Source organism: Streptomyces sp. NPDC048018, from assembly GCF_043202995.1.
Lineage (GTDB): Bacteria > Actinomycetota > Actinomycetes > Streptomycetales > Streptomycetaceae > Streptomyces.
In genome coordinates this window covers 1-183,835 of record NZ_JBIDBK010000011.1, presented here as the reverse complement: position 1 = coordinate 183,835, position 183,835 = coordinate 1, and the positions used below count along the sequence as shown (strand labels likewise).

197 protein-coding genes, 1 tRNA gene and 1 pseudogene are annotated in these 183,835 nt (G+C 72.1%); 142 read left to right on the top strand and 57 right to left on the bottom strand.

What is annotated here, in order from left to right; translation table 11 throughout:
* Positions 1 to 175: 175 nt before the first annotated feature.
* From ACGF1Z_RS32000 to ACGF1Z_RS31965, 8 genes are all read left to right on the top strand, one after another.
* Positions 176 to 823, top strand: coding sequence for an HAD family hydrolase (locus ACGF1Z_RS32000; protein ID WP_393009540.1), 648 nt, complete (start codon positions 176 to 178; stop codon positions 821 to 823).
* A 61-nt stretch (positions 824 to 884) separates the two neighbouring features.
* Positions 885 to 2,087 (top strand): MFS transporter, encoded by a 1,203-nt coding sequence (locus tag ACGF1Z_RS31995; protein ID WP_393009539.1) that lies wholly within the window; start codon positions 885 to 887, stop codon positions 2,085 to 2,087.
* The gene (locus ACGF1Z_RS31990; RefSeq protein WP_393009538.1) at positions 2,056 to 3,234 is read left to right on the top strand and encodes an acetoin utilization protein AcuC; all 1,179 of its coding nucleotides are present in this window, start codon (positions 2,056 to 2,058) and stop codon (positions 3,232 to 3,234) included. The genes ACGF1Z_RS31995 and ACGF1Z_RS31990 overlap by 32 nt, the downstream gene beginning before the upstream one ends.
* Before the next feature lie 128 nt (positions 3,235 to 3,362).
* Positions 3,363 to 4,178: a phosphatase gene (locus ACGF1Z_RS31985; protein WP_393009537.1), complete on the top strand. Its 816-nt coding sequence runs from the start codon at positions 3,363 to 3,365 to the stop codon at positions 4,176 to 4,178.
* A gap of 127 nt (positions 4,179 to 4,305) precedes the next feature.
* The gene (locus ACGF1Z_RS31980; RefSeq protein WP_046910004.1) at positions 4,306 to 4,515 is read left to right on the top strand and encodes a helix-turn-helix domain-containing protein; all 210 of its coding nucleotides are present in this window, start codon (positions 4,306 to 4,308) and stop codon (positions 4,513 to 4,515) included.
* 152 nt (positions 4,516 to 4,667) lie between these two features.
* Positions 4,668 to 4,766 carry a 30S ribosomal protein bS22 gene (locus tag ACGF1Z_RS31975; protein WP_003948845.1) on the top strand — a complete coding sequence of 33 codons (99 nt, stop codon included), beginning with the start codon at positions 4,668 to 4,670 and terminating at the stop codon, positions 4,764 to 4,766.
* Positions 4,767 to 4,910: 144 nt separating this feature from the next.
* Positions 4,911 to 5,984 (top strand): NAD-dependent epimerase/dehydratase family protein, encoded by a 1,074-nt coding sequence (locus ACGF1Z_RS31970; RefSeq protein ID WP_393009536.1) that lies wholly within the window; start codon positions 4,911 to 4,913, stop codon positions 5,982 to 5,984.
* A gap of 17 nt (positions 5,985 to 6,001) precedes the next feature.
* Positions 6,002 to 6,988, top strand: coding sequence for a lysophospholipid acyltransferase family protein (locus tag ACGF1Z_RS31965; protein ID WP_393009535.1), 987 nt, complete (start codon positions 6,002 to 6,004; stop codon positions 6,986 to 6,988).
* Between the two features lie 146 nt (positions 6,989 to 7,134).
* On the opposite strand, the gene ACGF1Z_RS31960 is transcribed toward ACGF1Z_RS31965, so the two are convergent.
* From ACGF1Z_RS31960 to ACGF1Z_RS31950, 3 genes are all read right to left on the bottom strand, one after another.
* Positions 7,135 to 8,334, bottom strand: a complete 1,200-nt coding sequence (locus tag ACGF1Z_RS31960; protein WP_393009534.1) for a DUF5667 domain-containing protein — start codon at positions 8,332 to 8,334, stop codon at positions 7,135 to 7,137.
* Between the two features lie 310 nt (positions 8,335 to 8,644).
* Positions 8,645 to 9,460 (bottom strand): ECF subfamily RNA polymerase sigma factor, BldN family, encoded by an 816-nt coding sequence (locus ACGF1Z_RS31955; protein WP_393009533.1) that lies wholly within the window; start codon positions 9,458 to 9,460, stop codon positions 8,645 to 8,647.
* A 448-nt stretch (positions 9,461 to 9,908) separates the two neighbouring features.
* On the bottom strand, positions 9,909 to 10,859 hold the full coding sequence (locus ACGF1Z_RS31950) for an HAD family hydrolase (protein ID WP_393009532.1): 951 nt from the start codon (positions 10,857 to 10,859) through the stop codon (positions 9,909 to 9,911).
* 94 nt (positions 10,860 to 10,953) lie between these two features.
* On the opposite strand from ACGF1Z_RS31950, the gene ACGF1Z_RS31945 reads away from it, so the two are divergent.
* The 7 genes from ACGF1Z_RS31945 (at position 10,954) to ACGF1Z_RS31915 (ending at position 17,869) form a co-directional block, all read left to right on the top strand.
* Positions 10,954 to 11,229 carry a glutaredoxin family protein gene (locus ACGF1Z_RS31945; RefSeq protein ID WP_393009545.1) on the top strand — a complete coding sequence of 92 codons (276 nt, stop codon included), beginning with the start codon at positions 10,954 to 10,956 and terminating at the stop codon, positions 11,227 to 11,229.
* 272 nt (positions 11,230 to 11,501) lie between these two features.
* Positions 11,502 to 12,281, top strand: coding sequence for a redox-sensing transcriptional repressor Rex (locus ACGF1Z_RS31940; protein WP_393009531.1), 780 nt, complete (start codon positions 11,502 to 11,504; stop codon positions 12,279 to 12,281).
* A complete protein-coding gene (locus ACGF1Z_RS31935) occupies positions 12,278 to 13,633 on the top strand; it encodes a glutamyl-tRNA reductase (protein ID WP_393009530.1) in 1,356 nt (451 codons plus the stop codon). The genes ACGF1Z_RS31940 and ACGF1Z_RS31935 overlap by 4 nt, the downstream gene beginning before the upstream one ends.
* Positions 13,630 to 14,616, top strand: a complete 987-nt coding sequence (gene hemC / locus ACGF1Z_RS31930) for a hydroxymethylbilane synthase (RefSeq protein ID WP_393009529.1) — start codon at positions 13,630 to 13,632, stop codon at positions 14,614 to 14,616. Before ACGF1Z_RS31935 ends, hemC begins: the two co-directional genes overlap by 4 nt.
* Positions 14,613 to 16,286 carry a uroporphyrinogen-III synthase gene (locus tag ACGF1Z_RS31925; RefSeq protein WP_393009528.1) on the top strand — a complete coding sequence of 558 codons (1,674 nt, stop codon included), beginning with the start codon at positions 14,613 to 14,615 and terminating at the stop codon, positions 16,284 to 16,286. Before hemC ends, ACGF1Z_RS31925 begins: the two co-directional genes overlap by 4 nt.
* A gap of 207 nt (positions 16,287 to 16,493) precedes the next feature.
* A complete protein-coding gene (gene hemB / locus ACGF1Z_RS31920) occupies positions 16,494 to 17,495 on the top strand; it encodes a porphobilinogen synthase (protein WP_393009527.1) in 1,002 nt (333 codons plus the stop codon).
* A gap of 101 nt (positions 17,496 to 17,596) precedes the next feature.
* Positions 17,597 to 17,869 (top strand): DUF1876 domain-containing protein, encoded by a 273-nt coding sequence (locus tag ACGF1Z_RS31915; RefSeq protein ID WP_376636997.1) that lies wholly within the window; start codon positions 17,597 to 17,599, stop codon positions 17,867 to 17,869.
* A gap of 8 nt (positions 17,870 to 17,877) precedes the next feature.
* Here ACGF1Z_RS31915 and ACGF1Z_RS31910 read toward each other — a convergent pair whose 3' ends face one another.
* Positions 17,878 to 18,561, bottom strand: a complete 684-nt coding sequence (locus ACGF1Z_RS31910; RefSeq protein WP_393009526.1) for a DUF4232 domain-containing protein — start codon at positions 18,559 to 18,561, stop codon at positions 17,878 to 17,880.
* Positions 18,562 to 18,858: 297 nt separating this feature from the next.
* Between ACGF1Z_RS31910 and ACGF1Z_RS31905 the strand changes: the two genes are divergently transcribed.
* A complete protein-coding gene (locus ACGF1Z_RS31905) occupies positions 18,859 to 20,043 on the top strand; it encodes a helix-turn-helix domain-containing protein (protein ID WP_393009525.1) in 1,185 nt (394 codons plus the stop codon).
* A 39-nt stretch (positions 20,044 to 20,082) separates the two neighbouring features.
* Here the strand turns inward: ACGF1Z_RS31905 and argS are convergent, their stop codons facing one another.
* On the bottom strand, positions 20,083 to 21,858 hold the full coding sequence (gene argS, locus ACGF1Z_RS31900; RefSeq protein ID WP_393009524.1) for an arginine--tRNA ligase: 1,776 nt from the start codon (positions 21,856 to 21,858) through the stop codon (positions 20,083 to 20,085).
* 263 nt (positions 21,859 to 22,121) lie between these two features.
* Here argS and lysS point away from each other — a divergent pair, with 263 nt between their 5' ends.
* Entirely contained in the window at positions 22,122 to 23,843 is a 1,722-nt protein-coding gene (gene lysS / locus ACGF1Z_RS31895) for a lysine--tRNA ligase (protein ID WP_393009523.1), read from the top strand.
* A 143-nt stretch (positions 23,844 to 23,986) separates the two neighbouring features.
* Complete coding sequence (locus tag ACGF1Z_RS31890; RefSeq protein WP_393009522.1) at positions 23,987 to 24,205, top strand: hypothetical protein; 219 nt, start codon at positions 23,987 to 23,989, stop codon at positions 24,203 to 24,205.
* Between the two features lie 331 nt (positions 24,206 to 24,536).
* On the opposite strand, the gene ACGF1Z_RS31885 is transcribed toward ACGF1Z_RS31890, so the two are convergent.
* The 3 genes from ACGF1Z_RS31885 to ACGF1Z_RS31875 all read right to left on the bottom strand — a co-directional run bounded on the left by ACGF1Z_RS31885 (position 24,537) and on the right by ACGF1Z_RS31875 (position 27,815).
* The gene (locus ACGF1Z_RS31885; protein ID WP_393009521.1) at positions 24,537 to 25,898 is read right to left on the bottom strand and encodes a DUF2637 domain-containing protein; all 1,362 of its coding nucleotides are present in this window, start codon (positions 25,896 to 25,898) and stop codon (positions 24,537 to 24,539) included.
* A 108-nt stretch (positions 25,899 to 26,006) separates the two neighbouring features.
* Complete coding sequence (locus ACGF1Z_RS31880) at positions 26,007 to 26,738, bottom strand: DUF3558 domain-containing protein (RefSeq protein ID WP_393009520.1); 732 nt, start codon at positions 26,736 to 26,738, stop codon at positions 26,007 to 26,009.
* A gap of 120 nt (positions 26,739 to 26,858) precedes the next feature.
* Positions 26,859 to 27,815, bottom strand: a complete 957-nt coding sequence (locus tag ACGF1Z_RS31875) for a DUF3558 domain-containing protein (protein ID WP_393009519.1) — start codon at positions 27,813 to 27,815, stop codon at positions 26,859 to 26,861.
* Between the two features lie 174 nt (positions 27,816 to 27,989).
* Here ACGF1Z_RS31875 and ACGF1Z_RS31870 point away from each other — a divergent pair, with 174 nt between their 5' ends.
* Entirely contained in the window at positions 27,990 to 29,183 is a 1,194-nt protein-coding gene (locus tag ACGF1Z_RS31870; RefSeq protein WP_393009518.1) for an RtcB family protein, read from the top strand.
* A 58-nt stretch (positions 29,184 to 29,241) separates the two neighbouring features.
* Here the strand turns inward: ACGF1Z_RS31870 and ACGF1Z_RS31865 are convergent, their stop codons facing one another.
* Both ACGF1Z_RS31865 and ACGF1Z_RS31860 read right to left on the bottom strand, forming a co-directional pair.
* A complete protein-coding gene (locus ACGF1Z_RS31865) occupies positions 29,242 to 30,006 on the bottom strand; it encodes an SDR family NAD(P)-dependent oxidoreductase (RefSeq protein WP_393009517.1) in 765 nt (254 codons plus the stop codon).
* A 63-nt stretch (positions 30,007 to 30,069) separates the two neighbouring features.
* Positions 30,070 to 30,405, bottom strand: a complete 336-nt coding sequence (locus ACGF1Z_RS31860; RefSeq protein WP_393009516.1) for a YnfA family protein — start codon at positions 30,403 to 30,405, stop codon at positions 30,070 to 30,072.
* Between the two features lie 111 nt (positions 30,406 to 30,516).
* On the opposite strand from ACGF1Z_RS31860, the gene ACGF1Z_RS31855 reads away from it, so the two are divergent.
* Positions 30,517 to 30,990, top strand: coding sequence for a hypothetical protein (locus ACGF1Z_RS31855; protein ID WP_393009515.1), 474 nt, complete (start codon positions 30,517 to 30,519; stop codon positions 30,988 to 30,990).
* 98 nt (positions 30,991 to 31,088) lie between these two features.
* Here the strand turns inward: ACGF1Z_RS31855 and ACGF1Z_RS31850 are convergent, their stop codons facing one another.
* Positions 31,089 to 32,516 carry an FAD-dependent oxidoreductase gene (locus ACGF1Z_RS31850; protein WP_393009514.1) on the bottom strand — a complete coding sequence of 476 codons (1,428 nt, stop codon included), beginning with the start codon at positions 32,514 to 32,516 and terminating at the stop codon, positions 31,089 to 31,091.
* A gap of 117 nt (positions 32,517 to 32,633) precedes the next feature.
* On the opposite strand from ACGF1Z_RS31850, the gene ACGF1Z_RS31845 reads away from it, so the two are divergent.
* Positions 32,634 to 33,194, top strand: coding sequence for a TetR family transcriptional regulator (locus ACGF1Z_RS31845; protein ID WP_393009513.1), 561 nt, complete (start codon positions 32,634 to 32,636; stop codon positions 33,192 to 33,194).
* A gap of 222 nt (positions 33,195 to 33,416) precedes the next feature.
* Positions 33,417 to 33,875 (top strand): MarR family transcriptional regulator, encoded by a 459-nt coding sequence (locus ACGF1Z_RS31840; RefSeq protein WP_393009512.1) that lies wholly within the window; start codon positions 33,417 to 33,419, stop codon positions 33,873 to 33,875.
* A 71-nt stretch (positions 33,876 to 33,946) separates the two neighbouring features.
* Here the strand turns inward: ACGF1Z_RS31840 and ACGF1Z_RS31835 are convergent, their stop codons facing one another.
* Entirely contained in the window at positions 33,947 to 34,684 is a 738-nt protein-coding gene (locus ACGF1Z_RS31835) for a Mut7-C RNAse domain-containing protein (RefSeq protein ID WP_393009511.1), read from the bottom strand.
* Between the two features lie 87 nt (positions 34,685 to 34,771).
* On the opposite strand from ACGF1Z_RS31835, the gene ACGF1Z_RS31830 reads away from it, so the two are divergent.
* The gene (locus ACGF1Z_RS31830) at positions 34,772 to 35,230 is read left to right on the top strand and encodes a GNAT family N-acetyltransferase (protein WP_393009510.1); all 459 of its coding nucleotides are present in this window, start codon (positions 34,772 to 34,774) and stop codon (positions 35,228 to 35,230) included.
* Positions 35,231 to 35,266: 36 nt separating this feature from the next.
* On the opposite strand, the gene ACGF1Z_RS31825 is transcribed toward ACGF1Z_RS31830, so the two are convergent.
* Both ACGF1Z_RS31825 and ACGF1Z_RS31820 read right to left on the bottom strand, forming a co-directional pair.
* A complete protein-coding gene (locus ACGF1Z_RS31825; RefSeq protein WP_393009509.1) occupies positions 35,267 to 35,788 on the bottom strand; it encodes a GNAT family N-acetyltransferase in 522 nt (173 codons plus the stop codon).
* Between the two features lie 35 nt (positions 35,789 to 35,823).
* Positions 35,824 to 36,822 (bottom strand): DUF6597 domain-containing transcriptional factor, encoded by a 999-nt coding sequence (locus ACGF1Z_RS31820; RefSeq protein ID WP_393009508.1) that lies wholly within the window; start codon positions 36,820 to 36,822, stop codon positions 35,824 to 35,826.
* A 69-nt stretch (positions 36,823 to 36,891) separates the two neighbouring features.
* Here ACGF1Z_RS31820 and ACGF1Z_RS31815 point away from each other — a divergent pair, with 69 nt between their 5' ends.
* On the top strand, positions 36,892 to 37,470 hold the full coding sequence (locus tag ACGF1Z_RS31815) for a TIGR03086 family metal-binding protein (protein ID WP_393009507.1): 579 nt from the start codon (positions 36,892 to 36,894) through the stop codon (positions 37,468 to 37,470).
* A gap of 110 nt (positions 37,471 to 37,580) precedes the next feature.
* Positions 37,581 to 38,492, top strand: a complete 912-nt coding sequence (locus ACGF1Z_RS31810) for an ABC transporter substrate-binding protein (protein WP_393009506.1) — start codon at positions 37,581 to 37,583, stop codon at positions 38,490 to 38,492.
* Positions 38,493 to 38,608: 116 nt separating this feature from the next.
* On the opposite strand, the gene ACGF1Z_RS31805 is transcribed toward ACGF1Z_RS31810, so the two are convergent.
* Positions 38,609 to 38,998, bottom strand: a complete 390-nt coding sequence (locus ACGF1Z_RS31805; RefSeq protein WP_393009544.1) for a MerR family transcriptional regulator — start codon at positions 38,996 to 38,998, stop codon at positions 38,609 to 38,611.
* 120 nt (positions 38,999 to 39,118) lie between these two features.
* On the opposite strand from ACGF1Z_RS31805, the gene ACGF1Z_RS31800 reads away from it, so the two are divergent.
* Positions 39,119 to 41,077, top strand: a complete 1,959-nt coding sequence (locus ACGF1Z_RS31800; protein WP_393009505.1) for an APC family permease — start codon at positions 39,119 to 39,121, stop codon at positions 41,075 to 41,077.
* Positions 41,078 to 41,117: 40 nt separating this feature from the next.
* Here the strand turns inward: ACGF1Z_RS31800 and ACGF1Z_RS31795 are convergent, their stop codons facing one another.
* From ACGF1Z_RS31795 to ACGF1Z_RS31780, 4 genes are all read right to left on the bottom strand, one after another.
* Positions 41,118 to 41,819, bottom strand: a complete 702-nt coding sequence (locus ACGF1Z_RS31795) for a hypothetical protein (RefSeq protein ID WP_393009504.1) — start codon at positions 41,817 to 41,819, stop codon at positions 41,118 to 41,120.
* Entirely contained in the window at positions 41,816 to 42,133 is a 318-nt protein-coding gene (locus tag ACGF1Z_RS31790) for a hypothetical protein (protein WP_393009503.1), read from the bottom strand. The genes ACGF1Z_RS31795 and ACGF1Z_RS31790 overlap by 4 nt, the downstream gene beginning before the upstream one ends.
* Positions 42,130 to 47,160 (bottom strand): caspase family protein, encoded by a 5,031-nt coding sequence (locus tag ACGF1Z_RS31785; RefSeq protein WP_393009502.1) that lies wholly within the window; start codon positions 47,158 to 47,160, stop codon positions 42,130 to 42,132. Before ACGF1Z_RS31785 ends, ACGF1Z_RS31790 begins: the two co-directional genes overlap by 4 nt.
* Before the next feature lie 74 nt (positions 47,161 to 47,234).
* Positions 47,235 to 47,738, bottom strand: coding sequence for a hypothetical protein (locus tag ACGF1Z_RS31780; RefSeq protein ID WP_365348707.1), 504 nt, complete (start codon positions 47,736 to 47,738; stop codon positions 47,235 to 47,237).
* A gap of 930 nt (positions 47,739 to 48,668) precedes the next feature.
* On the opposite strand from ACGF1Z_RS31780, the gene hemL reads away from it, so the two are divergent.
* The 8 genes from hemL (at position 48,669) to ACGF1Z_RS31740 (ending at position 56,854) form a co-directional block, all read left to right on the top strand.
* On the top strand, positions 48,669 to 49,976 hold the full coding sequence (gene hemL / locus ACGF1Z_RS31775) for a glutamate-1-semialdehyde 2,1-aminomutase (RefSeq protein ID WP_393009501.1): 1,308 nt from the start codon (positions 48,669 to 48,671) through the stop codon (positions 49,974 to 49,976).
* Positions 49,973 to 50,659, top strand: coding sequence for a histidine phosphatase family protein (locus ACGF1Z_RS31770; RefSeq protein ID WP_393009500.1), 687 nt, complete (start codon positions 49,973 to 49,975; stop codon positions 50,657 to 50,659). The genes hemL and ACGF1Z_RS31770 overlap by 4 nt, the downstream gene beginning before the upstream one ends.
* Positions 50,660 to 50,833: 174 nt before the next feature.
* Complete coding sequence (locus tag ACGF1Z_RS31765) at positions 50,834 to 52,093, top strand: hypothetical protein (RefSeq protein ID WP_393009543.1); 1,260 nt, start codon at positions 50,834 to 50,836, stop codon at positions 52,091 to 52,093.
* 78 nt (positions 52,094 to 52,171) lie between these two features.
* Positions 52,172 to 52,780 (top strand): TlpA family protein disulfide reductase, encoded by a 609-nt coding sequence (locus ACGF1Z_RS31760; protein WP_393009499.1) that lies wholly within the window; start codon positions 52,172 to 52,174, stop codon positions 52,778 to 52,780.
* A gap of 1 nt (position 52,781) precedes the next feature.
* Positions 52,782 to 53,519: a cytochrome c biogenesis CcdA family protein gene (locus tag ACGF1Z_RS31755; protein WP_393009498.1), complete on the top strand. Its 738-nt coding sequence runs from the start codon at positions 52,782 to 52,784 to the stop codon at positions 53,517 to 53,519.
* An 8-nt stretch (positions 53,520 to 53,527) separates the two neighbouring features.
* Positions 53,528 to 55,207 carry a cytochrome c biogenesis protein ResB gene (locus ACGF1Z_RS31750; RefSeq protein WP_393009497.1) on the top strand — a complete coding sequence of 560 codons (1,680 nt, stop codon included), beginning with the start codon at positions 53,528 to 53,530 and terminating at the stop codon, positions 55,205 to 55,207.
* A complete protein-coding gene (gene ccsB, locus ACGF1Z_RS31745) occupies positions 55,204 to 56,286 on the top strand; it encodes a c-type cytochrome biogenesis protein CcsB (RefSeq protein ID WP_393009496.1) in 1,083 nt (360 codons plus the stop codon). Before ACGF1Z_RS31750 ends, ccsB begins: the two co-directional genes overlap by 4 nt.
* A 37-nt stretch (positions 56,287 to 56,323) precedes the next feature.
* Positions 56,324 to 56,854, top strand: a complete 531-nt coding sequence (locus ACGF1Z_RS31740) for an SRPBCC domain-containing protein (RefSeq protein ID WP_393009495.1) — start codon at positions 56,324 to 56,326, stop codon at positions 56,852 to 56,854.
* A gap of 64 nt (positions 56,855 to 56,918) precedes the next feature.
* Here ACGF1Z_RS31740 and ACGF1Z_RS31735 read toward each other — a convergent pair whose 3' ends face one another.
* From ACGF1Z_RS31735 to ACGF1Z_RS31725, 3 genes are all read right to left on the bottom strand, one after another.
* A complete protein-coding gene (locus ACGF1Z_RS31735) occupies positions 56,919 to 58,454 on the bottom strand; it encodes an ABC transporter substrate-binding protein (protein ID WP_393009494.1) in 1,536 nt (511 codons plus the stop codon).
* Positions 58,455 to 58,458: 4 nt separating this feature from the next.
* The gene (locus tag ACGF1Z_RS31730; RefSeq protein ID WP_393009493.1) at positions 58,459 to 60,525 is read right to left on the bottom strand and encodes a hypothetical protein; all 2,067 of its coding nucleotides are present in this window, start codon (positions 60,523 to 60,525) and stop codon (positions 58,459 to 58,461) included.
* Positions 60,526 to 60,729: 204 nt separating this feature from the next.
* Positions 60,730 to 61,191 (bottom strand): nucleoside deaminase, encoded by a 462-nt coding sequence (locus ACGF1Z_RS31725; protein ID WP_393009492.1) that lies wholly within the window; start codon positions 61,189 to 61,191, stop codon positions 60,730 to 60,732.
* 423 nt (positions 61,192 to 61,614) lie between these two features.
* On the opposite strand from ACGF1Z_RS31725, the gene ACGF1Z_RS31720 reads away from it, so the two are divergent.
* Positions 61,615 to 62,559 carry a DMT family transporter gene (locus ACGF1Z_RS31720; protein WP_393009491.1) on the top strand — a complete coding sequence of 315 codons (945 nt, stop codon included), beginning with the start codon at positions 61,615 to 61,617 and terminating at the stop codon, positions 62,557 to 62,559.
* Here ACGF1Z_RS31720 and ACGF1Z_RS31715 read toward each other — a convergent pair.
* Positions 62,441 to 63,346 (bottom strand): LysR family transcriptional regulator, encoded by a 906-nt coding sequence (locus ACGF1Z_RS31715; protein WP_393009490.1) that lies wholly within the window; start codon positions 63,344 to 63,346, stop codon positions 62,441 to 62,443. The genes ACGF1Z_RS31720 and ACGF1Z_RS31715 overlap by 119 nt on opposite strands.
* Positions 63,346 to 63,741 (bottom strand): PLD nuclease N-terminal domain-containing protein, encoded by a 396-nt coding sequence (locus ACGF1Z_RS31710; RefSeq protein WP_393009489.1) that lies wholly within the window; start codon positions 63,739 to 63,741, stop codon positions 63,346 to 63,348. Before ACGF1Z_RS31710 ends, ACGF1Z_RS31715 begins: the two co-directional genes overlap by 1 nt.
* A 90-nt stretch (positions 63,742 to 63,831) precedes the next feature.
* Here ACGF1Z_RS31710 and ACGF1Z_RS31705 point away from each other — a divergent pair, with 90 nt between their 5' ends.
* From ACGF1Z_RS31705 to ACGF1Z_RS31695, 3 genes are all read left to right on the top strand, one after another.
* Positions 63,832 to 65,289, top strand: a complete 1,458-nt coding sequence (locus ACGF1Z_RS31705) for a menaquinone biosynthesis decarboxylase (protein WP_393009488.1) — start codon at positions 63,832 to 63,834, stop codon at positions 65,287 to 65,289.
* Positions 65,286 to 66,188 carry a menaquinone biosynthesis prenyltransferase MqnP gene (gene mqnP, locus ACGF1Z_RS31700; protein WP_393009487.1) on the top strand — a complete coding sequence of 301 codons (903 nt, stop codon included), beginning with the start codon at positions 65,286 to 65,288 and terminating at the stop codon, positions 66,186 to 66,188. Before ACGF1Z_RS31705 ends, mqnP begins: the two co-directional genes overlap by 4 nt.
* Positions 66,189 to 66,320: 132 nt before the next feature.
* Complete coding sequence (locus tag ACGF1Z_RS31695; RefSeq protein WP_393009486.1) at positions 66,321 to 66,998, top strand: UbiX family flavin prenyltransferase; 678 nt, start codon at positions 66,321 to 66,323, stop codon at positions 66,996 to 66,998.
* On the opposite strand, the gene ACGF1Z_RS31690 is transcribed toward ACGF1Z_RS31695, so the two are convergent.
* Entirely contained in the window at positions 66,995 to 67,129 is a 135-nt protein-coding gene (locus ACGF1Z_RS31690) for a hypothetical protein (RefSeq protein ID WP_393009485.1), read from the bottom strand. The two genes, ACGF1Z_RS31695 and ACGF1Z_RS31690, sit on opposite strands and share 4 nt — an antisense overlap.
* A 114-nt stretch (positions 67,130 to 67,243) precedes the next feature.
* Here ACGF1Z_RS31690 and ACGF1Z_RS31685 point away from each other — a divergent pair, with 114 nt between their 5' ends.
* Both ACGF1Z_RS31685 and mqnE read left to right on the top strand, forming a co-directional pair.
* Positions 67,244 to 67,699, top strand: coding sequence for an Lrp/AsnC family transcriptional regulator (locus ACGF1Z_RS31685; RefSeq protein WP_376636932.1), 456 nt, complete (start codon positions 67,244 to 67,246; stop codon positions 67,697 to 67,699).
* 63 nt (positions 67,700 to 67,762) lie between these two features.
* Complete coding sequence (mqnE, locus tag ACGF1Z_RS31680; RefSeq protein WP_393009484.1) at positions 67,763 to 68,926, top strand: aminofutalosine synthase MqnE; 1,164 nt, start codon at positions 67,763 to 67,765, stop codon at positions 68,924 to 68,926.
* Positions 68,927 to 68,959: 33 nt separating this feature from the next.
* On the opposite strand, the gene ACGF1Z_RS31675 is transcribed toward mqnE, so the two are convergent.
* Positions 68,960 to 69,493: a GNAT family N-acetyltransferase gene (locus tag ACGF1Z_RS31675; protein WP_393009483.1), complete on the bottom strand. Its 534-nt coding sequence runs from the start codon at positions 69,491 to 69,493 to the stop codon at positions 68,960 to 68,962.
* Between the two features lie 108 nt (positions 69,494 to 69,601).
* Between ACGF1Z_RS31675 and ACGF1Z_RS31670 the strand changes: the two genes are divergently transcribed.
* The 3 genes from ACGF1Z_RS31670 to ACGF1Z_RS31660 all read left to right on the top strand — a co-directional run bounded on the left by ACGF1Z_RS31670 (position 69,602) and on the right by ACGF1Z_RS31660 (position 71,575).
* Positions 69,602 to 69,868: a DUF4229 domain-containing protein gene (locus ACGF1Z_RS31670; protein WP_393009482.1), complete on the top strand. Its 267-nt coding sequence runs from the start codon at positions 69,602 to 69,604 to the stop codon at positions 69,866 to 69,868.
* A 173-nt stretch (positions 69,869 to 70,041) separates the two neighbouring features.
* Positions 70,042 to 70,149, top strand: coding sequence for a putative leader peptide (locus ACGF1Z_RS31665; RefSeq protein WP_393009481.1), 108 nt, complete (start codon positions 70,042 to 70,044; stop codon positions 70,147 to 70,149).
* An 85-nt stretch (positions 70,150 to 70,234) separates the two neighbouring features.
* Positions 70,235 to 71,575 (top strand): dicarboxylate/amino acid:cation symporter, encoded by a 1,341-nt coding sequence (locus tag ACGF1Z_RS31660; RefSeq protein ID WP_393009480.1) that lies wholly within the window; start codon positions 70,235 to 70,237, stop codon positions 71,573 to 71,575.
* Positions 71,576 to 71,688: 113 nt separating this feature from the next.
* On the opposite strand, the gene ACGF1Z_RS31655 is transcribed toward ACGF1Z_RS31660, so the two are convergent.
* Positions 71,689 to 72,261 carry a dihydrofolate reductase family protein gene (locus ACGF1Z_RS31655; RefSeq protein ID WP_393009479.1) on the bottom strand — a complete coding sequence of 191 codons (573 nt, stop codon included), beginning with the start codon at positions 72,259 to 72,261 and terminating at the stop codon, positions 71,689 to 71,691.
* A 171-nt stretch (positions 72,262 to 72,432) separates the two neighbouring features.
* Here ACGF1Z_RS31655 and ACGF1Z_RS31650 point away from each other — a divergent pair, with 171 nt between their 5' ends.
* Together ACGF1Z_RS31650 and ACGF1Z_RS31645 are read left to right on the top strand one after the other, a co-directional pair.
* Positions 72,433 to 73,011 carry a TetR/AcrR family transcriptional regulator gene (locus tag ACGF1Z_RS31650; protein WP_393009542.1) on the top strand — a complete coding sequence of 193 codons (579 nt, stop codon included), beginning with the start codon at positions 72,433 to 72,435 and terminating at the stop codon, positions 73,009 to 73,011.
* Positions 73,012 to 73,064: 53 nt separating this feature from the next.
* The gene (locus ACGF1Z_RS31645; RefSeq protein ID WP_393009478.1) at positions 73,065 to 74,927 is read left to right on the top strand and encodes an AMP-dependent synthetase/ligase; all 1,863 of its coding nucleotides are present in this window, start codon (positions 73,065 to 73,067) and stop codon (positions 74,925 to 74,927) included.
* 187 nt (positions 74,928 to 75,114) lie between these two features.
* On the opposite strand, the gene ACGF1Z_RS31640 is transcribed toward ACGF1Z_RS31645, so the two are convergent.
* The 4 genes from ACGF1Z_RS31640 to ACGF1Z_RS31625 form a co-directional block, all read right to left on the bottom strand.
* Complete coding sequence (locus tag ACGF1Z_RS31640) at positions 75,115 to 75,789, bottom strand: pyridoxal 5'-phosphate synthase (RefSeq protein ID WP_393009477.1); 675 nt, start codon at positions 75,787 to 75,789, stop codon at positions 75,115 to 75,117.
* Positions 75,790 to 75,843: 54 nt separating this feature from the next.
* On the bottom strand, positions 75,844 to 79,209 hold the full coding sequence (locus ACGF1Z_RS31635; protein WP_393009476.1) for a FlgD immunoglobulin-like domain containing protein: 3,366 nt from the start codon (positions 79,207 to 79,209) through the stop codon (positions 75,844 to 75,846).
* 146 nt (positions 79,210 to 79,355) lie between these two features.
* Positions 79,356 to 80,600 (bottom strand): FAD-dependent monooxygenase, encoded by a 1,245-nt coding sequence (locus tag ACGF1Z_RS31630; protein ID WP_393009475.1) that lies wholly within the window; start codon positions 80,598 to 80,600, stop codon positions 79,356 to 79,358.
* A 122-nt stretch (positions 80,601 to 80,722) separates the two neighbouring features.
* Positions 80,723 to 81,886, bottom strand: coding sequence for an acetyl-CoA acetyltransferase (locus ACGF1Z_RS31625; protein WP_393009474.1), 1,164 nt, complete (start codon positions 81,884 to 81,886; stop codon positions 80,723 to 80,725).
* Between the two features lie 106 nt (positions 81,887 to 81,992).
* On the opposite strand from ACGF1Z_RS31625, the gene ACGF1Z_RS31620 reads away from it, so the two are divergent.
* Together ACGF1Z_RS31620 and ACGF1Z_RS31615 are read left to right on the top strand one after the other, a co-directional pair.
* Positions 81,993 to 83,228, top strand: a complete 1,236-nt coding sequence (locus tag ACGF1Z_RS31620) for an acyl-CoA dehydrogenase family protein (RefSeq protein ID WP_393009473.1) — start codon at positions 81,993 to 81,995, stop codon at positions 83,226 to 83,228.
* A gap of 18 nt (positions 83,229 to 83,246) precedes the next feature.
* Positions 83,247 to 83,762 (top strand): nitroreductase family deazaflavin-dependent oxidoreductase, encoded by a 516-nt coding sequence (locus tag ACGF1Z_RS31615; protein ID WP_393009541.1) that lies wholly within the window; start codon positions 83,247 to 83,249, stop codon positions 83,760 to 83,762.
* Positions 83,763 to 84,032: 270 nt separating this feature from the next.
* Here the strand turns inward: ACGF1Z_RS31615 and ACGF1Z_RS31610 are convergent, their stop codons facing one another.
* Positions 84,033 to 84,680, bottom strand: a complete 648-nt coding sequence (locus ACGF1Z_RS31610; protein ID WP_376636920.1) for a TetR family transcriptional regulator — start codon at positions 84,678 to 84,680, stop codon at positions 84,033 to 84,035.
* Between the two features lie 242 nt (positions 84,681 to 84,922).
* Between ACGF1Z_RS31610 and ACGF1Z_RS31605 the strand changes: the two genes are divergently transcribed.
* Together ACGF1Z_RS31605 and ACGF1Z_RS31600 are read left to right on the top strand one after the other, a co-directional pair.
* On the top strand, positions 84,923 to 85,717 hold the full coding sequence (locus ACGF1Z_RS31605; RefSeq protein WP_393009472.1) for a VOC family protein: 795 nt from the start codon (positions 84,923 to 84,925) through the stop codon (positions 85,715 to 85,717).
* 515 nt (positions 85,718 to 86,232) lie between these two features.
* Positions 86,233 to 88,626, top strand: coding sequence for a PQQ-binding-like beta-propeller repeat protein (locus ACGF1Z_RS31600; protein ID WP_393009471.1), 2,394 nt, complete (start codon positions 86,233 to 86,235; stop codon positions 88,624 to 88,626).
* A gap of 64 nt (positions 88,627 to 88,690) precedes the next feature.
* On the opposite strand, the gene ACGF1Z_RS31595 is transcribed toward ACGF1Z_RS31600, so the two are convergent.
* A complete protein-coding gene (locus tag ACGF1Z_RS31595; protein ID WP_393009470.1) occupies positions 88,691 to 89,269 on the bottom strand; it encodes a hypothetical protein in 579 nt (192 codons plus the stop codon).
* A 146-nt stretch (positions 89,270 to 89,415) separates the two neighbouring features.
* Between ACGF1Z_RS31595 and ACGF1Z_RS31590 the strand changes: the two genes are divergently transcribed.
* Together ACGF1Z_RS31590 and ACGF1Z_RS31585 are read left to right on the top strand one after the other, a co-directional pair.
* Entirely contained in the window at positions 89,416 to 89,982 is a 567-nt protein-coding gene (locus ACGF1Z_RS31590; RefSeq protein WP_393009469.1) for a hypothetical protein, read from the top strand.
* Between the two features lie 76 nt (positions 89,983 to 90,058).
* Positions 90,059 to 90,562: a hypothetical protein gene (locus ACGF1Z_RS31585; RefSeq protein ID WP_393009468.1), complete on the top strand. Its 504-nt coding sequence runs from the start codon at positions 90,059 to 90,061 to the stop codon at positions 90,560 to 90,562.
* Positions 90,563 to 90,583: 21 nt separating this feature from the next.
* On the opposite strand, the gene ACGF1Z_RS31580 is transcribed toward ACGF1Z_RS31585, so the two are convergent.
* Genes ACGF1Z_RS31580 through ACGF1Z_RS31570 form a run of 3 tightly spaced genes read right to left on the bottom strand, consistent with a single transcriptional unit; the run spans position 90,584 to position 92,956 of the window.
* Positions 90,584 to 91,366: an enoyl-CoA hydratase/isomerase family protein gene (locus ACGF1Z_RS31580; protein WP_393009467.1), complete on the bottom strand. Its 783-nt coding sequence runs from the start codon at positions 91,364 to 91,366 to the stop codon at positions 90,584 to 90,586.
* Positions 91,363 to 91,800: a Zn-ribbon domain-containing OB-fold protein gene (locus ACGF1Z_RS31575; RefSeq protein WP_393009466.1), complete on the bottom strand. Its 438-nt coding sequence runs from the start codon at positions 91,798 to 91,800 to the stop codon at positions 91,363 to 91,365. Before ACGF1Z_RS31575 ends, ACGF1Z_RS31580 begins: the two co-directional genes overlap by 4 nt.
* Before the next feature lie 13 nt (positions 91,801 to 91,813).
* On the bottom strand, positions 91,814 to 92,956 hold the full coding sequence (locus tag ACGF1Z_RS31570; RefSeq protein ID WP_393009465.1) for a lipid-transfer protein: 1,143 nt from the start codon (positions 92,954 to 92,956) through the stop codon (positions 91,814 to 91,816).
* A gap of 101 nt (positions 92,957 to 93,057) precedes the next feature.
* Here ACGF1Z_RS31570 and ACGF1Z_RS31565 point away from each other — a divergent pair, with 101 nt between their 5' ends.
* Positions 93,058 to 94,596, top strand: a complete 1,539-nt coding sequence (locus ACGF1Z_RS31565) for a FadD3 family acyl-CoA ligase (RefSeq protein WP_393009464.1) — start codon at positions 93,058 to 93,060, stop codon at positions 94,594 to 94,596.
* A gap of 431 nt (positions 94,597 to 95,027) precedes the next feature.
* Here the strand turns inward: ACGF1Z_RS31565 and ACGF1Z_RS31560 are convergent, their stop codons facing one another.
* The gene (locus tag ACGF1Z_RS31560; protein ID WP_393009463.1) at positions 95,028 to 95,231 is read right to left on the bottom strand and encodes a hypothetical protein; all 204 of its coding nucleotides are present in this window, start codon (positions 95,229 to 95,231) and stop codon (positions 95,028 to 95,030) included.
* A gap of 223 nt (positions 95,232 to 95,454) precedes the next feature.
* On the bottom strand, positions 95,455 to 98,520 hold the full coding sequence (locus tag ACGF1Z_RS31555) for a BTAD domain-containing putative transcriptional regulator (protein ID WP_393009462.1): 3,066 nt from the start codon (positions 98,518 to 98,520) through the stop codon (positions 95,455 to 95,457).
* Between the two features lie 167 nt (positions 98,521 to 98,687).
* Between ACGF1Z_RS31555 and ACGF1Z_RS31550 the strand changes: the two genes are divergently transcribed.
* The 7 genes from ACGF1Z_RS31550 (at position 98,688) to ACGF1Z_RS31520 (ending at position 108,815) form a co-directional block, all read left to right on the top strand.
* Positions 98,688 to 99,905 (top strand): amidohydrolase family protein, encoded by a 1,218-nt coding sequence (locus ACGF1Z_RS31550; RefSeq protein ID WP_393009461.1) that lies wholly within the window; start codon positions 98,688 to 98,690, stop codon positions 99,903 to 99,905.
* Positions 99,906 to 100,290: 385 nt separating this feature from the next.
* The gene (locus ACGF1Z_RS31545; RefSeq protein WP_393009460.1) at positions 100,291 to 101,208 is read left to right on the top strand and encodes a TIGR03619 family F420-dependent LLM class oxidoreductase; all 918 of its coding nucleotides are present in this window, start codon (positions 100,291 to 100,293) and stop codon (positions 101,206 to 101,208) included.
* Positions 101,209 to 101,298: 90 nt separating this feature from the next.
* Positions 101,299 to 102,060, top strand: coding sequence for an SDR family NAD(P)-dependent oxidoreductase (locus tag ACGF1Z_RS31540; RefSeq protein WP_393009459.1), 762 nt, complete (start codon positions 101,299 to 101,301; stop codon positions 102,058 to 102,060).
* A gap of 102 nt (positions 102,061 to 102,162) precedes the next feature.
* Entirely contained in the window at positions 102,163 to 103,287 is a 1,125-nt protein-coding gene (locus ACGF1Z_RS31535) for an LLM class flavin-dependent oxidoreductase (protein WP_393009458.1), read from the top strand.
* A 503-nt stretch (positions 103,288 to 103,790) separates the two neighbouring features.
* The gene (locus tag ACGF1Z_RS31530) at positions 103,791 to 105,530 is read left to right on the top strand and encodes an amidohydrolase family protein (protein ID WP_393009457.1); all 1,740 of its coding nucleotides are present in this window, start codon (positions 103,791 to 103,793) and stop codon (positions 105,528 to 105,530) included.
* The gene (locus ACGF1Z_RS31525) at positions 105,527 to 107,011 is read left to right on the top strand and encodes an aldehyde dehydrogenase family protein (protein ID WP_393009456.1); all 1,485 of its coding nucleotides are present in this window, start codon (positions 105,527 to 105,529) and stop codon (positions 107,009 to 107,011) included. The genes ACGF1Z_RS31530 and ACGF1Z_RS31525 overlap by 4 nt, the downstream gene beginning before the upstream one ends.
* A 238-nt stretch (positions 107,012 to 107,249) precedes the next feature.
* Positions 107,250 to 108,815 carry an APC family permease gene (locus ACGF1Z_RS31520; RefSeq protein ID WP_393009455.1) on the top strand — a complete coding sequence of 522 codons (1,566 nt, stop codon included), beginning with the start codon at positions 107,250 to 107,252 and terminating at the stop codon, positions 108,813 to 108,815.
* 82 nt (positions 108,816 to 108,897) lie between these two features.
* Here ACGF1Z_RS31520 and ACGF1Z_RS31515 read toward each other — a convergent pair whose 3' ends face one another.
* A complete protein-coding gene (locus ACGF1Z_RS31515; RefSeq protein WP_393009454.1) occupies positions 108,898 to 109,113 on the bottom strand; it encodes a hypothetical protein in 216 nt (71 codons plus the stop codon).
* Between the two features lie 135 nt (positions 109,114 to 109,248).
* Entirely contained in the window at positions 109,249 to 110,007 is a 759-nt protein-coding gene (locus ACGF1Z_RS31510) for a GNAT family N-acetyltransferase (RefSeq protein ID WP_393009453.1), read from the bottom strand.
* Positions 110,008 to 110,369: 362 nt separating this feature from the next.
* Here ACGF1Z_RS31510 and ACGF1Z_RS31505 point away from each other — a divergent pair, with 362 nt between their 5' ends.
* The 3 genes from ACGF1Z_RS31505 to ACGF1Z_RS31495 all read left to right on the top strand — a co-directional run bounded on the left by ACGF1Z_RS31505 (position 110,370) and on the right by ACGF1Z_RS31495 (position 115,291).
* Entirely contained in the window at positions 110,370 to 111,200 is an 831-nt protein-coding gene (locus ACGF1Z_RS31505) for an LLM class F420-dependent oxidoreductase (protein ID WP_393009452.1), read from the top strand.
* A 20-nt stretch (positions 111,201 to 111,220) separates the two neighbouring features.
* The gene (locus ACGF1Z_RS31500; protein WP_393009451.1) at positions 111,221 to 113,812 is read left to right on the top strand and encodes a bifunctional FO biosynthesis protein CofGH; all 2,592 of its coding nucleotides are present in this window, start codon (positions 111,221 to 111,223) and stop codon (positions 113,810 to 113,812) included.
* A gap of 360 nt (positions 113,813 to 114,172) precedes the next feature.
* Complete coding sequence (locus ACGF1Z_RS31495) at positions 114,173 to 115,291, top strand: ADP-ribosylglycohydrolase family protein (protein ID WP_393009450.1); 1,119 nt, start codon at positions 114,173 to 114,175, stop codon at positions 115,289 to 115,291.
* A gap of 211 nt (positions 115,292 to 115,502) precedes the next feature.
* Here the strand turns inward: ACGF1Z_RS31495 and ACGF1Z_RS31490 are convergent, their stop codons facing one another.
* Positions 115,503 to 116,297 (bottom strand): SDR family oxidoreductase, encoded by a 795-nt coding sequence (locus ACGF1Z_RS31490; protein ID WP_393009449.1) that lies wholly within the window; start codon positions 116,295 to 116,297, stop codon positions 115,503 to 115,505.
* Between the two features lie 88 nt (positions 116,298 to 116,385).
* Here ACGF1Z_RS31490 and ACGF1Z_RS31485 point away from each other — a divergent pair, with 88 nt between their 5' ends.
* Positions 116,386 to 117,234 carry a hypothetical protein gene (locus ACGF1Z_RS31485; protein ID WP_393009448.1) on the top strand — a complete coding sequence of 283 codons (849 nt, stop codon included), beginning with the start codon at positions 116,386 to 116,388 and terminating at the stop codon, positions 117,232 to 117,234.
* A gap of 96 nt (positions 117,235 to 117,330) precedes the next feature.
* Here the strand turns inward: ACGF1Z_RS31485 and ACGF1Z_RS31480 are convergent, their stop codons facing one another.
* From ACGF1Z_RS31480 to ACGF1Z_RS31470, 3 genes are all read right to left on the bottom strand, one after another.
* Complete coding sequence (locus ACGF1Z_RS31480; RefSeq protein WP_376636891.1) at positions 117,331 to 117,531, bottom strand: DUF397 domain-containing protein; 201 nt, start codon at positions 117,529 to 117,531, stop codon at positions 117,331 to 117,333.
* A gap of 227 nt (positions 117,532 to 117,758) precedes the next feature.
* Entirely contained in the window at positions 117,759 to 118,628 is an 870-nt protein-coding gene (locus tag ACGF1Z_RS31475) for a helix-turn-helix domain-containing protein (RefSeq protein WP_393009447.1), read from the bottom strand.
* Positions 118,629 to 118,837: 209 nt separating this feature from the next.
* Positions 118,838 to 119,539 (bottom strand): GPP34 family phosphoprotein, encoded by a 702-nt coding sequence (locus ACGF1Z_RS31470; protein ID WP_393009446.1) that lies wholly within the window; start codon positions 119,537 to 119,539, stop codon positions 118,838 to 118,840.
* 161 nt (positions 119,540 to 119,700) lie between these two features.
* Here ACGF1Z_RS31470 and ACGF1Z_RS31465 point away from each other — a divergent pair, with 161 nt between their 5' ends.
* The 3 genes from ACGF1Z_RS31465 to ACGF1Z_RS31455 all read left to right on the top strand — a co-directional run bounded on the left by ACGF1Z_RS31465 (position 119,701) and on the right by ACGF1Z_RS31455 (position 124,966).
* On the top strand, positions 119,701 to 122,310 hold the full coding sequence (locus ACGF1Z_RS31465) for a D-alanyl-D-alanine carboxypeptidase (protein ID WP_393009445.1): 2,610 nt from the start codon (positions 119,701 to 119,703) through the stop codon (positions 122,308 to 122,310).
* Positions 122,311 to 122,450: 140 nt separating this feature from the next.
* Positions 122,451 to 124,256, top strand: a complete 1,806-nt coding sequence (locus tag ACGF1Z_RS31460; RefSeq protein ID WP_393009444.1) for an MFS transporter — start codon at positions 122,451 to 122,453, stop codon at positions 124,254 to 124,256.
* A gap of 254 nt (positions 124,257 to 124,510) precedes the next feature.
* Positions 124,511 to 124,966, top strand: coding sequence for a hypothetical protein (locus ACGF1Z_RS31455; protein ID WP_393009443.1), 456 nt, complete (start codon positions 124,511 to 124,513; stop codon positions 124,964 to 124,966).
* Positions 124,967 to 125,247: 281 nt separating this feature from the next.
* Here the strand turns inward: ACGF1Z_RS31455 and ACGF1Z_RS31450 are convergent, their stop codons facing one another.
* Positions 125,248 to 126,465, bottom strand: a complete 1,218-nt coding sequence (locus ACGF1Z_RS31450; RefSeq protein WP_393009442.1) for a tyrosine-type recombinase/integrase — start codon at positions 126,463 to 126,465, stop codon at positions 125,248 to 125,250.
* 745 nt (positions 126,466 to 127,210) lie between these two features.
* Complete coding sequence (locus tag ACGF1Z_RS31445; protein ID WP_393009441.1) at positions 127,211 to 127,582, bottom strand: hypothetical protein; 372 nt, start codon at positions 127,580 to 127,582, stop codon at positions 127,211 to 127,213.
* 571 nt (positions 127,583 to 128,153) lie between these two features.
* On the opposite strand from ACGF1Z_RS31445, the gene ACGF1Z_RS31440 reads away from it, so the two are divergent.
* The 30 genes from ACGF1Z_RS31440 (at position 128,154) to ACGF1Z_RS31295 (ending at position 144,869) form a co-directional block, all read left to right on the top strand.
* Positions 128,154 to 128,390 (top strand): hypothetical protein, encoded by a 237-nt coding sequence (locus ACGF1Z_RS31440; protein WP_393009440.1) that lies wholly within the window; start codon positions 128,154 to 128,156, stop codon positions 128,388 to 128,390.
* Between the two features lie 90 nt (positions 128,391 to 128,480).
* On the top strand, positions 128,481 to 128,837 hold the full coding sequence (locus ACGF1Z_RS31435) for a hypothetical protein (RefSeq protein ID WP_393009439.1): 357 nt from the start codon (positions 128,481 to 128,483) through the stop codon (positions 128,835 to 128,837).
* Positions 128,834 to 129,328: a hypothetical protein gene (locus tag ACGF1Z_RS31430; protein ID WP_393009438.1), complete on the top strand. Its 495-nt coding sequence runs from the start codon at positions 128,834 to 128,836 to the stop codon at positions 129,326 to 129,328. Before ACGF1Z_RS31435 ends, ACGF1Z_RS31430 begins: the two co-directional genes overlap by 4 nt.
* Entirely contained in the window at positions 129,325 to 129,591 is a 267-nt protein-coding gene (locus ACGF1Z_RS31425; protein WP_393009437.1) for a hypothetical protein, read from the top strand. The genes ACGF1Z_RS31430 and ACGF1Z_RS31425 overlap by 4 nt, the downstream gene beginning before the upstream one ends.
* A 69-nt stretch (positions 129,592 to 129,660) precedes the next feature.
* Complete coding sequence (locus tag ACGF1Z_RS31420) at positions 129,661 to 130,050, top strand: hypothetical protein (protein ID WP_393009436.1); 390 nt, start codon at positions 129,661 to 129,663, stop codon at positions 130,048 to 130,050.
* Positions 130,047 to 130,532: a hypothetical protein gene (locus ACGF1Z_RS31415; protein ID WP_393009435.1), complete on the top strand. Its 486-nt coding sequence runs from the start codon at positions 130,047 to 130,049 to the stop codon at positions 130,530 to 130,532. Before ACGF1Z_RS31420 ends, ACGF1Z_RS31415 begins: the two co-directional genes overlap by 4 nt.
* Positions 130,529 to 130,822, top strand: a complete 294-nt coding sequence (locus ACGF1Z_RS31410; protein WP_393009434.1) for a hypothetical protein — start codon at positions 130,529 to 130,531, stop codon at positions 130,820 to 130,822. The genes ACGF1Z_RS31415 and ACGF1Z_RS31410 overlap by 4 nt, the downstream gene beginning before the upstream one ends.
* Positions 130,815 to 131,060 carry a hypothetical protein gene (locus tag ACGF1Z_RS31405; protein ID WP_393009433.1) on the top strand — a complete coding sequence of 82 codons (246 nt, stop codon included), beginning with the start codon at positions 130,815 to 130,817 and terminating at the stop codon, positions 131,058 to 131,060. Before ACGF1Z_RS31410 ends, ACGF1Z_RS31405 begins: the two co-directional genes overlap by 8 nt.
* The gene (locus ACGF1Z_RS31400; RefSeq protein ID WP_393009432.1) at positions 131,057 to 131,479 is read left to right on the top strand and encodes an HNH endonuclease signature motif containing protein; all 423 of its coding nucleotides are present in this window, start codon (positions 131,057 to 131,059) and stop codon (positions 131,477 to 131,479) included. The genes ACGF1Z_RS31405 and ACGF1Z_RS31400 overlap by 4 nt, the downstream gene beginning before the upstream one ends.
* Positions 131,476 to 132,528: a YqaJ viral recombinase family protein gene (locus tag ACGF1Z_RS31395; protein ID WP_393009431.1), complete on the top strand. Its 1,053-nt coding sequence runs from the start codon at positions 131,476 to 131,478 to the stop codon at positions 132,526 to 132,528. The genes ACGF1Z_RS31400 and ACGF1Z_RS31395 overlap by 4 nt, the downstream gene beginning before the upstream one ends.
* Complete coding sequence (locus tag ACGF1Z_RS31390) at positions 132,525 to 133,307, top strand: ERF family protein (RefSeq protein ID WP_393009430.1); 783 nt, start codon at positions 132,525 to 132,527, stop codon at positions 133,305 to 133,307. The genes ACGF1Z_RS31395 and ACGF1Z_RS31390 overlap by 4 nt, the downstream gene beginning before the upstream one ends.
* Entirely contained in the window at positions 133,304 to 134,002 is a 699-nt protein-coding gene (locus ACGF1Z_RS31385) for a 3'-5' exonuclease (protein WP_393009429.1), read from the top strand. Before ACGF1Z_RS31390 ends, ACGF1Z_RS31385 begins: the two co-directional genes overlap by 4 nt.
* Positions 134,003 to 134,004: 2 nt before the next feature.
* Complete coding sequence (locus ACGF1Z_RS31380; RefSeq protein WP_393009428.1) at positions 134,005 to 134,304, top strand: hypothetical protein; 300 nt, start codon at positions 134,005 to 134,007, stop codon at positions 134,302 to 134,304.
* Positions 134,301 to 134,927 carry a hypothetical protein gene (locus tag ACGF1Z_RS31375; protein ID WP_393009427.1) on the top strand — a complete coding sequence of 209 codons (627 nt, stop codon included), beginning with the start codon at positions 134,301 to 134,303 and terminating at the stop codon, positions 134,925 to 134,927. Before ACGF1Z_RS31380 ends, ACGF1Z_RS31375 begins: the two co-directional genes overlap by 4 nt.
* Positions 134,924 to 135,715, top strand: a complete 792-nt coding sequence (locus tag ACGF1Z_RS31370; protein ID WP_393009426.1) for a hypothetical protein — start codon at positions 134,924 to 134,926, stop codon at positions 135,713 to 135,715. Before ACGF1Z_RS31375 ends, ACGF1Z_RS31370 begins: the two co-directional genes overlap by 4 nt.
* Positions 135,712 to 136,308, top strand: coding sequence for a WhiB family transcriptional regulator (locus tag ACGF1Z_RS31365; RefSeq protein WP_393009425.1), 597 nt, complete (start codon positions 135,712 to 135,714; stop codon positions 136,306 to 136,308). The genes ACGF1Z_RS31370 and ACGF1Z_RS31365 overlap by 4 nt, the downstream gene beginning before the upstream one ends.
* Entirely contained in the window at positions 136,305 to 136,568 is a 264-nt protein-coding gene (locus ACGF1Z_RS31360; protein ID WP_393009424.1) for a hypothetical protein, read from the top strand. The genes ACGF1Z_RS31365 and ACGF1Z_RS31360 overlap by 4 nt, the downstream gene beginning before the upstream one ends.
* The gene (locus ACGF1Z_RS31355) at positions 136,565 to 136,948 is read left to right on the top strand and encodes a hypothetical protein (RefSeq protein ID WP_393009423.1); all 384 of its coding nucleotides are present in this window, start codon (positions 136,565 to 136,567) and stop codon (positions 136,946 to 136,948) included. The genes ACGF1Z_RS31360 and ACGF1Z_RS31355 overlap by 4 nt, the downstream gene beginning before the upstream one ends.
* 2 nt (positions 136,949 to 136,950) lie before the next feature.
* Positions 136,951 to 137,769 (top strand): DUF2303 family protein, encoded by an 819-nt coding sequence (locus tag ACGF1Z_RS31350; RefSeq protein ID WP_393009422.1) that lies wholly within the window; start codon positions 136,951 to 136,953, stop codon positions 137,767 to 137,769.
* Positions 137,769 to 138,065, top strand: coding sequence for a hypothetical protein (locus tag ACGF1Z_RS31345; RefSeq protein WP_393009421.1), 297 nt, complete (start codon positions 137,769 to 137,771; stop codon positions 138,063 to 138,065). The genes ACGF1Z_RS31350 and ACGF1Z_RS31345 overlap by 1 nt, the downstream gene beginning before the upstream one ends.
* A gap of 11 nt (positions 138,066 to 138,076) precedes the next feature.
* Positions 138,077 to 139,822, top strand: a complete 1,746-nt coding sequence (locus ACGF1Z_RS31340) for an AAA family ATPase (protein ID WP_393009420.1) — start codon at positions 138,077 to 138,079, stop codon at positions 139,820 to 139,822.
* 53 nt (positions 139,823 to 139,875) lie between these two features.
* Entirely contained in the window at positions 139,876 to 140,445 is a 570-nt protein-coding gene (locus ACGF1Z_RS31335; RefSeq protein ID WP_393009419.1) for a hypothetical protein, read from the top strand.
* Entirely contained in the window at positions 140,442 to 140,867 is a 426-nt protein-coding gene (locus tag ACGF1Z_RS31330) for a hypothetical protein (protein ID WP_393009418.1), read from the top strand. The genes ACGF1Z_RS31335 and ACGF1Z_RS31330 overlap by 4 nt, the downstream gene beginning before the upstream one ends.
* Positions 140,851 to 141,393 (top strand): hypothetical protein, encoded by a 543-nt coding sequence (locus ACGF1Z_RS31325; RefSeq protein ID WP_393009417.1) that lies wholly within the window; start codon positions 140,851 to 140,853, stop codon positions 141,391 to 141,393. Before ACGF1Z_RS31330 ends, ACGF1Z_RS31325 begins: the two co-directional genes overlap by 17 nt.
* 31 nt (positions 141,394 to 141,424) lie before the next feature.
* Positions 141,425 to 141,676, top strand: coding sequence for a hypothetical protein (locus tag ACGF1Z_RS31320; RefSeq protein WP_393009416.1), 252 nt, complete (start codon positions 141,425 to 141,427; stop codon positions 141,674 to 141,676).
* Positions 141,677 to 141,761: 85 nt separating this feature from the next.
* Positions 141,762 to 142,373, top strand: a complete 612-nt coding sequence (locus ACGF1Z_RS31315; protein WP_393009415.1) for a hypothetical protein — start codon at positions 141,762 to 141,764, stop codon at positions 142,371 to 142,373.
* Positions 142,374 to 142,693: 320 nt separating this feature from the next.
* Positions 142,694 to 143,104, top strand: coding sequence for a hypothetical protein (locus ACGF1Z_RS31310; RefSeq protein ID WP_393009414.1), 411 nt, complete (start codon positions 142,694 to 142,696; stop codon positions 143,102 to 143,104).
* The gene (locus ACGF1Z_RS31305) at positions 143,101 to 143,583 is read left to right on the top strand and encodes a hypothetical protein (RefSeq protein ID WP_393009413.1); all 483 of its coding nucleotides are present in this window, start codon (positions 143,101 to 143,103) and stop codon (positions 143,581 to 143,583) included. The genes ACGF1Z_RS31310 and ACGF1Z_RS31305 overlap by 4 nt, the downstream gene beginning before the upstream one ends.
* A 2-nt stretch (positions 143,584 to 143,585) precedes the next feature.
* The gene (locus tag ACGF1Z_RS31300; protein WP_393009412.1) at positions 143,586 to 144,023 is read left to right on the top strand and encodes a hypothetical protein; all 438 of its coding nucleotides are present in this window, start codon (positions 143,586 to 143,588) and stop codon (positions 144,021 to 144,023) included.
* 96 nt (positions 144,024 to 144,119) lie between these two features.
* On the top strand, positions 144,120 to 144,869 hold the full coding sequence (locus ACGF1Z_RS31295; RefSeq protein WP_393009411.1) for a hypothetical protein: 750 nt from the start codon (positions 144,120 to 144,122) through the stop codon (positions 144,867 to 144,869).
* A 9-nt stretch (positions 144,870 to 144,878) separates the two neighbouring features.
* Here the strand turns inward: ACGF1Z_RS31295 and ACGF1Z_RS31290 are convergent, their stop codons facing one another.
* From ACGF1Z_RS31290 to ACGF1Z_RS31270, 5 genes and pseudogenes are all read right to left on the bottom strand, one after another.
* Positions 144,879 to 145,079, bottom strand: a complete 201-nt coding sequence (locus tag ACGF1Z_RS31290) for a hypothetical protein (protein ID WP_393009546.1) — start codon at positions 145,077 to 145,079, stop codon at positions 144,879 to 144,881.
* Positions 145,080 to 145,136: 57 nt separating this feature from the next.
* A pseudogene (locus tag ACGF1Z_RS31285) lies at positions 145,137 to 145,433 on the bottom strand (GIY-YIG nuclease family protein); the annotation flags it as partial.
* Between the two features lie 42 nt (positions 145,434 to 145,475).
* Entirely contained in the window at positions 145,476 to 145,679 is a 204-nt protein-coding gene (locus ACGF1Z_RS31280; protein ID WP_393009410.1) for a hypothetical protein, read from the bottom strand.
* A 164-nt stretch (positions 145,680 to 145,843) separates the two neighbouring features.
* On the bottom strand, positions 145,844 to 146,356 hold the full coding sequence (locus tag ACGF1Z_RS31275; protein WP_393009409.1) for a DUF6221 family protein: 513 nt from the start codon (positions 146,354 to 146,356) through the stop codon (positions 145,844 to 145,846).
* 2 nt (positions 146,357 to 146,358) lie between these two features.
* Entirely contained in the window at positions 146,359 to 146,580 is a 222-nt protein-coding gene (locus tag ACGF1Z_RS31270; protein ID WP_393009408.1) for a hypothetical protein, read from the bottom strand.
* A gap of 123 nt (positions 146,581 to 146,703) precedes the next feature.
* Here ACGF1Z_RS31270 and ACGF1Z_RS31265 point away from each other — a divergent pair, with 123 nt between their 5' ends.
* From ACGF1Z_RS31265 to ACGF1Z_RS31215, 11 genes are all read left to right on the top strand, one after another.
* Positions 146,704 to 146,913 carry a hypothetical protein gene (locus ACGF1Z_RS31265; protein WP_393009407.1) on the top strand — a complete coding sequence of 70 codons (210 nt, stop codon included), beginning with the start codon at positions 146,704 to 146,706 and terminating at the stop codon, positions 146,911 to 146,913.
* Positions 146,914 to 147,110: 197 nt separating this feature from the next.
* Complete coding sequence (locus tag ACGF1Z_RS31260; RefSeq protein WP_393009406.1) at positions 147,111 to 147,422, top strand: hypothetical protein; 312 nt, start codon at positions 147,111 to 147,113, stop codon at positions 147,420 to 147,422.
* Complete coding sequence (locus tag ACGF1Z_RS31255) at positions 147,422 to 148,273, top strand: protein transporter Sec31 (protein WP_393009405.1); 852 nt, start codon at positions 147,422 to 147,424, stop codon at positions 148,271 to 148,273. The genes ACGF1Z_RS31260 and ACGF1Z_RS31255 overlap by 1 nt, the downstream gene beginning before the upstream one ends.
* Positions 148,273 to 148,437 carry a hypothetical protein gene (locus tag ACGF1Z_RS31250; RefSeq protein WP_393009404.1) on the top strand — a complete coding sequence of 55 codons (165 nt, stop codon included), beginning with the start codon at positions 148,273 to 148,275 and terminating at the stop codon, positions 148,435 to 148,437. The genes ACGF1Z_RS31255 and ACGF1Z_RS31250 overlap by 1 nt, the downstream gene beginning before the upstream one ends.
* Positions 148,438 to 148,444: 7 nt before the next feature.
* Positions 148,445 to 148,951, top strand: coding sequence for a hypothetical protein (locus ACGF1Z_RS31245; RefSeq protein ID WP_393009403.1), 507 nt, complete (start codon positions 148,445 to 148,447; stop codon positions 148,949 to 148,951).
* Positions 148,951 to 149,574 carry a hypothetical protein gene (locus ACGF1Z_RS31240; protein ID WP_393009402.1) on the top strand — a complete coding sequence of 208 codons (624 nt, stop codon included), beginning with the start codon at positions 148,951 to 148,953 and terminating at the stop codon, positions 149,572 to 149,574. The genes ACGF1Z_RS31245 and ACGF1Z_RS31240 overlap by 1 nt, the downstream gene beginning before the upstream one ends.
* Positions 149,574 to 149,753, top strand: coding sequence for a hypothetical protein (locus tag ACGF1Z_RS31235; RefSeq protein WP_393009401.1), 180 nt, complete (start codon positions 149,574 to 149,576; stop codon positions 149,751 to 149,753). Before ACGF1Z_RS31240 ends, ACGF1Z_RS31235 begins: the two co-directional genes overlap by 1 nt.
* A gap of 2 nt (positions 149,754 to 149,755) precedes the next feature.
* Complete coding sequence (locus ACGF1Z_RS31230) at positions 149,756 to 149,878, top strand: hypothetical protein (RefSeq protein WP_393009400.1); 123 nt, start codon at positions 149,756 to 149,758, stop codon at positions 149,876 to 149,878.
* Between the two features lie 62 nt (positions 149,879 to 149,940).
* Complete coding sequence (locus ACGF1Z_RS31225; RefSeq protein WP_393009399.1) at positions 149,941 to 150,150, top strand: hypothetical protein; 210 nt, start codon at positions 149,941 to 149,943, stop codon at positions 150,148 to 150,150.
* 168 nt (positions 150,151 to 150,318) lie between these two features.
* Complete coding sequence (locus ACGF1Z_RS31220; protein ID WP_393009398.1) at positions 150,319 to 150,699, top strand: hypothetical protein; 381 nt, start codon at positions 150,319 to 150,321, stop codon at positions 150,697 to 150,699.
* A gap of 156 nt (positions 150,700 to 150,855) precedes the next feature.
* Positions 150,856 to 151,266: a helix-turn-helix transcriptional regulator gene (locus tag ACGF1Z_RS31215; protein WP_393009397.1), complete on the top strand. Its 411-nt coding sequence runs from the start codon at positions 150,856 to 150,858 to the stop codon at positions 151,264 to 151,266.
* Positions 151,267 to 151,527: 261 nt separating this feature from the next.
* Here ACGF1Z_RS31215 and ACGF1Z_RS31210 read toward each other — a convergent pair whose 3' ends face one another.
* Positions 151,528 to 151,911, bottom strand: a complete 384-nt coding sequence (locus ACGF1Z_RS31210; protein WP_393009396.1) for a hypothetical protein — start codon at positions 151,909 to 151,911, stop codon at positions 151,528 to 151,530.
* A 432-nt stretch (positions 151,912 to 152,343) separates the two neighbouring features.
* Here ACGF1Z_RS31210 and ACGF1Z_RS31205 point away from each other — a divergent pair, with 432 nt between their 5' ends.
* The 35 genes from ACGF1Z_RS31205 to ACGF1Z_RS31035 all read left to right on the top strand — a co-directional run bounded on the left by ACGF1Z_RS31205 (position 152,344) and on the right by ACGF1Z_RS31035 (position 179,097).
* Complete coding sequence (locus ACGF1Z_RS31205) at positions 152,344 to 152,562, top strand: hypothetical protein (protein WP_393009395.1); 219 nt, start codon at positions 152,344 to 152,346, stop codon at positions 152,560 to 152,562.
* 114 nt (positions 152,563 to 152,676) lie between these two features.
* The gene (locus ACGF1Z_RS31200; protein ID WP_393009394.1) at positions 152,677 to 153,084 is read left to right on the top strand and encodes an SHOCT domain-containing protein; all 408 of its coding nucleotides are present in this window, start codon (positions 152,677 to 152,679) and stop codon (positions 153,082 to 153,084) included.
* 74 nt (positions 153,085 to 153,158) lie between these two features.
* On the top strand, positions 153,159 to 154,355 hold the full coding sequence (locus ACGF1Z_RS31195) for a hypothetical protein (RefSeq protein ID WP_393009393.1): 1,197 nt from the start codon (positions 153,159 to 153,161) through the stop codon (positions 154,353 to 154,355).
* A gap of 11 nt (positions 154,356 to 154,366) precedes the next feature.
* Entirely contained in the window at positions 154,367 to 154,867 is a 501-nt protein-coding gene (locus ACGF1Z_RS31190; protein ID WP_393009392.1) for a helix-turn-helix domain-containing protein, read from the top strand.
* A 22-nt stretch (positions 154,868 to 154,889) separates the two neighbouring features.
* Positions 154,890 to 156,182, top strand: coding sequence for a PBSX family phage terminase large subunit (locus tag ACGF1Z_RS31185; protein ID WP_393009391.1), 1,293 nt, complete (start codon positions 154,890 to 154,892; stop codon positions 156,180 to 156,182).
* The gene (locus tag ACGF1Z_RS31180; protein ID WP_393009390.1) at positions 156,182 to 156,388 is read left to right on the top strand and encodes a hypothetical protein; all 207 of its coding nucleotides are present in this window, start codon (positions 156,182 to 156,184) and stop codon (positions 156,386 to 156,388) included. Before ACGF1Z_RS31185 ends, ACGF1Z_RS31180 begins: the two co-directional genes overlap by 1 nt.
* The gene (locus tag ACGF1Z_RS31175; RefSeq protein ID WP_393009389.1) at positions 156,375 to 157,925 is read left to right on the top strand and encodes a capsid protein; all 1,551 of its coding nucleotides are present in this window, start codon (positions 156,375 to 156,377) and stop codon (positions 157,923 to 157,925) included. Before ACGF1Z_RS31180 ends, ACGF1Z_RS31175 begins: the two co-directional genes overlap by 14 nt.
* Positions 157,925 to 159,073 carry a phage minor capsid protein gene (locus ACGF1Z_RS31170; protein ID WP_393009388.1) on the top strand — a complete coding sequence of 383 codons (1,149 nt, stop codon included), beginning with the start codon at positions 157,925 to 157,927 and terminating at the stop codon, positions 159,071 to 159,073. The genes ACGF1Z_RS31175 and ACGF1Z_RS31170 overlap by 1 nt, the downstream gene beginning before the upstream one ends.
* A 353-nt stretch (positions 159,074 to 159,426) precedes the next feature.
* Positions 159,427 to 160,218 (top strand): hypothetical protein, encoded by a 792-nt coding sequence (locus ACGF1Z_RS31165; protein WP_393009387.1) that lies wholly within the window; start codon positions 159,427 to 159,429, stop codon positions 160,216 to 160,218.
* 16 nt (positions 160,219 to 160,234) lie between these two features.
* On the top strand, positions 160,235 to 161,299 hold the full coding sequence (locus tag ACGF1Z_RS31160; protein WP_393009386.1) for a major capsid protein: 1,065 nt from the start codon (positions 160,235 to 160,237) through the stop codon (positions 161,297 to 161,299).
* A gap of 2 nt (positions 161,300 to 161,301) precedes the next feature.
* Positions 161,302 to 161,688: a hypothetical protein gene (locus tag ACGF1Z_RS31155; protein ID WP_393009385.1), complete on the top strand. Its 387-nt coding sequence runs from the start codon at positions 161,302 to 161,304 to the stop codon at positions 161,686 to 161,688.
* Positions 161,685 to 162,248, top strand: a complete 564-nt coding sequence (locus tag ACGF1Z_RS31150; RefSeq protein ID WP_393009384.1) for a hypothetical protein — start codon at positions 161,685 to 161,687, stop codon at positions 162,246 to 162,248. The genes ACGF1Z_RS31155 and ACGF1Z_RS31150 overlap by 4 nt, the downstream gene beginning before the upstream one ends.
* Positions 162,249 to 162,261: 13 nt before the next feature.
* Positions 162,262 to 162,771 carry a hypothetical protein gene (locus ACGF1Z_RS31145; RefSeq protein ID WP_393009383.1) on the top strand — a complete coding sequence of 170 codons (510 nt, stop codon included), beginning with the start codon at positions 162,262 to 162,264 and terminating at the stop codon, positions 162,769 to 162,771.
* Between the two features lie 14 nt (positions 162,772 to 162,785).
* On the top strand, positions 162,786 to 163,199 hold the full coding sequence (locus tag ACGF1Z_RS31140) for a hypothetical protein (protein ID WP_393009382.1): 414 nt from the start codon (positions 162,786 to 162,788) through the stop codon (positions 163,197 to 163,199).
* Positions 163,196 to 163,510, top strand: coding sequence for a hypothetical protein (locus ACGF1Z_RS31135; protein WP_393009381.1), 315 nt, complete (start codon positions 163,196 to 163,198; stop codon positions 163,508 to 163,510). Before ACGF1Z_RS31140 ends, ACGF1Z_RS31135 begins: the two co-directional genes overlap by 4 nt.
* Positions 163,507 to 163,857, top strand: coding sequence for a minor capsid protein (locus tag ACGF1Z_RS31130; RefSeq protein WP_393009380.1), 351 nt, complete (start codon positions 163,507 to 163,509; stop codon positions 163,855 to 163,857). Before ACGF1Z_RS31135 ends, ACGF1Z_RS31130 begins: the two co-directional genes overlap by 4 nt.
* A 57-nt stretch (positions 163,858 to 163,914) precedes the next feature.
* The gene (locus ACGF1Z_RS31125; RefSeq protein WP_393009379.1) at positions 163,915 to 164,352 is read left to right on the top strand and encodes a minor capsid protein; all 438 of its coding nucleotides are present in this window, start codon (positions 163,915 to 163,917) and stop codon (positions 164,350 to 164,352) included.
* A gap of 12 nt (positions 164,353 to 164,364) precedes the next feature.
* Complete coding sequence (locus ACGF1Z_RS31120) at positions 164,365 to 164,835, top strand: phage tail tube protein (RefSeq protein ID WP_393009378.1); 471 nt, start codon at positions 164,365 to 164,367, stop codon at positions 164,833 to 164,835.
* Positions 164,835 to 165,341 carry a hypothetical protein gene (locus ACGF1Z_RS31115; protein WP_393009377.1) on the top strand — a complete coding sequence of 169 codons (507 nt, stop codon included), beginning with the start codon at positions 164,835 to 164,837 and terminating at the stop codon, positions 165,339 to 165,341. The genes ACGF1Z_RS31120 and ACGF1Z_RS31115 overlap by 1 nt, the downstream gene beginning before the upstream one ends.
* Positions 165,342 to 165,547: 206 nt before the next feature.
* Positions 165,548 to 168,667 (top strand): hypothetical protein, encoded by a 3,120-nt coding sequence (locus ACGF1Z_RS31110; protein ID WP_393009376.1) that lies wholly within the window; start codon positions 165,548 to 165,550, stop codon positions 168,665 to 168,667.
* A gap of 9 nt (positions 168,668 to 168,676) precedes the next feature.
* On the top strand, positions 168,677 to 171,415 hold the full coding sequence (locus ACGF1Z_RS31105; RefSeq protein ID WP_393009375.1) for a hypothetical protein: 2,739 nt from the start codon (positions 168,677 to 168,679) through the stop codon (positions 171,413 to 171,415).
* A 9-nt stretch (positions 171,416 to 171,424) separates the two neighbouring features.
* Positions 171,425 to 171,868 (top strand): hypothetical protein, encoded by a 444-nt coding sequence (locus ACGF1Z_RS31100; protein ID WP_393009374.1) that lies wholly within the window; start codon positions 171,425 to 171,427, stop codon positions 171,866 to 171,868.
* Between the two features lie 18 nt (positions 171,869 to 171,886).
* Positions 171,887 to 172,153 carry a hypothetical protein gene (locus tag ACGF1Z_RS31095; protein ID WP_393009373.1) on the top strand — a complete coding sequence of 89 codons (267 nt, stop codon included), beginning with the start codon at positions 171,887 to 171,889 and terminating at the stop codon, positions 172,151 to 172,153.
* Positions 172,154 to 172,221: 68 nt separating this feature from the next.
* Entirely contained in the window at positions 172,222 to 172,536 is a 315-nt protein-coding gene (locus tag ACGF1Z_RS31090) for a hypothetical protein (protein WP_393009372.1), read from the top strand.
* A complete protein-coding gene (locus ACGF1Z_RS31085) occupies positions 172,536 to 173,498 on the top strand; it encodes a peptidoglycan-binding protein (protein ID WP_393009371.1) in 963 nt (320 codons plus the stop codon). The genes ACGF1Z_RS31090 and ACGF1Z_RS31085 overlap by 1 nt, the downstream gene beginning before the upstream one ends.
* 10 nt (positions 173,499 to 173,508) lie before the next feature.
* Positions 173,509 to 173,883, top strand: coding sequence for a hypothetical protein (locus tag ACGF1Z_RS31080; RefSeq protein WP_393009370.1), 375 nt, complete (start codon positions 173,509 to 173,511; stop codon positions 173,881 to 173,883).
* A gap of 12 nt (positions 173,884 to 173,895) precedes the next feature.
* A complete protein-coding gene (locus ACGF1Z_RS31075; RefSeq protein WP_393009369.1) occupies positions 173,896 to 174,243 on the top strand; it encodes a hypothetical protein in 348 nt (115 codons plus the stop codon).
* Positions 174,240 to 174,815, top strand: a complete 576-nt coding sequence (locus ACGF1Z_RS31070; RefSeq protein WP_393009368.1) for a collagen-like protein — start codon at positions 174,240 to 174,242, stop codon at positions 174,813 to 174,815. Before ACGF1Z_RS31075 ends, ACGF1Z_RS31070 begins: the two co-directional genes overlap by 4 nt.
* Before the next feature lie 242 nt (positions 174,816 to 175,057).
* Complete coding sequence (locus ACGF1Z_RS31065) at positions 175,058 to 175,510, top strand: Panacea domain-containing protein (RefSeq protein ID WP_393009367.1); 453 nt, start codon at positions 175,058 to 175,060, stop codon at positions 175,508 to 175,510.
* A 5-nt stretch (positions 175,511 to 175,515) separates the two neighbouring features.
* Positions 175,516 to 175,980, top strand: coding sequence for a hypothetical protein (locus ACGF1Z_RS31060; protein ID WP_393009366.1), 465 nt, complete (start codon positions 175,516 to 175,518; stop codon positions 175,978 to 175,980).
* Between the two features lie 138 nt (positions 175,981 to 176,118).
* Positions 176,119 to 176,775 carry an HAD family hydrolase gene (locus ACGF1Z_RS31055; protein ID WP_393009365.1) on the top strand — a complete coding sequence of 219 codons (657 nt, stop codon included), beginning with the start codon at positions 176,119 to 176,121 and terminating at the stop codon, positions 176,773 to 176,775.
* 44 nt (positions 176,776 to 176,819) lie between these two features.
* Positions 176,820 to 178,004, top strand: a complete 1,185-nt coding sequence (locus ACGF1Z_RS31050) for a multiprotein-bridging factor 1 family protein (protein ID WP_393009364.1) — start codon at positions 176,820 to 176,822, stop codon at positions 178,002 to 178,004.
* Positions 178,005 to 178,094: 90 nt separating this feature from the next.
* Positions 178,095 to 178,451 carry a hypothetical protein gene (locus ACGF1Z_RS31045; RefSeq protein WP_393009363.1) on the top strand — a complete coding sequence of 119 codons (357 nt, stop codon included), beginning with the start codon at positions 178,095 to 178,097 and terminating at the stop codon, positions 178,449 to 178,451.
* Positions 178,448 to 178,612, top strand: coding sequence for a hypothetical protein (locus tag ACGF1Z_RS31040; RefSeq protein ID WP_393009362.1), 165 nt, complete (start codon positions 178,448 to 178,450; stop codon positions 178,610 to 178,612). The genes ACGF1Z_RS31045 and ACGF1Z_RS31040 overlap by 4 nt, the downstream gene beginning before the upstream one ends.
* On the top strand, positions 178,609 to 179,097 hold the full coding sequence (locus ACGF1Z_RS31035) for a hypothetical protein (protein WP_393009361.1): 489 nt from the start codon (positions 178,609 to 178,611) through the stop codon (positions 179,095 to 179,097). Before ACGF1Z_RS31040 ends, ACGF1Z_RS31035 begins: the two co-directional genes overlap by 4 nt.
* A gap of 306 nt (positions 179,098 to 179,403) precedes the next feature.
* Here the strand turns inward: ACGF1Z_RS31035 and ACGF1Z_RS31030 are convergent, their stop codons facing one another.
* The 5 genes from ACGF1Z_RS31030 to ACGF1Z_RS31010 all read right to left on the bottom strand — a co-directional run.
* Positions 179,404 to 179,634 (bottom strand): helix-turn-helix domain-containing protein, encoded by a 231-nt coding sequence (locus ACGF1Z_RS31030; RefSeq protein ID WP_393009360.1) that lies wholly within the window; start codon positions 179,632 to 179,634, stop codon positions 179,404 to 179,406.
* A gap of 552 nt (positions 179,635 to 180,186) precedes the next feature.
* Positions 180,187 to 180,259: transfer RNA gene (locus ACGF1Z_RS31025), tRNA-Arg, on the bottom strand.
* A 108-nt stretch (positions 180,260 to 180,367) separates the two neighbouring features.
* Positions 180,368 to 181,762, bottom strand: coding sequence for an adenosylhomocysteinase (gene ahcY / locus ACGF1Z_RS31020; RefSeq protein ID WP_393009359.1), 1,395 nt, complete (start codon positions 181,760 to 181,762; stop codon positions 180,368 to 180,370).
* The gene (gene metF / locus ACGF1Z_RS31015; protein ID WP_393009358.1) at positions 181,755 to 182,672 is read right to left on the bottom strand and encodes a methylenetetrahydrofolate reductase [NAD(P)H]; all 918 of its coding nucleotides are present in this window, start codon (positions 182,670 to 182,672) and stop codon (positions 181,755 to 181,757) included. Before metF ends, ahcY begins: the two co-directional genes overlap by 8 nt.
* A partial coding sequence (locus ACGF1Z_RS31010) for a vitamin B12 dependent-methionine synthase activation domain-containing protein (protein ID WP_393009357.1) occupies positions 182,669 to 183,835 on the bottom strand: 1,167 nt, incomplete at its 5' end. The genes ACGF1Z_RS31010 and metF, both read right to left, overlap by 4 nt.

The window sequence follows — 183,835 nt, the reverse complement described above, 5'->3', positions numbered from 1 at the left end:
AAGCTAAGCCTTTCAGCGCCGATGGTACTGCAGGGGGGACCCTGTGGGAGAGTAGGACGCCGCCGAACAATCATTGTGGGAAAGCCCCGCACCTTATGGTGCGGGGCTTTTCTGCGTTCACGGGCCTTTCGGTGACCGGTCACCGCAGCCGGACCCGGGGATCTAGGTTGGTCCCATGCGCTACGACCTGGTCATCTTCGACAACGACGGCGTGCTCGTCGACAGCGAGCCGATCTCCAACCGGCTGCTCGCCGCCTATCTCACCGAGGTGGGACACCCCACCACGTACGAGGAGTCGGTGCGCGACTACATGGGATCCGCGATGCACCGCATCCACGAGCTGGTCGAGGAGCGCAGCGGGCAGCGCCTGCCGGCGGAGTTCGACGACACCTTCCACGCACGGGTCTTCGCCGCGTTCGAGCGGGACCTGGAGGCCGTGGCCGGGGCGGCGGAGGTGCTGAAGAGGCTGGACGCGGAGGGTATCGCGTACTGCGTGGCCTCCTCCGGGAGCCATGAGCGGATCCGGGTCGGGCACCGGAAGACCGGGCTCGACGCGTGGTTCCGGGACGGGAACGTGTTCAGCGCCGAGGACGTCGGCCGGGGGAAGCCCGCGCCGGATCTCTTCCTGCACGCCGCGCAGCGGATGGGCGTGGCACCCGAGCGCTGTGTGGTGGTCGAGGACAGCCGGCTCGGGGTGCAGGCCGCCGTGGCGGCCGGGATGGACGTCTACGGGTTCACCGCGATGACGCCCGAGGCGAAGCTCGCCGGAGCCGTCGGTTTCTTCGGGCGGATGGCGGAGCTGCCGGCGACCCTCGGTCTCTGATCCGCATCGGGTCGGTGATCCATCTACCCAGCGGTAGTCTCCGGCCCTACGCTGTGCCGCCATGACGGATGCGCGGTTGCGGCGTGGGCGGGGATCCCTGACGGTCGGTTTCTTCGTGCAGGGGGTCACCTTCGCCCTGCTCGTGACCCGAATACCCGGGATCCAGGACCGGTACGGGATCTCCGACGGGCTGCTGCCCGTCTTCCTGGCCGCCGTGCCGGTGCTGGCCGGCGTGAGCAGCGTCCTGACCGAGAAGCTCGTCGTGCGCGTGGGACCGGCCGCGGTGCTGCGCTGGGCGCAGCCCGTCGTGCTGCTCGCGCTCCTGGGCGTCGGGGCCGGCACCCGGTTGTGGATGGCGGCGGTGGCGCTCGGCGTGTTCGGGCTCTCCGTCGGCGCGCTGGACGCGTCGATGAACATGCTGGGGGTGAGCCTCCAGCGGGCGTACGGCCGGAGCATCATGCTCGGCTTCCACGCCTCGTACAGCCTGGGCGGCATCGCGGGGGCCTCCCTCGCCTGGGCGGGCGCGCACTGGCACCTGTCGCTGTTCGTGTCGTACCTGCCGGTGGTGGCGGTGCTGCTGCCGGTGGTGTTGCTCGGGAGCCGTTGGTACGTGGACGGGGAGCCGGCGGCCGCCGCCGGTCCGGAGGACCGGGCAGCCGCCCAGGGCGTGGTGTTCCGGCTGCTGCTGCCGCTGTGCCTGGTGATGACCTTCGCGTACATCGGTGACTCGACGGTCTCCAACTGGTCGGCGAAGTACCTGCAGGACGTGCTGCACAGCTCGGAGGAGCTGGCGACCGTGCCGTACAACGCGTACATGGTGACGACGCTGCTCGGGCGGTCCGTCGGGGACCACGGGGTCCGGCGCTTCGGGGCGGTCCGGGTGGTGCGCTGGGGGGCGGTGCTGGCGGCGCTGGGCTTCGCGGTGGTGGCGGTGGCCCAGGGGCCCTGGGTGGGGATGGCCGGTTTCACGGTGCTCGGGCTGGGGCTGAGCGTGATCGTGCCGCAGACCTTCGCCGCGGCGGGACGGCTCTTCCCGGGGGCGAGCGACGCGGCGGTGGCACGGCTGAACGTCTTCAACTACGTGGGCTTCCTGGTCGGTTCGCCGCTGGTGGGCGTGCTCGGGGACGCGTGGAGCTACCGCGGGGCGATGCTGGTGCCGATGGTGCTGGTGCTCGTCACGGTGGTGTATGCCACGTCGTTCGGCGCGCAGAAGGCCCGATACGGTGGCGAGCATGAGCGGCCGCGCACTGTTGATGTGGGATGAAGCTGTCACCGGCTACGACTTCGGGGCCGAGCACCCGATGGATCCGGTGCGGCTCGCGCTGACCATGGGTCTGGTGCGGGCCTACGGGCTCGACCGGGCGGTGGACGTGGTGGCGGCGAAGCCGGCGGGGGAGTCGACGCTGCGGCTCGTGCACCGCGAGGACTACGTGGCGGCGGTGCGGGCGGCCTCGGCGGACCCGAGGTCGGCGGACCAGGCGTACGGGCTCGGGACGGTGGACGATCCGGCCTTCGCGGGCATGCACCAGGTGTCGGCGCTGATCGCCGGGCAGTCGGTGGGCGCGGCGGAGGCGGTGTGGCGCGGGGACGCGGCGCACGCGGTGAACTTCGCGGGCGGCCTGCACCACGCGATGCCGGGGGCGGCCTCGGGCTTCTGCATCTACAACGACGCCTCGCTGGCGATCGCCCGGCTGCTGGAGCTCGGCGCGGAGCGGGTCGCCTACGTGGATGTGGACGTGCATCACGGGGACGGGGTGCAGGCGGCGTTCTGGGACGACCCGCGGGTCCTGACGATCTCGCTGCACGAGCACCCGAGGACGCTGTTCCCGCAGACGGGCTGGCCGGAGGAGACGGGCGCGTCCGGTCCTGGCGAGGGCGGCGCGGTGAACGTGGCGCTGCCGGCGGGCACCGGGGACGCGGGATGGCTGCGCGCCTTCCACGCGGTGGTGCCGGAGCTGCTGGCCGACTTCCGGCCGCAGGTGCTGGTGACGCAGCACGGCGCGGACACGCATGTCGAGGACCCGCTGGCGCATCTGGCGGTGTCGCTGGACGCGCAGCGTGCGGTGCAGGAGGCCTGTCACGAGCTGGCGCACGCGCATGCCGAGGGCGGCAGGTGGCTGGCGCTCGGCGGTGGCGGCTACGCGGTCGTGGACGTCGTGCCGCGGTCGTGGACCCATCTGGTGGGGATCGCGGCGCATGCTCCGGTGGACCCGGAGTCGGTGATCCCGTCCTCGTGGCGGGACGAGGTGTACGCGCGGACGCGGCAGTCGGGCCCGGGCCGGATGACGGACGGGCGGTGGCCGGTCGGGTGGCGGGACTGGTCGGAGGGTTACGACCCCGCCGACCGCCTCGACCAGGCGATCCTGGCGACGCGCCGGGCGGTGTTCCCGTTGCGCGGGCTGCTGGCCTGAGCGGAGTGGCCGGGGCAGGTGGGGTCCTGGCCTGAAGCGTTCGCACGGGTGGTGCGGCCGTTACGCCGACTGTGCGGTGTCCCGGAGGTTCGGACCCCGGGGGTGGGTGGTTCCGGCAGCATCGGAGGGTGCTGAGTACCGGGGCGCTGAGGGCGCATCTGTTGGCGGCGGGGTTGGCCGGGACGGTGGCGACCTCGCGGGAGATCAGTCTGCGGAGCTACCGGCTCTTCGCGGCGCGCGATCCGCGGGTGACCCTCGGGCTCGATCCGCTGTGGGCGTGGGACGAGGCCGAGCTGCTGCGACTGATGGCGGACCGGTGCGGGGTGTCGGATGATCCGGCGCACCGTTCGGGGCCGGACGTGATCGACCCGGAGCGGACGCTGGGTGCTCTGGCGGCGTTCGCGGAACGCCTGGGGGAGGCGGCGGCGCGGCGGGCCCCGGTGCTCCTCGGGACGGGGCATCCGCACCGACTGCTCGGTTTCTACGTCGCGCTCGCAGACGCTTTGTCGGCGGCGGGATGTCTTGTTCTCACCCCGGCGCAGGGGAGATGTGTCGACATAACGACCCGGTTCGGCGTACGCACGTACCTCGTGGACTACGTGCGGGGGGTCGCTCTGGTACGGGAACCGGACCAGCCGGGTGGCGGGCGTGAACCGGGGGCGCACACGCACTCGCCGCTGCCGGTTCGGGCGGCCCTGGAGAGCGCCGTGGAGGGCGGGGGGCCGCTGCCGGAGCTGGTGGTCGGGGACCACGGCTGGGTCTGCGGGGCAGGTCAGCTGGGTATCGAAGCCATCGGGCTCGCCGACACGGACGATCCCGCGCTGTTCGTCGGGGAGGCGGAGGGGCAGGTGTCCGTGGCCGTTCCGCTTGATGACGGGGTGCGCTCCGACTACTACCGTCCACTCACACGCTATGTACTCAATCGAGCGTGTCTGTCACGGTAAACGGCCGATGGCGGCTCCTCTTCCCCACTCGTACCACCCGCCCCTACTCTGGGCGTGAGCGCACAACGACGAAGAGTCACCGGAGGGGAAGCCGGTGGGCGTCGTGTGCGGAAGGTACAGGTGGGTCATGGCTGCTGGCGACAGGCCTCTCAACGAGGTGAAGTTTCTGACCGTGGCGGAGGTCGCCTCGGTGATGCGCGTCTCGAAGATGACCGTGTACCGCTTGGTGCACAGCGGTCATCTGCCGGCCATTCGGGTGGGCAGGTCCTTCCGGGTGCCGGAACAGGCGGTTCACGAGTACCTCAGGGAGTCCTTCGTGGGGGTGGCGACCGCGTAGCGAGCGCGCGGCCGGAAGCCCGGATCTGCCCTCGGATTACATGCCCGTCCCGCGGGGCGGTAGGCTAGCCCCTCGTAGGTCGTGTGGGCCCAGACGCCCCGCACCGATCCCCGCTGGCGCGGGGATGTTCCGAGAAGTGAGCGAGGGTAGTCGTGGGCTCTGTTATCAAGAAGCGGCGCAAGCGGATGGCGAAGAAGAAGCACCGCAAGCTGCTCAAGCGCACCCGTGTGCAGCGTCGCAACAAGAAGTAAGCGACGTCGCGACGGCGTATCGCGTAAGGCGTGGCCCTCCACCTTTCAACGGTGGGGGGCCACGCCTTTATTGCGACGAAATACGAAGGCGCTACGGTGGCCGTCAGCGGAACTCCGATGGAAGACCGACGGAAGGCGCTTGTCTTGGGCAAGGTCGTGCTCGTCACCGGTGCGGCCCGGCACCTGGGTGCCCGTTTCGTGCGGCGCGTGCAGCGGGATCCGGAGGTCGAGCGGGTGATCGCCGTGGACGCGGTCGAGTCCCCGCACCCTCTGGGCACCGCGGTGTTCGTGCGGGCGGACATCCGCCAGCCGGCCGTCGCGAAGGTCCTGGCCCAGTACGACGTGGACACCGTCGTGCACATGGACGTCACCGGGACGGCGCTCGGGTCCGGAGGCCGGACGTCGGTCAAGGAGACCAACGTCATCGGCACCATGCAGCTGCTCGGTGCGTGCCAGAAGTCGCCGAGGGTCAAACGCCTCGTGGTGAAGTCCAGTACCAGCGTCTACGGCGCCGCCCCGCGCGACCCGGCCGTCTTCACCGAGACGACCCCGGCGAAGTCGCTGCCGAGCGGCGGTTTCGCCAAGGACGCCGTCGAGGTCGAGGGGTACGTCCGGGGTTTCGCCCGGCGTCGCCCGGACGTGGCGGTGTGCGTGCTGCGCTTCGCGAACATCCTCGGGCCGCGCGTGGACTCCCCGCTCGCCGAGTACCTGAACCTGCCGGTCCTGCCGACCGTTCTCGGCTTCGACCCGCGGCTGCAGTTCGTCCACGAGGACGACGTCATGGACGTCCTGGAGCTCGCCTCCAAGGAGCCGCGCCGGGCTACCCTCAACAGCGGCACGTTCAACGTGGCCGGGGACGGGGTGCTGCTGCTCTCCCAGTGCGCGCGGCGGCTCGGCCGGCCCACGGTGCCGGTGCTGCTGCCGGCGGTCACCTGGGTCGGGCAGGCGCTGCGCACGGTCGGCGTCACCGACTTCTCGCCGGAGCAGATCCGGCTGCTCACCCATGGCCGGGTGGTGTCCACGGTGCAGATGCGCGAGACCCTGGGTTTCGTTCCCCGCTACACGACGGCGGAGGCCTTCGCGGACTTCGCCCGCAGCCGGGGCCCCGGCCTCTTGCCGCCGGAGCTGCTCGCGGGCGCGGTGGACCGGCTCGCCGACCGGCTCGCGTCCGGCTCCTCCTCCCGGCCCGCCGACTTCCCAGCCCGCTCACCCCGCTGAACAGGAGCCAGATCGCGATGGCGGACGCCAAGGTCATTCCGTTCGACGACGACCGCTCGCGGGCCCGCCGCAGGCCCGCCGTGGGCGCCGGTGAGGCCGCCGTACGGGCCCTGCCGGCCCAGCAGGCGCCCCAGGAGCCTCCGGTGGCCGCTGAGCCCCCTGAGCGTGGCTGGGAGCGCCGTCTGGCGGGCGGGCTCGCGTTCCTGCGGCGACGGGTCACGGGCGACTACGAGGTCGACGACTTCGGCTACGACGAGGAGCTCACCGACCAGGTCCTGATGTCGCTGCTCCGCCCCGTGTACGAGAAGTACTTCCGGGTGGAGGTGAAGGGCGTCGAGAACATCCCGAAGGAGGGCGGCGCCCTGGTGGTGGCCAACCACTCGGGGACGCTGCCGCTGGACGGGCTGATGATGCAGGTCGCCGTGCACGACCACCATCCGGCGGGCCGTCATCTGCGGCTGCTCGCCGCCGACCTGGTCTTCATGCTGCCGGTGGTCAACGAGCTGGCCCGCAAGGCCGGGCACACGCTGGCGTGTTCGGAGGACGCGGAGCGGCTGCTGCGGGCGGGGGAGATCGTCGGCGTGATGCCGGAGGGCTTCAAGGGCATCGGGAAGCCCTTCGCCGAGCGGTACAAGCTGCAGCGCTTCGGGCGGGGCGGTTTCGTGTCGACGGCGCTGCGGGCCGGGGCGCCGATCGTGCCGTGCTCGATCGTGGGCGCGGAGGAGATCTATCCGATGCTGGGCAACGCGAAGACGCTGGCGCGGGTGCTCGGTCTGCCGTACTTCCCGCTGACGCCGACCTTCCCGTGGCTGGGGCCGGTGGGGGCGCTGCCGTTGCCGACGAAGTGGACGATCCAGTTCGGCGAGCCGATCCCGACGGACGGCTATCCGCTGGAGGCGGCGGAGGATCCGATGCTGATGTTCAACCTGACGGACCAGGTGCGCGAGCAGATCCAGCACACCCTGTACAAGCTGCTGGTGCAGCGGCGGTCGGTGTTCTTCTGAGCGCGGTCCCCGGGGCCGCGGGTTTCGGGGACCCGGGTGGCCGGGCCGTGGGTCTCCGGGCCCTGTTCCTCCGGGCCGGGGCTCTCCTGCCACGGGACGTGGGGCATACGTGAGGGGCGCTCCCCCGGGAGCGCCCCTCACGTGTCCTACTTCGTGTCGCTGCTGTCGATGCCGAGGCCCGGCAGCAGGCCCGGGAGGATGGGCGGGATCGTCACGTCCGGGACCGGCCGGCTGGACTCCTCGTCGGACGAGGACGAGCTCGGGCCCGTGTGCGGTGGGTTGAGCAGTCCGCCCGTGTTGCCGCCGAGGAGGCCCTCGTCCTGGGGTGCGCCCGTGCCCGTGCCGGAGCCCGAGGGACGGGGCTGCGTGGCGTCGCCGCCCGCGGACGGGGTCGCCGGCGTGGTGTGCGGCCGCTGGGTGTCGGCCGGCGAGGTGTGTCGCGGCGTGCTCGGGCCGCCGGAACCGATCGCGCCGCGCTCGGGGGTGCGCGGGAGCACGGACTGCAGGGGCTCGACCTCTTCGTCTATGGCGTCGAAGACGTCGCTCACCTCTTCGCCCACGTCGGTGAGCTGGACCGGGAGCCGGTCGCGCAGTCCGTCCCAGGTGGCCCGGTGGGCCTGGGCGAAGGAGTTGAGCCGGGCCATCGGGCCGATCTCGCCGTCCCGCTCGTACGCCTGGCGGAGCAGGCGGTGCCCCTCGGAGGCGTCGTGCCGCATCCCGTCGAGGACGCGGCGGATCTCGCCGAGGGACTCGTGGTCGAGGTCGCCGGCCCGGCCGCGCTCCATCAGTCTGCGGGCCTCGCTCAGGCGGGTGGAGGCCTGGTCGAGATAGATCCCGCCCCGGTCGGCGTCGTCGTCCGCCATCCCGAGCTTGATGTCCTCCATGCCCCGCTTCAGGCCGTAGAGCGAGTCACCGGGGAGGGCGTCGGAGCTCGCGGCGGCGACGCCGCTGAAGGCTCCGGCCGCCACGCCGACGGTGAGTCCGCCCGCGGCCAGGCCCTTGGTCCAGCGGGAGCGTGGGCGCAGTTTCCGGAGCGGGGAGGCCCGGTGGGCTCCCTTGCCGCCGGCCCGTTGCTCCGGGACCGTGGGCCCCGCGCCCGCACTCCCTTCCGCGAGCATCGCTTCCATGGCGGCGACGAGCTGGGCTCGCTGCACCACCTTGACCTCGGGATCCATCGCTGGTTTCGGCAGCTCGCCGAGACCGTTCGCCAAGGCCAACAGCCTTTCCTGCACGGCCGGTTCGGCCGGTGCCTCGGGCTGCTCGGCCGCCGCGCCCTCGGACGTCCGATCGTCCAGGACCTGGGCGAAGGCGTTCGCCCGCCGGTGCGCCGAAACGTTCGCGATCACTGGCGGCACCTCCTCTCGTCATGACGGTCGACTCCCCGGGGGGTTCGGAGGGTTGCACACCTTGAGCGCATCCACACGAAAGAGTGAGTGGAAGTGGACATGGCGTGACCACAGGGAGCCTGCATTTCGCACAACGAGCGGCGCGGCACTTGGGTTACGCGCGAAAGATGATCGGACCAGTGCGTCATCGAGGCGTCACCGACTGTGAGTTGGACGGGGGTCGTGGGGACGTGGGGGGAGGGGGACAGGGGTGGGGGCTCCGGTCCGGGCGGGGGTGCGGGGTGCGGCGCGTGTGGGGGGCGCGGAGCACTCAGCGGGCGTCGTCCGGAAGGAGGCGGGCCAGGGTGCGGACGGCCCGGTACTGGAGGGTCTTGATCGCGCCCTCGTTCTTGCCCATGACCCGGGCGGTCTCGGCGACCGACAGGCCCTGGAGGAAGCGCAGGGTCACGCACTCCTGCTGCTGGGGGTTGAGTCGCCGGACGGCGTCGAGGAGGGCGGCGTTCGAGAGGGACTCGAGCACGGAGTCCTCGGGGCTGCGCTCCACCTCGTTGGCGTCGAGCATCTCGCCGGTGGTCACTTCGAGGCGGAAGCGGCTCGACTTGAAGTGGTCGGCGACCAGGTTGCGGGCGATCGTGACCAGCCATGCGCCGAAGTCGCGACCCTGCCAGGTGAAGGTGGAGATCCGGCGCAGGGCGCGCAGGAACGTCTCGCTGGTGAGGTCCTCCGCCGTCGCCTTGCCGCCCACGCGGTAGTAGATGTAGCGGTAGACCGTGTCGCTGTACTGGTCGTACAGCCGGCCGAAGGCCTCGGCCTCGCCGGCCTGGGCGCGTTCGACCAGGTCCATCATGCGGGCGCTGTCGCTGTCGGCGGTGGGCCTGCGGGCGGCGGTCGAGGTGCCGGCGCCGCTGCGCGCGCCTCGTCTGCCGACGGCGGCGCCGCTCTCGGCCAAGGCGTAGCAGGGACCGACGGGCGCCGGTCCGGCGAAGGCGGGACCGGCGAATGCCGGTCCGCCGAAAGCGGGGGCAGAGCCGGCGTACGCGGTGGGGACGAAGCCGCGCAAGTGGTCGAGGACCGTTGCGCGCAGCGTAGCCAGGCCCGAGGCGTCAACCCCGACGTGTGGGTACACGGGACTCCCAGAGGCAGAGCTTCCATCACGTGCAGTGCGGGACCGTTCACTCATGGTGGCGAAGTGTGGGTCCGTCGTGCGTCTGAGGAGAATAACGCTTCGTACAGGCAGCGCTACACCCAGTTGCTCAAATCATCGATTAGGTCGCATCTGTTACCGCTTGAAGGCGCAACGAGTCGCACTTCGTGACCGGTTGTTGATCGGATTGCTTCCGAGTGTGATCAAGGGAGGGGTTGCTTGTGCTCAAGTCCGCGGCGCGTGAGTGATCGGGGCCGCTGCCGGGTAGGACGCCGGGAATGCCCGTCGGTCGACGTGCGCGGCACTGTTCGACCACGTACGGGTGAGGCCGCCTGGTCCCGGGTTGTCCCAGGTGATCGCAGACGAAACGTATCGGCATGATCGGTGCCCGGCGGCCCGGCGCGAAGAGGGCCGGCCCGCCGACCGGGGGTCAGCGGCGGCGGCGGTGCAGGGCGAGCGCGGCGGCGGTGCCGCCCGCGAGGGCGCCGACGCCCGCGGCGGCCGGGATGCCGACCTTGGCGGCCTTGCGGCCGGTCCGGTAGTCGCGCAGCCGCCACTCGCGCTCCCGGGCGTGCCTGCGCAGCTTGGTGTCCGGGTTGACCGCGTACGGATGACCGACGAGCGAGAGCATCGGGATGTCGTTGTGCGAGTCGCTGTACGCGGCGCAGCGCGCGAGGTCCAGGCCCTCGGCGGCGGCCAGGGCGCGGACCGCCTCGGCCTTGGCGGGGCCGTGCAGGAGCTCACCGACCAGCTTGCCGGTGTAGACGCCGTCGACCGACTCGGCGACCGTGCCGAGCGCGCCGGTCAGGCCGAGCCGGCGGGCGATGATCGTGGCGGTCTCGACGGGGGCGGCGGTGACCAGCCAGACCTTCTGGCCGGCGTCCAGGTGCGCCTGGGCGAGGGCGCGGGTGCCGGGCCAGATCCGGTCGGCCATGTACTCGTCGTAGATCTCCTCGCCGATCGACATCAGTTCGGAGACGCGGTGGCCCTTGACGATGGAGAGGGCGCTGTCCCGCGCCTCCTGCATGTGCTCGGGGTCCTCGACCCCGGCGAGCCGGAACCAGACCTGGGCCCAGGCGAAGCGGGCGAGTTCGCGGCGCTGGAAGAACTTCCGCTTGTACAGGCCGCGGCCGAAGTGGAAGATCGCGGCGCCCTGCATGACGGTGTTGTCGAGGTCGAAGAAGGCGGCGGCCCGGGTGTCGCCGACGACCGGGAACGCGGGTTCGGCGGCCTCGGCCCGGGCGGCGGCGGCCTTCTCCTCCCGCTCCTGTTCGAGCTGCTGCGAGGTCTTGCGGGCCGCCTCCGCGGCGGCCTCGCCTGCCAGGACGCTGCGCGCGGTGGCGGAGCGCCTACGGGGGGTGAGCCATCCCTGAGCGGCCATGTCGTGAGCATAGCCAGTCTGTTCGGTGCTTCCCGACTTGTGAGGATGCCGTGGTGTGAACACTCGGGGACTCCCCTGTTACCCGGCGCGCAGAATGGACGCCATGTTCGGACGTACGAAGAAGAAGAGCGGCCCGCGCACGGTGACGCTGATCGGCAGGCCGGGGTGTCATCTCTGCGACGACGCCAGGGCCGTGGTCGAGGCGGTCTGCGCCGAGACAGGGGCACTCTGGGAGGAGAAGGACATCACCCGGGACGAGGAGCTGTACCGCGCCTACTGGGAGCAGATTCCGGTGGTGCTGGTCGACGGCGAGCAGCACACCTTCTGGCGTGTGGACGCCGCTCGGCTGCGGCGCGAACTGGGTGCCTGACCGAAAGGCGGCTACCATCGTGGACGTTTTGTTGGGCTTCGGGGGCGGCGTAGCGAGGAGAGTGTGCGGTTTTGCCCCCTTCGGCAGCTCAACGTGCGCGCATGCTCCGCGGTTCCATGACATCGGGAACCGGCCGCGTGACCCCGGTCACTTTGGCCGGACAAAACGGACACCATCTTTGTGCACGCGTTCACAAAGACATAGCCTGCATTCGACGGGGCGGTCCTGGGACGCATGGCCGCCTGCAGCCCCGCTCATCCCGCAGGAGCACCGTGGCAACTGGCCGAACTCACCGACCGGCGACCCGTAGCCGAGGAATTCCCGAGGCCACCGTCGCCCGCCTTCCGCTGTATCTGCGTGCCCTCACGGCGCTGTCGGAGCGGTCCGTACCCACGGTCTCCTCCGAGGAGCTCGCGGCCGCCGCGGGGGTCAACTCCGCGAAGCTGCGCAAGGACTTCAGCTACCTCGGTTCGTACGGGACGCGCGGCGTCGGCTACGACGTCGAGTACCTCGTCTACCAGATCTCCCGCGAGCTCGGTCTGACCCAGGACTGGCCGGTCGTGATCGTCGGTATCGGTAACCTCGGCGCCGCGCTCGCCGGCTACGGCGGCTTCGCCTCCCGTGGCTTCCGGGTCGCCGCCCTGATCGACGCCGACCCCGCCATGACCGGCAAGCCGGTCGCCGGGATCCCCGTCCAGCACAGCGACGACCTCGAGAAGATCATCAGCGAGGACGGCGTCTCCATCGGCGTCATCGCGACCCCGGCCGGCGTCGCCCAGCAGGTCTGCGACCGTCTCGTGGCCGCCGGCGTCACCTCCATCCTGAACTTCGCCCCGACCGTGCTGTCCGTGCCGGACGGCGTCGACGTGCGCAAGGTCGACCTCTCCATCGAGCTGCAGATCCTCGCCTTCCACGAGCAGCGCAAGGCCGGCGAGGAGCTCGGCGCCGAGCAGGGCGCCGAGCCCGCCGTCGTACGGCCCGCCGGCCGTGGCGCGGGTGACGGCAACCGCAAGGGACCTGACGGGGACATGCCCGCGGTGATGCCGGCATGAGCCTCCTCGTCGTCGGTCTCAGCCACCGCAGCGCCCCCGTCAGCGTCCTGGAGCGGGCCGCCCTCTCCGGGGACGCCCGGGCCAAGCTGCTGCACGACACCCTCGCCGCCGAACCGGCCGCCGAGGGCGCCGTCCTGGCCACCTGCAACCGCATCGAGCTCTACGCCGACGTGGACAAGTTCCACGCCGGTGTCGCCGAGCTGTCCACGCTGCTCGCCCAGCACAGCGGGGTCGGCCTCGAGGAGCTCACCCCCTATCTCTACGTGCACTACGAGGACCGGGCCGTCCACCACCTCTTCTCGGTGGCCTGCGGCCTCGACTCGATGGTCGTCGGCGAGGGCCAGATCCTCGGCCAGATCAAGGACGCCCTCGCGGTCGGCCAGGACCTGCACACCGCCGGACGCCTCCTGAACGACCTCTTCCAGCAGGCCCTGCGGGTCGGCAAGCGCGCCCACAGCGAGACCGGCATCGACCGGGCCGGCCAGTCGCTCGTGACCTTCGGCCTGGAGCAGCTGGCCGACGGCACGGACGTCGCCGAGTGGGCCAAGGGCAAGCGCGCCCTGGTCATCGGCGCCGGCTCGATGTCCTCGCTCGCCGCCGCCACCCTCGCGCGGGCCGGCGTCGCGGAGATCGTCGTCGCCAACCGCACCGCCGCCCGCGCCGACCGGCTGGTGGAGATCCTCACCGAGCCCGGTGCCACGGGCGTGGCCGCACGCGCGGTCGAGATGGTTGCCGTCGGCGACGAACTGACACGTGCCGACATCGTCGTCTCCTGCACCGGGGCCACCGGACTCGTCCTCACCGGCGAGGCGGTCGAGGCCGCGACGCACGACCGCACCGCGCCCCTCCACCTGCTCGACCTGGCCATGCCCCGCGACATCGACGCGGCCGCCCACCGGATGCCGGGCGTCCGCCTCGTCGACATCGAGTCGCTGGCCGAGGCCTCCGCCGACGCCCCCATGGCCGCGGACGTCGACCGGGTGCGCGACATCGTCTCCGACGAGGTCGCCGCCTTCGGCGCCGCCCAGCGTGCCGCGCACATCACGCCGACCGTGGTCGCCCTGCGCGCCATGGCCGCCGACGTGGTGGCCGGCGAGGTCGCCCGCCTCGAAGGCAGGCTGCCCGGACTCGACGACAAGCAGCGCGCCGAGATCACCCAGACCGTGCGCCGTGTGGTCGACAAGCTGCTGCACGCGCCCACCGTGCGCGTCAAGCAGCTCGCCAGCGAGCCCGGCGGCGCCGGGTACGCGGACGCGCTGCGGACACTCTTCGACCTCGACCCGGGGACGGTTGCCTCTGTCAGCCGGGCCGACCTGAACGACGGCGACGTCAAGAACCGAGGGCGAGTATGACCGAGAGGGCACTGAGGCTCGGGACCAGGCGCAGCAAGCTCGCCATGGCCCAGTCCGGACATGTGGCCGACGCCGTCCGGCAGGTGACCGGCCGGCCCGTCGAGCTCGTGGAGATCACGACGTACGGGGACACCTCCCGCGAGCACCTCGCGCAGATCGGCGGCACCGGTGTGTTCGTCGCCGCGCTGCGCGACGCGCTGCTCGCCGGCGAGGTCGACTTCGCCGTGCACTCCCTCAAGGACCTGCCGACCACCCAGCACCCCGAGCTGGTGCTGGCGGCCATCCCCGAGCGCGAGGACCCGCGCGACGTGCTCGTCGCCCGCGAGGGCCGCACGCTCGACACGCTGCCCGCCGGGGCCCGTGTCGGCACCGGCTCGCCGCGCCGCATGGCCCAGCTCAACGCGTACGCGCGCAGCCACGGCCTGACCATCGAGACCGTACCGATCCGGGGCAACATCGACACCCGCGTCGGCTACGTACGCACGGGAGAGCTGGACGCGGTGGTCCTCGCCGCGGCCGGGCTCAACCGCATCGGCGGGACCGAGGAGCTCACCGGCTCCCTGTCCGTCGACCGCCTGTCGGTCGACTCCGTCCTGCCCGCCCCCGGCCAGGGGGCCCTGGCCGTCGAGTGCCTGGCGTCCGACGCCGCACTCGTCGCCGCGCTCGCCGAGCTCGACGACCCGTTCACCCGGGCCGCCGTGACCGCCGAGCGATCCCTGCTCGCCGCCCTGGAGGCCGGCTGCTCCGCACCCGTGGGTGCGCTGGCCGACCTGCTGGCCGACGACCCCGGTCACGGGCAGGTTGTCACCGAAATGCGCCTGCGCGGCGTCGTCGGCACCACCGACGGCTCGACGCTGGTGCAGCTGTCCACCACCGGTCCCGTACCCACCTCCTACGACGAGGCGATGGCCCTCGGACGCGAACTCGCGGACGAGATGCTGGCCAAGGGTGCGGCCGGTCTTATGGGGGAGCGAGCACTTTGAGCCCCACCCGCCCGACCACCAGCCCCGCGTCCGCCGCCTTCCCCGGCCACGGTCACGTCACGTTCCTCGGCGCCGGACCCGGCGACCCCGGACTGCTGACGCTCCGGGCCGTCGAAGCCCTGGCCGGCGCGGACGTCCTGATCGCCGAGCCGGAGGTGCTCGAAGTCGTCCGCGGCCATGCGCGCGCGGGCGTGAGCACGCCTGAGCTGACGGTTGTCGACGAGGCGTCAACAACCGTCGGTGTCCCCGTGTTGAGGGACGCGACCAATCTTGTCATGGAGGCCGCGAGGGGCGGCAAGCGGGTCGTCCGTGCGGTGACCGGCGATCCCGGCCTCGACGGCAACGCGGGCCAGGAGATGCTCGCCTGCGCCTCCGCCGGCATCCCCTTCGAGGTCGTTCCCGGCGTCGCCACCGCCGTCGGCGTGCCCGCGTACGCCGGTGTGCCGCTGCGCGACGCCCAGGGCACCGACGTGCGCTTCGTCGACGCCCGTACCGCCGACGACCGGTGCTGGGCCGAGGTCGGCGCCTCCGACGGCACCGTCGTCGTGTCCACCTCCCTGGACTCCGTCGCCGCCGCGGCCGGAGAGCTGGTGTCGGCAGGCCGTAAGCCGGACACCCCGCTCACCGTCACCATCGCCGGCACGACGACCCGCCAGCGCACCTGGACCGCGACGCTCGGCACCATCGCCCAGGTCTTCAAGCAGGGCAAGGTGCTCCCCTCGCCCGAGGGCCACCGCCCGGCGATAGCCGTGGTCGGCGAGCGCAGCGCCCCGGCGCAGCGGGACCAGCTGGCCTGGTTCGAGTCCAAGCCGCTGTTCGGCTGGCGGGTGCTCGTGCCGCGCACCAAGGAGCAGGCCGCGTCGCTCTCCGACCAGCTGCGTTCCTACGGCGCGGTGCCGCACGAGGTGCCGACCATCGCCGTCGAGCCGCCGCGCACCCCGCAGCAGATGGAGCGGGCGGTCAAGGGCCTGGTCACCGGCCGCTACGAGTGGATCGCCTTCACGTCGGTCAACGCGGTCAAGGCGGTCCGCGAGAAGTTCGAGGAGTACGGGCTCGACGCCCGCGCCTTCGCGGGCATCAAGGTCGCGGCGGTCGGCGAGCAGACCGCCGCCGCGCTGGTCGACTTCGGCGTGAAGCCCGACCTGGTGCCCAGCGGCGAGCAGTCGGCCGCCGGCCTCCTGGAGGACTGGCCGCCCTACGACCCGGTCTTCGACCCGATCGACCGCGTCTTCCTGCCGCGCGCCGACATCGCGACCGAGACGCTGGTCGCGGGCCTGATCGAGCTCGGCTGGGAGGTCGACGACGTCACGGCCTACCGGACCGTGCGCGCGTCGCCGCCGCCGGCGGACACGCGCGAGGCGATCAAGGGCGGCGGTTTCGACGCCGTTCTCTTCACCTCGTCGTCGACCGTGCGGAACCTGGTCGGCATCGCCGGCAAGCCGCACAACGTCACCGTCATCGCCTGCATCGGCCCGGCGACCGCCAAGACGGCGGAGGAGCACGGCCTGCGGGTCGACGTCCTGTCGCCCGAGCCGTCCGTGCACAAGCTGGCCGAGGCGCTGGCGGAGTTCGGGCTCCGGCGGCGGGCGGCGGCGCTGGAGGCCGGGGACCCGGTGACCCGCCCGAGCGAACGCCGGCCGGGGGCGCGCCGCCGCCGTACGACGACGTAGTCCACCTCGCCGACCGACCAGGGCGCGGGCTCCTCCGGGAGCCCGCGCCCTGCGTACGTCCCGGGCCTGCGGCCACCGTCCGCGGCCACCCCGGGCGGGCCCCGTCCACCCCGGGCGGCCCACCTCGGGCGGGCCCTGTCCGCCCCGGGGCGGGCGGCAACACGGTGTCGGTAAGTGGGGGGTGCGGGCGGGCGTAGCCTCGGGGACATGAACTCGTACGGATCCTTTCCCGGGGCGCGGCCGAGGCGGCTGCGGACGACTCCTGCCATGCGGCGGATGGTGGCCGAGACGCGGCTGCATCCGGCCGATCTGATCCTTCCCGCGTTCGTGCGGGAGGGCGTGACCGAGCCCGTGCCGATCCAGGCCATGCCCGGCGTCGTGCAGCACTCGCGGGACACCCTGCGCAAGGCCGCCGTGGAGGCGGTGTCGGCCGGGGTCTCCGGGATCATGCTCTTCGGTGTGCCGGAGGACGCGAAGAAGGACGCCGCCGGCACGGCCGGCACCGACCCGGACGGGATCCTGCAGGTCGCCATCCGGGACGTGAAGGCCGAGGTCGGCGACGACCTGATCATCATGTCGGACCTGTGTCTCGACGAGTTCACCGACCACGGCCACTGCGGCGTCCTCGACGCCGACGGGCGCGTCGACAACGACGCCACCCTGGAGCGGTACGCCGAGATGGCCCAGGTCCAGGCCGACGCCGGCGTCCACGTCGTGGGGCCCTCCGGGATGATGGACGGCCAGGTCGGCGTGATCCGCGACGCCCTGGACACCATCGGCAAGGAGGACGTGTCGATCCTCGCGTACACCGTGAAGTACTCGTCCGCCTTCTACGGCCCCTTCCGCGAGGCCGTCGGCTCCTCCCTCACCGGTGACCGCAAGACCTACCAGCAGGATCCCGCCAACGTGCGCGAGTCGATGCGGGAGCTCGCCCTCGACCTGGAGGAGGGCGCGGACATGGTCATGGTGAAGCCCGCCGGGCCCTACCTGGACGTCCTCGCCAAGGTCGCCGAGTCCGTCGACGTTCCCGTCGCGGCGTACCAGATCAGCGGCGAGTACGCGATGGTCGAGGCCGCCGCCGAGAAGGGCTGGATCGACCGCGACAAGGCGATCTTCGAGAGCCTGACCGGCATCCGCCGGGCCGGCGCGCAGATGATCCTCACCTACTGGGCCACCGAGGTCGCCCAGAAGCTCGCCCGCGGGCTCTGAGACGGGCCCTGTTCCCCGGGGTCTGGGCGCGCGGAGTGCCCGCCCGGGGATGCACCCTGGAGTGGTACCCGACAGGTACCTCTCTGGAGGTGGTCCTCATGATGAACACGCTCGTCGGCTGGCATGTCGAGATGGAGTTCAAGGAGGAGGGTGACCGGACGCGGGCCGCGGCGATGGTGCGGCTCAGCGACGGCACCGAGATGCGCGGCCACGGCAACGCCAATCGGCACCCCTCCGACCCGGAGCAGTTGCGGGTCGGGGAGGAGATCGCCGGCGCCCGCGCCCTGATGGACATCGCCTCGCAGATGCTGCAGAAGGCGCACGTCGAGATCGACGAGGTGTCCGGGCGGACCTCCCACCCGATCGGCCGCTGACGCCGACCTCAGTAGACGAGGGCGTCTTCAAGGGTCCGCTGCCAGTACGAGACGGCGGCGCCGTCGTCGGCGAACGTGCCGGACGGCGCCGTCACCGTCTTCCCGCTGTCCGAGGTCAGGTACACGCTGATCTTCCGGACCGTGCGCCCGTGGGTGTCCGGGCCCGGCTCGCCCGTCAGGATCAGGGACGCGTATCCCGACTCCCCGGGGGCCAGCGTCACCACGGCCTGCGGCTTGCTGTCCTCCAGGATCCTGATCGGCGCCTGGCTGCCGTCGAAGCCCACGAACGGTGCGTTCAGCGCGTTGCAGGGGCGGCCGCCCACATTGGTGACGGTGAGGACGAGGTGGTTGACCGGGCGGCTGACCCTGCTCGCCACGACCCTGGTGTTCGCCGCCGTGCAGGTGCGGACGGGCCCGTCCGGCGTGCTCCCGCCGGACTGCTTCCCGCCCGGCGTGCCCGCCTTCGTGGGGGTCACGGACCTCGTGGGCCTCGGCGGCGTGGCCGTAGGGGGCGTCGTGGCGGGGGTGGCCGGGGTCGCGGGCGTTCCGGACGCCCGCGAGGGCGTGGGCGCCGACGAAGGGGCCGTGGGCGGGGCCGCCGCGTCGCTCGTGCCCGACTGGCAGGCGGAGAGGGCGAGCGCCGCGGTGAGGGCGGCAGCGGGCAGGGCGAGACGGCGGGCGAGCGTGCGCATGGATTCCCCGGGGTGTGTGTCGGTGAGCGGTTCGGCGGTGCGGCGAATGCGGCGGTGCGGCGGTGTCAGCGGTGGTTGAGCAGGGCGATCACGACCGCCGTGCAGGCGATCAGCACCGCGAGGGCCACCGTGTCGGTGACGCGGCTGTTCGGCATGGCTCATACCTTGCGAGCCGCCGTGATCCACGGGCAAGCGGCACGGGACAATGGGGGACGGTGGAACGCTCTCACCCACCGTGAGCTGGGGAAACGACCACCCCCTGGAACGCGTTCCCGGGATGCCGAACGGGGGACACCGATGGATGCGGCGAACGGCCTCGCCGGGCTGCTCAGGACGTTGAAGGACCGGTCCGGGCTCAGTTACGGGGCGCTCGCGAAGCGCCTGCACGTCAGCACGTCCACGCTCCACCGGTACTGCAACGGCGACGCCGTGCCCGCCGAGTTCGCTCCCGTGGAGCGGCTGGGACGCCTGTGCGGGGCCTCCCGGGAGGAGCTCGTCGAGCTGCACCGTGCCTGGATCGTCGCCGACGAGGCCCGCAGGCGGGGCCGGGGGGACGCGTCCCCCTCCGCGGTCGCGGAGGGGGAGGGGGACGGAGAGGTGGCGGGGTCGTCGCCGGTACCGGAGGCGGGGGCGGCGCCGGTGCCGGTCGCGCCCGTGGTGTCGGTACCGGAGGCCGGGGAGCCGGGGGTCGCCGGACCCGTCGTGCTCGTCGCCGACGAGCCCGCGGGCGCCCCCCGCAGCAGGTTCAGGGGCGCCCTCGCCGCCGCCGCGATCGTCGCCCTCGCGGTGCCCACCGCCTACCTCGTGGGGCGCCTCGGTGACGGCGGCGGCCACCCCACCGGACGGGGCGGGCCGAGCGCCGTTCCGCCCGCCCCCCTGAGTGCCGGCATCAGCTCGTACAACTGGGCCGCCCCCTGTGGGCAGTACTACGTGCTCGACCAGCCGCCCGGCAACGTCCCGCCCCCGCCCACGCCGCAGGACGCCCGTGGCTGGGCCCGCGCGCTCGGCGGGATCGACGGCGGCCACATGCAGCTCCAGCTGACCGTGACCGGACGGACGCAGGCCCCGGTCGTCCTCACCGCCCTGCACCTCCGGGTCGTGGCGCGCGACAGGCCGCTGGACCGTGCGGCGTACTCGATGGGCGACGGCTGCGGCAGCGGGATCACCCCGCAGACCTTCGACGTCGACCTCGACGCCCCCCGGCCGTACCTCAGGCCCGTCGCCGGGATGGACGGGGACCGCGTGGTCCCCGCCAAGGACTTCCCGTACAAGGTCGCCACCGGGGACCCGCAGGTCCTCAACCTGGACGTGCACACCGAGGAGCACGTCGCGTCCTGGTACCTGGAGCTCGACTGGAGCAGCGGCGCCGAGCACGGGACCGTACGGGTCGACGACGGCGGGGAGCCGTTCCGGACCAGTGCCGTCGAGGGACGCCCGACCTACGGCTACTGGCCCGACAAGGGCGAGTGGGTCACGCAGTAGTGACCGCGGTGACCCACTCGCCGTGCGCGCCGGTGGGCGTCAGAGACGCTCGGGCGTCCGGATGCCCAGCAGGGCCATGCCCTGGTGGAGCGTCCGGGCGGTCAGGTCCACCAGGAAGAGGCGGTTCTCCTTCAGCTCCCGCGTCTCGGCGTTCATCACCGGGCACTGGTCGTAGAAGGTCGTGAGGTGCGACGCCAGCTGGTAGAGGTACGCGGCCAGCTTGTGCGGCGCGTACTCCTCGGCCACCTCGGCGAGCGTGGCGCCGAACTGGTCCAGGTGCAGGCCCAGCGCGCGCTCGGCCGGGGCCAGCTCCAGCTCCGGGTGGGCGGTGGGCTCCGCGTCCGAGACCCTCCGCTTGATCGACTGGATACGGGCGTACGCGTACTGGAGGTACACGGACGTGTCACCGTTGAGCGAGACCATCTGGTCCAGGTCGAACTTGTAGTCCCGGACCGCGGACGTCGACAGGTCGGCGTACTTGACCGCCCCGATGCCGACGTAGCGGCCGTTCTCGACGACCTCCTCGTCGGTCAGCCCGGCCTTCTCCTTCTTCTCGGACACGACGGCCGTCGCGCGGTCGATCGCCTCGTCCAGCAGGTCCACCAGCCGCACCGTCTCGCCCTCGCGGGTCTTGAACGGCTTGCCGTCCTTGCCGAGGACCGTGCCGAAGGCCAGCTGGACGGCCTTGACGTCGTCGTTGAGCCAGCCGGCCCGGCGGGCCGTCTCGAAGACCATCTTGAAGTGCAGCGACTGGCGGGCGTCCACGACGTACAGCAGCGTGGTCGCCTTCAGGTTCTGCACCCGGTCGCGGATGGCCGACAGGTCGGTCGCCGCGTAGCCGAAGCCGCCGTCGGACTTCTGGACGATCAGCGGGGTCGGGTTGCCGTCCGGGCCCTTCACGTCGTCGAAGAAGACGCACAGCGCACCCTCGGAGCGGACGGCGACGCCGGACTCCTCCAGCAGGCGGCAGGTCTCCTGCAGCATGTCGTTGTAGCCGGACTCGCCGACGATGTCGGGGTCGCGGATGTCCATGTCGAGCTTCTCGAAGACCGAGTAGAAGTAGATCTTCGACTCGTCGACGAACCGCTGCCACAGGGCCAGCGTCTCCTCGTCGCCCGCCTGCAGGTCGACGACCCGCCCCCGGGCACGCGTCTTGAACTCCTCGTCCGAGTCGAACAGCGCCCGGGAGGCCTTGTAGAGGCGGTTGAGGTTGGACATGGCCTCCTCGCCGGAGACCTCCACGTCCGCGCCCTCGGCCCTGTGGTCCAGCTCGTGCGGGTGCTCGATCAGGTACTGGATGAGCATGCCGAACTGGGTGCCCCAGTCGCCGATGTGGTGACGCCTGACCACCTGCTCGCCGGTGAACTCCAGGATCTCGACCATCGCGGCGCCGATGACGGCGGACCGCAGATGGCCGACGTGCATCTCCTTGGCCACATTGGGCTGCGCGTAGTCGATCACCGTCGTGCCGGCCGACGCGCGGAACGGCACGCCGAGGCGGGCGTCCGCGGCCCGCGCCGCCAGCGTCTTCACGATCGCCTCGTCGGTGACCGTGATGTTGAGGAAGCCGGGCCCGGAGACCTCGATCTCCTTCAGGACGTCGTTGGCCGGGATCGCGTCGACGACCTTGGTCGCCAGCTCACGCGGATTGCCCTTGAGCCGCTTGGCGAGGGCCAGGATGCCGTTGGCCTGGAAGTCGGCCCGGTCGCTTCGTCGCAGCAGCGGGTCGGCGGCACCGACCTCCGGCAGGGCTGCCGAGAGGCCGTCCGCGAGGCGCTGCTGCACGGTCGAAGCGAGGGAAGGGACCGAGGCCATGAGCTTCCGTTCCTGTTGTGTCGTATCCGGGTGTCACCGGTGGTCTATTTCGCTTGTCAAGTGTCCCATGGGAGAGCAACGTGTTTTCTCCGCCCGGGGCTCCTGTGGACGAATCCCCGGACGGGATCCCGGACGGCACCCGGACGGCCCCCCGGCGAATCTCTGCCTGTGGACAACCTCGGAGCGCATGGTTCCGTCTGGGACAATGACGGGAGCAAGGCTGTAAGGCTCCGAGAGAACCAAGGAAGAAGGACGAACCGACCGTGGCTCAGAGCAGCACCGAGACCGACTGGGTCTCCCGTTTCGCGGACGAGGTCATCGCCGAGTCGGAGCGACGTGCGCCTGGCAAACCGGTCGTCGTCGCCTCCGGTCTCTCCCCGTCCGGCCCGATCCACCTGGGCAACCTGCGCGAGGTCATGACCCCGCACCTGGTCGCCGACGAGGTCCGCCGCCGCGGGTACCAGGTCCGCCACCTCATCTCCTGGGACGACTACGACCGCTACCGCAAGGTGCCGAACGGCGTCGCGGGCGTCGACGAGTCCTGGGCCGAGCACATCGGCAAGCCGCTGACCTCGGTCCCGGCCCCGGCCGGCTCGCCGCACCCGAACTGGGCGGAGCACTTCAAGGCCGCCATGGTCGAGGCGCTCGCCGAGCTCGGCGTCGACTACGACCCGATCAGCCAGACCGAGCAGTACACCTCCGGCGTCTACCGCGAGCAGGTCCTGCACGCGATGCGCCACCGCGGTGACATCGACGCCATCCTCGACCAGTACCGGACGAAGAAGGCCCCCAAGAAGCAGTCCCAGAAGCCGGTCGACGAGGCCGAGCTGGAGGCCGCCGAAGGCTCCGGCGCCGCCGGCGAGGACGACGGCTCCGGCGGTGGCGCGGGCTACTTCCCGTACAAGCCCTACTGCGGCCGGTGCGAGAAGGACCTCACCACGGTCGCCTCGTACGACGACGAGACCACCGAGCTCGCCTACACCTGCTCGTCCTGCGGCTTCGCCGAGACCGTCAAGCTCAGCGAGTTCAACCGCGGCAAGCTGGTCTGGAAGGTCGACTGGCCGATGCGCTGGGCCTACGAGGGCGTCATCTTCGAGCCCTCCGGCGTCGACCACTCCTCGCCCGGCTCCTCCTTCCAGGTCGGCGGGCAGATCGTCGGCATCTTCGACGGCGTCCAGCCCATCGGCCCCATGTACGCCTTCGTGGGCATCAGCGGCATGGCCAAGATGTCCTCCTCGCGCGGCGGCGTGCCGACCCCGGCCGACGCCCTGCAGATCATGGAGCCGCAGCTGCTGCGCTGGCTCTACGCGCGCCGGAAGCCCAACCAGTCCTTCAAGATCGCCTTCGACCAGGAGATCCAGCGGCTCTACGACGAGTGGGACAAGCTGGAGGCCAAGGTCGCGGACGGCTCGGCGCTCCCCGCCGACGCCGCCGCGTACGCCCGCGCCGCCGGCACCGCGGCCGGTGAGCTGCCGCGCACCCCGCGCCCGCTGCCGTACCGCACGCTCGCCTCGGTCATGGACATCACCGCCGGCCACGACGAGCAGACCCTGCGCATCCTCGGCGAGCTCGACCCGGAGAACCCGGTCACGGACCTGGGCGAGGTCCGGCCGCGCCTGGACCGCGCCGAGAACTGGATCACCACCCAGGTCCCGGCCGACCAGCGCACCATCGTCCGCGAGGAGCCCGACACCGAGCTCCTCGGCTCCCTCGACGACGAGGGCCGCGAGTCGCTGCGCCTCCTCCTGGAGGGCCTGGACAGCCACTGGTCGCTCGACGGCCTGACCACCCTGGTCTACGGCGTCCCGAAGGTCATGGCCGGCCTCACCCCCGAGGCCAAGCCGACCCCGGAGCTCAAGCTCGCCCAGCGCTCCTTCTTCGCCCTGCTCTACAAGCTCCTCGTCAGCCGTGAGACCGGCCCGCGTCTGCCGACGCTGCTCCTCGCGGTCGGCGCGGACCGGGTGCGCAAGCTGCTCGGCGCCTGACGCGACATGACGGAGGGCCGCCACCCGCACCGCGGGCGGCGGCCCTCCGCCGTGTCGTCGACCCGCCTCTGCATCCTTCGGACCAGTCCGGGTTCCGTCGTGCGCACGACGAGACGGGCCGCCGGGCGGGAGAGCGTGGAGGCATGAAGAACGAAGCCATCGCAGTCATCGGTTGGATCGCCCTCGTCCAGGGCGGACTCGGCGCCGCCGGGCGGCTCTTCGGGGACGGCCCCTGGGGACTGCTCCAGAAGTGGTGGGACGTCCCCACCGCCGGTTACTTCGCCCTCTTCGCCGTGGGCGTCGTGCTCGCCGCCTGGGGCGAGACCGCGAAGCAGCGGGCCAGGGCCGAGGCCAGGGTGTAGGTGCCGGTCCGGCGGGGGCGCGGGCTCAGGCGCCGCCCGGGCCGGGCGGCCGGGGCGGCGCCCGGTCCGGCGGGGGCGCGGGCTCAGGCGCCACCCGGGCCGGGGCGGCCGGGCCGGGCGCAGGCGCGGTGGCCGCCGAGGCTCAGCGCCGATTCCCGGCGAGGGCTCAGGCGCCGGCACCGACGCCGCCGACGCTCAGGCACCCGCGCGGATGCCGCCGGCGTTCAGACCGAAGGTCTGGTGGCCCGCCTGCCCGGTCGCCCGATCAGGCAGTCCGCCCGCCCGCCCGGCCGAGGCCGGGGCAGGGCAGGCGACGATCCCCGTCCCAGGGCTACGGGGTCTGGCTCTCCGCCAGCTCGTGCTCGACCTGCTGACGCAGGCGGGGCGTCAGTTCACGCAGGATCGACGCGCTCCGCGGGTGCGTGATCCCGTACTTGTCGCTCAGCCATATGTCGAGCTGCTCCGAGGTGGGCAGGTCCCGCCGCTCCTCGTAGTAGTCCCACATCGCCTTGTACGCGGAGTCGGCGAAGCCGTCGAGGGGCTCCTCGTCCACGAACTCCTGGTACTCCTCGAACTGCTCGGGACCCGGCGGCGGCACGTCCTCCGGCCCCTGCGGGATCGGCACCGGCGTGGGCTCGAGGCCCTCGACGATCTGCGGCTCGTAGGTGCCGTGGTACCCCTCCGGCGAGACCTGCTGGGCCATGAACCACGGGTTGCCGTCCGGCCCTGCCTCCCCGGGCCCCTGCATCTGACCCGGCTGGAGCCCCTGGCCGGGCCCGCCCGGCATCATCTGGCCCGGCTGGACGGCCTGGACGGTCTGGCCGGGCAGCCGGCCCGGCGCACCGGGCACCTGGGCCGGCACGGGCGGCTGCGCCGGGGCCTGGGCCTGGGGCTGCGGCTGCGCCGGCCGGCCCACGGGCATCTGCTGCGGGACCGGCTGCACCTGCGCCGGAGCCTGCCCGAGCTGGGGCTGCTCCACCATCGGGGCGGGCGGCAGCAGTACCGGCTCCACGCCGGCCGCCGCCAGGCCCGCCGCCGCCGTCTCCGCCAGCGGCACGCCGTACTTCGCGAGCCGCAGCGGCATCAGCGCCTCCACCGGAGCCTTACGGCGCCAGGCCCGGCCGAAGCGGGCCTGCAGCCGGGCCTGATAGATCAGCCGGTCCTGCTCCAGCTTGATCACCTGCTCGTACGAGCGCAGCTCCCACAGCTTCATCCGGCGCCACAGCCGGAACGTCGGCACCGGCGACAGCAGCCAGCGGGTGAGCCGCACCCCCTCCATGTGCTTGTCCGCCGTGATGTCCGCGATCCGGCCCACCGCGTGCCGCGCCGCCTCGACGGCCACCACGAACAGCACCGGGATGACCGCGTGCATGCCCACACCCAGCGGGTCGGGCCAGGCCGCGGCGCCGTTGAAGGCGATCGTCGCCGCCGTCAGCAGCCACGCCGTCTGACGCAGCAGCGGGAACGGGATACGGATCCACGTCAACAGCAGGTCGAGCGCGAGCAGCACGCAGATGCCCGCGTCGATGCCGATCGGGAAGAAGTACGAGAAGGTGCCGAAGCCCTTGTCGATGGCGAGCTCGCGCACAGCGGCGTACGAGCCGGCGAAACCGATTCCGGCGATGATCACCGCGCCGGCCACGACCAGACCGATGAGTATCCGGTGCGTGCGTGTCAGTTGCATCGCGGCCACCCGCGATCCCCTCCCGTCAAACGACATCTCGCGGGCACAGACTGGCACATGTACGCGGAGCCCGGCCCCCGGGGGAGGGACGGGCTCCGTGCAAAATCGTACAAATGCCTACTTGTTGGCCGCGGCGACCGCCGCGAGCGCCTCCTTCGACGCGTTGATCGCGCCGTTCACGATCCAGCTCTCGGACGGGCCCTTGGCGCCCGCGTAACCCGCACCGTTGTACGAGAGGACGACCACGACGTTCCCCGTCCGCGAGACGACCGTCGCGTAGGTGAAGTCCTCGTCGGTCTTGCGCAGCTGGTACGTCACCGTGTTCGCCTGGTCGCCGACGCCGCCGGCGACCGTGGTGCGCAGGTTCTTGGCGCCCTCGGTGGCCTGGACCTTGCCCAGCTCCTTGGTGAAGTTCTCCGCCGCGCGCTGCTGACCGCTGCCGAGCGTGGCGTCCGACTCGTAGCGGTAGAAGGAGACGTCGAGCCAGCGGTACTGCGAGCCCTTGACGCCCTTGTCCTCCAGGCCGTTCCACGCGCAGCCGCCCCGGCTGGTGAGATCGCTGGAGTTGGCCGCCGTGCCCTTCTTGTTCTTCGCCTTGGGCACGAGGGTGTCGATCGTCTTCGTCGTGATCGACTTGCAGACGTCGGGCAGCTTCGCGAACTTCGCGGGTTCGACCTTCTTCGTCGGCGTCGGCTGCGGGGCGGCCGACGAGGAGGACGAGGCCGTGTCCGGAGCGCCGGATCCCTTGTCGCCGGAGTCCGAACCGGAAGAGCAGCCGGCGGCGACGAGCATCACCGGGACGGCGGCACACGCGAGTATGCGGGAGAGACGCGGGGCTGATCGCTGCATGGTTCCTTCAGTCGCTCGGTCAGTCGCTTGGGCGGCCGGCGGCCGGGCGGCCGCGGTACCCCGACACGTTACGTGGTCCCGCAGCCGCTCCGGAGGGGCCCGCGGAGCGGGGCCGGGCGCCTACTCCTCCAGCCGCTCGGCCAGCAGACGGGCCAGGTTCCGGGCCTTTTCCTGCAGTTCCCTGCTGTCCGGGACCTCGACGGAGGTGGTCGTCTGCTCCTCGTACTCGACGGTCACGATGACGTTCGATGTGCGGAACACCACGCTCACGACGCGGTCGGCGCCGGTCGGGCCGGTCGACAGGAGCGTGTCGTCGACGAAGGCCACGTCGCCGAGGCCGGTCAGGACGCGGGGCTCCAGACCTGTGGCCGGAGGAGCCGGGCTCGCCGGGGCCGTCGGCGTCGCCGTGCTCGTCGGGTGCTGCCCGGCGGCGGCGCCGGGCGACGCCCTCCGGCCCGCCGCGAGCGGCGCGTGCGGGGGGAGGGACGGCAGCCGGCCGGCCAGCGGGGCCGCACCACCGGCACCGGTGGACGCCGGAGGCTTGGACGGCGGGGTCGTGGGCGGAGTCGTGGGCGGAGCGGTCGTCGCCGGAGGCGCGGTGGGCGGCGGCGTGATCCCGGCAGCGGTCTGCTTCCGGCCGTACACCTCCTGCGCCCGGTCGTCGTCGCTGACGACGGGGTCGTAGGAGACGACCCGCTCGACGTCGAGGGTCAGCCGGTGCGCCGCGTCGGGGGCGTCGGACTTCCAGCTGCAGCCCACCCGGCGGTCGGTGTCGAAGGTGGGGGCCGCGGTGCCGCGATACGTACGGTCGCGCTCGGCGTCGGGCAGCCCGGCCGCCCCTGGCAGCAGGTCCCGGAGAGCCGCCTGGGGAACGGCGCCGCACGGTTCGAAGAGCGTGCGGTACCGCCCGGGCGGCGCGGCCGGGGCGGCCGGCCCCGCCTTGGAGTCGACGGCGTCGGTGTTCGCGGCGGGCCCCGGGGAACAGCCGGTCAGGCCGATCCCGAGACCGAGGGCGAGGGCGGCGGCGGAGAGCACCGCGGGCGCTGATCGACCCGGTGCGTACGCCTTGCGCTGCACGATCCCAGGCTCCCTTCTTCGGGCGGCATCCCCGAAAACTGTTTGCTGCTCCACCTCGGACGGTGGACACAATGTCTATCGCACACGCAGCCGTTGATGCCGGTCCGCAGTCACCTGTACGGGCTTTGGCTCCGGTTTTTGCGTTATCGGACTTTCTGGGGGAATCGAGGAAGTATGTCGTACGTCGAGGTACCGGGTGCGAACGTGCCCATCCGGATGTGGGCGGACCCGTCGTCCGTCGAGGGTGGCGCCATGCAGCAGCTGCAGAACGTGGCGACGCTGCCGTGGATCAAGGGCCTGGCCGTGATGCCGGACGTGCACTACGGCAAGGGCGCGACGGTCGGCTCGGTGATCGCCATGCAGGGGGCGGTGTGCCCCGCCGCGGTCGGCGTGGACATCGGCTGCGGCATGTCGGCCGTCAGGACGTCGCTGACGGCGAACGACCTCCCGGGTGACCTCTCGCGGCTGCGCTCCAAGATCGAGCAGGCGATTCCGGTGGGGCGCGGGATGCACCGCGAGATGGTGGACCCGGGACGCCTGTACCAGTTCGCGACGGCGGGGTTCGGGGACATGTGGTCGCGGTTCGACTACGTCGCGGAACCGGTCAAGTTCGTTCGTGGCCGGGCCGAGAAGCAGATGGGAACCCTCGGCGGAGGCAACCACCTGATCGAGGTCTGTCTCGACGAGTCGGGCGCGGTCTGGCTCATGCTGCACTCCGGCTCCCGCAACATCGGGAAGGAGCTCGCCGAGCACCACATCGGCGAGGCGCAGAAGCTGTCCCACAACCAGGGGCTGGTGGACCGCGACCTCGCGGTGTTCCTCGCGGACACGCCGCAGATGGAGGCCTACCGGCGCGACCTCTACTGGGCGCAGGAGTACGCGAAGTACAACCGTGCGGTCATGATGGCCCTCCTGCAGGAGGTCATGCGGCGCGAGTTCCGCAAGGCGAAGGTCACCTTCGATCCGGTCATCTCCTGCCACCACAACTACGTGGCGGAGGAGCGGTACGAGGGGATGGACCTCCTGGTCACCCGCAAGGGGGCGATTCGCGCGGGCTCCGGGGACCTCGGGATCATCCCGGGGTCCATGGGCACGAGCTCGTTCATCGTGAAGGGGCTCGGCAACGAGGCGGCCTTCAACTCGGCCTCGCACGGAGCGGGAAGGCGCATGAGCCGGAGTGCGGCGAAGCGCCGGTTCACGGTCAGGGACCTGGAGGAGCAGACGCGGGGAGTGGAGTGCCGCAAGGACGCCGGCGTCCTGGACGAGATCCCCGGCGCCTACAAGCCGATCGAGCAGGTCATGGAGCAGCAGCGGGACCTGGTCGAGGTGGTCGCGAAACTCAAGCAGGTCGTGAACGTGAAGGGCTGAGGAGCATGTGGCACCCGTGAGGGCCGGCGTCGGACGCCGGCCCTCGTGGTGTCGGGGGTCAGAGCTCGCGGTGGACCTTGGTGTTGGAGGCCTGGGCGCGGGGGCGGACGACCAGGAGGTCGATGTTGACGTGCGGGGGACGGGTGCAGGCCCAGGTGATGGTGTCGGCGACGTCGTCGGCGCTGAGGGGGTCGGCCACGCCCGCGTAGACCTTGGCGGCCTTGTCGGTGTCGCCGCGGAAGCGGGTGGTGGCGAATTCCTCGGTCTTGACCATGCCGGGGGCGATCTCGATGACGCGGACCGGGGTGCCGACGATCTCCAGGCGGAGGGTCTCGGCGAGGACGCGGGCGCCGTTCTTGGCGGCGACGTAGCCGGCGCCGCCCTCGTAGGTGGAGTGGCCGGCGGTGGAGGAGAGGACGACGACCGTCCCGTCGCCGCTCGCGGTGAGGGCGGGCAGCAGGGCCTGGGTCACGTGGAGGGTGCCGATGACGTTGACCTCGTACATCCGGCGCCAGTCCTCGGGGTCGCCGGTGGCGACGGGGTCGGCGCCGAGTGCGCCGCCGGCGTTGTTGACCAGGACCGCGAGGGTGCGGAAGGCGGTGGCGAACTCGTCGACCGCGGCGCGGTCGGTGACGTCGAGGGCGTAGGCGGTGGCCTGGTGGCCGGCCTCGTTGATCTCGGCGGCGAGGGCCTCGATGCGGTCCTTGCGGCGGGCGGTGAGCACCACGCGGTAGCCGGCGGCGGCGAGCTGCCTGGCGGTGGCCGCGCCGATGCCGCTGCTCGCTCCGGTGACGACGGCGATGGGGGTACCGGCGGCAGTCATGACGTGCTCCTCGCGCGTGTGGTCGATGGTGTCGATCGCCCGGCCAGGATAGGCCGGGCGACTTCAGCGGCCGCGGGGGGCGTACATGATCACGGCCATGCCGGCGAGGCAGATCAGTGCCCCGACGACGTCCCACCGGTCGGGGCGGTAGCCGTCGGCGGCCATGCCCCACGCGAGTGATCCCGCGACGAACACTCCGCCGTAGGCGGCGAGGATGCGGCCGAACTCGGCGTCGGGCTGCAGTGTGGCGACGAAGCCGTAGACCCCGAGGGCGAGGACGCCCGCGCCGATCCAGATCCAGCCGCGGTGTTCGCGTACGCCCTGCCAGACGAGCCAGGCTCCGCCGATCTCGAAGAGGGCGGCGACGACGAAGAGGGCGGCGGAGCGGGCGATCAGCATGAGGGAAGGGTGGCACGGTGGGACGGGGGGGGCGGGTCGGGGCGTCGGGGCGCGGGACACGCGACTGACAAGTAGTCAGAACATATGCGGATCAATCGGTATCTTCGGTGCATGACTGCGATGCGCAAGGCGCTGCTCGGAGGGGCTCTGGCCGCCTCTCTCGTGACCGGCACGGCCGCGGTCCCGGCCGTCGCCGCACCGCCGGAGGCGGATCTGGCCCACCATGGGCACCTCTTCCTGTGGGACGGGCGTCTCGGGGTCCGGCTGGTCAGCGAGAACCACGGGCCGTCGGACGTCTCCCAGGCGACCGTCCGGCTCGCCTTCTCGGAGCCCATGGCGGGTGGGCAGGAGCTCCCGCCGGCCTGTCTGTGGAGCAGCGACCGGGTGGTGTCCTGCCGTACGGGCGAGCTGCGGGCGGCCGGCGCGGTGGGCGAGCTGGCTCTGGACCTGCGGACCGCGGGGCGTCCGGACGAGGTGACCGTGGACATCCGCACCTCCTGGCGGGACGGCGTCACCGACACGAACCCGCGTAACGACCGGCACCACGTCCTGGTCCTGGCGACCGGTGACCCGTACGTGTTCTGAGGTCCGCGGCACCCGCCGCGCCGCCGCGGCTTCCGCGGTCCCGTGCCGGGCTTCCGGGCCGCCCTTTCCGGGGGTCGGCCGCGGTGCGGCTCGGGTATTCAGCGCGCGGCCGTGTAGGCGTCGGGGCGGACCAGGAGGGTGTCGCGGCGGGCCGGGTCGGCCCACGTGGCCCGTATCGCCCGGCCCGCCGAGGTCGGCGCCGTACGCGGCAGGGCGGGCGTCGCGCCCTCGGGGGCGATCAGGACGAACTCGCCCGCGCGCAGCAGCTCGTAGAGCCGGCCCTCGCGCAGCGCCAGATCGGGGACGCGGCGCGCCCCGCCCGCGTAGGAGATGCCGATCCCGCTGACCTGACCCAGGGCGCGGGCGGCGGCCGGCCGGAGGGTGCCCAGCAGCCGGGCGGCCAGCCCCCGCGCGGCGCGCTGGAGCGGGGTGCGGGCCATGGCGAGCCGGACGAGGGCGCCGCTGCTGCGCAGGACCAGGGCGCCGACCGGGTGGCGCTCGGCCTGGTAGCTGTCGAGCAGCGCCTCGGGGTCGGGGGCCTCGCCGCGCAGGACGGCGGCGAGCTTCCAGGAGAGGTTGGCGGCGTCCTGGAGGCCGGTGTTCATGCCTTGGCCGCCGGCGGGGGAGTGGACGTGAGCGGCGTCGCCGGCGAGGAAGACCCGGCCGGCGCGGTAGGCGGGGGCCTGGCGCTCGTCGCTGTGGAAGCGGGAGACCCAGCGGGCGTCGTGCATGCCGTAGTCGCTGCCCAGGGCCTGGCGGGCGATGCCGCGCAGTTCGTCGAGCTCCACGGGCTCGCTGTCGGGGACCTGGCGGGTGCGGTCCCAGCCCATCACCCGGTACCAGCCGTCGCCGAACGGTGCGATGAAGGCGAACGCGTCCCCGGAGGCGGCGACGGTCAGCAGTTCGCCGGGGTCCTCTCCGAGGCGGACGTCGGCCAGGACGATGGACCTGATCACCGAGACGCCGGGGAACGGCAGCCCGAGTGCGCCGCGCACCGCGCTGCGCACGCCGTCGGTCCCGACCGCGTAGCGGGCGTGGAGCGTGAGCGGTCCGTCGGGGCCGGTGAACTCAGCGGTGACGGTGTCGGCGTCCTGGCGCAGGCCGTGCAGCTCGGTCCCGTAGCGGAACTCCACCCCTGCGGCCCGGGCGCGGCGCTCCAGGAGGCGCTCCACCTCGTACTGCGGGGTGATGAGCAGGAAGGGGAAGCGGGTGGCCAGCCGGGAGAGGTCGAGGGAGAGCCGGCCGAACAGGCGCAGGGTCGTGAGCCGGGTGCCGGTCGCGACGAGTTCGTCGGCGAGTCCGCGGGCGTCGAGCTGCTCCAGGGTGCGGGCGTGGACGCCGAAGGCGCGGGTCAGATTGCCGATGCCGGCGGGCCTGCGTTCGGCCAGGGTGACGCGGTGGCCCGCCGTGGCGAGGTCGCCGGCGAGCAGGAGTCCGGTCGGCCCCGCGCCCACGACGAGCACGTCGGTGTCGGTGACCGGGCTGCCTGCCGCGGTGGTGTCGTTCGTGGTGCCCATGGTGCTCATCTCCGCCCCCAGGGAATGCCTACGACCGTTGGCCAACGGCTGTTGGTCAACGCTTGTAGGCAAAGGTAGACCCGCCCGGGATGGTGTGTCAACGCCCGTTGGCCTACAGTTGTTGGCATGACGACTGCACGCCGCTCCGACGCCACCCGGACCGCGATCCTGGAGGCCGCCCGCGAGCGCTTCGCCGCCGACGGGTACGAGCGCGCGACCATCCGGGCCATCGCCCGCGACGCCGGGATCGACCCCTCGATGGTCATGCGCTACTACGGCAACAAGGAGGGGCTGTTCGCCGCGGCCTCCGCGATCGAGCTGGAGCTTCCCGAGCTCGGAGGTCTGCCCGCCCGGCATGTCGGCGCCACGCTCGTCGCCCACTTCCTCGACCGCTGGGAGCGCGACGACGTGCTGACCGGGCTGCTGCGGGTCGGCGTCACCAACGCCGCCGGGGCCGAGCGCATGCAGGAGGTCTTCGCCCGGCAGCTGGGCCCGGTCGCGCTCGGCGTCTGCCCCGTCCCCGACGAGGCGCCGCGCCGCGCCGCCCTCGCGGCCTCGCAGATCCTCGGCATGGCGCTCGCGCGCTACGTGCTGCGGCTCCCCCCCTCCGTGGAGATGTCCAGGGACGACGTGATCGCATGGCTGGGCCCGACCGTGCAGCGGTATCTGACCGCCGAGGCTCCGTAGCGGCGGAACGGCCGCGGGACCCGCCGCCTCCGCGGAACGGCCGCGGGACCCGCCAACTCTGCGCCGTACACTCTCTGCATGCCGCAGAAGAGGTCACCGGAAGCGCCGGACCCCAGGGACTCGCCGGCGTCGCCGCCCACGCCGGATTCGCCGCTCCCACCGGCCCCTCCGGTTTCCCCGGCCCCTCCGGTCTCCCCCGTCCCACCGGGGCGGGACGCGCTGATGTCCCGGCTGCACGGTGAGGCCCGCCGCTACATGGCCTCCTACGCCCTGTTCAACCAGGCCGTCGCCGACCGGCTGCGGCTGCACCCGACCGACGTGCAGTGCCTCAACCTGCTCGGCCTGGAGCGGGAGCCGGTCACCATCGGGCGGGTCGCCGAGCTCACCGGGCTCACCACCGGCTCCGCCACCCGGCTGGTGGACCGCCTCGAACGCGCCGGATACGTCCGGCGCGAGCGCGACGCCGAGGACCGGCGCCGGGTCATGGTGGCCCCCGAGCCCGGCAGGATGGCCGAGCTCGCCGACTTCTGGCAGCGCCTCAACGGCGCCTGGGGCGGCCTCTTCGACGCCTATGACGACGCCGAGATCACCCTGATCACCGACTACATGCGGCGCTCCGTCGACCTCAGCGCCACCCAGGTCGAGCGGCTGCGGTCGGGCGAGTTCGACCAGGCCGGCTGAGCAGGCCCGCGGAGCGCGACGGGCCGCGGGCCCGCCGCGCGCCCTCCGCTCCCCAGTGCCTCCGCCGGCGCTCAGAGGGCGGCTGCGCCGCCGAACTCGCGTACCGCCTCCGTGACGATCGCCTCCAGGCGGGCGTGATGGGCGCCCCGCCAGTACACCCGGTCGCACTCCGTGCAGCGCGCGAAGACGTCGTACGTGTTCTCCGTGCCCGTCTCCAACTGGTCGCGCACCGCGTCCTTGTCGGCCTCGGCGAGCGGTCCGTTGCAGGCGGTGCAGCGGGTCCACGGCGCGAGCCGCGGCGCGAAACGCCCCAGCACGTCACGGAGCTGGTCGTCGGGCCGGTCGCTGTAGACGTACGCCCCCGCCCACAGCTCACGGCGACGCAGCAGCCCGCGGTCGCGGGACAGCATCACGCGCCGCTCCTTCGCGGAGAGCGCTGCCAGGGCCGGGTCGCCGATGTCCTCGCTCTCGTACGCGGCGTCGACGCCGAGCAGCCGCAGCCGCCGGGTCAGCGTGCCGAGGTGCACGTCGAGAAGGAAGCGCAGCGGGGCGCCGGGGACCTGCTGGGGCCGCGCGACGTCCTCCACGTCGACCGTCTCGCCGGCCGCGGGCACGTGCGAGGGAGGCACCGGCCGCCCGTCCACGAGCAGCCGCCCCGCCTCGGTCAGCGGCACGCCCAGCGACTCGACGACATGGCCGAGCGAGGAGGAGCCGTCGGTCGCCACGGTGGTGTGTCCCGAGCGCCGGTCCGCCGCGACGAAGAGCCGCAGGCCGGGGGCGAAACTGATCTGGATCTCCGGTCCGTTCACGCAGACAGGATCGCACCGGGTGCGGACCCGCTGCCAGGGAATTCGGGCCCCTCCCGCCGCCCGCCCGGGGCGCGGTACGGTCCCGGCATGAAGATCATCGACCTTGAGCCCGGTGACCCCCGTCTGGCGAGCGAGGTGCTCCCGGTCCTGCGCGAGCTGCGCCCCCACCTGACGCCGGAGCTGTTCGCCGAGGTGTACGCGACAGGGCACGGCCAGGGGCTGCGCTTCAGCGCCGCGTACGAGGAGGGGACCGGCGGGGGCGACGGTGGCTGCGTCGGCGTGGCCGGCTGGCGGATCATCGTCAACACCAGCTCGGTGAAGAAGCTGTACGTCGACGACCTGGTCACCAAGGAGACGGCCCGTTCCACCGGCGTCGGCCACGCCCTCGTCGCCCACCTGGAAGGCCACGCGCGCGAGGCCGGCTGCTACGAGCTCAACCTGGACTCCGGCACCCACCGCACCGGAGCCCACCGATTCTACCTGCGCGAACGCTTCGACATCGTCGCCTTCCACTTCACCCGGGAGCTGAGGACGCCCGGCGAGTGACCGACCGGGCGGACCGGCGGCGCGGGTGGCCTCCCGTCAGGCCGTGAGGTCGATCCGCCAGGCGTTGCACCGTATCGGGTTGCCCGGCGGATACTCGACGTCGCGCTCCCCGAGCAGGGTGAAGCCGGCCTTGCGGCAGACCGCGTTCGAGGGCCCGTTGTCCGTGGACGGATAGGCGTACAGATGGCGGAACCGGCCCTCGGCACGGGCCCGTTCCAGCACCGCGCGCGTGGCGGCCGTCGCCACGCCCCGGCCCTGGCAGCCGGGCAGCACCGTCCAGCCCGTCTCGTACACCGGCTCCCCGTCCCAGGACGTCTCCCAGAAGCCGATCGCACCGGCCGCCGTCTCCTCGGGCAGCAGCACGATCCGGAACATGGCTCCCGGACGGTCGGGGTCGGCGCTCAGCGCCACGTACCGCCGCTGACGGGCCACGAGCTGCTCCTCCGACTCCGGGCCGCCCAGATGGTCCATCAACTCCGGTGCGTTGACGGCATGGAGCAGCGCGAAGTCCTCGTCCGACCACGGTTCGAGCCGGACCGGCATGCCGTTGGTGTCCATGCACGCACCCTAGGACAGGGGACCGACAACGCCCTTCACGGCCGGGCGAACCGGGCGTACGTGGTCGGCGGCACCCCGACCGTGGCCGTGAAGTCCCGTACGAGGTGGGCCTGGTCGCTGTAGCCCAGCTCGGCGGCCAGCCGGGCCCAGTCCGGGGGTGCGGCGGGGGAACCGGCCTCGGCGCGTTCCAGGGCCTCGTGGATGCGGTAGCGGAGGATGACCCATTTGGGGCCGACGCCGACCTGCGCCGCGAACAGGCGCTGCAGCGAGCGCGCCGAGAGCCCGGCGCTGCGGGCGAGGTCCGAGACCCGGCGCATCCCGCGCTCCGTGCGGACGAGGTCGACCAGGGCCATCGCCTGCTCGGCGGCGGCGAGGACGGCGGGGCCGGGAACGGCGCCGGCTCCGGGAGCGGCGCCGGGGTCCGCGCCGGCTTCGGGGTCCGCGCCGGCTTCGGGGGCCGGTCCCTGCCCGGCCTTCGGCTCCTGCCCGGCTGCCGGTCCCTGCCAAGCTGCCGGTCCCTGCCCCGCCGCGGGTCCGTTTCCGGCCGTCGGGCCGTGGGTCAGGAGGAACGCGTCGAGCGCCGCCACGCGCGCGTGGTCGTCGTCGGGCGACAGGACGCGGGCCGGGTCCTGTGGATCCGCGGCCGGGAAGGCCTCGGTGAAGGGCACGATCCGGCCCGTCCAGTGCGAGACCGGCCACGCCGGCGCGAAGGGGCGGAAGCCGCCGGGGTGGAACTGGACGCCGCAGGCCCGGCCGCGGCCGGTGAGCTTCTTGGTGAAGAGTTCGAGCCCGACGCCGGAGACCACGCCGAAACCGGCCGCCTCCTCCGAGCGCTCGAAGACGAGGTTCACCGACGGGTGCGGGACGACATGGGACGCGTACGGCTCGGTCAGGTCCCAGTCGATCAGCCAGTAGTGCTCCAGATACGGGCGCAGCGCGGGCGCCGGGGAATGCCGGCGGAAGTGGACGCGGGCGAGGAGCTCGGCGGCGTCCACGATGCCCCGGGTGTCCCGGCGCGGGCCTGGGGCGGTCATGTACGCATGGTTTCCGCTCTGGCGCGTTTCTTCAAGACGGGACGAGCCGCCCCTCCGTAGCGTCGGCCCATGACCACCTACCGCATCGCCGACCTGCTGGACACCGCCGCCGCCCGTGCCGTCCCGCTGGTCCGCGACACCGCCGACGACGACCTGGGCGCGCCCACGCCCTGCGCCGACTACGACGTGCGCGGGCTGCTCGACCACCTCACGCACGTGATCGTGAACTTCCAGCTGCTGGCCGCCAAGCAGCCCTCCGACTTCTCCGGCGAGCCCGATTACCTCGCCGACCCCGACTGGAGCGCCCGTTTCGAGAAGGAGGCCGCGAAGCTGGTCGCCGCGTGGGCCGAGCCCGGCGCGGACCAGGGGACGACCGGCGCGATGGACATGCCGGCCCGCACGGTCGCCTCCATGGTGCTGCTCGACCTGACCGTGCACGCCTGGGACCTGGCCCGGGCCACCGGCCGCACCTTCGAGCCGGACCCGGTGGTCGTGACGGAGCTGACGGGCGAGGTGGAGCGCATGGCGCCGACGGCCCGCGCCATGGGCGTCTTCGGGGAGCCGGTGGAGCTGCCGGCCGGGGCGCCGGCCTTCGAGCGGCTGCTGGCGGTGACGGGGCGCGATCCGCGGGAGTGGCCGGTGGCGTGAGGGCGGGGCGCCCCCTGGCCCGGGCCCGGCACAGGCCCTCTTGTGCGGGCCGGGGAACCGCTCCAAGGTGGCGGGGACGGAGATTTCCGGCCGGGGAGGGAGCAGCCGCCATGTCGGACGCGACAGGTTCGGACGCGACGGGGAGACCGGCCGCGAGCCCGGGGGGCGGGGCCGGTACGGGCGGGTGGGAATTCACGGACGACCGGGGTACGAGCCTCACGGCCGCGCGCCCGCCGGAGCGGGTGGTGGCCTACGTACGGGCCGGTGCCGCCCTCCTCGACCTGGGCATACGGCCGGTCGCGGTCTACGGCTCCGGGCACGACGGAGACGCGCTCGACCCGGTCAAGGCGGGCGGCCTCGCGGCGGCGGCCGTGCCGTATCTGGGGCCCGGGCGGGCCCTGGACGAGGCCGGGCTGCGAGAGGCGGCGGACGCGGGCGGCGTCGACCTGGTCGTGGACCTGACCTACGACGGCAAGAGTCCGTACGCGCTGGACGAGGCGGCGGCGGAACGGCTCGGGGCGCCGCTCCTCGCACTGTCCGTGGGGAGCGAGCGGCCCCTGGCGGCGATCGTCGACCGCTTCGCGGAGCTCGCGGGCGCGCTGGGGGCGGCGGACGGTGCGGCGGAGCGGGCGCGGACGGCCGGTGCCGAGGCCGCGCTGCGCGCGGTGGCCGGGCGTTCCGGGCTCACCGTGCTCGCGCTGTCGGGCGCGGGCCCGGAGCAGGTGCACCTGGCCCGGCCGCACGCCTGGCCGGAGCTGGCGCGGCTCGCCGAGCTGGGCGTCCGGTTCGTCGATCCGGGGCCGGGGCCGGGCGCGAGCTGGCTGACCACGGACTGGGAGTACGCCGTGGGGCTCGGCCCGGACCTGGTGCTCTTCGACAGCCGGGCTAACGCGGTGCCCCCGCACCGGGTCCCGCCGGGCGCGCGGCTCGCGCCGTGGAACCCGGAGACGCCGCCCAGCCCTGCCGCGTACGCGCGCTTCTTCCAGGACCTGGCGGAGGCCCTCGCGGACCGCGAGTCCTGAGGCCCGCGGCCCTCGCGGCCACGGCCGCGGGGGACACCGCCGCTCCTCGCGGTCACGGCCGCGGGGGACACCGCCGCTCCTCGCGTCTCCGCGCCGTGGTGGCGCTGCCCGGTCGGTTACGGCAACCGGGCCCGCAGCGAGCTCGCGAACTCCTCCGCCCGGGCCAGCTGGGCGCGGAGTTCCGCGACGCGTCGGGCCGCGGCCTGTTCGTAGCCGCGGACGCGGGCGAGGAGGGTGGCGCGGACGGCGGGGTCGAGCTCGTCCGGGGTGTCGGGCGCGTCGGCGGCGAGGCGGTCCATGGCGGTGAGGAGCTCGCGGGTCTCGTCGAGGGTGAAGCCGAGCGGCTTCATCCGGCGGATCACCATCAGGCGGGCCACGTCGGCGTCCGTGTAGAGGGGGAAGCCGCCCTCGGACGCGGCGGACGGGACGACGAGCCCGCTGTCCTCGTACTGGCGGATGGTGCGCAGGGGCAGTTCCGTCCGCTCCGCGACCTCGCCGATCTTCATGGGGCGCGCTGTGGGCACAGTGCTCAGCACTTGGGGTCCTTCCTCGTGCAGGGTCCCGCCGGGGCGCCGGCGGGCGCGGCATCCGCGCATTAGATCCGATTCGTCCTAACTTCAGCACTTATGAGAGCGGGAAGTGCGGCGAAACGCCTGCTGGTAGGACGTCCGTTGGACAGCGCGCGGCTCGGCGAGACCCTGTTGCCCAAACGGCTCGCCCTGCCGATCTTCTGCAGCGACCCGCTCTCCTCCGTCGCGTACGCCACGGAGGAGATCCTGCTGATCCTTGCCCTCGGCGGCCTCGCCGTCCTCCATCTGGCCTGGTACGCGGCGGCCGGCATCGTCGTCCTGCTGCTCGTGGTGGTCGCCTCGTACCGGCAGACCTGTTACGCGTACCCGGGCGGCGGCGGGGCGTACGTCGTCGCCGCGGAGAACCTGGGCACGACGGCGGCCCTCACCGCCGCGAGCGCGCTGCTCATCGACTACGTGATGACCGTCGCGGTCTCCGTCGTGTCCGGGGTCGCCGCGATCACGTCCGCCGCGCCCGCGCTCGACGCCCACGCCACCCTGCTGTCGGTGGCCTTCGTGGTGCTGCTGGCCTGGCTGAACCTGCGGGGGGTGCGCGAGTCGGGCCGGTGGTTCGCCGTTCCCACGTACGCGTTCATCACCGTGATCTACCTGATGTTCGCGTTCGCGGCGGTGCGCACGGCGAGCGGCGCCACGATCCGCGCCGAGTCGGCGGAGCTGCCGGTCGAGGCGGTCTCCACGTACTCGGGCATCGCCCTCGTCCTGCTCGGCCTGCGCGCCTTCGCCTCCGGCTGCACGGCGCTGACCGGCGTCGAGGCGATCAGCAACGGCGTACCGGCCTTCGAGAAGCCCAAGAGCCGCAACGCCGCCATGACCCTGGCGATCATGGGGGTCATCGCCGCGACCATGTTCTTCGGCATCACGGTGCTGGCCATGGCCTACCACGTGCACGTCGCCGAGGACCCCACCGAACTGGGGCTCCCGCCGGGGACGCCGACGTCCACCGCGCTCGCCCAGATCGGCCGCGCCACCTTCGGCGACTGGCACGTGCTCTTCTACGCCCTCCAGGCCGTCACCGCGGGCGTCCTCGTGCTGGCGGCCAACACCGCCTTCAACGGCTTCCCGATGCTCGCCTCCGTCCTGGGCCGCGACCGCTTCGCGCCCCGGCAGCTCGTGCACCGCGGAGACCGGCTCGTCTACTCCAACGGCGTCGTCCTCCTCGCCCTTGCCGCCATCGCCCTGATCGTCGCCTTCGACGCCAACCTCACCCGGCTCATCCAGCTCTACATCCTGGGCGTCTTCGTCTCCTTCACCCTGTCCCAGGCGGGCATGGTCAAGCACTGGCGGCGAGAACTCGCCGGCCCGGCAGGCTCCGGCGGCCGCGGCCGGATCCGGCGGCGGCTCGTGATCAACGCGTTCGGGGCCTGCCTCACGGCCGTGGTCCTCGTCATCGTCCTCGTCACGAAGTTCACGCACGGCGCCTGGATCGTCGTCCTCGCCATGCCGGTGCTCTTCGCCGCGATGAAGGGCGTGCGGCGGCACTACGACGCCGTCGCCGCCGAGGTCGCCGTCGCCCCCGACGCCCACCCGCGGCCGCTCGCCGAGAACCACGTCATCGTCCTCGTGTCCTCCGTCAACGCGCCGAGCCTGCGCGCCCTGTCGTACGCGAAGACCCTGAAGCCCGCCTCCCTCACGGCCGTCACGGTCGCCGAGGACCCGGCGCAGGCGGAGATCCTGCGCGCCGCCTGGGAGGCGCACGGCATCGACGTCCCGCTCCAGGTCCTGAACTCCCCGTACCGCGCGGTCGTCCAGCCGCTCCTGCGGCACATCCGCGACGCCCCGGAGCGGGGCGCGGACTCGGTCGTGTCGGTGGTCATCCCCGAGTACGTCGTCGGCCGCTGGTGGGAGCAGCCCCTGCACAACCAGAGCGCGTTCCGGCTCAAGACGCGGCTGCTGTTCATGAGGAACGTCGTCGTCATCGACGTGCCGTACCGCCTGGCCTCGGCGCGCGAGACGGCGAAGGCGGAGGCCGACGCGCGGACCTCGCGCTCGGCGTGAGAGCTCGGGCGAGACGTGCGGGGGAGCGGGGCGGGCGTGGTCAGCAGGAGGGGGTGGGGGCGGCGCTCACGGCCTGGCCGCCCCATGCGAGGCGCCGCAGGCTGACCGAGCTCTCCTTGCCGTCCTTGCGTCCCCCGGCGTCCTGGCCGGCGGGCGCCTTCACCTTCACGGTCACGCCCTTGGCGTCCAGCTCCACGAGCTCGCCGCAGACCACGCCGTCCCGGGTGTGCACGGAGACGGACACGACGCCGGGCTTGTCCTTGTCGCCGGCGGGCGCCATCCAGGTCGTCATCACGCCCGCGGCGGTCGCGAGGACACCGAGGACAGCGAGCCAGCGGGCCCTGTTGACGAGCGAGCCCACCCGGACGGCCCGGTCCCCCTCGTAGCGCAGCAGCTCCTCGCCGTCGGCGAGCCTCAGCCGGTCGCCCGGCCGCCCGTGGGCCGCCGAGGCGGCCGTGAACGCCGAGGTCAGCAGGGCGAGCAGCCCGACCGCGATCATCACGACGACCGCGATCCGGTACGGCGTCGGCAGCTCGGCGACGTTCTCCCGCCCCTTGAGGACGAGGACGGCGGCGAGCAGGGCGGTGGCGGTGGCGAGGAAGTTCCGCCAGCCCTCGGCCTGGCGCCGGGCGATGTCCAGCTGCGCCTGGCGCATGTCGAACAGGCGCCGCTGGGCGGTGTCCCGGGCGGCGCGGCGGGTCAGTCGAGGAGGGGAGGAGGGAGGGGGCGGGGGAGTGGTCACGAGAGCGCCTCGTCCGGGAGCCGGACCTTCCAGCCGGCCCCGCAGCCGTTGCGCTCCTCGGCGCCGCGGTGGGTGATGGCGCATTCGCAGTCGATCGTGCGTTCCCGGCGCACCTCGGGCTGCTTCCGCCCCCAGGGAAGGCCCTTGGTGACGGTCCCCGGCACGAGGTCGAAGAGCTCCTTCTCGGTCTCGTGGGCGCACACGGGGCACGTTCCCCGGAAGATCCAGGAGCCGCCCTCCTCGCGCCACTCGAGATCGCCGGGAGGGGCGACCGTCTGCTCCCGGTACGGCCGGTTGCCGGGGTGGTTCCTCATGCGGGCTCCTCCTGCTCGGTTCGGGGCGCGGGCACGGTGAGCCCGAACAACGGGGCGTGGCGGCCGAGGCGTTCGCGCACCTGTGGGACGGTCAGCTCGGTCTCCTCCGAGCACAGCCGGATGTGGTCCTCGGTCACCTCACCGCTGACGGCGGGCTCCCGCCCGGTCAGATACCGGCTGAGGATGATGACGTCCTGCCAGTCGGGCTCGTAGGTGTCGTCCTCGGGCTCGGGGCACTCCATGACGAGGCCGATGCGGGCGTACGGGGCGAGGGCCCGGTGCATCGAGCGGAGGCCGCGCTCCAGACGGACGGCGGTGGTGACGAGGGCGAGGGGGGTGACGGTGCCGCCGGCCAGGGGTTCGTGGAAGAGCAGCCGCTCCAGGGCGGGGTCGCGCACCTCGCCCTCGGCGGTCGCGGCACTCGGCCGGGGGACCCGAGGGCCACCGAGGCACTCGTAGCGGCGGAGCGCGGAGACCGCGCTGTCGAGGGAGCAACCGCGGTCTTCGGCGTACTCCACGATCTCCCGGTGGGTGAGTTCGCTGCGCCATTCGGACTCCGTGTCGGTGAACAGCACGCTGAACTCCGTGAGGTCCGGCTTCAGGCCGCGGGCGTCGGCGGGGATCCGCGCCACGGTGATGCCGTACGGCTCCGCCTCGGACCGCAGCTCGTCGGCCACAGCGCCGAGGGTGACGCCGCGGTCCGCGGCGAGGGTGACGAGGAAGGCGGTGCTCACATGGTCCGACGCGTGGTCGTAGCGGGCGGGAAACGTCGACTCCCCGCCCGGGCCGGAGAGGCTCCGGCCGCGGAGCGTCATGAGCCACGGCCGCTGGGCGGCCGGGGTGCCCAACCACGTCCTGACCGCTGCGGCGGCGCCGGCCGCCACGACCCCTCCTTCTTCGAGTGCGGCGACGGCCGCCGTCTCGGCCTCGGGTGAGCCGGCGGCCTTCCGGTGTTCGAGGGCGCGCAGGACGGTCCACACGCTGAGGGCTTCGGTGTTCTCCCAGTGCCGAGGCCCGAGGTGGGTCCACCACGAGGGAGCCCGTACGGAGGCGAGTGCGCCGAGACGGAGCCCCGGCAGGCCGAGCCGCAGCAGGGTGTCGTGCACGGTGGCGTAGGTCGTGGCCACGTCGGGGTCGGCGCGTCTGGCCGACATACGGATCAGCTGGAGGAGCCCGAAGGGCCTGTCGGTGCGGTCGTACGAGAGGTCCAGGGCCGGGATCTCGGCGTCTGACAGCCGGGCGCCGTCGAAGTCGCCGGTCACGCCGTATCCCAGCGAGGAGTACCGCTCCGCGATCGCGGCGACCTCCGTCGCCTCGACGCCGCTGTACCTGGCCACGTAGGCGGCCGTGACCGGGGTGACCGTGAGGGGCAGAAGGTCGAGACCGGTGTGGGACTCGCCGGTCAGGACCAGACGCTCGATCAGGCTGGGGACGTGGCCGGCGAGAGCTCCGAGTTCGGGGTGCGGGGGGCAGCCGATGTCGAGCGCCCGAATCGTGGCCAGGGCGTCCGCCATCTCTCCGAGCGTGCGGCTCTGCGAGGCGGCCAGGCCGATCAGCGGAGCGTAGGCAGGCTGCTCCCCGGGGAGGACGGGCGCGGTGGAGGACATCCGGGGAAACCGGTCCGTGTACGTCATGTACAGCTCGGCGGTCAGCTGATCGACCACCACGTCGTCCAGCTGCCGGAGGTCCGCCACCTCGGGGACGTCCACGCCCGCGACGGCGTGGCGTCTGAGGACTCGGAGGGTCGCGCGCAGGCTCAGCCCGCTGTCCACCGAGGCCAGCAACGCTCTGAGCGTCGCGCCGTTGCCGCTGACGGACTGTTGGAACACCAGGGAGTCCAGGGGGATCGTCCTGGGAAATCCCTTGGGCCGGCCGACCAGAGGGCTCGGCGCCTGCCACTCGACGTCGGGGTCCCTGCTGACCAGGCCCTGTCGCCATTCCAGGAACAACCGGGAACCCGAGGGGAAGACGTGGTCGAACTCGGCCGGAGTCACATGACCGTTGTGGTCCATGGGAAGGCAGCCCACGTGCGTGAGTGGGTACACGTGTCCACGCAGCGAATTCCGGTACCAGCTTCGGACGTCCACGGTGACTTCTGCCGCCAGAAGGCGTTCGAGGACGGTCTGAGCCAGGGGGATGTCCTGCGTCGACAGGTCCCACAGCCAGTCGAGCGGAATCGGCTGCCACCCCAGCAGGTCGTCGATCGCCGCGCGCAGGTCCTCCCGGACGACCTCCTTCTCGAACCCCTGCAGGCGGTTGCGGTCGGCGCTGAGGACGGGCTTGTGCCTGCGGCGCAGGTTGACGACGTAACCGTGCGGCTTCTCGTCACCCCTGACGAAGACACCGTCGACGAGCCGCGCGCCGAGACCCGGAACCCACCACACGTCGCCCCGGTCGTCCCGGCGGGGCAACGGGAGCGCCCCGGGGACCCGCAGCTCGCCGGCGGGCCGGCGGACCGGTCCGGTCGCTCCGGAGAGTTCGTCCACGACCTCGATCGCCACGTCGCTGTACCAGACCTGGTCCCGCAGCACCTGGGCGAGCGGCGGCGGGTCCGCGTGGTACTCCGGGCGCAGGTAGAGCCGGACCCGGGTGCCGACGTCGGCGCCCTCGGCCTTCGTGATGTGCATCAGGCCGGAGTCGGCCACGACGTCGACCCGGTGACCGCCCTCCCCGGCGGCGCGGCCGTCCCCACTGGCCGGGCGGGTGGTGACCTGAATGGCCTCGGCGAGCATGAAGTAACTGAAGACACCGATGCCGAAACGGCTGTTCTGCTCGGGAACGATGCCCTCGCGGCGCCAGCGGCGCATCTCGCGGACGCGGGCGGGGGACTGTTCGAAGCGGCGGCCGGCGCGCGCGAACAGGTCACGGAGTTCCTCGGCCGTCATGCCGATGCCGGGGTCACGGCACTCGATGTAGACCCGGCCGTCCTCGGCGTCGCGGCCGAGGGTGAAGGTGATCGTGTACGAGGCGAGGGGCGCGACCTGGCCGTCGCTGATCTCCCGCACGGCGGCCGCGTACTGCTGACGGGCCTGGCGGCGGCGGCACGCGTCGAGGGCGTTCTGGTACAGCTCCCGGACGGCGAGGGTGTGGTCGCCGTAGAGCTGGGTGCCCATGATCAGGGGTTTGATGCCGTCCTCGGAGAGCTGGAAGCGCGGCGGCGGGGCCTCGTAGGCGTGGGCGGGCTCGGGAGCGAGGGAGTCCGTGCCGACGTGCTTCGGCAGCGCGGTGTACAGGTCCTCGTTGGGGGCGTCCTTGGTCAGGGCCCGCACGGCCGCGCCGACCGCATCGACCTGGCGTTCCAGGGCCACGTGCAGGGCGGCGTTCTCGCAGGCGGAGTGCAGGGTCAGGTCGGCGCTGGTGCCGTCGATGAACTCGCTGGCGGCGACCTGCCGGACCACGGCTCCGGGTTCCACCCGGAGGTGGTCGACCCCCAGGTGGTCGACCACGATGCCGTCGAGCAGCCGGGGGTCGATCGCCAGGAGTTCGGCGACGTGCAGCAGGCCGGTGAGCTGCCGGGGGCGCCATTTGCCGCTCTGCGGGCCCAGACGGCTGGGCAGCCGGTCGTCCCACTCCTTGCCGTCGGGAGCCACCGGGCCGGGGCGGGTGCGCATCTGCATGACGACCTGCTGGAGCGCGTGGCGCACCCACCCGGCGGCGTGCTGCGGCGGCTTCCCGCCCGGGTAGACCGCGAGGACCGCCGCGTCCGTCAGCAGGCGCATCACCTCCGACAGGCTCTCCAGGGCTCCGACCGTCTCCTCGGCGCCCGTGGACGCGTCCCACAACTGGTCCCAGTCCGCGAGGAGCTGGTGGCGCAGCCACTGTTCGGTGGCCTTCGCCGCCTCGGTGTGGGACGGGCGGGCTCCCAGACGGCGGCGTTTCTCGTCGATCTGCCCGTACGCCTTGCGCACGTCGGCCATGTCCTCCGCGAGGCGACCGCTGAAGGTGCCGGGCGCGCTCCGTGCGCCCTCCTCGCCGTACGCGTCGTACAGCTCGGCGAGCGCCCGCCGCCCGCAGGCGACCGCGGCCTCCCGGACGAACGGCGCCGCGACGAGCGTGACGGCTTCCAGAGGGCCGAGCCTGCCTTCGGGTACGGCGGGGACCAGGCGGTCGAGCTGGGCGAGGACGCGCTCGGGGAAGGTGGGGTCCTCCCACGGGTCGGGGCCCGCCTTGTCCTCCTGGCCGGTGTCACGGCGGACGGCGATGACCTTGCCGACGAGGAGGTCGAGGCGGCGCTGCAACTCGCCCGGGTCGCCGCGACCGGCGGCGACCCGCTGCCACAGGGCCGAGGTCCGGACGGCCCGCTGCCAGCCCTCCGTGCCGGGCTCGGATCCGCAGACGACGCGCTGGGCGTGGGATCCGCCGGTGGACCCGTCGAGCCACCGGATCTCCGGCTCGTGGTCGACGCCCAGGCCCTCGGCGAACTCCGGCGTGCGCTTGCGCACGTGGGCGAGCACCTCGCCGACCGTCCGGGGCAGCGTGTCCTTGGACAGGGCCTCGGCGAGTGCCCGGCCCATGAAACTGCCGTCGGGCGTCCCCATGGCCCGCAGGCCGGCGGCGCACGCGTAGGCGAAGACGACGTTCTCCCGCATGCGCAGGTACCGGGGGAGTCCCTGCGGGGGCTGGAACTTTTCGTCGGCCTCGTCCCGGCAGGCGTCCAGGCACATCATCACGGTGGCCTGCGAGGTCAGGCGTTCCAGCAGGTCGTCCGGGGCCACGGCGATGAGGCCGCGCCGGTGGATCCGGGGGTCCGCACCCGTGGGTACGAGGTGGTCGACCTCGTCGAACCGGATGCCGTGTCCGGAGAAGTAGACGAGTGTGAAGTCGCCGTCCCGGGATGCTTCGAGCAGGGTGTCGAGCGCCCCGTAGATCTTGCTGCGCGTCGTCGTCTCCGGGCTGTCCAGCACCGTCACGTCCGACTCCGCGTACCCCGAGTCGACCAGCGCCTTCCTGATCCGCGCCACGTCGTCCACCGCGAAGCCGAGGTCTTCCCCCGGTACGGCGATCAGCAGTGCCCGTAACGTGCCCATCGCGGAGCAGTCCCCCCGGTCCCCCGGCCCCGGTCTCCCGGTCCGTCGTCAGCAGAGCCGCATTATGGCAGGGGCTACGGCCACACCAGGCAGTACGGCTGGTGGCCGGCCTCGTGCAGGCGGTGGCTGAAGTCCTGCCACTCGTGGAGGAGTTGGTAGACGTTGAACGCGTCCTGGGGGCCGCCCCGGTCGGGGACGGTCGACCAGATGAAGGCGGCGGCGCCGACCGACTCCTCGCCGATGCCGCGGAGCGGGTCGACGACGGTCATGGGGAGCTTCACCACGGCGTAGTCGGGATGCAGGACGACCAGTTCCAGCGGGGGGACCTTGTGCAGGGGCATGCCCTGGATGCCGGTGAGGACCATCGCGGCTATGGTCTCCGGCTTGATCTTGGTGAACATGCCGCCCATGCCGAGCTCGTCGCCGCCCAGCTCCTCCGGGCGCATCGAGATCGGGACGCGGGCCGCCGTCGCGCCGTCGGGCGCGCCGAAGTACTTGTACGTCACCCCCAACCGGCCACTCCCGCCACTCCCGCCACTCGGACCACTCAGCCTGCGGAGGCTGTTCAGGCCATTCAGCCCGCTTCCCCCGCCTGCTGTCGAGTCCTCCGCCGGGCCGGCTTCCCTGTTGGCCCGGGCGCGGCGGGCGCGGGCGCGGCCGAGCCGGGTCTCGTCCGCGGGACGGTCTCCGGGCTGGTCACCGGGGTGCGCGGGGTCGTCGGGGGCCGGGTTTCCGGGCCGTGCGTCGGACCTGGCCTCGGGGCGCGGGTCGGGCCGGGGCTCGCGCCGGGCGTCGGGGCGTGCGGTGGGGCGCGCCTCGGGACGGGCGGCCGGGCGCGCGTCGGGCCTCGGGTCGGGGCGGGCGTCGGACTGCGGCTCGAATCGCGCGTCGGAGCGCGGCTCCGGTCGCTGTTCGCCTCTCACGTCGCCGCTCCTGGGGTCGCTCGGCCGGAAGTCGCCGGGTCGGAGGTCGCCGGGTCGGAGGTCGCCGGGGCGCACGTCGCCGCCGCGCGACTCGCCCGGCCGCGGCAGGTCTCCGCCCCACGGCGTGTCGATGCCCCGGGGGGTGTCGCCGCTCCGGGACGCGTCGGCGCCCCGGGGGCTCTCGCCGCCGGTCCGCGGTTCGTTCGCCCTCGGTTCCTCGGTCCTCCGGCGCCGGTGCCTCCCCCGCCGGACAGGGTCGGGACCCAGGTCGTCAGTCCCCTCGCCCGGTCCGCCACCGCGATGCATATCTCCACCCGACTGCTGTTCCAGGCCGCGCGTCTCCGCCGCGCGACCCGATCATCGTGACAGTGACCTCCCCCGCGGTCGTGCGGTGAAACACCTGTCCGCAAGATCGCCGTGGCCTCTGACACCATGGATTCCGTGAGCCATCCCTATGACGCCCCAGTTTCGCAGACGCGGAGGACGGACGCCTTGGCGTAATTCACAGGGAGCCCTCACCGTCCCCCCGTCCGCTCCTCCTCCGCTCCCTCGTACACGACGTCGCTCTCGTAGGTCAGGATCACAGTGCCGTATTCATACGAAGCCCCAGTCTCACAGACGCTTTTCGACCGCGCCTCCCTTGTGACGCCCGGCGGCGTGAACTCTCCGGTGCGAGCCTTCCGGGCCGTGGGCGGTACGCCCCGGTTCATGGTGTCCGGCACCGGTCCGTACCTCACCGATGCGGACGGTCGCGAGTACGTCGACCTCGTCTGCTCGTGGGGACCGATGATTCTCGGCCACGCGCACCCGGAGGTGACCGCGGCCGTGCACGAGGCCGTGTCCCGCGGGACGTCGTTCGGCACCCCGGGCGAGGGCGAGGTCGCGCTCGCCGAGGAGATCGTCTCCCGGATCGAGCCGGTGGAGCAGGTGCGGCTGGTCTCCAGCGGGACCGAGGCGACCATGTCCGCGATCCGGCTCGCGCGCGGGTTCACCGGCCGGGCCAAGGTCGTCAAGTTCGCCGGCTGCTACCACGGGCACGTGGACGCGCTGCTCGCCGCGGCCGGCTCCGGTGTGGCCACCTTCGGGCTGCCCGACACGCCCGGCGTGACCGGTGCGCAGGCCGGCGACACGATCGTGCTGCCGTACAACGACCTGGAGGCCGTGCACGAGGCCTTCCACCGGTACCCGGGCGAGATCGCCTGTGTGATCACCGAGGCCTCGCCGGGCAACATGGGCGTCGTCCCGCCGCTGCCGGGCTTCAACCAGGGGCTCAAGGACGCCTGCGCGAAGAACGGGGCGCTCTACATCTCCGACGAGGTCATGACCGGCTTCCGCACCTCGCGGGCCGGCTGGTACGGCGTCGACGGCGTGAAGCCCGACCTGATGACCTTCGGCAAGGTCATGGGCGGCGGCTTCCCGGCGGCGGCCTTCGGCGGCCGCGCCGACGTCATGGGGCACCTCGCCCCGGCCGGGCCCGTCTACCAGGCAGGCACCCTCTCCGGTAACCCGGTCGCCACCGCGGCCGGGCTCGCGCAGCTCCGGCTGCTGGACGCCGCCGCCTACGAGAAGGTCGACGCCGTCTCGAAGGAGATCCAGGGGCTCCTCTCGGACGCGCTCACGAAGGAGGGGGTCGCGCACCGGCTGCAGACCGCCTCCAACATGTTCTCCGTCTTCTTCACCGCCGACGAGGTGCGGAACTACGACGACGCGAAGAAGCAGGAGGCCTTCCGCTTCAACGCCTTCTTCCACTCGATGCTCGCGGACGGCGTCTACCTGCCGCCGTCGGCCTTCGAGTCCTGGTTCGTGTCCACGGCCCACGACGAGCGGGCGGTCGAGCGCGTCGCCGCCGCCCTGCCGGCCGCCGCCCGCGCCGCCGCGGAGGCCACGGCATGAGCGAGTCCAGCGCAGACATCACCGTCGTCCACCTGATGCGGCACGGCGAGGTGCACAACCCGGACGGCGTGCTCTACGGGCGCCGGGCCGGCTACCACCTGTCCGAGCTGGGGCGGCAGATGGCCGACCGGGTCGCCGAGCACCTCGCGGGCCGGGACATCACCCATGTCGTCGCGTCGCCGCTGGAGCGCGCGCAGGAGACGGCCGCCCCGGTCGCCAAGACCCACGGCCTGGACCTGGCCACGGACGAGCGGCTCATCGAGGCGGCGAACGTCTTCGAGGGCAAGACCTTCGGGGTCGGCGACGGCGCGCTGCGCAAGCCGGGCAACTGGAAGCACCTCACCAACCCCTTCAGGCCGTCCTGGGGCGAGCCGTACGTCGAGCAGGTCGTGCGCATGATGGGCGCGCTGGACGCGGCGAAGGACGCGGCCCGCGGTCACGAGGCGGTCTGCGTGAGCCACCAGCTGCCGATCTGGATCGTGCGCAGCTTCGTGGAGAAGCGCCGGCTGTGGCACGACCCGCGGCGCCGGCAGTGCACGCTGGCCTCGCTGACCTCGTTCACGTACCAGGGCGACAGGATCGTGTCGGTCGGCTACAGCGAGCCGGCCCTCGACCTGGTGCCCGCGCATCTGCGGGCCGGGGCCAAGCCGGTCCCGGGCAAGGCGAAGGCCTTCGGGGCGTAGCCGTAGCGGTGCTTCGCGCTCCATCATCAGGGCGACCGGACGTATGCCGTCCGGTCGCCCTGAAATTTTTGTGCTAATTCCCGGAACCTCCGTGTTCCTACCGGCATCTCACTGATTGTCGGTTTGGATGACTTGAGGTCACACATCAGCGCGAATGGGGATGTCATGCGCGAGATCAGTCGGATCAGCAGGAGGAGGCTTCTCGGGGCGGGCGTGGGTGCGGCCGCGGCGCTGGGAGTGGCGGGTGTCACCGGCTGCAGCACCAACGAACCGGACAAGAAAGGGCGTTCCGGACCGGGTAAGGGGGGCGACGCCGGTGGTCCGGACGCCACCGCCACACCCACCCCTGACGACGGTCGTCTCCTCGGTGACGGTTCCACCTCCGACACCGGAAAGCAGCCCCACCAGCCCGACGCCCCCGTCCCGCTCGAACCCGGCCAGACCCCGCCCCAGTTCGTGATCTTCTCCTGGGACGGCGCCGGCGAGGTCGGCAACGGCCTCTTCCCGCGCTTCCTGGAACTCGCCAAGAACCACGACGCGGCCATGACCTTCTTCCTCTCCGGGATCTATCTGCTGCCCGAGTCGAAGAAGGACCTCTACCGCCCGCCGAACAACCGCGTCGGCGCCTCCGACATCGGCTACCTGACCGACGACCACGTCAAGCAGACCCTGAAGTACGTGCGCCAGGCCTGGCTCGAGGGCCACGAGATCGGCACCCACTTCAACGGGCACTTCTGCGGCGGCTCCGGCTCCGTCGCCCACTGGACCCCCGCCGACTGGCAGAACGAGATCGACCAGGCGGTCGGCTTCGTCACGAAGTGGAAGACCCACAGCGGCTGGACCGACCTCGATCCGCTGCCCTTCGACTACACCAAGGAGCTCGTCGGCGGCCGCACCCCCTGTCTGCTCGGTCAGGACAACCTGCTCCCCACCGCCCGGCGGCTCGGCTGGCGCTACGACGCCAGCTCCCCGGGCGGCCGCCAGACGTGGCCCGTCAAGCGCGGCGGCGTCTGGGACCTGCCGCTGCAGGCCGTGCCGTTCCCCGGGCACTCCTTCGAGGTCCTGTCCATGGACTACAACATGCTCGCCAACCAGTCGAAGAGCTCGACCCAGGGCATGCCCTCGCGCTATCCCGGCTGGCGCAAGCAGGCCGCCGAGGCGTATCTCGCGGGCTTCCACCGCGCCTACGAGTCCAACCGCGCGCCCTTCTACATCGGCAACCACTTCGAGCAGTGGAACGGCGGCATCTACATGGACGCCGTCGAGGAGGCGCTCAAGGGGATGGCCGGGAAGAAGGACGTCCGGCTCGTCTCCTTCCGGCAGTTCTGCGACTGGCTGGACGTGCAGGACCCGAAGATCCTCGCCAAGCTCCGCACCCTGGAGGTCGGACAGGCCCCGGCGGGCGGCTGGAACGCGTTCCTCCGGCCGGCTTAGGCGATCTTGACAACGGGCGTTACGGGCACGTAGTGGGGGTGCCCAAGATCGGCGAATCGCCCATGCGAAACTTTTCACATGAGCCTTAGCCGCGTCCCCCGTCGCACCCTGCTGACGGCCGGCGTCCTCGCCGCCGCGCTCGCGCTGACCGCCTGCAGCTCCGACTCCAAGGGCAAGTCGGGCGGCGGCGGCGACACCAACTTCGTCACCAACACAGGTGGTGTCGCCACCGTCGCCAAGGGTGAGCGCCAGGCGCCGAAGAAGATCGCCGGAGAGACCCTCGACGGCAGGCAGCTCGACGTGGCCGACCTCAAGGGCAAGGTCGTCGTCCTCAACGTCTGGGGCTCCTGGTGCGCCCCGTGCCGTGCCGAGGCGCCGCACTTCGCGAAGGTCTCCAAGGAGTACCGGGCCAAGGGCGTCGAGTTCGTCGGGATCAACACCCGCGACAACGACGGCAAGGACAAGCCGATCTCCTTCGAGTCGGAGTTCGGGATCGACTACCCGAGCCTCTACGACCCCGTCGGGAAGATCATCCTCAACGGCTTCCCCAAGGGATCCCTCATCCCCCAGGCCATCCCCTCCACCATCGTCCTCGACAAGGACGGGAAGATCGCGGCCCGCTCGCTCATGGCGCTCGACGAGGCGAAGCTCAAGTCCGTGATCGACCCGCTGGTCGCGGAGAAGTGACGTGAACGAGACGGTCTTCAGCGGAGCGCTCCTCCTCGCGCTGCCCATCGCCGCGCTCGGAGGGCTCGTCTCCTTCTTCTCGCCGTGCGTCCTGCCCCTCGTCCCCGGCTACCTGAGCTACGTGACCGGGGTCACCGGCACCGACCTCGGCGACGCCCGGCGCGGCCGGATGACCGCGGGCGCCGCCCTCTTCGTCCTCGGCTTCTCCGCCGTCTTCGTCTCCACCGGCGCGCTGTTCGGCTTCTTCGGATGGACGCTCCAGGAGCACCGCGAGACCCTCACCACCGTCCTCGGCGTGCTCATGATCCTCATGGGCGTGTTCTTCCTGGGGCTCATGCCCTGGTTCACCCAGCGCGAGTTCCGCTTCCACAAGAAGCCCGTCACGGGTCTCCTCGGCGCGCCGCTGCTCGGTGCGCTCTTCGGCATCGGCTGGACGCCCTGCATCGGCCCGACCCTCGCGGCCGTGAACGCGCTCGCCGCGAACGAGGCCAGCGCCGGGCGCGGGGCCATACTGACCGTCGCGTACTGTTTCGGGCTCGGTGTCCCGTTCATCCTCACCGCCGTCGCCTTCCGCAAGGCGCTCGGCGCGTTCTCCTGGGTGAAGAGGCACTACGCGTGGGTGATGCGGATCGGCGGCGGCATGATGATCCTGACCGGGGTCCTGCTGCTCACCGGCGCATGGGACACCATGGTCTCCACGATGCAGGGCTGGTCCAGCGGTTTCACGGTGGGGATCTGAGTTCCGAGATGAGCAAGACCGACACGACAGAGCAGCGCGACCCGGGCCACGGCGAGGCCGGCTCCCAGCTGTCCACCGCCCCCGTCGAGGACCTCACCGTCGGCGGCCCCACGCTCGGCCCCCTGGGCTGGGTCCGCTGGTTCTGGCGTCAGCTGACCTCCATGCGGGTCGCGCTGATCCTCCTCTTCATGCTCTCGCTCGGCTCGATCCCGGGCTCCCTCATCCCGCAGACCGGCGCGGACGAGCTGAAGGTGCGCGCCTTCAAGGAGGCCCACGAGACGCTCACGCCGATCTACGAGAAGCTCCAGCTCTTCGACGTCTACAGCTCGGTGTGGTTCTCCGCGATCTACATCCTGCTGTTCGTCTCCCTCATCGGCTGCATCGTGCCGCGGACCTGGCAGTTCGTCGGCCAGCTGCGCAGCCGCCCGCCGGGCGCGCCCCAGCGGCTGACCCGGCTGCCCGCGTACACGACCTGGCGCACCGAGGCGGAGCCCGAGCAGGTCCGCGCGGCCGCGCTCGCGATGCTCAAGGGGCGCCGCTACCGCGCCCACACCGTCGGTGACGCCGTCGCCGCCGAGAAGGGCTATCTGCGCGAGGCGGGCAACCTGCTCTTCCACGTCGCGCTGATCGTGATGCTGGTGGCCTTCGCCTGGGGCGTGCTGTTCAAGTCCGAGGGCGGCAAGCTGATCGTGGAGGGCGACGGCTTCTCCAACACGCTCACCCAGTACGACGACTTCAAGTCCGGTTCGCAGTTCGGCATCGACGAGCTGGAGCCGTTCAGCTTCCGCCTCGACAGCTTCACCGGCACCTACGAGAAGAACGGACCGCAGCGCGGCACCCCCCGCACCTTCGAGGCGGCCGTCCGCTGGTCCGAGGGCGACGGGGCGGAGAAGAAGACCGTCATCCGGGTCAACGAGCCGCTGAAGGTCGGCGACGCGAAGGTCTTCCTGATCGCCCACGGGTACGCGCCGGTCGTGACCGTCAAGGACGGCCGGGGCAAGGTCGTCTACCGCGGCGCCGTCCCGCTGCTGCCCTTCGACAACAACCTCACCTCCACGGGCGCCGTCAAGGTGATGGACGGCTACCGCGACAAGAACGGCAAGAAGGAGCAGCTGGGCTTCAACGCCTTCTTCGTGCCGACCTTCGCCGGCGCCGGCAAGGGCCAGATGTTCTCGCAGTTCCCGGCGCTCGGCTTCCCCGTGATGGCCGTCACCGGCTACCACGGCGATCTGCGCGTCGACTCCGGTCTGCCGCAGAACGTGTACCAGCTGGACACCTCCAAGATGAAGCAGTTCAAGGTCAAGGGAGGCACGGGCAGCGCCAACCGGCTGCTGCCCGGCGAGACCATGACGCTGCCCGACGGGGCCGGCTCGATCACCTTCGAGAAGGAGATCAAGGAGTGGGCCAGCTTCTCGATCACCCAGCAGCCCGGCAACGGCCTCGCCCTCGCCGGTGCGGTCGCCGCGATCGCCGGACTCAGCGGCTCGCTGTTCATCCAGCGCCGCCGGCTCTGGGTCCGGGCCGTCCGGGGCGAGGACGGCGTCACCGTCGTCGAGATGGCGGGCCTGGGCCGGAGCGAGTCCGCCAGGCTGCCCGAGGAGCTGGCCGAGCTCGCGGTCACGCTCAACACCGAGGCGCCGACCGCGCCGGAACCCGCAGAAGAACCTGTCGAAGGGGCTGAGAAGTGAATCTCGCCGCCACCACCAACGAGAGCATGGCGCAGATGAGCAACACGCTCATCTACTCCTCGATGGCCGTCTACACCCTGGCCTTCCTGCTCTACATCGCCGAGTGGGTGCTCGGCAGCCGCAGCAAGGTCGCCCGCACGGCCGCCGCGCTGACCGGCCCCGAGGCGGCCGACCGGGCGCCGTCGGTCACGGTCCGGGCCTCCGCGGGCGGCACGGCGGTCCTCGACCGCCCGAAGGTCGTCGTCCGCTCCGCGGCCGGGTCGCGGGACGTGCCCGACGGCCCCGGCGCGGCCGGCGGCACGGCCAAGGGCGACCTCTACGGCCGGATGGCGGTCTCGCTGACCGTCCTGGCCTTCGCGATCCAGGCGGCGAGCGTCGTCGTCCGCGCGCTGGCCGTGCAGCGGGCCCCCTGGGGCAACATGTACGAGTTCTCCACCACCTTCTCCACGGTGGCGGTCGGCGCCTTCCTCGCCTTCCTCCTCGCCCGGAAGAACGTCCGCTGGATCGGCCTGCCCCTGGTCACCGTGGTCCTCCTCGACCTCGGCCTGGCCACGACGGTGCTGTACACCGACAGCGACCAGCTCGTCCCCGCGCTGCACTCGTACTGGATGTGGATCCACGTCTCGACCGCGATCATCTGCGGCGCCGTGCTCTTCCTGGGGGCCGTCGGCACCGCGGCCTACCTGCTGCGCGACTCCTACGAGAACAAGCTCGCGAACGGCGGGACGCCCAGCGCCCTCACCCGTTCCGTGCTGGAGCGCCTGCCGTCCGCGGCGACGCTGGACAAGTTCGCCTACCGGGTCAACGCGGCGACGTTCCCCCTGTGGACCTTCACGATCATCGCGGGCGCGATCTGGGCCGGCGACGCGTGGGGCCGCTACTGGGGCTGGGACGCCAAGGAGGTCTGGGCCTTCATCACCTGGGTCGGCTACGCCGCCTACCTGCACGCCCGGGCCACCGCCGGCTGGAAGGGCCGGAAGGCCGCGTACATCGCGCTCATCGCCTTCGGCTGCTTCCTCTTCAACTATTACGGCGTGAACATCTTCGTCAGCAGCAAGCACTCCTACGCGGGCGTCTGAGCTCGCGACCGCAGAGCCCCGGGGCGACGCTGGAACCATGAGCGAGATACCCCGGGGCAGGAGCGAGACCCACGACGGCGACGCCCACCTGCTGCGGTACACGGTCGAGCTCCCGCACCCGCAGGTCGCGGTGTGGGCCGCCGTCGCCACCCCCGAGGGGCTCCCGGCCTGGCTCTGCACCGCGGATCCGCTGGAGCCGCGCCTGGGCGGGCGGGTCACCCTGCGCCGGCTCGACGGCGACACGGCCGTCTCCGGCCGGGTCACCGCCTGGGACCCCGAATACGTCGCCGAGTACACGGTCGACCCGCCCCACGGCCGGATCCGCTTCCATCTGGAACCGGGCCCGGACCACGGCGCGTCGACCGTGCTGCGTTTCACGGCGGAGTTCCACGGCACCCGGGACGCCAGGCTGGACGCGCTGGCGGACTGGCACGAGCGCCTGGAGCGGCTCGTACGGGCCCTGGACGGGCACCCCACGGACCGGCACGACCGGTCCGCCGACCGGTGGCGGGAGCTGCGGGAGCTCTACGAGCGCGACGCCGCGCCCTGGCCCCGGTGGGAGCCGTAGGCGGGCCCCTCACCGCCCGCCCGGCCCGCCGTCCCGGCCCGGTCGGAGGATGCCGCCCGGGGGCTCACCCCCTGCGGGGAGGCAGGCACGAGGCGGCCGGCGGCAGGCCCTCCGGCCAGGCGAGGGCGACGAAGCGCTGGGAACCGTCCTGGGCGAGCTCGACGACGGGGACGGCCTTGTTGTACGGGTTGCCGAAGTTGTCCAGGCAGATCCAGCCGCTCGCGCCCTGCACCCGCAGCGATCCCTTGACCTGCGGCCACTGGGTGGGCACGTCGGCGAGCTCCGGGAAGGCCGCGCCGTCCGGGGTGGCCTGGCGGATCGCGTGGACGGCGGTCGCCATCGCGTCGTAGGCGACGATCGCCTGCCCGTCGGCGAGGGCGACCGGCTCCTTCGAGGCGCGGGCGACGTCCGTCACGAAGGTCTTGTACGCGACCGTCGAACCGCCCGTCGCCGGGACCGTCCGGCCGGGCGCCGGGAGCCAGGCGTCGGGGTGGGCGAGGGAGGCGTAGCGGACGGTCAGCCGGGACCTGAGGGCCCTGCGGTCGAGCAGTCTGTCGGCGCCCAGGTAGGAGCCCTCGTCGCCGGTGAGGACGGTGAAGGCTCGCTCGGCGCAGCCGCGGGCGCCCAGCGCGTTGATGAACTGGCGCAGCTGGGTGTGGCGGCCGGCGAAGAAGACCGTCTCGGCGCGGGTGTCGCAGATGAGGTGGGTGATCTGCCGGAAGGTGTTGGCGGTGGTGCCCTCGTCGGTGGGGTCGGCGGGTGAGGTGAACAGCTGCGGTTCGTAGGGGGCGCCCTTGAGGGAGGCGGAGAAGGCCGACTTGAGGGTGTCGGTGTAGTGGTCGCCGCTGCGGGTGTCCTGGACGAGCAGCGCCCTGGCGGCGTTCACCCTGCCGAAGTGGGCGAGGGCCCTGGCCTCGTCGCCGTTGGTGGGGGAGACCCGGGCGAGGCCGGGGAAGCGGTTGTGGCCGGGGCCGTTGGCGATGTCGTCGGCGGTGATGGTGGTGCCGACCACGGCGATGCCGGCGCCGGTGAGCGCGGCCACCGCCTGCCGTATCTCGGCGGAGGAGGTGGCGACGCCGGTGACCGCGCGCAGCCGGTCGGGGGCGGCGGTCATGGCCTTCAGCTGGTCCACGGTGGTCTGCCAGTGGGCGTTGTTGCGGCCCGTGTTGGCGAGCACCAGCCGGATCTTCGGGGTCTCGCTGTTGGACTCGTGGTTGGCCCGGTACTGGCGGGCGTAGGCGCCCTGCACCTCGTGCAGGACCTTGACGCGCATGCCGGGGTCGGGGGAGGTCAGCGGCAGCAGGACGGCGACGGTGGCGTATTCGTCGGGCTTCAGGGTGGCGTTCTCGGCGCCGATGAGCGCGGCGACCTCGGCGAGTTCGGGCACGCCGAAGGCGTAGCCGTCGCGGCCGTTGACGCCGACGCACTCCTCGGAGCCCTGCGGGCGGGCGACACCCGGCGCGCAGGAACGGTCCTCCGGGGTGGTCGCCCGCTGCACGGCCCAGCCGAGCGGCAGCCCGACGACGACGAGGGCCAGCAGGGCGGCGAAGAACTTCTGTCGTGGGGTGAAGAGGTAGCGGTTGCGCAGCCGGTTGGGCATCGGCTCAGACTCCGTCCTCGCGGCCGGGCGGCAGCGAGAGCCGGCGCCAGGCGTGGATGTCCCTCGGCCAGTGGGTGGCCGCGTCCCACAGGGGGCTGTTGCCCGTCAGATGGCGGCCGGACAGCTGGCGCAGCTCGTGTGCCAGCTTCTCGGTCACCTCGCCGTCGGGCAGGGCGAGCGGATCGGTCAGCAGCCATACGGCGTGCAGCAGGCGCCGTACGGAGAGGTGGAGCGCGGTCGCCTCGGTGTCGAGCCCGTCGGGCAGCGGGCCGGGCGGGTCCTGGCCGAGCGCGGCGGCCCGGCGCGGATCGGGGCCCGCGGTGTGCGGGTCCCGCGGGTAGGGGGCGGAGGCGACGAACCGCAGCCGGCCCAGCCAGCCCAGCACGTCCGGTTCGGCGAACGTGCCGCGCAGATGGGCCACGGCGCCCTCGGAGCGCCCCAGGGCCAGTTCGTGGTGCAGCCGGTACGGGAGGTCCGGGTCGCGCCGGTAGTGCCCGTGCAGGGTCTCGTGGACCGCGCGCCACGCCGCGTGGCGGGGGTGGTCGGCGTCCCCGAAGCGCAGCCGGTGCAGCAGCAGGGCGCGCAGCAGCGGGTCGGCGACGAAGTGTTCGGGACCTTCCGGCCAGTCCTCGGCGCGCAGCTCGTCGCGGACCCGCAGCGCCATGTCGCCGTCGCGGGACTCGGTGTGCAGCCGGGTGCGGGCGAGCAGCCGGGCCGACTCCTCGTCGTGGGCGGCGGCGAGCACGGTGAACGGCTCCAGCCGCGGCTGCGGCAGGAGCGCACCGAGCAGCGCGGGCGCGACGGGCACCGGCGGGGCGTCCTCGCGCAGCTCGACGGTCAGGTCGAGCAGGGCGCCGGGCGTGAGGCCGGCCCGTTCGGCGCGCGGCGCCTCGGCTGCGGCCTGCCCGAGCAGCATCACGCCGAGCGGCCGGCCGCCGGTGAGCCGGTGCACGCCGCGGGCCAGGTCGGCCGGGGTGAGCCCGGACGGGTCGAGCCGGTCGAAGGCGGACTGGGTCTGGGCGGGGGACAGCGGGGTGAGTTCGACGGCCAGGATGCCGGAGGTGACGTCGCCGCCGCGCGGGGCGGGGGCCCGGTGGGCGGTCTCGGGCAGCCGCAGCCGGTGGGCGTGCCGCATGCCCTCGTGCTCGCGGACCCGGGAGGCGGCCAGCACCACGAGCTTGTCGCGGCGGCCGTCGTGGCGGGCCCGCAGGATCGGTTCGACCAGCCGGCGGCCCAGTTCGCCGTGCGCGTTGTCGAGCAGCAGGACGGGGCGGCCGCGCCGGGTGCCGACCCGGGTCAGGCCCCGGTAGGCCTGGCCCAGGTCCTCGACGAGTGCGCCGACGAGGAAGTCCTCGGCCTCCTGGCGGCGCCGGCCGCCCTGGGCGAAGTCGATGGCGAGCTGCTGGAGTCCGGCCTTGCCGCGCCCGCCGGCGTTGCGGTAACTCCCGTACCAGCCCTCGGACTTCTGCTGGACCCGGCCGAAGACCTCCTCCAGGACCGTCTCGACCGTCGCCTCGGCGAGCAGCCCGGCGAGCGGGGCGGCGGTCTCGGCGAAGGTGGCGGCCAGCTTGGTGAGGACCTTGGTGACCCAGTTGGTCGCCGCGCCCTTGGTGGCGTCGACGGTGGACAGCACCGGCCCGAGCCGCTGCAGGTCGCGCTGGGCCCGCTCCTCGTCCTCCTGCGTCCAGCCGAGGGAGGCGACGGCGACCAGCCCCAGGGAGAGCCGCGGGAACTGCACGGGCCTGGCCCCGGTGACCCGCGGCGACAGCTGGACGGCGAGCTCGGCGAGCGCCCCGGTCCGCTCCGTCCAGCCGGGCCCGTGGTCGGCGGGCGGCTCCAGGTGCGCGCAGTCCAGGTAGGCCAGCGGAGTGGCGCCCCGGTAGCTGTTGCGCAGCTGCTTGAGCAGGGCCGTCTTACCCATGCCGCGCCCGCCGGTGAAGACGACCACGGGCGGGTCGTCGCCGTGCTCGTAGGGGACGCGGGCGAGTGACCCGCCGTCGAGCCCGATGAGACGCGCGGCGAGCCCCGTGCGATGGAGCACCGCCTCGCGGCCGTGCAGGACCCTGTCCACCCGCCACCCCCGAATCCCCACCAGACGTGCCCCGTCACATCTTCAAGTCCGAATTATCGACGTGCAGTTGGGGATCTGCCAGGCTTTTCGGCAGGTGGCTGCCGAGTCGTCACCCGGCGCGCGTGATCCGGCGCCGCCGGAACGCCACCCAGGGCCTGTCCGGCGGTTCCCGCCGGGTCCGGCCCGCCCGTTGCCGGAGGGGTCCTAGTCGTCGCCGATGTCCTCGTTCCACAGTGCGGGGTGCGCCTCGACGAACTCCCGCATCAGGGAGGCGCATTCGGGGTCGTCGAGCACCAGCACCTCGACGCCGTGCTCCGCGAGCCAGTCGTGGCCGCCGTGGAAGGTCCGCGCCTCCCCGACCACCAGCCGGGAGATCCCGAACTGCCGGACGAGCCCGGAGCAGTACCAGCACGGCGAGAGGGTGGTCACCATGGTCGTGCCCCGGTACGAGCGCTGCCGCCCGGCGGCCCGGAACGCGTCCGTCTCCGCGTGCGCCGACGGGTCCCCGTCCTGCACCCGCCGGTTGTGCCCGCGCCCGAGCAGCGCGCCGTCGGCACCGTAGAGCGCGGCCCCGATCGGGATCCCGCCCTCGGCGAGCCCGGCCCGCGCCTCGGCGACGGCCGTCGCGAGCCAGTGGCGCGCCTGGTCCTGGTCCAGCTCTTCCATGGGGAAGGCCTTCCCCGTCGGGCGGGCCGGATCACGCGGCGGGAAGCCTGGGAACGACGGACGGTGATGAACCGCAGCAGGGCGTTCCCGTGCCACCGGCGGCTCTGAGTCCGCCACTCCGTGCTCGTGCGGGGGCCGGAGGGCGGAGGTTCCTCGAGCGCCTGCCGGAACCGGAGTTCCGGTCACCGCGCCGCTCGGCCGGTCTGCACGACCGGTGCCGGGACCACGTGCCCCGCGATTCAGGGGTGCCGGGAGTCCGGTATCTCGTGTGCGTGTGCGTGTGCGCCTGCCACGCCGGTCGGTAGGGGGCGGTGCTGCCGGCCGGGCCCGCACGGGACCCCATCGGTTGCCCCGATGGGCCCATCGGCAGGACGCCCCACTGGCTCGTGGACCGGGCCCCGGGCGCTCCGTAGCGTCGCTGTCATGAGAAACGAGACCAGGGGAACCGTCGAACTCACCCTCGCCATGGTGCTCTCCGGCACCCTCGGCGTCTTCGTCGTCGAGTCGGGCGCCTCGCCCTTCGACGTCGTCTTCTTCCGGTGCCTCTTCGGGGCCGTCGCGCTCGGCTTGTACAGCCTGGCCCGCGGCTTCTTCACCGGGCACGGCCTCACCCCGCGGAAGTTCGGGCTCGCCGCGCTCGGCGGGATGTTCATCGTCTTCAACTGGGTGCTGCTCTTCGAGGCGTACGAGGTCACCTCGATCTCCTTCGCCACCGTCGTCTACCACACGCAGCCGTTCTTCCTCGTGCTGCTCGGCGCGGTCGTCCTGCGGGAGCGGATCAGCGCCGCGAAGCTGGGGTGGCTGGGCGTCGCCTTCGCCGGGCTGGTGCTCGTGTCCGGGGTGCGGCCGGGGGACACCGCCTCGCTCAAGGGGCTCGGGCTCGCGCTCGGCGCCGCCGTGCTCTACGCGCTGTCGACGATCGTCACCAAGCGGATCAGCGGCGTACGGCCCCATCTCGTCGCGCTCGTCCAGGTCACCGTCGGCATCCCGCTCCTGCTGCCCTTCGCCGACTTCGGCGCGGCCGGCCGGCTCGGCGGCGGGTGGGGATGGCTGGCCGGGCTCGGGGTCATCCACACCGGACTGATGTACGTGCTGATGTACGCGGCCTACGCCAAGCTGCCCACCGCCCGGATCGCGGTGCTCGCCTTCACCTACCCGGCCGTCGCGATGTTCGCCGACTGGGCCGTGTACGGACACCACATCGGCCTCGTCCAGGCGCTCGGCGTCCCGCTGATCGTGCTGGCCGGGCTCAGGGTGACCCTGGCGGGGGCTCAGGGAGCTCCTCGCGGACGAGTCGTCTCGTCTGCTCCACGAACAGCCGCACATGCGCCGGAAGGCGCTTCCCCCGCCGCCACGCGATCTGCGTGAACAGGCTGAACGGCGGCTCCCAGTCCAGCGCCACCAGCGCCCCGGACGCCAGCTCCCCAGCGACGGCGATCCGGGGCAGCAGCGCGATCCCGAGGCCCGCGGCGACGCCCCGCTTGCTCGCCTCGATCGTGCCGTACTCGGTGAAGACCGGCCCGTGCGGTGCCAGCTCCGCCTCGAAGAGGTCCCGGTAGGCGCAGCCCGGCTCCGTGCCCACCAGGCCGGTGGCCGCCAGGTCCGCGGGCGTCAGACCGCTCCGGCCGGCCAGCGGGTGGCGCGGCGAGGCCACCAGGACCAGCGGCTCCCGGGTGAGGACCTCGCTCTCCAGGCCCTCGTGCTCGGTCTCCCGCTCCATCAGCAGGCCCAGGTCGTACGTCCCCTGGCGCAGGGCCTGCCGGGTCGCGTCGCCGAGGGTGGGGCGCAGCGCGAGCCGTACCCCGGGATAGCGGTGGTGGAAGAGCTCCAGGAGCGGCGGCAGCCGGTAGGAGGTCAGCGACTCCATGGTGCCCACGGCGATCGTGCCCGCCGGTTCGCCGCCGGCCGTGACCGCGGTCCTGGCCTCCTCGGTGAGCTCGATGATCTGCCGGGCGTACGGCAGGAGCCGCTCGCCGGACTCGGTGAGCCGGATGCGGGAGCCGAGCCGTTCGAAGAGCTCGGTGCCCAGCGCGGACTCCAGCGCGCGGATCTGCGAGGTGACGCTGGACTGCGCGTAGGCGAGCTCGGCGGCGGCCCGGGTGAAGGACAGCACCGTGGCGACCTTCTCGAAGGTGACGAGGAGCCGCAGCTCCATCAGCTGTCCTTCTCCCCGCCGCGCTCCTGCTCGCGGCGCTTCAGCTCCTCCTCGCGGCGGCGCAGGTCGGCCTCCCAGTCCTCGAGGAGGGACTCGTCGTCCCGCCCGGCGGAGGCGTCGGCCCGCTTCCCGGGGGCGTCGTCCCCGAGGGACTTCAGGAACTCCGGGTTGTCGTCGGGGGCCACCCAGCCGCCCGCCCCGCGCCGGCTCCTGGGCGCGCGCTCCTTGCCCGCGGCGATCCAGCCGATCGCGCCGACCACGGAGAACAGCAGGATCACGATGGCCCAGACCGGCTTCGGCAGGTGCTTGACCTCCTCTTCCGGGGTGTTCAGGCAGTCGATGAAGGCGTAGATCATCAGTGCCAGCGGCAGGATGAAAAGCAGCGCCCTGAGCATGTGGGACAGCCCCCTGGAAGCGGTGGCGGGAGCGCGTTTCGGCGGCCCCGGTGACGGGCCCAGCCTATCCGGTGACCGATACTGGCCCTTATGGCTTACGACGATCTCCGCTCGCTGCTCAGGGCCCTCGAGCGCGAAGGCGACCTCAAGCGCATCAAGGCCGAAGTCGACCCGTACCTGGAGGTCGGGGAGATCGTCGACCGCGTGAACAAGGCGGGAGGTCCGGCGCTGCTCTTCGAGAACGTCAAGGGCTCCGCCATGCCGCTCGCGATGAACGTCTTCGGGACGGACCGGCGGCTCCTGAAGGCACTGGGCCTGAAGTCGTACGAGGAGATCAGCGAGAAGATCGGCGGGCTGCTCCGCCCGGAGCTGCCGCACGGCTTCGTCGGGGTCCGGGAGGCCTTCGGCAAGCTGGGCTCGATGGTCCACGTGCCGCCGAAGAAGGTGAAGTCGGGCGACGCCCCCGTCCAGGAGGTCGTGCTCACCGGCGACGACGTCGACCTGGACCGGCTGCCCGCGCTCTTCACCTGGCCGAAGGACGGCGGCTCCTTCTTCAACCTGGGTCTGACCCACACCAAGCACCCGGAGACCGGGGTCCGCAACCTCGGCCTCTACCGCCTCCAGCGCCACGACAAGCGCACCATCGGCATGCACTGGCAGATCCACAAGGACAGCCGCAACCACTACGCGGTGGCCGCGGAGCGGGGCGAGCGGCTGCCGGTCGCGATCGCCTTCGGCTGCCCGCCGGCCGTCACGTACGCCTCGACGGCGCCGCTGCCGGGCGACATCGACGAGTACCTCTTCGCCGGCTTCGTGCAGGGCAAGCGGATCGAGATGGTGGACTGCAAGACCGTCCCGCTCCAGGTCCCGGCCCAGGCGGAGGTCGTGATCGAGGGCTGGCTGGAGCCGGGCGAGATGCTGCCCGAAGGTCCGTTCGGCGACCACACCGGCTTCTACACGCCGCAGGAGCCGTTCCCCGCGCTGACGATCGACTGCGTCACCATGCGGCGGCGCCCGCTGCTGCAGTCGATCGTGGTCGGCCGCCCGCCGACCGAGGACGGCCCGCTGGGCCGCGCCACGGAGCGCTTCTTCCTGCCGCTCCTCAAGATCATCGTGCCGGACATCGTGGACTACCACCTGCCGGAGTCGGGCGGCTTCCACAACTGCGCGATCGTGTCGATCGACAAGAAGTACCCGAAGCACGCGCAGAAGGTCATGCACGCCATCTGGGGCGCGCACATGATGTCGCTGACCAAGCTGATCGTCGTGGTCGACAAGGACTGCGACGTCCACGACCTGCACGAGGTGTCCTGGCGGGCCCTCGGCAACACCGACTACGCCCGCGACCTGACGGTCGTCGAGGGTCCGGTGGACCACCTGGACCACGCCTCGTACCAGCAGTTCTGGGGTGGCAAGGCGGGCATCGACGCCACGCGGAAGCTGCCCGAGGAGGGCTACACGCGCGACGGCGGCTGGCCCGACATGGTCGAGTCGGACCCGGCGACGGCGGCCCTGGTGGACCGCCGCTGGAAGGAGTACGGCCTGTGACCACGGCAGCGGTGCCCGGCGCGCAGCCGGGCCGCACGAAAGCCTTCCTCCGCCTCGTGATGATCGAGCACTCGGTCTTCGCGCTGCCCTTCGCGTACATCGCCTCGCTCACCGCGATGTACCAGCTGGACCGGCGGATCCACTGGTGGACGCTGTTCCTGGTGACCGTGTGCATGGTGGGTCTGCGGACCTTCGCCATGGCCTGCAACCGGATCATCGACCGCGAGATCGACGCCCGGAACCCGCGCACCGCGAACCGGGAGCTGGTCACGGGCGCGGTGTCGGTGCGCTCGGCCTGGACCGGCGCCGGTGTCGCCGTCGTCGTCTTCCTCGGCGCGGCGGCCCTGCTCAACCCGCTCTGCCTGGCGCTCGCGCCGCTCGCCGTCATCCCGATGGTGGTCTATCCCTACGGCAAGCGGTTCACGAACTTCCCGCACGCGATCCTCGGGCTCGCCCAGTCCATCGGCCCGATCGGGGCCTGGCTCGCGGTGTCCGGCGCGTGGTCCTGGGACGCGGTGATCCTGGGCCTCGCGGTCGGCATCTGGATCGGCGGCTTCGACCTGATCTTCGCCTGCCAGGACGTCCAGGCGGACCGTGCCCACGGCGTGATGTCGGTCCCGGCCCGCTTCGGCGTCCCGGCCGCGCTGTGGGGCGCCCGCGGTTCCGCGGTCGTCACCACCGGGCTGCTGGTCTGGTACGCCCTGGCGAGCGGCGCCGGCGTCTTCTTCTGGGCCGGCCTGGTGATCGTGGCGGCCGCCTTCTGCTACGAGCACTCGATCGTGAAGCCGCACGACCTGTCCCGCCTGAACCGGGCGTTCTTCACGGTCAACGGCTTCATCGGCATCGCCCTGTTCGTGTGCGCGCTGCTCGACCTGCTGGTGCGCGGGCTGTCCGTGTGACCCGGTCGGGGGTGCCGCGCTTCGGCGCCCCGGCCCGTGGCCCGGGCCGAGCGGTGCGGGCACGCCTGCCGTCGGCCCGGACTCCCCCGCCTGACGCAGCCGGTTCCGACCCCGCCGGATAGGCTCGTCGGCGTGGAGCCGGAGAACAAGCAGCAGCGTCGTCCCTGGGTGGTCGGGGTGTCAGGGGCGTCGGGGACGCCCTATGCCGCCGCCGTGCTGCGAGGGCTGATCGCCGCGGGGGAGAGCGTCGATCTGGTCGTCTCGCGGGCCTCGCGGCTGACGCTGCTCGACGAGACGGGGATCGCCTTCCGGGACGCGCACTGGCGGGACGACCTGACGGCCTGGCTGGCGCGGGGCGCCGACGGGAAGCCGGACACCTTCGACGTGGACGTGGCCGACGTGCGTCACTGGGCGGCCGGGGACCTGGCCGCAGGGCCGTCCTCCGGCTCGTACGCCGTCAAGGGGATGCTGATCGTGCCGGCGTCGACGGCCGCCGTGGCCGGGGTCGCGCTCGGGTTGTCGAAGGACTTGCTGCAGCGGGTCGCGAGCGTGACGCTCAAGGAGCGGCGGCCGCTGGTCGTGGCCGTACGGGAGACCCCGCTGAACGGGCAGACGCTCAGGCACATGGTGGCGCTGGACGAGGCGGGCGCCGTGGTGCTGCCCGCCTCTCCGGCGTTCTACGCGGGGGCGACGCACATCCAGGATCTCGTGGACTTCGTCGCCGGGCGGGTGCTCGACGCGGCGGGGGTGCCGCACGAGCTGTACCGCCGGTGGGAGGGAGAGCTCGGTGGAGCCCTCTCCTCCGATTAGCGCTTCGCGGCGCGCTTCTTCGCGGCGCGCTTCGAGGCGGTCGGCTGGTGGGCACGCGAGCGGTTGGCCAGGTCCTGCAGCTCGCGCATTCGGGCGTAGGCCATCTCGATCGTGTACACGGTGAACACCACTCCTGAAAGATCGTCTTTGATCAGATGAAAGATTCACAGGGTGTCGGCCCCTGTGTACCTTAGATTCTATACCCAAACTCGCGGTATCGCTGGACAATGGAAGGCTTCATACCTATGGACGCCGTGGACAGGCAGCTCATCCAGGCTCTGCGCGAGAACGGCAGGGCCTCGTACGCCGAGCTCGGCCGGCTCGTCGGGCTCTCCGGCCCCTCCGTCACCGACCGCATCAACCGGCTGGAGGCGGCGGGAGTCATCACCGGCTACCGCGCCACCGTCGACGCCGCCTCGCTCGGCCTCGGCGTGACGGCCCTCATCGGCATCTCGCTCTCCGACGCCGCCGACCACGAGGACGTGGCCCGCCGGCTGAAGGACCTCGCCGAGATCGAGGACTGCTGGTTCATCGCCGGCGACGACTCCTTCATGCTCAAGGTCCGCTCCGACGACGTGGACGGCCTGGAGAAGACCATCCGCCGGCTCAGCGGCACGAAGGGCGTCTCGCGGACCCGCACCACGATCGTGCTCTCCACCAAGTGGGAGAACCGGGTCGGAGATCTGCCGGAAGAGGCCTGAGAGTACGGTGGGGGAAGCCTTTTCGGCACCTGAACGCAGCAGATGAGAGTGGGAGGCGACCGTATGGACGCGGGGCTCAAGCGGGAGCTGGAGCAGAAGGTCCTCGCCGGCGAGCGGCTGAGCCGTGAGGACGGCATCGCCCTGTACGCGTCGGACGACCTCGCCTGGCTCGGCGGTCTGGCCCACGAGGTCCGGACCCGCAAGAACGGCGACGTGGTGCACTTCAATGTCAACCGGCATCTGAACATGACCAACGTCTGCACCGCCTCCTGCGCCTACTGCTCCTTCCAGCGCAAGCCGGGCGAGAAGGACGCGTACACCATGCGCATCGAGGAGGCCGTGCGCCTCGCGAAGGCGATGGAGAACGAGAACCTCACCGAACTCCACATCGTCAACGGGCTGCACCCCAACCTGCCCTGGCGCTACTACCCGCGCTCGCTCTCGGAGCTCAAGAAGGCGCTGCCCGGCGTCTCCCTCAAGGCCTTCACCGCCACCGAGATCCACCACTTCGAGACCATCTCGGGCCTCTCGGCCTCCGAGATCCTCGACGAGCTGATCGAGGCCGGCCTGGAGTCGCTGACCGGCGGCGGCGCCGAGATCTTCGACTGGGAGGTCCGGCAGCACATCGTGGACCACCGGACGCACTGGGAGGACTGGTCCCGGATCCACCGGCTGGCGCACGAGAAGGGTCTGAAGACCCCGAGCACGATGCTCTACGGCCACATCGAGGAGCCGCGCCACCGCGTGGACCACGTGCTGCGGCTGCGCGAGCTCCAGGACGAGACCGGCGGCTTCCAGGTCTTCATCCCGCTGCGCTACCAGCACGACTTCGTGGACGTGAAGGACGGCAAGGTCCGCAACACCCTGCAGGCGCGGACCCGGATGGCCACGGGCGCGGAGGCGCTGAAGACCTTCGCGGTCTCCCGGCTGCTCTTCGACAACGTCCCGCACGTCAAGGTGTTCTGGGTGATGCACGGAGTCCAGACCGCGCAGCTGGCGCTCCAGCACGGCGCGGACGACATGGACGGCTCGGTCGTCGAGTACAAGATCACCCACGACGCCGACAACTACGGCACCCCGAACAAGCTGACCCGCGACGACCTCCTGGACCTCATCCGGGACGCCGGCTTCCGTCCGGTCGAGCGCAACACACGCTACGAGATCATCCGCGAGTACCCGGGCCCCGACGCGGGGCTGCGCGAGTCGCCGCAGCCGATGCGGGTCTGAGGCCCGGCCGGGGCCTTCCGTCCGGACCCGGCGTCACGTCAGCCGGAGCAGCATCACGACGTCGTCGCGGTCGTCGCCCGGGGCCACCCGGATGGCGGCCGGGACGCGTCCGACCTCCTTGTAGCCGGCGCGCGCGTAGAAGGTCTCCAGGCCGGTGCCGCCCCGGCAGGTCAGCCGGACGGCCTCGATGTGCTCGAAGCCCTCGGCGGTGCGGGCCGCCTCCTCGGCGGCCGCCATCAGGTCGCGTCCGTACCCCTTGCCCTGGTGCCGGGGGTGCACCATCACCGTGTACAGCCACACCCAGTGCGTCATCAGGGGGTGGCTGTTGTGCGTGAAGAAGGCGGTGGCGGCGACCTCGCCGTGCTCGTCGCGGCCGACCAGCAGCCGGGTGCCGCCCTCCGCCATGCCCACGAGGTGCCGGAGCAGGGCGGGCCGGATCTCCTCCGGGGTCACCGGCGGGACGAAGCCGACGGCGCCGCCCGCGTTGGAGACGTCCGCCCAGAGGGCGAGGACACCGTCGCGCAGGGCGGGGCCGACCGGCGGGTCCAACTGGAAGGTAAGAGGCATGCTGCGAGAGTAGCCATTACATTTGCCCGGCTCAACCCCCCGCTCCCGGGCTCCGGGCCGCCGCGTGCTTCACTGGAGGGACGCTCGTCCGGTATGGGAGGGACAGACATGCTCCGCTACACCTTGATGCGCCTCGGCATCTTCGCCGGCAGCTTCCTCGCGCTGTGGGGCCTGGTCTACGTCGGCGTGCTGCCGCGCGGCCTCGGCGACTCCAACCTGCTCTGGGTCCTCCTGCTGTCCGTGCTGGTCTCCGCCCCGCTCAGCTTCGTGCTGCTGCGCAAGGAGCGGGACGCGATGAGCGTCGACATCGTGGCGAAGGTCGACCGGGCGAAGAGCCGCCTGGAGGCGAACCGGTCCGCCGAGGACACGGTCTGAACGACATAAAGGGACCGTAAGGTTCCTCACACGCAGAACACCCCGGTCGGGAGCTTCCAAGGCTCCTGCCTGGGGTGTTCTGCGTTTCGAAGGTCTCGGCTGCCTCGCGGGCGCGAATCTGTCTCAAAGAAGGGCTTTGAGGTTCTCAAAGTTCAAGTGTTAACGTATCGGCCATGAAGACAGCAGTGCGCCTCCCCGATGCCGTGAGCACCCCGCTCGTGGCGCGCCTGCACGTCGATCTGTGCCGCTGTACGTCCGCGGTCTGTTGCCGTTCGCTCTGACCCGGCATCATGCAGCGGCCCGCGCCCGGAGCGCGTGTGTGCCGCACCCCCGTCCCCGTATTCCCCCGATACGCACCAGTGGAGTGTGTCCGTGTCCGCGTCCTCGTCCGCGTCCGTGACGACGTCCCGCATACCCAAGGTCCCGTTCTGGGCCCAGATCGTCGCCGGCCTCGCCCTCGGCGTGCTGCTCGGCTGGCTCGCCCGCAGCCAGGACATCGGCTGGCTCCAGGAGACCCTCTCCCAGGTCGGCGGCATCTTCGTCCAGCTGCTCAAGCTGGCCGTCGCCCCGCTCGTCTTCTTCGCCATCCTCGTCTCGATCACCAACCTCCGTAAGGTCAACAACGCGGCCCGGCTCGCCGCGCAGACCCTCGTCTGGTTCATGATCACCTCGCTGATCGCGGTCGCCATCGGCCTCGCCATCGGCCTGATCACGAACCCGGGCTCCGGTACCGGCCTCACGCCGAAGGACGGCAAGCTCCCCGAGCACCAGGGCAGCTGGATCGACTTCCTCACCGGCATCGTCCCGACCGACGTCATCACGCCGTTCACCGAACTGAACGTCCTGCAGATCGTCTTCATGGCCGCCGTCGCCGGCATCGCCGCCCTCAAGCTCGGCGACCGGGCGCAGCCGATCCTGACCCTCTCCGAGTCCGTCCTCGAACTGCTGCAGAAGGCCCTGTGGTGGGTCATCCGGCTGGCCCCGATCGGCACCGCCGGACTCATCGGCCGCGCCATCGTCGACTACGGCTGGGACCTGATCGGCAAGTACGCCACCTTCACCGCCGACGTCTACGTCGGCTGCGCCCTGGTCCTCTTCGGCGTCTACCCGCTGCTCCTCGCGACGGTCGCCAAGCTGAACCCGCTGCAGTTCTACAAGGGCGCCTGGCCGGCCATCCAGCTCGCCTTCGTGTCCCGCTCCTCGGTCGGCACCATGCCGGTCACCCAGCGCGTCACCGAGCGCCTCGGCGTCCCGAAGGAGTACGCCTCCTTCTCCGTGCCGTTCGGCGCCACCACGAAGATGGACGGCTGCGCCGCGATCTACCCGGCGCTCGCGGCGATCTTCATCGCGCAGATCTTCGACGTGCAGCTGGGCGTCAAGGAGTACCTGCTGATCGCCTTCGTCTCGGTCATCGGCTCGGCGGCCACCGCCGGCCTCACCGGCGCGACGGTCATGCTCACCCTGACCCTCTCCACCCTGGGCCTGCCCCTGGAGGGCGTCGGTCTGCTCATGGCGATCGACCCGATCCTGGACATGATGCGCACGGCCACGAACGTCGCGGGCCAGGCGCTGGTCCCGGTCATCGTCTCGGCCCGCGAGAAGATCCTCGACGTCGCCGCCTACGAGTCCGCCTCGGGCTCCCCGGTCGACGAGCCGGCGGAGACGCCGGACGCCGAGCGCAAGGTGCCGGTCCAGGCCGCCGCCTGACCCGTCCCCGGACGCCCGGAGCGCATACGCCCGAGGCCCCTGCCCCGCGAGGGGGGAGGGGCCTCGGGCGTTCGCCGGCCCGGCGGGCCCGGGCCGTCCCGGTGGGCGCCAGCTCAGCGGACGACGTCGAAGACCTGCTTCTGCAGGCCGTTCGGGTAGGCCTCGTACTCGACCAGGCGCAGCTTCTGGGCGTCCTTGTCCGCGGTGCTGAACAGGCGCTTGCCGGCGCCGAGCAGGAGCGGGAAGACGAGCAGGTGGTAGCGGTCGATCAGGCCGGCGTCGGACAGGGCCCGGTTGAGCGAGGCGCTGCCGTGGACGATGATCGGGCCGCCCTCGGTCTCCTTCAGCGCGGCGACCTCGTCGAGCGAGCGCAGGATCGTGGTCTCGCCCCAGTCGGACACCAGGTCGTCCTCGGTGAGCGTGGTGGAGACGACGTACTTCGGCATGACCTTGTAGTCGGCGAACTCCGCCATGCCGGGCCACACGGGGCTGAAGGCCTCGTAGCTGACCCGGCCCAGGAGCATGGCGGCGGCCTCCTTCTGCTCCCGGCCCTTGATCTCGAAGGCCTCGGGGAGGAACTCGGTGTGCTTGAAGGTCCAGCCGGAGTTGCGGTAGCCGGGCTCGCCGCCGGGGGCCTCCACGACACCGTCGAGCGAGATGAAGGCGGTGCTGATCAGGGTGCGCATGGTGATTCCTCGGTCTCTCGTGCCGGTGGCGCGTCTCGGGGTGCCGTGTTCCTGCCGTACGTGGTCTATGACCGATGATCGCGGCGAAACTCATCGGCCGGCGGCATCCCACTAGGGTGACGTGTCGTGGCGGGGACGAGGAGGCTGCCGCGCCAGGTGCGCGAGCGGCAGATGATGGACGCGGCCGTGCGGACGTTCGGGCGGCGCGGGTACCAGGCGGCGTCGATGGACGAGATCGCCGAACTGTCCGGGGTCTCCAAGCCGTTGGTCTATCTCTACCTGCATTCCAAGGAGGAGCTGTTCACCTCGTGCATCCGGCGTGAGGCCCGGGCGCTGCTCGCCGTGGTGGCCGCCGCCGTGGCGGGCGAGGGCGCGGCGGAGGAGCGACTGGCGGCGGGGCTGCTGGCGTTCTTCACCCACACCGCGGAGCATCCGGACGCGTGGGCGGTGCTGAGCCGGCAGGCGCGGGCGCAGGGGGAGCCGTTCGCCACGGAGGCGGAGCGGATGCGGGACGAGATCGCGGGGTACGTGGGGGAGCTGATCGGGGCCGCGGCGCAGGGGCCGTGCGATGCGGAGGGGCTGGCCCAGGCGCTGGTGGGGGCGGCGGAGTCGCTGGCCAACTGGGCGAACGGGCCGGCCGGGACGACGCCGCGGCAGGCGGCCGCGACGCTCATGGGTCTCGTCTGGACGGGGCTGGGCCGGCTGACCGGGCATGGCGGGGATCTGTCCAAATCGCCTGCGGAGCCCTAGATTTACTCGGAAGTAAGGTTACTGTCCGGTTCTCGACGCCCGAGGAGCCGCACGTGCCCGTCTCCGAGTCCTCGCCCGCGCTGGTCCGTGTCGACGGGACCGTCCGCGAGGTGTCCGTACCCGCGCTCGTGCCGCCCGTACGGCGCGGTTCGCTCGCCGACCTGCCGTACGACACCGCCCGCGAGGAACCGGCGGTGGTGCTGTTCTCCCGCAGGCGGCCGGACGGCGGCTGGGCCGACGTGACCGCCTCGGCCTTCGCCGCCGAGGTGCACTCCGTCGCCAAGGGGCTCATCGCCCAGGGCCTGCGGCCGGGCGACCGGCTCGCGCTGATGTCCCGGACCCGCTACGAGTGGACGCTGCTGGACTTCGCGGCCTGGGCCGCCGGGCTGATCACCGTCCCCCTCTACCCCACCTCCTCGGCCTACCAGACCCGCTGGATCCTCCAGGACTCCGGCGCCGCCGCCTGCGTCGTCGAGGACGCCGCCCAGGCCCGGCTCGTCTCCGCCGAGCGGCGCCGACTGCCTTCGCTCGGACAGCTGTGGGTGATCGACACCGGGGCCGTGGAGCACCTGCGCAGAGCCGGCGCGCGGGTCGCCGACGAGGCCGTCACCGCGCGGCGCGGGCTGCTCACCCCGCAGACCCTCGCCACCCTCGTCTACACCTCGGGCACCACCGGCCGCCCCAAGGGCTGCGCCCTCACCCACGCCAACTTCTTCACCGAGGTCGACAACGCCGTCGCACTCCTGCACCCCGTCTTCCGCTCGCTGAGCAGGGAACCCGCGTCGACCCTCCTCTTCCTGCCGCTCTCCCACGTCTTCGGGCGCATGGTCGCCATCGGCTGCGTCCGCGCCCGGGTACGGGTCGGGCACGCGCCCTCCGTCGAGAGCGACGAACTCCTCGCCGACCTCGCGGGCTTCCGGCCCACCTTCCTGCTCGCCATCCCCTACGTCCTGGAGAAGGTCTTCCACACCGCCCGCGCCACCGCCGAACGCGCGGGCCGTGCCGCCTCCTTCGACCGGGCCGCCCGGGTCGCCGAGCGCTACGGCCACGAGCAGACGGCGGACACCGGCGGCCCCTCCCTCGGCCTGCGCGCCGCCCGCGCGCTCTACGAACCGCTCGTCTACAAACGCATCCGGGCCGCGCTCGGCGGCCGGGTCCGGCACGTCATCTGCGGTGGCTCGCCCCTCGGCGCCCGGCTCGCCGAGTTCTTCGCGGGCGCCGGCATCGAGGTGTACGAGGGCTACGGCCTCACGGAGACCACCGCCGCCGCCACGGTCACCCCGCTCACCGGCCCGCGTCCGGGCACCGTCGGCCGGCCGCTGCCCGGCACCGCCGTACGCATCGCCGCGGACGGGGAGGTCTGGCTCAGGGGCGGCCATGTCTTCGCCGGCTACTGGGACGCCCAGCGCGGGCTCGCGCTGCCCTACACCGACGAGGGCTGGTTCCCCACCGGTGACCTCGGCGCCCTCGACGACGAGGGGCACCTGCGGATCACCGGCCGCAAGAAGGACATGATCGTCACCTCCGCCGGGAAGAACGTCGCCCCGGCGCCCCTGGAGGACTGGCTGCGCGCCCATCCCCTGGTCGCCCAGTGCATGGTCCTCGGCGACAACCGTCCCTACGTCACCGCGCTGGTCACCCTCGACCACGAGGGGCTGCTCCACTGGCGCCGGATGCGGCACAAGGACCACCTCGCGCTGTGGGAGCTCCTCCGCGACGAGGAACTCCTCGCGGTGGTCCAGCGCGCCGTCGACGACGCCAACCGGCTCGTCTCCCGCGCCGAGTCGATCCGCGCCTTCCGCGTCCTGACCACGGAGTGGACCGAGGCGAGCGGCCACCTCACGCCCTCCCTCAAGCTCAAGAGGCGGGCGGTGCTGCGGGACTTCGCGCGGGAGATCGACGAGATGTACGGGTGACCGGACGGGCCTGAGTCGGGCGCGGACCGTCCGGCCGCCGTCTTCGGTCTGCGCCTGCCGCCTTCGGGCTTCAGCCTTCGCGGTCTGCCGTCTTCGCGGCCTTACGCCTTCGGCGGGGCCCGTCGGTCCGCCCCGGCCCTCCCGGCCGGGGCGGCCGGGCCCCTGGGGCGCGTCGCACCGCCGGGGGCTACGGCCAGAGCAGTTCCCGGGCCCAGGAGCCGTCGGCGGTCCTGCGGTAGCGCAGCCGTACGTGCCGGCGCTGCGCGTCGCCCTGGAAGAACTCGACCTCGGCCGGCTCGACGACGTACACCGTCCAGCTCTCGGCGTGCGCCGCGGGCTCGCGACGGGCCCGGTCCCAGGCGGCGGCGCCGGCCCGCGCGAGCGTGCCGAGGTCGTCCAGGGGTTCGCTCTGACGCCCCACGAGCGCGGAGGCGAGGGCCCCGGTGGTGCGCGCGTGGAGGTCGGCGTAGGCCTCCTCGCGGGTGCCGGTGACGACCGGTCCCCGCACCCGCACCTGCCGTCCCCGCACCGGCCAGTAGAAGCCGAGCGCCGCCTCGGGGCGGGCGGCCAGCTGGCGGCCCTTGGCGCTGCCCGCGTGCGAGGCGAAGTGCCAGCCGCGCGCGTCCGCGCCGTGCAGCATCACCGTCCGCACGTCGGGCCGTCCGTCCGCGTCCGCCGTGGCGAGCGACATGGTGTGCGGCTCCACGGCCCCCGCCGCCACCGCGTCGGCGAACCACGCGTGGAAGAGCGCCACCGGCTCCTCCGGCGCGTCCTCCGGCGCGAACCCGGGGAGTTCGGTGTCCCAGACCCGCAAGGACCGCAGGGCCTCCTGAAAACGCCGTTCGTCATCCATGGCGTCCATCATGAGGCCCTGCGGGGGAGGTGCGGCATCCGCACCGGTGCGGCTACCGCTGGATCAGCCGGTGTAGTAGCCGGCGACGTCGACGATGAGGTCGACGGTGCCGGAGTGGTTGTAGAGGGTGATCTGGCCGTCCTTGACCGGGACGACCACCAGGTTGGGCACGGTCTGGCCCGCGGTGAAGTTGAGACTGGACACCGCCGGGCGCCGGTCCCCGGACGGGTACACCGAGACGTAGCCGGCGGCCGTCGGGTTGGTGACGGTGACGTTCACGGCCACGGCGGTGACATCGCCCGGGATCACTCCCTGGCCGCCGACCCACACGTTCCGGGTCTGGCCCGCGCCGACCTTGGCGGGCGGCACCGGCTCGTAGAAGCGGGTGTCGAGGGCCCGGTAGGGCTGCATGGCGGTGAAGGTGCCGCCGGGGCCGTCGGTGAAGTACCCGGCGACGTCCGCGAGCAGGTCCACCGTTCCCGCGTGGTTGTAGAACGTGACCTTGCCCTCCACCACCGGGACGACCACGTGGTTCGCGACGGTGCGGCCGGCGGTGAAGTTCAGGTTCGAGACCGAGGCGCGCGGGGCGCCGTACGGCTGGACCGAGACGTAGCCGCCCTTGGTCGCGTTGGTCGCGGTCACGTTGAGGACCACGGCCTTCGCGGAGGCGTCCGGCACGGCGAGCGTGACGGTGCCGCGCTCGCCGACCTTCGCCTTCGGCACACCGAGGCCGCTGCGGGTGTCCATCAGCCGGCTGGGGGTGACGGGCCGGTAGACGGCCCCGCCCTTGCCCTCCTCGTAGTAGCCGGCCACGTCGGCGAGGAGGTCGGTCGAGCCGCTCTGGTTGTAGAAGTTCACCTTGCCGTCGACCACCGGGACGACGGCCGAGTTGGAGACGGTCCGGCCGGCGGTGAAGTTGAGGTGCGAACCGGCGGTCCGGTTCGTGCCGGAGGCGTAGGCGGTGACGAAGCCCGGGGCGGTCGGCGCGACCGCGGTGACGTTGAGGACGACCGCGGTGACGCCGGTCGCCGGAACGCCGCCGGCGCCCGTGACCTTGAGCGTGACCGTCTTGCCCGGGCCCACCTTGGCCTTCGGCACACCGAGCCCGGTCCGGGTGTCCATCAGGCGGGTGGGGGTCAGGGGGCGGAAGGTGCCCGGCAGGCTGGTGACGCGGTTGTCCCACACGTCGAGCGTGTCGGTGGTCCGCACGGCCGGGCCGACGCCGTCGGCGGGCTGCGCGGTCAGGACGAAGGTGTAGCGGCCGCCCTCGACGCCGCGGCCCGTGTCGTCCCTGCCGTCCCACGTGAAACGCACGCCCGCGGCCGTGCCGTGGGCGCCCCGGAAGGTGCGCACGGTGCGACCGGCCGCGTTCTTGATCTCCGCGGTCCAGGCGCCCACGGCGCGCGACGTGCGCACGCTGACCTCTCGCTCACCGTTGTAGAGCGGGTCGCCCTCGACCAGGGTGAGCGGCTGGGGGGTGATCGGGACGCGCTTGACGTGGACGTTCTCGGCGCTGTCGAAGTAGGCGACGTTCTGACCGAACTTGTCCACGGTCCAGCGCGTGCCGCGGTCCGAGGCGGACGAGGCCGGGAGGTCCGCGAGGTCGGAGGTCTGCCCGGTGGCGGCGTTCGTGAGCTTCAGCTTGTCGCCCTCGTGCCGGACGACGAAGCCGTCGCCGAGCAGCGCCTCACCGGCCGGGACCGGCACGCTCTTCTTCAGCGTGTGGTCGTAGACGCCCGCCTTCGCCGTCCCGCAGGCCCAGTACAGCCAGCGCCCCACGGCCCGCAGGTCGGTGGGCCGGCAGTCCGACCTGAGGTCGACGGCCGGAGAGGTCGCCTTCGTCTTCAGGTCGTAGGAGTTGACCAGATCGGACGCCGGGGCGGTGCCGGCCGGCTTCCACGCCTTGCTGCCCCACACGGCGACGGGGGTGTTCGGGAGGGTGAGCAGGACGGACGGCTGGTCGGCGGTGTAGTTCTCGAGGTCGCCGACGTAGGTGGTGTCGCCGCCCTTGGCCACGACGTAGCGGCCCGCCGCGTCCACGAGGGTGTCGGCGGAGGGAAGGCTGAAACCCTTGTACGAGTTGGTTTCGAGGGGGGCGGCGAGTCTCGGACCCCACAGGACCGCCGAGTCGCCGTCGCCGAGCGAGGCGAGGCCGTTGACCGGGTCGACGATGAAGGAGAACCGCCGCTTCGGCGCTCCCGCCTGGGGGGTGCCGGTCAGATCGGTGTCGACGTCGGTGAGGTCGGTCCAGTCGTCGCGCCGGCTGATGTGGCTCAGCCGGCCGGCGCCGAGGGCGATGCGGGAGATCGTCCGGGGAACGGGGGGGATCGTGCGCAGACGCGTCAGCCGGGGTGTGCCGTCGTCCCCCACGGTGATCCGGTGAAGGGCCCAGTCGAGGGCGTCCGTGCCCCCGGCGACGAGGACGCCGCCGTCGGGCGCGACGGCGAAGGCGCCCTGTTGGGCGGACTTCAGGAGTTCGGTGGCCGTCCCGCCGCCGACCGGGATCGCGCGCAGGGCGTGGCCGGCGAGGTAGCCGTTCTCGGGATAGAGCAGGTTCCGCTGGTAGACGACGGTGTCACCGGTGACGGTGAAGTACAGGCCCGGCCCCTCCTTGCCGACGGGGGCCGGGAGGACGGTCTCCACGGGCGTGGCCGTCGGGTTGTCGCGGGGGACCGAGAGCAGCGGCTTGCCGTTGCCGGGGTAGTACACGATGTGCCGCTCGCCGAGGGCGAACCAGCCGGTGGGCGCGATGGCGGCCGGGAGCGGCCGCACCGTGGCGGTCGCGTAGTCGAGCAGGTAGGTGGCGACCGGGCCGTCGGCGACGGGCCGGATCCTGAGGAGCGCGCCCTTCAGGTCCTGCTTGATCGCGGTGATCGGGCCCAGGGCCCTGGGGATGTCGGCGACGGTCCGGGTCGTGGTCGTGCCGTCCTCGGCCGCCTGGTACAGGGTGAGCGAGGTCAGCCCGGTCGTGTCCTGGGTGTAGGCGAGGGTGGTGTCGGCGTTGTAGGTCTTGGACCACACCTGGCCGCCGGGGATCGTGATGCTCTTCTTGGCGTCCGAGCCGACTTCGGCGACGGTGACCGTGCGCGGCTGGTCGAAGGGCTCGGTGCTGATGGTCGCGTGGAGACCGGAGTGGCCCGCGGCCTGTGCATCGCCGATCGGGGTGTCGGTGCCCGTCGCGTAGTCCGTCCAGACCGCTCCGGTCGTGCCTTCGACCACGTGTGCGTAGCCGGTCGTGCCGGCCTGCCTCAGGGAGTCGACGCGCGGCATCGCGCGCCCCGGGTTCGGGATCACCACCTCGTCGGCGGCGGCCGTCCCGGCGGCGGGGGTCGTGGCGGTCGCGGGTGCCGCGACCGTGGTGGTCAGTCCGGCCGCGATGCCGAGGGCGGTGGCCGCGGCCAGCGACGCTCTGCGGGCGTGGATGTTCAAGGAAGTCCCCTCCGAGGGCCTGATGCAGGCAGAGGACGGGTGGCCTTCGTTCGCGCGTTCCCGCGCGGCCCCCTCCGGCGCTTCCCGTCCGAAGGCGTGATCGTAACAGTGGCCCCGTACCGGCTGTCAGAGAGTTTCGAACTCGTTCAGGCCACCTGGCGCGGTGCGCCGTACTCCTTGACCGGGACCGCGTTCGCCGCGCGCTGGATCTCCTCGCGGATCTTCTTCGCGATCAGGTTCTTGAAGGGCGTCCGGGGCAGGACGCGCACCATGAACATGCGCAGGGCGATCTTGCGGCGCGACGAGACGGTCATCTCCTTGGCGAACCGCTCCGCGAAGCTCTGGTTGAGCTCGACGCCCGGCCGCATCACCTCCTCGTACGCGGCGAAGCCCGTGACGTGGTCGCCGCCGGCCGCGGCGAGTTCACCGGCCAGGACGTACGCGCCGGTGAGGGCGAGGCCGGTGCCCTGGCCCGAGGCGGGGGAGGTGCAGTGCGCGGCGTCGCCGAGGAGGACGACCCGGCCCCTGGACCAGCGGTCCAGGTGGATGGTGGAGATCGAGTCGAAGTAGAAGTCGTCCGCGTCCGCCGCGTCGGCGATCAGCCGCGGGATCTCCCAGTCGTCGCCCGCGAAGGCCTCGGCCAGGAGGCGCTTCTGGGCCGCGATGTCCCGGTGGTCGTAGGCGAGTTCGGCGGGTGCGGCGAAGACGAGGCAGTTCTTGGCGGTGGCCGCGCTCTCACCGGCCGTGCTGTAGACGGAGACCAGCTTGTCCGGGCGGGCGTGGTAGGTCTCCCAGCGGTCGAGGCCCAGGCGGTCGGGGCCGGTGAAGAGGGAGATGTACGCGCCGAGGTGGCGCCGGTGGTGCCGCTCGTCGCCGAAGACCAGGCGCCGCGTGGCGGAGTGCAGGCCGTCCGCGCCGACCACGAGGTCGAACCGGCGACGGGTGCCGCTCTCGAAGACCACGTCCACGCCCTCGCCGTCGTCGTGCAGGGAGGAGACGGAGTCGCCGAAGACGTACTCGACGTCCTCTCGGGTGCGCTCGTAGAGGATGCGGGCGAGATCGCCGCGCATGATCTCCTCGTCCTGCTCCTCGCGTCCGCCGAAGATCGCGGCGGGCAGCTCGCCGACGGTGCGGCCCTCGGAGTCGACGTAGGAGCCGCCGGCCATGTCGGTGGAGTGGGCGCGGACCTCGTCGAGGATGCCCATCCGCGCGCAGATCTCGACGGCGCCGCCGCGCAGGTCGACCTTGTAGCCGCCGGTGCGCACCGCCGGGGCCTTCTCGACGACGGTGGCGGCGAAGCCGTAGCGGTGCAGCCAGAGGGCGAGCGCGGGGCCGGCGATGGAGGCGCCGGAGATCAGGACGGTCCTGGCGGGGCGGGCGGTGGTGGTCACGGCGGGACTCCTCGGTCGGTTCGGTGCGGGGCCGGCCGGCCCCGCACCGATGACTATACGGATGTCCTACACGCGTGTCTATGACGCTTGTATAGATTCTTGGATCCCCCGTCCGGGCCGGGTCAGCCGCGGCCCAGCACCACCGTCCCCGAGGAGCAGAACCAGCCCCCCGTCCCGGACGCCACCGCCAGCTCCGGCAGCGAGCCGTCCGGGCGCCGGACCTGGAGGCCCGGCGCCTCTCCGCGCAGCTGGCGGACCGCCTCGACCAGCAGGAACAGGCCGCGCATGCCCGGATGGCAGGCCGAGAGGCCGCCGCCGTCCGTGTTCACCGCGACACGGTCCTTCTCGGCGAAGAACGCCCCGCCCTCGCCCTTGGCGCAGAACCCCAGGTCCTCCAGCGTCACGAGCGTCATATAGGTGAACGCGTCGTAGATCTCCGCCACGTCGACCTCGGCGGGGCGCACTCCCGCCCGCGCGAAGGCGAGCCGCCCGCTCACCGCCGCCGGGGAGACGGTGAAGTCCTCCCACTCCGACATCGTGGTGTGCGAGACGTGCTCGCCCGTGCCGAGGATCCAGACCGGCGCCTTCGCCGTGTCCGGCACGTACTCCTCGGCCGCGAGCAGCACCGCGCAGCCGCCGTCGCTGCGGATGCAGCAGTGCAGCCTGGTGAAGGGGTCCGCGATCATCGGCCCGCCGAGCACGTCGTCGACCGTGATCGGGTCCCGGAACATGGCCTCCGGGTTGAGCGCCGCGTGGGCCCGCGCCCGGACGGCGACCTCGGCGAGCTGCTCCAGGGTCGTGCCGTACTCGTGCATGTGCCGGCGGGCGGCCATCGCGTACTTGGCGATCAGGCTGTGGCCGTACGGCACCTCGAACTGCAGCGGGCCGCGCGACCCGAAGGAGAGGTTGCCGGTGCGCCGCCGGGCTTTGATGTCGGCGCGCGCGGTGGAGCCGTAGACGAGCAGGACGGCGTTGGCGTGACCGGCGGCCACGGCGTCGGCGGCGTGCGCCGCCATGACCTCCCAGGTGGCGCCGCCGACGCCGGTGGAGTCCACCCAGCGGGGGCGGAGTCCCAGGTATTCGGCGACCTCGACCGGTGCGAGGGTGCCGAGGCCCGCGGAGGCCAGGCCGTCGATCACCGAGCGGTCGAGGCCGCTGTCCGCGAGGGCGCGGCGGGCGGCCTGGGCGTGCAGGGCGTAGGGGGTGGCCTCGTCGACGCGGCCGCAGTCGGAGTGGGCTATGCCGACGACGGCGACGCGACGGCGGTCCCGGGTGAGGGTGGGCATGAATCTGACGGTACATCAGATTTGTTGCTCCGACAGGGTCGCCGGGCTGTGCATCTGCCCCGCGCGGTCCTAGCATGACGCACCGTCAGATACGGAGGGGAGACCCATGCGTACCGCCGCCGTCACCGAAGAACAGCAGGAGATCCGCCGCACCCTGCGCGAACTCCTCGCCAAGCGCGCCGGACCGGCCGAGATCCGCGCGGCCGTCACCACCCACGAGGGGTACGACACCGCGCTCTGGGCCGCCCTCGCCGGCACCCTCGGCCTGCCCGGACTCGCCCTGCCCGAGCGGTACGGAGGAGTCGGCTGCGGCCCCGCCGAACTCGCCCTCGCCTGCGAGGAGACCGGCCGCGTCCTCGCCCCCTCCCCACTGCTCGCCACCAGCGTCCTCGCCGCCCCGCTGATCGCCGCCCTCGGCACCGAGCGGCAGCGCGCCGAACTCCTGCCACGGATCGCCGACGGCACCCTGACCTGCGCCCTCGCCCTTCCCGGCGGCTCGCTCCCGCTCGCCCTCGGCCTCACCGGCGACAACGCCGCCGAGCCCTGGGCGGGCGACGGGCGCTCCGGCGGCGTGCAGGCCACCCGGCCCGGCGGCGCGGGCTGGGTGCTGTACGGCGAGGCCGGGCACGTCCTCGACGGGCACAGCGCCGGGCTGCTCGTGGTCGCCGCGCACACCGGCGGCTTCCCGCGCAGCCGCACCCTGCTCTTCCTCGTACGCGCCGACGCGGCCGGCCTCGTCCGCCGCCGCCTGCCGACCCTGGACGTCACCCGCCCCCAGGCCCTCGTCGAACTGCGTGACGCCGAGGCCGAGCTGCTGGGCGAGGAGCCGGCCGACACGCTCGCCGCGCTCGCCGCGACCGGGCGCACCGCGGCCGTCATGCTCGCCGCCGAGGCGGTCGGCGCCGCGCGCGGCGCACTCGACCGGACCGTCGAACACACCACCAGCCGACGGCAGTTCGGGCGCCCCATCGCCTCCTTCCAGGCGATCGGGCACCGCCTCGCCGACCTCCTCGTCCAGATCGAGTCGGCCCGCTCCCTCACGGTCTGCGCGGCTCGGGAGGAGCAGGGCGTCTCCGGGGCGCTCGCCCTCGCGCAGGCGCTGGAGGCGCAGCGCGCCGCGGCCGCCGAGGCCGTCCAGCTGCACGGCGGCCTCGGCATCACCTGGGAGCACGACGCCCAGCTCTACTTCAAGCGCGCCGCCGCCGACGAGCTCCTCTTCGGCCCGGCCCACCGGCTGCGCGCCCGCGCCGCCGAGTGCGAGGGCCTGTTCGGCGGGGGCGCCGGAGCGGGCGGGGGATCCGCGACCGGCGTCGCTCCGGGCGCTTCCGGGGAGGTGGCCTAGGTGCCGGTCGGACTGCGCATGATGCAGAAGGTCTCGTCCACCCGGGCCTTCGCGAGGATCGCCCCGCACGTCGTCCCCGCCATGGACCGGGCCGTGCACCGGCTCACCCGCGGGAAGGTGATGCTCAGCGCACGGATGCTCCCGGGCGTCATCCTCACCGCCAGGGGTGCCAGGACCGGGCAGCCGCGGATCACCCCGCTCGCCTGCATGCCGGAGCCGGAGGGCACCTGGCTGCTCGTCGGCTCCAACTTCGGACGTCCGGACCACCCGGCCTGGACCGCCAATCTGCTCGCCCACCCGGACGCCCGGGTCAGCTGGCGCGGCGAGAGCTTCCCCGTACGGGCGCGGCTGCTGGCGGGGGAGGAGCGGGCCGCCGCCTGGCGTGCGGTGCTCGCCTTCTGGCCGCCGTACGCGACGTACCAGGCACGGATCGACCGGGAGATCCGGCTCTTCCGGCTCACGCGGGGCCCGGGCGGTCCGGACGGGCCCGGTGGGCCGGACGGTCCGGGTGCTTCGGGTGCCTCGGGCGCTTAGGGCGGCGAGAGTGGGCCCGGCGGGGCGGGGGGCGCCGGCGGCCCGGGTGGTCCCGGCGGGAAGTGACGGGGGCCGAAGCGGATTCCGGGGCGATCCGGCCGACGGGCCGATGGGGCCGACGGGGGTCCGGAGATCGACCGGGCGGGTGAAGGGGGAGAACGGAACCGGCGGCGGTCACGCGTCCGTAGCTCGGGTACTTCGTACCCGGTACGGACGGGACCGCCGCCGGTGCGACAGGACGGGTGAAGGGGAGCCGGATGCTCTCGGGGGCTACTTCGTCGGCTTCTTGCCCGTGATCCCCAGGTGCACCAACAGGGCGAGGTTCGGCTTGAGTTCGGCCTGCTTCACGCCCCAGGTCTGGAAGCCCTTCTGGTGGCCTGCGACCGCAGCCAGCATCGCCACCAGTGAGCCCGCCATCGCCGCGGGGCTGACGTCCTTGTCGACCTTGCCCTTCGACTGGAGCTCCTTCACCGCGTCCGTCAGGGAGTTGGTGACCGAGTTCAGGATCTTCATGCGGATCTTGTAGAACCGCTTGTCGCCCTCCGCGGCCCCGAGGTCCACCACCCGCAGGATCGCGTCGTGCTTGCGCCAGAAGTCGAGGAATCCCTCGACCAGGTCCTCGGAGGACTGCCAGCCGGCCTTGCCGACCCAGGAGCGACCGGAGACGAGCTCCGTCAACCCCGCGCCCTCCTTGGCCATTTCCTCCGCGATCTCGAGGACGGCACCCTCGACGTCAGGGAAGTACTGGTAGAACGTCGCGGGTGAAGTACCCGCCTTCCGGGCCACGTCGATGACCTTGACGTCCCGGTAGGGCGAGGAGCTGAGCATCTCGCCGAGGCAGTCCAGCAGCTTCTGCCGCGTCGCCTGGCCGCGTCGTCCGGCCACGCGGCCGTCGACGGTGCGTACTTGTCCTGTCATGCCGTCAGCTTACCGAGGGGTGATCGGCGCGCGATTCGGCCGACTGCAAATGGGGTGCACCCCCCTCACCGGCGCTTCTCCGACCGCCGCGCGCCCCTCGTTGAGCTTATTAACAGCCTGTGGACAACTTCGGTGGACAACCCAGGCAGGGCAAGGGTTCCGTAGGATAAATGGGTACAAGCGTTCGTTTTCTGGCGTCGCATGTGGGTGCGGGACCGGGGCGGCACGCCCATCCTGGTGCCATGGGCGTATTCGCACAGGGCACCCCGTGCTGGGTGGACGCGCAGCTTCCCGACCTCGAGGCGGGCAAGCGCTTCTACGGTGAGCTCTTCGGCTGGAGCTTCGACCCCGACCGCGACGAGGCCCTGCTCCAGGGGCGCCGGGTCGCCGGCCTGCTGCCCAAACGGGACGGGCGGATGCCCACCACCTGGACCGTGTACCTCGCCGCCGGCGACGCCGGCACCGTCGCCGAGCGCGTCAAGGCGGCGGGCGGGCAGATGGTCATGGAGCCGTACCCCGTCGGCCCCTTCGGCGTCATCGCCCTCGCTGCCGACCCCGGCGGCGCCGTCTTCGGACTGCGCCAGTCCGGGGACCAGGACGGCTTCGAGGTCACCAACCGGCCCGGGTCCTTCTGCTGGATGGAGGTCTACACCCGGCGGCCCGAAGCGGTCGACACCTTCTACGCCACCGTCTTCGGCTGGCTCGGCCGCCAGGTCGACCCCGGCGAGGAGGGCCGTGAGGACGGCTTCGACTACCGGATCTGGTCCCCGCCCGGCTCCCGCCCGGGCGACGACACCGCCTTCGGCGGCCGCGCCGTGATCACCGACGCCTTCCCCGCCGAGATGCCCGGCCACGTCCTCGTCTACTTCGCCGTCCGCGACTGCGACGAGACCTGCGCCACCGCCGTCCGCCTCGGCGGACGGGTCACCACCGGCCCCTTCGACACCCCCCACGGGCGCATCGCGGTCCTCCACGACAACCAGGGCGCCCGGTTCGCCGTCCTCGCCGAGCCCCCGGAAGCCGCCGGCGGGCGCTGAACCCGCCCGCTCCGACCCGGTCGGCAGGACCCGTGCGGCGGCGCCCGCGCCGGCGCGGAACGCCCCGGGCCGGCGGCCCGCGAACCGCGAGCGAGGGAGCCCCCGCCGCAGGTCGGCCCCGGCCCGCGGGCCCTAGGGTCTGTCTTTCGGATCATGCCGGGCTCGCGGCGTCTGGCACGCGCATCTGCGGCGTTGTCGTCGGTCGCCAGGGCTCCGCCATGGCTCCCTCCTCCGTCTTGCAGCTGCACGCACCGGACGCCGCTCCCTGATCCGGCCTGATCCGAAAGACAGACCCTGGCCCCCGCGCGGGACGAACCCGCGCCGGCCGGGTCCGCGCTCCGGTGCTCGCGCCGGGGAAGGGGGCAGCGCCGACCCAAACGTACGATCACTCACAAGCGTGATCTATGGAGACGACACCCCGATCCGCCCCCGGGTTCGCAACCACCGCCCCGGACAGGAAGAATCAGGGTCCACGGGGCCGTAATCTCATGGCCCTACGGGGAGGTGGCAGGCAAGTGGAGCAGCTGACGCAGCACGACCCGAGAAGGATCGGGCCCTTCGAGGTGCTGGGCCGGCTCGGTGCGGGCGGAATGGGTCTCGTCTATCTCGCGCGCTCGGCGTCCGGGCGGCGCGTGGCGATCAAGACCGTGCGGACGGAGCTCGCCGAGGACCAGCTGTTCCGTGTCCGCTTCACGCGGGAGGTGGAGGCCGCACGGGCGGTCTCCGGCTTCTACACCGCGGCGGTCGTCGACGCCGATCCGCGGGCCGCGGTGCCGTGGCTCGCGACCGCCTACGTGCCCGCTCCCTCCCTCGAAGAGATAGTGAACGAGTGCGGGCCGCTCCCGGCCCAGGCGGTGCGCTGGCTCGCGGCCGGCGTCGCCGAGGCCCTGCAGTCCATCCACGGCGCGGGCCTGGTGCACCGCGACCTCAAGCCCTCCAACGTCCTCGTGGTCGAGGACGGCCCCCGGGTGATCGACTTCGGCATCGCGTCCGGCGTGTCCAACACGCGCCTGACCATGACCAACGTCGCCGTCGGCACCCCGGCCTACATGTCCCCCGAGCAGGCCCGCGACTCGCGCAGCGTCACCGGCGCCAGCGACGTCTTCTCGCTGGGGTCGATGCTGGTGTTCGCCGCCACCGGACACGCGCCCTACCACGGGGCCAACCCGGTCGAGACGGTCTTCATGCTGCTGCGGGAGGGGCCGGACCTGGAGGGGCTGCCGGACGAGCTGCGGCCGCTGATCGACGCCTGTATGCAGATGGACGTTGCCCAGCGCCCCACCCCGGCGGACCTGCAGGCCATGCTCGCCCCGCACCTCTTCGGCTCCGGCGAGGACGACAGCGGTACGGCCGCCGCCTGGCTGCCGCAGAGCGCCGTCGCCATGATCGAGACCCGGCGCGGCGGCCGGCCCAGCCCGCCGCCCCCGGCCGCCCCGCCGATGCCGCCGCGCCCGCCGCGCGAGCCCGCGGAGTGGGGCGCCGACCCGCGGGGCGGCGGACGCCACGCCGGCCGCTCGGAGGCGGACTCCGCCGGTCCGGTCCGCCTGGCCGGCGCCGCGGTGCCGATCGGTCCCGGACCCCGGGTCGCCGACACCCGTGCGGCCATCGGGGCCGGCGCGGGCGCCGCGGCCGGCGGCGCGACCGGCTGGGTGCGCCCGCCCGGCGGTGGCGCGTTCGCCACCGAGCCCGCCCCGCCGCCCGGCTCCCGCCCGCTGCCCGGGCCCGCCCAGGCCCCGGAGGCGCAGCACACCTCGCCGGCGCAGGCCCCCGAGGCGCCGGGGCACTGGCGCCCCTGGCGGTTCCGCATGTCCAACGACGTGTGGGGCACCCCGGTCGTGGACGGCGACCTGCTCTACGTGACCTCCTTCGAGGTGCACGCGCTGGACACGGCGAGCGGCCGCCGCCAGTTCAAGACGCGGGACGTGGCCTGGTCGATGGCGGTGGCCGCCGGCCGCATCCACGCCTCGGACGGGCCCACCCTCTACGCGCTCGACGCTCACGACGGCGGCGAGCGCTGGCGGCTGCACACGGACGCCTGGGTGTACTCCCTCCAGGTGGACCGGGGCACCGTCGTCACCGGCACCCGCGGCGGCGGCGTGCAGGCCTGGGAGGCCTCCAACGGTGCCAAGCTGTGGGAGGTCACCGGCGCGCAGACCGACTTCGAGACGCCCGAGGGCGGGCCGTCCGTGCACGGGGACACCGTGTACGTGTGGCGCGACGCCCGGCTGCAGGCGCTGGACGCGCGGACCGGCGTGGAGCGCTGGTCGTACCCGATCGGCGACGCCGCGTCCTGCGCCCATGTGCCGGTGCGGGTCGCGCCCGCCGAGGACGGCTGTGTGTACGTGGCCGCCGGCACCCGGGTGCTGTCGGTGGACGTGGCGAGCGGGCACGTCCGCTGGCACTTCGAGGCGCCGGCGGTGTTCGTGTCGCCGCCCGCGTACGCGCCGGGTCCCGCCGTCACGGGCGGCGGGGTCTATCTCGCCGACCACCTGGGCACGGTGTACGCACTGGACGCGACCACCGGCAAGGACCGCTGGCGGATCGCGACCGAGCCGCGCCAGTCCACCGAGCCGGTGCTGGTCGCGGCGGGCAACGTGCACGTCGGGAGCGGCAGCGCGCTCTACACCCTGGACGCGGTCACCGGCACGCCGAAGTGGCGGTTCGCGGCGGGCGGGGAGCTGATCGGCTCCCCGGTGGTCGCCGACGGGCGGGTGCACTTCGGTTCGGCCGACCACGTCCTCTACACCCTGGACGCGAGCGGCGGGCAGCTGCGCTGGAAGCTCGCGACCGGCGGCGAGATCACCGGCTCGCCGGTGGTCGGCAACGGGGTGGTGTACGCGTGCAGCAAGGACCGCTGCGTGTACGCGCTCGACGCGGTGAAGGGCACGGCGACCAACCGGGGCGCGTAGGCCGGGGCCGGCCCCGGTCCGAGGACGGGCCCGGCGGCCGTGCTCCGTCCCGGGGCCCGGCGGCCTAGGCCCGGTGTCCCGGGGGCGGCGGCGTCTCGTCGCGCCCGGGTTCCCAGGGCACGTCCGAGGACGGGGGTGGCGCGGTCCCGGGCGGCGGTGCCTGCTCCGGGGGCGGGCCGCCGACCGCCGGGCGCGGGGCCGCGGGGCCCCCGTCCACCCGGGTGGCGTGCCGGCCGCGGCCGGACATGACGACCGCGCCGGCGATCAGCAGCACCCCGCCGCCGAAGGCCAGGCCGACGCCGTCGTCGAGGCCGTTGCCGGTGGAGCCGACGCTCAGGCCGTCCTCGGCCTGTCCGACGCGCACCATCCACAGGACGGTGAAGCCGAGCACGACGAGCCCGGCCAGGGCGACGAGCAGGCGGGAGCGCAGCACGACCCCGACGAGGGTGAGGACGGCGGCGAAGGCGAAGGGCAGCAGGATCGAGGCGATCACCTCGGCCCTGGCGTCGGTGATGCCGGTGAAGAGGTCCTCGATGCCGTAGGTGCTTCCGTGACGGCCGTCGTACCAGGCACGGAAGGGGCTCCATACGGCGGCCGTCGCTCCGGCGAGTGCCAGGACCGAGCCGACGATGTTGCGGATCACCGCGGGCCTCCTTACGGTCCGGCTCCCGGTCACGACGCTACGCCGGGTGCGGGGGGCCCGCCATGTGACGGCCGGGCGGCGCTAGGGTGACGTGCGCACGAGGCAGGCAGCGTTCGCGATCGGGACGGATGGACGGGGGAACGGCGATGGTCCGCACGAGGCTGAAGCTCGCGGCGACGCTCACGGTGGTGGTGCTCGCGCTGACCGGATTCCAGACGAGCGGCAGCGGCGGCCACGGCAGCGGCAAGAGCAGCAGCCGGTCGGGCAAGAGCAAGAGCGACGGCGGGGGCGGCTGCTCCAGCTCCAGGAAGAACAACCACGACTACGACGACGAGGACTCCTCCGGCTCGGGCGGTTCGGGCTCGGACGACTCCCCGTACACCCCGGCTCCGACCACGTCCGCGTCCCCGACCCCGGACGTCGAGGCCTTCGTCGTGGACTGCGTCCGGGCGGCGCAGAAGAAGCGCAAGGGCAAGCCGGCCCGCAGGGCCGACACCACCACCACGGTGAAGGTCGTCTCGCGTGCCTCGTACGCGCGCACGTTCAGGGTGGTCGTGGAGTTCGAGACGGCGGGCGGCACGGAGGTGGACCGGGCCGAGGCCGTGGTGTCCGTCGACGGCTACGCGTCCGAGGTCGTCGACGTCCCCATGCGGGCGCCGGGCAGGGTCGGTCAGGTCGAGCGGTGTGAGATCGAGTCGGTCACCGTCCAGTAGGGTGTCGTGCGCCTGTCAATCCTCTCGGGGGACGGGCTTCTCTATGCACTCGCACACACTCAACGGGGGTTGAAGCGTGAAGCTTCGTCATGTCCGTGCCATCGCCGTTCTCGGTCTCGCCGTCGTCGCCCTCACCGGCGCCCGCGGCTCCCACGGCGCGAGCTGCGGCGGCGGCCACGGATCCGGTTCCGGCGGCAGCTCCAGCCACTCCAGCAGCGGCTCCGACGGCAGCTCCGGCAGCTCCTCGGGCAGCGTCAGCGGCGTCGGCGGCTCGTCGAGGGACCGTGCCTCGCGCGACGTCAAGATCGACGAGTGCGCGCTCAGCGCGGACGGCAAGCAGCTGGTCGCCAAGGTGACCGTCTCCAACAGCGACTCCTCGGCGTACCTCTACGACGTCACCCTGCAGTTCAAGGGCGCCGCCGGCAAGAGCGTCGACCTCGCACTGGCCCAGGTCGAGGACCTGCGGGTGGAGGGCGGCGCCTCGAAGTCCGCCGAGGCGACCACCCCGTACACCGGCTCCGGCAACGGCTCCGAGTACACCCGCTGCGAGGTCTCCTTCGCCTCCCGCACCAGCGCCTGACGCGGGCCGCCCCGCCCCGTCTCAGCGCAGCCGGAAGCCCCCGCTCCCGCGCCGCCCGGTGAAGAGCTCGGCCTGCCGCTCCGGCGGCAGGTTGCCGAGCGCCACCAGGTGCGGCGCGTGGGCGAGGGCCTGGGCGCGGGCGGCCTCCTTGGCCGACCACAGGGCCCGGACGGTCCCCTGGACGGCCTCCGTCGGGTAGCCGGCGATCACCGTGGCGGCGTGGCGTGCGGCCGCCAGCGCCTCACCCGCCGGGGTGAGTTCGCTGACGAGCCCGGTCTCGTACGCCCGCCGCGCGGAGATCCGCTCGGCGGTGCCCATGAGCGCCATCCGGGCGACCTCGCCGAAGGGCATCCGCTGCGCCATGTGGATGGTCTCGAAGGCGCTGACCATGCCGTAGGCGGTGTGCGGGTCGAAGAACGCGGCGCCCTCGCCGGCGACGAGGAACTCCGCCTCGCCGAGCAGGTAGAAGGCGCCGCCGCAGGCCATGCCCTCGACGGCCGCGACGACCGGTTTCCACAGGTCGTTGGCCTTGGGCCCGATGGCGACGAGGGGGTCGTCGATCGTGTACGGGGAGGAGGGCTGGGGCACCTGCCCGGCGGCGGCGCGGTCGATGCCGGTGCAGAAGGCCCGTCCGCCGGCGCCGGTGACGACGATCGCCCGCACCTCGTCCTCGTGGCGGAAGCCCCGCCAGGCCTCGCCGAGCAGCCGGGCCATGTCCAGGGTGATCGCGTTGTGCCGGTCGGGCCGGTCGAGGGTGACGACGGCGATCCCGTGCTCCTTGTCCCGCTCGACGCGGACGGTCACGCGCGCTCCAGGAGCCAGCGGGGCACGGTGACGCCGTCGATCGTGGTGAAGGCGACCTTCACGGCCGCGCCGATGCGCAGCCGGGCCGGGTCGACGGAGTTGAGGGGCGCGCCGGGGGCGGCGACGACGTTGCCCGCGAGGCGGATGCGGGGGGCGTCGGCGAGTTCGACGAGGACCGCGTTGTACGGGGCCTGGGCGGCGTAGTCGGGCAGCAGCGGTGGGTGCGGGAGCACGAAGGACCAGATCCGGCCGCGCCCGGACATCGGGCGCCAGGTGCTGTCGAAGGACCGGCAGTGCGGGCAGCAGGGGCGGGGCGGGAAGCGGAGCTCGCCGCAGTCGGGGGCGGCGCAGGCCTGGACGCGCAGTTCGCCCCGGGCGGCGTACTCCCAGAACGGGGCGCCGTCCTCGTCGATGACGGGTGTGAGCAGGCCCATGGGGCCCTCCTTCTCAGGCTCGGAGCAGGATCGCGGACGTGGGGACGCCCTCGCCGGCGGTGACGAGGCAGGCGGCGGCGTTCGGGACCTGGGCGGTGGAGACGCCGCGGAGCTGCTTCACGCCCTCGTTGACGAGGTTGAAGCCGTGGACGTAGGCCTCGGAGAGTCCGCCGCCCCCGGTGTTGATCGGGAGCCGGCCGCCGATCTCCAGGGCGCCGCCCTCGGTGAACGCGCCGCCCTCGCCGCGGCCGCAGAAGCCGTAGCCCTCCAGGGAGAGCGGGACGAGCGGGGTGAAGGCGTCGTAGATCTGGGCGACGTCGACGTCCTCGGGGCCGAGGTCGGCGTTCTTCCACAGGTGGCGGGCGGCGGTCCAGGCCGGTCCGGACAGCGGGTCGTCGTTCCAGTAGTTGACCATGCCGTGGTGCTGGGCGGGCAGGCCCTGGGCGGCGGCGTGGACGTAGACGGGCTTCTGCCGGCAGTCGCGGGCCCGCTCGGCGGAGACGACGACGCAGGCCAGCGCGCCGTCGGTCTCCAGGCAGTTGTCGAAGAGGCAGAGGGGTTCGCTGATCCAGCGGGAGGTCATGTACATCTCGCGGGTCAGCGGGCGTTCGTACATGATCGCCGCCGGGTTCTGGTTGGCCCGGTTGCGGCAGGCGAGGGCCACGTTGAAGAGGTGGTCGCGGGTGGCCCCGTACTCGTGCATGTAGCGGCGGGCGAGCATGGCGATCTCGTCGGCGGGCCGGACGAGTCCGAAGGGGCGGGTCCACTGGCCGGGGGTCGGCAGCTGGACGGTGGTGTTCTTCCAGGGCCTCGGTCCCGAGCCGCGCTTCCGGGACCGCCAGGCCACCCCCACGCTCGCCTGCCCGGTGGCGATGGCGGCGGCGAGGTGTCCGACGGTGGCGCAGGAACCGCCGCCGCCGTAGCCGACCCTGGAGAAGAAGGTGACGTCGCCGGCGCCGATGGCCTTGGCCACCTCCACCTCGTCGGTCTCCTCCATCGTGTACGAGGCGAAGGCGTCGACCTCGGAGGGATCGATCCCGGCGTCGTCGAGAGCGGCGAGGATCGCCCGGCAGGCGAGCGTCTTCTCGGACTCCGGGAGGTGTTTCGCAAAGGGTGTCTGGCCTATGCCGACGATGGCTGTGCGGTCCTTGAGCACGTCGTCCCCCTCGGTGCGCCACGTTGCTGACAGCGCGTCAGGCTACAGCTAATCTGACGGATAGTCAGCTACGGGGATTCCGGCGGCGGAGGGGACGGGCGATGGAGTACGGCTCGATACCGGAGTTGGTGCGCGCGGCGGCCGAGCGGTACGGGCCGGGGGAGGCGGTCGTCGAGGGCCGCACCCGCGTCTCGTACGCCGAACTCGGCGCCCGCGTCGAGCGGGCGGCGGCCGCGTGCCTCGCCACGGGCGTGCGGGCGGGCGACCGGGTCGCGATCTGGGCGCCCAACACCCTGGACTGGATCGTCTCGGCGCTCGGCGCGGTGACGGCGGGCGCGGTGCTGGTCCCCCTCAACACCCGCTTCAAGGGCACCGAGGCGGCGGACGTCCTGGCGCGCTCGCGGGCCCGCCTGCTCTTCGTGACCGGCACCTTCCTCGGCACCTCGTACGTGGCCTCGCTGCGGCGCGCGGAGGCGGAACTGCCGCACCTGGAGAAGGTGGTGGTGTTCGGCGACACGGCGCCGGACGAGCCGGGGTACGTGACCTGGAAGTCCTTCCTGGCGGAAGGGGACGCGGTGCGGGCGGACGAGGTGCGTGCCCGCGCCGCGTCGATCGCCCCCGGCGACCCCTCGGACCTCGTCTACACCTCGGGGACGACCGGCCGCCCCAAGGGCGCGGTGATCACGCACGGGCAGACCCTGCGCTGCTACGAGATCTGGAGCGACCTGGCAGGCCTGCGCGAGGGCGACCGCTATCTGATCGTGAACCCGTTCTTCCACACCTTCGGCTACAAGGCCGGCGTCATCGCCTGTCTGCTGCGCGGCGCGGTGATGGTCCCGCAACCGGTCTTCAACGTGGACACCGTCCTCGCGAACGTCGCCGCCGAGCGCATCTCGGTCCTCCCGGGCCCGCCGACCCTCCACCAGTCCCTGCTCGACCACCCCGCCCGGTCCGCCCACGACCTGTCCACCCTCCGGCTGGTCGTGACGGGCGCCGCCGTGGTGCCCCTGCGGCTGGTCGAGCGCCTGCGCGGGGAACTGGGGGTGGCCACGGTCCTCACGGCCTACGGCCTGTCGGAGGCGAGCGGCATCGTGACGATGTGCCGCCGCGGGGACGCGCCGGACGTCGTGGCGCGCACCTCGGGCCGCGCGATCCCCGGCACGGAGGTCCGGCTCTCCACCGAGGGCGAGGTCCTGGTCAGGGGCCCGAACGTGATGACGGGCTACTTCGAGGACGCGGAGGCGACGGCGGCCGCGATCGACGCGGACGGGTGGCTGCACACCGGCGACGTGGGCGTCCTCGACGGGGCGGGCAACCTCCGCATCACCGACCGGATCAAGGACATGTTCATCGTCGGCGGCTTCAACGCCTACCCGGCGGAGATCGAACAGCTCCTGGGTCTGCACCCGGAGATCGCCGACGTCGCCGTCATCGGCATCCCGGACCCGCGCCTCGGCGAGGTCGGCAAGGCCTTCGCCGTCCGCCGGCCGGGCGCGCGCGTGACGGCGGACGACCTGATCGCCTGGTCGCGGCGGGAGATGGCGAACTACAAGGTCCCGCGTGAGGTGGAGTTCGTGGCGGAGCTGCCGCGGAACGCGAGCGGCAAGGTGGTGAAGGGCGCCCTGCGCGACCGGGCCTGACGGAGCCCGGCCCCCGCCCGCCCCCACCCCGTACGCCAAAGGGCCCGGACCGGTGTGCACCGGCCCGGGCCCTCCCCCCTGCGCGCGCATGGCGTGCCTCGCCCGGGGCACGACGGGCGGTCCCCACCACCTGCCGTACCGGACGTGATCGATCCTGACCCACGTCGAACGCGAGTGCGAGGCGCCGTCGCCTACTTCGTCAGGTCGGTGCACCACCGCGTCCGGCGGCCGATTCCCCCGGCCCGGGACATGAAGGAGGGGCCGGGCTGATGCCCGGCCCCTCCTCCTGGGGTCGTGCGAAGCGTGCGGGCCCTCGCCCGGGATTTCCCCCCGGTCCTCTCGGGCGCCCCCGAACCCGCGCTCCGTCCGCCCCGCTCGGTCCCGGCGACTCCCCCGATGGCGTCTCCGGAACCGTCCCCGTGGCGTGTGGCTTAGTTGAGCGGCTCGGACGTGGCGTGCATGTCCATGGTGGTGATCTCGCCCGCGCCGGTGCCCTTGACCTTCTTGGTGATGGCGTCGATCGCCGGCTCGGACGTGGCGTGCATGTCCTTGGTGGTGATCTCGCCCTCGGTGCCGCCCGTGGCGTGCATGTCCTGGGGCTTCACGACCGCGTCCTTCTCGATCGGGTTGCTCATCTCGTCAACTCCTGCATGTCATGAATGGGATCCGGCGCGATCCGTCCGGCCGCTCCCCCGTGACCAGCCGGGCGGACCGCGCTTGGCCGCTCACCCTAGTTGCCCGGAGTGACGGCGGTGTCGATGACCCGTCTGCCCCCCGACGCGACGGATCGACAAGAAGAATCCTGCCGGTCGGCGATAAACGAACGATGAACGTGCAGGCCGTGGAGGAGTGGCCGGGTCACGCGGCCGCGATGGGCGCCAGCAGCCGGCGGACCTCGGCCGCCTCCGGTGACCCGAGCGACTCGAAGATGTCGAGGGCCTCCTGCCAGCAGACCTGGGCACGCCCCGACTGGCCGATCCCGTGGAGGGCCCGCCCGAGCACGGTCAGCACGTTCCCGCGCCGCCACTCGCCGCCGATGCCCCGGAGGACGGTGAGCGCCATCTCGGCGTTGGAGGCCGCCTGGGCGTGCCGCCGTGCCGCGATGTCCACCTCCGACAGACGGAACAGGGTCATGCCCTCCCACAGCCGCTGACGGCTGTCCCGGAAGACCTCCAGGGCCTCGCGCAGCCGGTCGACGGCGGCACCGAGCTGCTTGGCCTCGGTCAGCGCGAGGCCCAGCGCGTACCGTCCGTTGGCGCCGCGCAGCGAGTGGCCCATCGAGTCGTAGATCCGCGTGCCCTCCTCGGCGAGTTCGATCGCCTGTGCCGTGCGGCCCATCGCCAGCTGGATACGGGACAGGTTGCACAGGGCGCTCGCTTCGCCGGGGCGGTCGCCGATGCCGCGGAACCGCTCGATGGCGTGGGCGAGGTGCACCTTGCCCTCCTCGAAGCGGTTCTGGTAGAGCGCGATGATGCCCCGGGCGTTCGCGGACCAGCAGGCGGGCAGCGGGTCGTCGGCCGCGTCCGCGTGCGGCAGGGCCAGCTCGGCGTCCCGGTCGGCCTCGCTGAAGCGGCCCGCGGTGTGGTGCACGCCCGCCAGCGCCATCAGCGCCCGGCCCTGGGCGCGCGGGTCGCCGTGGTCCCGCGCCGCGTCGCGGACGAAGCAGCCCACGGCCTCGAACTCCTTCGCGTTGGCACCCGACTCGCCCAGGTCCAGCGCCGCCCACAGCAGGTCCACCGCTCGCCGCAGCGTTCCCGGGGTCGTCGCCGACTGGCGGACGCAGGCGAGGAGGCAGTTGGCCTCGGCGTAGAGCCAGTCCTGGGCGGTGTGGCGGTCGGTGAAGGTGAGGCCCTCGTAGTGGGTGGGCTCCAGGTGGTCGACGAGCCGGTCGCCGGGGCGCTCGATGGCGTAGACCCGGGAGGCCGTCGCCAGGTAGAAGTCGAGGAGCCGGGAGAGGGCCAGGTCGCGCTCCACGGGCGGCTGCTCGTCCCGCTCGGCGCACGCACGCGCGTAGAGCCGGACCAGGTCGTGGTAGCGGTAGCGGCCGGGGGCCGCGGACTCCAGGAGCGAGGTGTCGACGAGGGCCTCCAGGAGGTCCTCGGTCTCCCACTCCGGCAGGTCCAGGACGGCCGCGGCCGCCTTCAGGGAGATGTCCGGGCCGTCGGCGAGGCCGAGCAGGCGGAAGGCGCGGGCCTGGGCCGGTTCCAGCTGGCCGTAGCCGAGTTCGAAGGTGGCCTTGACGGCGAGGTCGCCGGCCTGCAGCTCGTCCAGGCGGCGCCGCTCGTCGGCGAGCTTGGCGGCCAGTACCGAGACCGTCCACGTGCGGCGCGCGGCCAGGCGCGACGCGGCGATGCGGATGGCCAGCGGAAGGAAGCCGCAGGCCGCGACCACGTCCAGGGCCGCCTCCCGCTCGGCCCTGACCCGCTCCTCGCCCACGATCCGGGTGAAGAGCTGGAGCGCCTCCTCCGGGGACATCACGTCCAGGTCCACCAGGTGCGCCCCCGCCAGGTCGAGCATGCGGATCCGGCTGGTCACCAGGGCCGCGCAGCCCGCCGTGCCGGGCAGCAGCGGGCGGATCTGGGCGGCGTCGCGGGCGTTGTCGAGCAGGACCAGGACCCGGCGTCCGTCGAGCGTCGAGCGGTAGAGCGCCGCCCGCTCGTCGAGGGAGTCCGGGATCGCGGAGTCGGGGGTGCCGAGGGCGCGCAGGAACGCGCCGAGGACCGTCTCCGGGGCCGCCGCGCGCGAGCCCGCGCCCTGGAGGTCGACGTACAGCTGTCCGTCGGGGAAGTGCGGCCGGGCCTCGTGGGCGACGTGCACGGCGAGCGTGGTCTTGCCGACGCCGCCGATGCCGGCCAATGCCGAGACGGCCATGACGGAGCCCTCGGCGGTGGCGAGCCGGTCGCCGAGCTCGCGCACGAAGGCGGAGCGGCCCGTGAAGTCCGGCACGGTCGCCGGGAGCTGGGCGGGGCGGGCGACCTGCGCGGCGGCCGGGGCCTGTTCCTCGACCGGGCGGGCGAGTTCGGCGTCCGCCTGGAGGATGCGCTGCTGGAGCCGGGACAGTTCGGGTGTGGGGTCGACGCCCAGTTCGTCGGCGAGGAGGCGGCGGGTGTCGGCGTAGACGGCGAGCGCCTCCGCCTGCCGGCCGGAGCGGTAGAGGGCGAGCATCAGCAGCTCGCGCAGGCGTTCGCGCAGCGGGTGCGCGGCGGTAAGCGCGGTCAGTTCGGAGACCGCCTCGGCGTGCGCGCCGACCTCCAGGTCGAGGTCGAGGCGGCTCTCCAGGAGCTGGAGCCGCCACTCCTCCAGGCGGGTGCGCTGGTTCTCGGCGTACGGGCCGGGTACGGAGGCGAGCGCCTCGCCGTCCCACAGGGCGAGTGCCTCGCTCAGGCGCTCGCGCGCGGCACCGCGCTGTCCGGCGGCGCGCAGCTTCTCCGCCTCGGCGGCGAGTTCGTGGGCCTCGGCGAGGTCGAGGGCGGCGCCGGTGCCGTCGGCCCCGGCGCGGATGGCGTAGCCGCCGGACTCGCTGACGAGGACGCCGGGGTCGAGGATCTTGCGCAGCCGGGAGGCGTAGGTGCGGACGGCGGCCAGGGCCTGGGAGGGCGACTCCTCGCCCCAGATGGCGTCGATGAGTTCGGCGGCGGTGGCGGTGCGGCCGTCGCGCAGGAGGAGGGCGGCGAGGAGGGCGCGCTGCTGCGGCGAACCGGTGGGCAGGGCCTGTCCGCCCCGGGCGGCCCGCACGGGCCCGAGCACCCCGAAGCGCAGGCGGTCGCCGGACCCGGCCACGTCTCCGGGCGTCACCGAGCCCCGCTCGGCGCCCGTCGTGGGCGTGCCCGAACGTGGTGCGGCGGCCGGCTCGGTGCCGGTTCCGCCGGGGCCCGTTGCCGGAGTCCGCTGCTCCGGAACGCGCGGCCCGTTCTCACGGTCCATTAGCTCCCCCTGCCCGTACCGCTGGTTTCGCCCAAGACAGTCTGCCTTGTCCGGAGGGCGCGCGTCAGCATCGGGTCGGCGGTTCCCGGCCCGTCTCCGCGCGGTGCCGGGGCGGTCCGCCCGCACCATAGCTGACGGATCGTCAGATCGGCGCTACCGTGAAGCGCATGGAGAGCTTCCCCAAGATCATCTCGGTGGACGACCACACCGTGGAGCCCCCGCACGTCTGGCAGGACCGGCTCCCGTCCCGCTATCGCGACACCGGTCCCCGGATCGTCCGCGCGCCCCTGAAGGAAATGACCTTTCTGGGGGGAAAGTTCGCCCCTGTGATGGGTGCCAAAGGGGACGAAGGCCCCATGGGTGACTGGTGGGTCTACGAGGACCTGCACCGCCCCCTCACCCGGCTCGACACCGCCGTCGGCTACGACCGTGACGAGATCCGCCTGGAGGTCATCACCTACGAGCAGATGCGGCCCGGTTCGTACTCCGTGCCCGAGCGGCTCGCCGACATGGACGTCAACCACGTCCAGTCGGCCCTCTGCTTCCCGACCTTCCCCCGATTCTGTGGACAGACCTTCACAGAAGCCGCCGATCGTGAACTCGGTCTCCTCGGCGTGCGGGCCTACAACGACTGGATGGTCGAGGAGTGGTGCGGCCCCGAGGCCCGCGGCCGGCTGATCCCGCTGACCCTCGTCCCGCTGTGGGATCCCGGGCTCGCCGCCGCCGAGGTGCGGCGCAACGCCGCCCGCGGGGTCCGGGCCGTCGCCTTCTCCGAGATCCCGCCGCACCTCGGGCTCCCCTCGGTCCACACCGACCACTGGGACCCCTTCCTGCGCGCCTGCGACGAGACCGGCACCGTCGTCGCCATGCACATCGGCTCGTCCAGCAGGATGCCGTCCACCTCGGCCGACGCCCCGCCGGCCGTCGGCTCCACCATCACCTTCGCCAACTGCTGCTTCTCGATGGTCGACTGGCTGATGAGCGGCGCTTTCGAGCGCTTCCCGAACCTGCGGATCATGTACGCGGAGGGCCAGATCGGCTGGATCCCGTACATCCTGGAACGCGCCGACGTCGTGTGGGAGGAGAACCGCGGCTGGGGCGGCGTGGCCGAGAAGGTGCTGCGCCCGCCGTCGGAGCTGTTCGCCGAGCACGTCTACGGCTGCTTCTTCGACGACGCCTTCGGGCTGAGGAACCTGGACGCCATCGGGGCCGGGAACGTGCTGTACGAGACCGACTACCCGCACTCGGACTCCACCTGGCCCGCTTCCCGTGAGGTCGGCGAGGCCCAGATGGGCCACCTCGCGCCGGACGTCGTCGAGCGGATCGTGCGCGGCAACGCGATCGACCTGCTGGGGCTGACGGAGGACGGCCTCTGGCGCCCCTGACCGGATCCCCGGCGCGAGGCCCCGGCCGGCCCGCGGTCGCGGCCTCGCCCGGGCCGTGGCCGGACGTCGTGGACGCTGTGCCCGCTCGGGCCGGCCGCGTGCCGGGCGACAGTGCGGTGGGGGGCGTCGTCGTGGCGGACGGTCGGGCCGTGACGGGCCGCGCTGGCGGCGATGACCGGGTCCACGGCCGAGGCGCTCCGGTGCTCCCCGCGCCGACCTGGCGTGCCCGGTCCGCCCGGCCCGCCCGGCCCGCCCCTGGGCGTGCCGACGCGCCCCGGGGTCGCTCGCCCGGCGGCCCCCCCGCCCCTTGCCTGATGGGCCGTCAGGTACGAGCATGGGCCCGCCCACGCTATATGACGGTGCGTCAGATACAGGGAGGTCCCCCATGGTGGTCTACGGGATGCAGCTGCCCGTCCAGTCCCAGAGCGCGCTCTACGCCGAGAGCTGGGAGGCCGCCGCCGGGCCCGCCGACCTGCTCGCCGTGGCCCGTGCCGCCGAGGTGCACGGCTTCGACTACGTCGCGAGCTGCGACCACGTGGCCATCCCGCGCCGCCTGGCCGGGGCGATGAGCACCGTCTGGTACGACCCGGTGGCCACCCTGGCGTACCTCGCGGCGGCCACCGGGCGGGTCCGGCTGCTGTCGCACGTCGCCGTGGTGGGGCTGCGGCATCCGCTCGTGACGGCCAAGGCGTACGCCACCCTCGACCACCTCTCCGGGGGCCGGCTGGTCCTCGGGGTGGGGGCCGGGCACGTGCGGGAGGAGTTCGAGGCGGTCGGGGCGGACTTCGCCGGGCGCGGCGGCGTGCTCGACGAGACGATCGACGCGCTGCGGGCGGCGCTCGGGCCGGAGGAGTTCCCGGAGCACCACGGCGAGCGCTTCTCCTTCCGGGACCTCGGCCAGCGGCCGCGTCCCGCGCAGCAGCGGGTGCCCGTCTGGGTCGGCGGCTCCTCGCCCGCCGCCGTGCGCCGGGCCGCGCTCAAGGGCGACGGCTGGCTGCCGCAGGGCGATCCGCGCGACCGGCTCGCCGGGCAGATCGTCACGCTGCGGCGGCTGCGCGAGGAGGCCGGGATCGTGGCGCCGATCACCGTCGGCGCGATCACCGAGGCGCTGTACGTCGGCGAGCCGGGCTGGGACGCGGGCCGGCGCACCCTGAGCGGCAAGCCGCAGGCGCTCGCCGAGTCCCTGCGGGCCTACGGCGAGATGGGCGTGGACCAGATCCAGGTGCGCTTCCGTTCCCGGAGCCGGAACGAACTCACCGACCAGATGGGCGCCTTCGCGGCCGAGGTGGCCCCGCACCTGTAGCCGTGCGCGACCGGCACGCGGCGGCGCGCCCCGGGGTGCCGCGCCGCCGCACGCCACACCCGCGCACCCCCGGACCCGAGGAGTACGCACATGGGCAAGCTGGACGGGCGCGTCGTCGTCATCACGGGCGCGGCGCGCGGGCAGGGCGAGCAGGAGGCGCGGCTGTTCGCCGCGGAGGGGGCGCGGGTGGTCCTGGCGGACGTGCTCGACGGCCCGGGGGAGACGCTCGCGAAGGAACTGGGGGAGGAGCGGGCGGCCTACGTCCACCTCGACGTGACCAGCGAGGCGGACTGGGCGGCCGCCGTGGCCGCCGCCAGGGAGCGCTTCGGGCACATCGACGGCCTGGTCAACAACGCGGGCATCCTGCGCTTCAACGAGCTGGTGTCGACGCCGCTGGACGAGTTCCAGGCGATCGTCCAGGTCAACCAGGTGGGCTGCTTCCTGGGCATCAGGTCCGTGGCGCCCGAGATCGAGGCGGCGGGCGGCGGCACCATCGTCAACACCGCCTCGTACACGGGCGTCACCGGCATGGCCGGGGTCGGCGCCTACGCGGCGAGCAAGCACGCCGTCCTGGGGCTCACCCGGGTCGCGGCCGTGGAGCTGGCCGGGAAGGGCATCCGGGTCAACGCGGTCTGCCCGGGGGCCATCGACACCGCGATGAGCAATCCGGAGGGCGTGGATCCCGGGGCGACGGCCGAGCTGTACCGGAACCTCGTGCCGCTCGGGCGGATCGGGCGGCCCGAGGAGGTCGCCGCCCTCGCGCTCTTCCTGACGGCGGAGGACTCCTCGTACGTCACCGGGCAGCCGTTCGTGATCGACGGCGGCTGGCTGGCGGGCGTCAAGCTCTTCTGACGCGCCATCAGGTATTGACCGCGCCGACGCGCGGTGCGACAGTCGGGCACATCAGCGAATCTGACGGTACGTCAGAAAATGAACAAGGGGCGGTGAACTTCCTTGGAATTCGGGATCTTCGTGCAGGGATACGTCGGCAAGCGCGCCGAGACCGATCCCGAGGCCGAGCACAAGGCGCTCATGGAGGAGACCGAGTACGTCATCCAGGCGGACCGGTCGAACTTCAAGTACGCCTGGGCCTCGGAGCACCACTTCCTGGAGGAGTACTCCCACCTCTCCGCCAACGACGTCTACCTCGGCTACCTCGCCCACGCCACCGAGCGCATCCACCTCGGCTCCGGCATCTTCAACCCGCTCGCGCCCGTCAACCACCCGGTGAAGGTCGCCGAGAAGGTCGCCATGCTCGACCACCTCTCCGGCGGACGCTTCGAGTTCGGCTCCGGCCGGGGCGCCGGCTCCCACGAGATCCTCGGATTCATGCCGGGCATCACCGACATGAACCACACCAAGGAGATCTGGGAGGAGACGATCGCCGAGTTCCCCAAGATGTGGCTCCAGGAGGAGTACGAGGGCTTCCAGGGCAAGCACTGGTCCCTGCCGCCCCGCAAGGTCCTCCCCAAGCCGTACGGCAGGTCCCACCCGGCCATGTGGTACGCCGCCGGCTCCCCGGCCTCGTACGCGATGGCCGGCAGGAAGGGCCTCGGCGTCCTGGGCTTCAGCGTGCAGAAGGTCTCCGACATGGAGTGGGTCGTCGAGTCGTACAAGGCGGCGATCAAGGAGGCCAGGGCGGTCGGCGACTTCGTCAACGACAACGTCATGGTGACCTCCACCGCGATCTGCGCCGAGACCCACGACAAGGCGGTCGAGATCGCCGTCGGCGGCGGCCTCAACTACCTCCAGTCGCTGCTCTTCCGCTACCACGACACTTTCCCGCGGCCCGAGGGCATCCCCGAGTGGCCCGAACTCCTGCCGGAGTACTCGGCCGAGATCATCGAACTCCTCATCGCCGAGGAGCTGATGATCTGCGGCGACCCGTCGGAGGTGCTGGCCCAGTGCAAGCGCTGGGAGCAGGCGGGCGCCGACCAGCTGTCCTTCGGCCTGCCGATCGGCATCTCCTACGAGGACACGATGAACTCGATCAGGCTGATCGGCGAGCACGTGATCCCCGAGATCGACACCGACCCGGTCCACCGCACCACCCGCTTCCGGCAGTCCGCGGGGAGCTGAGCCCGGGGCCCCGGGCCCCGCACCGGAGCACGGGGCGGTGTCTTCCCGGACCGCCGCCCCGTACCGGCCCCGGCCGGAGACCGTTTCCGCGGCGGCCTCCGGTCCGGGGCCCTCGAACGGCGGCCTCCGGTCCGGGGCCCTCGAACGGCGGCCACCGATCCGGGGCCCTCGAACGGCGGCCTCCGGTCCGGGGCCCTCGAACGGCGGCCTCCGGTCCGGGGCCCTCGAACGGTGTCCCGCCGATCCCGCCGATCCCGCCGATCCCGCCGGCCACGCGCGGCCCGGCCCGCGCGGCCCGGCACGCGCCTCTGCGGCCGCCCCGCCCCGCCCCGGCCGCGGCCCCGCCCCTCCTCCACCGCCGTGCGGCCGCCGCACCCACCGACGCCGAGCCCCGGTCCGGCAACCGACGCGACACCCCAGGGCCTGTCCGGCGGGCCGGGCCGGGGCCGCACCGGCCCGGCCCGCCGGACAGGCCCTGCCGCACACCCGCAGAAAGGGACCCCATGCTCGACCACCTCATCAGGGGCGCGACCGTCGTGGACGGAACCGGCGCCCCCGCCTTCACCGCCGACGTCGGTCTGCGCGGCGGGCGGATCGCCGTGATCGGCGCGCCCGGCACCGTCACCGAGGAGGCCCGCGGCAGCGAGGACGCCACCGGCCTGGTGCTCGCCCCCGGCTTCGTCGACCCGCACACCCATTACGACGCCCAGCTGTTCTGGGACCCGTACGCCACCCCGTCGATGAACCACGGCGTCACCACCGTCGCCGGCGGCAACTGCGGCTTCACCCTCGCCCCCCTCCACCCGGACCGGCCCGAGGACGCCGACTACACGCGCCGCATGATGTCCAGGGTCGAGGGCATGGCGCTGGCCGCCCTGGAGGAGGGCGTCGACTGGTCCTGGTCCTCCTTCGCCGAGTACCTCGACGCCCTCGAAGGGCGGATCGCCGTCAACGCCGGCTTCATGGTGGGGCACTGCGCCCTGCGGAGGTACGTCATGGGCGCCGACGCCGTCGGCGGGCAGCCGACCCCCGAGCAGCTGGACCGGATGGTCGCGCTCCTCAAGGACGCCATGGGCGCCGGGGCCTGGGGGCTCTCCACCACCCAGTCGGCCACGCACTCCGACGGCGACGGCGCCCCCGTCGCCTCCCGGCACGCCGCCCCCGCCGAGCTGATCGCCCTGTCCCGGGCCGTCGGCGAGCACGAGGGCACCCAGATCGAGGCCATCCTGGCGGGCTGCCTCGACCAGTTCTCCGACGCCGAGATCGACCTCTTCGTCGAGATGAGCGCGGCCGCCGGCCGCCCCCTCAACTGGAACGTCCTCACCATCGACGCCGCCGTCCCCGAACGCGTCCCCCGTCAGCTCCTCGCCTCCGAGCGGGCCCGCAAGTCCGGCGGCCGGATCGTCGCGCTCACCATGCCGATCCTCACCCCCATGAACATGTCCCTCGGCAGCTTCTGCGCCCTCAACCTCATCCCCGGCTGGGGCGGGATCCTCGGACTGCCCGTGCCCGAGCGGATCGCGAAGCTCCGCGACCCCGACGTGCGCGCCGGGATGCTGCGCCGCGCCGACTCCAAGGAGGCCGGCGTCTTCCGGCGGCTGGCGAGGTTCGGCCGCTACGTCATCGGGGACACGTACTCCGCGGAGAACGAGGGCCTCACCGGCCGGGTCGTGGACGACATCGCCGCCGAGCGCGGCCAGGACGCCTTCCAGTGCCTCGTCGAGATCTGCGCCAACGACGACCTGCGCACCGTCCTGTGGCCCATGCCCACCGACAACGACCCGGCCTCCTGGGCGCTGCGCCGGGAGACCTGGCAGCACGAGGACGTGCTGCTCGGCGGCTCCGACGCGGGGGCGCACCTCGACCGGATGTGCGGCGCGCCGTACACCACCCGCTTCCTCGGCGACTGCCTGCGGGGCCGCCGGCTGGTCCCGCTGGAGCAGGCCGTGCGGATGCTCAGCGACGACCCGGCCCGGCTCTTCGGGCTGCGCGAGCGCGGCCGGATCACCGAGGGCTTCCACGCCGACCTGGTGCTCTTCGACCCCGAGCGGATCGACGCCGGCCCGGCGACCCTCGTGCACGACCTGCCGGGCGGCAGCCCCCGGCTCGACTCGCGCGCGACCGGGATCGTGTCGGTGCGGGTCAACGGGGTGGAGACGGTGCGGGACGACGAGGTGACAGGCGCGATCCCGGGCCGGGTGCTGCGCTCGGGCCGCGACACGAGGACGGTGAGCACGCGATGACGCGGCCGGGGAACGACGGGATCACGGAGCGCCTCTACGTGGGAGGGGAGTGGGTCGAGCCCGACGGCGGGCACTACCCCGTCGTCGACCCCGCCACCGAGGAGGTCGTCGGGTACGCCCCCGAGGCCTCCCGCGCCCAGGTGTACGAGGCGGCCGAGGCGGCCCGTGAGGCGTTCGCGAGCTGGTCGCGGACGAAGCCGGAGGAGCGGGCCGCGATCCTGGACCGGGCCGCGGACCTCATGGCCCGGGACGCCGAGCGCAACACCGCGCTCGCCCGCGCCGAGACGGGCGCCACCACCGCGACCGCCCGCGGGATGCAGGTCGCCGTCGGCTCCGCCCGTTTCCGGCGCTACGCGCGCGGCGCCCTGGAGCCGGTCGAGCAGGCGCTGCCGCCGCAGATCAACGAGGCCGGTCCGATGGGCCGGGCCGGGGTATTCGGCGCGGTGGCGGTGCGGCGCCCGGTGGGCGTGGTCACCTGCATCACCTCCTACAACAACCCCTGGGCCAATCCGGCCGGCAAGATCGCCCCGGCGCTGGCCATGGGCAACACGGTCGTGGTGAAGCCCGCTCCGCAGGACCCGCTGTCCGTCTTCGCGATGACCCGTGCCCTGGAGGAGGCGGGCGTTCCGGCCGGGGTGGTGAACGTGGTCACCGGCTCCGCGCCCGCGGTGGGCGAGGCGGCCGTGGACGCCCCCGCGGTCGACATGGTCTCCTTCACCGGCTCCACGGCGGTCGGGCAGGCCATCGGCGAGGTGTGCGGGCGGCAGCTGAAGCGGCAGCTCATGGAGCTGGGCGGCAAGGGCGCGGCGCTGGTCTTCGACGACGCGGACCTGGACGCGGCCGTGACGGGGATCGGGACGACCTTCTCCTTCTACAGCGGGCAGATCTGCACGGCGCCGACCCGGGTCCTGGCCCAGCGCGGGATCTACGAGCGGCTGGTCGGGAAGCTGGCCGCCTACGCCGGCTTCCTCAGGGTCGGCGACCCGGCGGCGCAGGGCACGGTGGTCGGACCGGTGATCTCGGCGGCCCACCGCGACCGGGTGGAGTCGTACGTCGAGCTGGGGCGCAAGGAGGGGGCGCGGGTCGTCGTGGGCGGCGAGCGGCCGGCCGGACCGGGCCTCGACCGCGGCTTCTACGTGGCGCCGACGCTGCTGGCGGACTGCACCCACGAGATGCGGGTGGTCCGGGAGGAGATCTTCGGCCCGGTGGTCGTGGTCGTCCCCTTCGACGACGAGGAGGAGGGCGTCGCGCTCGCGAACGACAGCGACTACGGACTGATCGACTACGTGTGGTCCGGGGACGTGGCCCGCGCATTCCGCATCGCGGGTCGGCTGCGGGCCGGCGGGGTCGGGATCAACACGATCGGCCGGAACATGGAGGCGCCGTTCGGCGGCTTCAAGAAGAGCGGTGTGGGACGGGACGTCGGCTCGTACGCGCTGCACGCGTACAGCGAGCTGCAGGCGGTCGTCTGGCCGGGGTGAGATGCCTCCCGAAAATTCCTCGGGAAATTTTGGAATCGGACATTCGGGACATGGCTGCGGTTCCCGCATATCGGACACTCGCCGAGGTGGCACCCCATCGTGCAACCGACGGTAATAGTCGATCTTTCAATCATTGGTGAGTGTCCGGTTTTCACCTCGCATTGCAAGGCGGTGGGTGATCAGATGAGCGGAGTTCCAACCTCCGGATGTGGAAACCGCAGCATTTAACGTCCTGTTCATGACTCAGGTGGATGTACGGCCCCAGGCCGGAGACACGGTAAGGGGCGTCCCCACCCCGGGCGACAACGGCGGCATGCGGGCCAAGGGCCTCGGCGGCGATTCCGTGGGCCTCCTCGGCAGCGCCGTCATCGGCATCTCCACCGTCGCTCCCGTCTACTGCCTGACGTCCACGCTCGGCTCCACCGCGGGCGAGGTCGGCCTGCAGATGCCCGCCGTCTTCCTCGCGGGCTTCCTGCCGATGCTCCTCGTCGCGTTCGCGTACCGCGAGCTCAACAAGGTCATGCCGGACTGCGGCACCTCCTTCACCTGGACCGTGAAGGCCTTCGGGCCCAGGGTCGGCTGGATGTGCGGCTGGGGCCTGGTGATCGCCACGATCATCGTGCTCTCCAACCTGGCCGGCGTCGCCACCTCGTACTTCTGGCTCCTCGCGGGCGAGGTCACCGGCAGTCCCTCGATCGCCGCCCTGGACGACGACAAGGCCGTCCACATCGTCACGTGTCTCGTGCTCATCGCCGTCGCGACCGCCATCAGCTACCGCGGCATGACCGCCACCAAGGGCGTGCAGTACGCCCTCGTCGGCCTCCAGCTGCTCGTCCTCGCCGTCTTCGTCGGGATGGCGCTGTCGAAGGCCGGCTCCTTCGAGACCTCGGTCGACTTCTCCTGGTCCTGGATGAACCCCTTCGCGGTGCAGTCCTTCGCCGCGTTCACCGCCGGACTCTCGCTGTCGATCTTCATGTACTGGGGCTGGGACGCCTGCCTGACCGCCAACGAGGAGACCACCGGCTCGGCCAGGACGCCCGGCCGCGCCGCCCTCGTCGCGATGCTCGTCCTCGTCGGCTCGTACCTCGCCACCGGCATCGCCGCCCAGATGGTCGTCGGCTCCGGCGACACGGGCCTCGGCCTCGGCAACCCGGAGACCTCCGACAACGTCTTCGCCGCCCTCGCCGGCCCCGTCATGGGCCCCGCCCTCGGCATCCTGCTCTTCGTCGCAGTCCTCGCCTCGGCGACGGCCAGCCTGCAGACCACCTTCATCCCGGTGGCCCGCACGGTCCTGGCGATGTCCTCCTACGAGGCCCTGCCCGCCTCGTACGCCGCGGTCCACCCGCGCTTCAGGACCCCCGGCAGGGCCACGATCGTGGCCGGCGTCGCGACCGGGGTCTTCTACACGGTGATGACCCTGCTCAGCGAGCACGTCCTGGTCGACACGATCTACGCGCTCGGCCTGATGATCTGCTTCTACTACGCGCTGACCGCGTTCGCCTGCGTCTGGTACTTCCGCCGCGAGCTGACCTCGTCCTTCCGCGACCTGGCCTTCAAGGGCCTGTTCCCGCTGGTCGGCGGCCTGCTCCTGGCGGCGGTCTTCGCCAAGACGCTGTACGACATGTGGGACCCGGCCTACGGCTCCGGCTCCGCGGTGTTCGGCGTCGGCTCGGTCTTCGTCATCGGCGTCGGGCTGCTGCTGCTCGGCGTGGTGATCATGCTGGTGATGCAGCGCAGGAGCCCCGCGTTCTTCCGGGGCGAGGTGCTCACCAAGGAGACCCCGTCGCTGGTCGTCGAGGACTGATCGACGACCGGTGAGGGACAGCGGCGAGGTGGCGGGCCCGTGGGGGGTCCCGCCACCTCGTCATCTCCGTGCCCGGCCCGGCTCAGTGCTGTCCCGGCAGCAGGCCCTCCACCAGCTGGTTGGCGGCGGGCATCTGCGCGGCGGACGCCGGCTTCGCCTTCGGGGCGAGGACGCCGCTCAGCGGCACGACGGAGGGCAGGTTCGCGCCCCCGGTGTCGGCGGCGGCGGTCCCGGCGGCGGCGAGCCCGCCGGCCAGGGCGAGACCGGTCAGGGCGGCGGTGGTGAGCATCTTCTTCATGCCGCACCAACGCGGACCCCGGGCGTCCGGTTACGCCCGGCGGAGCGCGCGGCCGGAGTGTGACCGCTTCCGGGGCCCTCTCCCGGACGACCTCTCCCGGACGCCTCCTCCCGGGACGGCCCGTCGCCGTGGGAGCTACGCCGGCTGCTCCGCCGGTTCCGCGATCAGGGCCGTGCCGACCGTGCGGAAGCCCAGGCGGGCGTAGAGGCGGGCCACCGAGTCGTCCGAGGCGGTGAGGAAGACCGTCGCGACGCCCTGGGCGCGGGCGTCCTCGACGAGGGCGGCGGTGACCGCGAGGCCCAGGCCGCGGCGGCGGGACTCCGGGCGGGTGCCGACGCCGACGACCTCGGTGACCGGGCCGACCGGTTGGTGCTGGCCCGCCGCGAGCGCGGTACCGGAGGAGTCGAAGGCGGCGGCGAGCCGGGTGAGGCCCGCGTCGATGCGCGCCGCGACCTGGGCGGCGGCACCGGGCGCCGGAGCCGCGCCGAAGGCGGCGTACGGGGCTGCCACCGCGCTCTCCAGGGCGGGGTCGGCGGAACCCACCATGCGGACGGTGACGTCCCGCGGCGGGGACGGGAGCGCGTCCGCGTCGTCGGTCAGGACCATCAGGGGGTGTGCGTGGACCACGAGGCCGCTCGCCTCGACCGCCGCCCGCAGGCCCGGCGTCGTCTCCGCGACCCATTCGAAGGCCTCGGGGATCCCCAGCTCCCGCTGTCGCGCGCGGACGGCGTCGACCGCCCCGACGTCCACCGCGCCGGTGTGCCCGAGCGCCGGCCGTGCGTAGTACGGCCAGCCCGTCCCCTCCCGCACGAAGAGGGTGAGCGGCCCGAAGTCCTCGGCGCGGGCGGCGGACCGGGGAACGGAGTCGTAGTAGGACTCGAGACGTGTCAGCATGCGGTCACCGTAGGCAGACCGGCAACGGGGGGACACATGAATTCCACGAACCACACCTGCCCGGGGTGCGGGCGGGACGACCTGGTGCGCGCCGAGGCGACCGGGTGGGGGGGAAGGCGGCCGGCGGGGAAGGGCCGGAGGGGAAGGCGGCCGGCGGGCCCCCGGCGGCCTGTGCGAAGCCCGCGGGGACCGGGGCGAGCGCGGTCGCGGCGCCCGTCGCGAGCAGTGCGCGCCGACCGGAGTGGTGCGAGGGGGCCGGTCTTCTGCACGACTGCCCGCGCCGGGGCGAACGACGGCCGACGTGCGCCGCGTCTGCGGTCGCACCCCTCGGAAATCCACGCCGCACCCCCTACCGTGCCCCCATGCGGATCTCGACCACGATCTTCCTGACCGACGAGACCATCAGCCCCGTGCGGCTCGCCCGCGAGCTCGAACAGCGCGGCTTCGCCGGGCTCTACCTGCCCGAGCACACCCACATCCCGGTCACCCGGGAGACCCCCTGGCCCGCGGGCGGCGAGCTGCCCCGCGAGTACGGCCGCACCCTCGACCCCTTCGTGGCCCTCGGCCAGGCGGCCGCCGTCACCGAGCGGCTCGGCCTGGGCACCGGCGTCACGCTGATCGCCCAGCACGACCCGATCGTCCTCGCCAAGCAGATCGCGACCCTCGACCACCTCTCCGGCGCCCGCCTCACCCTCGGCGTCGGCTTCGGCTGGAACCGCGAGGAGGCCGCCGACCACGGCGTCACCTGGGCCACCCGCCGGGAGCTCGGTGCCGACCGCCTCGACCTGATGCGAGCCCTGTGGGCCCCCGAACCCACCGCCCACGAGGGTGCTTTCGGCCATTCCGTGAGCCCCTCGGAGGCCTGGCCGAAACCCCGCGGCGGCGCCCCGCGCATCCTCCTCGGCGGCGCGGCCGGCCCCCGGCTCTTCGCCCAGATCGCCGCCCGCGCCGACGGCTGGATGCCGATCGGCGGCCGCGGTCTGACAGAGACGCTGCCGGTCCTGCGCGAGGCGTGGAAGCGCGCCGGCCGCGATCCCGAGGCGCTCCAGCTCGTCCCGTACGCGGTCCTTCCGAGCCCCGGAAAGCTGGCCCACTACGAGGAGCTGGGCTGTGAGGAGGTCGTCCTCCAGCTGCCCCCGGCGGGCGAGCGGGAGGTGCTGAAGGTCCTCGACGACTTCGCGAGGTACCTGTGACCCGCTCGTATGCTCGGTCCATGACGGATCAGCAGGCATCACGCAGCTCAGGACCCACCGAGAACGCCATGCGCCGGGCCCTCAAGCGGGCCAGGGACGGGGTCGCGCTCGACGTGGCCGAGGCCGCCGTGCTGCTGCAGGCACGGGGGGCGGATCTGGCGGACCTGGCCGCCACGGCCGGGCGGGTGCGGGACGCGGGACTCGCGGCGGCCGGGCGGCCCGGGGTCATCACGTACTCGAAGAGCGTCTTCATACCGCTCACCCGGCTCTGCCGCGACAAGTGCCACTACTGCACGTTCGCCACGGTGCCCGGCAAGCTGCGCCGGGCCGGGCACGGGATGTTCATGGCGCCGGACGAGGTGCTCGACATCGCCCGCCGCGGCGCCGAACTCGGCTGCAAGGAAGCCCTGATCACGCTCGGCGACAAGCCGGAGGACCGCTGGCCCGAGGCCCGCGAGTGGCTCGACGCGCACGGCTACGACGACACCCTCGCCTACGTCCGGGCCATGGCGATCCGCATCCTGGAGGAGACCGGACTCCTGCCGCACCTCAACCCGGGCGTGATGTCCTGGACGGACTTCCAGCGGCTCAAGCCCGTCGCCCCCTCGATGGGGATGATGCTGGAGACCACCGCCACCCGGCTGTGGAGCGAGCCCGGCGGCCCCCACCACGGCTCCCCCGACAAGGAGCCCGCCGTGCGGCTCCGGGTCCTGGAGGACGCCGGTCGCTCCTCCGTGCCCTTCACCAGCGGCCTGCTGCTCGGCATCGGCGAGACCTACGAGGAGCGCGCCGAGTCGCTGTTCGCGCTGCGCCGGATCGCCCGCTCCCACCACGGCATCCAGGAGCTGATCATCCAGAACTTCCGCGCCAAGCCGGACACGGCGATGCGCGGCATGCCCGACGCGGAGCTCGACGACCTGGTCGCCGCCGTCGCCGTCGCCCGGCTCGTCATGGGGCCGAGCGCATGCCTCCAGGCGCCGCCGAACCTGGTCGACGCCGAGTACGAGCGGCTGATCGAGGCCGGCATCGACGACTGGGGCGGGGTCTCCCCGCTCACCATCGACCACGTCAACCCGGAACGGCCCTGGCCGCAGATCGACGAACTCGCCGAACGCTCCCGCGCCGCCGGCTTCGAACTGCGCGAACGGCTCTGCGTCTACCCCGAGTTCGTCCGGCGGGGCGAGCCCTGGCTGGACCCCCGGCTGCTGCCGCACGTACGGGCCCTCGCCGACCCCGAGACGGGTCTCGCCGACCCCGACGCCCCCGTGCGCGGGCTGCCCTGGCAGGAGCCCGACGAGGCCTTCACCGCCACCGGCCGCACCGATCTGCACCGCACCATCGACACCGAGGGACGCACCGGCGACCGCCGCGAGGACTTCGACGAGGTGTACGGCGACTGGGAGGCGCTGCGCGAGGCCGCCGCGCCCGGCATGGTCCCGGAGCGCATCGACACCGACGTACGCGCGGCCCTCGCCGTCGCCGCCGACGACCCGACCCGGCTCTCCGACGCCCAGGCGCTGGCCCTGCTGCACGCCGACGGGCCCGCCCTCGACGCCCTGACCCGGATCGCCGACGACGTGCGGCGCGCCGCGGTCGGCGACGACGTGACGTACATCGTCACGCGGAACATCAACTTCACCAACGTCTGCTACACCGGCTGCCGCTTCTGCGCCTTCGCCCAGCGCCGCACCGACGCCGACGCGTACACCCTGTCGCTCGACCAGGTCGCCGACCGGGCCGCGCAGGCCTGGGACGTCGGCGCGGTCGAGGTCTGCATGCAGGGCGGCATCCACCCGGACCTGCCCGGCACCGCCTACTTCGACATCGCGCGGGCGGTGAAGCAGCGCGTGCCGGGCATGCACGTGCACGCCTTCTCGCCGATGGAGGTCGTCAACGGCGCCACCCGCACCGGCCTGTCGATCCGCGAGTGGCTCACCGCCGCCAAGGAGGCCGGGCTCGACTCGATCCCCGGCACCGCCGCCGAGATCCTCGACGACGAGGTCCGCTGGGTGCTCACCAAGGGCAAGCTGCCCGCGGCCACCTGGATCGAGGTGATCACCACCGCGCACGAGCTGGGCATCCGCTCCTCGTCGACGATGATGTACGGGCACGTGGACCAGCCCCGGCACTGGCTCGGCCACCTGCGCACGCTGGACCGCATCCAGCGCGAGACCGGAGGCTTCACGGAGTTCGTGACCCTGCCGTTCATCCACACCAACGCGCCGGTCTACCTGGCGGGCATCGCCCGCCCCGGCCCGACCGTCCGGGACAACCGGGCGGTCACGGCGATGGCCCGGCTGCTGCTGCACCCGCACATCCCCCACATCCAGACCAGCTGGGTGAAGCTGGGCACGGAGGGCGCCGCCGAGATGCTGCGCTCGGGCGCCGACGACCTCGGCGGCACGCTGATGGAGGAGACCATCTCCCGCATGGCGGGATCGAGTTACGGCTCCTACCGCTCGATCCGCGACCTGGAGGCCATCGCCGAGGCCGCCGGGCGCCCGTCCCGCCCCCGGACGACGCTGTACGGGGAGGTCCCGCAGGAGCGGCAGCGCGCGGCGCGCGCCTCGGACGGGCACCTGCCGGAGCTGCTGCCGCTCGTCACGGAGTAGGGACCCGGCCCACCGGGAGCTCCGCCCGGGCTCCCTCGGCTCCCGGTGGCCGGGCACCGGCGGGCCGGGCGGCGCTCGGCCCGCCGGCGCGGTGGCCGCCCCGGTGCGGTGGCCGGGGACGGCACCGGCGGCGCCGCCGGGGCGCTCCGGACGACGCGTGCCAGGGGAGCACGGTGCGGACGGTTCCGGCCAAGCGTGGACTTCCGGTGAACTGCGGTCGAAACACCACCGAAAACGGACCGAAGGGCGTCGGATCGCATAACGCTTCGCCCTCTGAACGAGCGCATCCGGTCTATTACAGTGCTGAACAGACCGGTGTGTACGGGAGCTCGTACGGCTCGTACGGGGGGAGGGCACGTCGTGACCACCACAGCCGCGGCCGTGTGGGGCCGCGCCGAACAGCAGGACTTCCGCGCCAGGGTCCGCGGCTGCCTGCTCGGCGGAGCCGTCGGCGACGCGCTCGGCGCCGGGGCCGCCGGCCATCCGCTCGCCGAACTGCGCCGGCTGCACGGACCCGAGGGCCTGACCGAGCTCGCCGTCGCCTACGGCCGCCGGGGCGCCGTCACCGCCGCCACGCAGCTGTCCCTGTTCACCGTCGACGGCCTCATACGGGCGCAGGTCCGGCGCGACACCGGCGCCTGGCACCCGCCCAGCGACGTCCACCGGGCCCACCTGCGCTGGGCGGCCACCCAGCGGGACTGGGGCCCCGACGAGCGCCGCCGCGACCTCGGCTGGCTGGCCCGCGAGGAGTGGCTGTACACCCGCCGGGACCCGGCCCGCGCCTGCCTCACCGGCCTCGGCGACGAGATCCTCGGCACCCTGGAGCGGCCCAAGAACCCGGGCGCCGGGGACAGCGGGGCGCTGGTCCGCTCGGCGCCCTTCGGGCTGCTCGTCGGCTGGGAGCCGCAGCTGGTCTGCCAGCTGGCCGTGGAGTGCGCGGTGCAGACGCACGGCGAGCCCGCCGCGTACCTGTCGGCCGGTGCCCTCGCCGTCGTCGTGCACGGCGTGGCCCGGGGCGACAGCGTGGACGGGGCCGTCCGCACGGCGATCGAGCAGGTGTCCCCGCGCACCGGCCACGCCCCGGTCACCGAGGCCCTGGAGGCCGCGCTCGGCGCCGTACGGCAGGGGACTCCGGACGCGGAGCGGGTGACCGCCCTCGGTGCGGCCGAGGACCGGGCCGAGGGACAGCTGGCGGCGGCCGTGTACTGCGCGCTGGTCGGCGAGGACGTCCGGCACGGACTGCGCCTCGCGGTCAACCACGACGGCCCGTCGGCGGCGACCGGCGCCCTCACCGGGGCGCTGCTCGGCGCCCTGCACGGGGAGACGGCCCTCCCGCCGGCCTGGGTGGCCGAACTGGAGGGCCGTGCCACGGTCCTGGAGCTCGCGGACGACTTCGCGATGGAGATGACGCAGGGCGGCGCCCTGCACGGGCCGGGGGAGACGACGTCCGGCTGGCTGACCCGCTACCCGAGGGGCTGACCGGCCGGGGCGGTGGGGGCCGGTCCGGGTCCGGTCGGGGTCCGGTCGGGCGGGCGAGGTGGCCGGCACGGCCCGGTGCGTCGGCCGGAGCGGTCGGTGCGGCGGTGGGTGCGGTGGTGGGTGCGGCGGTGGGGCGGATGCGGCCGGGTGGTCGGGGGCGTCGAGCACGGTGCCGGTGGGCCGGGGACGTCGGCGCCCGGGGCGTACCCGGCTAGCGCATCAGCTCTCCCGCGTTGACGAGGAGCGACTGCCCGGTGATCGCCCGCGCCCGGTCCGAGGCGAGGAAGGCGGCCGCGTCCGCCACGTCCCCGTCCGTCGCCAGCTCCGGCAGCGCCATCCGTTCGGTGAGGCGTCCGAGCACCTCGGCCTCCGGCACCTGCTCGGTGTGCGCCGTGAACTGCACGTACGCCTGGACCGGCGGACCCCACATCCAACCCGGCAGCACGGTGTTGACCCGGATCCGGTGCGGTCCGAGCTCGCGTGCCAGCGAGTACGCGGCCGAGGTCAGCGCCCCCTTCGACGCCGCGTAGGCGGCCTGCCGCACCTGCGAGGGCGCGGCCACCGCCGACTGGGTGCCGATCATGACGACCGAACCGCCCCGCCGCTTCAGGGCCGGCAGGCAGGCCCGGGTCATCCGCAGCGTGCCGAGCAGGTTGACGTCCAGGACGCCCTGCCAGGTGGCGAAGTCGGCGTCCTCCAGGCCGCCGAAGTACGAGTCCCAGGCGGCCACGTGGACCACCGCGTCGATCCCGCCGAAGCGCTCGACCGCCAGTGCGGCGAGCGCCTCGCACTGCGCCTCGTCGGTGATGTCGGTGGCGCGGTACGCCGTCCGCGTGCCCTCCGGGTCGATCCCGGCGGCCGACTTGGCGAGGTTGGCCTCGGTGCGCGCGCCGAGCACCGCGCGGCCCCCGTCCCGGACGACCGTCTCCGCCACCCGGTGGCCGAGCCCGGCGCCGACACCCGACACGACGACGGTCTTCCCCTGGAGCAGTCCTTGGAACGCCATCCGGTGCCTCCCTGGGCCTGTTCATCGATCTGACGGCCCGTCAGAGTAGGTCGGAGTCGCCCACAAGGGAAGGGAAAGGGGAACGAGGATGAGCGAGCACGAGCCGGTCGACACCCGGAGCGGGACCTACGCGGAGCTGGCCGCGGTCGGCCCGTACGGGACGCACCCCGGACACGCCCTGATCACCATGGTCGAACCGCACCCGGGGCACGAGTACGCCTACAACCGCTGGTACGAGGACGACCACTACTACGCCGGCGCCATGGCCATGCCCTGGATGTTCGCCGGCCGCCGCTGGGTCGCCACCCGCGCGCTCCAGGAGCTGCGCGCCCCCGAGAAGTCCGCGGTCGCCCAGCCGGTCACCGCGGGCTGCTACCTCTCCACGTACTGGATCACCGACGGCCGCTACGACGACCACATGAAGTGGACCGTCGCCATCAACAAGCGCCTCAACCGGGACGCCCGGGTCTACCACGACCGCACCCACGTCTTCACGTCGTTCCAGGACCACGAGGTCACCGTCTACCGCGACGGCGCGGCGGGTCCGCGCGACCTGCACGCCCTCGACCACCCGTACGCGGGCCTCGTCCTCCAGGTGATCGACGCCGAGGGTCCCGGGCAGCGGGCGGAGCTCCTGGAGCGCCTGCGCTCCCGCGAACTCCCGCGGCTGCTCGCGGGCTCGCCCGCGGCCATGGTCACCGTCTTCCGACCCACCCCGCTGCCCGGCGACAGGATGAGCTACGTCAAGCAGGTCGAGGGCGTCGACACCCGGCTGACCCTGCTGTGGTTCCTGGAGCGCGACCCGCGCGACTGCTGGACCGCCTCCTTCGCCGGCCTGGAGGCGCTCACGGGGGAGTGGGGCGGCCGCACGGAGCTCCTCGCCCCCTTCGTCCCGACGGTCCCGGGCACGGACCGCTACGTGGACGAGCTGCGGTAGCTCCGGCAGGTCCGGGCAACGGCCGAGCCCCCTCGACCAGGACGGCGGACCGGGCGAGAGGGCTCATTCCACGACGAGGGGAGGACGGGCACGGGGTCACAGGGCCCCGGCGCTCACCTCGCCCACGAACGCGTTCCACGATCCCGGTCCGAAAGAGAGGGAAGGTCCCTCGGGCGCCTTCGAGTCGCGCACCGCGATCGCCTGCACGACCGGGGACTTCACTTCGACGCAGGCCCCGTTGCCTCCGGAATACGAGGACTTCGTCCAGTTGTCCGTCGCGCCCTGGATAATGGCCATGTTTCTCAACTCCGGTTCTGCGAATGCTGCCAGTAGGTGTCACGCCAACGTTCTTGCTTTGGCGTGATCGACGCTACTGCCCCGGCCCCGTCCCGTGGGACCGTCGTTCACCCGACCGGATGGCATATTCCAACTGAGCTTCCGCCGGGGCGAGTCGGGGGTGTACCGTACCTGCTCCTCCCCTCACGCCCCGGCCGAATGGCGGCATTCAGCCCCCGACGCCCCCCTTACGCCCCTTTGCCGTCGGCGTACTCCTTCGCGATCGCCGTCACGAACTCGCGGGTGTCCTCCGCGTTCAGCGCCTGGGCCCGCAGGTGTTCGTACATCACGCTGTACTTGGCGACGTCCTGCGCCTTCTCCAGGTACAGATCGCTCGTCACGCCCTCGATGTAGACCACCGAGGAGTCGGACGTGTCGGGGAATTCCAGGATCGCGTAGTGCCCGCTGATGCCCGGATGCGCGCCCATGTGGAAGGGCAGCACCTGCACCGTCACGTGCGGCAGGTGCGACTGCTCGATGAGGTGCTCCAGCTGCTGGACCATCAGCTGCCGGTTGCCGACCGTCCGGCGCAGCGCACCCTCGTCGATGACGGCCCACAGGCGCAGCGGACGCTCGTCGTCCTTGATGCGGTCCTGGCGGCGGGTGCGCACGGTGACCCGCTTGTCGATCTCGGCCGGGGTGGACTCCGGCAGCGCGCCCGTGATCACGGCCTCCGCGTACCCGTGCGTCTGCAGCAGTCCGGGGATGATCTGGGGCTCGTACACGCGCAGGCTCTCCGCGTCCGTCTCCAGCCCGATGTAGACGCTGTACGGGATGTCCCCGAAGGCGTGCCACCAGCCCTGCTGGCGCGAGTCCTTGGCCATCTGCATCAGCGAGTCGACGACGCGCTCGTCCTCGACCTCGTACACCCCGCACAGGTCGCGGACGTCGCGCTGGCTGATCGAGCGGCGGCCGTTCTCGAGGCGGCTGATCTTGGACTGCGAGACCAGCAGGCGCTCCGCGACCTGTTCGGCCGTCATGTTCTTCGCCTCGCGGAGCCGGCGCAGCTCCTGGCCCAATCGGCGTCGCCTGACGGTGGGATTGACACTGGACGCCACGGAAACTGCACCTCCGGCTGCTGTCTGCACTGCGTAGCTGTGAGTACGTACTGCTTGGCAGACTGCCACCAAAGGTGCGGTGTGCGCTGGGAAATGCCGACAACGCGACGGCGCGGGACGGCCGTGAGGACGGCCGTCCCGCACACGTATGCGGCTCCCGGTGTGGTTCGGGTGGATCTGGTGGAGCGGGCCTTTCGGCCGGGTGCGTCTCACATGGCGACGCGCGCCATGTGTCCGCCGCGCGGCTGGGACGGGACGCCCGCCGCCGCGCTCCGACGGGGCTGCGCGCCCACGCCGTTCTGGACGTCCATCACGGCGTGCGCCACGAGACCGCCCATCGGGTCGTGCCGGATCAGGTCGCGCAGCCGGGACCGCGACGACCGTCCTTCGTTGCCGGGGTACAGGTGCTTGCCGAGACCGACCGCGTGGGCCAGCGCGGCGAGCGCCGCGGTCCGCGGGTCCGGCGGTACGCCGGTGCGGATCGCACTGTCCAGCCGGGTCCTGATCTCCCGGCTGATAGCCGTGTCCGTCGCCTGGTAGCGAGTCGTCGGCAGCACCCCGCACATCTGGCCCTCCACGGCATGGACCATGCCGCAGCGCTCCAGATGCGAGAGATACGTCTGGCGAAGCCCCAGGCGGGGCCCGCCGATCCAGTGGACGGCCCGAACCGGGCTGCCGCGTCTGCGCAGCAGTTCCAGTGCGGAGTCCAGAGTCGGATCTCCGGTCGGCCGTGGCATCACCACGGCGATACGATCCCCGTCAGGGGCTATCCGTCCTGCCAGAGCCAGCTCCACTAGCTGTGCTCCGGCGAGACCCAGGTCGAGCGACTGCGGCTGCGCTGTGGTACCCGTGGCCGGGTCCAGAGCGAGCAGCAGAAGCTCCTCCGGAATAGTTCTGCGGCTCCTGCCCATCCATGCCTCCCCGCGTGGATGAATGACAGGGTGACCCCTCTCACATTCATCTGTCGAGAGCGCCTGGGTGCTTCGTACGGGAACCAGTAGGTATGTCGTTCTCGTCTAGCACCGGGCCAAGGGGTTCACACAGGACACTGGTAGATGGTTCGGACGTACGCATGAGCGATGGAGGAGGCACGGTGGCGGGCGAGTCCCCCGACAAGGCGGAGCAGCGGGAGCGGGAGAGTGCGGTCGGCGACGACGGCAGGGACCCGCGACTGTCCGTCCTCCGGGATCGTGTGGACCAGCCGACGGCCGTCTTCAGGGCCCTGGCCCCGCGAACGGCGCCGGAGGACGGTCCTTCCGTGACGGAGGACGCGACGGAGGACCCGGCGGTTGCGGAGGAGTCCGCGGCTGCCGCGGCCGACCCCGGTGCCGCACGGGACTCCGTTGCCGGCGCGGACGGGGACACGGGCGCCGTGGACGCGGAGGACCCGGGCACGGCGGAGCCGGGCACGGAGGACGCGCCTTCGGACGGCGGGCCTTCGGACGGCGGGCCTTCGAGGGCCGCGTCGTCGGAAGACGTGCCTTCGGACGGCGAGTCTTCGGAGGCCGCGTCGTCGGCGGACCCGGCGGGCAAGGAGCCGGGCGCCGGGGCGGCCGCGGGTGAGGCCGCGGGCGACGGTGACGGGGCTGAGGCGGGCCGGGACGAGGGCGTGGCCGGAGACGGCGGTGAGGACGGCGAGGCCGCGGCCGGTGCCGCCCCTGCGGGCTCGGACGGGACCGTCGTCCTGAAGATCGTCACGAAGGACGTGCCGGAGGCCTCCAAGGCCTCCGAGGCCTCCGAGGACGCCCCCAATGGCGGGAGCGCCGCCGAGGGCGCGCCTGAGGCCCTCGACGGGGCCGCTGACGCGCCCGGCGCCAAGCGCGAGGGTCCGGCCGCCGGGGACGAGGCCGCTGAGGCTCCTGCGGCCTCTGAGGCCGACGAGGCGCCCGCGGCCGACCGCGCCGCCGACGCGACGTCATGGTTCGCCGCACGCAAGGCGGCCGCGGAGGCCGCGGCGGAGGAGAAGCCGAAGGCCGAGCCCGAGCCGGCGGACGAGCCCAAGGCCGAGCCGGCCGATGTGGCCGAGCCCGAGCCGGTGGACGAGCCCGACCCCGCTGACAAGCCCGAGCCCGCTGACAAGGCCGACCCCGCTGGCGAGGCCGAGGCCGGCGACGAGCCCGGTGCGAAGCCCGTGGCGCCGCCCGTCGACCAGCCGACCGCCGTCTTCAAGGCCGTCAAGCCGCCGGTCGCGCCCCCCGTCGACCAGCCGACGACCGCCCTCAAGCTGCCGCCGTCCACCTTCCGCCCGCTCAAGGGGGACATCACCCAGGAGCAGCCGAAGCCCGAGCCGCGGCAGCAGCCCGCCGCGGAGGCCGGGGCCCGGACCACGCCGGCCCCCGCGCCCGCACCGGCGTCCCTGAGCGAGCCCGAGCGGACCCGGCAGCAGCCGCTGCCGCCGCGCCCGCCGCTGGAGATCCTGGCGGAGCTGACGAACACCCCGCCGCCGCCGGAGACGGCGCTGCGGACCACCGCGCGACGGGTGAAGATCTGGACCCCGCTGCTCCTGCTGCTGGTGGTCGTCTTTGCGGTCGTACAGTTCGTGCGCCCGCTGCCGGACGCCCGGCTCGTCCTCTCCGCCGCCCCCACGTACACCTTCGAGGGCGGTCCGCTGCAGATGCCGTGGCCGTCCGAGGGGCAGGGCGCCGCGGAGGTCGAGGGCGTCGGTTCGCTCGGCACGTACGGCGCGCAGAAGCCCGCGCCGATCGCGAGCGTCGCCAAGACGATGACCGCGTACGTGATCCTCCGCGACCACCCCATCAAGGGGAGCCAGAAGGGTCCGGAGATCGAGGTCGACCGCACCGCCGGTGAGCAGGCGAAGGCGAAGGACGAGTCGACGGCCCCTATCAAGGAGGGCCAGACCTACTCGCAGAAGGAGCTCCTGCAGCTCCTGATGATCCCGTCCGGCAACAACGTGGCGCGGCTCCTCGCCCGCTGGGACGCCGGTTCGGAGGCCGCGTTCGTCGAGAAGATGAACGCCGCGGCCAAGGAGCTGGGCATGACGGGGTCGACGTACACGGACCCGTCCGGACTGCAGTCGACGACCATGTCGACCCCGCTCGACCAGCTCAAGCTGGGCAAGGCGGTCATGCAGTTCGACGTGTTCCGCGAGATCGTCGACATGCCGTACGTGGAGGTCGACGGCATCCCGGGCCGGATCGAGAACAACAACAAGATCCTGCTGGAGCCGGGCGTGACCGGCATCAAGACCGGCTCCTCCACCCCGGCCGGCGGCAATCTGCTGTGGGCGGCGAACACGGTCGTCGACGGCCAGAAGCGCCGCATCCTCGGCATCGTCATGGGGGCGAAGGACGCCCCGCAGCTCTACCAGAAGCTGGACCTGGCGATCGCGAACAGCCTCAAGGTCATCCAGAAGGCGCAGTCGGACGTCACGTCGGCCGCCGTGGTCAAGAAGGGCCAGGTCGTCGGCTACGTCGACGACGGTCTGGGCGGCCGGACGCCGGTCGTGTCGACCAAGGACCTGAAGGCGGTCGGCTGGCCCGGCCTGAAGGTGGACCTGGCGCTCGGCGCCGGCGGCAAGGCCGTGCCGCACCACGGCAGGGCCGGGGACGTCGTCGGCCAGGTGTCGATCGGCACCGGCACCGGTCAGGTCAGCGCTCCGGTGGCGCTGCAGAAGGACCTGGTGGAGCCTGGCTTCGGCGAGAAGCTGACACGACTGGGCTGACCCTCACGGGCGCCCGGGCCTCGCCCGGGCGCCCGTGCTGTTAGCGTTCCCTGGGGACGAGAGAAGGGCAGTAGAGGCAGCACGGGAAAGGGCCGCAGTTGACCACCGCCGAGCCGACACGCGCCGCCGAGGCTGCACCCATGAACTCCTCTCCGTCTTCCTCTTCGCCCTCGCGAATAGAACTTCCGGCCCCCCGGCCGCCGGCCGAGCCGCCCGCCGCGCCCCGCTCCCGGCGGAGCCGCCGGCGCTCCACGGTCCTCGTGGCGACGGCCGCGGCGGCGGTCACGCACGTCCTCTGGTTCTTCTTCTTCGCGAACAGCGGCGGCGATCTCGCGGCCCAGGACGCGTGGGCGGAGTTCGTGGGCCGGCACCCGGACTCGGCGTACAACCTGGCCTGGTACGGCGGGATGCACCCGGTCTCCTACAGCGTGGTGTCCCCGTACCTGATGTCCCTGCTCGGGGTCCGGACGACGATGATGGTCGCCGGGACCCTGTCGGCGGCCCTGACGGCGCTGATCCTGGTCCGGGTACGGGCGGTGCGCAATCCGATGGCGTGCGCGCTCGCGGGCGTCTTCGCCTTCCTCTGCAACGCGCTGTCGGGCCGGGTCACCTTCGGCCTCGGCATGATGTTCGCGCTCGGCTCGGTCGCGGCGGTCTTCTGCTGGCCGCACCGCTGGCGCTTCAGACGCTGGGCGAAGGCCGGCGTCGCCGCGCCGCTGGCGGGCCTCGCGACCGCCTGCAGTCCAGTGGCGGGCCTCTTCCTGGGCGTGGTGGCGGCGGCGCTCTTCCTCAACAAGCGGCGCCCGGGCGCGTACGCCGTGGGCCTGGCCCCGGTGGCGGTCGTGGCGCTGTCGGCGTGGCTGTTCCCCTTCTCGGGCACCCAGCCGATGAGCCTGATGTCGACGAGCCTGCCGTTCGTCTTCGGCGTCCTGGTCCTCGTGCTCGTCCCGAAGGACTGGCGCACGGTGCGCACGGCGGCGGCGGTCTACTCGGCGGGCACCCTGCTCGCCTGGCTGGTCGACTCGCAGATCGGCTCGAACGTCAGCCGGCTCGTGATGCTCTTCGCCGGCGTGGTCCTGCTCGCCGCCCTGCCGTACGCGCGCCCCCGCACCCGCCGCTGGTACGCGATCGTGCTGGCCTTCGCGGGCCTCAACCTCTGGATCGGCTTCAAGGGCGTCGACGACGTCATCCGTACGGCCCCCGACGCGTCCTGGGCCCGCGAGGTCGCCCCGCTGATCAACCAGCTCCAGGTGCGCGGCGCGGAGAAGGCCCGGGTCGAGGTCGTGCCGGCCTCCAGCCACCGCGAGTCGTCGGCCCTCGCCCCGTACATCAACCTGGCCCGCGGCTGGAACCGCCAGGCCGACATCGAGCGCAACCCGCTCTTCTACGACGACACCCTCAACGCCACGAACTACCAGGACTGGCTCGACCGCTGGGCCGTCCACTTCGTCGTCCTCCCGACCGGTGCCCCCGACTCCGGCGCCCAGCGCGAGGCGGAGCTGGTCGACGACGGCCTGCCCTACCTGAAGCAGGTCTGGTCGGACGCGAACTGGCGCCTGTACGAGGTCACCGATCCGACCCCGCTCGCCGACGCGCCGGCCGAGGTCCGGCGTGCCGAGGCCAACGAGGTCGTCCTGCGCCTCGACCGGCCGGCCCGCATCAAGATCCGCGTCCCCTACTCTCCGTGGCTCGCCCTGCTGGACGAGAACGGCGGCAAGATCGAGCCCCCGCAGGAGACGGAGGCCTCGAAGAAGGCCCGCGAGGCCTCCGAGACCGAGCTGCCGAAGGTCTTCGCCAACAAGGAGGGCTGCCTCCTGAAGGTGGAGCCGGACGCGGAGGGCGACGAATGGACGGAACTCCTCGCCCCCAAGGCCGGCACCTACCGCCTGGCGGCCCCGTACAAACTCTTCCCCCGGGGCACCGCCTGCCCCGAAGAACTCCGCTGAATTCCGGACGACCGCATTCGAGGGAAATGCGGCGGGCGGAATAATCCCCTGACTTGCGATCAAAATGGGGGAGTGCTGGTCTGGAGGAGGTGGGGGACGAAAGGCACTCACCCGCCTGCATACGTGGCGCAAGCAGGACGAGGGGGTCGACGGGTCCCGGCCGGACGCAGCGGCCCCGTCGCAATCATCCGCAGGTCCCGGGTCCGGTGTGCCCACCGGACGCCCCGTGCTGCCTCGCCACGGGGAGGTTCGCCATGTCACACACCTCTACCGCCGGGCGCCCCCTGCGCCAGATCATGGCCCTGCTCATGACGGCGGCCCTGACACTCTCCCTCTCGGCCGTGCTCACGGTCACCTCGGCGACGAAGGCCGCGGCCTCCTGCGTCGCGAACCGCTTCGACGGAACGTGGCGCTCCTCCGACGACAGGCTCAGCCGCATCGACGTCTGGCAGGGGGAGGACTGCCACCTCTACGCGCGGGCCTGGTCGACCTGCGAACAGGATTCCTCCCGCGACTGCAGCTGGGGAAAGCGGAAAATGGGAGAAAGCCCCGACCCGAACTTCCAGTTCTTCTACTACAACTGGAGCAACGCCGACGAGGTCCTCCAGCTGCGCATGAAGGACAGGACCCACATCTCGGTCTGGGACCACACGGACTACCACAACGGCAAGAAGACCAGCATCACGGTCCCGATGCACAAGAGCAGCTGACCACCCGCCCGGCCCCACGACACCGGGGTACCCGACGAACGAGGCCCCCTGCCGAGATCGGCAGGGGGCCTTTGCGCTTGTGCCCCCGGCAGGATTCGAACCTGCGACACCCGCTTTAGGAGAGAACGTAAAGCGATCATGAGTCTCAGTGAGGCTGAGTGAGCCTCAGTGAGCCCAGACCGAGAGGGGCTTGACCTGCACCAAACGGTTTCAGTGAGTCTCAGTGAGTCTCAGTGAGGGGGTGTTGTGGCATCCATGTGGCATCCGCGTGGCATCGGGCCCTACACCGCCCTCAGCGTTCGAACACCCTCGGTCTCCGGTGCCATCGCCGCCCGCACCTTCGCCGCCACGTCGGCAGGAGAGTGCTGGTAGATCCACGTCACCTTCGACCCGCGCTCATGGCCCATGACCGTCTGCGTGTCCTTCTCGTCGATGCCCACATCCTTCAGCCACGTCGCAAACACATGCCGCAAGTCGTGGACCCGAGGCCACCACTCCATTCGGCCGGTCTCCCGGTTCTTCACCTGGCGAGCGAGGCCGGCGGCCTGGATCGCAGGGATCCAGGTGCGTCGGAAGTTGTGCCGCGTCAGGACGCCGCCCTGCGGCCCGCGGAACACCAGCTCGTCCGCAGCGAGGTCGAAGGGGTCGCCACCGATCGGGGTGATCGTGGACTTCGGGCGCCACCGCTCGACCATGGTGCGGACCGCCGCCTCGGCCTGCGGCGTCAGCGGCACCGTCCGGAAGCCCGCGTTGGACTTCGGCGCTTCCTTGCGGAACAGGCGCCCGTGATCCTCACTGAGCACTTCCTTCACCTTGAGGTGGTGGGCCTCCAGGTCCACGTTCTCCCAGCGCAGCGCCGTCGCCTCGCCCCACCGCATCCCCGTGTTCTCCAGGAACACGATCAACGGCCGGTAGTAGTGCGGCGCGTGCTCCACGATCAGAGCGCACTGCGCGCGGGTGGGCGGCATGACGTCGTCCGGGTGCTTGCCAGGGGCGTCACCAATGTCGAGGTCGGCGGCCGGGTTGAACGGGATACGCCGGCCGTCCTTCACCGCGGCGCGGAGCAGTGAACTCAGCACCTCGTGGACCTTCTTGCGGGTGTGGTAGCCCTTCACGTCCTTAGTGATCCAGGCCTGGAGCTCGATGTACTCCAGGTCGCAGATTCGGTACTTGCCCCACTTCGGCTTGATGTGGGCAGTCCAGTTGGACTGCTTCCTGTTCCTCGTGGTGACGGCCCGCGTGGGCTGCGCCTCCCACCACAAGTCCCACCACTTCGCGAGGGTGATCTCGCCGCGCTTCGGGTCGGAGTACGTCCTCGAGCGGACCTGGTCGCGCATCTTGTCGAGGTGCGCCTCCGCAGCCTTGAACCCGCCGTCCGCGATGGCGAAGCACTTCTGCTTCTGGTTTCCCGCCGGGTCGCGGTACCGGGCCTGCCAGGACCCCTGGCAGTCTCGACGGCGGTTCCGCCGCCCGTACTTCTCGGGCGGGTACTTCTCCATGCACAGCTGACACCCGCACGTCTTCGCCCGCAGCTGCCGCGGGTTATTCGTGGACCTACGAGGCACGCCCGCCTCCCTGCGTCTTGACCATCTCGCTGAAGGTCTGTGCGTCGCGGCGGCTGCCGAAGCGCTTCGCTCGGCGCCGGCCATCGGCTCGGTACCGCACTTCCCACGGGCCGGTGCACCGGTCCTGTGCCGGCCGGTGGCCGTACTGGTGGGGTGGGAGGTCTTGCAGGCAGTCGCAGCAGCCGCAACGGCTGCTCGCCACCTGCTGTGGTTTATGCGCCATGGATCATCTCGCCCTTCGATCGCTGCCGGGGTACGCGGGGGAGCAGTGCAACAGGGTCCCCGCACCAGCAGATTGCACCGTCCAGAGGCTGCTCGACGGCGAGTTCCTCAAGGACAGCTCGAAGGGCGATGAAGGACTCCGCTTCGGGGAGGGTGTCGGGCAGAGTGACCGTGTTCCCAGTGGCGTCGTACGGCCGGAACGTGAGCGGGTCGAAGGTTTCGAAGCGGACGCGAAGGCACATGGAATCCCCCGGGCAGGCAGGCGACGTGTGGGACGTCGGCCATGGGGGAGGGCAGGCCGCTGTCCCGACCGTACCCCCTGTTAGGTGAATTCGCGACCACTCTCGGTGCGATAAGTCACTCTGGTTTCACAGGGAGTGGCGAAGTCCATTTCGGTTAGACCTACGAGCGCAGCAGAGGGTTGTACGGCATGCCGGGTGATTACGGCCGGCGCGTCCTACTGCTTGTTGGCGTCGTTGAGGGCGCGCATCTCGATGAGCTTGGCGCGCTGCTGCTCCTCGGTGAGGCCGCGGAAGAGGTCCAGGAGTCGCTGCTCGGCGTCGGCGTCCAGGGGGCCGGGCGCCAGGCGCTTGGCGGCCTCGAAGACGCGCTCCTCGCTGAACTTCGGGAACTCGCGGGCGATGGCGCGCAGCTTCTCCGCGTTGGGGCCGCGGGTGCCGCCTCGCTTGGCGAGCTTCCAGCTGTTCACGGTGGCAGGGGCGACGCCGATACGGCGCGCGATCTCGGACTGGCTCACCCCGTAGGTGTCTTCAATCCGCTTGATCAGCTGCGCCAGGTTCTCGGGCTGCGGCGTCGGGTCGCTTTCCACGGGGTAAGCATGGCTGTGGATCTTCTACTTTCGCAAGTAAAAGTAGAAGCCTGGCGCAATCTCACAGCGGCGCGTGACCTCCCCGTCGCGCGCCGTTGCGTGGCATATGCGGGAGTCTAGAACGGGCATTCGATTAAGGCCAGTGGGTACGCCGCAGCCGCCCGAGGCTCACTGAAACTCACCAACACTCACTGAGACTCACTTGACGCCACCGACACGGACACAGTAGAAATGTGTCAACGCCGACGAGGTCCGCCGGCGAAGACCGAACAGCGCGAGGCGTCCATGACCCACCTGCTCCGGAAAGACCACGGCAAGCCCATTCGCACCGCGATGGCGCGACAGGGTCTGACGGGGGAGAAGCTCGCCGCGGCCACCAAGGCCGTCGACGTAGCGGGTCGGGGCATCAGCCTGGCGACGGTCTCGAAGATCACCGGACGCGGAGAGTCGGCCGCCGAGCGATTCCGACTCCGGACGTGCTGGCTCTTCGCCCTCGCCCTCCGTGAGCCCCTGCAGGACCTCTTCGACATGCCCTCAGTTTCAACCGACACAGTGGAAAGGTCTAGCCCCAATGGCGACTCAGACCCTCGCTGAACGCACGGAAATTTTGCGCCCCGTCGGAGTCACCCCGCTGCTCACCACCGAGCAGCTCATGGCCCGATACGGCGTCTCCAACTGGACCGTCAACCAGTGGGTCCAGCAGGGATGCCCGCTGGAGCCCACCGCGTTCCGCGGCCGGCGCTTCGACATCGACAAGGTCCGCGCCTGGATGACCGAGCAGGCTGGCGAACTCGCCGCCACCGCCTGACCAACGCAAAGCGGGGCCGCCCCGGACCTAGCCCGTCCGTACGCGACCCCTCCGGAATCCCTCCACTCACAGCAGAAAGCAGAGGCACCCGTGAGCGTCAACCTTACCCGCCCGACCCCGGTAATCCCCGTGGTCCCGGCGCCCAATCTGAGCCAGCGTGACGCGCTGATGCACGCCTTCTCGGTCGCCGAGACCGTCGTCGCCAACCTGGCCGACGAGCCCACGACCGTGAACATCGAGCGGTACGACAGCGGCTACCGCGTCGAGATCTACTTCCACCACCAGCCGGAGCTGGTCGCGAGGTTCGCCGCGCAGTACGGCATCACGACCGCGGCGGACCCGCACTACAACGCCGACTCCTCGACGTACACGTCGGCGGACGTCCTGGTCGACGGTGTGACGGTCCGCGGCTGGTCGCTGATGCGCCACGAGGAGCGTGCGGCGTGAACACGAAGCGCGTGAACGCGGCGGCGGACGTGATCTGCCGGGCGAGGAAGCAGGGCAAGGCGCTTCCGGCTGGGTGGGCGGCCGCTCTGGAGTCGGCGTGCCTGCTCCAGTCGCCGGATACGGCGGACGAGCAGCGGGCCCTGCTGGCCCGGGTGGCGGAGCTGGAGGCGGAGCGGCACTCGACGAACGAGGAGCTCTCCAAAGCGGTCGAACGGGTCGCCGAGCTGGAGGCCGCCGCCGGACGGATCCGGCGCCTGCACACCGACTCGGTGGCCGGCCCCTGCCCGAAGTGCTTCAACGCGGACGCCTTTGCGGCGGGTGGTGATGGCCTGGTGCCTTACCCCTGCTCGACGGCGCGGCTGGCTGGCGCGGTCGACTGCGACCCGCTGCCCATGGTGCCCGCCCGGCAGCGGCAGCCGGAGGACCCGCACGACTCGCCGCTGCACCACGACTACGCCCTCGGCCGCGACCTGCGCGAGGTGACGCCGTGACCGCCTCGCCCGCGTGCCAGTGCCACGACCCCGAAACCGACCCGTACGAGTGCGAGGCCGACGACTGCACGCACTCGTTCTCCGAGCTGAACCCCTTCGGCGCCGGGGCCCGGCCGGTGAACGGGGCCAGCGCCGAGGTCTCCCGCACCTGCGGCACCTGCGGCTGGCGCACCTCGGTCTGGCACGTGGACGACGGGTCCGCCGACGAGGAGCTGTACCGGCACGTCGACTGCCTGCACAGGCCCGTCGAGGTGACGCCGTGATCTGGCTCATCGCGTTCGCCCTCGCGTTCCTCTCCTTCTGGCTCCTCGAGCTCGCCCTTGGAGGCACCGATGCCCGCTGACCGCACGCCCATCACAGGACGCTTCCACATCGAGGCCACTCCGTCCCTCGTGACGGCTGACGTCGCCTCGCTCGTCGAGAACAACGTCGACGACGTCCTCAACCTGCTCATGGACGACGAGTTCTTCGAGACGTTCATGGAGCTCGCCTGCGCCGAGCCGACGGCCGGCCACGACGGGCACGCCCCCGAGCGCCTGACGTTCGAGGAGCTGAAGGCCAAGCTCGTCGAGCGGCTGGCCACGAAGGTCGCGCTCACCGGGCCGCAGGCCCTGCGCGCCGCCCGCCGGATGGAGATGTTCGCGAAGCCCATGGTGGCGGCTGCGGAGCAGGCTGAGGCCGCTCTCCTGCACTTCGCGAAGCAGGAACGGAGGGCGTCGTGAAGCTGACCCGCCGCGACAACTGGCGGGTGGTCATTGAGATCCACCCCCAGCACACCCACATCAACATCAGCGAGCTCGGGTTCCCCGGAATCGCCCACCACCTGAACGGCACCCTCTCCGGCGCCCCCTTGGAGCTGACCATCGTGCCCCGCCGCCTGGGCGACTTCGGCTCCGTCTCGATCGGCGACCGTCTCGTCAGCAACGACACGGAAGGCGACTACCAGCGTCGGTGCGAAGAGATGCTCGCCGCGCTCCTCCACAAGCCGCACGTCCGCTCGGGCCGGGTGGACTGCGACGAGAAGCACACCTGCTCGCACTGCGGACTGCGGTGGGAGGAGATGACCGCCGCGGAAGCTGCCGATTCCTTCCTCCGGTTCGACGACCACAGCATCGGCGGCGAGCCGGTGTGCTGCCGACAGGCCATCGACGAGTTCCGGCAGGAGCGCGGCGTCCCTGCCCTGACGAAGGAGGGCGACGAGTGAGCGCCCGCGCCGAGATCCTCACCGCGCTCCAGCGCACCGGCTACAGCGCCGAAGGTGCTGCCTCGCTGCTCGCCCGGGCCGACAAGGAGCCCCACGACCCCGTCCCGAACGCCGACTTCCTCGCCACCCTCTACGGCGGCCACGCCCTGGTCGTCCAGTACGGCGACTGCGAGCTCATCGGCTCGTGCCAGTGCGGCAGGGAGTTCGGACAGAGCACCCCGGACGCGTCGCTCGACACGTTCGTCCCGGGCTGGGAGCACCACGTCATGACGGAGGTCACCGATGTCTGACCCGATCAACCGCCGGGACTGGCTCCTCGCCGAGATTCGCCGTACGGGCGGCGTGTGGACCGTCCGCCGCGTGGAGGCCGTCATGCACGCAAGCCCTTGGCCGACGAGCAAGCGGAACACCGCGCGGAAGGACCTGCGCGCGCTGGCCGCCCGCGGGGCCCTCACCGCCAAGGACGCGCCGGACACCGGCCGCCGCTCGTACACCCCGAAGATCCTGAACCTGAGGAGCGCCGCATGACGACGAACGACTCCGTCTCGGAGCGCATCCAACGGCAGGTCGACCGCAACAGCGACTGCTGGCTGTGGACCGGCTTCCTCGACCGGTACGGATACGGCCACATCAGCGTCAACAACCACAGGGAGAAGGTCCACCGCGCTGCGTACACCGCGCTCGTCGGGCCCATCCCGGACGGCTTGGTCATCGACCACACCTGCCGCGTGCGGCACTGCGTGAACCCCGCCCACCTGGAGCCGGTCACGCAGGCCGAGAACACCCGCCGCGGTGTTGCGCACAACTCGACCAAGACGCGCTGCCCCCAGGGGCACCCGTACGACGAGGTGAACACGTACGTCGCTGCCGGGCGCCGTGGCTGCCGGAGTTGCCGACGAGAAGCCTCCCGCCGGTATGAGGCGGCCCAGAGGGAGGTCGCCGCGTGAGTAACGCAGCTGCGCAGGCTGGGGCCGCTCAGGCCCCGGCCGCCGGCCGCCGGGTCACACCGACCGGCCGTCTCATCCTCTCCGCCGACGCCGACCGCGAGGTCTGGCTCCAGGCCCGCCGCGCAGGCTTCGGCTCCAGCGACATCGCCGCCATCCTCGGCATCAGCCGCTACGGCAACGCGTTGTCCGTCTGGCACGACAAGACCGGCGGCCTGCCGCTCGACGGCGACGACTCCGAACCCGCCCTGTGGGGCCGCGCGTTCGAAGAGACCGTCGCCCGCGAGTGGGCCCGCCGCAACCGCTCCGTCGTCCGCCGCGTCGGCCTCGTCCAGAACATCGACCGCCCCTGGCAGATGTGCACCCTCGACCGCCGCGTCCTGGAGTGCCCCCTCGCCGACGGCCGCGAGAAGTGCGCCGTGGAGATCAAGTGCCGCGACAAGATGAAGGCCGGCCAGTTCCGGCGCGGCGTCGCCGACGACGTCCTCGTCCAGACCCTGTGGCAGGCCGACACCTGCGGCTACGACCACATGCACGCCGCCGTCCTCATCGGCGGCAACGACTACCGGCAGTACGTCATCCGGGTCGCCGATCACGCCGACCTCGTCGCCGACCTTCGGGCCGCCGGTGAGCGCGCCTGGCAGCAGGTCGTCGACCGGCGCCCGCCGACGATCCCGGGCGACGCCGACCCGGACGTCCTGCTCGACCTGTACGACCGGCTGTACCGCGACCGGGCGGGCGAGGTCGACATCACCCGCGACGTCGACACCCAGGACGCTGTGGGCGACTACCTCGACGCGCACGCCGACTACGCGGCCGCCGAGAAGCGGAAGAAGGCCGCGAAGGCCCGGATCCTCTCCGGCCTGGGCGACGCGGAGTCCGCGGTCGTCCTGGGGAAGCCTTTCGTGTCCCTCGACGAGCAGTCCCGCCAGCACTGCGACCTGGAGCGGCTCGCCGAGCGCTGGCCGGAGGCGTACGCCGACTGCGTCGAGGACCGCGTGTCCCGCCGCCTGACCATCCCCCGCTCTGTCCGTGAGGAGCACGCAGCATGACCAGCATCCAGGAGCGGGCGGCGGCCGCCGCCGGCCGTACCGCCGACGAGCAGCCCGAGGACCTGAGCCTCCCGCGGGAGTACGTCGACCAGTTCCCGGCGCCGGACCCGATGGCCGACTACGAGCCGGGCGACGACGACCCGGAGATGGTCCCCGTGCACCTGGCCTGGATTCGGGTCCGCAAGGAGATCCGAGCCATCGCCAAGGGCGAGCAGTACAACGGTGGCGGCACCCGCTTCAACTTCCGCGGCGTCGACACCGTCGTCAACACCTTCGGACCCGTGACGCTGAAGCACGGCGTCAACGTCTTCCCCCTGCACGTCGAGGCGTCCTACCGGGACACCACGACGTCCAAGGGCAACAAGATGCACGAGTGCACGGCCACCGTGACGTGGCAGATCGTCGGACCCAAGGGCGACACCCTCACCCTCCAGACGCAAGGCGAAGCGCTCGACTCGGCCGACAAGGCCACCGCGAAGGCCCAGTCCGTGGCGCTGCGGGTCTTGCTCCTGTCTGCCGGCCTGACGCCGACCCACGACAAGGACCCCGACGCCTCGTACGTCGAGCGCGGCAACGACGCTCCCGCCCGGTCGGCCGAGTCGTACCGAGACGAGATCCTCAACCCGAAGACGTCCCAGGGCCGTCTCCAGCAGATCGGTTACGAGCTCACCAACCTCCGCATGATGAACCGGAAGGTGCAGAACGAGACGGGCGAGTTGGAAACGCTCGACAGCCTCGGCCGCCGGATCTACGCCGAGCGCTCGGGCGGTGACCAGTGAGCTGGCACGTCAGCCGCATGTGCGGCTTCGACCTGGAGACCACCGGCGTCGACGTCGAAGCGGACCGCATCGTCACCGCCACCGTCGTCCAGGTCGGCGGCGGCCAGCCCCCCGCCGCTGCGGACTGGCTCGCCGACCCCGGCATCGACATCCCCGAGGGCGCCGCGAAGGTCCACGGCATCACTACCGAGCGGGCCCGCGCCGAGGGGAAGCCCGCCGCCGAGGTCGTCGCCGACGTCCTCGCCGCCCTCGGCCAGGTCATCGCCGCCGGCATCCCCATCGTCGCGATGAACGCCCGCTACGACCTGACCCTGTTGGACCGCGAGGCCGCCCGCCACGGGCTCCCACCGCTCCCGGCCGGACCGGTCATCGACCCGCTCGTCCTCGACAAGCAGGTCGACCGCTACCGGCGCGGAAAGCGCAACCTCACCGCCCTGTGCGAGCACTACCAGGTCGAGCTCGGCGCCGCGCACACCTCCTCGGCCGACGCGATCGCCGCGTGCCGGGTCGCCTGGCGCATCGGAAACACCCAGCCGCAGCTCGCCGCGATGCCGCTCGACGAGCTGCACACGGCGCAGGTCGAGTGGGCCGCCGAGCAGGCCGCCAGCCTCCAGACCCACCTCCGCAAGGCCGACCCCGACGCCTACTGCGCGCCCGAGTGGCCGCTCATCCCCCGCCAGCAGAACGGAGCCTGACCATGCCCGTATCCCGTGGCGCCTACCGCGCCCTCCAGGCCCGCTACGAGCTCGCCCTCAAGCAGCGCGACGACGCCCGCAACAGCCTGAACGCCGCCCGCACGATCACCAAGGGCTACGCCGAGGAGATCGAGAGCCTGCGCGAACTCCTCACGCAGAAGGGCGGCCACGCCGTCACCATCGCCGAGCACGACCGTCTGCGGCGCGCGTACGTCGCGCTGGAGCAGCAACTCCTCGCCGTCCAGGCCTCCAACGAGGAGATGTGCCGCGAAGCCCGCGAGAAGGCCGAGGCCTCGCTGTGACGCTCACCCAGACCCCCGCGGCCGGGATGACCCGCCTCCCGGCCGCGGGCACCACTTGGCCCACCGTCTACGGGCTCGACCTGTCCCTCAACTCCACCGGCATCAGCAACGGCGCCACCGCTGAGGCCCTCATCCCGAAGAACCTGACCGGCCACGACCGGCTGGAGTTCCACCGCCGCAGCGTCCAGGAGCGCATCCCGGACGAGACCAGCCTCGTCGTCATGGAAGGGCCGGCCATGTCCGTCGGCTACCGCCCGGGCGTCGAGGAGATGACCTACCTTCGCGGTCTGGTCAAGCACGACCTGTGGCGCCGCCGCATCCCGATCGCAATCTGCTACCCGCAGCACCGCATCATCTACGCGACCGGGGTCGCCAACCCCGCGAAGCACCTCCCGCCGTCGCAGCGGAAGACCGCGGCCAAGGCCATGGTTCGGGACGTCGCGGTCGAGCGGTACAACGTGCCCTGCGAGGGCCGAGGCCGGTACGACCAGGCCGACGCCGTCATTCTCGCCGCGATCGGACTGCACTGGCTGGGCTACCCGCTCGCAGTGCTGCCCGACACCCACCGGCGCGCCCTTGACGGCGTCGCGTGGCCGGAGCAGGTTCCGGCGGTGGCCCGATGAAGATCCGCCAGGACGTCGCCGACATGCTCCGCGCCGGCCACTCGGACCGGGCCATCGCTCGCGAGCTCCACACCGACGACAAGTACGTCTCGCGCACCCGTGCCGCTCTCGGCCTGCCGAAAGCTCGGTCCGGGAAGAAGCCCGCCCCGACCCTGGAATCCGCCTTCCTCCGCCATGCCCAGAAGACCCGCAACGGCCACATGAGGTGGACCACCCACGTCCAGGCCGACGGCTCCCGCGCTTTCCGCTGGCAGGGCCGCGGCTGGACCGCCGGACAAGCCGCCTTCGAGATCGCCCACGGACGACCGGCCATCGGAAAGGCGCTGCCCGTCTGCGGCGAGGACTGGTGCATCGCCCCGGCGCACATGCAGGACCGGGCCGGCCGTTTCCAGCTCGCCACCGACATGCTGACCGCCGGCCGCTCGGTCTCGGCCGCCGCACGCACCTACCAGGTCGACGCAGCCGAGCTCCGCAGCATCCGCAACCGGCTCGGCATCCCCCTCCACCCACCCGGCGCCAAGGCCGCGAGCATCGACGACACCTTCCGCCGCCGCGCCGTCCCCACCGAGGACGGACACCTGCTGTGGCCCTCGTCGGACTACCGCATCCGCACCGCCGAGGGCATTGCGGTCAGCGCGGCCCGGATCGCGTTCCGCCAGCAGTACCGCCGGGCCCCGATCGGCAAGGTCCAGCCCGGCTGCGGCACCCCGCGGTGCGTCCACCCCGCCCATGTCGAAGACCAGCCCATGCGCACTCAGTTCAGCGCGATCCTCGGAGGTGCGCAGTGAACAGCCGCCCCAGCAGCACCGACAAGACCCCCGACTGGCGCCACCAGGCCGACTGCCGCCGCCGCAAGGGCATCGACCCCGACCTGTGGTTCCCCGACGGCACGACCGGCAAGCACGCCATCCAGGCCGACGAGGCCAAGGCCTTCTGCCGCGAATGCCCCGTCGCCATGACGTGCGCCCTGTTCGCCATCGCCCGCCGCCAGATCAGCGACGGCGTGTACGGCGGCCTGAGCTACGAGCAGCGCCTCCGGATCTCCCGGAAGGCCGCCAAGAAGGACATGACGGACGACCAGCTCGTCGCCGAGGTGCGGGCCGAGTGGCTGCGCGACACCCGCAGCCCGCTCGTCGAGCTGTTCCTCGACCGCACCGTCCAGGGCGACCAGGGCCACGTCTGGTGGCAGGGCCGCGCGGCTTCCGTCTACACCGGCGGCCGCACTCTCACCGCCGCCCAGCTCGCGTTCATGGTCGCCCACCACCGGCCGCCGGACGGCCCGGTGAAGGCGACGTGCGGCGTCCCGTACTGCGTCGCCCCCGAGCACCTCGCCGACAGCGAAATGCGGTGGGCCGCCAACCGCCTGACGGCTGCCGCATGACCAGCCAGCAGGTCACCAGCGCCCTGTTCATCGACTGCGGCGAAGGCCGCGAGATCAAGCACGGCGCCCACGCCGGCCGGATCCGCTGGACCCGCATGCCGACGGCACGGTTCGAGTGCCTGCTCTGCCAGACCGCTGACACCCCGATCTTCCGACCCGGCGAGCCCCGGCCGACGGCGGTCGCCCGGTTCATCGCCCACATCCGCACCACCCACCAGGCCGTCTGCACGGCCAGCACCGAAGGAGCACACGCCGCATGACCGCGATCCAGCCCGAGCGCGTTACCGACGAGCAGCAGGAGCAGGGCACGGCGCCCGTCGCTGCGTTCCTCGCCAGCCACCTCAACGGCCGCACGGACGAGGAACTCAGCCGCGAGTTTCACCACCTGCTCGACGCCGTCCGGGCGCACGGCAAGAAGGGCTCGCTGACGATCACGATCGTCGTCGATCCGCCCGCCAACGGGGTGGAGTCCGCGCCCATGCCGATCGGTGTCGAGTCGACCGTCAAGGCGCCGAAGCCGACCCCGGTGAAGAACCTCTACTTCCTCGACGCCGACGGCCAGCCCGTGCGGGAGGACCCCCGCCAGATGCAGATCGACTTCCGCTCCGCCCCCGCCACCCAGACCTTCAAGGACGCCTGATCATGACCATCACCACGCCCAACGACGTGCAGCAGATCGTCAGCATTGCCCAGCAGGCCGCGGCCCCGGTTGCGCTGGAGGCGGGGAAGTACCACGTCATCCGCACCGGCGACGGCTACCGCGCCGTCGACCTGACCGGCCCGGAGCACACCGGCACCCCGGCCCGGAAGTCCGGCACGACCACCGTCCGCGACGCCACGTCGTTCCAGGCCTACTTCACCAAGCACTCCGACGCGGACACCGAGGTCTACGCCGACGCCGACCGCCTCACCGTCACCGCCGTCCTCGACGCCCACACCGCCGACACCGCCCGCTGGTCCGGCCACCGCCTCACCCTCGGCCTACGCAAGACCGACTCGTGGGCGCAGTGGCTCGAGCGCGACGGCCGACTGATGCCGCAGGAAGAGTTCGCCGAGTTCCTCGAGGACCACCTCCCCGAGCTCCTGGAGCCGTCCGCCGCCGAGATGCTGGAGATCGCCCAGTCCATCCAGGGCGCCACCAAGGTCGAGTGGCAGAACTCCACCCGACTCTCCTCCGGTCAGCGGCAGTTCCAGTTCGTCGAGACGACGCAGGCCAAGGCCGGACAGCGCGGGCAGCTCACCATCCCCGAGGTCTTCACCATCGGCCTGATCCCGTTCGACGGCAGCGAGGGCTACAAGCTCACCGCCCGCTTCCGCTACCGGATCAACAAGGAGGGCGGCCTCACCCTCGGCTACAAGCTGGAGCGGCCCGGCGACATCCTCCGCACCGCCTTCGCGGACGTCGTCAAGGCGATCGGCACCGAGATCGAGCAGCCGATCATGAACGGCACCCCGGCCTGATGAGCCGGCCGCGCGCGACGGGCGCCGCCGACTCCCGGTGCCCGTCGTGCGCGGCCCCCGTCCTCACGCAGTGGGTCGGGGACCGGGCCGCCCTCCGTGTCACCGCCGACCTCAGGCCGCTCACCCCCGAGCAGCAGCAGGCCGTACGGACACCGAACCGGCTCATCTGGTGCCTCCACTCCCGTCCGCACGCCACACCACGGCTGCGGTGGCTGTCCCGCTGGCACCCGCCCGACTGTCCCCACCCGCACGTCACCGAGCACGCCTGTACCGCCGAGCCGACCACTCTTTTCTGAGGAGACCGCACGTGGAGAACGTCCGCCACTTCCCGCACCAGCAGGCGGACCACGACGGCCTCACCATGCGCGCCCCCCACGACGCCGAGGCCGAGGCCATGGTCCTCTGTGCCGTCATGCACGACGCCGGCGCCTACCAGGCCTGCGCCGAGCTCCTCGACCGCACCGACATCTACCTGCCCGCCCACCGCCTCATCTGGGACACCGTCGCCGGGCTCGTCGCCGCAGGCACCCCGCCCCACCCCGCGCTCGTCCGCGCCGAGATCGAGCGCCAGGGCCGCCTCCACGAAGTGCAGGGCGGCCAGCTCATCTACCGGCTCGGCGCCGAGATCCTCCCCGCGAGCAGCGCCCCCCACTTCGCGCAGCAGGTCGCCAACAAGGCCCGCGAGCGCCGCTTCGACGAGCACGCCAACGCCCTCAAGGCCGCCATCGCCAACGGGGCCGACGGCTCCGAACTCAACGCCCTCGTCGTCGCGTTCCAGCAGGACGAGACCCTCCGCGAGTCCACCGGCCACGGCCCCGCGCACCTGGTGTCCACCCTCCTCGACTGGAACAGCTTCTTCGCCACCGACTTCGGCAGCATCCAGCTCCTCCTCGGCAAGCTCATGGCCCCCGGCCAGCAGATCACCCTCGTCGGCGACGGCAAGGCCGGCAAGAGCCTGTTCCTCCAGGAGTGGATGTGGCGCATGGCCACCGGCCAGTCGTTCCTCGGCGACAAGCCGCAGGAACCCGTCCGCATCCTCTACCTCGACGCCGAGAACGGCCAGGAGCAGGTCCAGGAACGGTTCCTGTCCTTCGGTGCCGGACCGCGCAGCATGGGCGAACTCCGCTACGCCTCCTTCCCGCCCGTCCGCCCCCTCGACACCCCCGGCGGCGGCGCCGACCTGATGTCCATGGTCAAGGCCACCCAGGCCGAGCTCGTCGTCATCGACACCGTCTCCCGGTTCATCTCCGGCCCCGAGAACGACGCCGACACCTGGCTGTCCCTCTACCGCCACACCCTCCTCCCCCTCAAGCGCGACCGCATCGCCTCCATCCGCCTCGACCACCGCGGCAAGGACTCCGAGCGCGGCGCCCGCGGCTCCTCCGCCAAGACCCAGGACGTCGACCACGTCTGGGAGCTCTCCGCCGAAGGCGGCGGCGCCCTCACTCTCAAGCGCACCCACACCCGCACCGGCATCGGCCCCGACACCTTCAACCTCGTCCGCCAGGCCCGCCGCGACGGCGACAACTGGGCCCACGGCGGCACCCGTCACATCGTCATGGAGTGGGACACCCCCGACGTCACCCCGCAGCCCGGCTCCGACGCCGAGATCATCGCCCGCCTCGACAAGGCCGGCGTCCCCCTCGAAGCAGGCAACCGCCGCGTCAAGGAGAAGCTCGCCGAGCTCAAAATCCCGGCCGGATCCGACAAGGTCGCCCGCATCGTCAAGGCCCGCCAGACACGCGCCGCAGACGTTCCCCCGCAACGTTCCCCCGAGCCCCTCCAAGAGACGTTCCCGGGGAACGTTCCCCGGAACGAGTCAAGGGACAGTAAAGCCCCAGCTCAAACGTTCCCCGGTAACACCGAGGGAACGCCAGGAACACCCCCCGTTCCCCCGTCACCCCCCTCTAGGGAGGGGGACGGGGAGGGAACGCCCGGAACAGACACCCCACACACCCCCCACTGCACCGTCTGCAACCACCCCCTCCACGGCTACCGCCTCGACCGCGGATACACCACCTGCCTCGAACACGACGACACACCAGCCGCCTGACCAACAGGCCGCGTCACCGGTTCCCGCCCGACCTCGCGCATAGGAGAAACCCGATGTACCCGACCCTGATCCGCACCCCCGGCCTTGCCAGGTTCACCGCTCACGTGGACGACGAGCGCCAGGCCCAGCTCGCCAAGTTCGGCGACCAGCACCACCCCGACGGCACCGGCGCCAAGTACTACGTGGGCATGGCCGACCAGGCCCGCGAGGACACCGAGAACGCGGCCGAGTCCGTGAACGGGCCTCGCTGGTCGCTGATCCTGCTGGAGGAGGTCTACCAGGCCCTCGCCGAAGCGGACCCCGCCCGGTTGCGGGCCGAGCTGGTCCAGGTCGCCGCGGTCTGCGCGGCGTGGGCGCGGGACATCGACAGCCGGCCGCATCCGATGGTGTGCGCGCACTGCGGGGAGCAGATCGAGACGAGCGAGATCCGGAACACGTGGTCCGGGCCGCTGAAGGTGCCGGGCGTGCCCGAGTGCGCCTCACCTCGGTACCACATCGACCGGCCGGAGTGCCGGGCCGCGTCGGGTCGTGCGTGCGACGAGCAGAAGGCCGCGCACCAGGCCCGGACTGCGGTCCGGACGCCGGATCCGGCTGTCCGCGCTGGTCAGGACGACGCGTCGTGAGCGCCCCGGACAGCGTCCGGACAGATCCGGACCTCGCCGAACTCGCGCCGCTCGCCCAGGTGATCGCCCGGACGCTGCGGGACACCCCGATCCGGCTAGGCGACCCCGACACCACCCCGACCCTGGTCGGCGCGCTGACCGTCGCCGTCGCCGCGTACATCGGAGCCGAGGTCCTCCCGCCCGGAGCGCTCGACCAGGCCCGGCCCCTCGCCGTCGCCTTCGACGTCGAGATCGAGCGCAGCCCTGGGCAGTGGACGACGTTCTCCCTCGACTGCCCCCGGACTGCGGCCCTGGAGTGGTCCGCGTCCGCGGAGGAGAGCAGTGGCCGGCGGGCGCGCGTCATCCGCCGGACCACGATCACCACGATCGAGCCGCAGCCCGCCCGGGCCGAGGGGAGCAGCGCCGATGCCGATCCGGCCTGAGAACCGCGGCCGTTACCCGGCCGACTGGCCCCAGATCAGCCTCGGCATCCGCACCGGGCGCGCGGCCGGCCGCTGCGAGTGCCTCGGCGAGTGCGGCCGCGGCACCCACACCGGCCGCTGCCCCAACGTGAACGGCGGCCGCGCCTACGGCACCGGCTCCCGCGTCGTGCTCACGGTCGCGCACCTCGACCACACCCCCGAGAACTGCGACCCCGGCAACCTCCGCGCCATGTGCCAGGGCTGCCACCTCCACTACGACCGCGACCACCACCGCCAGACCGCCGCAGCCACCCGGCGAGCAGCCCGCGAAGCCGCCGGCCAACTCGCCCTCGACAACTTCCAGGAGCACAAGATGCCCGACCAGTCCAACGCCCCGGCCCTGTCCCTTCCGGCGATCAACACCGCATGCCCGGCCTGCGGCTCACAACCCGGCGCCCTCTGCACGTCGCACAACGGGACCCGGCTGCGCCGCGACACCGTCCACCAGGCCCGCACAGCCGCTCACAAGCAGCACCCCGCCATCTGATCCGGCTCCACCCGACCCACAGGAGCAGCACATGCGCATCGCCATTACCGAGACCGGAGCCATCGAGGTCACCTTCTCGCCTGCGGAGGCCGAAGCCATCCGCGACGACCTCGGCGGCATCCCGTTCACGAAGGTCACCCCGGCGGGGGACAAGCTCCACAGCTTGCTGGAGGCCGTCACCGGCGCCGAGAAGACCCCGGCCAAGAGCTACGAGGAGCTGAAGGCCGAGTGCAACGCCGCGATGGCCGATGCCGACGTCGCGTCCCACCCGAGCCGCATCTGACCCCGCGCGCAAGCCGTCCGCCCGCAGGCAGCGCGGGCGGACGGCCACCCCGGACCCTACCCAGCCGACCACCAGGAGCATGACCATGACCGACCAGACCCTTCGCCGCGAGATCGCCGAAGCCTTGCTTGCCCGCATCAAGCAGGCCGTGGTGGAACCCGCGAGGCCCTGGAGCGGGGCGACCACGTCTCTCCTCGCCGCCACCGAGTACGACCTTGCCGACGCCGTCCTCGCCGTCCGGGACGCCGCCCGCCAGGCCACCGGACAGCCGGCCGCCGACGAGGCTCCGTTCCCGGCCTGCGGGAGCCACTCGCTGCCGATCTCCACCGGCGAGTTGGTCCGCTGCGTGCTGGTCACCGGGCACGCCGGACAGTGCCAGAGCGCCACCGATTTCCCCTACGTGTCGTGGCCGAACCCGTCGAACGGCGTGTGGAACCCCGCCGCTGGGCTGGCCGCGTGCGGGTGCGGCGAGCCTGGGACGTCCGGCGTCGTCCACCGGCCCGACGGGCCCTGCTACGTCGACGACACAGCTGCCGGGCTGGCCGCGCCCACCAACCACGACACCGAGACCCGCGCCGCCGTCCTCCGCGAAGCCGCCGACGCGATCGACGCCACGTTCACCGGCTTCGGCATTGACCGGTACGTCCGCCACGGAGCCGACCTGCTCCGCCGCATGGCCGCCGGGGCCGAGTCGTGACCTGGTGGGCGTGGCTCCTCCTCGGCTGGCTCGCCGCGCAACCCCTGTTCGCCGTCGCCTGGCACCGGTTCGTCACCTGGCAGAAGGGCGGCACCCCATGACCGCCCTCCTCCACCTGCTCGCCTACGTCGCCCTCACCGCCATCCTCGCCGGCCTCCCCCTCGGCACCTGGACCCGGAGCCATCGATGACCCTTCTCGCCCGCATCCGCATCGCCGCCTCCCACCTCCGCCGCGCCCTCCGGGCCGAATGCCCCGCCCAGTGCGGTGAAGGCCACACGTACCGCTGGCCGTGCGCCGGCGCCCCGACCCGGAGCCCGCGATGAAGGGCCGCGTCCCGCTGGACGACCTCACCAGCGACGCCCTCGACCAGCTGTACGCCGAGCGTGATGCCTGGGCCGCCAAGGCCGAGGAGCGGCTCAGGAGAGTCCTCAAGCAGAGCCGCCTCTTGCAAGAGCTCAAGCGCGACAACTTCGCACTCCGCATGGACCTGTTCTCGCTCCTCGACGGGCGCCTCGGCGACATCGGCCCCAGCGACATCGAGCCTGGCGCAGTTAGACGCGCCGCCCTCGACGAGCAGCAGGAGAAGCCCGCAGAGGCACCCGCCCGCGCACGTTGCCGATGCCGCCACGCCCGTGACCTCCACACCGGCGACGACTGCGCGGGATGCACAAGAGACGGCCTGGGCATACTCGCCAACCACGCGTTCATCGCCACGCCGGAGCAGACGTGACCGCCCGCACCGGCGCCGGCCGCTACACCCGGGCCGCCGACCGCAAGGTCCGCCGCCGGGCCCTCGTCGACCTCCTCACGCGCCTCGACCGACTCACCCCGGCCGAGACCGCGCTCCTCGTCGACTACGTCGAGACCGAGCTCGGCGCTTCCGACGCCCTCCGCTCCTCCCTCGTCGGCGTCGAGCGCGCCCTCCAGCAGCGCGACGAGCAGCTGCTCGCCGCCGAGGCCGCGATCGTCGAGATCGAGCAGGACCGAGACCGCGCCCTCGCCGCACACCACCACCAGGAAGGCCCGATGGCCAACACCGAGCACGTACCCGACCTCTGCCCCAACTGCGGCGGCCTCACCGTCATCCGCTGGGACCGCCTCGAAGGCGTCTCCGGCATCAGCATCGACGGCCAGCCCCTGCCCGCCGCAAACCTGTGGGTCGCGGAGCAGCCGGGCCCCTGCAAACCGCCCACCACGAAGGAGCACTGACCATGGCCGACACCACCGAAGCCGACCGCCGCGGCGAACTCGCCGACGCCGTGACCGCCGAAGCGAAGCGGCTGCTCGAACGACGCACCACCACACTGCGCGGGCGCGCCGAACGAGCCGAAGCGGAGCGGGACGGCGCGTACCGCGAGCGCGCCCGCCTCGTCGCCCTCATCGCGGGAGGTCTCGCCGAGCAGGCCGTCGTCGCCCCGGCACCCGACGTCGAAGAGCCCGGATGGCAGATCCTCTACGCCACCCTCCACGGCCGGCAGTGCTCCTGGCACTTCTCGCCCCGCGACGCAGACCTCATCGAGCACCTGGAGCACGTCCCCGCCAACGATCCCCGCGCGCAGTGGGACGGCCACACCACCGAAGCGAAGTACGAGCACATCGACCACCTCGCCCGCGCCCTCGGAACGCCCGGCCCGTTCGCCGGCCGCTGACACGACGAAGGGGCGCGCCTCACGACCTCCCCAGGCCAGGCACGCCCCATCCGGTGCGACCACCGTACCCCCAGCACACGCCCCACGGAGCGCACCATGACCACCCTCACCACTCCGCAGCAGTTCGAGCAGATCGCCCGCCTCTGGCCCGATCTCCGCAACGCCCTTGCCGCGCCCACCCAGCACTCCTGGCCCCCGGTCGAGCTTCGCGGCTACCTCCAGGCCATGGAGCGCCTCGACATCGACGACCCCACCGCCTACAACGCCGCCCGCCGCGAGCTCGAGCGCGACCCGGCTCAGCTCGGCGTCCGGCCCATCCCCATCAGCCTCGCCGTTCACGACACGATGCGCGCCGTCGAGGCCGCCCTCCTCGACACCGCCGACCGCATCGCCCGCTCCGTCCAGCGCACCCCGATCCAGCCGCCGGCCCCCGCCCGCGCCTCGTACGCCCAGAGCCGCGGGGAGCGCCTCGCCTGGGAGGACCGGGCGCGCCGGATCCGCGCCGCCCGGGCCGATGCGTGCGACCCCCGCCGCTGGCAGCCGCAGCAGGGCCGGACAGCGATCCGGGCCGCCCTGTGGCTGTCCGGACGGGCCGCCGGACTGTCCGGACCGTTCCGTCCGCTGTCGGATGTCGAGCAGCAGCACGTCGCCAAGGTCGCGGCCGGCGCCCTCGCGCGCGTCGAGCGGGCGCTCGACCTCGCCGACGCTCAGCGTCAGCTGTCCGCCGACTACGCGTGCCAGTGCGGCGGGCAGTTCGAGATCTACGGCGGGAACGGGGCGCGGCCCTGCGCCCGCTGCAAGGGCTGCGGCGTCCTCGTCCACGAAGGCGGCGTGGTCGCGGCCTGACCCGGCCTCTCAGTCCCGTTGCCGTGCAGCCAGCAAGACGGCGAGCTCCGCAGGAGTCAGAGCAGCGTCACGCAGCTGGGCCCTCCAGATGGCTCGGGCCAACCAGTAGCGCGACGCCACGTCGGTGTCCTCCCACCAGAAGTCGCCCTCGGGCAGGGCCGGGTGGTCGGGGACACCGGCGGGCAGCGCCGGCCTCCGGCCCCCGGTCATGTCTCCCCAGGACTCCGCATTGTGCAGGGGCAGTTCCGTCCGGACGGTCGCACGTTCCGCCTGGTACGCGCTCGTGCGATCGGGAAACCACTGCTCCTGGCGCTCTACGACCTGGGACCACCACCTGTGCTTCTTCCGGTGCTCCTTCCACCTGCGGGGAAGGTCCGAGCTGATCCCTACGTAGAGCAGCCGGCCGAAGACGTCGAAGAGGCGATACAGGCAGGTCGGCGCCGCATCCAGCTGGGTCCGTCGCTCGTCGAGCGCAGCCTCGTGACACCGGCTGCATGCTGGTGACGGTTTCCAGGACTGCCAGCTGATGGCGTCGGGCCCACCGCAGACCGCGCATCGTTCCATAGGGGGATCGTGCCGTACGGGGCTGACAGCGCCGGCCCCGACTCAGGGGCGACACACCTCGGGGCCACCGCCGCGCCAGTCGATCGGCGGCCAGTCCTCCGCATCCAGCCACCCGGCGCGGCGCAGGAACTCCACCACATCGGTCATGCCGAAGGCGCGCCCAACGATCTGGGGGCCGATCCGGACTGTTCGCCCGCCGTCCTCGCCGGGCGGCATCACCACTACGTGCGGCTGCTCCTCGTCCATACGGCCCACGCTCAACCCGGACGCGCCCGAACGCATCCGGATAGGGCCGGACGGCGGAAGGACCGGGGAGCACCGACGCCCGTCGGCGGATGTCGGCGCTCACCCTGCCCGGACACACAACGGCCCCCACCCGAAGTGTCCGGGCAGGGCCGTCAGGGGCTCGGCTACGGGCGCCACGCCTCGTCGTAGTCGGCGTGGCTTGCATACGGCAGGGCAAGGGCCTTCCAGGTCAGGCAGTACCCGAAGCCGTGCACCTCGCCCGTGTCCATCTCGGCATGGCAGTTCGCGCAGCCGAACGGGAAGTACGGGCCACCGACTTCCCTGCCTCCCACTGCGGGCCGCGGGTACGTCTCCGGCTGGATCGGGTGATCGGCGAGCAAGAGCCGCTTGCCGTCGACCTCGGCGAGGACCCGCGCCGGATCATGACGCGCGATGTGGGCGGCGTCCGCCATGCTCTGCGGGTGGTCGGCCGGTCCGGTGCCAGCCACGCAGCCGGTGAACGGATGCGGCCCACCGTGGCCTACGAACTCCAGCCCTTTGGACAGGTCGTAGGTCACGAAGGCCTCGGTCTCCAGCCACTGCTTCCCGGGGTTGTGCCACCAGGGCCCAGGAGTGGCCGCCTGTGCCGCACGCTCGTCCTCGTCGAGGCGGGCGGTCAGGAACTCCACCAGATCCACAGTCACTCCCCTGCTGGCTGTTCGGCTTCGGCCGCGCGGACGATCTGCCGGATCTGCTCCCGCGACCACCCGGTACGGCGGGCGACCTCGGCCTGCGCTCCGCGCTCGTCTGTCGACCGGAGCACGGCGAGGACTTCGGCCGTGAGTTCGGCGCGCGCCCTGTCGAGTGCTGCCTCGGCTCGCCGGTAGCGCCGGGCGGCTGCGTCAAGGGCGGTGGTGTCCATGGCGGACATGATGCCACGCGATCAGCCAACCCGGTAGGCCAACCCACTTGACAATAGCCAAGAGGATTGGCCAAGCTAGTTGACACAAGGGGCCGCCAAGACCCCCTCCGAAAGGACACCCTCATGGACCTCACCACCGGTTCCCAGATCCGCATCCGCCGCTTCAACGCCCAGGGCGGTCTCCATTTCGACAAGGTCGGCCGCGTCCTGGAGAGGGACGGCCGCTGGTTCCGCTTCCAGGACGAGAACGGCCGCCGTGCCTGGCTCGACGCCGACCCGACCGCCATCGGCCGGACCATGACCGGCTGGAGGCAGACGTACGAGGTGCTCTAGCACCTCACCCCAAGGGTTTCGCAGCATGCGGAACCCCGAACAGAACCACCGGCCCTGCGCCGGTAGGCCCGCCGGCCCCTTCCGGCGGGCGCGCGGTTCGATTCCGCGGCAGGGCACTTCCCACACACAAGACGGCCCCGGCAGGAGTTCGCACCTCCAGGCCGGGGCCAGCCACCCCTGACACGACAGGAGCAGGCATGCCCGAGCGTACCGACCACCCGACCGCGGACGAAGCCCTCCGCCGCGCCCGCACCGACCAGCCCATCCGCGAATCCCTCCTCTGGATCGCCACGCGGCTCGACGCCCGCCGGCCGTACCACTACATGACCCCCGACGGCCGCACCGCCATCGCGCTCACCGCCGCCACTACCGCGCACCCCGCCGACGACGCCGCCGCCGAGGAGCTCGAGCGTCAGCTCCTGCTCCGCATGCCCACCGTCGCGAAGGGGACCACCCGCGGCGACTACGCCGAGACGCTGCGCCGCGCGGCCGGGAAGGGCGGAGCCTGATGCGTACCCGCACCGAGCGCCGTGAGCGGCTCGTCCCCCACACCGTTGACGGTCAGACGGAACTCGTTCCCGAGCCGTACGACATCGAGGTCCCCATCCCGCCCCGCGACTGGGACCACATCGTCCTCATCGCAGCACTCGGCATCGTCGGCGCGGGTCTCCTCATCGTCGTCGTCTGGTCGACTGCGTCGATCGGCGAGCTCCTCGTCCGCACCGACGTCGCTGCCGTCGTCGCCTACGGGGCCGCCACCGGGTTCAGCCTCGGGTGGATCGTCTGCATGGCGCTGGAGTGGCTCGCCCGCTACGACCCCGTCCGCGTCCGCAGGCCGAGGAAGGCCGGCCACGTCTTCCTCGCCGCCGATATGGCCGCGGTCTGCGTCCACGGCTGGGTCGCCGACTCTCTGAAGGTCGGCATCATCGGAGCAGTGCTGTCGGGTGGCGCGAAGGCCCTGTGGACGCTGCTCCTCGACCACCAGGCAGCCCCGCTCGACCCGCGCACTCAGCAGTGGGTGAACATCCGACGGGGCAAGATCGGCGGGCGCCTCGCCCTGGCGGCGAGCCTGCGGCAGCTCGGCCGCGTAGAGAAGCAGGCCCTCGCGCTTGAGGGGGCGCTCCGGTCCATGCCGGACGCCAGTCCGGACGAGCAGCCGAACCCGGCGGACGGTCCGGACGCCGCAGTCCTGCCGATGGCGCGCACCCCCTTGACCACGAAGGACGCCGTCCGGACCGCGTGGGACTCCGGTCTCCGCGACGAGGACCAGATCCGCCGGGCGGCCAGCGGAGCGCTCGGCAAGGCCATCTCACCGGACACCGTGAGCCGCTACGTCCGTGCTCTGAAGGTCGGCGCCTGATGCTCGCACTCATCGCCTTCCCGACGCTGGCGCTTCTCGCCTTGGCCGCCCTCCTGGCCCTGGCCGACCCGGCCGACCGCTACGCCCCCGCGCTCCCCGCCGTGCGCACCCTCGCCCTCATCGCCACCGCGGCCGCCTACGTCGCCGCCCTCTTCAACCACTGAGGCCCCCATGCCCTACACCGTGATCAGCCTCGGCGGAGTCGCCACCGGCCTGGGCATCATCGTGATGTTCGCCATCCGCTGGTACTTCAGGGAGGGGCGCAGCTACATCGCGCTCATCCCGTTCGTCTTCGCCCTCCTCTACGGCATGCTCGCCGCCCTCTCCGCCTACAACTCGTTCTCCGCCCTCGGCGCCATCACCTGGCTCGGGATCTGGGCAGGCAACTTCGCCGGCCACATCGGTCTCGTCTGGGGAGTCGGAGGAGAGGACCGCGACGTCACCCGGGCCACGCCCCTCGTCCTCGACTCCGGAGGCTACGTGGTGCTGTTCCTGCTGACCCTGGTCATGATCGGCCTGTTCATCTGGGCGAGGAAGCACATCCCGGCCGGAAAGATCGCCGCCGGGGCCCTCGCCGGGGCACTGCTCTCCCTGGCCGGCACCATCGCGGGCATCGCCGCCGTCCCGCTCGCCTCCGCCGTGAACGCCATCGGCTCCCCGATCACCACCTACTTCTGATGACCGACACCACCGCCCCCGTGACGGGGGAGGAGCAGGCGCCCGGCTGGTCGGACGAGCGCAAGGAGCGCACGGCCAGGGGCTGCCTGCTCGTCATCGCCACAGGAGTCGGCGGAGCGTTCTGCGTCGCCGTGCCGGAGGTCGCCTACTACGTGGCCGGCCTGGGGACCGTCGCCGTGGTCCGCAAGGTCCGTGGCCTGGTCGTTGGCCGCCGCGGTGCCGCAGCCGATGAGGACGTCGTCGACATCGTCGGCGTGCTCCATCAGCTGTCTCCTGGCGGCACCTCGAACGTCCGCCTCACCCAGATTGTCGAGTCGACCGGCCTGCCCGACACGAAACCGGTCCGGGCGCTGCTCGCCCAGGCTGACATCCCGATCAAGGAAGTCCGCACGGGCGGGAAGGTGGGTCAAGGCGTGTACGCCACCGCTATCCCCCTCTCCTGCGGGGCCCCTTCTGATGGTTGTTGGTGCGCTGTGACCAGCAACAACAACACCGACAACAGCCCGGAGGAGGGGCCCCGAGAGGGGTTGCGTGTAGACGCCATCGGCCAGGCCGGGCTCGTCGTCACCGACCCCACCGAGACCCAACGACGCCACACCAAGACCCCCGCGAGGAGCACCTGATGAGCGCCTACGACGACATGACCAACGCCGACGTGTTGTCGGCCGACGAGCTGTACGAGATGGACCGGGCCGATGAGTACCGGCTCGATGCGGCAGACGAGGAGAGGTGGGCGCTCGAAGCCGATGAGCAGCGCGACGCTGACCCGTGGCTCGGCTACGCCGACGGTGAGGAGCGCTGACCGTGGGCGAATTCAAGAGCACGATGAGCATCGACGAGCTGCGCCAGCGCCAGGAGGCCAGCCAGCAGGCCGCCGCCCAGCGCCAGCAGGCGCCCCCGCCACCGCCTCAGGGCGGCAAGTCGTGACCCCGAGCACCACACCCACACCCCGCCCCGCCGAGGGGCACCAACCCGAGAGGAACCCGAAGATGAGCGAGCGCGTGAGGGTCAAGGTCCTGCTGCTGGTCGGCGAGGAGGCTGAGATCGTTGCGGACGCCCCCGACGCCACCGCCCCGGAGCGGTACCCGGCCGTCGAGATCGAGGCCGCCGTGGGCGCGCCCCGGGACGAGCTGCCGGGCATGCGGCTGACGGCCCGCGTGGGTGCCGGCGATCGGCTCTTCGACTGGCGTCGGGCGTAGTCCGCGAGGAACGGCCCCGCCCCTTCGTGGGGTTGGGGCCTTTTCCTCGCCCGCAAGTGTTGCAAAGCAGTGCAGCTGTGGGTCATAATAGAGACACGAGGGGGCGACAGGGGCCGCAAACCCCAAACCACCTCGAACCAGCAACAACTCAACAGAGAGCGAGGACCAATGTCCGACGAGATCGAGCGCAACAGCCGCGCGCTGATCGGAGCCCTCATCGAGGTCTACGAGACGCTCCGGCTGATCTGCACCAACCTCCCGATCCCGATCACCCTGCCCAAGCAGGAGACCGAGTTCGACGGCGCCACGGGCATCCAGGCCGTGAGCCGACTGGTGGAGATCATCGAGGACCAGCCGATCAACGACTTCGAGAAGTCCATGATCTGGGCAGCAGCCCTCCACTGGCTCGCGGCCTGCAAGCTGATCAGCCGGTACCTGAACTACAGCGCCGATCGGGTCTCCCGAATGGAGATCGAACTCCTCATCCAGCAGGCGGGCGAAGCACTGATCGCCTACCTCGACGGAGAGGAGGAGACCGACACCCCGTAGCCACACCGCCCCCCGGCAGCCAGCCGGGGGGCACCCTCGCTCTCAGCCCGGACAGCGAAACGACCGGCGGGGCCGGGCCGAAGCCCACAGGCGCGAACGCCCGTCGCAAAACCCCACCGGTCGCCAACCAGCCTCAACAAGGAGACCGACACCACCATGGTAGACACCCCGCCCGAGGGCGAGACCCTGCAAGAGATCGCCGCTCGCTACGGCCGGGCCGAGACGACCGTGCGGAACCAGTGGGCCCGCCACCCGGAGTGGCCCGCGCCGATCGGGAAGCGCGGCCAGGCCCACGTGTTCGACCCGACCGCCGTGGACCGGGTGGTCGGCGAGCACCTGGCGCGCCCGGCCGCCGAGCTGGAGCCGCGCCGTGAGTACACCGCTGCCGAGATTGAGGCCGCTACGGGCATCAGCCCTGCCACGATCCGAGCGGAGGTGTCGAAGGGCCGGTGGCCGGCCCCCGACGGCAGGAAGGGCCGGGCGAATGTCTGGCTCGGCTCGGCCGTGCTGAAGGCCGTGGAGGGGCGGCGGGCGTACCGCCGGGGCGGGAGCGCCCCGCAGGGGTAGTGCGCGCGAAGCGCGCTCCTTGGCCCCGCAGGGGCGGGCCCGGCGCGAAGCGCCTTGAGGGGCCCTGCGCGAAGCGCCCCGCCCGGTAGGGCGGGTTCTGGCGGCCCGTGCCCGAAGGGCACTTGAGGGGCCGCTTTCCTTGCTGCTCTTGGCCGCCCGTGGCCGAAGGCCACACAGGGGGCGGCCCCGGCCCGCAGGGCCGTCCGATTCCGGCGCCGGACATGGGGAAGCCCCCCGGCTGGCTGCCGGGGGGCTTCGGTGTCACTCGTCCAGTTCGCCGCGCTCCGCGAGTGCGGCCCCTGCGTCGACTGCCGCGTCGGTCGCGGCGATCAGCAGGAGCATGATCTCGGCCGTTGCGGTCGGGTCATCCGGGTGGTTGATCAGCCACATCAGGACCTTCGAGGCGGACAGCCAGTGGAGGCAGGCCCCCCACAGGTCGCTGCGGATCTCGTCGTCCATCGGGAGATCCTGGATGATCACCGATGCTCGGGCGACGGCCGGATTGATCGTGTCGGCGTCGTAGAGCGGGCCGCCCGGCAGGATGACCGGGATGGGGAGTCGGCGGGTGATCTTGCGGATGAGCTCGTAGGCGCGGACTACGGCGCGCGTGAGCTCTTCGACCGATCGGTCGTTGGCGTCGGACATCAAGTCCTCACTCTCTGTTGAGTTTTGCTGGTTTGCGAGGGCTTGGGGTTTGCGGCCCCGTTGCTGCCCTCGTGTCCCTAATTATGCCCACTACTGCACTGCTTTGCAACACTTACCGGGGGTAATTCCCCGGGGGCGCGGGGCCGGTGGGGAGGAAGGCGGGCTGGAGGCCCCGGTGCGCGCCGGAGGCGCAGGGGCCGGAACTCTGGCCGGTGCGCGCCGAAGGCGCAGGCCAGAGCGGTCCGCGCTTGCGCGGACTGAGTCCCGGTGAACGCGCCGAAGGCGCCCGGGACTCACCCGGAGCCGCTTGCGGCGCAGGGCGGCCCTCCCGCACCGCCCCACCGGCCCCGCGCCCCCGGAGAGCTGCTCCCCTGCCCCGCCACCCGCGCCCGAAGGACCCTCGGCGCGCCCCCGAGGCGCCAGGATGGCGGCATGAACAACGTCACCTTCACCGTGCGGGCCGTCGTCAAGGGCGAATCCTGCGAGGTCACCATGCACCAGCCGCGCTGCACATGGGACGGCGTCAACGCTCACGAACGGAACGAGATCCTGGAGGCCTGCCGCATCCGCTTCGCCAACTGGGCGCGCAAGGAGTACGGCGTGCGGCTCGGCGACGAGGAGCGGGCCGCACTGCACATCACCGTCGACTGATTCTGCACTTAGTTGCAAAACCCCGAGCGGTGCCCCATCATGGGGGCGTCTTCGGCGTGCCCGGAACCTACGGCTTCCGCGATTCCCTCACACGCCTTTCACTTCCGTGCCACGATGCCCCTGACCATCACCAAGGGGCGGGCGAGCATGAGCTATCAGCGGGTCGTCGAGAAGCGCGGCGCGAACCACACACTGCACATCGTCTTGACCATCGTCACCTGCGGCCTGTGGGCGATCACCGGATGGCCGATCGCCGCGATCATGGGCCGCAAGACGGTCACCCGAGTGCCGACCCCGCCGCCGTACGCCCCGCCCCATCAGCCGGCCGCTGCGCCTCAGCAGCACGGGGCCCCGTCCTGGGCGCAGCAGACAGTCGTACCCGGCCAGACGCCGCCGGCGGGCACGAACGGGCGGCAGGCGCTCGTGGCCGACGAGCTCATGCGCCTCGCGCAGCTCCGCGACCAAGGCGTTCTTACCCCGGACGAGTTCGAGGCGCAGAAAGCGCGCCTGCTCAGCCAGTAGCAACACCCCATCGATCCGGCCCGTCCGCTCATCCCCGTAGCGGACGGGCCTTCTTCATGCCCTGGAGGTGCCCTGTGGCGTTCCCCGAAGGCACCCCCACCGTCCAGCTGCTCGGGACCCTGCCCCGCGCCGCCGGCGGACGGCCCTTCACTGGCCGAGTGCTCGCCGCCCCGTCGCAGTACATCAAGGACGCTCAGCGTCACGCCCTCTACCCCAACGGGGCCGAGGACATCCCGTTCGACGCCGAAGGCCGCATCGACATCCGGATCGTGCCGACCGACGCCAGCGGGATCAGCCCCACGGGGTGGCGGTGGTACTTCAGCGTCGAGCCGGACGGCGCGCCGAAGCAGAAGTTCTGGACCGAGATCACCGGGCCCGGCCCGGTCTACCTCGACGAGCTGGTGCACCTCCCGGCGCCCGGCGGCGGGTCATCCGGCGGCGGAGGCGATGCCGCTCTCGCCGCGCATGCCGCCCGCACCCTGGACGTGCACGGCATCGTCGACACGAGCGCCCTGGAGACCAAGGCCGGGGCGACATCCAAGGCCGGCGCCGCCCAGTCCGCCGCCACCAGCGCTGCCGCGTCGGACGCCACGGCCAAGGTCGCCGCCCACACAGAGGCGAGCGACCCTCACGGCGACCGTGCCTGGACGGCCGGGGCGTTCCTGGCCAGGGCCAACAACCTGTCCGACCTCATCAGCGCGGCCGCGGCGCGCCTGGCGCTCGGCCTGGGCAACGCTGCCACCCGGAATGTCGGCACCACCATCGGGACCGTCGCCGCAGGAGACGACAGCCGCTTCGGGGCAGGCGGCAGCACGATCCGCACCGCGAGCGTGCGCATCACCGACGGCACAGTCAGCGACCTGCCGACTGCCTCCTCCTGGACGATCGCGCAGACATCCGCCGGCACCCAGCTGCGGTGCTCCATCACCGCGACTGCCGGAGACCGGATCCGCGCTCTCGGACTGTTCATGTACGACGGCGGCCGGTACCTCGACTACAACATGCTCTCCGGCGCTGGAGCGCTCGGCACATACGCAGCGTCCGGGACGACGACACCGCTCGCTGAGGGAAACCCGACGCTGTACCCGAGCGGCGCGTTCGCGAAGTACACCTCGGCCGAGTTCTTCACCGTCGGCCCCGAACACATCGACGGCACAGGGAAGATCACCATCGCCCTGGTCAACCAAGGCACCACGCCCGGGAAGGTGTACGCGCACACCCTGTACCCGTGGCGTCTGCGCCTGGAGAACATCGGACCCGAACCGGCGTAGAGGAGGCCACCGTGGGCGCTAACCAGCACAGCCGCCCCGTCACCGACGAGGAACGGGCCCGCATCCGCGAGCTCCACGCGCAGGGCCTCAGCCGCAACGCCATCGCCCGCGAGCTGGACCGGTCCGGGCGCACCATCAGCGTCCAGGCCGCCGCCATGCACCTCACCTTCGACCGGGCAGCCACCGAGGCCGCGACGGCAGCCCGGAAGGCCGACCTCGAAGAGAAGCGCGTCATCCTCGCCGAGGCCCTCACCGACGACGCCCTGCGCCTCACGGCGCAGATGTGGGAGCCGACAACCCTCCACTCCTTCGGCGGCAAGGACCACACCTACGCCAAGAAGGACATCCCCGAGCCCCTCCACGCCGACAAGCGGGCCCTCATGGCCGCGGCAACCGCAGCCTCCGCGCACTCACTGCGCCTGGTGCCCGTCGAGACCGACCAGCAGGGCCTCGCGGCCGTCGATGCCTGGCTCCGAGACATGATGGGCGGAGGCGCGCCGGCGGCGGAGTAGACCGACCGGAAGGGGGCGCGCCGTGTACAAGGCCCTCGCCGGGAAGCAGCTGCGCTCCACCATGCTCGCCACCGCGAGCGGGAACCTGTGGGAAGGCGCGGTCCGCTCCTCCAAGACGATCAGCTCGATCCTGGTGTGGCTGAAGTACGTCCGGCTGGGCCCCGCCGGGCCGCTGCTCATGGTCGGCAAGACCGAGCGGACGCTGAAGCGCAACATCATCGACCCGATCATCGAGATGGTCGGCTCGCAGCGCTGCGTGTACAAGGCCGGCGCCGGTGAGCTCATCCTCTTCGGCCGCACGATCTACACCGCCGGAGCGAACGACGAGCGTGCCGCCGAGAAGATCAAGGGCATGACCCTCGCGGGCGCGTACCTCGACGAGGTCACCACGTTCCCCGAGACGTTCTTCAAGATGCTCGGCACCCGCCTGAGCATCCCCAACGCGCAGTGGTTCGGGACGACCAACCCTGAGGGGCCGAACCACTGGCTGAAGAAGCAGTTCCTCAACCGCGCGAAGCTGCACCTTCAGCGCGACGGCACCATCGCCCAGTCCCAGGACCCGACAGCGATCGACCTGCACCGCTTCAGCTTCTCCCTGGACGACAACCCCTATCTGCCGACGGCCTATGTCGAACGCCTGAAGCTGGAGTACACCGGCCTCTTCTACCGCCGATACGTCCTCGGCGAGTGGTGCCTGGCTGAAGGCGTCGTCTACGACATGTTCGACGAGAAGAAGCACGTCGTCGACCTGCTCCCGGACATCACCCGGTGGATGGCCGTCGGCCTGGACTACGGCACGATCAACCCCTTCGCCGCCCTCCTCGTCGGCGTCGGCAGCGACAACCGGCTGTACGTGGCGAGCGAATACCGGCACGACTCCCGTCTCGCGCGCCGGCAGCTGACCGACGCGGAGTACAGCGAGGGCCTGCGCGGCTGGCTCGCGTCGTACGAGCACCGCGGGACGAAGGGCGTGCAGCCGCAGTGGGTGTTCGTCGACCCGAGTGCCGCCTCGTTCATGACCCAGTTGTGGGCCGACGGCCTGCCTGGTGTGGCGAAGGCGGACAACACCGTGAAGGACGGCATCCGTTCGGTGTCCGTCGCCCTGGGACAGAACGTGCTGTCCGTTCACCGCTCCTGCAAGGGCCTGCTCGGCGAGCTCCCTTCGTACGCCTGGGACGAGAAGGCCGCGCTGAAGGGCGAGGACGCGCCGCTGAAGGTCGACGACCACAGCGTCGACGCTCTCCGGTACGCCCTGCACTCCACGGCCCACGAGTGGCGCTCGCTGATCCGCACGAACCTGGAGGTGGCCGCCTGATGCCCGCCGAGATCAGCCTTCCCGTGTACATGCGCGTCGGCGACAGCCCCGAGCAGGAGCTCGGCACCCTCACGATGCCGATCTCCGGCGGCCAGGTGGAACTCTCCGTGCTGCGCGTCGAGCTGGCCACGTTCTACCGCGCACTAGCCGACGCCGTCGAGCACCCGCCCCAGGACGACAAGGAGGCGACCGATGGCACTGCCTGACCGGAACTCCCCCTGGCCGCCGATCAACCCGGCCGTCTCCTCCGACATGGCCGACTGGGCAGCCTGGTACTCCGCCAACCCCGACCGGCTCGCCTACCGCTACCGCAACCGGCGCCGCTCCGGCCGCCCCTACGGCCAGCTGGAGAACCGGCCGTCGCAGTACCGCGGCGGCCTCGTCGGTACCGTCGCCCGCTGGTTCTGGGGCGAGCCGGTACCGATGGGCGAGAAGCGCGCGGCGCTCCACATGCCGCTCGCCCGCGACATCGCCCGCACCTCGGCGGACCTGCTGTTCTCCGAGCCGCCCACCCTGATCACCAAGGACACCGGGACGCAGCAGCGCCTCGAAGAGCTGATGAACACTGGCCTGCTGCGCACCCTCATCGCCCAGGCCGAGGCGACCGCGGCCATCGGCGGCGCCTACCTGCGCCCGATGTGGGACAGCCACATCAGCGACCGGCCGTGGGCGACAGTGGTCCGCGGCGACGACGCCGCGCCGGAGTTCTTCGGCGGCCGGCTGCGCGCGGTCACCTTCTGGAAGGTGCTCGCGGTCGACGGGGCCAGGGTGGTCCGGCACCTGGAGCGCCACGAGCCCGGCGTCATCCTCCACGGCGTGTACGAGGGCACCGAGGACAACCTCGGCAAGCCCGCGGACCTCGACGCCTTCGAGGAGACCAAGGGCCTGAGGAGCATCGAGCTGCCCATCGGGAAGCGGCTGGCCTGCGCCTACATCCCGAACACCATGACCGCCCCGGACTGGCACGACGTCCCCGGCGCGGCCGGCCTCGGCACCAGCGACTTCCAGGGCGCTGAGACCTTCCTCTCGGCGGTCGACGAGACGTACACCAGCTGGATGCGGGACGTCCGCCTCGCCAAGTCCCGCATCATGGTGCCGTCCGGCTACCTCCAGTCGCTCGGCGCCGGCCGCGGCGTGGCGTGGGAGGACCGCGAGGTCTTCGCCGAGATGAACATCCCGCCCACCTCGAACCACGAGATCACCCTCAACCAGTTCAAGATCCGGTTCGAGGAGCACCGGTCGACGATCGAGGACCTCGTCGGCAAGGTCATTCGGAACGCCGGCTACTCCGGCGGGACGTTCGGCGACGACACCGACGGCTCGGCGATCACCGCGACCGAGGTGAAGGCCCGCACCGCACGGAGCATGTCGACCCGGGCCCGCAAGAGCGAGCTCGAGGCCGTCGGCATCGCCGACTTCTGCGAGACCTTCCTCGCCATCGAGAACTCGACGCTCTTCCCCGGCCTGCCGAAGGTCGAGGTGGAGCGGCCGACGGTGCGGTTCGCCGACTCGGTGCAGGACGACGTGAAGTACTTGGCCGAGACAGCTGAGCTGCTCTCGCGGGCGCGCGCCGCATCCGTCGAGACGCTCGTGGCTCTGGTGAATCCCGGCATGCCGGCGGCGCAGCAGGCCGCGGAGGTGCGCCGGATCCGGCAGGAAGACGGCCAGGACACGGCCGATCCCGCAGAGACCGGCGCCGATGGTGGGCCCGGCTTCGACCAGGGTGGTGGGGAGGCGGCCTGATGCCCGTCTCCCCTGCCATGGCCGAGGATCTGGCCGCCGCGATCGGCAAGCTGTACGCGGACGCCGAGCTGGCGCTCCTGGAGAAGCTGCGCACGGCGCTCATGGACGGCATCGACAGCCCCCTGTGGGCCGAGATCAAGCTCCGGTCCATCGGCGACCTCCGCCAGGCCGTCGAGGACGTCGCCAACGCCCTTCAGCAGGACGCGAACGGGGCCGTGGGCCGGGCGCTCGCGGAGGCGTACGGCCGCGGGCGGCAGGCCGCCGTCGCCGAGCTCGGCGCCCTCGACATCGGCCGCGAACTCCAGGCCCGCCGGGTCCTGCCCGGGGCGCCGGCCGTCGACCGGCTCGCCGCGTCGTACGCGCGCGACACCCGCCCGCTGTACGTGCGGATCACGCGCGCGGTGCTGGACGTCTACCGGTCGATCACCTCTCGGGCGTCCTCGTCGGTGCTCCTCGGCGGCCTGACCCGCCGCCAGGCCACCCAGCAAGCGCTCGACCGGTTCGCGCAGCGGGGCGTCAGTGGCTTCACCGACTCCGCCGGCCGAGCCTGGGAGCTCGCGGCCTATGCGGAGATGGCTGTCCGCAGCGTGACCGCCCGCGCGGCGATCGAGGGCCATATCGACGCCCTCGCGGAGATCGGCGTCGGGCTGGTGATCGTGTCCGACGCACCGCTGGAGTGCGAGCGGTGCGCGCCGTGGGAGGGCGAGGTCCTCACGCTCAGCGGGAAGCCAGGCCCGCACACGCTCCGCGTCGAGAAGGCGATCCAGCCGACCGGGCTGCGGGCTGCTCTACGGCCGCCTGAGACCGTGGCAGTGCACGTGGCCGGCAGCCTCACTGAAGCCAGAGCAGCAGGGCTGTTCCACCCGAACTGCCGGCACTCGCTGGCCGCCTTCCTGCCCGGAGTGACGACCCGCCCGCCGCATCACTCGACTCCGGGCACGACGTACGCGGACACCCAGCGGCAGCGCGCGATCGAGCGGCGCATTCGGGAGTGGAAGCGGCGCCAGGCCGCCGCGACCGACGAGGCCTCACGCCGACGCGCGGGCGCGTTCGTTAGGAAGTGGCAGGCGCAGGCACGCGCAATTGTGGCCGCGCACCCCGGCCTTCGCCGCAGGCCCGCGCGCGAGCAGATCGGGGCCGCCCACTAGACAGGGCGAACGATCGACCCCTGGTTGGGGCATCCCTGGGTTGTGCACCGAGCAGCGCCGCGGGTGTATTCCCGCCCGCCGCCTGAGCCCATGGCCGTGGTCTCGACGGTGTCGAATTTGACCACCTTGCCGCAGCTAGGGCACTTGTCCTTCTCGCCGTCTCGGCCGACCGTCTCGTCGCTCATCTTTCGACGGTACGGCCGATGCCCCACGCCCGCTTGTTGGGGCGTTCTCGAACTTCCCTCCGCCAGGCGCGGACGGGAGCACCAAGGCCCACCCAGCGTGGGCCCGCACCACCCCTGTTTCAGGTCGGCCAGGCGCCGACCCCCGACGCGCCCCAGGAGGGCACGACCATGCCGAAGCGCACCCTCGCCCGACGCCCCCGCCTCGACGGCGCAGGCTGGGCACATCCCTACCGCACCGGCCCTTTCGATCCGTACCTCTACGCGGACGGAGGGGACGGAGACGGATCCGCATCCGGAACCGGGGCGGACACGTCCGGACAGCAGGCCGCTGACCAGGGCGGACAGCAGTCCGGACAGACGGACAGCACCGGATCCGCGTCCGGACAGCGCTCCGGCAACACGGACGCCAAGGTCGGCGGCGACGACCACACAGCCACGATCAAGCGGCTGGAGAAGGACCTCGCCGACGCCCGCAAGGAAGCGGCGAAGGACCGGACCACCGCCAAGCAGCAGGCCGCCGACGAGGCCCGCACCGCGCTCGCGCAGGAGATCGGCAAGGCCCTCGGGCTCGTGAAGGCCGACACCCCGCCGGACCCCGCCGAGCTCGCCAAGGCGATCACCGAGAAGGACAGCACGATCGCCGAGCGGGACACCCAGCTCCGCGCCAAGGACGTCGAGCTCGCCGTGTGGGCCCGCGCCGAGAAGGCCGGCGCGAAGGCCGGTGCGCTGCTCGACTCGCGCGCCTTCGTGAAGACCCTCGCCGGCCTCGACCCGGCCGACAAGGGCTTCACCACCGCCCTGGACGACGCCATCAAGGCCGCCGTGAAGGACAACCCCGGCTTCGCCGCACAGCAGGCCACCCGCTCCGGCGGCGACCTGTCCGGCGGCACCGGCGAGGGCGGCGCCAAGAAGCGGTCCGGCTCCCTCGCAGGGGCCATCGCCAGCCACTACCAGACCTGACCCTCAGGAGTACCCCATGCCCGTGACGCTCGCCCAGGCGCAGCTCAACACCCAGGCCGACATCGACTTCTCCGTCATCGACAACCTCCGCCGCAACTCGTGGCTGTTCGCCAACATGGTGTGGGACGACACCGTCACCCCGGGCACCGGCGGCGGCTCCCTCACCTACGGCTACACCCGGCTTCTGGCGGCTTCCTCGGCCAGCTTCCGCCGGTTCAACGAGGAGTACACGCCGAACCAGGCGACCCGCGAGCGCAAGACGGTCGAACTCCACCCGCTGGGTGGAGCTTTCAACGTGGACCGCAAGCTGGCCCGCCTCGGCCCGGCCGCCTCCAACGAGATCAGCTTCCAGCTCGCGCAGAAGCTGACCTCGATGCGGACCCGCTTCCAGCAGGAGCTCATCCTCGGCGACACCGCCGTGGACGACGCCGGTTTCGACGGCCTCGACAAGGCCCTCGTCGGCCAGTCGACCGAGTACCTGCCGATCAACGAGGGCTACGCCACCGGCTACCTCGACTGGTCGCCCGCCACGGTGAACACCGAGGACCTGGCCATGTCCGCCTTCGACCCGTTCGACGACTGGCTGTCGCGGATCATGGGCTCGCAGGTCGGTTCCGGTGACACCGGCGCCGACGGCAGCATCCCGGCCGGCGTCCAGGCCCTGCTCGGCAACACCAAGAGCATCGCCCGCATTCAGTCGCTCGCCCGGCGCGCCAACCAGTTCACGTCGGAGAAGGACTCCTTCGGTAACCAGATCATGCGGTACGGCAAGTGGGTCCTCGTCGACCTCGGCGACCGCGCCGACGGCTCCGCCCCGATCATCCCGATCCGGTCGGCGGACACCGACGGCGGCGGCGCGGGCGGCGTCATCACTGGCCTGACCGACATCTACGCCGTGAGCCTGGGCCTGGATGCCTTCCACGGTGCTGCGATGGCCGGCACCCCGCTCGTGGAGACCTACCTCCCCGACTTCACCCAGCCGGGCGCGGTCAAGACGGGCGAGGTCGAGATGGGCCCGGTCGCCGCGGTGCTCCGCAACACCAAGTCCTGCGGCGTGTTCCGCAACGTGAAGGTGCGGTGACCATGAACGCGTACACCGTCGAGTCCCCCCGCGGGGACTTCACTGGCGAGTCCGTCGGCGTCCACTTCCACAGGGGCAGCGGCCGCGTGGACGACTCCACGAAGGAGGGCCGCGCTGCGATCGAGTACTTCCGTCGGCAGGGCTACACCCTGACCCCGGACGCCCCCGAGTCGGCCGACGAGCCGGTGCAGGAAGCGGAGACCGGCGACGAGCTGTTCGACCCGGCAGAGCACGACGTCCCGGACGTCCTCGCCTACCTCGACTCGCTCGGTGAGGACGACTCCGACTCGGTCGCCGAGTTCGACCGCATCATCGCCGCCGAGAAGAGCGGCAAGGCCCGCAAGACGATCCTCGCCCGCGGCGAGCAGAAGCATGAGGAGCAGCTGTGAGCCTCGGTACCTTCCGCGGGATCCCCCGCAACGACCTCGGATATCTCAACTCGGCCGGTCGGCCGGACCCGGACGGCGTGTTCCACCGGGCGAACCTTCCGCGCGTGGGCCTCGACGACGTTCCGGCCGCCGCGACCGGCGTCATGTGCTCCGTCGCGCTGTACCTCCACGACGGTGACCTGATTTCGAACCTGACGTTCATCTCGGGCGCCACCGCTGCGGGCTCGCCGACCAACCAGTTCGCCGCCCTGTATTCCGGGTCTGGCGCGCTGATGGCGCAGTCGGCGGACAAGACCACGGAGGCGTGGGCCGCCGACACCGCCAAGACCTTCGCCCTGGCGACGGCGCAGCGGATCACCAAGAGCGGCGTGTACTACGCCGCCCTGTCGGTGACCGCGACCACCGTGCCGACCCTCATCGGCTCGACGGGCGCCAAGCCGGTGCTCACCGGCGAGGGCAACCTGGCCCAGACGTCCGGCTCGGGCCTGACCGCTACGGCCCCGGCGACGATCGCGACGCCCGCGTTCAAGCGCGCGGTGCCGCTCGTCATCGCGACCTGACAGGAGCAGGGACATGCCTCTCATCTCGTCTCTGGCCATCGCTGCGGACGCGAATCTGACCGCCGCCCTGGACCTGACGACCGCGGCCGCGCCCCTCGCGGTCCGCTCGGCTGCGAGCTGGACGTCCGGCACCGGCGCCGGGCAGGCCGACAAGCTGTTCTCGGACCGGCGCACGCTCGCAGCGTCGGCCACCGAGGACCTCGACCTCGCCGGGGTCCTCCTCGACGCGTTCGGGGCTGCGATCACCTGGGCCCGCATCAAGGGCCTGATCATCCGGGCCGACGCGACGAATCAGAACAACGTGGTGGTCGGCGCCGCGTCCTCGAACGCGTGGGCCACGCTGCTGGGCGCCACCAGCACGCTCACCCTGCGCCCCGGAGCGTCGTTCGCAGTGAACACGGGCGTGGCCGATGCGACCGCGTATGCCGTGACCGCCGGCACCGGCGACCTGCTGAAGGTCGCCAACTCCGGCGCCGGATCGGCCGTCAACTACGACATCGTCATCATCGGCTCGTCCGCGTAGGGGAGGTGGTCGCTGTGCCCGTCTACGCGACCCCCGCCCAGTACACCGAATACACCGGCCAGCCCGCCCCGGAGGACATCGACACCCTCCTCTCCGGCGCGTCCCGCATGCTCGACGCCCGCGTCTTCCGGTACTGCCTCTACGACGCCGACAGCACGGGCCTGCCCACGAACCCGATCGTGGCGCAGGCGATGGCGGACGCCGTCTGTGCCCAGGCCGAGTGGGGCGACGAGATCGGCGACACCACCGGCGCGGCCGGCGTCGGCTGGGGAAACCTCGAGCTCGGCTCGGCCAAGCTCGGCCGCTCGGTGACCGCGGTCTCCGGCGGGGACGCCCCGGGCCGGCAGATCGCCGACAAGGTGTGGGACAGCCTGCTCGCCCCCAACCTGACCCCGGACATCTGGGTCATGCAGGGGGTGAGCTCGTGAAGCTGCCCGGCATCTGGCTGCGGCACCAGGTGGTGGTGGAGCCGTACCTGGGGATCGGCCCGTCCGGCCCCCGGTACGGGCCCGCCACCACGATCCGGGCGTGGGTCGAGGAGAAGACCCGGCTCGTCCGCTCCCCGGAGGGCGACGAGGTGACGTCCTCCTCGACGTTCTACGCCCGCCTCGGCCCCACGCTCCCGCCGAAGAGCCGCGTCCTGCTGCCGTCCGGCCGCCGTACGACTGTCATCGCCGCCCTGCGGTACGACGGCGGCGGCCTGCCGACCCCTGACCACTTGGAGGTGCAGCTCGTATGACCCAGTACACGCGCATGTCCTGGCAGGGCCAGCGGCTGTGGACTGGGCGAGGCCGGCGCGCGGCCGAGAAGGGGCTCCGGCGGGCGCTGGAGCACACTCTCGGCGTCGCCAACCGGCTGGTGCCGCTGGAGGAGGGCACGCTGGAGCGCTCCGGCCGGGTCGACGTGGACGGCCTGAACGGCCAGATCTCCTACGACACGGTCTATGCGGTCAGGCAACACGAAGAGCTGACCTGGAAACACCTGCCCGGCCGCCAGGCCAAATATCTGGAACAGCCGATGAACACGGAGCGGGACATCATGCTCCGGCTCATGGCCGTCTCGCTGCGGGACTGGCTCCGCGGCTGACCCCACCCCCTGCTCGCCCGCCCGTGCGCGGGCCCTCACGCATGCCCGGAGGCGCCCGTGCCCTACACCCGCGACGTCCTCGACGGCCTCGCCGCCCTGCTCGCGGCCGCCGGCCTGGGCGTGTACCGGCCCGGCGGCGTGTACGCCGACGGCGAGGACATCACGGCCATCGGCTACGGCACCCGGCCCGAGGCCCCCGACCGAATCCTGTGGCTCAACCCCTACCCGGTCGACGACACCGACCACGTGGACGTCATCACCGGCATCCAGGTGTGGATCCGGTCCGGCCCTGACCCGCTTCAGGCCGCAGACATGGCCGACGGCGTCTTCGCCCAGCTGCACAACCGCCAGGACGTCTACCTCGGCTCTACCCGGGCGGCGCTGATCTGGCGCCAGTCCCAAGCACTCCTCGGCCAAGACCCGCACGGGCGCCAGGAGATGACCGCGAACTACTACCTCAGGGCCACGCGGCCCGCCCCTTTCCTGATCGACTGAGGAGGCTGCGTCATGTCGACGCCGACCGAGACCGCGCTCGCCCGACGGTGGCGCATGGACATCAACATGGGCACGGACCTGTCGCCGGTCTGGACGCTGTGCCCTGGGATCACCGAGTTCCAGCCGCAGTTCCCCCCCAACATCGAGAACAGCACCAGCTACGACACGGACGGCTGGGCGGAGAACACCAAGACGGCGCAGGAGTGGTCCGTGGAGGCGACGTTCAACCGCAAGTCCTCGCCGGACAACACCACTTACAGCCCGGTCCACGAGAAGCTCCGCATCGCGGCCTTCTCCTACGGCGCCGCGTCCAAGGTGGGCGTCCGCTTCTACGACCGCAACGGCCTCCCAGAGGCCTACTCCGGCAAGGTGCTGGTCACCTGGGAGCCGCAGGGCGGCGAATACACCGCCCTCGACCAGGTCAAGGCCACGCTCACCGGCGACGGCGTCCTGTCGCTCATCACGAACCCGGTGACCCCCTGATGGCGGGCGGCTTCAAGGTTCTCGACGAGTTCTTCGACGACTCCCTCGACCTGCCGGTCAAGTGCCGCGACGGGCAGGTCCGCACCTTCCACATCCCGGGCCCCTCCGCCGAGGACGGCCTGAAGGTCGAGAAGCTCATGGAACTCCTCTTCCGCGCCGTGGCCGACCCCGACGCGGAGCCGGACGCGACCGCCCTAGACGACCTCGGCGAGCTCCACCTCTACGAGGCCGCGCTCGGCCCGGCCTACGCCGAGGTCGAGGCCAACCTCGACTTCCCCCGGTTCAAGCTCGTCGCGATCACCGCGGCGCTGTGGATCAGCCAGGGCCGGGAGGCTGCTGAGGCGTTCTGGAACGCCGGTGGCGACCCTTCTCAGGTGGGCCCGGCGAACCGGGAGGAGCGCCGGGCCTCATCCCGTGCGGCGAAATCGACCCCGACACGGGCCTCGCGGAGTGGTACGAGCACCCCGCCGGCTACCGTCCGCGCCCGGAAGGCCACCCGGACCTGACGTGGTCGGCGCTGCTGGAGCAGTGGGCGCTCATCGAGGCGGACCTCCACGAGACGTACGGAATCGACGTCGGCGACCGGGCCCTGCTCCGGGCCCGGTCCTGGCGGTGGCTGCGTCTGCGCATCCTCGGCCTGCTCTCCTCTGACACCCGCATCCAGCGGCACTTCGCACCTCCTGAACCCACGACGCAGAAGGGGGTGCGGTAGATGGCGCTCACGGTCGGCGAACTCCAGGCCTACGTTCGGGCGGACGACACCGGCATGCGCCGGGGACTGCGGGACGCCGAGCTGCGCCTCCGCGGCTTCCAGGTCGACGCTGAGGGCCGCCTGCGCACCCTGAACGGCCGGTTCGCCACGCTCGGCGAGCAGGCCGCGGTCGGCTTCCGCAGGGCCGACCGGGAGGGCAACCGCTTCAGCGCCACCCTCGGACGCCTGGCTGGCATGGGCCGGGGGCTCGCCGGTCTGGCGGGGGCGATCGGCCCGGTCGTCGCCGCTCTGGGCGCTGCCGGCCCGGCTGCGGCAGGTCTGGCCGCTGCGGTGGGGCAGATCGCCCCGGCGGCCGGCCTTGCGGTGACGGGCCTGATCTCTGTGGTCCTGGCCTCCCAGGCCCTGAAGCTCGGCATGGTCGGTGTCGGTGACGCCATCACGGCAGCTCTGGACCCAGAGAAGGCCGCCGACTTCGAGAAGGCGATTTCCAAGCTCGCGCCGAACGCGCAGGCGTTCGCCCGGCAGGTCAAGGAGCTCGCACCGGAGTTCCGGAGCCTCCAGCAGGCTGTACAGAACCAGCTCTTCGCAGGCTTCGACACCATGCTGAAGCGGATGGCCACGACCACCCTCCCGGTGGTCCGCTCCGGGCTGACGGGCGCGGCGCAGGCCCTGAACCTGATGGCGCTCGGCGTCGGCAACACCGCGATCGGGCTGAGCAAGAGCGGCACGCTCGGCAAGGCCATCGCCGGCGCGAACGCAGGCCTCGTCAACCTCTCGTCGATCCCGGGCCAGCTGGTCCAGGGTCTCGTCCAGGTCGGCGCTGCTGCGGCGCCCGCGTTCGCGCGGCTGACCGCCGGGGCGGGCGACGCGTTCGACAGGTTCTCCGCGCGTATGTCGCAGGCGTTCGAGAGCGGCGCGATGCAGCGGGCCATCGAGCAGGCGATCAGCTTGATCGGCGACCTCGGCACCGTCCTCGGCAACATCGGCGGCATCCTCGGGAGCGTCTTCTCGGCTGCGCAGGTGTCCGGCGGCGGGTTCATCGGGACGCTGAAGGAAGTCACGGGCGCGATGCGCGCTGCGTTCGCTTCACCGGAGGTCCAGAGCGGCCTCCGGGCGATCTTCCAGACCATGGCCACCCTCGCCCAGACGGCGGCCCCGCTGCTGATCCAGGCCTTGAAGGCGGTCGGCCCGGTTTTCGCCGCTCTCGGCCCGCCAGTGCAGACGCTGATCAAGGCGCTCGGCTCCGCGCTCCAGCCCGTGATCAAGGCGCTGGGACCGGTACTCCAGGCGGCCGCCGCAGCGCTCGGCCGGCTCGTGGAGGCGGCCTCTCCGCTCCTGGCGGTGGCCGGGCAGCTGATCGCCTCGATCCTGCCCGCCATCACCCCGCTTTTCGACGCTCTCAAGGTGGTCATCAACGCGCTCGCGCCGGTGATTGCCCAGCTGGCGACGACGATCGGCGCGACCCTCGCGCCGATCATCACGGCCCTGACGCCGATCATCGCGACGCTGGCGAAGACGATGGGCGCACAGCTTGCTGTGGTCGTCGGGATGGTCGGGCAGGTCGTGGTCGCCCTGTCACCGACGCTGATCCAGCTCGGCACCATCTTCGGCGAGCTCCTCACCGCACTGAGCCCGGTCATCACCGAAATCACGGCGCTCGGACTGCAAATCCTGACCGCCCTGATGCCGTTCATCCAGCCGCTCATCCAGCTGGTGGCCAGGCTCGCGGGGGCGCTGGCGGGCCAGCTCGGCACCATGATCCGCACCATCGTCGTCCCCGCCCTTCAGGCGGTCGCCGCGCTGCTCCGCGGCGACTTCTCCGGGGCTTTCGCCGCGGCGAAGACCATGGTGAAGGGCGTCCTCGACAGCATCGTCAGGTGGTTCGTCGACCTGCCGCCGCGGATCGTGCGGGCCCTGGGCAACCTGGGCACCCTGCTGTACAGCAAGGGTGTCGACATCGTCCGAGGGCTGTGGCGCGGCATCCAGTCGATGGGCGGCTGGCTGTCCTCGCAGGTCTCCGGCTGGGTCAAGTCGGTGGTCCCGGGCCCGATCGCGTCGGCCATGGGTATCCACTCTCCGTCGAAGGTGACGGCGGCGCAGGGCCGGTGGATCGCGCGCGGTCTCATCGAGGGCCTGACCGGCACGTCGAAGCAGGTGCGGTCCGCGTCGCAGCGGCTGGCCGACATCGTCGAGGGCGCCCTGTCGGGCCGTCGGCGACGGGCGGCCCTGGCGAGGATCGACACCGGCACGGCCGGCCTGTCGCGTCTCGCTGCCCGCGAGACAGCGCTCGCGGCGCGTCTCAAGGCTGCGAACAAGTCCCTCCAGGACCAGATCAAGGCGCGCGACGCGCTGTCCGCGACGGTCCGCAAGGGCGTGCTCGACGCCGCGGACATCACGAAGGACGCCGACCAGCGTGGCGTCACCGCTACCACGATCTGGGCGAACCTGTCGATGCGTCTGGAGCAGGCCAGGCGTTTCGCCGCCCAGCTCGCGCAGCTGCGCGCGAAGGGGCTGCGGGCCGACCTGATTGCCCAGGTCGCGCAGGCAGGGGTGGAGCAGGGCGCGGCGGCCGCCGCAGCGCTCGCTGCCGCGTCCAAGGGCGAGATCCAGCAGATCAATTCCGTCCAGGGGCAGCTCGTCACCGCCGCCGGCCAGGCCGGGAACGTGGCCGGGCAGGCCATGTACGGAGCCGGGATCCAGGCCGCTCAGGGCCTGGTGAAGGGGTTGCAGCGAGAGCAGTCGGCGATCGAGCGCCAGATGCTCATCATCGCGAAGGCGATGCAGTCGGCGATCAAGAAGGCGCTCGGGATCCGGTCGCCGTCGCGGGTCATGGCGGCGGTCGGCCAGTGGATTCCGGCCGGTCTGGTGCAGGGCATCGAGTCGGGCCGCTCCGCAGTCGACGCCTCGATGGCCGGCCTCGTCACCCTTCCACGACCGGCACTTGCCGGCGTGGGTGCGGGGATGCCTGCGGCGGGCGCCCTCGGGCAGCCGCAGGGGCCCATCGAGATCGTCCTCCGCTCCGATGGGAGCCGTTACTCGGACTTCCTCGTCGAGGAGCTCCGCAAGGGCATCAAGGCCCGCGGCGGCGACGCCGACGCCGTACTCAGCCAGAAGAGATAGGAGCACGTCATGGCGTTCCCGGACACACCCCTCGGCACCCGCGTAGACCTCGGGATCGGAGGGGTGTGGACGGACGTCACAAGCTACGCCTACACCCGCGACCTCATCACCATCAACCGGGGCATCCCCGACGGCGCTTCCGTCGCCGACCCGGGCCGCTGTTCCGTCACCCTCGCGAACCTCGACGGCAAGTACTCCCCACGCAACCCCCGGTCGCCCTACTACGGGAAGATCGGCCGGAACACCCCGATCAGGGTGTCCGTCCCGGGTGCCGAGCCGTACCTCCTCGTCCCCGAGGGCGTCGCCGGCCGTGCCACCACCCCCGACACCGCGGCCCTGGACATCACCGGGGACATCGACGTCCGTGTCGACCTCGCGCCCCGCCTCTGGGCAGGTGCTGGCATCGGCTACGAGCTGATCGGTAAGTACGGCGCGACGTCGGGTAACCGGAGCTGGCGCCTGATGATCACCGGCGAGGGTGAGCTGATGCTCACCTGGTCGCCGGACGGCACGAACACCCTGGAGCACCGGTCGCCGAAGCTCCGTGTGCACGGCCCGCGTGCGTCCGTCCGCGCGACCCTCGACGTCAACAACGGCTCTGGCGGCTACACCCTCACCTACTACCTCGCGGACAGCCTCTCCGGCCCGTGGACGCAGATCGGGCAGACCGTCACCACCAGCGGCGTCACGAGCATCTTCGCGTCCGCTGCGGCTGTCGAGCTCGGCGACATCGCGACCATGGCCTTTACCAATCACGAGAGGAAGATCTACGGCGCGCAGATCCGCTCGGGCATCGGCGGCACCCTCGTCGCCTCCCCATCGCTCTCCGCGCAGACGCCCGGGAGCACCAGCTTCACGGACTCCACGGGCAAGGTGTGGACCGTCGCCAACGGCGCCAGCATCTCCGACCGCTCATATCGGTTCGTCGGGGAGGTGTCCGCATGGCCGCCGAAGTGGGCGCCGTCCGGCCGGGACGTGTGGACGCCACTTGACGCCTCCGGCACCCTCCGCCGCCTGTCCCAGGGCAAGAAGGCCCTCGACTCCACGCTGCGCCGGCGCCTGCCCTCGCGCGCCTCGCTGCTCGCGTACTGGCCGTGCGAGGACGGCAGCGGCTCCACGCAGGCATACAGCCCCCTCCCGAACAACACGCCTCTGCGTATCAGCGGGTGGTCCTTCGCGCAGGACGACACCCTCGGGGGATCTGCGGCCCTGCCGGTCATCGACCCGGGCGGCACGATGCGGGGAACCGTACCGGCGCCCGTGCCCTCGTCGTCCACGTGGTCCGTGTGCCTGCCCTACCGGGTCGACGGCACCCCGCCAGCCGCCGAGCAGGAGTTCTTGTCCTGGCAGACCTCTGGCACGGTCCGCAGGTGGCGCTTCACCCAGGGCGCCACGGGCGCTCACATCCTTGGGTACGACCTCGCCGGGGCACTCATCGTCAACGCTGCCTTCGTGGGCGGCACGGACGTCTTCCAGGGCTGGTGGAGGCTCGAATTCACCGCCACCCAGAGCGGCGGGAACATCTCCTGGACGATGGGCTGGACCCAGGTCGGCGGCGGACACACCCAGGTCGGCGGCACAGTCGCCGGAACCGTCGGCCAGGTCACGCAGATCGACACTGTCTTCGGCTCTGGCCTGCCCGACATTCGCGTCGGCCACGTCACCGTCTGGTCAGCCGACGCCATCAGCGCGGCCTACGCCAATGCGGACAAGGGCTTCGACGGAGAGCTCGCGTCCACCCGCCTCGCGCGCCTCGGCACCGAGGAGGCTCAGACACTCGGGATCGCCGTCTACCAGGACCTCGACCAGACCAGCGAGGCCATGGGCCCCCAGCGGCCGGCCGCCCTGCTCGATGTCCTGCGGGACTGCGCGGACAGCGATGGCGGCTTGCTCACCGAGGCCCGCGAATCTGCGGCCCTGGCCTACCGGGAGCGAGCGACGCTCTACAACCAGACGCCGCGCATGGTCATCCCGTACGGCAGCATCGAGCCCGATCTCGAGCCCGTGGAGGACGACTCCGGCATCCGCAACGATCGTACGGTCAGCCGGATCGGCGGCACCTCGGCGCGCGCGGTCCTGGAGACGGGCCCGCTGTCGATCCAGGCGCCTCCGAACGGGGTAGGCGTGTACGACGACGCCATCGACCTGTCGCTGGCGAACGACCAGCAGCCGCCGCAGATCGCCGGGTGGCTGCTCCACCTGGGCACATGGGATGAGGCGCGCTACCCCACGATCAAGCTCTCGTTCCACAAGAACCCGTCGCTGATCAGCAGCTTCCTGGCCCTGGAGCTGGGCGACCGCATCCAGATCACCGGCCTTCCCGACTGGCTGCCTCCCGGTCCGCTCGACCTCATTGTCCTGGGGATCAGCGAGACTCCGGGCGTCCGTACGTGGGACGCCACCCTCACCTGCACCCCGGCCGGCCCCTGGACCGTTGGCGTCGCTGATGACCCGGTGCTGGGTCGGGCTGACACGGAGTCCTGCGTGGTGGACACGACGATCAACAGCACCACGACCACGGTGCTCTTCACTACCTTCGTCGGCCCCCGCTGGGTCGACTCGGCGGCGTGGCCTGGGGAATTCCCGTTCAACGTCATCGCTGGCGGCGAGGAGATGACCGTCACCGCGATCTCCGGCACCGGCCTCACACAGACCGCCACCGTCATCCGGTCCGTCAACGGCATCGTCAAGGGCCACGACGGCGGCACAGCCGTGAGCCTGGCCGACCCCACCTATCTCGCCCTGTAGGAGGTACACATGGCCAACTGGTTGGCCGGCATGCGGATTACTGCCCTACGGCTCAAGGTGGACTCGGCCGAGACCGAAGACACCAACACCGTCACCACCACCTCGACGACATTCGGCGACACCAGCGGAGGGCCTTTCACCGCACAGGTAATCGTCCCCTTCAGCGGAACGGTGCACGCGTCCTTGCGGTCGACCCACCGCAACAGCTCGGCGACGCTCACAACCGTTGCCCACTTGGAGGCGACGGGCAGCGTGTCGGGCTCGATCTACGGCGCATCGACCGTGGCGGCCCTGATCGTCAAGGGCCAGGACAACTGGTCGCTTTCGCTGCGGAAGCGCTTCACCGGCCTGGTGCCCGGCGAGATCCTCACCGTCCGCGGCCTCTGGCGCGTCAACTCCGCCTCCACCGGAACCATTGATTACCGGTGCCTCAGCCTCGAAGGCGCACCATAACCCTGATCGGAGGGCCCTGTGCCCATCGTTGTCCCCCTCCTCGAATCGAAGCAGTACACCGGCAGCAACGGCCCCGCGATCGTCGAGTGGCTGTGCGGCACCATCGACCTCGAAAGCGACGACGGCGAGGAGCTCGTCCTCAACTACATCGGGTCCCCCCGACGGCTCCGCGTGGGCGACTGGGTGATCGCGGGAGGCGGCGGCGCCGGCACCCCCCGCTGCTTCTCGACCGAGACGACCGCCGCCGACTACGCGAACGTCTGGGCCGAGCTGCCCGGACTGTAACGACCGTCCCGACCACCTTCGTACGCCCCGTGCCGCCGGCCGGGGCTTCTGTCATTTCTGGAGGACGCATGTCCCAGCCCACTCCGGCGATCGGCCGGATCGTGCACTACCGCCTCAGCCAGCACGAAGCCGACGCCGTCAACCGGCGCCGCCAGGACTTCCGCGAGAGCGGCAGCGCTGCCGCCCGCACCGGGTTCGTCGGGCACTTCGGCAACCGCGTCGAGGAGGGCGACGTGTTCCCGGCGGTGATCGTCCGCGTCTGGAGCGAGTCCACCGTGACCATCAACGCGCAGGTGTTCCTCGACGGCACCGACGTGCTGTGGGCGACCTCGCGCGCCGAAGGATCCAAGCCCGGCACCTGGGCATGGCCGGAGCGTGTGTGATGGCCACCCCCATGACCCCGGACCAGTGGCTGAAGGCACTCCGCGAGGAAGGCGTCACCGACATCGTCGAGATGCCCGGCTGGCGCACCCACAACCGCGGCCAGCGCGGAGACGGCTGGGGCGACGTCCACGCCACGATGGTCCACCACACCGCCGGCGAAGGCTCCGGCCTCCCGGCCTGGTGCTACAACGGCAACAGCGACCTTCCCGGCCCGCTGTGCCACGACTACCTCGCCCGCTCCGGCCGCCTCTACCTCGTCGGCTCCGGCCGCGCGAACCACGCCGGGATGGTGGCAGCGAACGCGTACGACGCCGTCCTCCACGAGCGCGCAGAGCACCCCGAGCCGGGGCCCGACGCCCTCGACGGCAACGCCCGCTCGTACGGCATGGAGGTCGAGAACTCCGGCGCCGCTGGACGCCCGTGGCCGAAGGTGCAGTACGACGTCGCGGTCCGCGTCCAGGCCGCCCGCTGCCGCTTCCACGGCTGGACGGCGAACTCTATCTGGGCCCACAAGGAAGCGACCCGGCGCAAGCCGATGGACCCGCGGATCGACATGGACGTCTTCCGGCGCGATGTCGCCGAGCGGCTGCGGCACCCGGCAAGCTGGAACCCGGGTGCCCCGGACACGCCGCCGACCACCAAGCCGCAGCCGAAGCCCCCGGCGCAGCCCGCACCGAAGCCCAAGCCGCCGGCCTTCGAGCCTTTCCCGGGCGCCGCGTTCTTCCTCCAGGGCGGCAAGCCCGCCCTCGGGAAGTCGAGCCCGATCTTCACCGCCATGGGCCGACGACTCGTCGCCCTCGGCTTCGGCCGCTTCTACCGAGTCGGCCCGGGCCCGACGCTCGGACAGGCGGACGTGGACGCCTACCAGGCCTACCAGCGCTCCCTCGGCTTCACCGGCGACGACGCCAAGTGGCCGCCCGGACCCACCTCGTGGGCACGACTCCGTGTCCCCAACGTCTGAGAGGACCCCCGTGAGAATCTTCGGCCGCGAGCCCGTCTACCTGCTCGCCCTCATCGCCATCGCCCTGAAGCTGTCCGCCGCGTACGGCCTCGACGTCTCCGACGCACAGCAGGGCGCCATCATGGCCTTCCTGTCCCTCGTCGTCGCCGTCGTGTCCGCCTTCGTCCTGAAGACCGGCGCGGCCGGCGCGGCCATCGTGAACCTCGCCCAGGGCGGCCTCGCGCTTTTCCTCGCGTTCGGCCTGAACATGCCCGCCGAGGTGCAGTCACTGTGGATGGCCGCCGTCGAGGGCGCCGTGGCGCTCCTCATCCACCGCGAGGTCACCGCACCGGTCGGGCCGCTGCCCATCGAGCAGCGCAGCCCGATCAAGCCGACCGGGATCTGATCGGAGCACCACGTGCAGACGGACCCGACTCTCGGCGAGGTGATGCGACGCCTCGAAGACGTCCGCCAAGATCTCAAGGAGGACTTCCGGGAGCTCGGGCTCCGACTGGACAGCAAGGTGTCGTTGGAGCGGTACGAGCTGGAAAAGCTCGCCCGTGACGAGTCGCTGCGGCAGGTCGCCGAGCGCGTCACCGCCATCGAGACGGCCCGGGATCAGGAGAAGGAGAAGAAGCAGCAGGACGACCAGCGGGCGATCGATCGCCGCGCGGCTGACCGTCGGCTTCTCTTCAGCGCCCTGATCGCCCCGGTGCTCATCCTGCTCTTCACCGTCTACATCCAGGCCCGGGGGGCGGGAGCGTGACGCACAAGTCCACCAAGGGCGCGGCCCGGCGGCGGCCCGGCGACGGAGCCTTCTGGCTCGCGGTCGCGCTCGCCCTCTCCGGGTTTGCGTTCATCGTGATCACGATGCAGGGCCTGGCGCAGGATCTACGCGAGGCCAACGCGGCGCGCGACCAGCTCGCGGCGCAGGTCGAGCGGCTCGGCGGCACACCTGTGGCCGGGCCGCCCGGGTCCCGCGGCGAACCCGGGCGCAGCATCGAGGGGCCGCCCGGCCCCGAGGGCAGCCCTGGACCCACGGGCCCGGCTGGCATACCGGGGCCGAGCGGCCCACCCGGCCCGTCGGGGAGTCCGGGGGTGGCGGGGACGGACGGCGTGGGGGCGTCCGGACCGGCAGGACCACCTGGGCCTTCAGGCCCGTCAGGCGCAGCAGGGCGCGACGGGCGTGATGGTGTGGACGGCCGCGACGGCGCGAATGGGCAGGCGTGCCCGGATGGCTATGCCTTGCAGCCGTTGGCCGGGGATCCGAACATCCTCGCCTGTCAGCGCACCACGTCCAGCACGCCGTTGAAGGGCCGCGACCAGGCCAACCGATGAACGATGCCCCCTCTCGCGCTGCGGCGCGGGAGGGGGCAGCTTCGTCGTGTCCACCCGACCATTCGTCGAACGTTTGACCGACAGGTCACCAACCGTCCAGACTTTCACCCCAGCACTTATCGAACCCGTACGGCCTCGATATCGTGAGGCTGTCTGGGGGACGTCCCGCACAACCGCACCCCTGCCGACCCGGTACGCCGATGGCAGCGCTACGGTGGGACCAAGACAAGAAGGGGGCAAAAGTGGCAAACGTCAACGACGTCGCAGCATACATACTGCTCAAGGCCGCCCCGATGTCCGCCATGAAGCTGCAGAAGCTCTGCTACTTCGCCTACGGCTACCACCTCGCATGGGAAGACCGACAGCTCTTCCCTGAACGCTTCGAGGCCTGGGCCAACGGCCCCGTCGTCTACGAGCTCTACGACCACCACCGCGGAAAGTTCCAGATCCACAAGAACGACATCCCCGGCGACCCCGCACGGCTCGACTCTAACGAACGCGAGTCCATCGACGTCGTCCTGGAAAACTTCCTGCCCTACGGGGCGCACGAACTGTCGGCGATGACGCACGCCGCAGGCCCCTGGGTCCACGCACGGGAACGGGCCGGGGTCGCGGACCTTGAACGCAGCAACCACGAACTGTGGGACTCGGACATCGCGGACTTCTTCGGCGCACTGGTGGAGCAGGAGGGCTAGTCCCGTTGAGGGGGAAGGCCAAGAAGAAGCTCCAGGTGCCGCCGTCGCGGATACCCGACAGCAAGCGCATCGGTGACCCGTCGAACCTACTCCCTGGCGGCCAGGACAGCAGCGACCGCGTCTCGTGGCGCTTCACCCACGTCGATCACGAGAGCCGCTGGGGATTCAACCGGATGGAAGCCAGCGTCTTGTGCGAGGTGCTCACCAAGCTCGCCGGCTGTGAGTCGATGACGTTGAACGAGCTGCGGACGAGCCGCCGACTGTTCAAGGAGTACGAACTGCCGAGCGGCCTGTGCAAGGAAGCCCTGGACCGGCTCGCAGCCACGGGGCGGGATGACCAGTCACGCATCCACCGGCTGCAGTTCACCGGAACGCAGCGCCTCTATGGCTTCCTCCAGGGCAGCGTGTTCCATGTCGTGTGGTGGGATCCAGACCACGAGGTTTACCCGACCAGCCCGCGCAACACGTAGCGCGCGGTCACGCGCGCCTGCCGACGCCATGAATCTCCCCCCTCTCGCCTTCGGGCAGGAGGGGGCGGCCTCGTCAGGTCCGGGGGAAGGCGAGAACGCCCAGGACTACATCCACCCCACACCCGTACCCTCTGCCCCATGATCAGGTGCATCGTCTTCGACATCGGCGAGACTCTCGTCCGCGACGACCGCTACTGGGCCTCATGGGCCGACTGGCTCGGCATCCCCAGACACACCGTCTCCGCGCTGGTCGGCGCCGTCGTCGCCCAGGGCCGCGACAACGCTGACGCCCTGCGCTTGCTCCGCCCCGGCATCGACGTCGGCGCCGAGTACGCCGCGCGAGAAGCAGCTGGCCGCGGCGAGCACCTGGACGACACCGACCTCTACGACGACGTCCGCCCAGCCCTCGCCGAACTCCGCCAGCTCGGCGTCCGCGTCGTCATCGCCGGAAATCAGACCGCCAAGGCCGGACAACTCCTGCGGGACCTCAATCTGCCAGCGGATTTCGTCGCCACATCGGGTGAATGGGGCTGCGCGAAGCCGAGCACGGAGTTCTTCCTCCGGGTCACCGAGACGACGGCCGGCGCAGGCCCCTGGGACACGGTCTACGTCGGCGACCATCCGGCCAACGACACCGTCCCCGCAGCCGAGTTCGGCTTCCGCACCGCGCACCTGCGGCGCGGCCCCTGGGGCCACCTGTGGGGCACCGAGCCGGCGGTCGTCGAGACAGCGGACTGGGTTATCGACTCTCTGCACGACCTCGTCAGCATCGTGCAGCGGGAGCAGCAGGCGTAGCGGTTTCCGTACACAGCGCGTAACCCCGCCGGTACGGTCTCACCATGCCCGCCGACAGCCCGAAGGAGGTGGGCGGCCGCATCGCCGCCCGCCGCCGCGCCCGCCGCCTCTCCCAGCCCCAACTCGCCGCCGAGGCCCGCGTCTCGCTGTCCATGCTCCGCAAGATCGAGCAGGGCCAGCGCAGCCCCGGCGACAGCACGCTGGAGGCGCTCGCCCGCGTCCTCGGGGTGGACGCCACGCAGCTGCGCACCGGCTTCCAAGGCACCGAGAGGCGCGTCCACGCCGCGCTGCCCGACCTGTCCGCCGTCATCGCCGGGTACGAGATTCCCCAAGGCGCGCCGACGCGCCACCCGGGCGAGCTGGCCGAAGCCGTGGGCACGGCGGTGGAGTGGCGCCTCGGAGCCCAGTACGGCCGCATCGCCGCCACCATCCCCAGCGTCCTCGCCGACGCCATCCGCTACGTCCACACAGCCCCGGCCCGCGAGCACGCGGACGCCGCGCGGCTCCTCGCCTCCGCAGCTCGTACAGCAGACGCAATCGCGTTCAAGTACGGCGCCCGCGACCTCTCCGGCCGCCTCATCGACCTCATGCGCTGGGCCGCAGCCCGGTCGGCGGACCCGCTCGTCGAGGCGGTCGCGGCGTACGTCCGCACCGAGGAGTTCTTCGCCGCCCGCGCCCACGCCGTCGGCCTGGCCGCCCTGGAGCAGGCCATCGAGGCATCCCCCGCGCCGTCCTCCAGCCTGGCGGCAGCAGCCCGCGGCGCCCTCCACATGCGGGCCGCCGTCATCGCCGGCCGCGCGGAAAATGCCGCCGCAGCCGACCTCCACCTCGGCCACGCCCAGGACCTCGCCAGGCAAGTCGCTCGTGAGGGCACCTACCTGGGCACCGCCTTCGGCCCGGACTCCGTCCGCATCCACGAAGTCTCCGTGGCCGTCAGCCTCGGTCCCCAGCATGTCGACCGCGCCCTCGCGGTGGCTGAGCAGTGGGCGCCGCCGAGCTCCCTGCCAGCCGAGCGCCGGTCAGGCTTCTACATCGAGCTCGCCCGCGCCCAGGACTGGGCCGGTCTCCCGGGCGACGCGTTCGAGTCGCTGAAGGTCGCCCGCCAGGCCGCGCCGCAGCACACCCGCGAGCACCCGTGGGCCCGCGAGGTCGCCGCCGGCCTACGCCGCCACTACCGCGCGGACGCCGAATCGCTGACGCACTTCGCCGAGTGGATCGGCGCCGTCTGACCGCCCACCGGGGGTGACACAAGGTGTGTCACTTGTCGGCCTTGCCGCGCTGCACGATCTCCCTGTCGCACCGAACAGGGAGGTGAGCGGGTGTCCACACCCATCCCCATCGAGGGGCACGTCAGCCCCGCGCGGCTGCACGGCCGCGCCTGCTGGCACTGCGGCGCAGTCACGCGCACGCTGACCGCGGCCGGCACGGTCATCCGTCCCGGCTCAACCCGACACTGGCCGATCGTGTCCTGCGGCTGTCGCCCGGCAACATCCGTACGACAGCAGGCCGTCGCCCGCCGATGCGCCTTCTGCCCCGAGCCCGACGCCGACGCATGCATCCGCGTCCAGCAGGACGGCCGGCACGTCCTCGCCCACCGCGCCTGCGCGGCCCGGAAGCAGGTGGACACCCTCTACGTCTTCACCCTGGCCCCGTCCCGCCCGGACGAGACCCCGTGACCACACCGGACAGCGCGCCCGTACTGCGACCGGACTGCGAGTTCGGCGAACACACCTGGTGCAAGCCGGACGAGGTCCGCACGTCGTACGGCGAACTCGCCGTCCCGGCCCACCGCTGCGACTGCCCCTGCCACCGCCCCGAGTCGAAGGCCACTTCATGATCCAGACTCGTACGCCCATGCACGCGCCCCCGCCCGGCGCCGACCGCCTCAGCCGCATCCGCGTCGTGCCCGGGATGGCCATGTCGGCGGCCGGCCGCTCCTGCCATCTACTCCTCGCCCACGATCCACTGGAGTCGAGGGAAGACCACCCCACGGTGTCCCAGGACATGCTCGGCATCGCCGCTGGCCTCGGCCTCACCCCGTCGTGGCGTCCGTCCCGACACCTCGTACGCCGCGCATACCTCGCCGAGGGCGTCGTGTTCCTCGACTACGGGCACGAGCACCTCGTCCTGCAAGGACCGGTGGAACAGGCGTGGTACGCCCTGGCCGCCGCCAGCGGGTATACCCGCCTCTCCGTGGCCCTGGACGCGCGCCCGGACGAGGGCACCGACTCCGTCACCTTCATGGCCGTCGCCAGACAGACCGGGCGCCTGTGGGCTGGAATCACGGCGACGCGCATTGCAGCACCAAGGGGACCTCGATGACCTTGAAGATCTGCGCCTACTGCGATAAACCGATCGCGGGCGAGGCCATGGACGTCACGGAGTACTCCGACCGCGGCGCCCACCCGCCGGTCTGGTGGCACCCGCACGGCGACCCTGCGTGCTGGCGATCGACGCCACGGGCGCACGAGGAGCCGCACATCGGGGGTGTCCGGGTCGATCGGTCCACGTACCGGCGGACCACGGGGCGTCTGGCGCCTCCCTAATCTCCTGCCCGCGGGCGCGCCGACTGCTCGCGGGCAGGGCCAGACGCCCCGGCCGGTACTCATCCCCCATGGCCGGCCGGGGCTACCTCACCAGGTCGCCCGGGGCCACGCCGACGGCGCGGGCGATCTGGAGGAGGAGACCGAGGCGCGGATCGGAGGTGCCGTGCTCAATCCGGTGGATCGTCTTGTGGTCGACACCGACGAGCTCGCCGAGCCGCTCCTGCGTCAGGTTTGCGTGCTCGCGGGCGGCCCGGATGCGGGCTCCGATCGCCTGGCGGCGGTGGTGGACCCACGGGGGCTGTTCAGAGGGCATCCCTCCAACGTCCGCCGACCATGATCACCTTGTCTTTACCTGTCTGGGTAAATCGTTTGATCTTCTGGAGGGTCGGGTATCAGCCACGGACCTCCCGCCAGACGTCCGCGCGCCGGCACTGCTGGAATCGTGCGGACCAGGGCAGCGAGCGGCGTATATGCGTCCGCCCTCGCTGCCTAACGCTCTGATTCGGTCAGAGCAGAGCTGCCCCGTCCCAACCTGGGACGGGGCAGTGCCATGTCGATTACCGTGTACGAGAAGGCCCCCCGCCGATTTTCCCGGCGGGGGGCCTCTGCCTGTCGAGTCGGCCTCCCCGCCGAGCATCCACAGGATGGCGAGCGGTATGCGTCTGACGCGTGTGGGGAGACATGTCGGCCCGCTCAGTAGTCAGCACTCTACGCCGTGTGGCTGCTGGGCACACCCTTTTTGACGTACCGACTATTCATGATCGCGTGGGGATGTGGCATTCGCGTGGCATCTGAAAAAGGAGAAGGCCCCTCGCTCGAACAGAGCGAGGGGCCCAACCCCTTCCTGACCTGCTGCGCAGGCTTGTGCCCCCGGCAGGATTCGAACCTGCGACACCCGCTTTAGGAGAGCGGTGCTCTATCCCCTGAGCTACGAAGGCAAGGCGTGCGGTCAGTGTAGCGGGTGGGGCGGGGGCGGGGTGGGGAGCGGGTTCGCCGGGAACGGCGAAAGCGCCCCACCCGGGTGGGTGGGGCGCTGGGGGCCGCGGTCAGTAGCGGTAGTGGTCGGGCTTGTAGGGGCCGTCGACGGGGATGCCGAGGTAGGTGGCCTGGTCGGGGCGGAGGGTGGTGAGTTTGACGCCGAGGGCGTCGAGGTGGAGGCGGGCGACCTTCTCGTCGAGGTGCTTGGGGAGGACGTAGACGTCGGTCGGGTACTGCTCGGGCTTGGTGTAGAGCTCGATCTGGGCGAGGGTCTGGTCGGCGAAGGAGTTCGACATCACGAAGGACGGGTGGCCGGTGGCGTTGCCGAGGTTGAGGAGGCGGCCTTCGGACAGGACGATCAGGGTTTTGCCGTCGGGGAAGGTCCAGGTGTGGACCTGGGGCTTGACCTCGTCCTTGACGATGCCGGGGACGGCGGCGAGGCCGGCCATGTCGATCTCGTTGTCGAAGTGGCCGATGTTGCCGACGATGGCCTGGTGCTTCATCTTGGCCATGTCCGAGGCCATGATGATGTCCTTGTTGCCGGTCGTGGTGATGAAGATGTCGGCCGTCTCCACCACGTCGTCCAGCGTGGCGACCTGGTAGCCGTCCATCGCCGCCTGCAGCGCGCAGATCGGGTCGATCTCGGTGATGATGACGCGGGCGCCCTGGCCGCGGAGGGATTCGGCGGAGCCCTTGCCGACGTCGCCGTAGCCGCAGACGACGGCGGTCTTGCCGCCGATGAGGGTGTCGGTGGCGCGGTTGATGCCGTCGATGAGGGAGTGGCGGCAGCCGTATTTGTTGTCGAACTTGGATTTGGTGACGGCGTCGTTGACGTTGATGGCAGGGAAGAGGAGTTCGCCGTCGCGGTGCATTTCGTAGAGGCGGTGGACGCCGGTGGTGGTTTCCTCGGTGACGCCGCGGATGCCGGCGGCGAGGGTGGTCCAGTCGAGGGTGCTGTGTTCCAGGAGGGTGCGGACGACGGCGAGTTCCTCGTTCTCCGGTTCCGGGAGGGTGCCGGTCTTGGCGTAGGCGACGCCCTTGTGGATGAGGAGGGTGGCGTCGCCGCCGTCGTCGAGGATCATGTTGGGGCCGTCGGCGTCGGGCCAGGTCAGGGCCTGCTCGGTGCACCACCAGTACTCTTCGAGGGTTTCGCCCTTCCAGGCGTAGACGGGGATGCCGGCGGCGGCGATGGCGGCGGCGGCGTGGTCCTGGGTGGAGTAGATGTTGCAGGAGACCCAGCGGACCTGGGCGCCGAGGGCGACGAGGGTTTCGATGAGGACGGCGGTCTGTACGGTCATGTGCAGCGAGCCGGTGATGCGGGCGCCGGCGAGGGGCTGCGCCTCGGCGTATGCGCGGCGGATGGCCATGAGGCCGGGCATCTCGTGTTCGGCGAGGGTGATCTCCTTGCGGCCGAACTCCGCGAGGGTGATGTCGGCGACCTTGAAATCGGTGAACTCAGACACGTGCAAAGCTCCTAGTGCTGGGGGCGCCGGGCGTGGCGAGGGTGGACTCGATGTTCTGGTGGATCTCAAGCGTCGCGAGGGACTTGTTGAGCGTGATGTAGTGCAGGCCGGGCGCGCCCTCGGCGAGGAGTCGCTCGGCCATGCGCGTGGCGTGGTCGACGCCGATGCGGTGGCCTTCGGCCGGGTTGCCGCGGGTCGCCTCCAGGCGGTGGGCGAGGTCCTCGGGGAAGCTCGCACCGCTGAGTTCGGCGAAGCGGCTGATCTGCCGCACGTCGGTGGCGGGCATGATCTCCGGGATGATCGGGGTGTCGCAGCCGGCCACGTCCACCCGGTCGCGCAGCCGCAGGTAGTCCTCCGGGTCGAAGAACATCTGCGTGATCGCGTAGTCCGCGCCCGCCCGGCACTTCGCGACGAAGTGCCGGACGTCGCTCTCCCAGTCGCGCGAGCGCGGATGCTGCTCGGGGAAGGCCGCGACGCCGATGCCGAAGTCGCCCAGTTCCCTGACCAGGGAGACCAGTTCATGGGCGTGCGTGAAGCCCTCCGGGTGGGGGATCCAGGGCGCGTTCGGGTCGCCCGGCGGATCGCCCCGCAGGGCGAGGACGTCCCGTACGCCCGCGTCGGCGTACTGGCCGATGATGTGGCGCAGTTCGGCGACCGAGTGGCCGACGGCGGTGAGGTGCGCGACCGGCCGCAGGGTCGTCTCCGTCGCGATGCGCTTGGTCACCTCGACCGTGCGGTCCCGGGAGGAGCCGCCGGCGCCGTACGTCACGGAGACGAAGGTCGGCGACAGCTGCTCGATCCGGCGGATCGCGTTCCACAGGGTGTGGGTGCCCGCCTCGGTCTTCGGGGGGAAGAACTCGAAGGAGAAGGAGCGGGTTCCGCTCGCGAGAACCTCGCGCACCGTGGTCATCGGCGTCCTCCCGCGTTGAAGTAGGTGGCTTCCGGGTGGTGGACGACGAAGGCGTCCGTGGACTGTTCGGGGTGGAGCTGGTACTCCTCGGAGAGGTGGACGCCGATGCGTCCGGGTTCGAGGAGGGCGGCGATCTTGGCGCGGTCTTCGAGGTCGGGGCAGGCGGGATAGCCCAGGGAGTAGCGGCAGCCCTGGTACTCGGTGCGGAGCATGCCCTCGATGCCGGCCGGTTCCGAGGTTCCGGCGATGCCCCACTCCGTTCGCACGCGTGCGTGCCAGTACTCGGCGAGCGCTTCGGCCAGCTGCACCGACAGGCCGTGCAGTTCGAGGTAGTCGCGGTAGGCGTCGGCGGCGAACAGCTTCCCGGTCTCCTCCCCGATCCTCGAACCGACCGTAACCATCTGCAGGGCCAGGACGTCCGTCTCCCCGGACTCCTCGGCGCGGAAGTAGTCGGCCAGGCAGAGGCGGCGGCCGCGCTGCTGGCGGGGGAAGGAGAAGCGGGTCCGCTCGCCTCCGTTCTCGTCCAGGACGATCAGGTCGTCGCCCTTGGACACGCAGGGGAAGTAGCCGTACACGACGGCCGCTTCCAGGAGCTGGTCCGTCTGCAGCCGGTCGAGCCAGGCGCGCAGCCGCGGCCGGCCCTCCGACTCGATCGTCCCGCTGTCCTTCAGTCCCCACTGGCCCTTGAACAGCGCCGTCTCGTCCAGCCAGCTCGCGTACTCCTTGAGCGCGATGCCCTTGACGACCCGGGTGCCGAGGAAGGGCGCCTCGGGCACACGGTTGTCGGTGGCGACGTCGGAGCGCCCGGCCGGTTCCGGCTCGCGGACGTCCAGGAGCGGGGTGTCCCGCTTCGGGACCCGGCGCTGCTTCAGCTCCGGCAGGCTCGCGCCGGGCACCCCGCGCTTGACCGCCATCAGCGCGTCCATGAGGCGCAGGCCCTCGAAGGCGTCACGGGCGTAGCGGACCTCGCCTTCGTAGATCTCGTGCAGGTCCTGCTCGACATACGCCCGGGTCAGCGCCGCACCACCCAGGATCACCGGGAACCTCTCGGCCAGACCGCGACCGTTCAGCTCCTGCAGGTTCTCCTTCATGATCACCGTGGACTTCACCAGGAGACCCGACATGCCGATCACGTCGGCCCGGTGCTCCTCGGCCGCTTCCAG

Bases quoted from the DNA above. Each gene is read 5' to 3' on its own strand.
- ACGF1Z_RS32000 (WP_393009540.1), top strand. From the start codon at position 176: ATGCGCTACGACCTGGTCATCTTCGACAACGACGGCGTGCTCGTCGAC.
- ACGF1Z_RS31995 (WP_393009539.1), top strand. From the start codon at position 885: ATGACGGATGCGCGGTTGCGGCGTGGGCGGGGATCCCTGACGGTCGGT.
- ACGF1Z_RS31990 (WP_393009538.1), top strand. From the start codon at position 2,056: ATGAGCGGCCGCGCACTGTTGATGTGGGATGAAGCTGTCACCGGCTAC.
- ACGF1Z_RS31980 (WP_046910004.1), top strand. From the start codon at position 4,306: ATGGCTGCTGGCGACAGGCCTCTCAACGAGGTGAAGTTTCTGACCGTG.
- ACGF1Z_RS31965 (WP_393009535.1), top strand. From the start codon at position 6,002: ATGGCGGACGCCAAGGTCATTCCGTTCGACGACGACCGCTCGCGGGCC.
- ACGF1Z_RS31950 (WP_393009532.1), bottom strand. From the start codon at position 10,859: ATGGCCGCTCAGGGATGGCTCACCCCCCGTAGGCGCTCCGCCACCGCG.
- ACGF1Z_RS31945 (WP_393009545.1), top strand. From the start codon at position 10,954: ATGGACGCCATGTTCGGACGTACGAAGAAGAAGAGCGGCCCGCGCACG.
- ACGF1Z_RS31935 (WP_393009530.1), top strand. From the start codon at position 12,278: ATGAGCCTCCTCGTCGTCGGTCTCAGCCACCGCAGCGCCCCCGTCAGC.
- hemC (WP_393009529.1), top strand. From the start codon at position 13,630: ATGACCGAGAGGGCACTGAGGCTCGGGACCAGGCGCAGCAAGCTCGCC.
- hemB (WP_393009527.1), top strand. From the start codon at position 16,494: ATGAACTCGTACGGATCCTTTCCCGGGGCGCGGCCGAGGCGGCTGCGG.
- ACGF1Z_RS31915 (WP_376636997.1), top strand. From the start codon at position 17,597: ATGAACACGCTCGTCGGCTGGCATGTCGAGATGGAGTTCAAGGAGGAG.
- ACGF1Z_RS31910 (WP_393009526.1), bottom strand. From the start codon at position 18,561: ATGCGCACGCTCGCCCGCCGTCTCGCCCTGCCCGCTGCCGCCCTCACC.
- ACGF1Z_RS31905 (WP_393009525.1), top strand. From the start codon at position 18,859: ATGGATGCGGCGAACGGCCTCGCCGGGCTGCTCAGGACGTTGAAGGAC.
- argS (WP_393009524.1), bottom strand. From the start codon at position 21,858: ATGGCCTCGGTCCCTTCCCTCGCTTCGACCGTGCAGCAGCGCCTCGCG.
- ACGF1Z_RS31890 (WP_393009522.1), top strand. From the start codon at position 23,987: ATGAAGAACGAAGCCATCGCAGTCATCGGTTGGATCGCCCTCGTCCAG.
- ACGF1Z_RS31880 (WP_393009520.1), bottom strand. From the start codon at position 26,738: ATGCAGCGATCAGCCCCGCGTCTCTCCCGCATACTCGCGTGTGCCGCC.
- ACGF1Z_RS31870 (WP_393009518.1), top strand. From the start codon at position 27,990: ATGTCGTACGTCGAGGTACCGGGTGCGAACGTGCCCATCCGGATGTGG.
- ACGF1Z_RS31865 (WP_393009517.1), bottom strand. From the start codon at position 30,006: ATGACTGCCGCCGGTACCCCCATCGCCGTCGTCACCGGAGCGAGCAGC.
- ACGF1Z_RS31860 (WP_393009516.1), bottom strand. From the start codon at position 30,405: ATGCTGATCGCCCGCTCCGCCGCCCTCTTCGTCGTCGCCGCCCTCTTC.
- ACGF1Z_RS31855 (WP_393009515.1), top strand. From the start codon at position 30,517: ATGACTGCGATGCGCAAGGCGCTGCTCGGAGGGGCTCTGGCCGCCTCT.
- ACGF1Z_RS31850 (WP_393009514.1), bottom strand. From the start codon at position 32,516: ATGAGCACCATGGGCACCACGAACGACACCACCGCGGCAGGCAGCCCG.
- ACGF1Z_RS31845 (WP_393009513.1), top strand. From the start codon at position 32,634: ATGACGACTGCACGCCGCTCCGACGCCACCCGGACCGCGATCCTGGAG.
- ACGF1Z_RS31840 (WP_393009512.1), top strand. From the start codon at position 33,417: ATGTCCCGGCTGCACGGTGAGGCCCGCCGCTACATGGCCTCCTACGCC.
- ACGF1Z_RS31830 (WP_393009510.1), top strand. From the start codon at position 34,772: ATGAAGATCATCGACCTTGAGCCCGGTGACCCCCGTCTGGCGAGCGAG.
- ACGF1Z_RS31825 (WP_393009509.1), bottom strand. From the start codon at position 35,788: ATGGACACCAACGGCATGCCGGTCCGGCTCGAACCGTGGTCGGACGAG.
- ACGF1Z_RS31820 (WP_393009508.1), bottom strand. From the start codon at position 36,822: ATGACCGCCCCAGGCCCGCGCCGGGACACCCGGGGCATCGTGGACGCC.
- ACGF1Z_RS31815 (WP_393009507.1), top strand. From the start codon at position 36,892: ATGACCACCTACCGCATCGCCGACCTGCTGGACACCGCCGCCGCCCGT.
- ACGF1Z_RS31810 (WP_393009506.1), top strand. From the start codon at position 37,581: ATGTCGGACGCGACAGGTTCGGACGCGACGGGGAGACCGGCCGCGAGC.
- ACGF1Z_RS31805 (WP_393009544.1), bottom strand. From the start codon at position 38,998: ATGAAGATCGGCGAGGTCGCGGAGCGGACGGAACTGCCCCTGCGCACC.
- ACGF1Z_RS31800 (WP_393009505.1), top strand. From the start codon at position 39,119: ATGAGAGCGGGAAGTGCGGCGAAACGCCTGCTGGTAGGACGTCCGTTG.
- ACGF1Z_RS31790 (WP_393009503.1), bottom strand. From the start codon at position 42,133: ATGAGGAACCACCCCGGCAACCGGCCGTACCGGGAGCAGACGGTCGCC.
- ACGF1Z_RS31785 (WP_393009502.1), bottom strand. From the start codon at position 47,160: ATGGGCACGTTACGGGCACTGCTGATCGCCGTACCGGGGGAAGACCTC.
- ACGF1Z_RS31770 (WP_393009500.1), top strand. From the start codon at position 49,973: ATGAGCGAGTCCAGCGCAGACATCACCGTCGTCCACCTGATGCGGCAC.
- ACGF1Z_RS31760 (WP_393009499.1), top strand. From the start codon at position 52,172: ATGAGCCTTAGCCGCGTCCCCCGTCGCACCCTGCTGACGGCCGGCGTC.
- ACGF1Z_RS31750 (WP_393009497.1), top strand. From the start codon at position 53,528: ATGAGCAAGACCGACACGACAGAGCAGCGCGACCCGGGCCACGGCGAG.
- ACGF1Z_RS31740 (WP_393009495.1), top strand. From the start codon at position 56,324: ATGAGCGAGATACCCCGGGGCAGGAGCGAGACCCACGACGGCGACGCC.
- ACGF1Z_RS31735 (WP_393009494.1), bottom strand. From the start codon at position 58,454: ATGCCCAACCGGCTGCGCAACCGCTACCTCTTCACCCCACGACAGAAG.
- ACGF1Z_RS31725 (WP_393009492.1), bottom strand. From the start codon at position 61,191: ATGGAAGAGCTGGACCAGGACCAGGCGCGCCACTGGCTCGCGACGGCC.
- ACGF1Z_RS31720 (WP_393009491.1), top strand. From the start codon at position 61,615: ATGAGAAACGAGACCAGGGGAACCGTCGAACTCACCCTCGCCATGGTG.
- ACGF1Z_RS31715 (WP_393009490.1), bottom strand. From the start codon at position 63,346: ATGGAGCTGCGGCTCCTCGTCACCTTCGAGAAGGTCGCCACGGTGCTG.
- ACGF1Z_RS31710 (WP_393009489.1), bottom strand. From the start codon at position 63,741: ATGCTCAGGGCGCTGCTTTTCATCCTGCCGCTGGCACTGATGATCTAC.
- ACGF1Z_RS31705 (WP_393009488.1), top strand. From the start codon at position 63,832: ATGGCTTACGACGATCTCCGCTCGCTGCTCAGGGCCCTCGAGCGCGAA.
- ACGF1Z_RS31685 (WP_376636932.1), top strand. From the start codon at position 67,244: ATGGACGCCGTGGACAGGCAGCTCATCCAGGCTCTGCGCGAGAACGGC.
- mqnE (WP_393009484.1), top strand. From the start codon at position 67,763: ATGGACGCGGGGCTCAAGCGGGAGCTGGAGCAGAAGGTCCTCGCCGGC.
- ACGF1Z_RS31675 (WP_393009483.1), bottom strand. From the start codon at position 69,493: ATGCCTCTTACCTTCCAGTTGGACCCGCCGGTCGGCCCCGCCCTGCGC.
- ACGF1Z_RS31670 (WP_393009482.1), top strand. From the start codon at position 69,602: ATGCTCCGCTACACCTTGATGCGCCTCGGCATCTTCGCCGGCAGCTTC.
- ACGF1Z_RS31665 (WP_393009481.1), top strand. From the start codon at position 70,042: ATGAAGACAGCAGTGCGCCTCCCCGATGCCGTGAGCACCCCGCTCGTG.
- ACGF1Z_RS31655 (WP_393009479.1), bottom strand. From the start codon at position 72,261: ATGCGCACCCTGATCAGCACCGCCTTCATCTCGCTCGACGGTGTCGTG.
- ACGF1Z_RS31650 (WP_393009542.1), top strand. From the start codon at position 72,433: ATGATGGACGCGGCCGTGCGGACGTTCGGGCGGCGCGGGTACCAGGCG.
- ACGF1Z_RS31640 (WP_393009477.1), bottom strand. From the start codon at position 75,789: ATGGACGCCATGGATGACGAACGGCGTTTTCAGGAGGCCCTGCGGTCC.
- ACGF1Z_RS31625 (WP_393009474.1), bottom strand. From the start codon at position 81,886: ATGCCCACCCTCACCCGGGACCGCCGTCGCGTCGCCGTCGTCGGCATA.
- ACGF1Z_RS31620 (WP_393009473.1), top strand. From the start codon at position 81,993: ATGCGTACCGCCGCCGTCACCGAAGAACAGCAGGAGATCCGCCGCACC.
- ACGF1Z_RS31615 (WP_393009541.1), top strand. From the start codon at position 83,247: ATGATGCAGAAGGTCTCGTCCACCCGGGCCTTCGCGAGGATCGCCCCG.
- ACGF1Z_RS31610 (WP_376636920.1), bottom strand. From the start codon at position 84,680: ATGACAGGACAAGTACGCACCGTCGACGGCCGCGTGGCCGGACGACGC.
- ACGF1Z_RS31605 (WP_393009472.1), top strand. From the start codon at position 84,923: ATGGGCGTATTCGCACAGGGCACCCCGTGCTGGGTGGACGCGCAGCTT.
- ACGF1Z_RS31590 (WP_393009469.1), top strand. From the start codon at position 89,416: ATGGTCCGCACGAGGCTGAAGCTCGCGGCGACGCTCACGGTGGTGGTG.
- ACGF1Z_RS31575 (WP_393009466.1), bottom strand. From the start codon at position 91,800: ATGGGCCTGCTCACACCCGTCATCGACGAGGACGGCGCCCCGTTCTGG.
- ACGF1Z_RS31565 (WP_393009464.1), top strand. From the start codon at position 93,058: ATGGAGTACGGCTCGATACCGGAGTTGGTGCGCGCGGCGGCCGAGCGG.
- ACGF1Z_RS31560 (WP_393009463.1), bottom strand. From the start codon at position 95,231: ATGAGCAACCCGATCGAGAAGGACGCGGTCGTGAAGCCCCAGGACATG.
- ACGF1Z_RS31555 (WP_393009462.1), bottom strand. From the start codon at position 98,520: ATGGACCGTGAGAACGGGCCGCGCGTTCCGGAGCAGCGGACTCCGGCA.
- ACGF1Z_RS31550 (WP_393009461.1), top strand. From the start codon at position 98,688: ATGGAGAGCTTCCCCAAGATCATCTCGGTGGACGACCACACCGTGGAG.
- ACGF1Z_RS31545 (WP_393009460.1), top strand. From the start codon at position 100,291: ATGGTGGTCTACGGGATGCAGCTGCCCGTCCAGTCCCAGAGCGCGCTC.
- ACGF1Z_RS31540 (WP_393009459.1), top strand. From the start codon at position 101,299: ATGGGCAAGCTGGACGGGCGCGTCGTCGTCATCACGGGCGCGGCGCGC.
- ACGF1Z_RS31530 (WP_393009457.1), top strand. From the start codon at position 103,791: ATGCTCGACCACCTCATCAGGGGCGCGACCGTCGTGGACGGAACCGGC.
- ACGF1Z_RS31525 (WP_393009456.1), top strand. From the start codon at position 105,527: ATGACGCGGCCGGGGAACGACGGGATCACGGAGCGCCTCTACGTGGGA.
- ACGF1Z_RS31520 (WP_393009455.1), top strand. From the start codon at position 107,250: ATGACTCAGGTGGATGTACGGCCCCAGGCCGGAGACACGGTAAGGGGC.
- ACGF1Z_RS31515 (WP_393009454.1), bottom strand. From the start codon at position 109,113: ATGAAGAAGATGCTCACCACCGCCGCCCTGACCGGTCTCGCCCTGGCC.
- ACGF1Z_RS31510 (WP_393009453.1), bottom strand. From the start codon at position 110,007: ATGCTGACACGTCTCGAGTCCTACTACGACTCCGTTCCCCGGTCCGCC.
- ACGF1Z_RS31505 (WP_393009452.1), top strand. From the start codon at position 110,370: ATGCGGATCTCGACCACGATCTTCCTGACCGACGAGACCATCAGCCCC.
- ACGF1Z_RS31500 (WP_393009451.1), top strand. From the start codon at position 111,221: ATGACGGATCAGCAGGCATCACGCAGCTCAGGACCCACCGAGAACGCC.
- ACGF1Z_RS31490 (WP_393009449.1), bottom strand. From the start codon at position 116,297: ATGGCGTTCCAAGGACTGCTCCAGGGGAAGACCGTCGTCGTGTCGGGT.
- ACGF1Z_RS31485 (WP_393009448.1), top strand. From the start codon at position 116,386: ATGAGCGAGCACGAGCCGGTCGACACCCGGAGCGGGACCTACGCGGAG.
- ACGF1Z_RS31480 (WP_376636891.1), bottom strand. From the start codon at position 117,531: ATGGCCATTATCCAGGGCGCGACGGACAACTGGACGAAGTCCTCGTAT.
- ACGF1Z_RS31470 (WP_393009446.1), bottom strand. From the start codon at position 119,539: ATGGGCAGGAGCCGCAGAACTATTCCGGAGGAGCTTCTGCTGCTCGCT.
- ACGF1Z_RS31465 (WP_393009445.1), top strand. From the start codon at position 119,701: ATGAGCGATGGAGGAGGCACGGTGGCGGGCGAGTCCCCCGACAAGGCG.
- ACGF1Z_RS31460 (WP_393009444.1), top strand. From the start codon at position 122,451: ATGAACTCCTCTCCGTCTTCCTCTTCGCCCTCGCGAATAGAACTTCCG.
- ACGF1Z_RS31455 (WP_393009443.1), top strand. From the start codon at position 124,511: ATGTCACACACCTCTACCGCCGGGCGCCCCCTGCGCCAGATCATGGCC.
- ACGF1Z_RS31450 (WP_393009442.1), bottom strand. From the start codon at position 126,465: ATGGAGAAGTACCCGCCCGAGAAGTACGGGCGGCGGAACCGCCGTCGA.
- ACGF1Z_RS31440 (WP_393009440.1), top strand. From the start codon at position 128,154: ATGGCGACTCAGACCCTCGCTGAACGCACGGAAATTTTGCGCCCCGTC.
- ACGF1Z_RS31420 (WP_393009436.1), top strand. From the start codon at position 129,661: ATGCCCGCTGACCGCACGCCCATCACAGGACGCTTCCACATCGAGGCC.
- ACGF1Z_RS31405 (WP_393009433.1), top strand. From the start codon at position 130,815: ATGTCTGACCCGATCAACCGCCGGGACTGGCTCCTCGCCGAGATTCGC.
- ACGF1Z_RS31400 (WP_393009432.1), top strand. From the start codon at position 131,057: ATGACGACGAACGACTCCGTCTCGGAGCGCATCCAACGGCAGGTCGAC.
- ACGF1Z_RS31390 (WP_393009430.1), top strand. From the start codon at position 132,525: ATGACCAGCATCCAGGAGCGGGCGGCGGCCGCCGCCGGCCGTACCGCC.
- ACGF1Z_RS31380 (WP_393009428.1), top strand. From the start codon at position 134,005: ATGCCCGTATCCCGTGGCGCCTACCGCGCCCTCCAGGCCCGCTACGAG.
- ACGF1Z_RS31370 (WP_393009426.1), top strand. From the start codon at position 134,924: ATGAAGATCCGCCAGGACGTCGCCGACATGCTCCGCGCCGGCCACTCG.
- ACGF1Z_RS31360 (WP_393009424.1), top strand. From the start codon at position 136,305: ATGACCAGCCAGCAGGTCACCAGCGCCCTGTTCATCGACTGCGGCGAA.
- ACGF1Z_RS31355 (WP_393009423.1), top strand. From the start codon at position 136,565: ATGACCGCGATCCAGCCCGAGCGCGTTACCGACGAGCAGCAGGAGCAG.
- ACGF1Z_RS31350 (WP_393009422.1), top strand. From the start codon at position 136,951: ATGACCATCACCACGCCCAACGACGTGCAGCAGATCGTCAGCATTGCC.
- ACGF1Z_RS31345 (WP_393009421.1), top strand. From the start codon at position 137,769: ATGAGCCGGCCGCGCGCGACGGGCGCCGCCGACTCCCGGTGCCCGTCG.
- ACGF1Z_RS31335 (WP_393009419.1), top strand. From the start codon at position 139,876: ATGTACCCGACCCTGATCCGCACCCCCGGCCTTGCCAGGTTCACCGCT.
- ACGF1Z_RS31325 (WP_393009417.1), top strand. From the start codon at position 140,851: ATGCCGATCCGGCCTGAGAACCGCGGCCGTTACCCGGCCGACTGGCCC.
- ACGF1Z_RS31320 (WP_393009416.1), top strand. From the start codon at position 141,425: ATGCGCATCGCCATTACCGAGACCGGAGCCATCGAGGTCACCTTCTCG.
- ACGF1Z_RS31315 (WP_393009415.1), top strand. From the start codon at position 141,762: ATGACCGACCAGACCCTTCGCCGCGAGATCGCCGAAGCCTTGCTTGCC.
- ACGF1Z_RS31310 (WP_393009414.1), top strand. From the start codon at position 142,694: ATGAAGGGCCGCGTCCCGCTGGACGACCTCACCAGCGACGCCCTCGAC.
- ACGF1Z_RS31300 (WP_393009412.1), top strand. From the start codon at position 143,586: ATGGCCGACACCACCGAAGCCGACCGCCGCGGCGAACTCGCCGACGCC.
- ACGF1Z_RS31295 (WP_393009411.1), top strand. From the start codon at position 144,120: ATGACCACCCTCACCACTCCGCAGCAGTTCGAGCAGATCGCCCGCCTC.
- ACGF1Z_RS31290 (WP_393009546.1), bottom strand. From the start codon at position 145,079: ATGACCGGGGGCCGGAGGCCGGCGCTGCCCGCCGGTGTCCCCGACCAC.
- ACGF1Z_RS31280 (WP_393009410.1), bottom strand. From the start codon at position 145,679: ATGGACGAGGAGCAGCCGCACGTAGTGGTGATGCCGCCCGGCGAGGAC.
- ACGF1Z_RS31270 (WP_393009408.1), bottom strand. From the start codon at position 146,580: ATGGACACCACCGCCCTTGACGCAGCCGCCCGGCGCTACCGGCGAGCC.
- ACGF1Z_RS31265 (WP_393009407.1), top strand. From the start codon at position 146,704: ATGGACCTCACCACCGGTTCCCAGATCCGCATCCGCCGCTTCAACGCC.
- ACGF1Z_RS31260 (WP_393009406.1), top strand. From the start codon at position 147,111: ATGCCCGAGCGTACCGACCACCCGACCGCGGACGAAGCCCTCCGCCGC.
- ACGF1Z_RS31255 (WP_393009405.1), top strand. From the start codon at position 147,422: ATGCGTACCCGCACCGAGCGCCGTGAGCGGCTCGTCCCCCACACCGTT.
- ACGF1Z_RS31250 (WP_393009404.1), top strand. From the start codon at position 148,273: ATGCTCGCACTCATCGCCTTCCCGACGCTGGCGCTTCTCGCCTTGGCC.
- ACGF1Z_RS31245 (WP_393009403.1), top strand. From the start codon at position 148,445: ATGCCCTACACCGTGATCAGCCTCGGCGGAGTCGCCACCGGCCTGGGC.
- ACGF1Z_RS31240 (WP_393009402.1), top strand. From the start codon at position 148,951: ATGACCGACACCACCGCCCCCGTGACGGGGGAGGAGCAGGCGCCCGGC.
- ACGF1Z_RS31235 (WP_393009401.1), top strand. From the start codon at position 149,574: ATGAGCGCCTACGACGACATGACCAACGCCGACGTGTTGTCGGCCGAC.
- ACGF1Z_RS31225 (WP_393009399.1), top strand. From the start codon at position 149,941: ATGAGCGAGCGCGTGAGGGTCAAGGTCCTGCTGCTGGTCGGCGAGGAG.
- ACGF1Z_RS31220 (WP_393009398.1), top strand. From the start codon at position 150,319: ATGTCCGACGAGATCGAGCGCAACAGCCGCGCGCTGATCGGAGCCCTC.
- ACGF1Z_RS31215 (WP_393009397.1), top strand. From the start codon at position 150,856: ATGGTAGACACCCCGCCCGAGGGCGAGACCCTGCAAGAGATCGCCGCT.
- ACGF1Z_RS31210 (WP_393009396.1), bottom strand. From the start codon at position 151,911: ATGTCCGACGCCAACGACCGATCGGTCGAAGAGCTCACGCGCGCCGTA.
- ACGF1Z_RS31205 (WP_393009395.1), top strand. From the start codon at position 152,344: ATGAACAACGTCACCTTCACCGTGCGGGCCGTCGTCAAGGGCGAATCC.
- ACGF1Z_RS31200 (WP_393009394.1), top strand. From the start codon at position 152,677: ATGCCCCTGACCATCACCAAGGGGCGGGCGAGCATGAGCTATCAGCGG.
- ACGF1Z_RS31180 (WP_393009390.1), top strand. From the start codon at position 156,182: ATGCCCGCCGAGATCAGCCTTCCCGTGTACATGCGCGTCGGCGACAGC.
- ACGF1Z_RS31175 (WP_393009389.1), top strand. From the start codon at position 156,375: ATGGCACTGCCTGACCGGAACTCCCCCTGGCCGCCGATCAACCCGGCC.
- ACGF1Z_RS31170 (WP_393009388.1), top strand. From the start codon at position 157,925: ATGCCCGTCTCCCCTGCCATGGCCGAGGATCTGGCCGCCGCGATCGGC.
- ACGF1Z_RS31165 (WP_393009387.1), top strand. From the start codon at position 159,427: ATGCCGAAGCGCACCCTCGCCCGACGCCCCCGCCTCGACGGCGCAGGC.
- ACGF1Z_RS31160 (WP_393009386.1), top strand. From the start codon at position 160,235: ATGCCCGTGACGCTCGCCCAGGCGCAGCTCAACACCCAGGCCGACATC.
- ACGF1Z_RS31155 (WP_393009385.1), top strand. From the start codon at position 161,302: ATGAACGCGTACACCGTCGAGTCCCCCCGCGGGGACTTCACTGGCGAG.
- ACGF1Z_RS31145 (WP_393009383.1), top strand. From the start codon at position 162,262: ATGCCTCTCATCTCGTCTCTGGCCATCGCTGCGGACGCGAATCTGACC.
- ACGF1Z_RS31130 (WP_393009380.1), top strand. From the start codon at position 163,507: ATGACCCAGTACACGCGCATGTCCTGGCAGGGCCAGCGGCTGTGGACT.
- ACGF1Z_RS31120 (WP_393009378.1), top strand. From the start codon at position 164,365: ATGTCGACGCCGACCGAGACCGCGCTCGCCCGACGGTGGCGCATGGAC.
- ACGF1Z_RS31115 (WP_393009377.1), top strand. From the start codon at position 164,835: ATGGCGGGCGGCTTCAAGGTTCTCGACGAGTTCTTCGACGACTCCCTC.
- ACGF1Z_RS31110 (WP_393009376.1), top strand. From the start codon at position 165,548: ATGGCGCTCACGGTCGGCGAACTCCAGGCCTACGTTCGGGCGGACGAC.
- ACGF1Z_RS31105 (WP_393009375.1), top strand. From the start codon at position 168,677: ATGGCGTTCCCGGACACACCCCTCGGCACCCGCGTAGACCTCGGGATC.
- ACGF1Z_RS31100 (WP_393009374.1), top strand. From the start codon at position 171,425: ATGGCCAACTGGTTGGCCGGCATGCGGATTACTGCCCTACGGCTCAAG.
- ACGF1Z_RS31090 (WP_393009372.1), top strand. From the start codon at position 172,222: ATGTCCCAGCCCACTCCGGCGATCGGCCGGATCGTGCACTACCGCCTC.
- ACGF1Z_RS31085 (WP_393009371.1), top strand. From the start codon at position 172,536: ATGGCCACCCCCATGACCCCGGACCAGTGGCTGAAGGCACTCCGCGAG.
- ACGF1Z_RS31055 (WP_393009365.1), top strand. From the start codon at position 176,119: ATGATCAGGTGCATCGTCTTCGACATCGGCGAGACTCTCGTCCGCGAC.
- ACGF1Z_RS31050 (WP_393009364.1), top strand. From the start codon at position 176,820: ATGCCCGCCGACAGCCCGAAGGAGGTGGGCGGCCGCATCGCCGCCCGC.
- ACGF1Z_RS31035 (WP_393009361.1), top strand. From the start codon at position 178,609: ATGATCCAGACTCGTACGCCCATGCACGCGCCCCCGCCCGGCGCCGAC.
- ACGF1Z_RS31030 (WP_393009360.1), bottom strand. From the start codon at position 179,634: ATGCCCTCTGAACAGCCCCCGTGGGTCCACCACCGCCGCCAGGCGATC.
- metF (WP_393009358.1), bottom strand. From the start codon at position 182,672: ATGACCACGGTGCGCGAGGTTCTCGCGAGCGGAACCCGCTCCTTCTCC.